The organism is Exiguobacterium sp. 17-1 (assembly GCF_023096305.1).
In the GTDB taxonomy this organism is placed as follows: domain Bacteria; phylum Bacillota; class Bacilli; order Exiguobacteriales; family Exiguobacteriaceae; genus Exiguobacterium_A; species Exiguobacterium_A sibiricum_A.
In genome coordinates this window covers 576,715-807,400 of sequence record NZ_JALIGJ010000001.1, presented here as the reverse complement: position 1 = coordinate 807,400, position 230,686 = coordinate 576,715, and the positions used below count along the sequence as shown (strand labels likewise).

Here is a 230,686-nt window from a genome sequence, read left to right as displayed (position 1 = left end):
ATTCTTCTAAGACAATGGCCGGAATCACGACATCGTGCTCTTGAAATTGAAACAGAGACAATGGATCATGTAGCATGACATTGGTATCGAGCACATATATTTTTTTCATTCCATCGTTCGCTCCTTTAGAGTCGAGTTTTGATGAATGTTATCCTTTTAAAATGTCTTGAATTTGTTGATCAAGTTGCATCGCGGCTGCTTCATCGTACGTTTTATGCACACGCGGCCGGTCCGACACAGCGGCTCCGTAGAATAAGATATCGCGGACCTCTTTTATCTGTCCTTCATAGAGCGCTACCTTTAACGGTAAGCGTGCTGTCGTTTCCCAGGCTGCGACATCCGTACATGTTAAACTGTACGTCGACTGATCAGCAAAGAAAATAAGTGTAAAAACAGGATGGTCAGCTAACGTTTTGACAAGTAATGAATCTGCTTCAATCGCAAAGCGAATCGTTGTTTCGTCTTTTGCATACACCCAACTGATGGCATGTGTAATCGGCCAGCTTTTGCTCTGATCATGTGTGATTAAAAACACGAGCGGTAAATCTGTTAATGACTTCATCTGCTGTTCACTCAGACGATGTTCCACTTTATTTGCCATGGTACCACCCCCTCTATTCCTTATTTTATTACTATTCGATATCCGATATTCGCATCCCTTTTTCAAGTTGAACAATTCTTAAATATGATATACTAAGAAAAAAAGGGGGACCTCCCATGCGTGTCAAATGCACCATCTGCGATAAACGAGAAACCATCGACGACTGGTCCTTCACAGCAAAAAGACTGCGAAATAAACCGGTACGCGTCTACATATGCGATGAATGTCATGAACGTGTCACAAAGCGGACCGTTGAGAGGCAAGAAACAGGAAAATTCAACCTGTATCCGACCTGGGCGACAACTAAAAAAAGATGGTAAAACTACTTTGACGATCAAAGTAGTTTTTTTACGGTTCGAGACGAACAAGAACATCGTCTTTGTCTGAAGGATTGCCTCGTCCATCCGTATTGTTCGTCACGTAATACAGTCGTTTTCCGTCCGTCATCACGTCCCGAATGCGCCCGCGATCCGTCACGAGTTGTTCCACTTTCGACGATTCCGTCTCAATCGACCGGAGACTTTGACCGACCAGCGTCCCGAAATACAGTTTCCCGTTTTGTTCGGCTACTCCGCTCGGCGCAACTGATTTTTCGCCCACTTCATACCAAGGTGTGACGAACCCTTGTTGCTTTTCTGTCCCTTCAATCAATGGCCAACCGTAGTTTTTTTGTTCAATCCGGTTGATTTCATCATGTCCGCTCTGTCCGTGTTCCGTTGCGTACAACGTTTGGTCGACAAAGACTAATCCTTGTGGATTCCGGTGACCATAACTATAGACGTATTCTTTTAAATTCTCTTTCGCTGGGCTACCGTCAAGGTTCATACGAAGAATCTTCCCGGATAAAGAAGAGAGTTTTTGAGCGTTCTCGGGGACTGCCGCGTCTCCGACCGTGACATATAATAATCCATCCGGTCCGATTTCGATTCGGCCGCCGTTATGAATCGATGCTCCTGGAATCGCATCAAGCAATACCCGTTGCTCTTTCCATGATTCCTTCTCTTCCTTAATCTCAATGACTCGATTCCAAAGTGCGCCATCCTTCTCATACGTATGATAGACATACGCGGTTTGATTCTCTTTGAAGTCTGGATCGAGCGCCATACCGAGGAGTCCGCCTTCCCCTTCCGCAACGACCTGTTCGTTCAATTCGAGATCCATCCGGCTGTACTTGCCTTCAGTCCCTTTTACAATCGTCCCTTCCCGTTCGGTAATATAAAATATCTGTTGGTTTTTTTCAATATTCCACGGAATCCTTAAATTTTCGAAAATGATATTGCTTTTGACCGACTCTGATGTTTTCGGAACCGATTTCGACGAATCTTCGGTCGTCGTTTCTGAACATCCGGCTAATATAACAGCAAGACCACATGGAATGCCCCATTTTCGGTTGATCATATCTATCACCTCTTGCTATTTTTTTCCCGAACCTGCCGTAAACTATTCCTGGAATCGAACACGGAACGCATTTCACTTCATTTCACACAAAAAAAGTCCCGTCTCCAAAAGGAAACGGAACTTTTTTTAGTTGATTTACGATCAAGAAGCGGTTCGTTCTCGCTCACGTTTGACCATCCACATCCGGAATCGGTAAATTCCGAGAATGACGACCATCGCAAGCAATACTTCAGGAATCGGCCATGTCCAAAAGACAAGTGTTAAAGCGGCAGAGAACACCGCAAGCAACAAATAGACAATCAGCGATTTCCACCAGGCTAACTCTTTCGCAAAACCTAATTTAAAAACGATTAACGTCAAGATGACGACCGTAATCATCAGTGCATTGAAGCCGGCACTCAAGTTATTCGGGTCACTTCCCACACCAAGCAACTTCGCAACGGCGGGAATATCAAATTTTGAGAAATCAGAAGCAACGGCAGGTTGTGCAGTCATTGCCAGTCCCCCTTACGTGTTAAGAGCTCAGTCTTTACCAAGACGACGACGCTTGTCTTGTTTTTCACGTTCGTTTTTGTTCAATACTTGTTTACGAAGACGAACTGATTGCGGTGTAATCTCACAGTACTCATCTTCATTCAAGAATGTTAATGATTCTTCGAGCGAGAAGACACGTGGACGTTTAAGAACGTTTGTTGTATCTTTCGCAGATGCACGCATGTTCGTCAATTGCTTCGCTTTAACAACGTTAACAGCGAGATCGACGTCACGGTTACATTCACCGATGATCATTCCTTCGTAAACTTCAAGGCCTGGCTCGATGAAGATCGTTCCGCGGTCTTCAAGTGCAGAAATCGCATATGCAGTCGCTTTACCAGCTTCGATTGAGACCATAACACCACTGCGGCGTCCACCGATATCCGCGTTGATGAACGGACGGTATTCTTCGAATGTATGGTTCATGATGCCGTATCCGCGTGTTGCAGATAAGAATTCATTCCGGTATCCGATCAATCCACGTGAAGGAACGATGAATTCCATTTTTGTTTGTCCGTTATCCATTGTTTGCATGTTCGTCAGTTCACCTTTACGGAGACCGATCGATTCCATGACGCCACCTGTATATTCTTCAGGTGTATCAATGACAACGCGCTCAAACGGCTCAACTTTGACGCCGTCTTCAACTTTGATGATTACCTGCGGTTTAGATACTTGAATTTCGTATCCTTCACGACGCATGTTTTCAATCAAAATTCCGAGGTGAAGCTCACCACGGCCAGATACGATCCAGCGGTCCGGTGAATCTGTGTTTTCGATACGGAGTGAAACGTCTGTTTCAAGCTCTTTTTCAAGACGCTCTTCGATTTTACGCGAAGTGACGAGGTCACCTTCACGACCAGCGAATGGCGAGTTGTTGACGATGAACGTCATTTGAAGAGTCGGCTCATCAATACGAAGTAATGGGAGTGGATCGACGTGTGAAGTCGGGCAAACCGTTTCACCGACGTTGATGTCTTCCATACCTGCGATTGCGATCAAATCTCCAGCTTTTGCAGCTTCGATTTCAACACGTTTCAGACCAAAGTATCCGAATAATTTCGTAACACGGAAGTTTTTGATTGATCCATCAAGTTTAGAAAGCGAAACGCTGTCTCCAACTTTGATTTCTCCACGGAAAACGCGTCCTACTCCGATACGACCAAGATAGTTATCATAGTCAAGCATCGTAACTTGGAATTGTAATGGATCCATGCTGTTGTCAACAGGAGCCGGAGTATGTTCAAGAATCAAGTCAAGAACGTTTGTAATTGTATCTTCTTGATTTTCAAGTTCAGGGTCAAATGAACTTGAGCCGTTGACTGCCGATGCATAAACGACTGGGAATTCGAGTTGATCTTCATCTGCTCCAAGATCAATCAAGAGGTCGACGACTTCGTCAACAACTTCGAGTGGACGAACCATCGGCTTGTCAATTTTATTGACGACGACGATTGGTTGAAGACCTTGTTCAAGTGCTTTTTTCAATACGAAACGTGTTTGTGGCATACAGCCTTCACGAGCATCAACAACGAGGATAACGCCGTCAACCATACGCATGATACGTTCTACTTCACCACCGAAATCGGCGTGACCTGGTGTATCAACGATGTTGATGCGTGTATTTTTGTAATCAATTGCCGTATTTTTAGCAAGGATCGTGATTCCGCGCTCACGCTCGATATCATTTGAGTCCATTGCGCGTTCTTCGACTAGTTCATTCGCACGGAATGTTCCAGATTGTTTTAAAAGCTCATCGACGAGTGTCGTTTTACCATGGTCAACGTGGGCGATGATCGCGACGTTGCGTAAATCGTTTCTTACTACTGTTGTCATAGGTGTGTACCTCTTTCTGTTCATTTAAATAATCCATTAATACTTTCGGTCAACTTTAAGAGTATAGCACAGGTTGACTAGTAGTTGGCAATCACTTCGATTGAAGATGACAGCGAAAGCCTTTTCATTGTCCCTGATTCACGCTAAACTAAAGACGAGTTCATGTATCGTGAGGGGGAAATGACAAATGCGGATTCTTTTTTTATTGTTAGCCATCATCGCAGTTGGTTCGATGGCTGCCATCGGTATTTTTATTGCGGAACAAAACGTACTCATGATTGTCGTCTCACTTCTTTTGACCATCGGGACGATGGGAGTTGGCTTCGTCTTGAAAGCTCGTTTACGTAAACAAGCCTAAACGCCCTCTACGGGCGTTTTATTTTTGCACGTATGTCAACACGTCTTCAACGAATTGCCGGCTTCCTGCCAGTACGCTCGTTTGTTCAAGATACGTCATCTCTGTCCCCTCAATCGTCCCGACACGTCCGCCGAGTTCTTCGATCAATACTTGTCCACCTGTATAATCCCATGGCATATTTCGCATCGTGATGTAACCGTCAACCCGTCCCGCCGCGACCCAGGCAAGTTCCAGCGAAGCAGCACCGACAGCCCGAACACCGACCGCATCACGGACAAGTGGCGCGAGTAGATTAGAATCGATTCGCCGGTTCGCCGTCACCCATGTCGCATTCATGCAAATAATGGCTTCTTTGACCGGTCTCTCCTTGATGGGTGCGAGTCGAATACCGTTTTCGTAAGCGCCTTGTCCTTTGATGGCATGAAACAGTTCATCGGCCATCACATCATAGACGAACCCGTAACGCAGTTCCCCTTCTACCATAATGGCAATCGAGATCGCGAATAAGCGTTTTTGACGGATGAAGTTCATCGTCCCGTCAATCGGATCGACGAACCAGACCGTTCCTTCTAATGTATCCGGACGAACGATTCGTCCTTCCTCTCCATACACATGATGATCAGGATATCGATCCAGAATTCCTTGAATCAATAAATCTTCGACATGTTGGTCAATTTCTGTGACGAGATCACTTTTATTTGTTTTTTCTTCTATATGATACGCTTGATCCATCTTTTGACGAATATACTTGCCCGCCCGCTTGATTAGATCGATCGCATGTAACTCAATCCCTTGCATCCGACTCACCCTTTCCGTCTCTTTCAGACCGTCCTACATTCTCATGATAACAAAAAAAATCAACCAACAAAAATTTCGCTGGTTGATTTTGGGATTATTTTATTATCGTTTATTCTATTTTAAAAGATATCATCTTGTTTACGCTTCAAGACGAACCATCTCTTGGCGGTATTTTTCAAGACGTTCCTTACTGGCACCCATCGCTTCCGTATCACTTGCTACGATTGCATCATGTAATGTCGCAAGTTCATAATCGATCTCAAGGCGCAATACAGGAATGCGTTTTTCTGCATCTTTTCTTTTGTATGCTTCGATCACTTGTTTCACAGTAACCACACTCCTTCGCGGGATAAAAAACTTAGTTATCAGACAATTGCGACTAATTGGTGGATTGAATCCATAATAGTACGATTCAACTTAGATGTAAAGTATCTATTTTTAAATTTTACAGTTGTACGATATCGTCTTGTATGTAGTATATAACCAGTTTTTGTTTTTTCTAAACAACCAGCCCCTCTTCTGAACTGTCAGAAAAGGGGCTGGTTGACGATGCGGATTTCGTTACTTTTTCAAACGCAACAAGGCATCTGTTTGTTTTCTCGCTTGTTGTACAGCACGGTAGCTCGAACATCCTGTTTCTTCAAAGTAAAACTGATCAAGCTGTTTTTCTTCCGATTTTGAATTGACGATGGTTTTAAACGCTTGATAGGCATTTAAAAAGACAGTACGATCGACCCCTTTTTCGTAAGCCTCTTCAACAATATTAAAAAATTGGATGACTGTAACGATTTCGTCCGTAGACCAGTCCGGATTAATCGGATAATTGACCGCCATTGTGACACTTCCTTTCTTGACGCTTCCTATTTTACAACGAAATCGAACATAAAACAGTTGCAACCTCATGAAAACTTGTTATAGTTAGCTTGTTTGATTGTTTTTTATTCGGTTTTAAGGGGGGAAATCTGGTGCAAACAAAAAGCTTAACACAGCTCGATACACCTTTATTCGATGCGCTGCTTGCGCACGCGAAACGTCAACCAATTCAATTTCATATTCCCGGTCATAAAAATGGCCAAGGAATGGATCCTGCTTTTCGATCATTCATCGGTCAAAATGCGCTCGATATCGATTTAATCAATATCGCGCCGCTCGATGATTTACATCATCCAAAAGGAATCATCAAGGATGCTCATCAATTAGCAGCTCAAGCCTTCCATGCAGACGAAACATTTTTCTCCGTTCAGGGAACCTCGACCGCCATCATGGCAATGATCATGAGCGTCGTCGGTCCGGACGATAAAATTTTAGTTCCCCGGAACGTTCATAAATCGGTCATGTCGGCTATCGTTCTTTCTGGAGCGCACCCGATTTTCATTCACCCCGAGTTTGATGAAATGTTTGGCATCGCTCATGGTATTACGCCAAGTGCCGTCGAGCGTGCTCTCAGTCTTCACCCGGACACAAAAGCCGTCCTGGTTATCAACCCGACATACTTTGGCGTCGCAGGTGACTTAGAGAGCATCGTTACGCTTGCCCATGGTAAAGGTATCCCTGTACTAGTCGACGAAGCACACGGCGTTCATATTGCGTTCCACGATGATATGCCGCTGTCTGCGATGCAGGCAGGTGCAGATCTCGCTGCGACAAGTGTTCATAAATTAGGAGGATCGCTGACCGGTAGCTCCGTCTTGAATGTCCGTCGCGGACTCGTCTCACCGGATAAAGTCCAGGCCGTCCTGTCGATGTTGACGACGACCTCCACTTCCTATCTATTATTGGCATCACTCGACTGCGCCCGCCGCCATCTGGCGATTAACGGAGAAGCAATGAACCGTCGTGCGCTCGAACTTGCGACACGGATGCGGATGGGACTCGCGAAATTGCCTTATCTCGCCGTGTTTGGTGAATCGGATTTGCATTCTAGTGCGACATTTGCCTTCGATCCGACAAAAGTGTTGATTTCCGTTAAAGGACTTGGCATTTCCGGCCATCTCGTCGAAGAATTTTTACGGGAAGAACACCGGATTGAAGTCGAACTGTCAGACTTAAACAACATCTTGTTGATCATCACTTCTGGTGATTCGGAAGAGACGATTGATGCCTTGCTTGCAGGAATGGCTGCTCTCGTAGAACGTCATCGGGATACGGGATCTAAAACAGCATCCCACTCCATCGTTTTGCCTGACATTCCAGCACTCGCTCTCAGTCCGCGGGATGCGTTTTATGAAGAAACAGAAACGATTCCACTTGCTGATGCTGTTGGACGGATCTCGGCAGAGTTCATGATGGTCTATCCACCCGGTATCCCAATCTTTATTCCGGGTGAAATGATTACGACTGACAACTTAGCGTATATCAAAGAAAACATCGAAGCCGGTCTTCCTGTTCAAGGACTGGAAGATCACACACTCGAGACGATCAAAGTCATTCAACAATCGAATGCGATTCGTTAAATATCGTGCCTAAACAAAAGACCGTAACTGCTAAAAAGCAGTTGCGGTCTTTTAGTCTGCCTGTTCGTAACTCGGAGTGTACGGCAACAGTGTCGCTAGAAATTCCCCTACTGTCTCGGCATCGATGGCATCAATGCCAAGTAATCGATGCAAGGCTTCTGAATCCAATACATCTGCGTGATCGAGTAATGCAGCGCGCCCGCTCGTGAGACTGACGACTAGCATCTTCCCAAAAAATTGTTTGGTAAAGATGACACCAAAATCGTACCGTGCTTGTTCCGTCGTCACACCGATAAACCTGACTTTATCCGTTTCTGAGACATGATACAGTTCTTCGAGTGGCGATAATTGCGATTCCATCGTGTCTCACCCTTTCTTTTTTATCCTTTTCCTGTTTTAAAGAAAGGTTAAACGAAACAAAAAAACCTTAAGCGGTCGGCTCCCCGCTTAAGGTTTTCTTGATTATTTAATGATGTGGATTGGGCTACCGATTGCAACTTCAGCAGTTTCCATTGCGATTTCACCGAGTGAAGGGTGCGCGTGGATTGTGAGTGCGATATCTTCAGCAGTCATTCCAGACTCGATTGCAAGTCCCATCTCTGCGATCATGTCAGATGCGCCTGTACCAGCGATTTGAGCACCGATCAAGAGACCGTCTGATTTACGTGTGATCATTTTCAAGAAGCCGTCTGGCTCGTTGAGTGCAAGAGCACGTCCGTTTGCAGCGTAAGGGAATTTAGAAGCGAGGTAATCAAGACCTTCTTCTTTTGCTTGCGCTTCTGTATAACCGACTGTTGCGAGTTCTGGGTCTGTGAAGACAACCGCAGGAATCGCGCTGTAGTCGAGGTATGCCGGGTGTCCAGCAGCAGCTTCAGCAGCAATTTTTGCTTCGAATGAAGCTTTGTGTGCAAGTGGCGGTCCAGGAACGATGTCCCCGATAGCATAGATGTTTTCGTTCGACGTACGGCACTGATCGTCGATTTCGACGAGTCCACGTTCGCTGACTTTAACTTCTGCCATTTCAAGACCGAGATCAGATGTGTTCGGGCGACGACCAACTGTGACGAGGACGTAGTCCGCTTCGACAGTTTGTGTTTCACCTTTGACTTCAAACGTAACTTTCACGCCTTCTTCTGTCTCTTCAACACTTTGTGCAAGTGCTTCGTTGTGAATCGTGATGTTGCCTTTTTGTTTGAGCTTTTTCTTGACGACTTGCGTCATTGCCGGCTCGAATCCAGAAAGGATATCTTTTGTTCCTTCTAAGATGACAACTTCAGTATCAAAGTTAGCATACGCTGTTCCGAGCTCCATTCCGATGTATCCGCCGCCGATGACGATGAGTTTTTTCGGAAGTTCAGGAAGGTTCAATGCGCCTGTTGAAGAAAGGACGCGTTTTGACCATTTGAAAGCCGGAAGTTCGATTGGAGTCGAACCAGTTGCGATGATACATTTTTTGAATTTGTAAGGTGTAGAAGAATCTTCATTGATGATACGAACTGTATCTTCAGATTGGAAGTAAGCTTCCCCAACGACTGTCTCGACGTTGTTACCTTTAAGAAGGCCACCAACACCGCCAGTCAATTTGTTGACGACAGACTGTTTCCAAGACTGAACTTTTGAGAAGTCGACTGCGACATTCTCAGATGTGATTCCCATTGAATCTGAACCTTTTGCATGTTGGAAGTTGTGTCCAGCTGTAATCAAGGCTTTTGATGGGATACATCCGACGTTCAAACAAACACCACCGACGTTTTCACGCTCGACGACTGTTACTTTAAGTCCGAGTTGCGCACCGCGGATTGCAGCGACGTAACCACCAGGGCCAGCCCCGATTACGAGTAAATCTGTTTCTTGTGCGAATTCACCTACTACCATTGCTTATCCCTCCATAATGAGAAGTTGTGGGTCATTTAACAAACGTTTAACCAAGTTAAGCGCGTTTTGTGCTGTAGCACCATCGATGAGACGGTGGTCGAAGCTGAATGAAAGAGCAAGTACTGGTGCTGCAACGATTTCGCCGTTTTTGACGACCGCTTTTTCAGCGATACGGCCAATACCGAGGATTGCAACTTCTGGGTGGTTGATGACAGGTGTGAACCATTGTCCGCCAGCAGAACCGATGTTCGTGATTGTGATCGATCCGCCTTTCATTTCGTCACCAGAAAGTTTACCGTCGCGTGCTTTACCAGCAAGATCATTAATGTTATCTGCTAATCCGAAGATTGATTTACGGTCTGCATCTTTGACGACAGGTACAACAAGACCGTTGTCTGTGTCTGCTGCGATACCAATGTTGAAGTAGTTTTTGTAAACGACTTCTTCGTTCACATCGTCGATTGATGCGTTGATTGCAGGGTATTTCTTAGCCGCTGCTGTCAATGCTTTCACAACGAATGGAAGATACGTTAATTTCGTACCTTGTGCTGCCGCAACTTCTTTGAAGTTTTTACGGAGTGCAACAAGATTCGTAACATCGACTTCATCCATCAATGTAACGTGTGGTGCTGTATGTTTCGAGTTGACCATTGCTTTCGAAATCGCTTTACGGATTCCTTTGATCTTCTCGCGTGTTTCAAGCTCAGGTTGAGCTGCAACATACGGTTTCACTTCAGACTTAGATGCTGAAGCTTGTGCTGCCGGTGCTTTTTCTTCTGCTGCTGGTGCAGTTGAAGCTTGTCCACCGTTTGCAAATGCATCAATGTCTTCTTTGACAACGCGACCGTTGTCACCAGAACCTTGAACTTCACGGATATCGACACCTTTTTCACGTGCATATTTACGCACTGAAGGCATTGCGATGACGCGTTCTGATTTATGGATTTGAACTTCGTTTGGTTTGTCTTCGACTTTTTTGTCTGTGTCTTGGACGTCTTTCGCATTGTCTGCTGCTTTAGGTTGCTCTGGTGCTTCTTCTTCAGAAGGAGCTGAACCTTCGCCTTCCACATCAAACGTGATCAATACGTCACCAACGACGGCTACGACACCCTCGTCAACTTTTACTTCTTTGACTGTGCCATCAACTGGTGATGGAATTTCAACGACTGCTTTATCGTTTTGTACTTCAAGAAGAATGTCATCCTCTTTGACTGTGTCGCCTGCTTTAACGAACCACTTTACGATTTCACCTTCGTGAATACCCTCACCGATATCCGGTAATTTGAATTCAAATAAACCCATTTGAATTGGCCTCCTTTTATTTCACTCTTCTGGTCAATTGTTATCTTTAAAACGGAAGCAAGGAGAGAATTACCTCTCTCCTCTTTTTCCGGTTCACTCTTAGAAATTGTAAACAGTTTTCACTTTTTCAACGATATCTTTGTGGTCCGGAAGCCACGCATCTTCACCTTGTGCGAATGGGAAGATTGTGTCAGGTGCCGTGACACGAAGAATTGGTGCTTCGAGGTCAAGAATTGCGCGCTCTTGGATTTCAGTTGCGACCATTGCAGCCACACCTGCTTGTTTTTGAGCTTCTTGAACAACGACAACACGGTTCGTTTTCTTAACTGATTCAACGATTGTATCGATGTCAATCGGGCTGATTGTCATCAAGTCGATGATTTCAACGCTGATGTTTTCCTTTTCAAGCTCTTCAGCAGCTTTCAATGATGCGTGAACCATTGCACCGTACGTTACGATTGTAACGTCAGTACCTTCACGTTTGATGTCTGCTTTTCCGAGTTCGATCGTGTAGTCGCCCTCTGGCACTTCACCGCGGAATGAACGGTACAGTTTCATGTGCTCAAGGAAAACGACTGGGTCGTTATCACGGATTGATGCAATCAAAAGACCTTTTGCATCATACGGAGTTGAAGGGATGACGACTTTAAGTCCTGGTGACTGAGCCATTAATCCTTCCAGGTTATCTGCATGAAGCTCGGGTGTTTTAACACCGCCACCGAATGGTGAACGGATTGTTACAGGTGCACTGTACGTGCCGCCTGAACGGTAACGTAAACGTGCGAGTTGTGCTGCTACAGAATCAAATACTTCGAATACGAAACCGAAGAATTGGATTTCCATGATTGGACGGAAACCAGTTAAGCTGAATCCGACTGCAAGACCACCAATACCAGACTCGGCAAGTGGTGTATCGAAGACGCGGTCTTCGCCTAATTCGTCTTGAAGACCTTCTGTCGCACGGAATACCCCACCGTTTTTACCGACGTCTTCACCGAACAAGAGAACTTGCTCGTCGCGTTTCATCTCGACGCGCATTGCGTCAGTGATCGCTTGGATCATCGTCATTTGTGCCATGGGTTATTTCGACTCCTTTGCTGTATACTCATCAAGCTGCTCTTGCAGGTTTTGTGGTAACTTTTCAGCCATCACGTTGATGAAGTCTGTTACTTTTTGTTTTGGTTCTTTATCCGCTTGAGCGAGTGCTTCTTTTACATCCGCTTTCGCTTGTTCGATGACTTCGTTTTCTTTGTCTTCGTTCCAAAGACCTTTTGTTTCCATGAATGCACGGAAACGAACGAGTGGATCTTGTGCTTGATACTCATCGTCCATATCTTTTGTACGGTAACGTGTTGGGTCATCTCCAGCAAGTGTATGCGGTCCGTAACGATATGTGAGTGTTTCGATCAATGTCGGTACACCGTTCAGTGCTTCAACACGAGCTTGTTTTGTTGCTGCGTAGACGGCAAGAACATCCATTCCGTCAACTTGAATTCCGTTGATACCCGCTGCAACAGCTTTTTGAGCGATTGTTTTCGCCATCGATTGTTTTTCAACCGGTGTCGAAATCGCAAAGCGGTTGTTTTGGACAACGAAGATCGCAGGTGCTTTGAATGCTCCGGCAAAGTTCATACCTTCGTAGAAGTCACCTTGTGATGATCCGCCATCACCTGTGTACGTGATTGCGACTTGTTCTTTTCCACTTTTCTTAAGACCGAGTGCAACACCGGCAGCTTGCACGATTTGTGCGCCGATGATGATTTGCGGCATTAAGACGTTAACACCTTCAGGAATCTTACCGCCTGTAATGTGTCCGCGTGAGAATAAAAATGCTTTGTAAAGCGGGAAACCGTGGAACACCATTTGCGGGATATCACGGTATCCTGGAAGAATCCAGTCATCTTTATCTAAAGCAAATTGTGTTCCGATCATTGACGCTTCTTGTCCAGCGACTGGCGCATAGAAACCAAGACGTCCTTGACGGTTGAGTGAGATTGCACGTTGATCCCAGATACGTGTGTAAACGAGACGACGCATTAATTCCGTAAGTTCTTCATCTGAAAGATCCGGCATAGCGTCTTTGTTGACGACTTCACCTTTTTCATCCAGAATGCGGAATGTTTCAAAGTTTTCTTCCACGTTTTTAAACATGTTTAAGTTCATCTTTTCACCTCATCCTTTCACTGTGCTCAGCGAAATATTCCTCTGACTGATTTGCTCACATACCAATAGTGTTCAAAAAATGAAGTCCCGTATGACCTTTTCTTGAACATATATCTGTGTACCTATCCAGTTGAGTAAACTGTATTAACATGACTAGACACGAAAGCATGTCTTGTTCATTACGTTACAAGTATAAAACTGTAACACCTATAAAATCAAAGGAAATGTTTTATTTTTTTTAGCGGATGTTCTTGTGAATGACATCACATTCAAAGAACGGCTTTACTTCTGTACTATTCATCATTTCACAACTGTGTTAGTTATTAATATTCCTCCTTTGATATGCTATAATTTTTCTAGATGAAAGGGGTGTTGTTCATGATTACCATGAATGAGATCGTTCGAGAAGATGTTCCTTCGCTTCACGAACGCTCTGTCGATGTTACCTTCCCCCTCAGTGAGGAAGATAAAGAAACGATGCGTCTGATGATGGAGTATCTTGCCAATAGTCAGGACGACGAGTTAGCTGAAAAATATGATTTACGTAGCGGAATCGGGCTGGCGGCTCCCCAAATCGGAGTCAACAAACGGATGTTTGCCATTCGTCTGCAAGACGGAGATGATATTCTCGAGTTCGGGATCTACAATCCTAAAATCGTCAGTCATTCCGTTGAACAAACATATCTTGCCGGCGGTGAAGGTTGTTTGTCCGTTGACCGGGAAGTCGAAGGCCATGTACCGCGCTATATGCGTATTACCCTGTCTGGCATCGATCATAACGGAAATCCCGTAAAATTAAGATTAAAAGGATTAAAAGCAGTCGTCTGCCAACACGAATATGATCATTTGGACGGCATCATGTTTTACGATCGAATCGATCCGAAAGAGCCGTTCAAGGACTATGGTTCATCACTTTAATAAGAAACAATAAAAAGGGCATTTCCAATATACGGAAATGCCCTTTTTATTTATACTTCCATGATGATCGGCATGATCATTGGGTGACGTTGAGTTTTTTCAGTCAAGTACGGTGTCAATGTATCATTGATGACTTGCTTGATATCCGTCCATTTGGTGTTTCGATTTGCCAAAGATTGCTCCAGTGAACGCTTCAACAAGCGTTCCGCATCCTTGATCAAGTTACCTGATTCACGCATGTAGACGAATCCGCGTGAAATGATATCCGGCCCTGAAACAAGACGATTGGTTTTAGAATCAAGTGTCACGACGACGACGACGAGACCTTCTTCCGAAAGAATCCGTCGGTCACGCAGGACGATATTCCCAATATCTCCAATTCCTTTTCCATCTACATAGACGGCATTCGCTTGGATTTTACCGGTAATGGCGGCTGCATTGGCATCAAGTGCCAAGACTTCACCGTTATCCATGACGAAACAGTTTTCTTCTGGCACACCGGCGTCCATTGCAAGCGACATGTGTTTTTTCAACATCCGGTACTCTCCGTGAATCGGCATGAAGTATTTCGGTTGCAAGAGACGGAGCATCAACAATTGTTCTTGTTGACTACCGTGACCTGATGTATGGATGTCATTTAACTTGCCATACATGACATCTGCACCAGCTTTGTACAATTGATTGATCGTTTTTCCGACGGAAACAACGTTTCCTGGAATCGGAGAAGACGAGAAGATGACTAAATCATCCGGAATGATTGAAATCTGACGGTGTGTCCCGTTGGCGATCCGGCTAAGGGCTGCCATAGGCTCTCCTTGTGAACCCGTACAAAGAATTGTCAGTTCGTTCGATTTGTATCGTTTCATCTCGTTCGGTTCGATGATTGTCCCTTTTGGTGCTTTGATAAAATCAAGCTCCTGTCCAATCATCATGACCTTATCCATGCTTCGTCCGAAGACAACGATTTTACGCCCTGCTTCGACCGATGCATTGACGACTTGTTGCAGTCGATAGATGTTCGAGGCGAATGTCGCAAAGATAATCCGACCTTCTGCTTTGCGGAAGATGTTAGAAATCGTATCTCCGACGACACGTTCACTCATCGTAAATCCTTCAATCTCGGCATTCGTCGAGTCAGACAGCAGACAGAGAACACCTTCCTTGCCGAGTTCCGCCATTTTCGTTAAATCAGCAGGTTCTCCGACTGGTGTGAAATCGAATTTAAAATCGCCGGTATGGACGATGTTGCCTTGCGGTGTCTTGACGACGACGCCAAACGAGTTTGGAATCGAGTGTGTCGTCCGGAAAAACGAAATGCTCGTCTTACGGAATTTGATGATCGAATCCTCGTCAATCTCATGTAACTCGGCCGTCCGTAATAAACCGTGTTCTTCGAGTTTTACTTTAATGAGACCAAGTGCAATTTTCCCAGCATAGATTGGTAAGTTGACTTGTTTGAGTAAAAATGGCAGTCCCCCGATGTGGTCTTCGTGACCGTGGGTGATGAAGACACCTTTTACCTTGTCTTTGTTTTTGATCAAATACGTGTAATCCGGAATGACGTAATCAATCCCAAGTAATTCATCTTCCGGGAACATGACACCGGCGTCGATGACGATGATCTCATCTTGAAATTGAACGACGTACGTGTTCTTCCCGATTTCTCCTAAGCCACCGAGTGCGAAAACGGCTGCTTGATGGTTTTTAACGAACTTCATGCGAACGTTTCAACCTTATAATCCGGGCTTAGTTTTTCATATTCCAGGAATTCGCCGCTTAACTCACGGATGAATTCGACATTGATCTCTTTGATGAGGTGATCAATCGCTGTTCGCACTTCACGAATGTTCTCTCCCTCAACATACATCACTTCTGTCCGTTCCCGTACCGGGGCTTCCGAACGAAGCGGTTGATAAAATACTTTAAAAATCATGTTTAGCAACTCCTTATCAGTCCATTGTTTTTTGTCCTTAGATTAGTATACACGATATCCTACTATTTTTTCATCCTATTCCTAATCCAAGGTCGGCGTAAACGTTAACGCTATGCTATAATTCCACATGTATCCGGCTGAACAGCCAATTAAAAAGAGAAGGTGAAACCATGGCAAATCAGAAAGTCGTCTTTTTCGATATCGATGGAACCTTACTTCACGATGGTCATTTTGTTCCCGAGTCGACCAAACAGGCAATTAAACAATTACAAGCGAATGGTGTTTATGTAGCCATCGCGACCGGGCGTGGTCCGGCGATGTTATCCGGTGTGCGCGAACTGCTCAACATCGATACGATCATTGGTTACAATGGTCAAATCGTCGTTCATCAAAACGAAGTCATTTACAGACGTCCGCAACCGATTGCAGATCTCAAGCATTTGACCGCTCGAGCACATAAAAATGGTCATACACTTGTCTATTTAGGTGAAACACAAGGCTTTTCAACCAAGCCATCAGATCAGTTAGTCCAAGAATCACTTGGTGAACTGGATATTCCATTGCCGGTCTTTAATGATCAGGCGTTTACGACACATGACGTCTTCCAAACGCTTGTCTATTGTACCGCCGAAGAAGAAGCCGAGTACACTCAAAATTACCAAGCCTTCGACTTCATCCGCTGGCATCCGAATGCGATGGATGTCATCAATGTCGGTTCATCAAAAGCGGATGGCATCAAACAATTCCTGAAGCTGACGAATATCCGGCGCGAAGATACGTTTGCATTCGGAGACGCGTTGAATGATTTAGAAATGTTACGTTATGTCGGAACCGGTATCGCGATGGGAAATGGTCTTGCTGAAACAAAAGCAGCCGCTGATTTCGTCACCAAACACATTCTAGAAGACGGCATCGAACACGGTCTGAAAGAATTCCAACTCATTTAATTTAGTACCCAAAAGGCCGAGGGAATGACTCCTCAGCCTTTTTAGATATTAATTTTTCACTTTATGGATGGCGCGTTCCAAACGATCCAAGTCATCATTTTCGCCAATGACGACAAGATAATCCCCTTTTTCAATCAATTCATCTGCTTGTAATGAAATCATGACGGTTTCGCCCCGCTTGATCGCGACGACGTTTGCACCGTACTTACTACGTAAGTCCAGGTCGATCAATGTTTGATTTGCCATCCGATCACTGACTTTGATTTCGACGATCGAGAATTCTTGTGACAAATCGAGATAATCTAAAATATTCGAACTCATCAATCCATTCGCAATCCGGACCCCCATATCCCGTTCAGGGTGAACGATGAAGTCGGCCCCAATCTTTCGTAATACCTTTTCATGATAATCATTCGTCGCCTTCACGGTAATCGATTGGACACCAAGTTCTTTTAAAATTAAAGTCGTCAAAATCGACGCTTGAATGTTTTCACCAATCGCAACGATGACATGGTCAAAATTGCGAATCCCAAGGCTCTTTAAGACGTTCTCATCCGTCGTATCCGCAATGACAGAATGCGTCGCAATCCCCATATATTCGTTGACCCGTTCTTCATCCGAATCAATCGCTAAAACGTCATATCCATTTTTTGATAGTTCCCGGACAATCGAACCTCCGAACCGACCTAAACCAATTACTGCGAACTCTCCATTCATGTTCAACTCTCCTTCACAATTCTGCTTCAGTAGTAGTGTACCCGATTCACTTCTAAATTACTATGAACGCTTTTATAATGCGGTTTTCAGTTTTTAATCCTTGAAATGAACGACAAATCCGCTCAAAAAAAGGGACTGACTTTCGAGTCAGCCCCGGATTTGTTAAGAAATATACATTTCACTTATTTTGCTTTTTTCCCACTGACATAATCATTATCAAACAGGAACAACCGTAAGATCAAATACAATGCAGGAATCAATAACATCAATCCGAAGATAAAGACGACAACAAGTGCCGTTGCCATCGTTTCGTTAACGACCGCTTTATTGATGTCGATGTATGGATAAAGAATGTAAGGAAGGTGTGTATATCCGTATCCGAACCAGGCAACGCCATACTGAGCCATAACAGCGATAAAGGCGATACCATAGTTTTTCTTCAGGTAAACAAGTGTGACCGCGACGCAGAAGAATAGGAAACTTGCTGCGAACCACCACCAATTGCCGTTTAAGATGTTTTCATAATGCCACGCCGCCTGATTTTTTAGACCAAAGAAGACTAACGCACAGACAACAATCGTTGGAATACTCCAGAACAATGCCCATTTACGAATCAATGGTGTTGCATTCTCGTCCTTTGCTTTATCCGCATAGAACAACAGGAACATCGCACTGATATAGAGGACGGATACGATTGCAAGCGCGACGACCGTCCAAGAATAGAAGTTTGTGAACAGCTTCGTCCCAAGGAATTCGACTGTCTCATTCGTTTTACGAATGAATCCACCTTGACTGATTGTCAATGTCGTGGACATCGCTGCCGGAATCAATAGTCCTGTTGCTCCATATAAGAAAGTATAGAACATGCTGTCATTTGAGCCGTAGTTGGCAAATGCGTAAAAGCTACCGCGAATCGCAATTAATACTAAGACGATTGAGGCTGGAACGAGTAAAGCTGTCCCGTAATAATAAGCCGTATCCGGAAAGAATCCGACGAGTCCGACGAAGAAGAAGACGAAGAAGACGTTCGTCACTTCCCAGACCGGCGAAAGATAACGGAGAATCAAACGGTTCGTCAGATGATCCCGTTTCGTATATTTTGAATAAAACGCGTAAAAACCGGCACCGAAGTCAATTGAGGCAACGATGAGATATCCATAAAGGAACGTCCAAAGTACGGTTATTCCAAGTGTTTGAATGTCCAACTCGTTCCCTCCTTATTTATTGTCGTCTGCAAACATCGCTTCACCACGTGAATGATGATCATCTGCGAGTTCTTTGCCGACAGGGTTATTTTTAAACATCCGGAGCAAGACGACTGTACAAATCGTTCCGAGCAACAGATAAAGTAAACTGAACAAAATCAACATCGGTCCGACAGCGGTCGAAGTGGTAGCCGCATCAGCCGTTCTCATAATACCATAGAGCGTCCACGGTTGACGTCCGATTTCCGCATACATCCATCCCGCTTCGATCGAAACGATGGCGAGCGGTCCACCGATGAAAATACCGCGCAGTAACCACTTATTGTACGGATTCAACTTTTTGAGTCGGAATGCCAAGATGAACAAGGCTGAAATCGCAGCCAGGTACATACCGATCGATACCATGATATCGAAGAAATAGTGGACAAACAGAGGTGCCTGATCCTCTTTGGCGAATTCATTTAACCCGATGACTTCTGTATCCGGTGCTCCCCCTGCGAGAATGGATAAAGCATACGGAATCTTGACGGCACCTTTGATTTCATAACTGCCGTCCGCCTGTTCATCCAAGATTCCACCGAAAATCAACTCGGCTTCACTTGTCGTTTCAAAATGCCATTCTGCTGCTGCTAATTTTTCCGGTTGGTATTTCGCCAGGTATTTCCCGGAGAAGTCTCCAACTAAAGCTGTTGAGAAAGCAAAGATTAATCCGGCCATGACAGTTAAGCGAAGGGCTTTTTTATGATATGCCGTTTCTGCTGCCGACAAAGTTTTCTTCCGTAACAGATGGAAGGCCGCAATCGCTGCCAAGATGAAGGCAACCGTCAAGTAAGCGGATACGATGACGTGCGTTGCTTTTGTTGGTGTCGCCGTATTAAACATCGCTTTCAACGGTTCGATTTGCGTGAGTGTCCCGTTGACGATTTTAAATCCTTCTGGTGAGTTCATGAAAGAGTTGACCGTCGTGATGAAGAAGGCAGATAATGTCGCTCCAATGACGACTGGAATCCCGATCAACCAATGCAGCCATGGATTTTTAAATCGATCCCATGTGTACAGGTAAATTCCGAGGAAAATCGCTTCAAAGAAAAAGGCGAAAGTTTCCATAAATAACGGTAATGCGATCGTTTGACCAGCTACTTGCATCAATGATGGCCATAAAAGCGACAATTGTAACCCAATCGCTGTTCCTGTTACGACACCTACCGCTACGGTTACGATATAACCACGCGTCCAGCGTCGAGCTAGAAGAATATAGTCTGAATCTTTTCGTTTAATTCCGATGTACTCAGCTGCGAGTACCATCAATGGAACCCCTACCCCAATCGTCGCAAAGATGATGTGGAATGCTAATGTGAGCCCTGTCAATAATCGACTGAGCATGACTGGATCATTGAACATGTGTATAGCCCCCTCTTTCTAGACGTACTTCTATATATTGTTTATATCCGTATCATAGAGAACATAATCATTTGTGTCTGTTTTAAATGTTTGATGTAACAAATTGTTCACATATACTCGTGATTTATTTCACAAAACGTTCGAAAACTGTTCTCTTCTATAAAATGAAAGCCCTTTATCCATTTTTCCATGAATAAAGGGCCGATTGTCACGTCTTTTGTTTAGACGTATTCGCGGAAATAATGATCGAGTAAATTAATGACGAAGGGAATGGCATCTTCATCTGGATTCAAGGTCGGTTGGTGTAATCCAGACGTTGCATTATTCACACCAAGCCAAAACATCATGCCAGGAATTTCTTTTAACATGAAGCCAAAATCTTCGCCTGTCATTGCAGCATCGCACTCAATATAATTCGCATTCATTTTGACGAAAGACGAAAATTTATCGACGACTCGTTGATCGTTAACGACTTCATAATACCGATTCCCGAACTGCAAATCGATTTTTACACCGAATGAAGCTTCGATGCCGCGTACGATATCCCGCACACGTTGCTCTAATTTTTCCATGTCTGTTCCGTTAAGCGCCCGCATCGTTCCGTCGAGTAGCGCCCGACCGGCAATGACATTCTCCCGGATTCCCGCTTCCACTTTTCCGATTGTAATGACACTGCAGTTCATTGGATTGATTGAACGACTGACAATCGTCTGAAGCTGCATGATCAATGCCGCCTGGGCAACAACCGTATCAATCGTCAAATGCGGAAAGGCCGCATGACCGCTCTGTCCATAAATCGTGATATGAACTTCCCGGGCACTCGCAAACAAGACACCTGGCCGGCTTGCAATCGTCCCGACCGGATATTCCGGCGCGACATGCAGACCATACATCTCGCTTGGACGATACTTTTCAAACAGCGGGCTTTTAATCATCGGTTCTGCCCCACCCGGTCCTTCTTCAGCCGGTTGGAACAGGAAGACGACATCATCCATGACAGGCAATTCGACAATCCTGCGTAACAGACCTAAGGCGATCGATGCGTGAACATCATGACCACAGGCGTGCATGAAGCCGGGATGCTCAGAACCAAACGGCAACCCCGTTGCTTCTTCGATCGGTAATCCGTCGATGTCTGCCCGATATCCAATCGTCCGGTTCCCGGTTAAGCCTTTCACGCGGACAAATACTCCTGTTTCGAATGTATCATAACTTACCCGTTCTTCCGGGTATGACCGGATTTGATCAAGAATAAAAGCTTGCGTTTTAAACTCCTTAAATCCCGGCTCCGGTATTTTATGAAGCTCTCGGCGCATTTCAATTGCGTATTCCATCTGACTGACTTCCTCCTTCTTCTTTGACGATGTCCCAAAACGCTTGGACTTGTTTTAATTCAAGCATCGACTCTGTCGATAGAATCCATGTGTCCCGCTTTAAAATTTTTCCGGATGATGTTTTGAGTGGAATCTGCATCACTTCGCTCGCTTCATGAATCGTTGATTCGGGTAAGATGGCAAAACCAATCCCGTGAAGCGCCATCTGTTTACACGTCTCAATCTGATCAACGACGAGCGTTCGAGCCGGTGGACTCGAAAAGCGATCCTGCCACCATTCTAAAATCTCTTGATAGTACGTCGAGTCACTTTTGAATTGGATGAAAGGACGTTCTGTCTTCCGAAGCTGCTCGAGTGACGTCAGTTCACTGTCCACGAGATACAACGGATCGGAGAACAGCCGTTCCTTCACGCCTTTCCAATCGGGATTTCCACGGATGATACCGATATGAAAATGTTCTTCCAGCATATGCCGCATCATTTCACTCGACCACCCTGTGACCAATTGGACACGGACGTGCGGATACCGTTCGACAAACCGTTTCAGGACACGGGGAAGCCAATATTGCCCCATAATGGACGCGACAGCAATCCGAAGTGTACCGTAAACTGCTCCTTCTTCTGCCGTTAACTCACTTTTCAGTTCCAGTTCTTTTCGGTTCATTTCTTTGGCGAGTCCGATGACCTTTTCACCTTGCGGAGTGATACTCAGTCCACGTGATGAACGAATGAACAGCTTTGTTGCCCAGCGCCGCTCGATTGCGACCAAACGTTGGCTGAGAGCAGGTTGCGAGACAAAAAGACGTTCTGCTGCCCGTCTCATGTTCAATTCTTCTGATAACGTAATCAACATTTCCATTTCCGACACTTGCAATGTATGATTCGACTCCTCATGATATAAGATGGCATTAGTTTAACACGTTAGAGAGGAAGGTACATATGTCACGGTATCATTTTATGTTGATCGTCTCAACGGTCGCTACTTTAGGCAGTCTGTATTTCAGTGAGATTCGTGGATTCATCCCTTGTCCGTTATGCTGGTGGCAACGTCTGTTCATGTATACGACCGCCATCTATTTGCTCGTATCCTTATTCCGTAATCGTCCGGTCGATGGATTTTTTCTTCGATTATATACGTTACTCGGGTTTGCAGTCGCAGCCTATCACGTCGTACTCGAGCGCTTACCGGACGGAGAAGCACTCTGCACGAACGGTTGCCTCATCAAGTGGGTCAATTATTTTGGTTTCCTGACGATTCCGATGATGAGTCTGATTGCGTTCACCTTATTGGTCATCCTTGCCTTTTATCCGAAACAAAAAAACGCTCAATGAGCGTTTTTTTTATTTCCATGCCATCGCTACATTCAACGCGCTCGAAAAGGACAATTCGGATAACTGGCCTTCTCCTTCACACCAATCTCCCACAAACGCGAGTGTCCCATCCTCTTCGCCCTGCATAAAACTAGGTAATCCGCTTTGTCCCATCTTCCATTTGATTTCTTGGACGATGGCGCGCTTCATCGTCCGTTCAACGACCAAACGTTCCTGCCATTCCGGATAATGTTGATCAAGAAGTCGATGAATGTGTTTGACTTTTTCCGCCAAATAATCTGGATTTCCGACTTCCTGATGCGCAAGATATGCAACGACTTGTAAGACCTGACCATTTTTTGGTGCGATACTCGGATCATAATGAGATAAATCAGTTACGAACAGTTGATGGGTGCGATCGTAAACGTATGAGAACGGTGTCTTGAGATATGGACTGATTCCGATATCGTAGACGAGAACTTCCACCGGTTCATATTGGGCAAAAGGTTCGATAAAGGATTGGACAGAAGCAGGCAATGCGAGTTTTCGCATATCACGGGGCGGAAGCGCCAAGACAACCCGGTCAACAGTCCATTCCGTTTTTTTTCGATCACGCAACCGGTACCCTTGTTCCTTTTCTTCAATCGCTGTGATTTTGGTTTTCCGATGAATCATCCCTCCCTGCTCCTGCAGGACACGTTCCAACTCATCGATCAGAACTTGCCATCCGCCGGCGATATACGAAACCGGTTTTCGTGTCCGAAAGAGTTTACGGTAATAGTCAAAATAGACGACTGACGGAATGTTTTCAGGTTCGGTCGTAAAGAAATTACTGGAGGCCAAATCAAGCATCAGGCGGGACACATCTTCCTCGACTTTTTCTTGGACCAACCATTGACCAATCGACAACTCCGGCACTCCCTTTTCAAGACGGAGAACCGTTTTCACAACTTCCCATGTAAAACGAAGTTTATCCGCTCCTCCAATCACTTCTGTTTTTAAGAGACCAATTGCATTGGCCGGAGCAGCAGTTAAATGACCGGAAAATTCATATTTTGCTTTCGTCGAAGAAAAGTCCAGCCAGGTAATCTCTAATTTCAAACTTTTAATGATCGTCTTTAGCACGGAATGATCCCGTCCATATACTGCATGCGCCCCGTAGTTAAACGTATACCCTTTGATGATTTGTGAGGTCGCTCTTCCGCCTAACATCGCTGCATCATACAGCTGAACACGTTTCCCTTGTTTCGCAAGCAAGGCCGCGGCTGATAATCCCGCTAGTCCACCGCCGATGACTGCTATCGATTCCATGCCCTTACCTCCCGTCCGACTCTCTTCATGATTTGTTCTGGTTCTTTTCCCGATTTTTAGACAAAAAAAACGACAGCTGTTTTAGCTGTCGCCTGCAAAAGATTGTTTATTTCCACCAAGTATCCAGTGGTGAGACCGGCATATGGTGTTTATGTCCCACCCGTTTGTACTGACCTTCCAGTTTAGCCTGGCTTTCATCGGAAATCGTTTTACCTTCTAAATAATCATCAATTTCATTGTATGTCATGCCTAGAGCTTGTTCGTCTGGTAACCCCGGTTGGTTGTCTTCTAAGTCGGCTGTCGGAACCTTTTCAATCAATCCTTCAGGTGCCTGTAATTCGCGCAATAATTGTTTTCCTTGACGCTTATTCAGTCCGGTCAACGGCGTTAAATCACACGCTCCGTCGCCGTGTTTCGTGTAAAAACCGGTTACGAATTCAGCTGCATGATCTGTTCCCACGACTAAACAACCGTAGTGGGCTGCTATATCATACTGCACCTTCATTCGTTCCCGTGCTTTTGTATTCCCTTTACTAAAATCGGACAATACGCCTCCCGTTGCTTGTTCAAAAGAAGCCATGGAAGCAGCAACTGCCGGCTTGATGTCCACGCGTAAAGCATGATCCGGACGGATGAATGACAGGGCAAGCTGGGCATCTGATTCGTCTTGTTGTTGACCGTATGGTAGTCGAACAGCATAAAACTGATACTCTCGATTTGTCTCACTGCGTAACTCTTCGACAGCGAGTTGACAGAGACGACCGGCTAATGATGAGTCTTGTCCTCCTGAAATACCAAGAACAAGTCCTTTTGCTCCTGTATGCACAAGATAGTCTTTTAAAAATTGAACTCGTTGTTTGATTTCTTCTTCAGCGACGATGACTGGCTTGACCCCAGTCACTTGAATGATCTCCTGTTGCATAAAACCGTCACACTCCTTCAGCTTTTTATCATTGTTTAATTCGAGATTTCACTTTGAGCTTTCCTGTTGGAAGCCGAGGCTCCCTTTACCTGACGGATGGTCATCGCCTCAACTTGAGCCGGTTGACTGGAAGCTGGAAGCTCGATTTTTACTTCGTAACGTTTTGTCTCCAATCCTTTGAACCGCTCTTGTTCGATTGCTTGCGTAAATACCTGCTCTTGCGAAAAAGTATAGAGTACTTTTTGATCCGCATCCTTGATTTTTAATTCGAATCGCTGGGATGTCGGGAATGTCAGGGTCAACGCTTGTTCATTTGGATTTTTTAATTTTACGACAGCTAAGACGACGTTTGGTTCTAATTGTTTTCCGGACACCTTGATTTCAATCGGTTGTTCCGTGTCATCTCCTTGCGTCGTCGATTTCTTTTGTTCCTGCTGGTTACATCCAGCCAACATCAAGGTCAGTACACATAAACAGGATAACCGGATGATCCATTTCAAAACAACGCCCCCTCTCTTCTCTCCTGTCAATTTTAGCACAAAAAAGAGACAGGATAAGGTTCTCCCTCATCCTGCCTCTTTGATTCATCGATTAAGCAACCGGAATGGTCACTGTCATTTTTGATGTAGAAAACAATTGTTCAATCCCCGTCACGAACAATTCATCACAAATGGCATCCGTTGCCGTTGCAGGTGCCACAAGCGTAATTGTGCGGCTATCCATTGTTTCAATCGTTACGAACACACCTGAAGCCGTACGTTCTTTGTATCCTACTGCCAGATCTGTTTCAGCAAAAAGTATCATATCCCCGAATCTCCTTTGTTATGTCAGATGTCAGTCAAACCAGAATAGCTGTTTGAAATCGAATCAGTTATTGTGATTTCACTTTATCAAAACAGGAAAAACATCGGAAAATTCTCGTTCGACATTTCGTGTCAAAACTTTATACCAAAAAATACAACCATTTATTGGAATGTCAAAATAGTTGGTTCATACACCTTTAAAATGGCGTTTTATCAACACATTTCAAAACCATTTCAAAATCATTACAAGATAATATTCATATTTTCCCATATACCTTAGTTAGAAGGGAAAATATACCTAGACAACTTAGTTGTTATTTTGTCGAATGGTTCTTCACACACTGTTATTTTGAGGTTCTTATGAACTTTCACCTGACATTCGATTCATTTGTTGCCAAACCGTACCTAGTGCTTCTTCCCCACTTTCGATCCGCGCCAATGCAAGTTCCGCTTGAAGTGCGACTTCATATTCCTTATCCTGCACGGCTTCCTTTAAACGTGGAATCGATTGTTCCGTTCCGACATCAAATAAAAAGCGGGCAGCCCGCCAACGGACCAATTTATTTTTATCCGTTAACGCTTCAATCATCATTACTTCCGCCTCTGGCAAGGCCCAGTCGGAAATCGTATCTCCAGCCGTTCGCCGGACACTGCTTGACGGATCGTGTAACGCATTTGTTATATAATCCAACAGTTCCAATCGGTTTTCTTCGAACATTCCGAGTTTGACTACGGCCTGTCTTCTGATTTGCATCTTTTCATCTTGAAGCATTTTCGCATATGCCGGAATCCAGTTCAATTCAATCGGTAATTCATCAAGAGCTGCGAAACGCTGTTTCCAATCTGACGAAGTTAACGCTTGTCCGTCAAATGTGACTTCTTCCCCAGAAGCGATGGTTTTTAAGCGATCAATCCGCTCTGTTGGATACGCGACTTCGATTTCTTGAGCCACTTCTGCCAAACTTTCATCTAAATCTCCATAACGTGGTGCTTGCTCGACCCATCGGCGATCACTGATGACATTTTTAACATAGGGTTGGACGAATAACGCGGCTTCCCGGAACCGGTCAGGTAATCCGTGACGTTTTTCTTCTAATCCTTTGACTCCTTTTAGTTGCATTGGTACACCTAAAATGAATTGAATGAACAGATGAACAGGCTCAAATGCCTCATCCGTCTCATGTTGTTCGACATCGCTGAGCACTTCGCCAAATGACCGGCGAATCTCGATGACTAACGTACGCCAATCATATTTCGGAAACCGTTCAACGGCTAAAAAATCACTGACTTGATAAACCGACTTAATGCCTGGAATCTCTAGTAATTTTGCAACATGATCCGGTGCACCGAATGCATGTTCAAACGTTTGTCCTTTCTCCGAAAACGTTTCATCAACGATGACTTTCATATTATTTGGACTTGGTGTTGGTTCAATTGCTATAATCTTCATCTTTATCCCTCCCATTTTATCATTCAGAAATTCCATGAAAAATGCAACGCATACGCTTTTGTGCATTTTTCGACTATCGATGCAAAAGAAGCAAGAAAGCGCCCACCATGTGGTGAACGCTGATCAGACAGACTGCTCTCAAGATTTTTCCTCTGAGAACACTTCTTCTAAAATCTCACAAAATGCATCCGGTGTCTCAAGCATTCCCATATGACTGCTGTCCGTTGAACGTTTCATAATCCGTTCGTTTTGAGGCGCAAAAGCACTTGCTTCTGAAATTAATGGATCCTTCGTTCCGTGGATAATCACTCCCGGAACATCTGTTTGACTTAAGACCGCTGTCAAATCTCTACGGTCACGCATCGCAGTCAGCGCCCGTATCGCCCCTTCGACAGTCATCATGTAACCAATTTCCTTCGCTTCAGAGACAATCATCGCATCGGTGCCTTCAGCGAATAATCCGGGAACTAATCCGTCAACAAATTCCCGAACACCGATTTCCTGGACCCGGCTGATATTTTGATTTCTTTTTTGTTTGGCTTCGTCCGTATCTGCTTTAGCCGTTGAGTAGACAAGACCAAATCCACTGATTTTTTCCGAATACGTCTCGACAATCGACGAGACGATATAACCGCCAAACGAGTGTCCAATCAGAATGGGCCGTTCGATTCCTCTTCGTTCCAAATCTTCCATCACCCAGGAGGCAAAGTCCTCGATCGTCTCAGGACCGACTGACTGTCCTTCGTGACCAGGAAGGGCGAGCACAAGCACATCAAAAGATAAACGTAGTTTCGCTTCGACTCGATTAAAATAATCCGTTCCTCCGGCAAATCCATGTAGTAACACAAGTGGTTGTTTCGACATTTGACTAGTCATCCTTTCCATTCCGATGCAAGCATTCGGTAGATCGTTAAATCCATAAATCGTCCATGACTGTAAGCATAATCTTCAAGTAATCCTTCTGCTTGAAAACCAAGTTTCTGAACCAGTGCATTGGACGCGATGTTTTCAGGTGCAACAAGAGCACTGATCCGGTGTAAAGCAAAGTCTTCAAATCCGTGTGTCAAGACTGCGCGTGCCGCTTCCGAGGCCACTCCCTGTTGCCAATAGTCTTGGCTGACTTCAAATCCGATTTCCGCCCGGTGATACTGGGTCAACCAATTATGAAATCCGATCGTTCCAATCAGTTGATTCGTTTGTTGATCGGCAATCGCCCATCGAATCGCTTTTCCTTGGGTGAATTGTTCTTTAAAGTAACTGATGACATTTTTTGCTTCATACACCGTGACCAGCGGATCAGAGCCGTAATAATACATGACCTCATCATCCGATAGGATCTTAAATAGATCTCGTGCATCTTTGTTTTCCAATTCTCTCAAGATGAACCGTTCTGTTTTTAGTTCCGGGAATGGTTTTCTTAACCCCCACATGCCCAATCACCTCTTTTTTATATTATGCCCGTTTTCAGAGGGAAATACCCTTTTCGCTTATTAGAAGTTTTGCTACTATTGAAATTATTCATGTCCTGACCACGAAAGGAAGTCGCTTGTTTATGTCCAATTCCCTGCTCTATCTATATGAAGATGCCGAAAACAATCGTTTGACGATGTCCGGCGTCACTTTTGGAGACTTTATCACATCCATTGATTCAAAGAGTCCTCTACTCGTTTCTGGAGCCGCTTTTAAATCTGTCAAACATTCTTCTCGGACCGCCTTTCATTATGTCGAGTCCCATGAAGTAGAACAATTCGTTCAATCAAGTGATGTAGAGCGTTTTCCGCTAAATGCCATCGACATCCGTTCTTCTCATTCTCTCGATATCCTGACAGATGTTGAAATCGCAGAGCTGTTATTTTTAATGCATATGAAACGCGGAATGCCCAGTCCGTTCATGACTGCCGTCGACAATGAATGGGCCTATTTCAGTGAGCACAACGGGACACAAGCAACGGCTTATTTAAAAGATTGGTCAAGTATCGAACAAGTCCTGTCCACATTGATGCAACAAAAAATCCGTCGAGAACTCCGCATCCCGACTGCCTCACCACTTACAGCTGAAATCATCATTAATCTTCGGCAATTGCTGCAAGAAGGAATCTTGATTGATTTCACGCATACACGGCAATCGATGTTCACACGTCAGACGACCATTCCAGTTTATATCGCCGGTCGATATGAAGACATGCATGTATTAAAAGAAGACCTCGAGACCAAAAAGGAATCGATCGTCTTGCGCGGCGAACTGGTTCACCGCAAAAAAAATTGGAGTTTGGAGTTACGGTGATCCCAAGCACATTTAGTACTTGATGACAGGATAGTTTTTTCATATTTTTCAATCGGCAATTTTTGCTCATTTTTTGCTTAATCCTCTATATGACAATATCATTACTGAATCATTTGAATTTTCACATAAATTAAGACTGGTATCTGGTCCAGACTTCGTTATAATGAGGTTAACCTTTTGGAAGTTAGAAGTTGGAACTACTTTTCTTGATGATTTAATTAAGTTTGTATCAACCGAAGGAGGAATTTAGCATGGATCAGTTAAAAGTGAACGGTATCGGTTCATTCACCAAGTTTGCAACGAATGGAAACATCCTGAAATTGAAGGATGCGACGACAGGCGAACTGAAAGTATCTCTGAATGAAGCGAGCTCAATGACTATCTCACCTATTGATGAAGAAACAGGATTATTTATTATCCGTGGTCAGCAACAAGAACCGCTCGTGGAACTGACCCTCCCTCGTCAATCGTGCGAAGTCGTTCACGCTTGGCTCCTCCATAAATTAAGACGACAAAAAAAGAGCCGTTTCATGGCGTCTAGCTAAAACCACCCACTCCTTTACTTTATCAATGCTGCAATGTTCTGCTCACGTAACCGTTAGAGTTCTTCTAACCGGTACGTGGGCTTTTTATTTTCAAACAATGGATACGCATAGTTTAAAATCCGTATAGTTATTAAAAAGCTGCCGTATGAACCAGATGGATTGCCATACTTTTTTAGAGCAATTAGAATCATCCGTCGTCATTTCCCACTGTTTTTCGTCAGTTCATCAATTAGACACGATTCTTTTGATTCTATTCCTGAAAAACAGATTGGCTGGTGATTCCGCTTTCATCGCTATGGTATGATAAAAAAAATGAAACTCTACTGGAGGCGTCGCTTTAATGGATAAGATTGCTTGGATTACCGATAGTATGGCTTTTTTCCCGCCCGGGGAAGCTGAAAAACTCGGAGTCCATGTCGTACCAACAGTCATCATCATCAACGGGGAGCCTTACCGGGAATATGCTGATTTGTCGATTGAACAACTGGATAAAAAAATGCGTGAAAATTCTTCTGTCATCCCGACGACCTCACAACCTTCTTTTGGTGAACTAGTTGAACTTTACGAACGTTTACAGGCAGAGGGCTATGATTATGCCTATGCCGTTCACATCACAAGCGGTTTGAGTGGGACTTATGCCAGCTCTGTCGCCGCGGCAGATGCTGTCGGCTTTAAATTATATGCAATCGACTCTTATACCGGCGCCGCGAATCAACAAAACATGTTGCGTCTTTCAATCGAAATGGCGCAAGCCGGTAAGCAGCCGGAAGAAGTCATGCAGACCTTGGAACAGTTCAAGCATCATTCTCATTTCTATCTGATTATCGGCAACATGGAGACGATGCGCCGAAGTGGACGTGTTTCTAGCAGTCAATTTTTACTGGCCAACATGCTGAACATCAAACCAATCGTTAAGTTTGACGAGGTCGGTAAACTTGTTCCGTTTAAAAAAGTACGTTCCATTAAAAAAGCTTTTCACGAAATGTCATCCGAGATTGCTTCTAAAATCGAACAATTTGGTTTATACAATCGGACGCTTTACATTGGTCATACACTTACGCAATCTTCTGCCGAACAATTACGCGATTTGTTGCAAATCAAGTTGCCGCAGATTTCAATCGAAATTACACAATTCGGACCATCCATTCTGACGCATGCCGGTTCGGAAACGGTTGGTGTGTACTGGTTCGATGATTTGACGATCAATCGATGACTCTCGACTGGAGGCAGCTCCATTAAAAACACTTCCGCTTTTCAGGCGGCTTTAAGATGATTCCGATCTCGTATCGGAATCATCTTTTTTTTAGAAGTGAATACAACAATCGGACAGAATAAAAAAACCGAACGGGACCTTTTATCAAGTGTCCCCATTCGGGTAGGTGTTATCCATGCTGTGAATCATTCATTTGTTTAAAGACATCGTCAAGCATCGTCGCTTCATCTTCTTGGCGCAAAATCGCCTGATGCGGACGGTTGATTCGTTTTTCCCATGCTTCCGCCGGGTAAACCGTCCAATTAAACTGCTCCACTTCCTCTAAATAACGGAGCACCGTTTCCAGGGAAGGTTCTTCTTCATATTGTCGTAACCAGTTTGCATAACGTTTATCTGGTTTTCCGTCCTTCAGCAAGATCTTGCCGTTCTCAAGAATAGACCATTTCGGCTTCGCATCGATTTGAAACAGCTCCAAATGTCGGAATGCCTCAATCGTGCGACTCGTGAATGGAATCAAACCATTCTTTTCAACGAGACGTTTTAATCGCAAATGCGTCCGCATCGTCATGAACCGCTTTTCTTCTCCTACCCGCTCTACTAACAAGGTAGGAACCGCGATCGTCTCCATCGTCGTTTCATCAAAAAGTAAACTGTGATCGATATCAATTAATAACATGACCGGTCTCCTTTTGCTTACGTCGCGGTGAAATGAAGGCATAAGACAGACACAAGATGAAGGCAGCGAAACAAAAACCACCGACAACATCCGAGAAGTAATGCACGTTCAAGATAATACGTGACGAACCCATTGCTACAATCAACAGACTAAGAAAAATACCCAAAATAATTTTTCCGGCCCGGTTTAAAAATCGCCAGCTCAGAATCAAAAATCCACCGTACACTGCAAAAGCCATTGAAGAATGACCGCTCGGAAAACTGTAGCCGACTCCGCCAACCAATTCATTAAGTGAAGGACGGTCCCGGACAAAAATCACTTTAGCGACTTGGTTGAGAGCAGCCACTGCCAAAAAACACGACAGATACCATATGCTCCCCACTCGATCTCGCCAAAGGTAATAACTGATTGCGGTTAACAGAACCGTCACCGTCACAGCCCCTACTCCCGATCCTAATTGTGTGAACCAACTGACATAATCAGCCGGTACTTGTTTCGACATGCGATTGGACAATTGAGCGTCAAATAAAAAATAGCCCGTTAATCGGATGGATATGGCGATTCCCAGAAAAATGATGAACGCGATTCCTGAAACGGCTAAAGCTTTTCGATTTAATGTCATCAATACGTCCCTTTCCGTTGCTCAAGTTCTTCTGCCGAGTAATCTTCCTTATCACGTAATCGGTGTGCAAGACGCCCGGACGCATTGGCAGCAATTGCCGCTACGATATCATCCATAAAGGTGTTGACTCGTCCGTCATCGACCTTTGTATCCAGTTCTTTGATAATCCCTATCTTGGCTTTATCCAAATAACCAAATGTCGTTACGGCAATCGAACCATACGTATTGACGGCTCCAATCGCAATCGTTTCGTCGACGCCGAACAATCCTTCATCACTACGAATGATGGATAAAAGCGGTTCAGACAACAGCCCTTTTTCGGCTAAAATATCGAGTTCGGCCCCAACGAGAATCGCGTGTTGCAACTCCCGTTTTTCGAGAACACGTTCCACGGAGCTGACACATGTTTCAAGCGTAAGTTCGATCGTGTATGGTGCTTGCATTTGATACACGATTTCAGCAATTGCGTGAATCGTGACGCCCCGTTCATGCAGCTTATCGATTGCTGCTTGTTTTACTTCTTTAGAATGTGCTTTTTCTTTCATGACAAAATCCACCTCTCTGACAAAGTTCTTCACAAGTATACACGGATTACTACTCTCCCCTCAAACTTCTTTGACATCACACCGATAATCCGTCATGATTATCCTGTAAAGCGTTATCATTTCAGGGGAAAGTAGGGGATTTTCGATGAACATCGGGGTAGTTTTGTTTCCATCGAAACGGATTCAGGATTTTGCGAATTCATACCGAAAACGGTACGATTCCAAGTATGCGTTAATCACACCACACATTACGATGCGAGAACGGATCAGTGTCGATGATGCTGAACTTGATTCCATCGTAGCTGCTCTCAATAAAGTAGCAGAACAAACAAAACCAGTTTCACTTCATGTCCAAGGGGCTCGTTCTTTCCATCCGACGAATAATGTCTTATTTTTAAAAGTCATGCCGACGGATGAATTGGAACAATTACATCAAGCCCTGCACACGGGTGATCTTAGTCACACACCCAAGTATGATTTCTTACCTCACATCACAATCGGTCAGGATTTATCCGATGTCGAATTATTCGACGTTCTCGAACGATTGAAAATGGAAGATATCCGTTTCCAAGAAGATGTCACCAAGATGGCTCTGCTTTATGAACTGGAAAACGGTTCATGGAGTGTGTACGAAACGTTCCGATTTACAGGTCAATAACATCAAACTTCCCGGTCGAACTTGCGACCGGGAAGTTTTAGTTCTGGCAAAATCCCATAAGCATTTGCTTGTTCTTCTAACTCGGCATGATGTGGCTCCACACGTTTAATCGGATTAATGCGCGCGACCGGTTCTGTTTTTCGTTCCAAGTCGACTCTTACTTGCCGATTCACATATTGGACTACCGTGAAATCTACCTGGTACATAGAATATCCCTCCCTAAACTTCAGCTCGTTATTCTGTTATTCCCAAAATCTCTTTAAGAAAAACAAAAAAACCAAGGTTCCCCCTGGTTTTGACTGTACAATTTAGTTCGGAACGAACAGAAAATCTTATTATAAGATATGGAAACCGCTGTCGACGTGCAGAATCTCACCCGTGACACCACTCGACATCTGAGACAAGAGGAATAATCCACTTTGACCGATTTGTTCTGTTGTGACATTACGGTGAAGTGGAGCACGCTCTTCGATACTTTCGAGAATCGAATTGAAATCACCGACACCTTTTGCAGATACTGTCCGAACCGGACCAGCTGAAATCGCATTGACGCGAACGCCCTGTTTTCCGTATTCTGCTGCTAAGTAGCGGACACTTGCATCGAGTGCGGCTTTCGCGACGCCCATCACGTTATAGTTCGGGACCATCTTTTCGCCACCAAGATACGTCAATGTAATGACAGATGCATCTTCCGTGAAGAAATCTTTTGCTGCTTTAACGACAGCTGTCAAACTGTATGCCGAGATATCAAGTGCTTGTGCAAATTGTTCACGTGTCACACCTGAAAATTCACCACGTAATGCTTCTTTATCGGCAAAGGCAATCGAGTGAGCGATTCCTGAAATTTGTCCATGGTCGGCATGAATTGTTTCAAATACTTGTGTGATTTCATCATCACTCGTGACATCACATGTATAGTAAGTAGCCGGTCGTGAAAGTTCTTGACCTAACTTTTCGAGTGGTGCCTTGAAGCGCTCTCCGACATACGTAAATGCAAGGCTTGCCCCTGCTGCATCAAGAGCACGTGCGATTCCCCACGCGATTGATCGTTGATTGATGACACCCATTACAACATACGTCTTTCCCTCAAGCGAAGGATAAATATTCATTATGAGTTCCCCCTTAAATTAGTACCTGGTAATAACACCTATATCTAGGTTACAAAAACGTAACGCTTCTGTCAACCGTCGCTCTTGATATTGCGATTTTGATAAATTACGGTAATATAGAAAGAGACAGAAAGTAGGGATGGAATGAACCGTTTTAAATCATTTACACAACGTTATGATAACACGTTGCTTTTTTTGCTCGGTTGTTTGATGATCATCAGTGTCATCGCAATCTATACCGCGCAACCTTTCTTACAGGGAGCAATCAGTGAAATCAATTTCATGGCCAAACAGATTCAGTGGTATATCATCGGATTTATCGCACTGTCTGTCGTCATTTTCATCGATTATGAGCAACTGAAACGTTTTCATTGGTACTTATATGGGGCAGGGATCGTCTCACTGATCGGTCTCGTTGTTTTACGTGGTACGCCGTTGGTCGCAAACATCAAAGGAGCATACGGCTGGTATCAGCTCCCCGTCATCGGAACCGTTCAACCGGCTGAATTCATGAAATTTTTCTTGATTGTCTCACTGGCTGCCGTCATTTCGGAACACAACGCCCGGTATGTCCAACATGAACGGGACTTTCTGCTGTTAATCAAGATGGTCGCTCTCACATTGCTTCCACTCGCTTTGATCATCATCCAACCGGACTTAGGAATCGGCTTGATTCTCTGTGTCATCTTATCTTGTGCCATGTTACTGTCCGGTTTGAACTGGAAATGGTTGCTCACTATGTTCGGCTTGTTGACCGTCGCGATCGTCGGATTCTTTTATCTGTTTTATTTCCAAAATGATTTACTCGCCACCTTCTTCCCGGGGCATGCGATGAACCGGATTATGGCCTGGTTACAGCCGTTTGAATATGCGGATGACCTTTCCTATCAGTTGGTCCAGTCGATTAACGCTATCGGTTCAGGGCAGATGTTTGGTGTCGGGTACGGAAAACTGCAAGTATCGGTTCCCGAACTGCACACCGATTTTATCTTCACTGCGATTTCAGCTCACTACGGCTTTATCGGTGCGGCTGTCGTTCTAATTATCCTGTTCCTATTCATCTACCGGTTGATTCAAATCGCGCTGGAAACAGCAGATCCGTTTGGAACGTATATCGTGACGGGTTATGTCGCCATGTTCACATTCCAGATCTTCCAAAACATCGGTATGACGATGGGTGTCTTACCGATCACAGGTCTCCCGCTTCCCTTTATTAGTTACGGAGGGTCGACGATGATTGTTAACTTGGTTGGACTCGGCTTAATTATGGCCATCGCTTCACAGTCCCGCATCTCTATGTTTGATGAAGATTAACGTCAAAAAAGAGTGGCATCCAGTCGGGTGCCACTCTTTTTGTATTCACGAAAGACTTAAGTCGTCCGGCAACGGTGCGACGAACGTCATCACCTCACCTGTCCCCGGATGTGGAAACGTAGCAGACGCACTGTGTAATGCTTGTCTCGCAATCAATGGTGTGCCTTTATACATCGTATCTCCGACTAACGGATGACCAAGTGCTGCGAGATGGACCCGGATTTGATGCGTCCTGCCCGTTTCCAGTTTAATCGTCAATCGAGACAATTCACGCGAAAAAGCAGTAATCCGCTCACTCGTTAAGATATGCGTGATCGCCTGTTGACCATCCTCCCGGACCATTCTTTCCATGAAGGAATGATCGGTTTGACCGATTGGAAGATCAATCGTCTGAGGTTTGATTGATCCTTCAATCAACGCCACATACCGGCGATCGAGCAAGCCATTCTGTTGCATCTTGCTCAACTGATGATGCGCAAGGGCATGTTTCGCAAACACGACCAGACCGCTCGTATCCCGGTCCAACCGATTGACGATATGAATCGCATATGGAATTTGATGTTGCTTATAATAACCGAGGACAAAATTGGATAATGACCGCTCCGGATGAAGTCGGGACGGAATGGAAGCCATTCCCGGCGGTTTGTTGACAATCAACAGCCACTCGTCTTCAAAAAGGATATCGAGTTCCCCGCTTGTCGCATGCATATCGTGTGCAGGCTGTTCGTCAGGAAACCGGACGTGAATCCGGTCTCCTGTATGAACGGGCTCGTTCACGTTGACATGTTGTCCATTCCGTAAAATATCCCCATGGTGTTTGATCGAAACCAACATTTTTCGGGAAATATGCAGGCGCGTCGTACAAAAATGACCGACACTCCAACCTTCTTCAATGGAAGTTACTTGTTGTTCAATTTGAAATGCCATCACGTTACCTCTTTTAATTAACTTCTTTCTTCTGCTAAAAACGATTCTCGGACTCGTTGCCAAAACGGGAAAGAGCGGAATCGAGCGAATTTGACTTTTTTATCAGACACACGACAGCGAATCGATTTAACATTTTGATGCACAATCGATGCATAATGATCGTATGTTAATTGAAAATCAATCGGATTGACCGGTCGAATCTCGACATCGTGGTGCTTCGGCAATAACATTGGGGAACCAATCGTCCGATACACGCGATTATTGATTGAAGCCATTTCCGTAATCTGAATCGCTTCGAGCGCCGGATGAACGATTGCCCCACCCAAGGCTTTGTTATACGCTGTTGAGCCGGATGGAGTTGAAATACACAGACCATCTCCCCGAAACGTTTCAAAATACTCTCCGCGGATCGACAGGTCACAGACGAGCGTCTGATTAAAGCTTTTAATCGTACATTCGTTTAATGCCAATAGTTTATTCGTCGATCCGTCTGCATAATCAATTGATAATTCAAGCAGCGGATATTCAACGGTCGCTATGTTGTCGTCCGCGATATGTTGAATCAATTCTTCCATTTCTTCCGGTCTCCAGTCGGCATAAAAGCCCAGGTGTCCGGTGTGAATCCCGACCAGCGTGATTTCCTCGACCTGATCCAAATAAGAATGGAAGGCTTGCAACATCGTACCGTCCCCGCCGATTGAAATCACGATTTCAGGAGTAACGACGTCTCGATGACTTCCTCGTTCGATCAACGCCTGTTCTACTTGTTCCTTCAGCATATGGGAACGTTCATCGCCCCGCGCCGTAACCGCAAAACGCATCGTCATCCTCCTACTCTTTTGTTCGATTCTTTGCTTCGGTCGCCTCTCGTTCATGTAAAACGACTTGAGCATCTTGTATCTCGACTTTCAGTTGACTCATCTCCGCATCCAGCAGAAACGCTGCTTCAGCCGCACGTCGCAAGCGTTCCCGCGTCTCTTCCGGAATATTCCCCTGGTATTTATAATTCAAAGAGTGTTCAATCGTCGCCCAAAAGTTCATTGCGAGTGTCCGAATTTGAATCTCGACGAGTGTCGGAATTTCGCCTTCAATCGTTTGGACAGGATACGCAATGATGATATGGTACGAACGATATCCACTCTCCTTCTTTTGTGTAATATAGTTGCGTTCCTCTACAATCTTAAAGTCTCCCCGTGAACGTAACAGTTCTAATACATGGATGATGTCATCCACGAATTGGCACATGATTCGGAGACCAGCTATGTCCTGCATGTCCTGCTCCAATAACTCGATATCAATCGATTTTCGTTCAGCCTTCTGTAAGATACTTTTTACAGGTTTGACACGTCCTGTGACAAATTCAATCGGTGAATGTTCCCCACGTTGTTGAAATTGTTTTCGAATGGCTTTTAATTTTACTTTTAATTCATCCACTGCGATTTGATACGGTGCGAGAAATAAGTCCCAATTTTCTTTTGTCATCGTTATTGTCACCACTTTTAGTCTAAATTGTTAGTTCGATTCGTTCCACTACACCATTCATGGTATCATATTTTCAAGCATTCAACTAGAAAGGTGTGGTCGGGAATGAGACAAGAAATGGAAATTGAATTTAAAAACCTGTTAAACGAATCTGAATACACGAAATTGATGAAACGGTACAATACATCCGGGTCTTCTGTTTGGCAAGCAAATGACTATTTCGATACCCCCACGTTTGAACTGCGTAGCCACGGTGCTGCCCTGCGTATTCGTGAAAAGAAGACTGGTTTGGTTTTGACGTTGAAAGAACCGCAAGACGACGGGTTACTTGAAACACATGTATCTTTGTCTGAACAAGAGGCGGAAGATTTATTTCAATACGGTCTGATTCACTCAGCTGAAATGAATCAACAATTGGAAAAATTTCATCTAACAACTTCACTAGAACATTTAGGTCGTCTTGAAACAGAGCGCTTCGAAAAACAATTGGAAAGTGGATTGTTGGTGTTAGATCAAAGCACTTATTTAGGGACAACGGATTATGAACTTGAATTTGAAGTGACAGACTATGCGACCGGTAAACTTTCGTTTGAAGAATTGTTGCAAACAAACGACATTCATGTTCGCGAAACAAAAAATAAAATCGTCCGTTTTATGGACCGTAAAGCGCTTACACGTTAATCGTGTAGAAATGTACAAGCAAAACCTTTGCTCTTTCTTTTTTTTCGTTGCTAAAATAGGGTAACGATAATAAAAGAAAAGGGGTGAACGGATGGAACACGAACAATGCAACGGCTCATATTGTTCATTGGACGAACCATCAATTCAGCAACCGACGAAACCTCTGGAAATCTATCATTTTCTAGACGTCACACAAACGGATGGTTTACGGTTGATTCCCGTTCTCAAGAAGTTAGAATTAGAATACGGTCATCTATTCCGTCTCCGGACGATTGCAACCATTCCTTGCGCACCTTCGCGATCTGCGTGTGATATGTCACCATTGCTGATTCTAAAAGCTATTGAATTGCAAGGTAAAACGTTTGGTATGCGATTCATGCGTCGTTTACGGATGTTGCATAATGTCGAAGGAAAAAGCGCTTATTCGCGTTCCTCTTTAATGCGCCTAGCAGAAGCACTAACGGAATTTGGTCTTGATTTAGCAGAATTCCATCGTGATATCGAATCAGATACCATTCAATTGATGCTCGAAAAAGAGACTGAACTGGTGACCGATTGGGACGTACGTATTCTGCCAACGCTTGCTTTTGTTGGAGATGAGGAAGCAATCAAGGCGGAAGGCCATTACGAATACTTGGTTTATGTATCGATTCTAAACGAGTTGTTAGAACAACCTTTCGAGAAGCAGGCAAAGCCTCCCCTCGAACAGTTCTTGAGACGGTATGACACAGCAACCACTTCTGAAATCGCATTTATCTATGATGCATCGGAAGCACAGATTGAGCACGAATTGAAAAAGTTAATGCTTCAACAAAAATGCGTTTCACTCACGTATTGTGACGGTAAAGTATGGCGTCACTTAAAAGACTCTGCCCATGCTTAACTCAAAGAAGCAGCTTCCACGTCAATCGCGGAAGCTGCTTCTTTGTCGTTCTTTTAAACTTGGATGGGGGAAAAGAGAATCATCAGGGGAATGTGATTCGCTTCACATGTTTAGTATAAACGAATATCCTTCTCCCCGAAAGTTCTTTGTTCATGTTTTCACAAAATTGTCATTCTCCGAGTAGCGCTTCAAATTCATCGAGTACCCGTTCGAATTGACGAAGGGCTGCTTCAACCGGAGCTTTCGTCGTCATATCGACGCCGGCCGCCTTGAGGACTTCGATTGGATAATCACTTGATCCTGCTTTGAGGAAGTTATTGATATATCGCTCGACCGCCGGCTCCCCTTCTTCTAAGATTTGCGAAGTCAGTGCTGCTGCTGCAGAAATACCTGTCGCATACTGATAGACATAGTAGTTGTAATAAAAGTGTGGAATTCGTGCCCATTCTAAACCGATTTCTTCATCTAACACGATACCCTCACCAAAATACGTTTCATTTAGGGCATAATACGTCTTAGTTAAGAATTCAGGTGTCAGAGCTTGTCCAAGACGTGCCGCTTCATGAATTTGGTGTTCGAACTCTGCAAACATCGTCTGGCGGAATAACGTTCCACGGAATGTTTCCAATTGGTTGTTCAGTAGATACAGTTTCTCGTTTTTATCTGTCACACGTTTCAATAAATAATCATTTAGGAGTGCTTCGTTTGTCGTCGACGCTACCTCAGCAACGAAGATCGAATAATCACCATAGGCATATGGTTGATTCTGACGTGTATAGTAGCTGTGTACTGAGTGACCAAACTCGTGCGCTAACGTAAACAGATTGTTGACGTTATCCTGCCAGTTCATCAAGATGAACGGCTGTGTATCGTATGCGCCTGACGAATAGGCACCACTCCGCTTACCACGTGTTTCACGGACATCAACCCAGCGTTCCGCAAGACCTTCTTCGAGAATATGTTTATATTCAGATCCTAGTGGAGCTAATCCATCTACCATCAATTGTTTGGCTTCTTCGTATGTTACCTTCATTTCGACTTCACTGACGAGCGGTGTATACATATCATACATATGCAGTTCATCGACGCCTAAAATCCGTTTACGTAAAGCAACATAACGGTGTAACAACGGAAGGTGTTCGTGAACCGCTTCAATCAATCCGTCATATACTTGTTCCGGAATCGTGTTTCCGTGTAACGCTGATTCGCGGGCAGTTTTGAACTTCCGGACCTCGGCATAGAAGTTATCTTTTTTGACCGAACCGGCTAAAGTGGAGGCTAATGTGTTCGTATACTGGCTATACGTCCCGTACATCGCTTTAAACGCTGCCTCTCGAACAGAACGGTCTTTTGACTCCATGAACGTGATAAAACGTCCGTGCGTCAGTTCTGCCTCTTCTCCGTCCTCCCCTTTGATTTTAGGGAATTTCATATCCGCATTATTCAGCATGCCAAACGTCGTTCCCGATTGTCCGAGGACTTCTCCTGCTTTTGCGAGAATCGCTTCTTCCGCTTCTGACAAGACGTGTTCCCGTTCACGGTTCAACTCGTCAAACGCGTGACGGTAAAGCGCTAAATCTGGATTCTGATCCAAGTAAGAAGCGATCGTCTCTTCTGGAACTTCTAACAGCTCAGGTGTCATGAATGCTAATGTCGCACCAATTTGCGAAGCCAGCGTCCGGGCACGGTCATTCATCGCCTGATAAAAACTATCCGCTGTATTCTCATCGTAACGCATATGTGCATATGTATAGAGCTTATGCAGCCGTCTTGAGATTTCGTCACGAAGTTGAAGTCCTTCAAATAAAGTTGCATCCGACTGTGCAAGACGCCCTTTATACTCGACAAGTAGTGGAAGCATTGCTTTCACTGACTCAAATTCTTCTTCCCATTTTTCGTTCGTTTCATAAATAGATTCTAAATTCCACGTCTCTTCGTTCTTAACGTCTTTTCGTGTTAATACTTCTGCCATTTGAATCACTCCTTTACTTCATTTATACCTGTTTCCCTTTCGACAAACAAACGAAGCGCTCCTGCTAACTTTTGATCTTCTTCCAAGCGAGTTGGTAAATCAACAGGACGGTTTTGAAAAAGTTCAGACAGGTGGTAGTGAAGAAAATTGATCATCGCCATCCATTCTTCAATCAGAACATATAAATCAGATAGCTCATATGGAATCTTCGACTGTGTCAAACATTCTGTGAGGATTGAAAGGAGATCAGGCACGGAGTAATTTCCTTTTAAACGAAGGTAAACTGCTATTTGAATTTCAAAAGGATGGACAGGTACGGACAGTAACGGGGATAAGGGCAAAAAACACCAGGATGGAAGTGTAGAGACGCAAAGATTGGACTGATAAAGAGGAAAGCGTACATAACGATGCGGCAACGAAGAAAAGAAAGGACGAAGCCGATAGTGTTTTATCAGTTTCGTCCATGGTCGTTCGAGGAATTGTCGCGGTACCGGACGTGGGAAAAGAAATTGTTCCACTGACAAGGACACGCGTTGACAGATTACAAAACGTTGTGCGAACGGAAGTGGATGCATATAGCGGATGATTTGTTCCTGCTCGACTAAATCAATATAACCATTCTTCATAAATGCCGGCTTCATCCAGCCATCGAGCTTAAGAAACCGACCGTTCGACTCATGAAACCCAATCCACCGCACTTGGTATCCACCTTGTTGATCGATCGACCATCTCCGTCGCCATTCTTCAGCGCTCATTTTCGAGCGCTGAATCTCAATCCCGATTTCTCCGGGCCATATTAAAAGATCAAATCGTCTTCGTCCCCGTACAGCCTCAATTTCAACCTTGAATCGCAGATTTTCAAAATAGGTAGCAAGTCGCTTTTTCCAAAATTGATGTTCTGACGATTCACCGGTACATGCCGTCATGTGAACAAAATGAAGCCGTTTTTTTCCTTGTCGGATCCGAAGGCGTGTTTGGCAATACGGACAGTACAGTATTTTGCCTGCTAACGATTGTAAGGTCTCAAGCTGACTGTTGATTCGATTTCCTTGCTCATCCATCGCCTCAAACATCTTACCCCCTCCTCACTAGAGCAACGGTGAAAATAACCGCGAAATTGATTCAATCAAACGTTGACTAAAACTCCTTTGAATAAATACACTGCGTTCAACCTGTGAAGAATTTGAAAAATCTTCATAAAAATCACGTGTCAATTCATGGACGGAATTTGTACCGTATAAAAAGGCATTTACTTCAAAGTTCAAATGGAAACTTCTTAAGTCCATATTCGCTGTCCCGATTGTCGCAATCGCATCATCGACTACAATGACTTTTGAGTGCATGAATCCTTTGTTGTATTCGTAAATCTTTACACCTGCTAATAATAAGTCGTCAAAATAAGAGCGACTGGCATAAAAAACAACTTTATGGTCCGGGAAACTCGGCAAGAGGATTCGGACATCAATACCAGACATGGCTGCGGTCTTCAAAGCTGTCATCAAGTCTTCGTCCGGAATTAAATAAGGAGAAGCGATATAAACCGAACTGCGGGCTTCCGTGATTAAACCAAAGTATAAAGACTTCATTGTTTCATGGGGTTCATCCGGTCCGCTCGCAATGATTTGGACGCCCCCTGTCGCCTCCTGCATGACTTCAAGCGGTTTCATGTAATACGGTGTAAACAACCTTTCTCCCGTCATATAGTACCAGTCCTGAAGGAAAATCAGTTGCAACTCCGAAACTGCTTCTCCTCTGACCAGCAGATGGGTATCTCGCCAAAATCCAAACATCTTATCTTTTCCCATATACTCGTCTCCAACATTGATTCCACCCGTGAAAGCAACTGTACCGTCAATGACAACGATTTTCCGATGATTGCGGTAATTGGATTTACTCGAGATGAAAGGCAGAACGACAGGGAAAAATGGACGCACTTCGATTCCGACCGCCTCCATTTTTTTAAAGTAGACTTTGTCCGTTGAGAAACAGCCGACGGCATCATACAAAAAACGAACCTCTACCCCGGCTTCTGCACGCTCAATCAAAGCTTCCTGCAATTCAAGCGCAAGTCCGTCATCCCGGACGATATAGTACTCCAAATGAATATGGTGTTCTGCTTGACGGATCTCAGCTAACAACAAAGGAAATTTCTGCTGTCCATTCGTCAATACTTTCGTATGGCTATTATACGAAATCGGCAAGCGGCTGATAGAATCGATAAGTTTAACAACTTTCGTGTAACGTTCATGTTGGAACACCCGATTGTGTATTCCATGATCAAACTGGGTACGATATTTAATGTAAGACTCTTCATCGAGCATTGCTTTCAGACGAAACATTCTTTTTCGTCTATAATTTTGACCAAAGGTGAAATACACGAAAACACCGACGACCGGGAGTGCCATCATGACGAGCGCCCAGACAAGCGTTCGCTCAGGGTTCCGGTTCTCAAGCAAGATGATGACGAATACACTCAGTACGACGAGAATGATGACGAGGGAGAGCCATCCTACCATGTACACACTCCAGTAATAAGAAAGAAACCCGATCAGACTGACTGTCAATAGTAGCGTCATAAGTAATTGGACACGCCGCAACATGGTATCCCCTCCTGTAATTTGTTATGAATGACACACTTTTATGTAGAAGGGACGATTCAAAATGAAAACGTATCTAGTGACTGGTGCAACAAGTGGAATTGGTGAAGCTACCGCCTTACAATTAGCAAAAGAAGGACATACCGTCCTCGCGCTTGGACGAAATGAGGAGCGTGGTAAAGACTTGGAAAGTCGCGGTGAAGGACGAATCCACTTCTTTGCGGTCGACTTGTCTGCGCCTTCAGATATTGATCGGTTTTTCGAAGACACAAAAGAACGATTCCCAACACTTGATGGCATCTTTAACAATGCCGGAACCTTTGGAAAGCCGGTTGCACCAGAGCGTGTGACTGAACAACAAGCCGAAGTCTTTCAAGTCAATTATCATGCACCGGAACAGATCATTCAACATGCTGTCAAACGGCTGAGCCGGGGTGCTTCCATCGTCAATAATAGTGCGATCGTCGGTCATATCAAATTCCCTGCCATGCTCTTGCCGTATGCATCTTCCAAAAGTGCTCTTCTTACGCTTACGAAAACATATGCCGCTCGGTTTCACGGAAAATATCGTTTTAATGCTATTTGTCCCGGTCCTGTCGATACGAAGTTGAGTCATTCTTTATATGGCGGAAAAGATAAGTTTGATTTAGCGATGAAACATCATTTACGTGGTGAAGCAGCTCAACCGTCTGAAATTGCAGAAGTCGTCTGCTTTTTATTATCCGATAAAGCGAGCTACATCAACGGACAAACATTGGTCGTCGATGGCGGGTACACCCTTACTTGATTCTTCTACACAACAAAGGACTGCTTCCAAACAAATTGGAGCAGTCCTTTTCGGTTATATCGTTCGATACATCAGTTAATTCGGAAACTGTTTCCGGATAAACGTAAAGACGTTGTCAGGCACGATTATTTTTCCGTACTCAGCTACAGGATGAATCGTCTGTTCACTAAAGTTCAAGTACTCTGCAATCAGGCTCATCACATTTTCCTGCTCTTCCACTTCAGTCTCATCTTTGAAATGAAGATGCAACAGGTAGAGTCCATCTTTTTGATAAAGCGCGGTCTTTACTTCTTCGAAGATCGGTGCTTCTGCATATTGGCTAAGGGCAATGATATGCTCGAAATCTGTTGTTTCAAATAAGACATCTTGACTGAGTTCCGTTTCTTTTTCTTCCGCATCAGACATCGCGGAACGAAGTAACGAATCCAACTCATCTTCGTCAACTTGCTCTCCGTCAATCGTTGTTTTAGCGATTGTAACGGTGACTTCTAAACCTTTTTCAAATGCCTGTACTTGTATCCATAGTGGACCTTCGAAGGAGATGGACTCTTTTTCATTCGCTTCATCCATCATCTGCCAGAATAGCTGTTCTCCACGCTCACGGTTGTACCAAATCTCGTCTCGGGCGAAGCCGCGGCGTTCGATGTCCGTGTACGTAATGAAGAACTTGACGGTGTTGTCATTGACGCGTTCGATTTTCAATATGTCCACTCCTTTCCTCTCGCTCTTATCTAGTATACGAACGAGCACTTCACATAGATTCAAAAGAATCATTAAACATATAAGGTATATTCCTTTGTTATCTCTATTTTAACCTTTTTAGGCGGTAACAAAAAGCACACTGCTCAGAAAGCAGCGTGCTCGGTGTATATTATTCGTTGACAAGGCGCTGTGCTTCTAATAATTGGAAAGTACGAACTTTACGTGGTAAAAATCGGCGGATTTCATCTTCATTGTATCCAACTTGTAGACGCTTTTCATCAATCAAAATCGGACGGCGCAACAATCCTGGATATTCTTGAATTAAATCATACAAGTGTTGTAATGATAGATTTTCAACCGATACATCTAATTTTGAAAAGACTTTTGAACGGGTCGAAATGATTTCATCCGTTCCGTCTTCTGTCATACGAAGGATCTGTTTAATTTCATCAAGCGATAATGGTTCTGAGAAAATATTGCGTTCCACAAATGGGATTTCATGTTCTTCAAGCCATGCGCGCGCTTTACGACAAGAAGTACAGCTTGGTGAAGTATAGAGTGTTACCATTGAAAAACATCCTCCCCCTGATTTCACATCATTTCTCCTGCGTAAATGTATTACACAGCAGCTGATGATTCTATTACTTGATAGTTTACATTGATTTCAACTGAAATAAAACCCAATATGTTTTGAGATGAAAGAACTTTTCGTAAAAAAACTTGCCAGAGCCACCAGGTGGCTTCAGCAAGCTGGTGTGTGATCAAAGGGTTGAGAAATCGTCTCTTTTGCTTTCGGGAGTTTAATCTCTTTTAATTTTTTTTCGAAAATGTCCCGCAAAAGGCGTTTTTTCAACTTTTTCTTCTTATCACGTTCTTTCATACTCCGACACCTCACTCGGTCCGAAAAAAGAACAGTTAACCAACGAAAGCTAAATTATCATCTTCTACATTACTTAGTATACCACGTTTACCAGATTTCTATTCCTACTTCAGACAATTAATTATGTGAGATTGTCGATTCGACTTCAGGAAATAGTTGCAATTGTCTTCAACTTCACGTAAAGTGTATAGAAATACTTACTCGTGAAAGGAGTTATTTTCTTATGGCAGTTACTCTCGTTACAATCATTGAGCATCCGATTGCTCAAAAATATCTAGAACGATCCGGCTTGAATCATGCCATTTCTGTAGCGGAACAGGCTTTGACACTCGCCACGCAACGTGGCCTTGATGCAGATACGGCGACGAAAGCTGCCTTGCTTCATGATATAGGTCATTACGAATGGTATACGGACGGCACCTGGAATTATGATCTCTACCGTCAGAATGATATCCATGCGATTAAAGGGGCAGAACGGGCACATAAACTGTTGATTCGTCTTGGCGAAGAGCCAGAGCGTGCAAAAGAAATCGCCTTAGCGGTTCTTCTGCATACAGATTCTTATTTACCGCCTGGTACGATCAACCGTACTCCGTTGCAACAATTGGTGCACGATGCAGATACGCTCGAAGAACAACCGGGTGGTCTTCATCATTATGAGAAGATTCCATTCGAAGAAGCCATCAAGCGTCTGCATGCTCTTGATTCGGTTGTCCACCGCTTCAACAACCTTCCTCGTATTGCTTCCGAAAATTAAAAAAAGGCATTCCCGAATTGATTCAGGAATGCCTTTTGATTTGGTTTGATTAGACAAGTTGTGCTTGATATGCTTCGAGTTCTGCATCTGTCATTGAGACGTAATGACCCGGCTCGATTTCGCGTAATGGCGGGATACTCGAATCTTCATTCGATTTCCCAACCGCTCCGCCTGTCGGCCGATCATAAATGATCCGCTTACGTGTCCGCTCATGCTCCGGGTCCGGAAGTGGAATCGCTGATAACAAGGATTTCGTATAAGCATGGACCGGATTTTCATAAAGACGATCCGCGTCACATAATTCTACGAGGTGACCTTGATACATGACTCCGATACGATCTGAGATATATTTGACCATTGATAGATCGTGGGCAATGAACAGATACGTCAGACTGCGATCACGTTGCAACTTCTTCATCAAGTTGACAACCTGTGCTTGAATCGATACATCTAGTGCAGAGATTGGCTCATCGGCAATGATGAAGTCTGGTTCAACGGCTAACGCACGGGCAATCCCGATCCGTTGACGTTGTCCACCTGAGAATTCATGCGGATAACGGCTTGCGTGTTCTTTCGTCAAACCGACCGTTTCAAGAAGATCATACACACGGTCGTTTCGCTCGTCTTTCGACTTGGCAAGACCATGAATATCAATTCCTTCCGCGATGATATCTCCGACTGTCATCCGTGGATTTAATGATGCATATGGATCTTGGAAAATCATTTGCATCGAACGGTTGAATTTCAATTTCTCTTTACGCGATTTTTTAGCATGAACATTTTCACCTTTGAAAAGGACTTCTCCGTCCGTCGCATCGTATAAACCGATGATGGAACGCCCAGTTGTCGATTTTCCACAACCTGACTCTCCAACGAGACCAAGAACTTCCCCTTCGTAGATATCGAATGACAAACCGTCAACCGCTTTAACGACACGGCCACGACCAATATTAAAGTGCTGTTTCAAGTTTTTTACTTCAAGTAATTTACTACGATTCTCCATTACTTTAGACCGCCTTTCAGAAGCGATTTCGCGAATGTGCTATCTGGACGATATTTCAGCGCAAGATCGCGGATGGCTACTGGTGGTTCTACATATGGTGCTTGTGGATGTAATAACCAAGTTGCCGCTTCATGAGTATCTGTGATCGGGAAGAACGGAGGTTCTTTCTCGAAATCAATTTTCATTGCGTACTGATTACGTGGTGCGAATGCATCACCAACTGGTGGATGTAATAAGTTCGGTGGCGTACCAGGAATCGCCGGTAAGTCTTGCGAGCGATCATCAGACGGTCGTGGCATTGATCCAAGCAGTCCCCATGTGTAAGGATGACGTGGCTCATAGAAAATTTCATCAACCGTTCCTTTTTCAATCAACTTCCCAGCATACATAACCGCTACACGGTCTGCCATGTTCGCTACGACACCAAGATCGTGCGTGATAAAGATAATGGCTGTACCTGTTTTTTGTTGAATGTCTTTTAACAACTCAAGAATCTGCGCTTGAATCGTAACATCAAGTGCTGTCGTCGGCTCATCGGCGATCAAGACTTTAGGATTACAAGCCAGTGCAATCGCGATAACAATCCGTTGACGCATCCCACCTGAAAGTTGGTGCGGATACTGCTTCAGACGCGCTTCCGGGTTCGGAATTCCAACAAGTGTCAGTAATTCTAACGTCCGTTTTTTCGCTGCATCGCCTGTCAATCCTTGGTGACGTTTCAAACCTTCTGCAATCTGTTTGAAGATGGTCATCGTCGGATTTAATGATGTCATCGGATCCTGGAAGATCATCGCGATATCACGACCACGGACTTTTTGCATTTCTTTATCTGAGAGTTTGACCAAGTCACGCCCGTCAAACATGATTTCACCTTTTGTGATCTCACCGGGAGGATTCGGAATCAAACGCATGATGGCTTTTGATGTAACCGACTTACCTGAACCAGATTCACCAACGATGGCAAGTGTTTCGCCTTTCTTTAAATCAAACGATACACCGCGGACGGCTTGAACCGTCCCAGCATACGTATGGAAAGCGACAGTCAGGTCGCGTACTGATAAAATAGTTTCCATTGTGGATGAACTCCTCTCTTATTTCCGTTAGCGACGCAGACGTGGGTCGAACGCATCACGTAATCCATCGGCTAGCATGTTAAAGCTGATCATGACAAGTACGAGGATTGTAGACGGGATGACGAGCAAGTAAGGGAATGTTTTTAATTCTTTGTACCCTTCATTGATCAGTGTACCCAGTGATGGTTGTGGTGGAGCAAGACCAAGACCGATGAAGCTTAAGAAAGCCTCGAAGAAGATCGCACCTGGAATCGTGAACATCAATGAAATGATGATTGTACCGAGTGTATTTGGAATCAAATGCTTGAATACTAAACGTGCGCTAGAAGCACCAAGTGTACGTGCTGCGAGAACGAATTCCTGGTTCTTAAGTTTCAGGATCTGTCCACGTACAAGTCGACTCATACCAATCCAGCCGGTGATTGTCATCGCGAGGATGATGGTTGTGATTCCCGGTTCAAGAATCAAGATGAACAAGATGATTAAAATCAAGTTCGGAATCCCTGTCAAGATTTCCGCAATCCGTTGCATGATATTATCGACGCGTCCACCGTAGTAAGCGGAAATACCGCCATACGTGACACCAACTAAAACATCAATAAGCGCTGCGACAAAACCGATGAAGAGTGAAATCCGTGTTCCTTCCCAGACGCGTGACCATAAGTCACGACCGAGATGGTCCGTACCAAACCAGAATGTATCTTTTACTTGTTTCGTTTCATAAAAATCGATCGGCTTTTCACCAAGTGTTGCCATTCCATCAAAACCAGCCCACTCAAGACCTGTGATTTTTGGTGGTAGTTTAGCTTGGGTAATTGTTTGGGTATAAGCATCTCTACCAGACAACATTGGTCCGAATAGTGATAACAGTGCAATGATGACGATGATGACGAGCGACAGGATAGCCGCTTTGTTTTTACGAAGGCGTGTCCACGCATCTTGCCAGAAGTTTAAGCTTTTCCCGGCAATTCGTTCGCCTGCCTGTTCATTAAATTCTACTGGTTGGAACAGCGATGAGTCGAACTGTTCTGCTTTTGCATTTGAATTTTGTTCTGCCATTATTTGCTACCCCCCAAACGAATCCGTGGATCAACGACACCGTACAGAATATCGACGATCAAGATCATCAAGATGAAGACTGCTGAGAAGAACAGTGTTGTCCCCATGATGACCGTGTAGTCATTTTGTGTGATGGATGAAACGAACAATTCACCAAGACCCGGTACTGCAAAGATTTTCTCGATAACGAATGTTCCGGTAATCAAGGCTGCCGTCATCGGTCCAAGAATCGTGATTGCTGGAATCAAGGCATTACGCACCATGTGTTTCCAAGTGATTGATTGACCATCTAGGCCTTTTGCCTTAGCGAGTGTCACGTAATCCTGCCCGGTGACTTCAAGCATTTCCGTTCGAACGAAACGGGCAATCGAGGCCGTTACGCCGAGCGATAAGGAAACGGTCGGAAGAATCGTATGTGCTGGACTTTCCCAGAAGGCTACTGGCAATACGCCCCATTTCACTCCGATATAATATTGAAGAAGTGACGCAAATACGAATGATGGCACGGAAATCCCGAGTACCGAAATGAACATCGCACCATAGTCAACTGCTGTATTGTGGCGAAGAGCCGCGACAACACCTAGAACAAGACCAAGTAATACACCTAGAACAAGGGCTTGAATACCTAATTGAGCGGATGGTCCAATTCGTTCCATAATCAAATCTGTTACTGGACGGCTGTCATATTTAAATGATACGCCGAGGTCCCCTTGTACTAAGTTGACCATGTACGCTGCATAGCGTTGTGGAAGCGGATCATTCAAGTTGTATTTATCCCGCAGGATATCCAACTGTTCAGGAGAAAGTTTCTCCTGGTTTTGGAACGGTGAACCTGGTAACAGATCCATTAGGAAGAAAGTGAACGAAGCGATGAGTAAAAACGTCAGTACGCCGTAAACAAGGCGTTGAGCTAAATAACGGCCCATAGATGGCACCCCCTATAAAGATTTTCTGTTTTTTTCGAAACATCAATAAAATCAGTATGACCCAAAATTGTCGGAACATTCAAGAATTTTGTTATAAAAATTAAAATTCTTTTTTATTTCGGACTGATTGACGCCCCCTGGCCGCTGTTTTTTCACAGTTAACCAATATTTCAGAATTTTTCGTTTGATTCCATTATACTTTGCTAACAAAGTAATTAGAACCTATTTTTTACGAAAAGTTCACATTTCTGCTAACAAAATGAGTTTCCATTCAGAAAAAATCGTATAAAACAGGAGCGTTCCTTGAAAACGTTCTCAAGGACGCTCCGTTTTTCAATTACTTCACATCAACATATTTGTACTGGAAGTCAGCACCAAAGACTTGACGGTTAAAGTCTTTGACCGTCGGACGACTCAAGAATGCGGCACCCGCTTGATAAATCGGTGCGATTGCTTGGTCTTTTTCGATCAATTGTGACTCTGCTTGTTTAAAGAGATCAAGACGTTTTGCGACATCTGATTCTTCGTTGGCAGCATTCAACAATTTATCGTAGGCAGATGATTTGTAATTCACGTCATTTTGACTGTTTGTTGATTCAAAGATCGATAAGTTCGACATTGGATCTTGATAGTCTGGACCCCAAAGCGCATACGACATTTGGTAATCGCCTTTTGCTTCTAGATCAAGTTTATTCTTGAACGGTTGTTGTTTGATTGCAACAGTGACATTCGGAAGGTTTTTCTCGATCTGTCCCTTCATGTATTCACTGATTTTCTTCGCGTCTTCGCTGTCGAATGACAAGAGTTCAATCGTTGCTTTCTTATCACCGTTTGCTTTTTTCCAAAGATCAGCTGCTTCTTTTGCATCCCGGTCGAACCAATTGATGTCGCTTGTGTAATCTTTACCTGCGTCATCTTTGATGAACTCTTTTGGAATGAAGCTTGTAGTCGGAATCGAACCGTTCGCAAGTAACGTATCCGTAATTCCTTTTGGATCGATTGCCCGTGCGATCGCTTTACGTGCGTCGACGTTTTTCATTGTTTCGTCTTCGTTGTTGAATTTCAAGTAAGCGATCGATGAACGAAGTGCTGTCTTGAATTCAGGTTTTGATTCATATGTTGCAACCTGCTCTGAAGTGAGGCCGGCATAATCGATTTCATCTGTATCATACAGATTTACGACCGTTGAATTATCTTTAACGACACTGATTGAGACCTCGTCCAATTTGACGGCATCTTTATCCCAGTAGTTTTCGTTTTTCGTCAGAACACGTTTTGAATCCGTTTTCCAAGATGTCCAAACGAAAGGACCGTTGTACAAAAGCTTATCCGGTTTGAGCGAGAAGTCTTTTTTGTTTTTGTTATAGAAATCTTCGCTGATTGGCGTATACGTTCCGAATGATGTAAGCGAAAGGAAGTATGGTGCCGGACGCTCGAGTGTTACTTCAAGTGTCTTATCGTCAATTGCTTTGACACCTAGCTCGTCAACCGGTTTTTTCCCTTGCGAGACATCAGCGCCATTTTTGACTGTATCGAAGATGTACGCATAACCAGAAGCTGTTTTTGGATCAACGGCACGTTTCCATGCAAATTCAAAATCCTGTGCTTTGACCGGTGTACCGTCGGACCATTTAGAGTCACGTAGCGTGAATGTATATGTGAGGTTATCACTTGAAATATCTGTTTTTTCAGCAAGTGCCGGAATCGCTTTCCCGTCTTTGTCTAAACGGTAGAGACCTTCCATCGTGTTACCGATCATGTTGAAGGCAACTGCATCTGTCGCTTGTGCCGGATCGACCGTCGTAATATCAGACGTATCCGTTAAACGTAAAACTTTTTTGCCTTTAGAAGAACCTGCATCTTTATCTCCGTCACCTGTTGTTGAACAACCTGCAAGCACAACGCTTCCTGCAAGCATAACTGATAACGCAAGACCGACTGTTTTTTTATTCATCGGTGAGTCATCTCCTTTTCTTTTTCAAAACCGCTTCCTACAAACGATTTTTAGACATCTCGTCGAAACTGCCTCAACGTTCCCCAAAACGCATTGACCTAGTTTCAAAAACTTAAACGAAGTGATAAATTGATTTTATGTGAGAATAACAATAACGTCAAGTGAATAGTCACACTATTTGCTATTTTATATGTCCTGAATAGTACAGAGTCGTAACTCCCTTTAACTTTGCGTATAATGAAATCAACATCTTGTCGTAGGAGGTTCATCATGTCTGTTAAACTATTTCGCCCGCTTCTGATTGCCTTGATTTTAACAACGATTTATACGATTTGGGCCGTCGCCACAGATTCTACCCATTCATTGATTTATCACTTATCAGGTGGCTTGTTCATTGCCGGTTTCCTGTTACTCGCTATCGGTTTTTTCTCCAATATGTCTGCCAACGGATTTTTTAAAGGCATCACCGCAGGCTTCAAAAAGCAACGTGAAGCGAAATTGCGGGAAGTCGACGGGGATTATTATGAAGATGAGGATGAGGAAAGCGAACTTTTAGAAGCAAGACAAAAGCGGGCTTCCAACCGGACAGCTCCTTATCTTTCGAGTGGTTTTATCTGTATCGGTGTCTCTTTACTCTTATCGTTCATTTGACGGAATTTTGATGACGATTAGAAGAAACATGTGATAAAGTGGAGATAATGTTATACGAGAACACAGTGATGGAGAGTAGTACATCTGATAACCACTTACAGAGAGTCCATGGATGGTGGAAATGGACAGTTGGCGCAGATGGAATGGACTTCGGAGTGGCTGATTCGAAATCATGTAGAATCAGACGGGTCTGCCCGTTACAGCAAATGAGCGGCTAGTTTTCTAGCAACTTGGGTGGCAACGCGATGACTCGTCCCTTGAATGATTCAAGGGATGTGTCATCTTTTTTTATTTCATTTTTTGGAGGGGTTCTCATGAAAACGATTTTTTCAGGTATTAAACCAACGGGTACGGTAACGCTTGGTAACTACATTGGTGCGATGAAGCACTTTGTTAATCTACAGGACGAACACGATGCATATTACTGTATCGTCGACCTGCATTCCATTACGGTCGAAATTGACCGGGTCGAACTCATGAACAACACACGGGCGCTTGCTGCACTCTATATCGCAAGCGGACTCAATCCTGAAAAATCAACGATTTTCGTCCAGTCGGAAGTTAAAGCGCACGCTCAGCTCGGTTGGATGCTGACATGCCTGTCCGGTATGGGTGAACTGGAGCGTATGACACAATATAAAGACAAATCGCAAGGCAAAGACCGGATTGGTGCTGGATTATTTGTGTATCCGACCTTGATGGCAGCGGATATTCTCTTATATGACGCAGAGCTCGTTCCCGTCGGCGACGATCAAAAACAGCATATCGAGTTGACACGTGATTTGGCGCAACGCTTTAACAGCCGCTATTATGAAACATTTAAAATGCCGGAACCGGTCATCGCAGAAACAGGTGCCCGCATCATGAGTTTGACTTCTCCCGATAAAAAAATGTCAAAAACAGACACGAATCCAAAAGGGTACATCTCGATGCTTGATGCACCGGACGTCATCCGGAAAAAAATTAAGTCTGCCGTCACCGATTCAGAAGGCATCGTTCGATTTGACCGGGAAAACAAACCGGGTGTTTCAAACTTACTCGAAATTTATTCGTTGCTGGCCGGTATTTCAATCAAAGACTTGGAAGCGAAGTATGATGGATTGAACTACGGTGTGTTTAAAGCAGATGTTGCGGAAGTCATCGTTGCGGAACTCGAACCGATTCAACAACGCTATTACGACTTAATTGATTCAGAAGAACTTGATCTGATTCTCGACAACGGTCGTGACAAGGCAGAACTGGTTGCTTCACGCAAACTAACGAAAGTCGAAAAAGCGATGGGTCTTCAGCGCAAACGGGCAAAAGTAAAAAAATAATTTCAGCCGTCTTTTGACGATTCTTCCCTTTCTTCTTTTTTTAAGAAGAAAGGTTTTTTTGCGCAACAAAAAAAGCGCTCCCGGTTAAGGGAACGCTTATCATACTTATTTACCTTCGATTGAAGCCCATTTGTACGAGAAGTCTGCGCCGAAGTTATGTTCGACAATACCTTTAACGTATGGTTTAACCATGAATGCACGTCCGCGCTGATAAACAGGCGAGATTGCTGCTGAATCAAGAAGGATTTTCTCAGCTTCTTGTAGTTCAGACCAACGTTTTGTAGCATCCGTTTGTGTTTTCGCATCGTTGATGAGTTTATCGTACTCTTTATCCGACCACTTACCACGGTTATATGGTCCGTCAGTCAAGAAGAGATCGAGGAACGTCATTGGATCTTGGTAGTCAGGACCCCAGCCGGCGAATGAGAACTCAAAGTCGCCTTTGTTTTCGAGATCAAGTTTGTTTTTGAACGGTTGTTGCTTGATTGTGACTTTCATACCTGGAAGGTTCTTCTCAAGCTCACCTTTCAAGAACTCACCGATTTTCTTCGCGTCATCACTATCGTAGTTAAGCAGCTCAAGTTCAACCGATTTTTGACCGATTTCTTTTAAGCCCTCTTCCCATAGTTTTTTCGCTTCGTCTGCATTGTACTCGTTGAATGTCGGGTACTTTTCACGGAAGTCTTTTCCGCTCTCATCCTTCGCGAAATCTTTTGGTACGAGATAGTTTGCAGGAAGTGATCCGTTCGCCAAGATGACGTCCGTGATTCCTTTTTTATTGTAACCCATGTCGATGGCACGACGGATTTTTTCGTTGTTTAATGCTTTGACTTTCGTGTTCAAGTAAAGGTAGAAGATTGTAGATTCACCCTTTGTTTTGAACTCTTTATTATCTTGATACTGAGCAACGAATTCTGATGAGAGACCAGCACGGTCGATATCACCTTTTTCGTAAAGGTTAACTGCTGTTGAAGTTTCTTTAACGACCTTAACGTTGATCGTTTTCAACTTGACGTTATCTTTATCCCAGTAGTTATCGTTTTTAACCATTTTCCAGCCTTGTTCACGTGTCCATTCTGTTAATTTGAATGGTCCGTTGTAAAGTGATTTATCTGCTGTCGAACCGAAGTCCTTGCCGATTTTTTTCGAAAGTTCTTCTGATTTCGGCATGAATGGACCGAATCCAGTTAAACCAAGGAAGTAATCCGCTGGTGCTTTTAATTTAACTTCGAATGTCTTGTCGTCAACTGCTTTGACGCCAACCGCATCACGCTCGCCTTTTTTCGTATTGTATTCTTCAGCACCTTCGATGTTGTAGAAGACATACGCGTACTGCGAAGCATTTTCCGGGTTCAAGACTTCTTTCCACGCATATTCAAAGTCTTTTGCTGTGATTGGTGTACCGTCCGACCATTTTGCATCACGTAGCTTGAATGTGTACGTCAATTTATCGTCAGAAACTGTGTGACTTTCAGCAATACCCGGTGTCGGCTGTTGCTTGTCGTCTAAACGATAGAGACCTTCCATCGTGTTGTTCAAGACGTTGAACGACACGGCATCCGTAGAAGTTGTTGGGTTAAGCGTCGGAATATCAGCACTTTCGATCAAGTTTAGCGTTTGCTCACTTGATTTTTTGTCTGAATTTTTGTCGCCTGATGATGTGTCATTTGAATCAGTCGTCGAACAAGCTGCAAGGAATGCGCTTGAAACGAGGGCTACAGATGTAGCCAGTGCAAAACTTTTCTTTTTCATGATACGATGACCCCCCTAAAATTTCCAAAGCTAGTAATCTAAGGTTTTTGAGCGAAAAAAAAAGTCGTTACTTTTATTCGAACAAAACCTCTCGTTACAAATAGTTTACAATGTTCTGATAATTTTGCAAACCTTTTATCCGATTTTTCTAAATATTTTTTCAAAACAATTTGAAAATAAGTGGAATTTTTAGTTTTTTGTGAGACTTATTATAAAATACAGCTAAATTTCTTTATTTAAAAAAAGCGATTTAACGGTCATCCGAACCGTTAAATCGCTTTTTCTTCTTCTATTCACATGTGCTCTTATGCGTGATAACGTTTAAAGACGAGTGACGCATTATGACCACCGAAACCAAGCGAGTTGCTGAGAGCATACTCAACTTCCCATGACCGGCTTCCTTCACGAACGTAATCAAGATCACACCCTTCACTTGGATTCTCCAAATGAATCGTCGGGTGAACGGTTTGTTCCTGCAACGATTTAATTGTCGCGATGGCTTCGACGCCACCGGCACCGCCCAGCAAATGACCGATCATCGACTTTGTCGAGTTGATTGCTAATTTTTCAGCATGATCGCCAAAGACAGTATGGATTGCTTTCGTCTCTAACACATCATTCATCGGTGTACTTGTTCCGTGTGCATTGATGTATTGAACGGCAGCCGGTTCGATACCTGCATCTTGAATCGCCATCGCCATTGCGCGCGCTCCGCCGTCGCCGTCTGGATCTGGTGCTGTGATATGGTACGCATCAGCCGTTAATCCGTATCCACTGACTTCTGCATAAATTTTTGCACCGCGGGCAATCGCATGTTCATACTCTTCCAGTACCAGAATTCCGGCACCCTCTCCCATGACGAATCCGTCACGTCCTTCATCAAATGGACGACTTGCCGTGTTCGGATCATGGTTCGTTGACATCGCTTTATTGGCACAAAAACCAGCAAATGAAAGGTTCGTAATTGGTGCTTCTGCTCCACCGGCAATCATGACATCCGCATCACCGCGTTCGATGACGCGTAATGCTTCCCCAATCGCGTTTGTACCGGAAGCACAGGCGGTGACGGAACAGTTATTCGGTCCTTTTGCCCCTGTATAAATCGATACTTGACCACTGGCCATGTTCGGAATCATCATCGGAATGAAGAATGGGCTGACACGGCGATGTCCGCGTTCAAAATAAATTTTTGCCTGTTTTTCAATCGTCTCGACGCCGCCGATTCCTGATCCGATCCAGACACCGATTCGTTCAGCGTTGGCTTTGACATCCAGGTCAGCATTTTTAACTGCTTCCATACTGGCAACAAGAGAATAATGGACAAAACGGTCCATTTTTCGCGCTTCTTTTGCTTCAATGAATTCCGTGATATCAAAATTCTGTAATTCTCCCGTTACTTTCGTTGGATATTCATCGATGTCCAGACGTTCCATCGGACGAATACCATTTTCTCCGGCTTTTAAAGCGTTCCAGAATGTGTCGACATCATTGCCGATTGGTGTCAATGCGCCCATACCTGTTACTACTACACGTTTTCTCATCATCTTATGTGTTCTCCCCTTTAGTCCAAGTAATATAAGCTGCTCCCCATGTCAAACCTGCTCCAAATCCTGCAAGGACAAGTGTTGTCCCCGGTGACAGTCTTCCTTGTCGCCGTGCTTCTTCTAATGCAAGTGGTATCGACGCAGCCGATGTATTTGCATGTTCATCAATCGTCACGATCACTTTCTCTTCTTCAATCCCAAGCCGTTCACGTGCTGCATCGATGATTCGTAAATTTGCTTGATGCGGAATCAATAAATCAAGTTCCGTTAGCGTTCCACCAGCCTTTTGAATGACTTTTTCAACGATGTCCGGTAACTTCCGGACCGCGAACTTAAAGACTTCCCGGCCGTTCATTTCAATCGGACCATCCAATTCTTTAAATAACAGGTGTGCCCCGCGACCATCTGTTCCAAGTTCAAAGGCATTTAATCCCTGTTGTTCAGTTGGACCGAGCACGACAGCCCCAGCGCCGTCACCAAACAAGATTGCTGTCGACCGGTCTGACCAGTCAACGATACTTGACATCTTCTCTGCACCAATGACAAGTGCATGTTTTGATTCCGTTGCTGCCATCATACTCGAAGCCGTTTGTAAGGCAAAAATGAATCCGCTGCAGGCGGCACTGATATCAAAAGCTGTTGCACCGAGTGCTCCAAGTCGTTCCTGTACGATACAGGCTGTCGATGGGAACGCACGTCCGGTCGCCGTTCCGACAACAATCAATCCGATGTCGTCTGCTGTCAAGTTGGCATCTGCTAACGCTTTTTTCGCTGCTTCCGTCGCTAGGTCGGTGACATCCACCGAATCGTCCGCAATCCGTCGTGCTCCGATTCCTGTACGTGTCCGAATCCATTCATCACTCGTATCGAGTGTCGCTGCTAAATCATCATTTGTGATTCGACGTTCGGGTAATGATGTGCCGAGTCCTACAATTCCGATATTCATATGATTGCTCCTTTAAAATTAGTATCTGGTACTAATATAAAGCGTTAAAACGATTTTGTCAAAGACAAAAGAAGGTCTCCCGTTGAGAGACCTTCTTTCACGTAATCCAGATTACTCTGAATCGGCTAATGTGCGGACGACTTCCATAACCATCTTCGCTGAATTAATCGAAGCAATCTCTAAGAATTCATCAAATGATAATGAAGCTTCTTCATCAGCACTGTCAGAAATCGAACGTGTCACGACGAAAGGAACGTTAAATTGATGACAAACTTGCGCAATCGGTGCTGCTTCCATCTCAACTGCCGCGACATCCGGGAAGTTCGTTTTAATGACGTTCGAACGTTCTGTGTCATGAATGAAAGAATCACCTGTCACGATTAAACCATGAACGACTCGAATCGCGTCCATCCGTTCAATGACGGCTTCCGCTGTTGCAATCAATTTTGGATCGGCTGTATAGGCAGCGGGCATTCCTGGGACTTGACCATATTCGTAACCAAACGCCGTCACGTCGACATCATGGTGACGGACTTCCGTCGAAACAACAACATCACCGACTTTTAGACCGGCTCTAAATCCGCCAGCCGAACCAGTATTGATGACGGCACTTGGCTTGAAATGATCAAGCAACAACGTCGTTCCGATTGCGGCATTTACTTTTCCGATACCGGATTTTAAGATGACGACCGGGACACTGTTCAACAATCCCTCATAAAAATGATAGTTGGCAATGACGGTATCTTTTCGTTCTGATAATTCATTTCGAAGTAAGTTTACTTCTTCTTCCATCGCTCCGATGATTGCGATTGGCATGTCTTTTTCCCCCATTCAAACAGAAAACCGGATTGCTCCGGCTGCTGTCCGTTCTTATTTACTTGATTGATGTAATTTTTACAGCGAAATCTCCGCCGGGTGCTTGAACGGATACTTGCTCCCCGACGCTATGGCCAAACAGGCTTTTAGCAATCGGTGATTCGTTCGAGATTTTTCCAGTGAACGGATCGGCTTCTGCACTGCCGACAATCGTATACGTTTCTTCTTCATTGTCTTCAAGGATCAAGAATGTAACTGTCGTCCCGATACCAACGACTGAGATATCCTTCTCATCTTCCGAGATGATGGCGACGTTGCGTAACATCTCTTCGAGTTGAGCAATCCGGCCTTCAACCATTGCTTGTTCTTCTTTCGCTGAATCATATTCCGCGTTTTCCGACAAGTCACCAAATGAACGGGCAATCTTAATATTTTCGACAACTTCTTTACGGCGGACTGACTTCAGTTCGTTTAATTCGTTTTCAACATTCGCTTTACCTTCAAGCGTCATGTAATACTGTTTTTCTGCCATTTTTGTCACGCTCCTTTTTATTCCACTAGTATAGTATATTCACATCTTTTTTGGAATCAATATCCTCTTTGATCGAGTGCAGACCGATAATCGAGAATCGCCCGAATCTTCGTGACCAGTAAATCGATTGCTACGTGGTTTTCGCCACCTTCGGGAACAATGATGTCTGCATACCGTTTTGTTGGTTCACAAAACTGGAGATGCATCGGACGGACGACCTTCGTATACTGTTCGACGACGGAATCAATCGACCGTCCCCGTTCATTCATGTCGCGTTGCATCCGGCGCAGGATCCGAACATCTGCATCTGTATCAACGAAGACTTTAATATCCATCAATTCCCGTAAACGTTCGTCTTCAAGCGCTAAAATACCTTCAACGATGATGACATCACGTGGATCAAGTGGAATCGTCTCCGTTGCCCGTGTATGGGCAACGTAATCGTAGACCGGTTTTTCAACAGCCTGATTTTCTCGCAGTGCCTTAATATGTTCGATCAGCAAATCGTTATCAAAGGCAAACGGGTGATCATAGTTCGTTTGGTAACGCTCTTCCATCGATAATTCACTTTGATCCTTATAGTAAGCATCCTGCTCAATCATGACGATGGATTCACTCGGGAATGCGTCGACAAGTGACCGTGCGACCGTCGTCTTTCCTGAACCTGTACCTCCAGCCACACCAATTACAACCGGTTTTTGCATTGAATTCGTACCTCCATCATTCATTCTGACTTCACTTTCCGACTGACGGACACACCGTCTCCAAGTGGGAAAATCGTCGTATCATATTGGTCTTGCTCCATCATCCATACTGTGAATTCTTTGACCAGACGGACAAGCCGTCGTCTTCTCCGGTCAAAAGTCTTGGGATCTGTCTCAAGGACATCCCCGTGTAAAAACAGGTTATCCGTATATAAAACTCCGCCTATTGGCACCAATCGCCCATAACCGTTAAAGAATTTTTTATACTGTCCTTTCGCCGCATCGATGAATACGGCATCGAACTGCTGTTCAAGGGTTTCGGCTAATTCTACTGCATCAGCAAAAACGATGTCAATCCGGTCTGCGACGTCTGAACGTTCAATGAACATCTTAGCTTCAGCGTATCGTTTCGCATTTCGTTCAACGGTCGTAATCCGGGCATCCGGTAAGGCGCGGGCCATCCGAATCGCACTGTAACCAATCGCTGTTCCGAGTTCGAGGATTCGTTTCGGTTGTTGTAACGTCAACAACGATAATAAAACTTCCGATCCCGTCAGTTCAATGATTGGAATGTGGTGCTCTTTCGCGTATGCTTCCATTTCCTGTAGCAAGGGATCACGTGGTCGAATCATCCCTTCGACATACGCTGTAAAATCATTCATTCGGAATTCACTCCTTCTGCGCATAAACAGGTTGACCGGGAACGAACATACCGTTCCCGATCAACCCCCTGTTCATTGCTCTTTACTTGCTTCGTATTCGACCCATTCCGGTTTATACTTCACAACATTACGTTGATGTTCCTCATAGGTTTCCTCATAAAGAATTTGACCTCGTGGATTTTTATCACTTGGTGGTCGGGCAAAGAAATAAACATATTTCGTCTTTTTCGGATTAAGGACGGCAAGAATTGAATCTTTACTGACCGTTGAAATCGGACCAATCGGAATACCTTCGTATTTGTACGTATTGTATTTCGAATTGTTCTCTAAATCCTTTAACGTCGTCAATGCCGTATTTTCTCCTGTGCCATACCAGACCGTCGGATCCGATTGGAGTTTCATTCCGTCGTTGAGGCGATTCGTAAAGACACCGGCAATCTCACGGCGATCTTCTGGTGTCGCGGCTTCCCGCTCGACCATTGATCCGAGACTCAACACTTCATGGAAGGTCATGCCTGATTTCTTAATCGCATCGGCATTCGCATCATAAATCTTTTCCATCTCATCTAACATCGTTTCAGTAATTTGATTGATGCTTTTTCCTTTATCGAATTCGTACGTCGCCGGGAAAAGATATCCTTCGAGCGAATAGAGGACTCCCTGCTTCGTCACTTCATCCGTTAACATCGGATACTTGTCAATCAATGTCTTGATATACGCCTCATCCGTCAATGATTTTCGGATGGAGTCAGCTTTAAAACCGGTTGCCTTCGCAATGATGGCAATTTGGCGATCCATCGTGATTCCTTCAGGGATCGTAATTTTAACATCTGCCGCTTTCATGATGGTTCCGGTCTTCAACTCATTGATGATTTCATCCGGTGTCATCGCTTGGGTCAATGTGTATGTCCCGGCTTGGAATGACGATTCATTCTTATAGCGGACATAATAGCGGAAAATCGTTTCGTTCGCGATTAAATCTTTTTCTTTGAGAATGCTTGAAATCGTGCCTGTTCCGGCGCCTAAAGGAATTTCGACCTTGACGGACTTCGTCGCCTCTTCGTTGACCGGCTCGAGTGAACTCTTTAAAAAGATGTAGATGGCTGCTCCTGCTACTAAGAAAATCGTGAACAATACTGAAAGGATGATTAACGTAATCCGGCGCGATGTCCGGCGACGTTTCTGTTCGATTTCAGCATTTTTCTTCCATTCATTCTCCATCGGTTCCTCCTTCTTCTCTTAAAACAAGGTGATATCGAAAGAGCTATTGCTCTGACGACACCACCTTATACACGAGTCGGTTTAGTCAAGCTCGTCTTCTAATGTATTGAAAACTTCTTCAATTTCATCCCAAGTTTCTGCATCGTCTTCTGCGATCGGAACGAGGTTGAAGTCATCATCCCCATCACCATATTCTTCTAACTCATAAACAAAGATATCAACTTCTTCTGCTTCATCATAATCCGCGCCGACTGGCTCAAGGAAAATATATGTTTTGCTTGAGCGTGGGCTTTCATACCGTAAACGCTCGGCAAATTTAAATTCATTACCTTCTCCATCGGGAATTACGTAATGTGTAGGTTCATTCTGTTGCATCATTCATCCGCTCCTTTAATGCAGCCTCAAGTTCATCCCAAGTCTGCTCATCGTCTTCATCAATCAGGCTCAATTCAAAATCATCTTCGCCTTCGCCAAACTCGTCGATTTCACAAATGATTAAATCATCTGCTCCCTCTTCCGGATGACCAATCATTTCGAGAAATAGATAGGTCTTGCCGGTTCGCTCACTGACATAACGGTACCACTCTTCGAAAAGATGTTCGCCACCGTCTTCATCAGGAAAGAGATACTGCCGTTTTTCTTCAGACATCTCATTTCCTCCTTATCGATTTGCCCGATCCAAATAGGATTGTAGGATCATGACTGCTGCCATCTTATCGATGACTTGTTTCCGTTTTTTTCGACTGACATCGGCATCGATCAGCATCCGTTCTGCCTGCATCGTCGTCAATCTCTCGTCGACAAGAACGGTCGAAAGCCCTGTCTGCGTCTCGATTTCACGCGCAAACGCTTCACTCGCCTCAGCTCTAGGACCAATCGACCCATTCATGTTTTTTGGATGTCCGATGACGATGATCTCGACACCGTATTCCTTAATAATTGCCTCGAGTCGCTTGAAGGCGACTGGATATTCAGGTTCTGTCCATTTGATGGTCTCAATGCCTTGTGCTGTCCAGCCCATCAAATCACTCACCGCAACACCAATCGTCTTCGAACCGACATCAAGTCCGATGGCACGCTTCATTTTTTGTCTCCACTCTCCGATAGATAAGATTTCACGAGTTCTTCCAGTAGTTCATCACGCTCAATCTTTCGGATCATATTACGTGCATCGTTATGACGAGGAATGTAAGCAGGGTCACCGGAAAGTAGATATCCGACGATTTGGTTGATCGGATGATAGCCTTTTTCTTCTAAAGCATGATAAACCGTCAGCAGTACTTCGCGTGTTGCCGCCTGGCTATCGTCTTCTGGAAAATTAAATTTCATCGTTTGATCCATCTGACTCACGTTAATCACCTCTTTCATTTACACTACTTCTCTATTATGCCAGTGATTGCACGTAATGTGAAGTAAACGCAAGAGCTTCGTTTAATTTTGCAGGATCTTTTCCGCCAGCCTGTGCCATGTCCGGACGACCACCGCCACCGCCGCCGCAACGCGTCGCTACTTCCTTAATCAATTTACCTGCATGGTATCCTTGATCGATCAAGTCTTTTGAGACACTTGCAACGAGGTTGACTTTATCTCCCTGCGCACTACCGAGGACGATGATCGCCGAGCCGAGACTTGACTTCAGTTCATCCATCATACCGCGAAGTGCATCCATATCCGAGACATCGACTTGCTTCGCAAGGACTTGCACTCCATTGATTTGCTCGACATCCTCTTTCAATGATGCTGCTTCAATGTTTGCAAGTTTTGCTTGTAATGATTCGTGCGCACGTTCTGTTTCGCGAAGTTGGACTTGAAGTGCCTCGATCCGTCCCGGCACCTCAGTCGTCTTCGTTTTCAGGACACGTGCTGCCTGCTCGAGTGTCTGCAGGTGACCGTTCATCACATGGTATGCTCCAGCGCCCGTGACGGCTTCAATCCGTCGTGTTCCAGCTCCGATTCCTGATTCGGAAACAATCTTGAACAGACCGATTTCTGCCGTATTGCGGACGTGGATTCCGCCACATAATTCGATCGAATATGTTCCAGCCGAAACGACACGAACCGTCTCACCGTATTTTTCACCAAACAGGGCCATTGCACCTTTTGCTTTCGCATCAGCAATGTTCATCTCTTCAATCTCGACTGCAAGTGATGCCCAAATTGCTTGGTTTACATCCTGTTCGATGGTTGTTAATTCTTCAGCCGTGACTGCTCCGAAGTGCGAGAAGTCAAACCGGAGACGATCTGCCGAAACGAGTGAACCGGCTTGGTTGACGTGTGTCCCGAGTGTATCTTTTAATGCTTTGTGCAACAGGTGGGTTGCAGTATGGTTCTTTGTGATGGCTTGACGTGACGACGCTTCGACTGTTGCATGAACTGTCGCATCTGCCAAAGCAATCCCCGTCCGAACAATAACGGTATGCAGGTTTTGACCGTTCGGTGCTTTTTGAACATCTTTGACATCAAGGACGAAATCAGGACCTGTAATGGTTCCTGTGTCCGCCACTTCTCCACCGCTTTCTGCATAAAACGGTGTAATATCAAGCAACAATTGTGCTTCTTCGCCGGCAGCGACTTCCGTCACTCGTTCTCCATCATGCAACAAAGCAATGATTTTAGCATCCGTCTCAAGGTCCGTATAACCAATGAACTGGCTCGGAACAGTCAACGTTGCTAACACTTCCGACTGTTGTTGCATCGAACCGCCGTCTTCACGGGCAGCACGAGCACGCTTCCGTTGCTCATCCATTGCCCGTTTAAATCCTTCTTCATCGACAGACATCTGATGATCTTCCGCATATTCAACCGTCAATTCGAGCGGGAAACCATACGTATCATACAAACGGAAGGCATCTTCTCCGCTGATGACGTGTTCACCGTTACTCTTCGCTGCTTGTGCCACGGTGTTTAAGATGGCAAGACCATCATGTAACGTCTCGTGGAATCGTTCTTCTTCGTTTTTAATGACACGTTTGATGAAATCTGCTTTTTCTGGAACTTGTGGATAGAAATCGACCATGACGCTACCGACTGTATCAACGAGCTCGTACATGAACGGACGTTCGATTCCGAGCATTTTTGCATAACGGACAGCACGACGAAGCAGGCGGCGTAAGACATAACCGCGTCCTTCGTTCGAAGGCAACGCACCGTCTCCGATTGCAAAGGCAACCGTCCGGATGTGATCAGCAATGACTTTGAACGCGACATCCAGTTTTGTGTCTTCACGGTAAAGTTTACCGCTGAGTTCTTCTGTCTTATGGATGATCGGCATGAACAAGTCCGTGTCAAAGTTCGTCGGCACATCTTGCATGACGCTCGCCATCCGCTCAAGACCCATCCCGGTATCGATGTTTTTACGCGGTAACTCCGTGTAATTGCCGTGTCCATCATGATTATATTGACTGAACACGATGTTCCAGATTTCGAGATACCGTTCGTTTTCGCCGCCCGGATACAATTCAGAATCGTTCGGATCGTCGCCGAAAGCCGGTCCGCGGTCGAAGAAAATCTCTGTGTTCGGACCTGAAGGACCCTCACCAATTTCCCAGAAGTTATCTTCCAGCGGAATGATACGTTCAGCCGGCACACCGAGTTCAAGCCAGATTTGACGTGCTGCGTCGTCTTCCGGATGAATCGTCACGGAAAGACGGTCCGGATCAAGTCCATACCATTCGTCACTCGTCAAGAGTTCCCAGCCCCATTTGATTGCATCTTCACGGAAGTAGTCGCCGACAGAAAAGTTTCCAAGCATTTCAAAGAATGTATGGTGACGTGCTGTCTTCCCGACGTTTTCGATATCGTTCGTCCGGATGGATTTCTGCGCGTTGACAATCCGTGGATTTTGCGGAATGACCCGTCCATCAAAATATTTTTTTAACGTAGCGACACCCGAGTTGATCCACAGTAATGTTGGATCTTCAATCGGAACAAGGGATGCGCTTGGTTCGATTGCATGTCCTTTAGATTGGAAAAAGTCGAGATACATCTGACGGATTTGTGCACCCGTCAACGGTTTTAATGGTTTCATCGAAAATACCCCCATTGATTAATTTATCCTGAACGCAAAAAAACGATACATTCATCCCTGAAAAGGGACGAAAGCATCGCTTTCGTGGTACCACCCTCGTTCGTAAAGACATGTGCTCTCTTTACCTCGAAAAATCCGTTAACGGAGATTACCCGCAAGTGTTTGCACTCGACTCCGGAAGGAGCTTCAATCGAATCGTCACGAAGATGGTTGCAGCAGATCCATCTCTCTCTGGTCATGAAGATTGCGACTTACTTATCTTCCATCAACGTTTTGCGTCCATTCATCTACCGTGATTATTACCTATCTGGTGCATTCAGTCAAGTCTTTGTCATACCGCCGAGTCTTTCAATAAGCCGTGTCCGCCGACGTGGTTCTTCCTCTTGCGAAGCTTTATAAAAGGCACGGGGATCTCCGAACAACAACAAACTGGCTTTCGCCCGTGTGACAGCCGTATAGATGAGATTGCGGGAATGTTTGAAGGCTCCGGTGAAAAAGACCGGCATCAGGACAATCGGAAACTCCGATCCTTGCGCTTTATGGATTGTAATCGCATAGGCATGCGTGAATTGATCCCATTCACTGCGGTTGTATTCGACTTCCGTCTGATCAAACCGGGCAATGATTTTATCCACCTTGTCGACATTTTCCTTCGCAAAAAAAATGTTAACGATTTCGCCGATATCTCCGTTATAGACATTTTCTTCCGCATTGTTAACGAGCTGAAGAATTTTATCTCCACTCCTGTAAATTCGCGTTCCCTGTTTGACTTCCCGTTTTTTAGGAGCTTCCGGATTATAGACCTGTTGCAGGACGATGTTCAATTCATCAATCCCTACTTGTCCACGATACGTCGGCGCCAGGATTTGAACGTCAAACTTCGAATACCCTTTCGCCAACGCTTTTTCCGCAAAGGCGGCGATGCCGCGTAACGACTCCTGCGGGGCGAGCGAATAAAACCGCCGGTCGGATAACGGTGCAAGCAAGTCAGCTGACGTGACCCGATTTTTCAAATCGTGAGCCAGTCGAAGAATCGAGGAATCTTCGGCTTGCCGGTGAACGACATTGAGCCGAACGACCGGAATGCCGTCTGTGTCCATTAAATCAGCCAGGACTTGTCCCGGACCGACCGACGGCAGTTGATCACGGTCGCCGACAAATAAAATCTTCATTCCGTTCGGTACTGCTCGTAACAGACTCGATAACAGATAAATGTCGATCATGGATGATTCATCAATGATCAGCACCTTACCTGTGATTGGTTGGTCTTCATCCAATTGAAAGTTCGACCCGTCATATTTCAACAAACGATGAATGGTCATCGCCGGAACGTCCGTCGCTTCCGACAACCGTTTTGCCGCTCGGCCGGTTGGAGCGACAAGCACATACGGATAGACCTCACCCGACTTGACCTGACTTTTCTCAAGCGGCCAATCATGAATTTCCTGAAGCGCGTGTAAAATCCCTTTGATGACGGTCGTCTTCCCGGTACCGGGACCACCTGTCAAGACCATCAACGGAGCTTTGACAGCTAGTTCGATGGCTTCCCGTTGTTGGACCGCATATTCCATCCCAAACCGTTCTTCCAGTTGACCGATGGCTGACAGAATCGTTGCGACATCGACTTCTTGTTCCGCTCCGTTTGCCATGACGCGGGCCAACTCTTTCGCCGCCCGGACTTCCGCATAAAAAATCGTCGGCAAATACAAACAGCCTTCTTCGAGTTTCACCTTATCTTCGGTCAACAACAGTTCGATGGCTTGTTCGAGGCGTTCGCCCGGATCTTCTCCGAGCAGACGGGGTGCCCGTTGCAACAGCGATTCGACGGTCGCAAACGCATGCCCCTCTCCCGCTTCCTGTTCCAGTATATGCATGATGGACGCTGCGACCCTTTCCGGATGCAAGCCGACAAGCCCTAGATGCGAGGCGATTTGATCGGCTGTCTTAAAACCGATGCCACTGACCTCGTACATCAAAGAATAAGGATTTTCACGAATTCTCGCCATCGCATCCCCCTCGTATGCAGCATAAATCTTTGCCGCAAGTTTCGGGGTGACATCAAACGGGGCTAAAAAAAGCATCAGTTGATCGACACCGTATAAGGTCGCGAGTCGACTGAAAATGACATCAGCCTGTTTTTGTTTCAGTCCAGGGACACGGTCAAGTGCCTTGCTGTCTTTTAAGATGATATCGATGGCATCTTCACCAAGAGCATCGACGATGTTTTTCGCTGTTTTCGGACCAATGCCGGTAAACGAACCATTCGTCAAAAAACGGACAGCTGCGTGTTTCGTCATCGGGACCGATCGCCGGATTAACTCTGCTTTTAATTGTTTACCAAATCGCGGATGATCAACCAATCGTCCGAACGCTTGATACGTTCCGCCGAGTTCGATTCCGACACCGGTTCCTGTGACGACGAGCTCTGTTTCTTTTAATTCAAAGTTTTTTTCTTTTATCGCCATCAAAACGATGGAATGGGCTTCTTCTTCGGAGGAAAAAAGCACACGTTTAATACGACCGACTACTTGATGGGGGTGCTCCATCACTCCACCTGCTTTCTGTCTGAACTCCGTTACGCTGTTCCAATCATAGCATTCGTTTAAGGGATTTTAAATGAGGGAAACATTTCTTGAATCAATAATTGAATGGAGGAATAATTCATGGGACGACTGCCAATTGCCGGATTGTGTGAATTAGTACTGGAGGTTGAAGATATGGAACGGGCTGTTGCCTTCTGGAATGGAACGCTCGGTATCCCGATTGTCGAACAGTGGGCGCCGGAAGATGCGGAGCCGAGTCATGAACAGGAAAAGCAGGACGGGGTCTGGGCGACATGGTTATACATTGGGGGAAATACCCGTCTCGGCCTTTGGCTCAAACGTGATTTTACAATGGAAGAACGGACAGTCAAACACCTTCCTGTCACAAAGTGGGACAGCCTGTATGATGAGGGCGGAGTCCACGTTCATTGCGCTTTTTATATCGAGAAAAACAAATTTAATGAAGCACTTGACCTGTTACGTACTGCTGCAATTGATGTCAAGATTCGTGAATGGGATGAGCAGGAGACATCAAATGACAAGGAATACTCCGCTTATTTTAAAGATACGGAACAAAATGTTATCGAACTGTACACTAAAAACATGGACGAAGCGTATGAAGATTTTTCCGGTCCACCGTTACGGATTGTACGTGAAGTTGGTCATTAACTAAAAAAGCGTTGCGAAACCGATATGTTCATCGGTCGCAACGCTTTTTTTTAGTTCAACAAGGCATCCATCTTCGCTTTCGCATCCTTCGCCAGCGTATGGTTCGGCTGATAGGCAAGAACGGTTTCAAGTTCCGTATAACACGCTTCCTGCTGACCTAAAAAGGCCAGTGCGATGGCATAGTTATAACGGGCATCCGTATGCGTTTCTTCGAGCAACAGAACTTGTTCGAAAATTTCTGCCGCTTCTTCGATCTGCTCGTTCTGAGCAAGGGCAAGACCGTACTGGAAGGCGATTTCGACATCGACCCCGTTCAGTTCCGTCGCCTGTTTCAAACGCGGAATCCCCCGAACCGGATCCCCGAGTTTTTGATACGTCAGACCGAGCATGAAATGGAGATCGGCATCATCGAGTCCGTGCAGCAAAGCAAGACGTAACGACTCTTCCGCCTCTACCAATAAATCCGCCGAGAAGTATAACGCCCCTTTGGCATAATGGGCACTGGCGAACGTCGGATCAATCGTCAAGGCTTTATCGTAAAACCGGAGTGCCCGGTCGGCATCGTCCATCGACTGGAGTAATGTCCCCAAATTGACGTAACCGGTCGGGTCGTTCGGCTGTTCTTCAATGGCATCATTAAAAGCTTGAGCCGCCAATTCATAATTACCGGATTCTAAATGGCGGAATCCGACTTCGTTGTAATTCATCCCAATCTCTCCCTTATGCAAGATACGTTAATGCTTGACCTGCTTTGTAGGCATCGTCAATCGTTGCTCCGCCGAGACAGACATCTCCGTCATAAAAGACGACGGCTTGTCCGGGAGTAATCGCCCGTTGCCGTTCGTCAAACGCGACGTCTAAACGTCCGCCGTCAAGGATACGAACCGTGACCGGTGTATCCGTTTGACGGTAACGGAACTTCGCTGTACAACGGAATTCTGTTCCGACCGGCATCGTTGCCGTCCAGCTGATATCAGAGGCATATAATCCTTCTGAGTAAAGCAATTCATTATGGAATCCTTGCTCAACGAATAAGATATTCTCTTTTAAGTTTTTCCCGACGACGAACCACGGTTCTCCGTCTCCACCAATTCCAAGACCATGACGTTGTCCCATCGTGTAATACATCAGACCGTCATGACGCCCCATCGTTTTGCCGTCAAGTGTCCGCATTTCACCCGGTTGCGCCGGCAGATACTGACTGAGGAACTGTTTGAAGTTTCGTTCCCCGATGAAACAAATGCCGGTCGAGTCTTTTTTCTTCGCTGTCGCAAGGTTCGCTTCTTCCGCGATTTTCCGCACTTCTGATTTTTCCATGTGTCCGATTGGGAACATCGCTTTAGCGATTTGATCCTGTGACAGTTGGTTCAGGAAATACGTTTGATCCTTATTTGTATCGACGCCGCGCAATAATTTATGCTCGCCGTCTTCGTACACGGCACGAGCATAATGCCCCGTCGCAACAAAGTCTGCTCCTAGGCGCATCGCATGGTCAAGAAATGCTTTGAATTTAATTTCTTTATTACACATGACGTCCGGATTCGGTGTCCGGCCGAGTTTATATTCATCCAAGAAATACGTAAAGACTTTGTCCCAGTACTCTTTTTCGAAATTGACTGCGTAATACGGAATGCCGATTTGATTGGCGACGGCGATGACATCTTCGTAATCTTCCGTTGCCGTACAAAATCCGTTTTCATCTGTATCGTCCCAGTTCTTCATAAAAATCCCGATGACGTTGTATCCTTGTTCTTTTAATAAATAAGCCGTAACGGAAGAATCAACACCGCCGGACATCCCGACGACGACCGTTGTTTCCTCCGGTGCTTTTGCGCGTGTGTTCATTGTTTTCACCTCTTAATTGTTCTGAAACGATTTTACGACATCTATCAGGCCTTGTGCGAGCAGTTCGACTTGTGCCTCATCATTTCCCCGCCCAAAACTGATCCGGACCGATTGTTTCGTCCGCTGATTTTCACCGTACATCGCTGACAAGACATGCGATGGCTCAACCGATCCTGCCGTACAGGCACTTCCGCTTGAAACGGCAATCCCACGCATATCGAGCATAATTAAAAATGGTTCAATTTCGACATTCGGGAAATACAGGTTAATGACTTGTGGCAAGCCTTCTGCCCCGTTGACTTCAAACTCTATCGTTGAAGTTCGAAGCCGTTCAAGCAAGGTCGTCCGTAACAGTTGGTACTGTTCAGCCTGCTTCTCCCGTTCCTTTGCCGTCAACCGGACGGCTTCCGCAAACCCGACGATGCCGGCGACGTTTTCGGTTCCGGCACGGCGCTTCCGTTCCTGTTCCCCTCCATACGATTGAGGAGCTAACTTGATAGCAGAACGGACATATAACAATCCGACGCCTTTTGGCCCATTGATTTTATGACTCGATGCCGACAACAAATCGATGTGCATCGCTTCCACATCAATCGGTGACTTCGCAAATACCTGAACGGCATCCGTATGGAACACAATCTGTTGTTCCCGCAAGAAGCGACCACATGCCGCAATCGGCTGGACCGTTCCGACTTCGTTATTTCCGAACATGATGGATACTAAAATTGTATCCGGCCGAACAGCCGCACGTAAGGATTCTTCCGTCACGATACCGGACTCAGGAATATCGAGATACGTCACGTCAAATCCCCGTCTCTCCAGTTCCTCGAAGGCATGGAGCACGGCATGGTGCTCAAACCGTGTTGTGATGACATGACGGCCTTTCGGCTGGTACTGCATGGCAGCACCGATGATGGCATAGTTATCTGCTTCCGTGCCACCGCTCGTAAAGATGATTTCTGTTGGTTTTGCGTTCAATTCCGTTGCCATCATTCGTCGTGCCGTATCAATCGCAGCCCGCCCTGTTCGTCCGAATGCGTGGACGCTTGATGGATTCCCGAATTGTTCGAGCATGTAAGGCGTCATCTTGTCCAACACTTCGGGCCGCATCGGCGTCGTTGCAGCGTGATCAAAATACATCATCGTTTTTCACCTCTCATATATAAAACATATAACCTGTGTCGTCTTCTTCGGCTAAATCTTTTAATGTCGTCGTATCCAAAACTTGATCGACGGCACTTTGAATTTTATCCCACAATTTCCGTTTCGTCACTTCGTCACAGTTATCGCCTTCGACAACGACAAGTGGACCTTCGAGCAGACGGATAATATCCCCTGCTGTAATGTCTTCGGCTGAACGGCCTAATTTATATCCACCATATGCTCCGCGGACACTTTTGACGAGACCGCCGTTTCGGAGCGGAGCAATCAATTGCTCCAGGTAGTGCTCGGACAGATCATACATCTGCGCAATTTTCTTTAAAGACAATGGCTTTGCCTCGCCTCCTTTGGCGAGTGCAATCATGATTGTCAGACCATAACGTCCTTTTGTCGAGATTTTCATCATGCGAAAAGACATCCTTTCTAGTATAGTAGTAGCTAAAAGTTGAAAGAAGGAACGCTACCTATGGCTAATTTATTTGAATCACATTCTCCGGCCGGGCCGCTTGCCAATCGGATGCGCCCTCAATCACTGGACGAAATCGTTGGGCAACGCCATTTGATCGGAGAATCGACCTTGTTACGCCGGGCCATTCTCGCTGACCGGCTTGGGACCGTTATTTTTTACGGACCACCGGGAACCGGAAAAACGACGCTTGCCCGTGTCATTTCAAGTTATACGAAATCGGCGTTTGAACAATTAAATGCCGTCACGGCAAAACTTGATCAGTTGCGCGAAGTCTTAAAAGCAGCGGAATCCCGTTTACAGTTTGACCAACAAAAAACTATTTTATTTTTAGATGAAATCCACCGTTTCAATAAAATGCAACAAGACGCCTTACTGCCTGCCCTTGAAGCCGGCACGATCACATTGATCGGCGCGACAACGGAAAACCCGAGCTTCGAAGTCAATGCTGCCCTGTTATCCCGGGCGACCGTTTTTCGGTTTGAAACACCGACGACGGACGATTTGCGGGTTGTCTTACACCGGACGTTGCAAGACGCAGACCGTGGTCTCGGCAAGTATCCCATCACCGTCACCGAGGAAGCCGTCGATCATTATGTCAAGCTCTCGGACGGCGATTACCGGGCGCTTCTCAACGCACTCGAACTCGCAGTTCTGACAACACCGGAAATCGACGGTGAAATCACGATTGATCTTGCGGTGGCCGAAGAATCGATTCAACAAAAAGCGTTGAAATACGATAAAGACGGAGACCGGCATTATGATGTCATCTCGGCCTTCATCAAATCGATTCGCGGCTCAGATCCCGACGCTGCCCTTTACTGGCTTGCGGTCATGATTGAAGCCGGGGAAAGCCCGCGTTTCATCGTCCGCCGACTCTACGTCCATGCGGCAGAAGATATCGGATTATCCGATCCGCAAGCATTGTTGCTTGTTGATGCCTGCGCCCGGGCCTGCGAATACATTGGTTTTCCGGAGGCACGGATTCCACTCGCCGAAACCGTGCTGTATCTCGCGACGGCTCCGAAATCAAACACTGTCATTACCGCGATTGATCAGGCGCTTGAACTCGTTCGTCGATCAGACGGCGGTCCGGTTCCCCCGCATTTACGGGATGCCCATCATGCCGGTGCTGCAGCGCTTGGCAATGGTGTCGAATACAAATATCCGCACCAGTTTCCACATGCGTATGTCAAACAGAACTATTGGCCGGAAAATCTGGCACGAACCAAGCCGGTTTTTTACAAGCCTAGTCCACGCGGATTCGAAAAACAATTACAGGCACGACTCGATTTTTGGAAAAAACAACCGTAAACGATGAGAAAAAGCGACCTCAGCAGGTCGCTTTTTTTAACGGACACGTTCGATGATGACGCCAGCTTCCCGGACAATCTCATTGATGACATAACTTGCCGCAATCAATCCACCAACCGACGGAACAAACGCGTTTGAACTCGGCGGCATTTTGGCTTTCCGAATAAACGCTTCATCGTTACCAACGACTTGGCGGACTTCTTCGATGATCTTGACCGGTGGTTCATCCGAAAAGACGACCGGGACTCCTTTATGGATCCCTTCCTTACGCAGGCGCGTCCGGATCACTTTTGCGAGCGGATCGTAACTCGTATCTTTAATATCAACGATCTTGATTCGTGTCGGGTCCATCTTGTTCGCCATTCCCATGCTCGAAATGATTGGAATTTGACGTTGTTTACATTCTTTGATCAAGTGAATCTTAAACGATACTGTATCCGAAGCATCAATGACATAATCCGGATTTTCTGCGAAAAAGGATTCGTACGTTTCTTCGTTGTAGAACATTTTCAAGCGGACAATTTCTAAATCCGGATTGATTTGCATCAAACGATCTGCCATTGCATCGACTTTCGGTTGGCCGACTGTCGGTAACAAAGCATGAATCTGACGGTTGACGTTCGTGATATCAATATCATCTTTATCAACCAGAATCAAACGGCCGACGCCACTGCGGGCCAGGGCTTCCGCCGAAAACGAACCGACGCCGCCGATTCCTAAAATCGCAACAGACTTGGATGCCAATGCGTCAAGTCCGGTCTTACCGATTGCTAATTCATTACGTGAAAATTGATTTAACATCTCATAACCTCACAATACTCATACTGTTTTACTCGGAATTATATCATAAAAAAAAACGTCATGCGACGTATAGTGTGATTCATCTAAAAAAAGAAACGATGGGACCCGAAGTGCCGTGTCGATACCTTATTTTTGAACCTGCTGCGCAGGTGGGTGTCTTATCCGATTCCTATTCGTACGTCCTCCTGCTGTGTTACGAGGCATGTACTACTAGTTGGAACGTCAAACTCCCTATCAAAAAAGAGTGGCTCAAAGATAAAAGGCGGCTCTCGTACATCTCAGGAACCCCATCTGTTGCATTTAATATAGCATTCCCCTTATCGAAATGCAACTGGTTCTGACTCTTAAAATTTGGTCATTTTTCAGTCGTTTCGCTTGACATCCAGCGTCGGATAAATGCTTTGTCCGGATCATATTTTTGTTGTTGAAATTCAGGATTAAACCGGGGTGTCCGGGTTGCATTTCCGACTCCCGCGATATAAGCCCAGTTCCCGTAATTGGAGGCAACATCGTAATCAATCAACTGCTGTTCAAAGTATCGTGCGCCGATCCGCCAATCCTGCTTTAACTCATGAATCAGATAACTGGCCGTAATCTGACGTCCCCGGTTCGACATCCAGCCGGTTTCCTTGATTTCCCGCATGAACGCATCAACAAACGGTTCACCCGTCTCGCCTGCGATCCAGGAATCAATTGCTGCTTGATCCGTCTTCCACGTCATATGCCCGTCCCGTAATCCATTAGAACGAAACAGTCGGTGTCCCGTCTCGCGCATCGTCAAATGGAAAAAGTCGCGCCATAACAATTCGAAATACAACCAGTAGGTCGATTCATTCGCACCGTGTTCCCGTTCCGTCCTTTGCAGCTCTGCCATGACACGCCGTGGGGAGAGTGAACCGTTGGCAAGCCAGGCGGACAGTTTGGAAGAATCATCAACGTCAAAGCCGTTTCGTGTTTCTTTGTAGGTAAAAATCGGCCGTTCCAAATACGCGGCTAACCGGTCCAGACCTGCCGACTCTCCTCCCATAAACGGGAACGCGGTTCGCGGGTCATAGCCTGCTCTCGTTTGTGGTGGTTCAATATACCGAACTTCCCCCGGTGCTTCGATTGGATCCGCAAAGCGGCCGTCATACTCAACTTTTTTCCGGAACGCCGTGAAAACACGTTTCAGTTCGTCACTGCCGATATCTTCCCGGAGATGAAGCGTCTGGGTCTCATACATTCGCGTGGTAAAACGTTCTTGCACTGCGTTTTCCTGTCGTGCTTCGTACTCACCCGTCATCCGGTGAAAATAAACGACGTCATCCTGTTGAACAAACGATGTCAGTTGTTCGACTGTCTCCCCTTGTAAAATCGTCAGTTCGATGCCGAGTTGTTCTAAATGATTTCGTAAGGCATGCAACGTCTCTTGTTCAAAGATGACTTGTTGCTGGCCACGCTGCTCTGTTTCTTGTTGAATAAAGACTGCCCGAACCTTGTCTTGCTCGGAACAGGCCTGTGTTAACGCTTCATGATCGTCGACCCGTAAATCATTTCGATACCAAACGACTCCTGCCATGTCACTCACTCCTTTGTTATCCCTTACCCGTACTATCTCAATCTTCTTCCTCTCCGCAAACGATCGATGTGCTGAAAAGGTTTTGATTTTTTGTTTTCGTGGAATATGAATAATACAACTTACTAAGGAGTGAATCATTTCATGGCTGCTAAAAAAGGTAAATTAAGAACATTAATCACGCTGGCTACGACGGTCGGACCGATCGTCTACAAATTCTATAAAAAACAGCAATCTAAAAAATCAATCAATACACCAAAACGATGAACTAACATATGAGGGGGAGCGGATATCAAATCCGTTCCCCCTCATTTCGTTCCCAAAAGATGTTTTATTTTTTACTTACGCCGGTGCTGCCGGATTCGTAAAAACGCCACGGATATTTCGTCGCTTCCCCGGCATTTGGGATTCCGATCCGGGTCGTCTGAATGATGTTCCCCGTTTCCCCCACTTCGATCTGAAAGCGTTCATCCCTGTACAAATCCACACCCGAATCTTCTGTCGTCAAACCAAATGCTTGGCACAACTTAGCCGGACCGTTGACTAAGTTTTTTTGTTCAGCTTTGGTTAATGTCGCGTATGATTTTGCAAATCGCCGTTCGGCAACGAGATCATGTCCGCTGATAACCTCCGCGCCGCGCAGTAATACGGCATACCCTTGACCAATCTCTCCGCAGACGATGTTCAGGCAATGGTGCATACCATACGTGAAATACACATATATGTGTCCCGCCGGTCCAAACATCGGTGCCGTCCGTTTCGTCGGTCGCCCACTGTAGGAATGGGCGGCTTGATCGTGCGGTCCGAGATACGCTTCCACTTCGACAATCCGCATCGTGACCTCGTCGACCGTCAACAGACTCCCTAACAGTTCCGGTGCCACCTCAACTGGTGACCGTTCAAAAAAGGTGCGTTCCATCTCCAATCCCCCTCCATAAAAAAACAGATTCCCCTCATGACTGAAGGAAATCTGTTGGTATTATGATTGTTTAACGGCTGTCCGAATCGACAGTTCGTTCAGTTGTGCGTCTGAAACCGGGCTCGGTGCCGCTGTCAGCAGATCGCTTGCCGAAGCTGTTTTCGGGAACGCAATCGTATCACGTAAGTTCGTCCGGCCAGCAAGCAGCATGATCAGACGGTCAAGACCGAGTGCGATACCCGCGTGCGGCGGTGTCCCGTACTCGAATGCTTCCATCAGGAAGCCAAACTGTTCGTTTGCTTCTTCTTCCGTGAAGCCAAGCAGTTTAAACATCCGCTCTTGAATATCACGTTCGTAAATCCGTTGTGATCCGCCACCGAGCTCATACCCGTTCAAGACGAGGTCATAGGCTACGGCAAGGACGCTGCCCGGGTCTGTCTCGAGTTTGTCGAGATCTTCCCGGCGTGGCATCGTGAACGGATGGTGGTTCGCATAAAAACGACCGTCTGCTTCTTCGAACGTCACGAGTGGGAAGTCCGTTACCCAAAGGAAGTTGAAGACCGTTTCGTCAATCAAGCCGAGTTCTTTACCGAGTTTTTGGCGCAGAGCACCGAGGCTGTCAGCAACGATAGATGCTTTTGCTGCTACGAAAACAAGTAAGTCACCGGCTTCCGCTGCCGTCGCTTCAACGAGTCGTGCTGTCGCTGTCTCATCAAAGAACTTCGCGATTGGACCGTTCAGTCCGTCTGCCGTTACTTTGACCCAAGCGAGACCTTTCGCTCCATAAATCGCTGTGAACTCTTGTAATTTATCGATGTCTTTACGGGAGAACTGATCTGCTGCCCCTTTGACGTTCAATGCTTTAACTTCGCCGCCTGATTCAAGTGCCATATCAAAGACTTTAAATCCGGCTCCCGTGACTGCTTCTGCGACATCGATCAATTCAAGACCAAAACGCGTATCCGGTTTATCTGAACCGAACCGGCTCATCGCTTCTGCATACGGCATCCGCGGGAACGGTGTCGTAATATCTTTTTCGAGCGTCTCTTTCATGACACGTGTCATCATCGACTCCATCATCGCATACAAGTCTTCCACGTCCATGAAACTCGTTTCGATATCGACTTGTGTGAATTCCGGCTGACGGTCGGCCCGTAAGTCTTCGTCACGGAAACAACGTGCAATTTGGAAGTACCGCTCAAAGCCCGAGACCATCAGCAATTGCTTAAACAACTGCGGTGATTGTGGCAATGCATAGAATTCACCCGGATGGACACGACTCGGAACCAAATAATCCCGTGCGCCTTCCGGTGTCGATTTTGTTAAAATCGGTGTCTCGACTTCGAGGAAGTCCTGTTCGTCGAGGAAGTTCCGCATGATGTTCGAGGCTTTCGAACGCAAACGGAATGTCTCTTGTAACGACGGACGGCGAAGATCGAGGTAACGGTATTTCAGACGAAGATCTTCTGACGTCTGTTCAGCTTCTTCACTGATCGGGAACGGCGTCATTTTCGAAGCATTCAAGATGATGACTTCGTCTGCGACGACTTCCACTTGTCCGGTCGGAATGTTCGGGTTCGGATTTTCACGCTTGATGACTGTCCCTTTGATGTCGAGCACGTATTCCGAACGAATCGATTCCGCCAGGCGATGCGCCTGTTCGTTTTCCGGTTGGAAGACGACTTGGACGATACCGGTCCGGTCACGTAAGTCGAGGAAAATCAATCCTCCAAGGTCACGTCGTTTTTGAACCCATCCTTTTAATTGAACGGCTTGGCCGATTGTTTCTTCTGTTACGGTTCCGTTCATGTGTGTACGTCCGATCATTATGCTTCCTCCTTTAATTTCGCGACAATCGTATCGGCGACAGCTGATAATGGCACATCAATCTGTTCACCAGTCGACATGTCTTTTAATGCAGCTGCTCCACGTTCGACTTCTTCGTCTCCTAGAATGACGGTGAAGCGGGCTTTCAGCCGATCGGCTGCTTTGAATTGTCCTTTGAACTTCCGTCCGAGATAATCACGGTCAGCGGCAAGTCCTTCCAGACGCATCAGTTGCAACAGGCGTGTCGCCGTTTTTTCGACTTCTTCATTCCCTTGAGCGACGATAAAGACATCAATCGTATCATCGATTTCTGGCAGGACACCTTCATTTTCAAGTGCCATCAACAGACGTTCAATCCCAATTCCAAATCCGATTCCCGGTGTTGCCGGTCCGCCGATTTGTTCGACGAGTCCGTTATAGCGTCCACCGCCGCAAAGCGTCGTGATGGCTCCGAAACCTTCTGCTTCCGACATGATCTCAAACGACGTGTGATTGTAATAATCAAGTCCTCGGACAAGTGTCGGATCAATCACGTATTCGATCCCGAGTGCATCCAAGTGTAACAAGACTTGATCGAAGTATTCTTTTGAAGCCGGGTTCAAGAAGTCGAGGATTGACGGTGCTGTCGCCATACTCGGGTGATTGCGGTCGACTTTACAATCGAGTACACGGAGCGGATTCGCTTCTAGACGATTTTGACAATCCTGGCATAACTCGTGGGCGACCGGCTTGAAGTGATTGACCAGTGCTTCTCTGTGCGCGGCACGGCTTTCGCTGTCTCCGAGTGAGTTGATGACGAGTTTCAGTTTTTTCAGACCAAACGAGCGGTAAATGCTCATCGCAAGACTGATCACTTCTGCATCGATTGCTGGTTCTTCACTGCCGAGTGCCTCGACACCGTATTGGTGCAACTGGCGGAATCGTCCGGCTTGCGGACGTTCATAGCGGAACATCGGTCCGATATAAAAAAGTTTGACGGGCTGATTGGCGGCGCCGTAGAGTTTATTCGTCACGAATGACCGTACGACGGCTGCTGTCCCTTCCGGACGAAGCGTAAATTGTTCCTTCCCGCGTTTTTCAAGCATGAACATCTCTTTTTGAACGATGTCCGTCGTTTCACCGACACCCCGTTTGAACAACTCTGTTTCTTCAAAGATCGGTGTCCGGATTTCTTTATAGTTGTACCGTTTACTGATCTCCCGCAATTGGTTTTCAATATACTGCCAACGTTCTACTGTACCCGGAAGTACATCAAACGTTCCGCGTGGTAATTTCATCCTAATTCCTCCTTTTTGAATACAAAAAAAGTCCTCGTCCGCAAAGGGACGAGAACTTGAAGATCCCGTGGTACCACCCTGGTTGCTGAAAATTCTCAGCCACTCGGTGCAGTTAACGCCTGCCTACGATTTCCCCTACTCTGTTCGTTTCAGGAAAATACCTCAAAAGGGTCTTTCATCTAGTTCGTCTGATCACCCTTTCAGCCGAGGGGCAACTCTCTATGCAGCCGAGATCTAAATTACTCTTCTTCGTCATCGGTTCTTAATTCGTTCTGTTATCCTTTATATTGCCTCGTTCAAAAGATCCTGTCAAGACTTTGGTCACTTTTCCAGAATCAACGTGACCGGTCCATCATTGACCAGTGCAACGTCCATCATCGCTCCGAACTGCCCTGTCTCGACGACAATTCCTTGCTGACGTAAACGCGCGTTAAACGCTTCATACAGCTCATTGGCAAGATCCGGTTTTGCCGCTTCCGTAAAGGCAGGACGACGGCCTTTTTTGACGTCTCCGTATAAGGTGAACTGGGAGACCGATAAAATCTTTCCTTCGACACCCTGAAGCGAGAGGTTCATCCGTTCTTCTTCATCCTCGAACACACGTAAACCGGCAATCTTGTCCGCCAACCAGTTGACTTGCTCCAGCGTATCGTCATGCGTGACCCCGACGAGTAAAAGAAATCCTTGATCGATTTGACCGGTAACTGTCCCTTCGACCGTCACGCTTGCTTCTTTGACCCGTTGTAATACGACTCGCATTTCTATCCGCTCCTTATGTCATCATGACGCGATGCACAGCATATACGTCTGATATCTGTTTAATCCGATCAACGACCTTTTGCAGGTGATTGACGTTATCGATCGCAATCGTCATCGAAATCTTCGCCTGTTTGCTGTCGTCCCCTTTACCGCTGACAGCTACGATATTCGTATTCATCGCGGACACCGATTGGAGGACATCATTTAACAGACCTGCCCGGTCAAAACCGGAAATTTCGATTTCGACGTTATAACTCTTCACTGTTTTTCCTTCGTGTTCCCACTCGACTTCAAGCAACCGTTCCGGATTCTGTTCATGAATGACGTTCAGACAATCCGACCGGTGAATCGAAACACCGCGGCCGCGGGTAATGTACCCGACGATGTCGTCACCCGGAACCGGGTTACAGCAACGGCTCATGCGAACCAGCATATTGTCAATGCCTTTGACACGAACGCCTTCCGGATTTTGTTTCTTCGGCCGGTCAAACGTCTTCATCTCGCTGATGGCTTCGTTCAACTCAAGATTTTTAGACTCTTTATCTTTGCGCAATTTTTCCGTCAATTTATGAGCGACTTGAGCCGCGGTCAATCCATGATAGCCGACTGCCGCATACATATCTTCCTCTTGAGAAAAATTGAACTTCCGCGTCACATCTTCAAGTGTTTTCTCGTTGATGACTTCTTTTGGTTCAAAACCAAGTTTTTTGACTTCCGCCTCAATCAATTCGCGGCCTTTCGAGACGTTTTCTTCCCGTTGCTGGCGTTTGAACCATTGACGGATTTTGTTTTTCGCCTGGCTCGATACACAAATCTTCAGCCAGTCCTTACTTGGACCGTAACTGTGCTTCGATGTCACGATTTCGATGATGTCACCGGTCTTGAGCTTATAATCGATCGGAACCATCCGTCCGTTGACTTTCGCGCCAATCGTGCGGTGTCCGATTTCCGTATGAATCCGGTACGCATAATCAATCGGGACCGAACCTTTCGGCAACTCGATGACGTCTCCTTTTGGTGTGAAAACGTATAACATATCGCTGAAGAAATCGACTTTAACCGATTCCATGAATTCTTCGGCATCCGCCGTATCTTTTTGGAGTTCTAAGATTTCACGGAAATGGGCGATTTTATCTTCAAAACCTGATTTTGCTTCCTGCTCTTTCCCTTCTTTGTAAGCCCAGTGCGCGGCAATTCCGTACTCGGCGATGAAGTGCATATCGCGTGTCCGAATTTGCACTTCAAGGGGTTCACCCTTCGGCCCGATGACCGTTGTATGCAACGACTGGTACATGTTTGGTTTAGGCATCGCAATATAATCTTTGAAGCGGCCGGGCATCGGTTTATATTGCGTATGAATGATCCCGAGTACCGCATAACAATCCTTGATGGAATCGACGATGATTCGGACGGCCATCAAGTCATAAATCTCACTGAACTCTTTTTTCGAGTTTTGCATCTTGTTGTAGATGGAATAGATATGTTTCGGACGACCATCAACCTCAGCCGCAATCTCGACTTCTTCGAGGACCTCATTAACTTCATCGATGACAGACGTGACGAGAGCTTCCCGTTCCGTCCGTTTTTGTTTCATCATCGAGACAATCCGGTAGTACTGTTGTGGATTGATGTAACGCAGACTAATGTCTTCAAGTTCCCATTTGATCGTCGAAATCCCGAGACGATGAGCAAGCGGTGCAAAGATTTCGAGCGTCTCTTCCGCTTTTTGAACTTGCTTCTCTTTGACCATATGTTGCAAAGTCCGCATATTGTGCAAACGGTCGGCCAGCTTAATCAAGATGACTCGAATATCTTCTGCCATCGCGATGAACATCTTCCGATGATTCTCAGCCAGTTCTTCACGCTTCGATTTGTATTTGATTTTACCAAGCTTCGTCACACCATCGACGAGCATCGTGACATCTGCTCCAAACTGTTCTGTCAGTTCTTCCAGCGTAATATCGGTGTCCTCGACGACATCGTGAAGAAGTGCGGCAACGATCGTTGTCGCGTCCAAACCGATATCCACTAGTATCCCCGCTACTTGAACGGGATGAATGATGTAAGGTTCACCCGATCGACGAAATTGTCCGTCATGCTCGTCTTTTGCGAATTGATAGGCACGTTCGATATCTTTGACTTCTGCCTCTGTCATGTACTCCGCACATCGAGCGAGAAGGTCTTCTACATTTACGATTTGTTTATTTGTCATCCCTTATCCTCACCCAGTCCCCGGGATTGATTACGCTGAATCCCTAATATATATCCTCTATTATCGTGAAATTTTGATAATATGTCAAAATAAAAAGAAATACCCCCCCGACCACTGTCGAGAAGGTACTTGCGATTCATTAATCTGCGTAACGAATTAAGGATAGAATGTCGTATCCTTCTAATTTTTCACGTCCACCCAAGCCATCAAGTTCAATCAAGAATCCGATTCCGGCAACCGTTCCGCCAAGTTGCTCGATCATTTTGATTGTCGCTTCGATTGTTCCGCCTGTTGCCAGTAGGTCATCGAGAATGACGACGCGTTGTCCTGGTTGGATCGCATCGTGGTGCATCGTCAAGACGTCTTTTCCGTACTCAAGACCATACTCGACACGGACCGTCTCACGTGGTAATTTCCCTTCTTTACGAACAGGTACGAATCCGATTTCCATCGCGTATGCGGCTGGGCATCCGACGACAAATCCGCGTGCTTCCGGTCCGGCGATAACATCTGCGCCTTGTTGACGCGCATAATCGATCAAGGCATCAACCGACTGCTTGTAAGCAGGTCCGTTTTGCATCAGGGATGTGATATCTTTGAAACTGATTCCTTCTTTCGGCCAGTTTTCGACCTCTTTTATATGCTGTTTGAACTCCATGTCATTTCCTCCTGCTTCGCCGCTTCTACCAAAGTATCAAAACGCTCTTTCAACTGAGCGAGTGACGAATAAATGTATTGTTGCTCAAGACGTTGACGTTCCTCATGACGCTTGTACGTCGCAGCTTCCGTCAAGTCTCGTTTTTCAGCGTTCGGGTTCACACCCGGCAGCCCGTCCTCCATTGTAACAAGAAAATCAAGTTCCGAAAACACTGAATGCATAAAGTTAATCGAACGTTTCGACCATTTTCGGGATTTCGACAAACGAACGAGCCCAATTCGAAGCTCGTCACGGGGACATTTCGCAAAGTAATTGAAATAATGTTTAAACTCTTCCCGGGACGGAATCGTCTCGAAATAATACCCTTCGTCTTTAAACGCACAATAAATTCGTTCGGCGTTGTTCAAATATGGCAAGAAAGCCGCTTCTTCTTCCGGTAGATCCAAAAAGACAACATTTGCCTTCGCTTCTCCGTTCAGCGGACGCTCGGCATATTTGGATTGTGTTTCTTCCGAAAACGCAACGAACGTCGTCGTATCATGCGGAAGTTCAAACACATCCGTCAGCGGTTTTTTACCACCACGATAATCAAACAGTTGATAATCAACGACCGCCAAATCCTGAATCATCAGTTGCGGTTTACGGAATCCGTTCCATTCATTGATGTTCAGACTTCCCATCAATGAAACTTCTGCGAGTGACGATACTTCATCGACTGCGTCTCCGAACCCAAATCCGATTCCATCCAGTTCGGTTTTCCCGTCGGTCACAAGAACCTTCAAGTGCGTCAAATCACGACCAATCCGTTTCAAGTCACGAATGTTTGCACCTTCCACGACAACTCGCGGCGACGGATTCCCCATACCGAACGGGGCCAGCCGTCCCATCTCTTCGATCAAGCCGATCGACACATCCGAGACATTTAAGCGTAAATCAATTTCCGTCGTCGCGATGAACGCTTCCTCCGGTAAACTTGCCGCTTGGGCATTCAATCGTTCCCGTAGGACCTTGACGTTTTCGGATGACAATGTCATCCCGGCAGCCGCCGGATGTCCTCCGAAGTGCGGTAAGATATCAGCCGACTGATTTAACTCAGCAAAGAGGTCAAACGCTGCAATCGAGCGCCCGGATCCTTTGGCGGTGCCTTTTTCTGCATCATGACACAATAGAATGACCGGTCGATGATACTTTTCAACGAGCCGGGACGCCACAATTCCGACGACGCCGGGATTCCATTGATCTGAGTCGACAACTAAGACACGGTCCGATAAATAATGCTGTTCCACCAGGTCGGTCGCTTCTTCGGCAATTTTCTTGACGATATCCTGCCGTTGCTTATTTTGCTGGTCGAGTTGTTCTGCAAGCAGACTGGCTTCTTCAATCGTTTCTGCGAGTAGCATCTCAAGTGCTGGCATCGCTGAGTCGAGTCGACCGGCTGCATTAATCCGGGGACCAAAGGCAAACCCGACCGACTCTTCCGTCAACTCGTCTTCGACGAGACTGCAGACTTTCCGTAAAGCCAGGATGCCCGGTCGTTCACTGGCATTTAACGCTTCAATCCCTTTTGCTGCAAGCAAACGGTTTTCCCCGACGAGCGGAACTAAGTCGGCAATCGTTCCGAGTACAGCCAAATCAAGTAATTCTTCCGGCACACGTCCCAGTAACGCGTGGGCGACCTTAAAGGCAACACCGGCACCGGCAAGCTTCGAGTACGGGTAATTGGAATCAACACCCGGATGAATCATCGCGAAAGCGTCCGGCAAGACGTCTTTTGCTTCATGGTGATCGGTAATGATTAAGTCGACTCCCAGTTCTTTTAAGACGGCCGCTTCCTCAATACCGGAAATTCCACAGTCGACCGTGATGACGAGACCAAAGCCCTCTTCCGCTGCCCAGCGGAACGCCGCCTCGTTCGGTCCGTAACCTTCTGTAAACCGATTCGGAATGTAGCATTCCGCCATCGCACCGATTTCAATCAACGCATGCCATAAAATCGCAGCGGAACTGACGCCGTCGACATCATAGTCTCCGTAAATCAAAATCATTTCACCTTCGTCGGCTGCTTGCTGGATCCGGGTAATCACTTTGTTCATGTCCTGGAACAAAAACGGATCATGAAACGCCATTTGATCGGTTTCCAAAAATGCTTTGGCTTGATCTGCTGTCTCAAAGCCACGCTGAACGAGCAAGTGTGCGACTTGCCGGGAAACGTCCACCTGGCCGGCTAATTCGTCTATTTTAACGGAATCGACTTCCTTATCGATCCATGTTTTCTTTGAATGATACATCTAATCCCTCCAATCAACTTCATCATTATAAAACAAAACCCGCGTTAGCGATAGCTAACACGGGTCAGGTCATGAGGCTTGTTTTGCTGATTTAAGAGTTCGACCTTTCATGACGAGCCACAGTTGGGCTGCGATGAAGATCGAAGAGTACATGCCCATGATTAGACCAACGAGCAAGGCAAGACTGAATCCACGGATGGCTTCACTACCGAAGATGTAGAGTGCCGCTGCCGTCATGATGACTGTGACGACCGTGTTGATTGAACGAATGATTGTCTGTTGAATCGATTCATTGACGATATGCGACAATTCACTGAACGTCACTTGACGGCCACCTTTTTCAGCAAGGCCCAAGTTTTCCCGGACCCGGTCAAAGGTAACAATCGTATCATTGACCGAATAACCGATGATGGTCAAAATCGCTGCGATGAAGTACAGATTAACTTCAATCTGGAACAACGAGAAGAAGGCGATGATCATCAACGCATCATGGAGTAAAGCAAGTACAGTCGCAATCCCGTAAAGCGGTTGGAATCGGAACGAGACGTAAATGACGATTCCGAGTGATGCCAGCAAGACGGCATAAATCGCATTACGGGCGATTTCCTGACCGACTTGTGCCGACACCGTCGAGATGCTTGGTTCTTTCTTATACTTCGCTTCAATCGCTTGTTTCATTTTCGAGATTTGTTCCTGGCTGAATTCTCCGACGAACGTCACGTTCGCGAGCTTTCCGCCTTGCGCAAATTGAACGCCGTTGATTTCAGCCGCATCAATTCCAGCCTCTTCAATAACAGAACGAACCTCTGATTCCTTAATCGTGTTCGTTGAAGAAATTTCAACGCGTGTTCCTTCTGTAAAGTCGATTCCAAGGTTCAAGCCGCGGAAAGCCAACAATAAAATCGAAATCACTAAAAGCGCAATCGTGATTGCAAAATAAACTTTCCGATGTTTGACATAATCAAATTTCGTTGGATTAAAGTTCACGAATTTCATCCTCCTTTACGCCAAACCAGGTTTTTTTCTTATCAAACCAGCGGCTGCTGACGAGAAGTTGCATCAAGTAACGTGAGATAAAAACATTCGTGATGAACGTAACGGCAATCGAGACCATCAGCATGATGGCAAATCCTTTGACGGTACTTGTTCCGAAGTAATACAACACGCCTGCTGAAATCAACGTCGTCAAGTTGGCATCAAGAATCGTACCAAATGAGCGGCGGTTACCGGCTTTAAAAGCGGACAAGACGGATTTCCCACTTCGGAGTTCATCTTTAATCCGTTCTGCCGTGATGATGTTCGCATCAACTGCCATCCCGACACCAAGTACAAGAGCGGCGATACCCGGCAACGTTAAGACTGCATTAATTCCGTTAAAGAAGATCATGACGAGATAGATGTAGAACAGCAATGTAATGATCGACACTAAACCAGATACCCGGTAAAACAGCAACATGAACAGGAAGACGGCTGCAACACCGATCATTGACGCAAACAATGTCTGATCGAGGGCATCTTGACCAAACGCGGCCGAGACAGACGTCGAATAGATTTCATCCAGTTTGACCGGTAGTGCTCCGGCATTCAGGATCGACGATAATTGTTTTCCGTATTCTGCTGTGATGTCACCACCCGAGATGATGGCTTTATCCGAGTTGATCGGCTGTTGGACCGAAGCATCGGAGACGATTTTCGAATTTTCTTTTTGAATCTCTTTTTCGTACGTATCCCCTTTTTCATAGTCGAGCCAGATGACAAGACGATTTGCAGGAGGTTGCATTTTTGACACTTGTTGTGTCACTTCATAAAATTTTTCCTTTGATTTCATCGTCAGTTCGACGAGCGGTGCGTTCGTTTGCGGATCGTATCCGACTTTCGCTCCTTTTGCCTTTAAATCTGATCCATCAAGTAACACCTTGTCGTTGATGTCACGGAATGACAGTTCGGCAGTCGAAGATAAAATCTGACGGGCTTCACTCTGATTTTTGACACCGGCCAGTTGGACACGAATCCGGTTGTCTCCTTCAATGCGGATGTCCGGTTCCGAAACACCAAGTACGTTCACCCGGTTTTCGATTGCCGTCAGCGTCGCGCTCATCGCATTGGCATCGATGACGTCGCCTTCTTTCAGTGGTTGTACTTCATACAAGACTTCAAATCCGCCTTTTAAGTCCAGACCGAGTTTTGTGTCTTTTAAGAGCCAATTCGATGTCGTGCCAATCAAAACGAGCAGCGCGGCAACGATGATGAAGAACGTGGCCAGTTTTCCCTTCTTAATCATGCTACATTGTCCTTTCTCTCAAACCCAGTATATTTTCAGACAACTTTCTTATCCTATCCTAGCTTACATAAGAATTGGTAATCTTAGCAATCGTTTTTCTCATATATAAACAGAAAAGACGCTTCCGAATTCGGAAAGCGTCTTTTTTGAGCCTTATTCGACGATTTCGTCGTCCATGACAGTCGTAGTTTTTTTCGTAACTTCTGCGACCGCACTACGGTTGAACGTCAATTGCGCGTTACCCGACTTCAATGTGACGGTTGTCTCATCTACTTTTTGTACGACCCCATGAAGGCCACCGATCGTTACGATCGAGTCACCGCGTGATAACTGGGTTTGCATCTCACGCACTTGCTTCTGGCGTTTGTTCTGTGGACGAATCAACAAGAAATAAAACACCACGAAGATCAAGATCATCGGGAGGAAAGTCAATAGTTGTTGCATCTGAGTCAGCTCCTTTTCATTCAAATCACGTTCATTATACCGTAAAAAGAATGGAATTGTCAGACCATTTATCAGAAATTCTTTGCGTTCGGCAAATTATAGCCGTATTCTTCGAAGAATTCGTCTTTGAAATCAAGCAAACGATCTTCACGAATCGCCTGACGGACGCCTTCCATCAACTTGACGAGGAAGTGAAGATTGTGTGTCGAACAGAGGTGAAGACCAAATGTTTCCTGCGCCCGGATCAAGTGATGGATATAAGCACGCGAGTAATTCTTACACGCATAGCAATCACATTTCTCATCAAGTGGACGGAAATCACGGGCATATTTGGCATTCCGGACGACGAGACGTCCACTTGATGTCATCAACGTACCGTTTCGCGCAATCCGCGTCGGCAGAACACAGTCAAACATGTCGATTCCGCGAATCGCACCTTCGATCAAGGCATCCGGTGAACCAACGCCCATCAAATAACGGGGCTTGTCTTCCGGCATGAGCGGTGTCGTAAAATCAAGGGCACGATACATGACATCTTTCGGTTCTCCGACTGACAGACCGCCGACCGCGTAACCCGGGAAATCAAGTGATGCGAGATCACGCGCACTTTGGCGACGTAAATCTTCGTACTCGCCGCCTTGAATGATACCGAACAATGCTTGATCCTGCGGCCGTTCATGCGCCTCGAGGCAACGTTCCGCCCAGCGGCTTGTCCGCTCGACCGAAGCCTTCATATATTCATGAGAAGCAGGGAACGGTGGACACTCATCAAAAGCCATCATGATATCAGATCCAAGGGCATTTTGAATTTCCATCGCTTTTTCCGGTGACAGGAATAGTTTATCCCCGTTCAAGTGGTTCCGGAAATTGACGCCTTCTTCTGTGATATTACGCAAATCAGCGAGTGAAAAGACTTGGAATCCGCCGGAATCGGTTAAGATCGCGCCGTCCCAGTTCATGAATTTATGCAGACCGCCGGCTTCTTTAATGACATCATGGCCCGGACGGACCCACAGATGATAGGTATTGGACAAAATGATGTTCGCATTCATGTCTTTAATCTGTTCTGGTGCCATCGTCTTAACGGTCGCTTGTGTGCCGACCGGCATGAAAACAGGTGTCTCGAAGCTGCCGTGCGGCGTATGGACGATTCCTAACCGCGCACCAGATTGTTTACACGTTTTAATATGTTCGTACGTTACTGCATGTTTTGTCATCGGTTTAATTCCTCTCTCGTTAAGAACATTGCGTCTCCGAAACTAAAGAATCGGTAATTTTGCGCAACAGCTTCTTCATAGGCATGTAAGATATGTTCACGGGTTGATAAAGCGGATACGAGCATGATCAAGGTCGACTTCGGCAAGTGGAAGTTCGTGATCAAGCCGTCGATTCCTTTGATTTCCTGACCCGGGTAGATAAAGATATCTGTCCAACCGGATGCTTCGACGAAATCACCGTGATCCCGGATGACGGTCTCAAGCGTCCGTGTCGAAGTTGTTCCGACGGCAATGATCCGTCCGCCGTTTTTACGTGTCTCACGCAAAATCTTCGCAGAGGACTCCGGTAATTCGTAGTACTCACTATGCATTTTGTGGCTGTCTACGTCATCAACGGAGACCGGACGGAATGTCCCGAGTCCGACGTGTAACGTCAACGGTGCAAGCTGAACACCTTTATCCGTCAATGCTTGCAACAGTTCCGGTGTAAAATGCAGACCTGCCGTCGGAGCTGCCGCGCTTCCCCGTTCCCGGGCGTAGACGGTCTGGTAACGGTCCTGATCCTCGAGTTGCTCGTGGATATAAGGCGGTAATGGCATCGTCCCGAGTTGATCGAGTACTTCATAAAAAATCCCGGTGTACGAGAACTTCAAAATCCGTCCGCCATCGTCGAGTGCTTCGACACATTCTGCGCGGAGTAACCCGTCACCGAATGACAGTACAGTTCCCGGTTTAACGCGTTTCGCCGGTTTAGCGAGCGTTTCCCAGACATCTTCGCTTGTCTGTTTGAGCAACAACAGTTCAATCTTACCACCGGTCTCTTCTTTGACACCAAACAGACGTGCCGGTAAAACCTTCGTGTCATTGATGACGAGCGTATCCCCCGCATTAAAATACGAGACGATATCATGAAATTTTTCATGACGAAGGGCGCCTGTTTCCCGATTGACGACCATCAATTTCGAACTGGTCCGATCGAGCAATGGCACTTGGGCAATCTGTTCTTCTGGTAAATGAAAATCAAATAAATTTACATCCATCTTTAGTTTCCTTCTTTCAATCCTAAATGTTGCCGCGCAAACGGCGTCAAGACACGACCTCGTGGTGTCCGTTGCAAAAAACCTTGTTGAAGCAGATAAGGTTCATAGACGTCTTCAATCGTCTGAGCATCTTCGCCGATCGTCGCCGCAATCGTCTCGAGACCCACCGGTCCACCGGCAAAACGTTCGGCAAGCGAACGTAACAGACGGTGATCGACATCATCCAGTCCAAGCGCATCGACATGTAAACGATCGAGGGCACTCGTCGCAAGTGTCGCGTCGATTGCGGTCTGATGCGCGACTTGTGCAAAATCACGGACACGTCGTAACAACCGGTTGGCAACCCGTGGTGTCCCGCGGGAACGAAGCGCAATCGCTTCTGCTGCCATCCGGTCTGCTTCAAAGCCAAACAAACGGGATGTCCGTGTGACAATCGCCGACAGTTCCGGCATCGTATAGTACTCCAGTTTCAGCGTCACACCAAAGCGGTCACGGAGAGGTGCCGACAACATACCTGCCCGTGTCGTGGCACCGACTAGCGTAAACGGTGGCAAATCAATCCGTACGCTACGCGCCAGTTCACCTTGACCGATGACGATATCAAGACAATAGTCTTCCATCGCCGGATAAAGAATCTCCTCAATCGATCGGCTCAACCGGTGAATTTCGTCAATGAACAAGACGTCTCCCGGTTCGAGCGAAGACAAAATTGCCGCGAGATCCCCCGGCCGTTCAATCGCCGGGCCGGCTGTCGTCTTGATGCCGACGCCCATCTCGTTGGCAATGATCGTCGCAAGTGTCGTCTTACCAAGACCGGGCGGACCGTATAAAAGCACATGATCCAGTGTTTCTTGACGGATTTTTGCCGCTTGAATAAAGACGCTCAAGTTGCCTTTCGCCTTTTCCTGACCAATGTATTGTTCCAGTGTCTGAGGACGTAAACTCCACTCTTCTTGATCTTCCGCATGTGCGGATTCTGACAAAATCCGTTCTTCCACGTTCTCACCTCACATTCAATAACAACTGCAACGCCCGCTTCACGTATTGATCCGTCGACAACACTTCACCTTGAAGTGCTTTTTTGACTTTCTCGACTTCCCGGTCGCTGTAACCAAGTGCCGTCAAGGCTTCACATGCTTCATTCAATTCCGCATTTCCTTGGGCAAATAACCCTTCGCTCGGAATATAATCCGGTGCGAGTTCAGCCAACTTGCCTTTTAAATCAAGCGTCATCTGCTTCGCTGTCTTTTTACCGACACCCGGGAATTTAATCAAATAACTTTCCTTCTCCTGCTCGATTGCTTCAACAAGCGCATCGACATCTCCTGACGCCACGATGGCAAGTGATCCTTTAGGACCAATCCCTGTTACGCCAAGCAATTTCGTAAACAGCGCCCGTTCACGTCTTGAACGGAATCCGAACAAGACTTCCTGGTCTTCTCTGACATAATGATACGTATATACGATAACCTGTTCGTCTCCGGTCCGATAAAAAAACGGGTTCGGTGCTACGATTTTGTAGCCAATCCCCCCGACCTCGATCGTCACGAATTCCGCACAGACATAAGCGACTTCGCCGCGTACGAATTCTATCACTTTAGAACGCTCCCATCCATTAACAAACTCTCGTGTTATTGTAGCATATAACGAGGAGGCTCTTCAAAACGTAATTCTTCATATCCAAGACGGTCATGGTGGAAATTTAAGAACTCTCCTTCCCTCAAAAAAACGAAACAGGGCAACGGATGTCGCATTCCGTCGCCCTGTTTCGTTGTGTATCTATTATTTGATTCAACTTTACCTTTATGAACGTTCCAGCATCCGTTCGAGCGCGAGGACCGCATACCGGGTCGTTTCCGGATCGACGGTGATGACATTGACCGGCTGACCGGATTCAATTTGTTCCAGTGACCAGGCGAGATGTGATAAATCAATCCGGTTCATCGTCAGACACGGACACATGAATGGATTCAAGGACACGATGTCGAGTTCCGGATAATCTTTCGCCAGTCGTTGGACTAAGTTCATTTCTGTTCCGATTGCCCATTTCGTTCCCGGTTCCGCCTGTCTGATTTGATCAATGATATACGCTGTCGAACCATTCAAATCTGACGCTGTGACGACTTCAAAGGAACACTCCGGATGAACAAGGATTTTCCGTTCGGGATCTGCTTGACGGAACTGCTCAATCTGTCCGACCGTGAACTTCTCATGAACGGAGCAGTGTCCCTTCCATAATATGACCCGGATGTCCTCATCCGCTCCGTCAAACACCAACTGATCCGCAATCGGATCCCAGACAGCCATCTGTTCGAGCGGAATCCCCAAGGCATGTGCCGTATTTCGCCCGAGATGCTGATCGGGCAGGAAAAAGAGAATCTCGCGCTCAGCAAGTGCCCACTCGACCATTTGAACAGCATTTGATGACGTGACGGTCGCTCCACCGTGACGACCGACAAACGCTTTGATTTCAGCCGTTGAATTGACATACGTCAACGGGAGAATCGAGCGTCCCAGCCGTTTCGTCAACACGTCATATGCCCGTTCCGTCTGAAAGCCGTTCGCCATATCAGCCATTGAACAGCCGGCCCGCATATCCGGTAAGACGACCGTATGATTTTGATCCGTCAGCATATCTGCTGTCTCCGCCATGAAGTGGACACCACAAAAAACGGTATAGTCCGCATCGGTCATCTGTTTCGCCAATTGGGCGAGTTGGAGCGAATCTCCTGTTGCATCGGCAAACTGAACAACCTCATCTTTTTGATAATGATGCGCCGGTAAAAATAACCGCGGTCCCATCCGCTGTTTGACACCTTCAATGATTGACACTAATTCTGCATCTGTTTTTTCTAAATACGTTCTTGGAATCCCCTGCTCTGTAAATAAATTAAGACTCATCTTTTTTTCCTCCCGCAATTTTCATACTGATGTCTAACGCTGGTGCCGAATGAGTCAATGCACCAAGCGAGATATAATCTGCCCCGCATTCACAATATGCCGGTAACGTATCAAGCGTGATGCCACCCGACAATTCAACCGTAATCGATTGAGGGATCCATGACCGGAACAGCTTGATTTCTTCCGGTGTCCGGTTATCAAGCATGATGATGTCGACACCGGCTGCGACCGCTTCCTTTACCTCTTCACCGGTCTCGACTTCCACCTCAATCGGTGTCGTATGACCGACTTGCGCCTTCGCTCGACTGACTGCCGCTGTAATCGAACCGGCGACGGTAATGTGGTTATCTTTAATCATGACGGCATCATCGAGTCGACCGCGGTGATTAAATCCGCCTCCGACTCGAACCGCATGTTTTTCCAGCATCCTTAGTCCCGGTGTTGTTTTTCGGGTATCAGCAATCCGGACTTTCCCACTGACGAGACTAACGGCCTGGTGCGTCAATGTCGCAATTCCTGACGTTCGTTGAATGAGATTTAAAGCGACGCGCTCTCCCGTCAAAATCGCTTGTAGGCGGCCGGACCATTTTGCGACCACTTGCCCGCGGGAAATTGGTTGTCCATCCCGGACGATTGTTTCGTGTTCGACCTCGAGCAGTCGCGCTAATTCGACCAATACAGCTTCGCCGCAAAAAATACCGGACTCTTTTGCCATGAATTGACCGGTTCCGTGTTCAGCGCCAGTCAGACAAACTTCACTCGTCACATCCTGATGACCGATATCCTCCACTAAAAAATCTTCAAGCTGTCGTCGTAGGTACCATCTGTTCATGTGGTTGTTCTCCTTTTAGTCGTTGAATTGCTCCTTCAAGTAACAGCTTAGCCGTCATCAGATGCAGGCGCCTCAGTTCAGCGTCCCGTCCGGATCCTTGTTCATCCGGTTGATTTTTGAAGGTTTCCAGTGTTTGTTTCAGTATGATTTCATCAAGCTTAACGCTTAACGCTTCTGTCCAAGATGAATCGAGCGGCCGCTGCTCTCCCTCTTGTGTGATGTCTACTTCAGGTAACGGCTGACGTGTTGGCAACTGAAGCCGTAATGCCAATTCTTTGCCCATCACGAAACATTCAAGGAGTGAGTTGGAGGCCAATCGATTTTTCCCATGCAACCCCGTTGATGCTGTCTCTCCAACTGCATACAGTCCCGGAACAGTCGTCCGTCCGAGACGATCCGTTTTAATCCCGCCCATTAAAAAGTGAACACCGGTCGTCACTTCGACGATATCAGGTGATATGTTCAATGTTTCACATTTTTTAACAAACGTCGGAAAGCGTGTTTGAATTTGTTCGACAGAAGTCGTATTAAGATAAACGGGTTCCCGTTCACGTACCGTCGTAATTCTCGTTGCGACTTCATCCCGGGCAGCCAAGTCCCCTTGCGGATGATCCGTCATCACACGACGACCGTCTGCTGTCATCAAAAAAGCACCCGCTCCCCGTAATGCTTCTGTGATCAAGCCCTGACTGACACCGTCGTGCAACAGTACTGTCGGATGATGCTGGATGTAACCTAAATCTGACAAACGGGCTCCGACTTGAGCAGCGAGTGCCAGACCGTCACCTGTCAGGTTTGGTTCATTCGTCGAGGCCGTGAACAATCCGCCGATTCCGCCTGTCGCCAGGATGACAGCCCGGGCTGAAAAGACGACCGGCTTTTGACCCCGATATCCCCGTGCTCCGACGACCTGTTGTCTGTTCGTCAACAATTCTGTAATGACGGTATCCTCGATGACGGGATGAACGAGTTGCTGAAGCAGTTGCGTCATGATCCGTTCGCCCGTTCGGTCTCCTCCACTGTGAAAAATACGTGGTCTCGAGTGTGCCCCTTCTTGACCTAAGGCATACGCTCCCGTCACTTCACGATCGAACATCACACCAAACGCTTCGAGTTCTTGAATGACCTGCCTTCCGGTCGCGGTGATAAATGAAATCATCGTTTCATCTGTCCGCCCCTTCGCGGCCTGCTCCGTGTCAACTTGATGACTGAAATGGTTCTCCTCCAGATATGCCGACGCAATCCCGCCTTGTGCCCGCATCGAATTCGTTTCTGTCCTTGTCCCTTTTGAGACAAGGACGACGTTCAGATTACTCGGGAGATGGAGCGCAACCGAAGCGGCCGCTAATCCTGTACCGATGATTAAGACATCAACTTCCTCCACGATATGTAAAGACATATGATAAACACCTCTATACTTAAATATTTACTATTGACTTGACAATAAGTTTGGCATATTTTTAGCTGAGTGACAAGACGAAAGGATACGATATGAATGATTTATTTAGATCACGCGGCAACAACAGCCATGCACCCCGACGCCCTTGAACAGTATCGATATACAGCAGAACAGGTCTACGGCAACAGTTCTTCGCTTCATGACACGGGAGATGCCGCTCTCCGATTGTTAGAGCAGGCACGGAATAAATTAATGGAATGGCTTGGTGTGACGGAAGGAACGATTGTGTTTACAGGCAGTGGATCCGAAGCCAATTACATTGCTTTAAGTCATCTCCTCCGTCAAACCAATAAGACAACTGTCTTGACACTAAAGTCAGAACACGATTCTATCTTGTTGCCCTTGAAGCGATGGAAGACGAACTGGCAGGCCATCGATTTACAAACGACAGGTGAATTTGATTGGAACCTGTTCGAAAAAGCGTGTACAGAAGAAATAGGCGTCGTCTCGATCCAGCAAGTCAATTCAGAAACAGGATTTATCTTTCCGGTTGCCGCCATCGCTGCCTTTTGCCGAAAAAAAGGAATTCTGTTTCACTGCGACGGAATCCAAGGATTTTTGAAAGATCCGGTGGATTTGAAAGACGTCGAGGCATATACAATCAGCAGCCATAAAGTGTATGGACCGAAAGGACTCGGTGCCGTCTATTTGCGCCGTCCCCTGTTTAGTCCCTATTATGAGGCACACCATGAATTCGGGATTCGGCCGGGAACCGTTGATGTTCCCGGTATCGCGGCTTTCCTGATGGCATGTCATCGTTATCTTGAGGAAAATCAGCATATCCAGGCATCGAGTAAAAGATTTCGTGGTATGCTAAAAAAAAGGCTCCCTGCTGCATGTTATCAAATCATCGAATCACCTCAGCAACTTAACTCGATTTGTGCCATTCATACGAAACAACGGGATGGTCAATTCGTCCTCCTCGCCCTGAATCGTGCCGGAATTGCCGTCTCGGCGGGAAGTGCTTGTCGTGCAGGTGAAAACGGACCCAACTCGACTTTACGTGCGATTGGTTTTGATGAAGCAGCGGCTCACGGATTGATTCGACTCAGTTTTGGTCGGATGACGACAGCTGAGGAAGTAGAGCGATGTATCGATGTCCTTTGTTCGTTGGAGGAATCAGATGAACTAGAAAGGTAGGAATGGTCATGGGAAGAAGACAGTCCGGGGAAGAACGCCGGCAAGAGTTATTAGAGATGATTCAACAAAGCGATCGACCCGTCACAGGTACGAAGTTAGCGAAACAGGCAGGTGTCAGCCGCCAAGTCATCGTACAAGACTTATCGTTGCTAAAAGCAAAAGGACATCCTGTCGTCGCGACGGCCCGGGGATATTTGTTAAATCACCCCGAGCTTGACGGATCCCGCCATATCAGAAAAGTCGTCTGTCGGCATGGCAGTGATCAATTGAAGGCAGAGTGTGATGCAGTCGTCGACGAAGGTGTCATTATCCGTGATGTCATCGTCGAACATCCCGTCTATGGATTTTTGACTGGGGAATTGATGCTGAAAAGCCGCCGCGATGTTCGAGCCCTGATTGAACAACTGGAAGAAACACAGGCGACACCTTTATCTACTTTGACAGATGGTGTCCATATTCATACGCTGGAAGCCGATAATGAAGAGGCATTACATGCCGCAATCGATGCCCTCGACCGGTTAGGGATTCTTGTTTCAGAACTTGATGTCTAGCCCTGAATACTCCTTTTCAGTACATCCTTTCATGCCAAAAAGGTCCATCCCGTTTTAACGGAATGGACCTTTTTGTGTAATCGGAATCAGACGGTTGTATCGTCCGATCCTTCTGATCGTTCATTTTGTGAGAACACAGCTGAGACGGTTTGAACACGTCGGTTTTCGACATGCAGGACGGTTAAGGTCACCGGTCCATACACCATCTGAGTCCCCACTTCCGGAATATGACCGACATCTTCCATGATCCATCCTCCGAGTGACTGGGCTTCCGTTTCCGGCATTGCCAAGTCAAATTGATGACAAAAATCTTCAATGTCGTACTCAGCCAGACATTCATACCGGTTCGGACTGACTTGTTTCGTATATTCGAGCGATTCATCGTGTTCATCCCAAATCTCCCCGACCAGTTCCTCAAGAATATCCTCGAGTGTAATCAAACCGGCTGTCCCGCCAAACTCATCCAGCACAACAGCCATATGCGACTGTTTAACCTTTAATTCCGGCAGCAAATCGATGATATGTGTTTGTGGAACAACAAATGAGACCGGACGAATCAATTCACGAATCTCCACACGTCCGTGCTTGACGAATTCCCTTAAAAAGTCACGTTCTGATAAAACACCGATGATATGATCAATCGAATCTTTATAGACCGGCAATCGCGAGAATCCACCTTTTTGCACTTCACGTAAAATTTCATCAAAACCGGCATCGATGTCAATTGCCTGAATGTTCGTTCGCGGTGTCAATGCCTCTTCGACGGTGACATTCTTAAAGTCAACCGCCCGATGCACGATTTCCGCTCCCGCCTCGTCCATAACACCCTCTTCTTCACTGATGTCGACAAGAGCCCGTAATTCCTGTTCGGTGACAAGCGGTCCTTTCGGATCGGCCCCGATCAGCATCAACGCAACCTGTCGTAATTTCAGAAACAAGAAGATCGCCGGCTTGAAGAGCATCAGACAGACATGAAGCGGACCACTGATCCAAAACACATAGGTTTCCGCATGTTCCCGGGCATAGGATTTAGGAATAAGCTCCCCAAATAACAGAATGAACAGAAACGTCAGGAAGACAATACCGATTTGAACCAATAGATCCGTTGATACCGTCATCGCCAACCAGCCCCCAATCATCGCTACACCTAAATTGGACAGGGTATTTCCGATTAAGATGGCTGTCAGCGTTTCCTCATACCGTTGCAACAGACGGAGTGCTTGGGTCGCACGACGGCTTCCTTCTTCCGACTGATGCAAAATCCGTAACCGGTTTGCGCTCGACAAGGCGGTTTCGGACGATGAGAAAAATGACGAGATGACAAGCAAGACGAAAAACCAGATGAACTGAATCGCGGGAAGTGGGTCCACGATGCTCTCACACTCCATTTCTCAAATGAACTTGTTTTTTCTTAGAACGAAGACTCGATGAATTCGAATTCGAAGTCGCGGATTCGAACGACGTCACCGTCAATCGCACCCATCTTACGAAGCTCTTCGTCGACACCCATTTGACGCAACGTCCGGGCAAAACGTTTGATTGACTCTTCACGCATGAAGTTCGTCATCGTGAACAGCTTCTCGATCCGTGGTCCTTTGATGACGAAGCAATCATCTTCATCTTTCGAAACCGTAAATCCGGCTTCCGGTGCTTCATATCCGTAAACGACACGTGGTGTCGCTGTTTTTTCTTCAAGTTCTTCGAGACCGAATTCTGGCGTCGCATCAACAAGATCAGCAATGCGGAATAAGAGGTCACGTAATCCTTGACGTGTAGCTGCCGAGATGGCAAACACTTCAAGACCCGGGAACGCTTCTTTGAACGCTTCGAGATTCGCTTCCGCATCCGGCATATCCATTTTGTTTGCGACAACGACTTGTGGTCGCTCTGTCAAACGAAGGTTATAGTCCGCAAGCTCTTTATTGATGATATTGTAATCTTCAATCGGATCGCGTCCTTCCATGCCACTCATATCGATGACATGAACGATGACTTTCGTCCGCTCGACGTGACGGAGGAACTGGTGACCAAGACCAACACCTTCGCTTGCCCCTTCAATCAGACCCGGTAAATCGGCCATGACGAAGCTGCGGCTGTCTTCCGTTTCAACGACACCGATGTTCGGTGTAATCGTCGTGAAGTGATATGCCCCGATTTTCGGGCGAGCTGCTGAGACGATCGACAGCATCGTTGATTTCCCGACACTCGGGAAACCGACGAGTCCGACATCTGCGAGCATTTTCAATTCAAGTTTCAAATACTTCTCTTCACCCGGTTCACCATTCTCTGCGTGTTCCGGAGCTGGGTTTGCCGGTGTTGCGAAACGTGAGTTCCCACGTCCACCGCGTCCACCTTTAGCAACGATTGCCTGTTGTCCGTGATGGACAAGGTCAGCGATGACGGCATCCGTATCATCATCATAGACGACAGTGCCGGGTGGGACTTTGACGACGAGGTGCTCGGCTTTACGTCCGTGCATCCCTTTCGACATTCCGTTTTCACCTTGAACTGCTTTAAAGTGACGTTTGTAACGGAAGTCCATCAACGTCCGGAGTCCTTCATCCACTTCGAGAACGACGTGAGCACCATGCCCACCATCTCCTCCGGCTGGACCGCCGTCCGGAACGTATTTCTCGCGACGGAACGCCACTTGCCCGCGTCCTCCATCTCCTGCTTTTACATAAATATTTACCTGATCGACAAACATGTCAGATCCCTCCTATTACTTTTCTTCCTCTGCAGGAAGACTTTCGATTTCAATCACACACTCATACTCTGTCTGTGACTCGATCTCCATCGGCGTCACTAGATCTTTAAGGCGCGACATATCTAGTAGATCCCGATAGATCTCGATGGTCACGCCCTCATGGAAGGTCACGGATACTTCTCCATTCCCCACTTCTATCATGTCAAGCGCAGCTTCAAGAATAGACGCTACGCGTGAATCCTCGATCTGCTTTGGTGTTTCGATTACATCATATTCGACAGTTAGGCCTGTCCAATCTGCTCGTTGCAGTGCGAGTGCCGTTTTCGGTAGTCCGATCAGGGAAAGTCGTCCTTCTCGTGACGCTTGTTCCCGATACATTGAACAAATCGATTCAACAGCCGCCTCGTCACCCATCGCGCTATATGAACGAACAAGTTGTAATCGATTCAACCATTCGTGACGAAGTGACTTCAAAAGATCCAGTACCTGCTCATCCTTCATCAGTCCGTTCCCTCCTAAAAAAAACAGACCCTAACCCCTGAAAGTGGCTAGAGTCTGCTTCATCGATCACTTATGCTGGGTAAACGCTGACTTGTTTTTTGTCGCGTCCGAGACGTTCGAAACGAACGACACCAGTTGCAGTTGCGAAAAGTGTATCATCGCCACCACGTCCGACGTTCATACCTGGGTGAATCTTCGTACCGCGTTGGCGGTAGAGGATTGAACCAGCAGAAACAGTTTGACCGTCTGCACGTTTCGCCCCAAGGCGTTTCGATTGCGAGTCACGACCGTTCTTTGTCGAACCTACCCCTTTTTTCGATGCGAAGAACTGAAGATTAAGTTTCAACATGTGGAATCCACCTCCTATATTTGTTCAAGTTGGATAAACTCACCGTAACTTTCAGCGATGGTTCCAAGCTGGACCAACATCGCTTCCAGTAACAATTGGGTGCGTTCACTGACATCCGGTGCTAAGTCAGCATACGGTTCTACATAAAAGTAGCCACCTTCTTGTTGTTCTGCCATTTCAAGGAGCAGGACCTGCCCGAGCAGTGATTCGATGGCATTGTATGCCCCGAAGATCACACTTGATGTGCCGGCACAGACTAAATCCAAACCAGGCTCAGCGAACTCGGCATGTCCTGTCACTTCGATGGAACGGATCAACTCCGCTTCATCTCGTCGAATCTTGACACGTATCATGGCTTACGCTTCGATTTTCTCGATGCGGACCTTCGTGTAAGGTTGACGGTGACCTTGCTTACGACGGTAGTTCTTTTTAGCTTTCATTTTGAAGACTGTGATCTTTTTCGCGCGAGCGTGTTTGATGACCGTTGCTACGACCTTCGCACCTTCTACGAGTGGAGCGCCGACTTTAACATCGTCACCACCAAGGATCAAGACTTCGCCGAATTCTACTGTGCTGTCGACGTCTGCGTTTAATTTCTCAACGTAGATCTCTTGGCCAGCTTCGACTTTAACTTGTTTACCACCAGTTTTAATAATTGCGTACATTACGTGCACCTCCTCTTAGGAACTCAGACTCGCCATCACGGGCAGCGGATGCTTTAAAACCCGGTCTGTGCGGTTGTAGTCATTTGGGTGCTTTCCAAACGAACTAACGTTATTCAGAATACCAAACGAAGTTGACTGTTGTCAATAACGTTCTGCCGGATTCTCAATGTCTTTTGACAAAATCGTCACAGTCGGCTTTCGTACCGGTAAACAGAATGCCCGGTTCACCTTCTATCAGAAGTAATTCAAGAGGACTTTCGGCGAGAAGCAATGGACTGAGCAGAGCGAGCGGAGCGCGAACGACCGCTGCTTCCGCGTGTGTCGCGAGTTCCATCAACCGTGGCTCGAGTTGACGGTGGATCGCGACCCGGGACAACTGACCATGATCCCGTGACCGTTCGAACAGGGACTTCCCGTGTCGCTGACGTGTCAGTTCACATAAGCCCATTTTCGTAAAACCGTATACTTCGATCTGTTTCGACTCGTGCGCTGCCCGTTCCTTCAACAGTTGTGTCACACGTTTCTGTCCTTTACTGGACCCCCTCAAAAAATCGACGGCAATCATCCCGCTGATATTTCGCAGACGGAGCTGACGCATGATTTCAACTGCTGCCGCTTCATTGATTTGATCAAACGTCCGTTTTTGTTCCTTGACGGAAACTGTTTTCCCGCTGTTGACATCAATCACGGTCATCGTTTCGACTTCTTCAATCAGCAGATAAGCCCCACCGTCGAGCCAAACGACCCGGTCCAGCGCCTTCTCAATCGCCCGGTCCACCTGTTCCATAATCGGCAGGCGGCCTTTAATGACGGGACGTTCGACCTGAAACCCCATCTGCTCCAGCCGTTCTTTCTCCATTCTGTTCGTGACGAGCGCTTCTGTGACATGACTCAACCGCTTCGCTTCTTGAATGATCAAGGGCTCATCCTGTTCAAGTGTCGTCTGCTGTAACATATGTTGATGACGTGCCCGCAGTTGCTTCAATTCCGCCATCAACACCCCGACCTCGGCTTGCGCCGCTTCTGTCCGGTATAAAATCCCTTCCTCTTCCGCCACCGGAATCACTTTAGCCAGTTGCTGTTGAACGACTAAATCCAGCTTCCGGCTGAAACGCACGCGGCGTCCGTATGGGAAATAGACGAGGAACCGTCCACCATACGTGATGTTTTGTGTCACTTTATGCTGTTTCGGGGCTGCCCCTTCTTTTACGACCTGTACGAGTACGGTCTGACCGACTTGAACAGCTTGCCCGATCGTTGGAACTTCCGGATAACGGCGTAACGTCTCCAGCGTTTCATTGATCGGTAAATAAAGAGGCGTCCCGTCCGTCGCAATCAAAAATGCCGCTTCGAGCGTCGGGTGCAACCTGTCAACTTTCGCATGCAGCAAGGTGCCGACACGAAGTTCATCCCGCATTCGTTCGTGGTATTCGACGACGCGCCCCCCTTCGACCAACGCGACCCGTTCCAGAGACGGAGTCTGTTCACTAATCCATTTCATCTTCATTCCTCCATGAAAAATAGACTAGAAGCATAAAACCCTTCTAGTCTATTTTTCCCCATCTTATTTCATGCCAAGCATTTTTTTCAGTTTCACGAAAAATCCTTTTTGCGGCTGTTCCATGATGTCGAGCAACGGAACGGACTCCCCGAGAATCCGTCGCGTGATGTTCCGGTAGCCGAGACCAGCCCGATTATCCGGATTCATCGTCACGGGCACACCGCGGTGAGACGCTGCGATGACTTCTTCATCATCGACGATTAAACCAAGCAGATCAATCGACAAGATACGCATGATTTCGTCGATATCGAGCATATCTCCAGCCGCCATCATATGCGAGCGGACACGGTTAACGACGAGCTTCGGCACGATTTGACGCTCCGAACGCTCCAGCATCCCGATGATCCGGTCTGCATCCTGAACCGCAGCTTTTTCTGGTGTCGTGACAATAATGGCTTCGTCTGCACCGGCAATCGCATTCATGAAGCCTTGTTCGATTCCTGCCGGGCAGTCAATCAAAACAAAGTCATACTCTAATTTTAATGAGTCAATGATGCCTTTTACCTGTTCCGGTGTGACGGATGATTTATCCTTAGACTGAGCAGCAGGTAACAGATACATTTCTTCAAAACGTTTATCACGGACGAGGGCTTGATGCAGTTTACATTGTCCGGTTACGACGTCAACGATATTATAGATACTCCGGTTGTCGAGGCCAAGTACGATATCCAGATTCCGAAGACCGATATCTGTATCGACGAGACAAACCGAATTCCCCATCAGCGCAAGTGCTGTCCCGATGTTTGCAGTCGTCGTCGTCTTACCGACTCCACCTTTACCAGATGTGACGACGATGGCACGTCCTACATGCGTTTTCGCATCTTTATGTACCTGTTCTTTCACTTGTTCCATATCTGTCACCCTCTTTCACTATCAATCGCAAATTGATCCATCCGCGCAAGCGGGACGGTTTGAAGACGAGAAAATTCGACTCCTGTTTCCCCTACAAAAGCACAACCCATGTCTAACGCCTTGATCGGCGCATCATCCGGATCTTCATGGACGAAGTCGGAAATCGAAATCCATTTCGGCTGCAGGATACTTGCCGCAATTACAGCCTGTTCGTTCCCGCCTTTTCCTGCATGAACGGTCCCCCGTAACGCACCGAGACAATAAATGCTGCCGGTTGCGTGAACGACGGCTCCCGGATTGATGTCGCCAATGACGACGATCGACCCTTCGACATCTACGACATGCCCACTTCGGGCCGTGCCGCCAAAGTAATGAAATGTTCGTTCCCCGTAAAGAGCTTTCGCTTCATCCTTCGTCAGACACTCGCTGTCGTACCCGTTAAACGAAAATGAATCATGACGCGCAACGATGGACTCGACGGCCGTCACAACGCCTTCGTCGACATAACGGCGACCGAAGAAGAAGGTAATCGGAACGGCGCGTCCGTTCTCGACGGATTTGTCGGCAAGCGTCAATTCTAAATCGTCAAGAAATTCATCCACACTGCACCTTTCATTCACATAGACGGCGAGGCCACCACGATGACCTTTCATCGTTACATAACGCTTACGCTCAATCATGACTCATCCTCTTTTCTCATCAAATGTGGATTGCACCAGTCGCGTCATCGGATAATACAGCACGATGATTCCAATCAACTGAGCAATGAGACTCCTTGGAATGATTTGCGTCGCGAGTTCCTTGAAGGGAACACCGACTCCTACGACCGAAGCCGTGAAGAAATAAATATCCAGTTCAAACAAAATAGCGCTGAACGTAAAGGTGACGATAATCGTTAATACGTTCTCCTTTACATATTTTAGCACGAAGCTACTAAAAAGCGGAATGGCAGATAGCGCAAATAAATAAATTCCGATGATATCCGAATAGACGAAATCATATAACAGACCGAACAACAATCCAAAACCAAGCGCTTGTTCGATTTTTCCATAACGTCCCAAAAACATCAATGCGATCAACGTGACATGGATGACGTAAGGAGAACCGTCTCCAAGCGGACCCGCAAACAGCGTTCCTTCCAAGATAAAAAGAAGGAACACGGCGAAAAACAACTTGATGTTATTCACGAGTGTCCCCTCCCTTGTCGGTCTCAGCGAAAGGTTCCTTCGCTTCGCGCTGAATCACGAAAACGTGACCAAACTGTTCGAAGTCTGCTGCCGGTTTGACGTATGCAATTTTCGAAGCACCGTATTGATCCGATTTCACCTGTTCGATTTTTCCGACCACGATACCACTCGGATACTTACCACCGAGTCCAGATGTCGTAACAATCTGGCCTTTTTTCAGTTTGGCATCATTCGGAATCTTCGTGAATTTCAAGAGATTCGTCTCTTCGTCAAATCCTTCGATCGTACCGAAGACACTTTTTCCTTTCGTATCGTCAGCTACCGCTGAGACATTGTTCGTCCGGCTCGTATCCGATAACAATTGAACGAGTGATGTGTAGGCACTTGTCTGAATGACACGGCCAATTAAACCATCTGCCGTTACGACGGCCATATTGGCTTTGACACCTTGTTCTTTTCCGATATTGACCGTGACGAAGCGTTGCCATTCGGATGACGTGCGACCGATCATTTCTGCCGGTAATAACGTATAATCCCGAATCGACCCTTTTAGCTTCAACATGTCTTTTAATTCACTGTTCTCACGTTCCAGATCGCGGACTTTGACGGAATTTCCGGCATAGTCGCCCAGTCGTGATTTTAAATACTCATTTTCCTTATACACATCGCGCACTTCTTTAACCGAAGTGACCGTATCATCAATCCAGCCAATCGGTGTCGCAAAAAGACGCTGTCCAACGCCGACGGTATCGCGGACAAAACTTTGATACCAGTGGGTTTGGTTACGTCCTTGGAGCGAGATCCCGATTAAAATCACCAAAAGGAGAAAACTAAGGAGTGTGATGAGCAGTTTTCGATTATTTAAAAATCGCTTCATCGCTCATCCCGTCCTTATCTTTTTTGTGAGATGCCTGATTTCGAACGTAACACATTCATCATCTCCAACGATTTACCTGTACCAATTGCGACACAGTCGAGCGCGTTTTCCGCAACGAGTGTCAAGATGCGTGTTTCATCTTCAATCACAGCATCCAAGTTTTTCAGAAGGGCGCCGCCGCCTGTCAAGACGATTCCGCGGTCCATGACGTCTGCTGATAATTCCGGCGGTGTTTGTTCAAGCGTGTGTTTAACACCGGCTAAAATCGCATCGACCGTATCCGACAACGCATCACAAATTTCTGCACTTGTGACTTCGATTTGTTTCGGAAGTCCTGTCACGAGATCACGTCCACGAATCTCCATCGTCTCGTTTTCCGATTCTTCATCAATCCGGGCATAACCGATCGTCATTTTCAACGTTTCAGCCGTCCGCTCACCAATCATCAGATTGTATTTCGATTTGATGTAACGAATGATGGACTCGTCCATCTCATCTCCACCGACACGAATCGATTGGCTTGTGACGATACCGCCAAGTGAGATGACAGCAACTTCCGTCGTTCCGCCACCGATATCGACGACCATGGATCCCGTTGGTTCAGAAACCGGAAGACCTGCTCCGATTGCTGCTGCAAACGGCTCTTCAATCGTATAGGCTTCGCGTGCACCAGCGAGTTTCGCTGCGTCTTCGACCGCACGTTTTTCAACGGATGTGATACCGCTTGGTACACAAATCATGACGTTTGTTTTAGACGAAAATAATCCTTTTTTCTTCGTTGCTTGATCCATGAAGTATTTGATCATCGTAGCCGTTGTTTCATAATCGGCGATAACCCCATCTTTCATCGGGCGTCGTGCCGTCACGTTTCCCGGTGTCCGTCCAATCATGTTTTTTGCTGCATTACCTACTGCTTCAATCTTTCCTGTATCGGTACGGAATGCGACGACAGAAGGTTCGCGCACGACGATTCCTTGCCCCTTCACATAAACGAGCGTATTTGCCGTACCTAAGTCAATGCCGATTTCACGGCTAAATGATCCAAACATTATTCAAAAAACCCCTCTCTGAGAATACACTTCACTAATTATAACGGAAAAGCCTTCCTAGGAAAGCGTTAAAACGTTACAGCTTGTTTACAGTTCATTGGTCGCTACAAAAGTAAAAACGCCTGAGGTCAGGAAGCATCGTTCCCCCTCAGACGTTATTCTTACATAAATCCCCGCTGTTTCATACTAATAAATTGTCCATGCCCGATGACGAGGTGATCGATGCAACTGATTCCAATCAATCTCCCGGCCTCGACCATTCGTTCCGAGACTTCGATATCTTCGCGGCTCGGCGTCGGATCACCGGACGGGTGATTGTGGACGGCTATGAAACTTGCCGCCGAACAACGGATCGCCTCCCGAAATATGTCGCGCGGGTGAACAATCGATGTATTGAGTCCACCGATAAACAGTGTTTTTTTCGAAATAACCTCATTTTTCGTATTCAAGTACAGACAGATAAAGTGTTCCTGCTGATAGAGACGCATCTCTTCCATCAATAATTCAGCGGCATCATCCGGTGAGCGGACGACCGGGCGGACCCATTTCGGTTCCGTGACAAGACGTCGGCCGAGTTCAAGTCCTGCCATGATTTGGAGCGCCTTTGCTTTTCCGACGCCCGGTGCCTTTTCCAGTCCGCCGACCCCTGCCGCTTCAAGTTCGATCAGCGACGGATAGATATCGAGTAAATCCTCGGCAATTTCAAGTGGACTCCGGTTCCGCGTCCCGCTGCGGACGAGACATGCTAATAGTTCCACCGTCGTCGCCTGTGCCAACCCCTTTAACTGAATCATATCTTTTGGCCATTCAATCACTTCATCCGACCTTTCTGTACAAGGAATTACGCGAACATCGGCTTGATTCCAAACGTTTCGAGACGACGGCTGATCGGATTGATCGGTAAACCGACGACATTATAATAATCCCCGTCAATCGCTTCGACGAACAGACCGCCTTTTCCTTGAATGCCGTATCCGCCCGCTTTGTCATACGGTTCTTCCGTCGCGACATAAGCGAACATCCAGCTTTCCGGAATATCACAGAATCGGACGGTCGTCGTAATTGTGAACGTCTCCTCTCGTTCATCCTGCAAAAGCGTCACCCCGGTCACGACTTCATGCGTTCGTCCAGATAACCGCCGTAACATTTCGAGGGCCGCCGGTTGATCGGCCGGTTTTTCAAGAATGTGGTGATCCAGTGCCACGACCGTATCCGCTGCCAGAACGATTTCCCCGGGCTTCGCTACGGTACGCGCTTTTTTCCGTGATAAATACATCACGTACTCGTCAGCCGTCATCGGGTATGGGGCTTCCTCCAACACATCGGCCGGCCGTATCGTATGGGGCACACCAATCTGCCGTAACAGTTCAGTCCGTCTCGGAGATGCTGAAGCCAGAATCAATGGGTGTTGCGTTATCATCAGTATCACGCTCTTTTCCTTCTTTTTCGACCAGTCTTACTGGAATCAACTTTCAGTATAACGAAAAACAAGTGCCGCTCCGAGTCAGAGCAACACCTGTTTTTTGATTAATTATCTGTAACATCGACAAACGGATCCGATTTAGGTGTCGTCTCTTGAAGAGGCGTCTGTTTATCCGGAATCAGCTGTGTCAAATCCGGGCGGTAGTAACTTTCGATTTCCACCGTAAAGGACATCATCTCGTCCTCTAATACGATCGTCTGGCTTCCCGGACCGGGTTCATCCGGACCTGTCAGCTGAATTTGACGTAAAATCGTAATCCGGTCCGTCCGTTCGATCTGTTTGAGGAAGGCCATCAGTTCAAGATAGGACGGAGCCTCGACCGTCAAAGAAGCTGGCAGTGCCGTCGCGGTTGTGGTCGCAACCGGTGTCTCTGCCGTCTGGGCAGCTTCCGTCTCGGATTCTGTTGCCATCGCACCATCGACGGCAGGCGTTGACTGGACCGGCGATGCAGGAGCTGCTTCCGTTCCGGTTGCACCAAACGTGATAGCTTGGACTTTCACACCGGCAATTTGACTGGCCGCATTGATTGCATCAATCACGTCATCATTCGCTGGTACGACCGGGACTTGTTTTTGAAGAAAGCTGGATTCGGCGACATCCACTTTCTGTTCATTCGCCTTCGCTGCTTCAAGCGCCATCTGTTCCCGCTCAAGCGTCGCTTCCGTTTGATTCAGCTCTTGGTAAGTCGTATATGTTGTATATCCGAAGTAGGCGAGCCCTCCGACGATCAAGACAATCGTCAAGGCAAGAAGAATGAGACCACTGTATCGTTTCAATTTTCTTCCACCTCCTCTACTTCAGTCGAAACGGGTTCGCCCGCTTCTGTGTCGGTTGTCGGCGGTTCAACCGTTTCCGTCGATTCCGCTTCCGGATCGACCACTGCATCCGTCGCCGCGTCTTCCTTCGGTGCATCGGGATCCGCCTGGTTCGTTTCCCCTTTGATGACTTCCGCCGGAACGACCGTCAGACCAAATTGTCCGATATAGCGCGGTTCTTCCGTCTCCGTATCATCCGTCGGCGTAATTGTCGTCGATGGAATTTCTTGACCGGTCGTCGGATCAATTGTCGTCGATGTGACGACTTCCGCCTCTTCATTCATCGTTTTTGTCGTGACACTCGTTAACGTCACTCCGGTGAAGGCCGTATCCGTCAACAATTGACGGTAAAACCCGTTTAACTCTTCAAGTGTCTCGAACTGCGCATTCATCGTGACAAGATGGTCGGCGCCATAGGCAAACTGCAGGATATAACCGCGTTCCGGCAGATACCGTGTAATCCGTTCAAGAGCCGGAACAGCTGGACGTGGTGTCGCTTCAAGCCCGTCAACTGTCTGCTTGAGCTGCGCGACTTCTTGTTTGGCGGATTGGGCCGATTCCGATTGTAGCGTCCGGACGATTTGAATCTGGTTGTTCGCGGTTTCAATCCGATCGGCAAATTGATCGGTCTGCCAGTAGAGATATCCTCCGGCCATCCCGCCGAATAACAACAAGATGAGGGAAGCTACCAGTGGAAACTTTGGAGCCACATCACTGTCCGGCAACAAGTTAATCCGGTCTTTATGGACCGTTGCTAATCCAACGAGGGGTAAGTAAGCTTTTGGAATCGATTGACCTGCCACATCAAGTACATCCGGTACTTGTTCCAACCGGACATCAAAGTTCGTTTCAAACCGGCGGACCAGCTCCTCTTGAAACGGAAAATCTCCAGTCAGCATGACGCGGCTAATTTCCCGCCCGTCCCGTGCTAACGAGAAGCGATAGAAATCAAGCACACGTGAAAATTCCAGTAACATCTCTTCCAAGATGAATTCGACGTTGGCATCGTCCGATTGATACCGGTAATGCAACCGGTCCTCGTTGACATCGACTTCCCAGGCATTCGCGACAAACGTATCGACCGAACGAATCAGACGCGGTATCTTGTCTTCAATGATGATCAGCTGATGATTCGTCGCGTTGACGTTCCAAATCAATAGATTACTGTCGGCTTCGACCTCATACAGCGCATCGAGACCAAAAAACGTTGCCAGTGGCTGGGGCTCCGCTGCCACGAGACGGATATGTTTTTTCCGGAACAGTTCCATGTACTGTTTTAACGCTTCGTTCGGTGCCGCATACAACATGATTTCCCGTTTACCGTCTTCTTCGAGCAGCGTGTAATCAAAATACGGTTCTTCAAACGGCAGGACGATGCTGTGTCCCAGTTCCATAAACAAATATCCGCGAATCTGATTCGTCTCGACCGTCTCCGGAATTTCGAGTTTCCGGGCTAGGACGAGTGATCCGTCAATCGCCAAGACCGCTTGCGAACCGCGGGGAACCTTTAACTTCGCCAGTAAGCTGTCAAAAATCAGATCAAGCGATGCTTCCGGTTGGAGCCACCCCCCTTGAAGGGTTCCGGGCGGTAACGAGACGACGCCTCGTCGTTTGATAACACCCTTTTTAACGACCGCTCCAAAAATCCCGACATCTGTGAAATTAAAGTAAATATATGTACCTCTGCGCCGAGCTTGCGCCATATGTATGTTCTTCCTTTCCTAGAGGAACAGATCGAGATAAAGCTTCACCCAATCGTCCGCGAAATAATATGTCAGTAATGTTCCGACTGCAATCGAGGGAACAAACGGAATCGGTTGTTTTCGTTCAACGCGTTTGAAACCGAGTAACCCCAGTCCGATGATCGATCCGACGAACGCGGAAACAAACAGGGCGATGACGACGTGTAACGGACCTAAAAAAATCCCGAGCACACCAAACAACTTGACGTCTCCTGCCCCCATCCCTTGTCGTGACGCAAGAAAGATCACGAACAATAGAAAGAATCCGACGAATCCGCCAATAATTGGATTATACCAGTTCTCAAGGGGAGAAAGGTAGCGAACAATCAGACTAATCGGTAAAAAGAATAATAAGATTTTGTTCGGAATCAACATGTAGGCAAGATCGGACATGACGAGGATACTGAGCAGGCTCGTCAGCAGAATCGACAGGATGAATTGCATCGACCAACCGAACTGATAAAAGGCATAAGCATACAAAATCCCGCCGAGCAATTCGAGTGCAGGATACTTGATCGAAATCGGTAACTGGCACGTCCGACATTTGCCGCGCAAAACGAGATAGCCGATGACCGGCGTCAACTCGAGTGGACCGAGAACATGGCCACAGTTCGGACAATGCGAGCGCGGACGAACAATCGATTCCCCGACCGGCACCCGTAAGCCGACGACGTTCGTAAACGAGGTCACGAGCATTCCAATCAGAAAAAAGTAAACGGTGAAAACGACTGTCATCATACAGTTCCCTCCTTAAAAAAGTTCAGAAAAAAACCCCCGAGATGGGGGGAATGCTAACTATTATTTCTTTTCTACTATTCCAGCACGTTTTAAATCTTTTGGTTCTTTTGCTGTAAAGTATGTGTAATCTGTTGATTCACTTTTCAGTGTAACCTCATAATCATATGAACCATTCTTCTCAGTCACAGTAACGAACGAATCTTCATAAGGTGCATCAGAATTTAAAGCATCTTTCATATCATCGATGTATTTTTTTAATGAATCTGTTCGAGGTGCATCTTTTGTACCTTTAGCTACATCGTTAGCTGTAATTGCTTTTTTATCTTGATTAATACCTACTTTAACTGTTTCCCCAGGCTGAACCGGGTTTGAAGACGTATACAGTTTTGCTGCAGCTACTAATTGTTTCGCATCGGATACAACCGCATCCTTACGTGAGTTTTCAATCAATCCGCCGATGGCGACGACAGCGATTGCTGCAATGATTCCTAAGATAACGACAACAACGAGTAACTCGATCAATGTCAAGCCGCGCTCGTCACGCATTTGTTTAGCATCGAGCCAAATCTCTTTCAGACGTTCTAACATGTTTATTATTCCTCCCTAGTACTTTTTCACTGCTTCTGGCGTATAGGTCATACTATCCAGTTTGATACTATTATAGTAGCACCATATTTTTTGTAGAAAATGTCTTTTTTGTACAATAGGTAAATGTTTTGACAGTTGTCAACTGGCCTGAATATCGGAGTAGATTTTGAACATCGGGACAACGACTGCAATGACGATCACACCAACGATAACTGCTAATACGACAATCAATAACGGTTCAATGATGGACTTTAAACGGTCGGTCGTCGTCTCAACTTCGGTTTCATAAAAATCGGCGACTTCGGTCAGCATCGAGTCGAGCCGTCCCGACTCCTCCCCAATCGCAATCATCTGCGTGACGAGAGGTGGAAAATATTTGTTTTTTGATAAGGGTTCATGCATCGGGATCCCGCGTGACATTGCTTCGTTTGCAGCGGCAATTCCTTTACGGATGACCCGGTTCGTGACGATCCGTTCCGTGATGTCGAGGGACGCGAGAATCGGGACGGAGGCATTCAGTAAAACGGCCAGTCCCCGTGTCATCAAGGCGATTTGTGATTTTTGAATCAATGGGCCAAACACGGGAATCATCAATAACAGACGGTCAAAGATAACGCGTTGCCGCTCATTCTTTAAGTTGAAGTACAGCAGACCGAGCAAACCAAAAGCAATCAGCAGTAAGACCCACCAATAGGCGACAAAAAAGTCAGAAACCGCAACGACGATTTTTGTGATCAACGGCAACTCACTTCCCAGTTGGTCAAAAATCGACGCAAACGTCGGGACGACGTTCAGCATCAAGAAGACGACAACGCCGATGGCAACAATCGAGACGACTGCCGGATAAATCAACGCTGAGATGACCTTCCGTTTGATCTCGTACTGCTTTTGAAGCTGAGTGACGATATTATCAAGCGCTTCTTCCAAGTTTCCGCTCGCTTCCCCCGCCATCGCCATACTGACAAAAAACGTATCGAAGACACGGGGATGTTTTTCAATCGCTTGCGAAAATTGAATTCCGCTCCGTAGATCATCTTCAACCTCGACAAGTGCCCGCTCGAGCGGTTTCGAATCGGTCTGTTTGCGCAAGATTTCCGTCGCTTTGACGATCGAGACCCCGGACCGGACAAGTGTCGCAAACTGACGGGCATACATGACGAGATGCTCGATTTTCGGTTTCGCTGTTAAAAATGTAATCTCTGTATTTAAGCCTTTTGATTCTTGTTTTTCAAGCAGCGTCACGGCAATTTGATCGGTCCGTAATCGTTCTGCCGCTTCCCGTTTCGTTAATGCTGTGATCTTGCCTTTTTTTCGTTTGCCGGTCATTGTTCGACCTTCATATTTAAAGACTGTCATTAATTCACCCCGATATGTAAGGTGTCGCGGCAGATGCTGGAATCAAACCTCGACTCACTAAGTCTTGTAGTGCCATCTGCATCGTCTGCATCCCGTACTGTTTTCCTGTCTGCAGAACAGATTGAATCTGATATTCTTTCCCGGTCCGGATCAAGTTTGACACAGCCGGTGTCTCGACCATGATTTCAAGTGCTGCGACACGACCCGTTCCATCGGTCCGTGGCATCAAGCGTTGCGAAACCACGCCTGCTAAAACGTTGGCTAACTGGGCCCGGATTTGATCTTGTTGCTCGGACGGAAAGACGTCGATGATTCGGCTGACCGTCGATGCCGCCGTCGATGTATGGACGGTCGCAAAAACTAAATGACCTGTCTCTGCTGCTGTCACGGCGGTTGAAATCGTTTCCAGATCGCGCATCTCACCTAGCAGGATGACATCCGGATCCTGACGCAGGGCAGACCGTAACCCGGTCGCAAACCGCGGTGCATCGATACCGATTTCCCGCTGGTCAATCAGACTTTTCTGATGACTATGCAAATATTCAATCGGATCTTCGAGCGTGATGATCCGCTTATACATCGTCTGGTTGATTTCATTGATCATCGCTGCCAGTGTCGTCGATTTCCCGGAACCGGTCGGACCGGTCACGAGAATCAAACCGTGCGGCTTCGTCAAAAAACGTTTTAAGACCGGCGGTAATGACAGCTGATCGAGTGTCGGGACTTCGGTCGGAATTGTCCGGAAAGCCATCGACAACGCACCGCGTTGATAAAAACAATTGACGCGGTAGCGCGCCACTCCTGTCACACCAAATGAAAAATCGATATCGCGATCCTGTTTTAACTGTAAAAACATTTCCTCGGTAATAAGGGAGCGGACAAACCCTTCAATGATGATCGGCTTCATCTTTTCCGAGCCAAACGGTGTCAGGACACCATTGATGCGAAAGACCGGTGGTGAGCCGGCCGTCAGATGGACATCAGATGCTTCTTTTTCTTTTGACGATCGTAAAATGTCTTCAATTTGGGCGCGTTCCATCGTACTCATTCGGAAATCACCGTCCGGAGAATCTCTTCCGTCGTCGTGATCCCTTGGGCGACTTTAGATAAACCGTCCGCTAGCAATAACCGTTGTCCTTGTGATCTTACATACATCGTGATTTCACTCTCCGTTGATTGATTCATGATCATCCGTCGTAAGCTTTCATCAACCATGACGACTTCTTGAATCGCCAGACGTCCACGATAACCGGTCATGTTACAAGAGGAGCAGCCGCGTCCACGCATGACGGTCGTCGCCGCAATGCCTTCTTGCGCAAATAATTCTTCTTCCCGCTTCGACAACGGCTGGACTTCCCCGCAGTCACGGCATACCCGCCGGACGAGACGCTGGGCAATCAATCCGGTAACTGAGGCCGCAACAAGGAATGGTTCAACCCCCATATCGATCAATCGGGTAATCGAACTGACGGCCGAATTCGTGTGCAAGGTCGAGAGAACAAGGTGACCGGTTAATGAAGCCCGGATTGAAATCTCGGCTGTTTCAATGTCCCGAATCTCCCCGACCATGACGACGTTTGGATCCTGTCGCAGAATCGAACGGAGACCACTGGCAAACGTCAAGCCGATTTTTGAGTTGACCTGTACCTGATTGATACCGTCGACTTGATACTCGACCGGATCTTCGACCGTAATGATATTACGTGTTTCATCGTTCAATTCATTTAAAGCGGCATACAATGTCGAGGATTTCCCGGATCCGGTTGGTCCCGTGATTAAGATAATCCCGTTTGGCCGTTTGAGCATCTCACGGAATTGTTGTTCGTTCCGTTCACTGAAACCGATTTTTGCAATCGAGATGTTGGAATTGGAACTGTCGAGAATCCGAATGACGACTTTTTCGCCGTAGACAGTCGGTAATGTCGAGACCCGGAAATCATACGCAACGCCATTGTGTAGGAATTTAATTCGTCCATCCTGTGGTAACCGGGATTCCGTAATGTCAAGTTCGCTCATGACTTTAATCCGGGTCGTCAAAATATTTTGAATCTGTTTCGGATAATTGTTTTCTGTCCGTAATTCACCATCAATCCGAATTCGGATTGAAAGCGATGTTTCTTGTGGATCCATATGAATATCGGATGCCCGCTGGGAAATTCCGTTTTCGAGTATTTGATTGACTAGACGGATAATGGGAGCATCTTCACGTGTCACGGTATCACGTGATGTATCCGAAATCGTCATCTCGTCGGACTCGAGTAATTCTCGCAGGGATGAATCGATATCGTAATACTTTAAAATCGTCCGCCGGATTTCGTCGCGTGTCGCAAGTCCCACCTCAATCATCAATCCTGTCTGCAACCGCAAATCATCAATTGCAATTAAATCCATCGGATCTGCCATCGCGATGAACAGCCGATTTCCTTCTCGATAAACCGGCACTAATGTATGCCGCTGTGCCAGTTCTTTTGAAATCAATTTCGTTACCGCGACATCGACCGGATAGTTATACAGTTGAATGACAGGAATTTTTAATTGATGATGCAACGCTTCAATCAATTGTTGTTCGGTTAAATGACCGAGTCGTAGTAAGGTATCCCCTAATTTTTCCGATGTCCGTTTGACGGATAAAGCCTCTTCAATCTGTGCTTCCGTCACGACACTTTCTTCCAACAGCATTTCGCCTAAACGTTTTCGTTTCATCGCCATTTACGTTGTCATCCTTCCGCGTGCCATGTTTCTTCTTCGTCAAGTGGTGTCAGTTTTTGTTTTTTTTCATCCACGACACTCGTAATTGCCGTTACAACTAGAATCAATACGATATAACCGGCAATGACCAAAGGATTCGAAATCCAGTCAAACTTGACGATTAAATAGAGGGAAGTGACCAAGACGAGCGCCGTCAATGAAAGAATCACTTTTGCTGCTGTAGTCGTGACAAAAGGAATTTGAATCGCAAACATCAAACCACAAATGATGGTCGCAAGACCGATAATGATACCAAGTTCAATTGCTAAGTCCGTCCAGTTCATGTTCATCCTCTTTTCTTTTAGGAAAATCAGCCGACAGCGCCTTCTGTCGAATCATCTTCGACTGGAGATGCCGGGTCCCCTGTTGTTGGTGTATCCGGAGTATCTGGTGTTGTCGGTTGCTCCGGTGTTACAGGTTCTTCTGGTGTCGTCGTTCCGTCTGTTGTTCCATCCGTTGAGTCAGTTGTTGAGTTATCTGTCGAGTCATTGGTTGTTTCATCATTCGTCGTCTCGTCCGTCGAGTCGGTTGACGGTTCTTCTGCCGGTGGTGTGACGACAGGCGGTAACTCTTCTTGACTGCTCTTCGTCACAATGGCTGGTGTGGCTGCATAAAAATCAAGGGCCAGTAATCGTTTGACTTCTCCTTGATTTGATTTCGTGACACGATACAACTCAATTGATTTTCCTTCAATGCCTGATTGCGTATCACTGCTTGTTCCCGCAGATAGCGTTGCAGAATAGCGTGTGATTGTCCGGTACGGAATTGTTTTTTCCGCTTCCAGTACGGCAGAAACCGTTTCTTTGAACGGTGTCCCGCGTAATTCAAGTGTGACATCGCTCCCATTCTTCGTCGCTACGACTTGGTAGTTGACCGCTTGTGTGTTCCGAACGGCAAAATCGGTTTTTTCGTCAATCTTGACATCATAACCAAGCGTGATATCGTCCGGTAACTGCGCATGTGGCATCCGTTCGACAATCTCAAATGGCGTTTTCGCAAATAATTCATACAGTTTACTGCCAATGAAGGAGGCCGCAATCGGATCCATCCCATATGTCTTCACATTCATCAATTGACCGGCCTTGATGTCGACTTGAGCCATCGCGTCAATCATCTGTTCTTCTGCTGCCGAACGGGTCATAAACGTGACACTCGAAACGACTTCACCCGCCGGATCAATCGCTGCTGCCGTTTCAGACGGATCAAAGTTTCCTTCTTCCAATTTTTCACTTGTTTTGATTAACCAGGTGTTGAACGTCTTCACCTGCTCTTCTGTATATGTAATCGGTTGTGAGGCGAGATAGGCTTCCATCGCTGTTTGATCAACAGTTACCTCTAAAGATCCACCTTTTTTTAAGGACGCTTGTTTGATTGATTCCTCAATTTTAAATGTCACCAGTTCAGTCGGAATTGGCAATGTTTCTTCTCCTGTCCCGACGGTCAATGGTGTTTTTTTAGACCAGGACGTGACTGCTTCCTGCACTTTCGGTTTTGCTTCTTTCCGTGTCAATCCGCTGACGGGAACAGAACCAATACGCGCCGTGTCAGAGAAGTTTTCCGAGACTGTTGCTTTGCCGGTAAAGGAAATCAAGGCAAACGAAGGAACATAGATTAAGGCGATTAAGGCGACTAGCAGTAACGTATGTACAGCAAAACGTTTTAAATTTATCATCATCTGTTTCCTTTCCGTATGAAATAACCATTTCAGGTGTCTAGTATTTCCATTATAATGAATATTATGATGAAACATAAGTCCTACCTGACAAATACTTTCTCTACGTGTGAATACATACCTTTTTTTAATTTTTAGTCCAGAAATCCTATTGATTTAGACATGAGGTGAATCCGTGCCAAACAAGCAAGCTGGTTTTTCATTAATTGAGGTATTAGTCAGCATTACGATTTTATCGATTATTTCTGTATCGTTAATCAGTATCTTTTCCCAATCCCTCGCCGCATCCCGGGATAGCACTAAATTGACGTTTGCCAATTATCTCGCCAAAAATGCTGCCTCCTATATCGAGCGGGAAGCCGTCGAAGCAGAGTCCGGTCCTTTTGTTTTTAATGACTTGAAAACCAAAGCCCAACAGGCAACCTATCAGAATGGAGCTTTTGTAATGCCGACGCCGAACACGCCGTCATGTGGTGTATCGGCTATTTGTGACTCAATCTTCAATGACCCAGAAATAAATAATTTACCGTTCGATGTGAAGTTCAGTGTCACTCCACGTAAAATCAACGGACAAACGGATCCCAATCTGCTCGATTTGTATGTTTATGTCTATCCAGACGGACAATCAGAGCCCATTACTTCCTTGAAAGGATCGATTACGAATGCGACGCTTAATCAAAGTTTTCCATCAACGAAGTGACGGGTTTTCACTCGTTGAATTACTGGTCGCAATCGTCATTGCTGCGATTTTTAGTGCGGTCATCCTAACGGTGTTTATTTCGGGAACAAAAAGCTTTCAGGCAACCGGCATTATCAGTGAGTTGCGGAGTGAAGCCGACAGTTCGGTTGGTTTGATTTTAAATGAAATCACCGGGTTTGATGCTATTCGAATTGACGAACTCAATCAATTGTCATTTTATAAAAAAACACTGCCAAGTATTAGTCAATCAACAGGGCTGCTTGAACGGTCGGCCGGTTTTGTACCGTATAACGCCAATCAAGACCAAACAGACGAGACGGTCAATCCGATCACTTATACATTTGCTGAGCAACAAACCGAACAGACGACTTTGATTTATAAAGGACCGCCCGAAAGCATCAATGACCAGACACGCGTTGAAAAAACATTTACCCTATCGCGTCCGGAAACGGTCACGATTACCACAGGCGACTATCCAGGTGTCTATGTCATTCACGGCATCTTGACGATTACCTTAACCATCCGGTCCGTTGATCAAGAAGAAACACAAACCCTGACGAGTACGATCGGCTTTTAAGGCAGAAAGGACGACCTATGCGAAAATCTGAAGAAGGTTACACCCTACTATTTGTATTAGTGACATTAACCGTTCTGTCCGTACTGGCGGTGGCGACAATCGGTATCAGTCTACAATCCACCCGGTTGACGGAAATCCGGGGCACGAACATCGAAGTCGAATCAGCGACACAAAATGAATTGAATCAAGCCATCGCTGCCCTGCAACAAATCGTTGCGACGACAGCCGGCACCAATCCCACCAGTTCTTCCACCGAATTATTTAAGGATCCAACCAATCAAATCATTTTAAAGCTTGCGGCTTCCGCACCGAATGTCAAAATCGTCTTAAACGAGGCGGCCTCGAACATCCGGGTCAAGGCATTTGATTTGACCGCAGAGGTCGAAGAAACAAAAGGCGATCAGCCGACAGTCCGGAAAACGTATTCGCAACGCGTTTATCTGTCTGCGATTCCAAGTTTTTTATACTACATCTTAGGTTCGGACAATCAAGTGATTTTAAATGGCGCCCCGCGGATTCAGGGAAATATCTTTTCCCGGGAACCGTTGCAAGTATCAGCGTCACCTAACTTTATCTACAATGGTGTTTCGGGGAAGTATACGGATAAAACGGCCCGTTCTTACATCGATGGTCAAGTCAAGGTATTCCAGCCAAAGGACCAACCGTTATTGAGCTGTCGTGATTTTTTACCTTGTGATTCAAGTGTATTCGACTCGACCGTCAAAACGGACTTGTTGGCCACAAAAGACGCCTTGGTCCCGTTTGATTTTGAATTCGCCTTAAACGATTTTTTAGATATTCCGAGTACCACGCCACTCGCCACGTTATCGAGTTACTTACGAGATCAACCGATCAAACAGGCTGTCTTATCAGGTCCATTTTTAAACGAACTAAGTACAGACAAACAACTGATTCGACCGGCACCAACAGAAAACAACACGGTGACCATTACCGACGACATCGTCAAAGCTTCCACTGAACCCCTTATCATCGACGGAAACTTGACGATTTCTTCCCTCAACCCCATCGATCGACCACTTGAAATCAAACGGCCGATGATTGTTCTCGGTAATTTACTGATCCGCGGTAACGTCAGCTTTGCGACGACGATGTTTTCGACGGGCTCGAGCCGCCTGGACGATGCGAACATTCAAGGAATTGCCAGTTCAGTCAGTCAGAATACCTTGATCCTTCTCAGCAAAGGAAGTTTGACGATTAACCGCGTCAATAAATTTTCAACACCAAAAACCGCAACACCCGATATGAGTGCTTTTTTATACAGCGATGATCCAAAGCTAAACCGAATCTACTCCGTTGGTTCGACGATGAACCTGCAAGGTGGAATCTTTACGAAAGGCAGTCTCGAAGTCAATGCCTACCGCGGAACGCTTGATTTACCGGAAAATAGTTTCCCGCAAGATGTAACAGCACTCGAGACCTTGATGAAGGCCAAGCAATCCGCTGATGCTGAAAAATCCCGTCTTCGTTTAACTTACGATGCGAGTGTTCTTCAAAATCCAACAGCGATGCTTCCGCTCAGCCGGGCCGTTCAACTCTATGTCGAGACGCCGAAACGGCTTCCATGACAAACAAAAACACGACACCCGTCAACAGCGGATGTCGTGTTTTTCAGTTACTCAAAAGATGCTGCACCATACGTTTCAGCCAGTTGTTTCACTTGTTTACGTGTTGCTGAGGCGCCGCTTTTTTCTAACACTTGATAAAGGTCTTTCCGGTTTTGTTTGACGGTCTCGTAAATCGGGCGATCTTTCCCTTTGTCCGGCGAAGCACCCGCTGCCAGTAACAGCTCCATCGCTTCTTGGTTTTGATCGACGGTTGCATAATAGAGTGGGGTATGACCGAATCGATCCTGCTGGTTCAATTCGCGTTTCGTTGCTTGTTTGACGAGTAACGCGTAGGCATCGACCGAACGATTGACACTTGTTGCGACATGTAACACATTTTGTCGTTCCTTGTTCACTTGTCGGACGGACGCGCCTGCTTGCAACCAATCCGCTACGACATTCGTCGGAGCAAACTGCGCGACATAAAACCAATTGGTTTGATTTTTAGCACTTGTCCGGTCCAACAGGACGAGTGCTTTGTCGTACTCGAGTGTTTCTTGAAACTGCCGGATATACCGGTTTCGTTCTTTTGTCGATAAATTGACAGCTTCTGCTGCTTGTTGCAACTTAGTGGCATCACTTGACTTGAGGCTTGCTTCAAAGGTTTGTTGATTTCGATAATCGATTAACAGATACGTCGTTCCTCCGATTCCAATCAAGAACAGGAGAACGACGATCATGATTTTTTTTCGTGTCACGTCGTTGGCTCCTCTTTAATACACATCCGTATCACTTTCTCCCGCCGATCCCTCAGATGAAATCGTGACTTTAAACGTTGTCGTCAACGGTTGCTTCTCTTTTTCTCCGTCTTTCAATACTTCAAAAACAGTCTTGTCTTCTTTTAAGGCAGTGACCTTGACGCGGGCAACACCCGGACGAAGTGCCTTCAGCGTCTGAGCAGTCGCATCCGTCTTGACGTATTCTTTTCCTTGCAAGACTTCGAGACGATAGAAACGTTCCGTCGTCGTAACGGGTAGCCAATTGAGAAGCGGGCGTTTTTGATCATCTTGTAATGTCATCGTCAAATCATTCGCCGTCAATGTCAGTGGATTTTCACGCACATTGATTTTAGTGATCGCTTGCGTATCTGGGAAATCTTTTAACTGTAACAGTACATCAATCGGACCGTTTGGAGTCCCGGTCAATCCTTTGACGGTGTATCCGGTACCGGCCGCAGTCAGTTCAATGGCATCACTGATTTTAGAAAGAACAAACGGTAAACGGATATCCGGTGAAAATGTTGCCGTCACATCCTTTGTCGTCCCGACCCATAGTTCCAAGTTGCTTGGATTCACAGTTAGTTCCGGAACCTTGACTTCGATCGTATAGACTTGTGATTGCGCCAAGTAGGTCGTTGCGCCTGCAGTTGCTGGCACGACCGCTTGAACGGTCAGCATACCGGGTTTAATGCCCGTTAAGCTCAACGTATCGGTGTCTTTTCCTTTTGATTCAACAAATCCAGGATTCGTCACGATCCATTTGATTGGGGCGTCTGTTCCGGACAACATGATGGCATCCCCTGTCATCGCTTTCGTTTGCCCCACGTACAACACATTTGGCACATCACGGACAATCAATCCGCCAAATACATCATTGATGGTCAATTTGGATGTTGCGACAAGTTCTTTGCCATTTGCGACAGGTACAATCAATTTGATATCCGTCGTACCGATTTTTTTCGGTACAATGATTCCCTCTTGGTTGATCGTCGCAATACTCGTATCTGCAATCGACCATTTCAACGTCCCGTATTGACTGCCTGCCGGATTGATGTCAGGCAAGACTTTATAAGACGGGGTATTGATATCGATACGGACTGATGGGATTTTGGCTTCTGTCGCATAACGTGTCGACAGTGCATACCCTAACGTCGGAAAAGCTTGCGCGTCATTTGCAACGGACTTTGATTTATCGACTCCATTTTTCTTATCACGGTAGACCGTTTTCGTTGAAGTCATCGAATTATCTTTTTTATCAAACAGATGAACACCGGCTGCATCTTTTGCCCGGACCTTCACGGTAAAGGTCAGCTCAGATGGTTTGGCAATCCACAATCCTTTTTGAACACCTGCAATTGCTTCGTCATATTCGATATCCGGCACGTTTCCCGTCAACTTTTGATTGACGATCTTCACGTTACCGAGCCCTGTCGCTGAGATCACCTCGACATTCCCCGGGAAATCTTCACTGAATAGGATATCTTCCATCGTGACAGAGAATTGACCCATGATATATCCATTATTTCCGATGGCATCTTTTTGAAGCATCGGACTCGTTTTGACGGTATAGGTGATGTCTGCTGTTTCCCCTTGTGGAATCGTCGCCGGATCAATCGAACGTGACAACGTAAACGGAGATGAGGCGGACGGCTGAACGACTTGAATCGTTCGTGTTTCAATCGTCTTCGCGCCACGTTGATCTTCCGCTTCAATCCGAATTACTGCTGACGTCTTACCAGCTAATTTCCCGGTAAACGTCTCACTGACAAAGGAATTGTTTTTCAATTTATCATTCTCATACACTTTTTCATTGTCGATATAAATACGTGTTTTTAATTCACGGTCTCGTAAGTCATAGTCATTCACTTTGTATGAGATAGTGAGTGGTTCGTTGTCTAAATAACTCGCCTGATTTTCCGGTAAAATATTTTTCAGAAGCGGTTTGTGATTGGCACCAATGAAAGCACGGTACATCGTGTTCGAGAACAACTCTTTTTCCTGTTGCTGGTTGAAGGTCGAAGTATGTCCCGCTCCGGAATAGGTGACATTCCCTTTTGTATACATATAATAATGATTTCGGGCATCACCGATCGTACGTCCGGCATCCTGATTTGTAGAAGCAAGGTTATTTTCACGAATGTTATACCATGGAATCAAGTCCGGTTGTTCTAAGTCCAAACCAAAATATTGGTTGTGGGTCGTCGCAATCTGAACGCTATTGCCTAACGTAAAGGGATACGACGTCATGACACCATCGTTTTGTTTAACAGCTTGACCTGACGTCCGTGGTGCTGCGTATCCCATGTTGGTAAAGTTTTTCTGTCCGGCGAGTCCGGCAAACTTCTTCTCCCAAAACAGTTCAGGACTTGCTGATTGATTCGGTCTAAAAATCGTATCGTGGGACAACATCAGACCTTGTCCCGTGTTCGTAAACCCAAGGATCGCGTTCGATGCAGCGTCACTCAAAGATGCGGCACCATAAGAATCTTGAAAACCAAAAATCAACATATCGTAAGCCGTATTTAAATTCTTAGTCGAATACGTTTGATTAAATGTGTCTGCAGTGATGACTTCGACATTAAAGTCATAAAATCCATCCTGCTTCAGTAACGTTCCAGTATTCATAAATCCATTGATGGATCCGGTCGTTCCTGTCCGTGTCACTTGAAGAATTTTTGCTTCCGCAACCTGATCCTTCATCAAAAAACTGCCGGTTTTATAGTCTGTCAAGCCATCACTGCTTGAAACACGAATCATCCAATTCCGTGGACCGGTATAACTTGGCGCGTCAAAATTATAGCTTAGTGTACCCGTTTTTCCTGCCGGTTTTTCATCGACTTTTTCCGACTCTTCAAATTGATCATTGCTGTCGAAATCAATGTACAGTCGAACAAGTTGATTCGTATTTTCAGCGCTCGTCGTGTACGTAAAATCAATCGGAACGTTCGGAACGGCTGTCGTTCCTTTATCGACACCCGTCAAAGCTGTTCCTTTTTGTTGAACAGATACGCCTTCCAAACGAGGGCGGACAACCTTTTGCAGTTTCAATTTTGAAATGACGGTAGATAGATCCGTATACACCGGTGTCTCTTTAAAAATTGCCGTAAAGTTACTCGATGAATGCGTCAAAACATCTTGATGCAAAAAGACAGGTAGTCCTTTTTTTACATATGCATTTTGAATCTCATTTGCTTTCAGCTTTGTAATATCATTTTCAATCTTGTTCGTATTATGATTTTTTTTCGTATCTGAAACAGTCATCGAATAACGGTCTGTTCCCGAAAAAGCTGACGGATCAAAAACAATCGCATCAAATGCTCCATCAAGCGGGAAACGCGACGCATTCAGTTCCTTGACTGTCATCATCTTAATCTCGTACCGGCTCGTATCCAGTCCTGTCAACATGGATGTGATGACAGTATTCGGATCAATCCGATTTGTTGCTGACCAGGCATCTCGGATTTCTAAAATCTTAAACTTTTCTCCGGCTGCAGCCTTTGTATGTGGTGGTTGTATATACGTAATACTGGTAAAAATCAACAGACTGACTAAAAACAGACGTACCCAACGTTGCATCTCCATCGTCTCCTCGTCGTAAGATCATAAAATCTAGGACTATATTACCCCACCATTAGTATACAAGTTCTTTCAGTGTTTCCCCTTTTTTGTAAAAGACTGTGCCTTAAGTAATGTGCGAACCGTGCTGATGAAATAAAGGGAACCCGTGACAATAAGTGTCTTGTCAGCCGTATCCACTTCCTTGAAAAAGCTGTTGAGTTCCATCGCCTTCGCTCCGTCCATCTCCAATTCTTCCAGTGTTCGCGCCCTTGGAAAATCAAACGTCGTCTCGTAAATATCCGGTGTCACTTCCCGTAACTGCCTGAGCATCGCTTTGCGGTCCTTGTCCCGTAAGATCGAACAGAGGACGACGACCGGTTTTGACTCTTCCTTCAAACGTTCGACAAGTGCCGTCACCCCTTCCGGATTATGGGCACCGTCCAAAATGATCCGCGGCTTACGGGAGATGATTTCAAACCGACCCGGATGCGTTGCATTCCGCAGTCCACGCCGGATTGCGGTCTTCGACCAACCCAGTTGTTTGGCACAGACGACGGCATTGGCCGCGTTGTGGACTTGATGCATCCCTTCCAGTCCAAGCCGTGTCTCGGGAATGCCTTCATAGGTTGCCCATGTTCCTGTCTCACTCAGCCGGTAATGCCGGATGACTTCCTGACTCCAGGACAGACTCGCTTGCCGATCGCCACAATAGGCCATCAACGGCACCGTCAATTCTTCCTGCAGTTTCCCGGCAATGACTCGTGTGCCTTGTTTGATGATTCCGAATTTCTGTAGGGCAATCTCTTGAAGCGTATCTCCGAGGATAGCCTGATGGTCGTGCCCAATCGAAGTAATAATGGCGGCTTTCGGTTGCTTCAGGACATTCGTCGAATCGTACAAACCACCGAGTCCGACTTCATAAATCACAAAATCAGGACGAATTTGATAAAAATGATAAAAAGCGAGCACCGTTAAGGCTTCAAATTCCGTCAATGCCCCAATTACCGGTTCTAATTTCAGGATTGCAGCTTGAACCACATTAGCCGCCTCGACCAGATCCGCTTCACTGATTGGTACACCGTTCAACATGATCCGTTCCTCGAACTGAATGATATACGGTGACGTAAAGGTTCCGACTTGCAATCCTTCGGCTACACCCATCTCCCGCAAAAAAGCGACCGTTGACCCCTTTCCGTTTGTTCCCGCGACATGAATCGTCGGAATCGCATCCGGATCAATCATAAGTTCCGCCAGTACTGCTTCCATCCGACTCAGTCCCGGTTTGATGCCAAATGCCAGTAACGCGGATAACCATTCCAACACATCTTCTCGTGTTCTCACGCTTGATTCGCTCCTTTAAAAAAAGTGACTCAAGAAAACTTGAGCCACTGTTAAGATTATTTTGCGAGTTCGCTGATTCGGACTTCCACTGCCGCCCGCTTCTCTTTATAGTCTTGTGCTTTTGCTTGTTCTTCTTCAATGACATGTGCCGGTGCTTTCCCGACAAATCCCGGGTTGTTGAGTTTTTTCTCGACCCGTTCGACTTCTTTTGTATATTTAACAAGTTCTTTGTTCAGACGAGCGATTTCTTCTTCGATGTTGATCAAGTCAGCCAACGGGATGAACAATTCCGCTCCCGTGACGATCGCACTCATCGCTTTTTCCGGTGCTGTCATATTGCGTTCAACGAGCAATTCTGACGCATTCGTGAACTTTTTCAAGTACGACAGATTTGTTTCTAAATCATGCTGGACTTGATCGTCACTCGTTGCAATCATCAACTGAATTTGTTTCGACATCGGTGCGTTGACTTCAGCCCGGATGTTCCGGACTGAACGGATGACGTTCTGAACGGCTTCAAATGCCGGAACAGCTTTTGGGAAATCCAGTGAATCGTTCCGTGTCGGCCAGGCAGCACGTGTGACCGTTTCGCCTTCGTGCGGCAAGTGCTGCCAAATCTCTTCCGTGATGAACGGCATGAACGGATGCATCAGACGCATGATTTGATCAAGCGTATACGCAAGAATCGAACGTGTCGTCAATTTCGCTGCTTCGTCCTCACCGTTTAACGGCAACTTCGCCATCTCGATGTACCAGTTACAGAAATCTTCCCAGATGAAGTGATAGAGGACACGACCGGCTTCACCGAACTCATATTTGTCTGACAGACGCGTCACATCATCAATCGTCGTGTTGAGACGCGTCAGGATCCATTGATCGGCCAGTGATTTTTCACCTGACAGGTCAATCTGTTCGTACGTCAGTCCGTCCATGTTCATCAAGGCAAAACGACTCGCGTTCCATAATTTGTTCGAGAAGTTCCATGTCGCTTCGATTTTCTCCCAGTAGAAACGTAAATCGTTCCCTGGCGTCGAACCGGTCGTTAAGAACCAACGAAGCGAGTCAGCGCCGTATTTCTCGATGACATCCATCGGATCAATCCCGTTACCAAGTGATTTCGACATTTTCCGTCCTTCGGAGTCACGGATCAAACCGTGAATCAGTACATCATTGAATGGACGTTCGCCCGTGAATTCATACGATTGGAAGATCATCCGTGAGACCCAGAAGGCGATGATGTCATAACCTGTGACGAGTGTCGACGTCGGGAAGTACTTCTGATAATCAGCAGACCCTTCGTTCGGCCAGCCCATCGTCGAGAACGGCCAGAGCGCAGAAGAGAACCATGTATCGAGGACATCATTGTCCTGTTCCCAGTTTTCGAGATCAGCCGGTGCTTCTTTGCCGACGTAGACTTCGCCCGTTTCTTTATGGTACCAGGCCGGAATCCGGTGACCCCACCAGAGTTGACGACTGACACACCAGTCACGGATGTTTTCCATCCAGCGGACATATGTGTTTTCGAAACGTTGCGGAATAAAGTTGATTTTGTCTTCCCCTTGTTGCTCTTGTAATGCTTTTTCAGCGAGCGGTTCCATTTTAACAAACCATTGGAGCGACAAGTACGGCTCGACAATCGCGTCCGACCGTTCCGAGTGACCGACGGAATGCAGATGCGGTTCGACTTTGATCAGGACACCTGATTCTTTCAGATCTTCGACAATCTGCTTACGGCATTCGAAACGATCCATGCCTTCATATTTGCCGGCATTTTCGTTCATCGTGCCGTCTTCGTTCATGACGAGGACACGTGGTAAATCATGACGGTTTCCAACTTCAAAGTCGTTCGGGTCGTGGGCCGGCGTGATTTTAACGACACCTGTCCCAAACTCCATATCAACGTACTCATCGGCAACAATCGGGATTTCCCGGCCGACGATTGGTAACGTGATTGTTTTTCCGACGAGGTGTGCATAACGCTCATCTTTCGGATTGACGGCAATCGCTGTATCGCCGAGCATCGTTTCCGGACGCGTCGTCGCCAGTTCGACGTGACCGCTTCCGTCCGTCAACGGATAACTGAAGTGATAGAAAGCACCTTCGATGTCTTTATAAATGACCTCGATATCCGAGATGGCTGTTTTCGTCGCCGGATCCCAGTTAACGATGTATTCACCACGGTAGATCAAGCCTTTTTCATACAATTTAACGAACACTTCTTGAACCGCTTCCGACAAACCTTCATCGAGTGTAAACCGTTCCCGTGAATAATCGAGTCCGAGTCCGAGTTTCGACCATTGCTCGCGGATTGTTGAAGCATATTCTTCTTTCCATGCCCATGATTGTTCAAGGAACTTCTCACGTCCCATTTCAAGACGTGACTTTCCTTCCGCCCGGAGCTTCTGTTCGACTTTGGCTTGCGTCGCGATTCCGGCGTGGTCCATTCCCGGCAGGTACAAGACGTCGAAACCTTGCATCCGTTTCATCCGTGTCAGCATATCCTGAAGTGTTGTATCCCAGGCATGACCGAGGTGTAATTTCCCGGTGACGTTCGGTGGCGGGATGACGATCGTATACGGTGCTTTTTCCGGATCCTGATCGGCTTTGAAGTATTCCCCTTTCATCCAAAAGTCGTACCATTTTTCTTCCGTTGCCTGCGGATCATATTTTGTTGGCATTGATAATTCCTGCATCTGAATCGCTCCTTTAATCCATAATAAAAACGGCTTCTCTCGTCCTCATCTAAGGACGAAAGAAGCCGTTGCTCTTCCGCGGTACCACCTTAGTTCACTCTTTGCAGAGTGCCCTCTAGCCCGCGTAACGTGCGGCAATCCGGATCTCGCTTGCTGTTGCTTACGAGACCAGCTCGTGGGGTGACCTTCATCAGGACGTCCTGTCACATCTCTCAGCCATGGATGTGTTCTCTCATAACAGTCCGTTGATTGACTACTCTTCCCGTCATCGCTGTTTTCCAAATTAATCTTTCTTCATTTTATCCGAGACGTCCGTAGCGCGTCAAGAACTGCTTAACGATTAAATTCGAGTTGCAATTCCTTGAACGTCAGTTCGACCGCTGCAAGTGTCTGTTCGATATCGTCGTCCGTATGAACGGTCGATAAGAAGAGTCCTTCAAATTGCGACGGTGGTAAGAAGACACCGCGTGCCGCCATCTTTTGATAATACGAACGGAACATGTCGAGATTCGATGATTTCGCTTGTTCGAAGTTCGTCACCGGCTGATCCGTGAAGAAGACACCAAACATGGCGCCCGCCCGGTTCGTCGTCAGCGGAATATTGTATTTGGCCGCTGCTGCGAGATACCCTTCCGCCAGTCGACCGGCTTTCCGATCAAATTCTTCGTAATGTTCCGGTTTCAGCTGCGTCAATGTCGCAAGACCTGCTGTCATCGCAAGCGGGTTACCCGATAATGTCCCCGCTTGATAAATCGGACCTTGCGGCGCAATTTGTTCCATGATGTCACGACGTCCGCCGTAAGCACCGACCGGCATACCGCCACCGATGACCTTACCGAGACATGTGATATCCGGTGTGACACCGAAGTATCCTTGCGCACAGTTGAAGCCGACGCGGAAACCGGTCATGACTTCGTCAAAAATCAAGAGTGTGCCGTACTGTTCCGTGATGTCGCGCAGTCCTTCGAGGAATCCGGGTTGCGGTGGAACGAAGCCCATGTTTCCGGCTGCCGGCTCCACGATGACACCCGCGATGTCGTCGCCGTGTTTTTCAAACGCAATCCGAACCGCATCCATATCATTGTATGGAACGGTTAATGTCATACTGGCGATTTGTGCCGGTACACCCGGCGAATCCGGCAGTCCGAGAGTCGCCACACCTGATCCGGCCTTAATCAATAGCGAATCGCCGTGACCGTGGTAACAGCCTTCGAATTTCAGGATTTTCGTTTTCCCGGTGTAACCGCGTGCGAGACGAAGCGCGGCCATTGTTGCTTCCGTCCCCGAGTTGACCATTCGGACGACTTCAACTGAGGGAACCCGGCTGATGACGACTTCTGCCATCGCCGACTCGATTTCCGTCGGTGTTCCGTAGCTCCATCCGCGTGTCGCTTGTTCCTGAATCGCTGCTGTCACGATCGGATCCGCATGACCAAGAATCATCGGTCCCCATGACAACACATAATCGATGTATTCTTTTCCATCGATGTCGTAAAGCCGCGAACCTTGTGCACGTTCTGCGAAAATCGGTGTCATTCCGACTGACTTATAAGCGCGAACCGGGCTGTTGACGCCACCCGGCATGAGCGGTAAGGCGCGTTCAAACGCCGCTTTTGATTTTGAGTTCTGATTCGTTAAGCTCATTTCGACCCCTCCAAGTAACGACAAATGTCTTTCGCGAAATAGGTGATGATTAGATCAGCACCGGCCCGTTTAAATCCGAGCATCGTCTCCATGACGATATGTTCTTCATCGATCCAGCCGTTTAACGCAGCCGCTTTGACCATCGCATACTCACCCGATACGTTGTACGCAACGATTGGCAAATCTACGCGTTCGCGGACGTCACGAATGATATCCATAAAGGCAAGGGCCGGTTTGACAATCATGAAGTCTGCTCCTTGATCAACATCTGCTGTTGCTTCACGGAATGCTTCCCGACGGTTGGCAGGATCCATTTGATACCCTTTACGATCCCCTTCACCAGGAGCCGAGTTTGCCGCATCACGGAACGGTCCGTAATACGCGGAAGCATACTTGACGCCATAACTCATGACCGGGATATGGCTGAAGCCGTTCTCATCCAGTCCTTGGCGGATTGCTGCCACGAACCCGTCCATCATCGAAGACGGTGCGATGATATCGGCACCGGCACGTGCTTGTGAAACAGCTGTTTGGACATGTAACGGAAGCGATGCATCATTATCGACCGTTCCGTCAGCGACGATGCCACAGTGTCCGGTTGACGTGTACTCACATAGACATGTATCCGCGATGACTGTCAGTTGCGGTGCAACTTTTTTAACGAGTCGTGTCGCTTCCTGAACGATCCCGTGATCATGAAATGCCCCTGTCCCCTGCTCATCTTTTAAATGATCGTGCGGGACGCCGAACAGGATGACCGATTCAATACCCAGTGAAACGACTTCTTTGATTTCTGCTTCGAGATGATCGAGTGATAAGTTGAACACACCAGGCATCGAACTGACTTCCCGTTTGATGTCATCCCCTTCTGCAATAAATAACGGATAAATCAAATCGGATTTGTGCAGATGATTTTCCCGGACAAGTGAGCGCAATGACGCCGTATTACGCAAGCGGCGGTGACGTGCGAATTCTAATGTATTCATAACAGTTCCTCCTCTAAGATACAGTCAATCAGTCCGTCGAGTGTATAGACAGCAGCGACCAAAAGCGGTGTCAAACCAAATCGTCGAGCGGCTTGCTCAGTGATGGGGCCGATCGTCACATAGGTCGCGGTCGTTTCTTTGCAAAATGGTGCAATCGCTTCGACAGCTGAAGGACTTTGTAAACCAATATACGTAGCGCGTTGCAACACATCTGGTGGAATCACCCGTAACTTCGTTTCGTACGTGATGACTTCCAACACTTCAGCCGCAACGGCGTTTCTTAATCGTTCGAGCGGTTCTTGACGTGACCGGTTTCCGCGAGCAAAACAAATCCGTTGACCAGTCTCAAGAAGTGGTCGTAATTCTTCGACGAGCACATCCCCTGTAAAAGCGGATGGTATGAAATCAGGTGTCCGTCCCTGCTTGATTAACGCAGACGCCGTTTTCGATCCGACGACGGCAATCTTTGTGTCATCCAAAGACGGAAGCTGTGACTGGATACGTTCGACACCCGTCGGACTCGTCACGATCAGCCAATCGAGTTCCGTCGGTAATTGAAACACGACGGGAATCGTTTCGATGACGGGATGATGGACGACTTCAATCTGCTGTGCCGCTAAACGCGCTACCTGCTCTGCAGTCGGCCGCCGACTCCCCGTCAAGACAAGTTGATTACAAATCATCCGGTAAAGAAGCGAGAATTTCACGACCACCTGCATCGAGCAGGCGTGTCGCTACCATTTGACCGAGTTGCATCGGATCAAGTGATGTTTCCCGTTCAAGCAAGATTTGTTGCCCGTCCACCGAACCCAGGAATCCGACGAGTGTCGTCGACAAATCTTCATTGATCGTCGCAAATCCACCGACAGGAACATGACAGCTTCCTTCAATTGCTGCTAGGAAAGAACGTTCGGCGAAAGCTACTTTTTCTGTCATCTGATCGTGGATCAAATTCAGCAAGTCGCGGACTTCTTGATCGTTCGCCCGGCATTCGATTGCCAAAATCCCTTGTCCGACCGCCGGAATCATATCGTCGGTCGAAATGTATTCCGAAACAACGTCTTCTGACCAGCCCATCCGTTGCAGACCGGCAGCAGCAAGCAGAATGCCGTCAAACGGACCTGTCTTCAGCTTTTCAAGACGTGTATCGATGTTCCCACGGATCGATTCGATTTTTAAATCCGGACGTAATTTGAGTAATTGGGAACCACGGCGTAAGCTGCTCGTTCCGACAATTGCCCCTTCCGGAAGCGAGTCCAGTCCGCCGCCTGTCGTCGTAATCAACGCATCACGCGCATCGACTCGTGAAGGTGTCGCACCAATGATGAGTCCTGTCGGTAATTCAGACGGGAGATCTTTCATGCTATGCACGGCAAAATCAATGTCTTCGTCAATCATCTGTTGTTCGATTTCTTTGACGAACAATCCTTTACCACCAACTTTAGATAGTGTCACGTCAAGGATGCGGTCACCCTTCGTGATGATGTTCTTGATTTCGAATTCGTATGGTGCACCTGCTTGTTTCAATTGCTCGATGACCCATTTCGTTTGTGTCATCGCAAGTTTTGAACTACGTGAACCTACTATGATTTTTCGCATGCTGAAATCCCCCTGTACAATAATAAAGGGGCGGCACAAGTCCGCCCCATGCTTTTCTATTGTAACACAATTCGGTCTATGTTCACCGATTCACAGCTTTCCGTTCGGCTGTTGTTTCTTCTTGTAACACCGTTTCCTCGGCGGCACTATCAAACAATTCTTCGTCTAATGCAAACGTATCCATGAACTGCGCAATCCGTTGATCGGCATCTGGTTTCGCGGCTGCATCTTTAATATAGGATAATGGTTCGCGAAGCAGTTGATTGATGATCGATTTCATGTGTTTTCCGATCACGGTTTTTTCCCGATTTGTCATATTCGGCAACTTCCGCTCCAGACTTTGCATCGTCTCTTGCTGGATTTTAAGCGACTGATCACGGAGTTCCGTAATGATCGGAACGACACCAAGCGTCGTCATCCATCCTTCGAACTCAGCAATCGCAGCTTCAATCCGCCGTTCGATTTTTGCGGCTTCCTTCATTCGTTCTGCCATGTTTTGCTGGACGATTGACGTCAAATCATCGACATCGTATAAATGAACGCCCGGCAAGTCACCTGCAGTCGGTTCGATATCACGTGGAACCGCGATATCAATCAACAGGAAGGGACGATCACTTCGGAACAATTGGGCTGCAGCAATGTCTTCACGTTTGATGATTGCTCGTTTTGCTCCGGTTGAAGAAATAACGATGTCAGCCCGAAGCAGACCGCATTGCATTTCATTGATCGAATGTGCGGATCCTTCGAAACGATTCGCCACTTCTTCGGCTTTGGCCAGCGTCCGGTTAAAGACGGTGATATCACGGGCACCCGCTTCATACAAGTTAAGTGTCGTCAATTCGCCTGTTTCTCCGGCACCGATGACCACGATGGATTTGTCTTCCAGCGATCCAAGTAACTGTTCCGCCAATGTTACGGCAGCTGCGCTGACCGACACCGCATTTTCACCGATTCCCGTTTCAGCATGCGCTCGTTTCGCAAGCGTGACGGCTTCTTTAAACAATTTATTGAAAACCGTTCCTGTCGTCTCAAGTTTTTGTGCCGTGAAAAAACTGGTCTTCACTTGCCCGAGAATCTGTGTTTCACCGACAATCATCGAGTCGAGTCCACTTGTCACCCGGAAAAGATGCTTCATTGCGTCAAATCCCTCGTGGATGAACAAATACGGCTCTAATTCTTCCATTGTCAAACCAAACCAGTTCGCCAGAAAACGTTTTGTATAATAACGCCCTGTATGCGGCTGATCCGTGACGACATATAATTCCGTCCGGTTGCATGTCGAAACGATGACGCTCTCGAAAATACTTTTTTCGTCACGTAGCGCAACGACCGCTCCCTTCATCTCATGTTCCCCAAATGAGACTTGTTCGCGGATTGATACAGGCGCCGTCTTATTATTTAAACCGACAACTACGATATGCATGCGCTCTACCCCTTACGTCCAAAGATTTCATTCTCATCTATCTTTCGTTCTCTACTCTACATTATAACCATTATAAAAAAGATTCCAATCAATTTATAAACTAAAATGAGTCGAAGTTGTGAAACTTATCTTCTTACCATATCCCTCTCAGCGACAAAGTACAAACCCTCTGCTTTCATCGTCAGCAGAGGGTTTGTCTTTCTTATTTCGTCGAATCGGTAATGATCCGTGACTCATCGATCTGGACATCCAACTTCTGTTGGCGCAAACGATAAATCCGGGCAATGTTTTGAACAACGACTTTCGTTACGGCATAGGTCGGGACCGCTAGGATGACACCGATGATCCCGGCAATTTTTCCGGCAACGAGTAAGACGATGATGATAGTCAGCGGGTGGACTTTCAACGTCTTCCCTTGAACATACGGTGAAATCAGATTCGATTCAATCTGTTGAGCGACGACGATCGTAATAATCGCATAGAGCGCTTTGATCGGATCGTCGATAAAACCAACGATGACTGCAGGTACAGCACCAATATAAGGTCCAAGGTAAGGAATAATATTCGTGACCGTACAGAACAGGGCCAGCAGCAACGCATATTGAATGTCAGCGATGAAGAATCCGATCAACGACATGAGACCGACACATAACGAGACGATGACTTGACCGTTGACGTAATGTTTGATCGTCACATGCATATCGTGAAGAATTTTTCGTGTTTCCGTTTCATAGCTTTTCGGCAAGAGTTTAACGACAGAATTCGGAAACTTGTAGCCGTCGAGTAACATATAGACCAAAATGAATGGTACGAGCACGATGATCAGCACGGTAGAAGAAATGACACTGAAAATCGTCCCGACAGAAGTCGACACCGACTTGAACAACGTTCCGATATAAGACGTCGCTTCATTCGTCCACTCATCAAACAAATCGGTATTTTCATGCACCCAGTTGGAAATGAGTCGATTGTTCATCAACTGATCCCGGAGGTTCAACGTCTGGTCCCGCAGTTCGACGACCAGATTCGGAATGCTCGTTACGAAGTCCGAGACTTGCTCAACCAGAATCGGTCCGATGGAAGCCACAGCAATCGTGATGACACCGAGAAACCCAAGCAGGACGATTAAAACAGCGAGACCACGTTTTTTGACTCGCTTTTGCAGCGTATCGACAATTCCAAGTGTAAAGTAGTAAAAAATACCGGCTATGATCAGCGGGGGGAAAATCAGGGCTAACATTACTTTAATCGGTTGGAATAAAAATGAGATTTTTGTTCCGACCCAGATGACTAAGAATATCGTCAAAATCCAAAGTAAGGCTTTAAACCATTTGTTTCGAAGTAAATCCACGAACAGTCCTCCTACGAGTTTACAATCAACTTGTTTTTTCTTTCGCTTCTTCTGTTACGACATCATCCAGTCGTTGTCGTTCCATTTTACCCCATTGACCGCGGCCCGTCATGAACTGAATTAATCCACCCAGTTTAAAGAACACAAGGATCGGGCGGTACCAAAACGATTCTGTCAGTGACCACAGGTACAATCGGATTAATTCCTTGACGTTTTTAAATCGGTGCATCGTCCATTCTTCAAGCAAGACAGCCCCGGCTGATAACAACGATCCATACAATAGGGCCACCGTCAACAGAACGATACCAAACTCAAAATTAAGTGTTCCGACAAGCAGGTTGAGCGGAATGATGAAATATCCAATCAACTCGACAATCGGTCCCAGTAATTCAATCAAAAAGAAGTACAACATCGAGACACTTCCGACGAAGCCGTAGCGGGGATTCCCAATCATACGTTTATGTGTCCATAACGTTTCAGCTAGTCCACGGTGCCAGCGGGTCCGCTGTGACCGTAAGACTTCCATCGTATCCGGTGCCTGCGTCCAGCAGACCGGTGACGGCACGTACTCAATCCGTTTATCGATCTTGTTTTCTTTCATGTACCGGTGCAGTCGGACGACCAGTTCCATATCTTCTCCGACGAGCCCCTCTTTATACCCGCCAGCTTGAACAACGATGGACTTTTGAAATAATCCAAAAGCGCCGGAAACGATCAATAATAAATTAAAACGGCTGAGTCCGAGGCGACCGAACAGGAATGCCCGGAAGTACTCAATCATCTGCATCAATACGATTCGCTGCTTTGGTGTCCGAATCTCAACGATTTCGCCGCCTTCAATCGTACAACCGTTGACGAGGAAAATCGAACCGCATGTCGCAATGACATCTTCATCGGACTCAACGATCGGTTTCATAACTTTCAGTAAGGCATCACGTTCGAGAATCGAATCGGCGTCCAGTGAGCAAAAGTACGGATAACTCGAATAGTCGATACCGGCATTCAATGCATCCGCTTTTCCACCGTTCTCTTTATCGATGACAATCAATCGGGCGTCGATCCGTGAACGGTAGACCTGTTTGATTGGTTGTGATCCAATCAGAATCCGCGGAAAACGCAATTCTTTTTCAAGCTCATATGACTTAAATAACTCATCCATCGTGCCATCACTTGATCCGTCGTTGATGACAATGACTTCATGTTCCGGATAGTCAAGCGCAAGCAGCGCCTGGACACTGGTGACAATCGTGTACTCTTCATTGTACGCCGGAACAAGAACGCTGACCGGTCGTGTATAAAGAGAACGCATCAATGGAAGATACGAACTTTCCTTTCGACGGAACCGTTGTTTCCGGACCATTTGTGCCGAAATCAGATACAACGATGAATAGAAAATGATGACGAGAATCATATAAATCAATACAGTCCATGATAAAACATCAATAATCTTTTGAATGGTTTCAGATGACAACATGTTGTTTCATCTCCTTTGCTAACCGCTCCGTTGCTTTTTGTTTCGCATAACGGTCTGGGTGATCTTGTGCGACCAGCGCCAATTGTTCGAGACCACCGCAGGCTAGCAGGGCATCAAATGCCGCCGTTCGTACCCACCAGGAACGACTGCCGACAAACGGTAAAATGTAATCGATTGAATCTTTTGGTGTTACGTTTTCTAAAAAACGCAGGGCTAACATCTGCTCGACCCAACTCGTCTCATCCTCGAGATACGGCGTATAGAGCTGCCAGTCGTCTTCGAGACCAATCCGAGTCAATGCGCGCAGAGCCCGCTTCCGGATTTCGGGATTGGCGTCGTTCGTCTTCATCCGAACCAGTTCTGCATACTGCGTCTCGTCACGGTCATAAATCAGTTGAAGAATCGCCATTTGAAAAGATTCCGTCAGCTGATCAAATGCTGTCACCCAAGGTGACAAATCGCGACTGCGACCAACAGCCAGTACAGCACCGAAAAAACTGATATCGTTTTGCTGTTTAGCTTCCTCAATTGCCAGATGCGGTGCAATCGATACGAGGGTACGGACAATGACGTCTTCTTCTTCTTTTGATAATTGTTTGTGCAATTTTTGCTGAAGGGTTTCTGCGACCGGACTCAACCGGAACTGAGCGATTGCTTCATAGGCATTCAGACGTCGGTCAATCCGCCGGTGCCGAATCTGTTTTTGATAATAGGTCAGCAGTTTCGTTTCGACATACCGGTAAATTTTCTCTTGATGCGACTCGGTCGCTGTCAAATTGGTCAGGGCAAACAATTCCAATTCAACCAAATCTTCATTTCCTGGTAAAATATCCGGCATCTTCGATTGTTTACTCGTCGCATAATCATAGATTTCATCCCGGAAATGCAGTTGCCAGGTTAACCGGTCATCCTCTTGTTTGGCACGCTTACGTTTTTGAATAACCAGATAAACTAAAGCTGCCACCTGAAGAATGACCAGGATAAGAATGAAAGTAAGAATCCATCTCATTCGTTCATCCCCTCCAGTTTTCTGAGCCATGCCCGAAATTCCTCCACTTTAAGCGGGAGCGTCATGATTCCGTCGACGCCGCGTTCGATTGCGAGCACATGATCCCGTTCCCGGTTGTACATCGAAATCATGATGGCATGAAACGGCATAACACTTTCGGTTTTGGCGCGCAAGAGTAACTCAAGACCATCTGCGCGCGGAAGAGCAGATGAAAAGACAAGAAGATACGGACGCATTGCCGCATGTTCTTCTAAAAATGACTCTGTCCGTTCATATACGGACAGTGTCTCAAACCGGTTCGCCAGTTCCCGCTCCAAGAGACGTTTCAAATGCGGATCCTCGGTCACGATGACAGCATCAATAATTCGTTGAACGCGTTTGTACCGGCTGATACGGTCGAGCAATACATCTATCGTAACCTCAGCCGGTATTACTTCCCGTGCATTATCAAGTAAATAAAGAGAACTGTCCGATTCGTTCGGATTGAGATAGAGAACCGGTATCCGTTCTTCTTCAACAGCACTGCTCGCGAGGACGACATCCGCATAAGAGATGTCTGTCCGGACACAATGTCCTTGCTCAATTAAATCATTAACCGTCTCCGGCATTAAACCAACCGTATGGATAAACACAACACCAGAGGTCGATTGCTTAATTTCTTCTTCTGACGCTATGTTCGCAGAACTCGTTTCCTCGTCTAGCGGTGTAATGGACGCATTGATCAGTTTCCACATTTCTTCCCGACGCATTTACCTCACTCCTTCTTTAAACGCCTGTTGCATCGTTTGATAAACCGGTTTCAACGCTTCACGCTGTTGCGGGTTTGTCCATTCCGACCAATTGTAAAACCCACGGTCTTTTTCTGGAATCCGTGTCGTCCCGATTTGACCGGTCACTTCAATCCCTTCCGTGATCATCTTCGCTTCGAGCCCATCTTTCCAGAAATCTCCAATGATTTCATGTTTACTTGGATCCCGCACATTCAATAGCATCCATGGAATCCGGAGCTCGATTTGTTTCTGCTTCATGTCAGAGATATCGGTCAAGATACTTTCCGGTGGTCCTTCATGTAAAATGCCGGTGTCCCACTTCACTGCCGGCTTGATGATTTTTTTAGTTACCGGGTCTCTTCTTGCATAATCGAGCATTTGGTAAATCGGATTAAAGTTTCCACTATTTTGTTTATCTGACGGTGGTTTGACCATTTCAAACGGTTTTTTCAATCCGTAATGATAGCGGAAGATGTCATACCGTTCATCGACATCGAGACGTGCTTGATCTGCAAGCGTTAAACGATATTCTGCTCCTTCTTCTAGTTTCAACCGTCCAACTTGCAAGTTTCCATCATTCGGTTTCGTCGAGAAGGCGAGTGTCGTCGGTTCCGCTTTTTTCCGGTCAATCCGGACATACAGATAGGCTTCATCTGATGTCATGTAAATGGCTTGATCGTCCGTTTCCGCTACTGGCGCATACCCTTTCCAGTCATCCATTTTTCCGTCAATCGTAATGTCGGATCTTAAGAAACCGAGCATCCCGAAATGCTGTTCGCTCGTTTGGACATTTGACCAACGGGGACGCGTGTTGGCATCATCATAGTCCATCGTGTTCCACGTCCGTTTGAACCATTCATCTTGCCAAATGAAGACCAGTCCACCGGCCATCTTCGTATCGACGATATCTTGGTATAATTTAGCGACGAGTTTTCCTTGATTTTCTTCACTGACATGCCCTTGATCAAATCCATTTGGTCCAAGGTGCGTTTTCCCACGCGAACTCGGAATGCCAAATTCGGAAACGAGTAACGGCATGTCATGATAGTCTTTCATGCGTTTCAGATAACGGCTGTATGACTCTGAGCCGGTATCCCCTTTCCGTCCAAATTCTTCCTTGATGAACGATGGGTAGTAGGGATAAATGTGATATGAGGCAAAGACGCCGCCTGCAAAGTCTTTTGATGCTTCAATGTGATTGAAGTCGATCGATACTAAATCCTGTTCTTCCTCCACTTCCTTCGGGTGCGCAAGCGGATCCGTCGTCGGCCAGTTCGTCGCTGCGATTGGACGGGTTGTTTTGTACGTGTCGAGCTCATGTTGTGTCGCACGATCCATTCGACCGGCTAACCATGACTCGAACGGGGAGGCTTCTTTTGTCGTCGTCACATATTTCCCTTCGTACCGAAGACCTTTATTTTTTTTGTTCGTTCCGATGACTGCATCCGGTAACCATTCAATCCCGAACACAAATGCAGAAACGTATTGCGAAACGTCTGACGTATAGGTTCCTGAAGCATGCCCGACGACTTCCTTGACGACCGCATTCCCGTGAATCACGTCGACCATCCGTTCGGCTTCCGTATCCGTCATCTTCAAAAAATTCGGTTCAAAGGCATTTTTTAATTCTTCAAACGGTTTTTCCTCGACCCACATGCCCTGCATCAGATAAATCGGTGTTTTTGCTGTTTCGTTGTAAGCTTTTAACGCATCATAAAATGCCGGAGGGTGAAGTGTATAGATACGGATGGTATTGACCCCCATCTCGCCCATTTGTTTCAGCCACCGGTCATATTCATTGCGGCTGATAGCATGTTCTCCCGGGAAAGCACCGGGACGTCCGAGTCCAACATTCACACCTTTAACAAAATATGGTTTCCATTTCCCATCTTGATACATCTCAAGTGTGTCTTGACCAGAACGTGCCCGTGTACGGACTGTTTGATTGTTGACTTTCGTTTGCGCCAACGGTTTAACTTGCGTCGCCTGCTGTTTTACGACTTTGGTTTCTTTCAAAATACGACTGATGGTCGGTGCATAGACTTTCCAAAAGAATGCGGTCTCGCTGTCTGCACTATCCAAAATGAATTGCTTACGGAACCAGTCAAGACCGGCATAACGATAGTAGCGCGGAATATCGGCCACATCTGTGAAATCACCTGCAAAATAATGGCCGCTTCCTTGTTTAACATACGCAGGGAATTCAAGAGGCAATTGCCGCTCACGCAACATGGCTTGTGTCTTCTTTGACGGATTCCAAGAGAAATGGGCTTGTTGTTCGCCTCCGTCAAGCTCTAATACTTCAAACCAGTAGTTGTAGCGGACTTCATCCTTCGCCTGCCCTTGGTTTTTATCCCATGTGTACAAGAGAGGCGTCTCATCGTTGACGAAAAAGACTTCTTCCGTTGAATCGTTGATAAAGACATAACCAGGTCCGGATAATTTAAACGCTTTGTCTTTTGCTTGAATCTTCAATTTGTCGATAACTGTCTGATCGAGTCCCTGTAATTTCGTTAAGTCCGGGAAAAAGCGGCCAATCCATCCCGTCCATGCCGTACCAAACAATTGTCGAAAGGAATTGGAACGATCGGATGGCGTCGGGCTGGCTGCTGTATTGAACTCTGCAACCACTGTCTTTCCTTTTGAGATGGCCTCTGTCGCGAGTGCCACATCCTCAGTTGTCAGTCCGCCACGGTGTTGTTGTTTACCATCGACCGTATAGGATTTCCCGTACGTGTCCGTAAACAACAGGACATCCGCCTTCGCTGCTTGTTTCAGCATCGTTTCGCCTTGTGTCCCGTCATACCGGTTGATGTAATCCGTGTATGTATAATTCTTTCCTTCATCCTTCGTGATTTTCAAATGATTCAACAACCATGTCGTTCCTGCATGTTCCCGTTGTTGTTTTCCTACCGTGTAATCAAACAGGATTACGTTTAATGTCCGTTCCTTTTGTATGAACCAAATCAATAGTGGTGTCAAAATCAGAAGGACAATTACTGCTGCGATCCATTTATATCGCTTCATCTTTACACGTCCCTTTCCGTCTCTTTTGTTTTTTCCATTGTAACGTGAAAACAATCCATCGCATATATGGGAAGTGTTTATTTCTGAAAGGAATATTTTGGATAAAAAAAGGAACGACTACCGATAGGCAGTCGTTCCCATTCATTTGCATTATAAGTGGCGATAGATGGCTTCCCATGCCGCATCGACACCTTCACCCGTTTCTGAAGAAAATGGAATGAATGTGTCTTGCCCGTCAAACTGTAATTTCCGCTTGATTGCCGCAATCTGTTTATCGCGTTGACCACGCTTGATTTTATCGAGTTTCGTCGCTACGACGATGACCGATAAATCATAGTATTTCAAGAAATCATACATGATGACATCATCTGCTGAAGGTTCATGACGGATATCGACGAGGAGAACTACCCCTTTTAAGATTTCACGTGTCGTGAAATACTTTTCCATCATCTTGCCCCATGCCTCACGCTCGGTTTTTGAAACTTTCGCATATCCATAACCGGGTACGTCGACAAACATGACTTCATCATTGATGTTAAAGAAGTTTAACGTTTGTGTTTTACCCGGTTTTGATGATGTGCGGGCGAGTGCTTTTCGCTGAACGAGTTTGTTAATGAACGACGACTTTCCGACGTTCGAACGTCCGGCTAGTGCTACCTCTGGAAGGAGTGGTTCCGGATAATGTTCCGGATTGACACCACTCGTAATAAAATCTGCTTTATAAATTTTCATGTTACTCTCCTTTTAATGCATGTTCGAGCACTTGATCCATTGTCGCGACTGGTATGAAACGAATGCCATCCCGGACCGTTTCCGGAATTTCATCGATATCACGTGTATTATCTTGCGGCATCAAAATTGTCGTCAGACCGGCACGATGGGCGGCAAGTGACTTCTCTTTTAAACCACCAATCGGCAACACCCGTCCTCGTAACGTAATCTCTCCGGTCATACCGACATCTCGCCGTACAGGTCGTTTCGTCAACGCGGAAATCAGTGCGGTCGCGATTGTGATACCTGCCGAAGGGCCGTCTTTCGGGACTGCGCCTTCCGGAACGTGAATGTGGATGTCTTGTGTCTCATAGAAATTTGGATCAATCTTAAACGCTTCTGCATTCGCCCGAACAAAGCTGTACGCCGTTTGAGCCGACTCTTGCATGACGTCTCCCAATTTCCCCGTTAACTGCAGTTTCCCTTTACCTGGAGCGAGACTCACTTCAATCGTCAGTGTATCGCCCCCAAATGCAGTATACGCTAAACCGGTCACCGCGCCAATCGTATCTTCAAGTTCACTTTGACCGTAACGATAGATCGGTTTACCTAAGAAGTCAGGTAAATTGCGTTTCGTGACCGTAACCCGTTTCTTTTCACCCATTGCGATTTGCTTCGCCGCTTTTCGGCATAACGCACCGATGACACGCTCTAAACTCCGGACACCTGCTTCCCGTGTATACCGGCGCACTACCTCTTGTAAGGCATCCGGTTTAACCGTCAGCTGACTTTTTTTCAGTCCGTGCTCTTTTAATTGTTTCGACAATAAATGCCGGATTGCAATCTCTGTTTTTTCCTGTTCCGTATAGCCGCCGATTTGAATCAGTTCCATCCGGTCAAGCAAGGGTCCCGGAATATTTGAAACATCGTTTGCGGTTGCAATGAAGAGGACGTTGGATAAATCAAACGGTTCTTCGATATAGTGATCGGAAAAACTGTTATTTTGTTCCGGATCCAGCACTTCAAGCATCGCTGAAGACGGATCGCCACGGAAATCGTTTGCCATCTTATCGATTTCATCGAGCAGGAACACCGGATTGTTTGTTCCGGCTTGCTTCAAGCCGCGAATGATCCGGCCGGGCATGGCTCCGATATAGGTCCGGCGGTGCCCTCGGATTTCCGCTTCATCGCGTACTCCACCAAGCGAGACACGAACGAATTTCCGTTCAAGCGCTGTAGCAATTGACCGGGCCAGTGAGGTCTTACCTACTCCCGGAGGACCGGCGAGGCATAAAATCGGCCCCCGTAACGAATCGGTCAACTGTCGGACCGCCAAGTATTCGAGAATCCGTTCCTTCACTTTTTCCAATCCATAATGATCCTCATCCAACTGTTCCGATGCGGCTTCGACGTTCAAAAAGTCGTCGGTCGCTTCGTTCCAAGGAAGGGAGAAGAACCACTCCAAATAATTCCGGATCACACCATGTTCCGGACTCGTTGCCGGGACGACTGAAAGACGGTTGATTTCTTTTTCGATGTTAACGACTGCCGTTTCCGACAAATCAAGCATCGCTAATTTTTCTTTATACTTCACAGCGTCACTTTCTGCCGAGACTGCTTCTCCACCGAGTTCCTGTTGAATCGTCTTCAACTGTTCCCGTAGATAATATTCACGTTGCGACTGTTCAATCGTCTTTTTCGTCCGTTCCCGCATTTCGCGTTCCAGTTCGACGACTTCATATTCATGTTTCATGACATCAAGAAGCATGACCCCACGCTCAACGGGATCATTCTCTTCCAGAAATCCCTGTTTTTTCGCAATGTCGATCGGCAACTTAGAAGCGATATAATCTGTCAACGAGTCGAGTCGTTCGTATGTCTCAAAACGGCGCCGTTCATCTGTCCCGATTCCTTTGATGCGTGATACCAATTGTCCAAATTGTTCCTTAATCAGACGGACGAGCGCTTCTTGCTTCGCTCCTTTGATGTCTGCTTTTTCAATCGGTTCGATACTCGCTTGATAGCCTTCATCCGTTTCTGTTACTTGATCGATTCGGACACGTTCTTTACCGATAACCCGCACGCGGACCGTGTCGTTGCCAAGCTCACTCATTTTCGCAATCTGAACGAGCGTGCCGATCGTATGCAAGCCGTCAACGGATGGTTCCGCTTCCGGATCTCGTTGCGTGACGACAACCAAATCAATTTCATGTTCTTTCGATGCCAGTAATGCTTTGAGCGAGACAGGACGCCCGACATCAATCGTCAGGCCGATTAATGGATAGGCGACGACACCACGTAGTGGCAATAATGGATATTGTTTTGTCTTCATCAAAAATCTCCTCCTAAACAAAAAGACTCGGAAAGGCGTACAAGTAGCCTCCGAGCCGATTTGTCACGGTGTTACGCCGTTTCTTTTTCTTTACCATGTTCAATTGTGCCATCCTTCAACTCAAGCGTCGGACCGCGTTTTCCAGTCAACGTTTCTGCTGTGATGATGACTTTCGCAATATCTTCACGTGATGGAATTTCAAACATGATATCAAGCATCGTTTCTTCGATGATTGAACGAAGACCACGTGCTCCTGTTTTCCGTTCAATTGCAAGTTTCGCAATTTCGACGAGTGCGTCATCTGTGAAGTCGAGTTCGACATCATCCAGTTGAAGCATTTTTTTGTATTGTTTGACGAGTGCATTTTTCGGCTTTGTTAAGATTTGAACGAGCGCTTCTTCGTCAAGCGGCTCAAGTGTCGCCATGACAGGTAAACGTCCGATGAATTCCGGAATCAATCCGAATTTCTGTAAATCTTCCGGTAAAGCAGCCGCAAGAATTTCTTTTTGCGTCAGGTTACGGTTCTCAGAATCGTTTCCGAATCCGATGACCTTTTTACCAAGACGACGTTTAATCGATTGGTCGATCCCGTCAAAGGCACCACCGACGATGAACAAGATGTTCGTCGTATCGATTTGAATGAATTCTTGATGCGGATGTTTCCGGCCACCTTGTGGCGGAACGCTCGCAACTGTACCTTCTAAGATTTTCAGAAGCGCTTGCTGCACACCTTCACCTGAGACATCACGTGTGATCGATGGGTTCTCGGATTTACGGGCAATTTTATCGATTTCATCGATGTAGATGATACCTTTTTCTGCTTTTTCGACATCATAGTCAGCAGCTTGAATGAGTTTTAAGAGAATGTTCTCAACATCTTCCCCGACATATCCGGCTTCCGTCAGGCTTGTTGCATCCGCGATTGCGAACGGAACATTCAGAATACGGGCCATCGTTTGTGCGAGGAGTGTTTTACCACTACCAGTCGGTCCAATCATGACGATGTTGGATTTAGACAATTCTACGTCGTCGGCACGTCCACCGGCATTGATCCGTTTATAATGATTGTACATCGCGACAGATAACGATTTTTTCGCTTTTTCCTGCCCGATGACATAGTCATTTAAAGTCGCACGGATTTCATGCGGTTTTGGTACGTTCTTCAGTTCGACTTCTTCTTCTGTACCAAGCTCTTCTTCGACGATCTCATTACAGAGTTCGATACATTCATCGCAAATGTATACGCCAGGTCCAGCAACAAGTTTGCGCACTTGTTCTTGTGTCTTTCCGCAGAAAGAACATTTTAGCTGACCTTTTTCTTCGTTAAATTTAAACATAAAGGTCCACCCCTTTAACGTGGAATTTGTATAGATCCGTTTCGCATCTATTCTCACGTTTTACTATTTATGATTGTAGCATGAACAAGGAAACTCTTTCAAATCTTGGATGAGCGTTTTACAGTTTGATTTGAAAAATATAATTTTGTTTGTCCTTGTTTGACCTATCGTACAAAAAAATCGACTTCAAGACCAGAAATTGGTCTTGAAGTCGATCCTGTTCGGTTGTTTGCTTATTTCGCTTTTGCGTTGTCAACGAGAACGTCGATTGCTTTACGGAACTGGAGATCACCTTTAAGTGTATCAAGTCCGCCTTGTGGTGCAAGCATCGTTTCGAGTTGATCTGCAGGAATGTTGTAGAGTTCAGACATCGATTGAAGTTCAGCTTGCGCTTCTTCTTCAGTAACTTCGATTTTTTCATCTGCAACGATTTGTTTAAGAACGAGACGAGCTTTAACGCGCTCTTCTGCTTGTTCTTTCATTTCAGTGCGCATTGCCTCTTCAGTCGTTCCAGTTAACTGGAAGTACATGTTAAGGTCAATTCCTTGTGACTGAATGCGTTGTGTGAATTCCTGGACCATACGCTCAACTTCGTTTTCAACCATGACTTCTGGAAGATCAACTGTTGCGTTTTTAGTCGCAGCTTCAACCAACTCATCACGCATTGAAGCATCAGCTTCTTGTTTACGTGTGTTTTCAAGACGTGTACGAATTTTTGTTTTCAACTCATCAAGAGAAGAAACTTCTTCGTCCATTTCTTTAGCGAACTCATCTGTCAATTCAGGAAGTTCTTGTGCTTTGATTTCATGGATTGTTACTTTGAATACGACTGGTTTTCCAGCGAGTGATGCTTCATGGTACTCTTCTGGGAACGTGACGTCGATATCTTTTTGCTCGCCTGATTTAAGACCAACCATCTGCTCTTCAAATCCTGGGATGAAGTTTCCAGATCCGATGACGAGTGAGTAATTTTCTGCAGTTCCGCCGTCGAATTGGTTTTCACCATCGAAACCTGCGAAGTCGAATACGACTGTATCGCCATTTTCGATCGCGCCGTCTTCTTTAACGACGAGCTCTGCACCGCGTTCTTGCATTGTTTTGAGTTCAGCATCGACATCTTCGTCTGTAACGTCTGTTTCGACTGCTGTGTACTCAAGACCTTTGTACTCACCGAGTGTTGCGTCCGGCTCAATCACGAATGTGATTTTGAACTCAACTGGTTTTCCTTTTTCGAGTGTTTCGACGTCGATGTTATCAAGCGCGATTGGCTCGATTCCTGATTCGACGACAGCACCTTCGATTGTGTCTTGATATAAGATATCAAGTGCATCTTGGTAAAGTGCTTCTTCGCCGTACATTTTGTTAAACATTGCGCGTGGCATTTTTCCTTTACGGAAACCTGGTGTGTTCAATGTCTTAACGACTTTTTTGAACGCTTGGTCTACCGCTTTATCAAATGCTTCAGCAGGCGCTTCATACGTGAGAACGCCGAGGCTACCTGATTGTTTTTCCCATTTTGCAGTCATGCTGAGTCCCTCCAAAAATGTCAATTAGCGTACGTGTGTGTACAACAAGTCACATTATAGCACAATCGTTCTGAGGATTACCACTGTTGAACGAGGCATTCCCTTGAATTAGAGAAGTAATGCCTGCTCGTACTGTTTCCCTTCCGGTAATACGAAATAAACAGCCTGATAAATCCTTTTAGCTTGTTCACTCAAACCGGATGGTGGTGTTTCCGAACTGAAGTCGAGTTCTGTCAATTCATCGACTGCATCCAACCATTTCTGCCAGCCGTCTTCCCCCTCCAGTGTTTCTTTCGGAAAGACGATTTGATACCAACTCATGAACAACAGTGCCTTAAACGGATCCATTCGTCTTAATTTAAATGTCTCGTCACTAAAAGACTGTAATTCTAGCGCCTGTCTCGTGACATGTCTCTCGAGTTGATCCAGATTTTCAAAGACATGTTCTACCCGGATGGACGGAATCGATATCCGAAGCGGAAAGAGGTTCCGATCCTTAGGTAGTTGTGGAAGCCATGTCTGAATGACGAGAGCACTCTGTTCTTTGACATCTTCTCCCGTGAAGTAGTCCTGAACAATGTAGTGGACGAAAGAAGGATTTGTCTGTAAATCGAGTTGTCCGATTAATCGAAACTGTTCTGCAATCGTCCCGAGCCGGTAAAATTCAACCCAGTCACCTGCGTCTAACTGCAATGGTGATGTTTCACGGATTTTCACATAGGAGGAATCATCCGTTTGTCGAGCATCCCCTTTCTTACGCGAGAGCGACTGGGCCATTTCGTCTAATTTTAATGCAAGACCATACGGAAGATAGGGAGAGGCCGTCCGTAAGGCCACGTTAAATGAATACCGCTCTCCCTTTTCATACATGAAAAGGGCAATGAGTTGCTCGACACCATCTACATCCAGAAAAGGCTCGGCCACCTGTAAATAGGCCTCCACACCTTGTTCAGTTTTCATAAAGGCTTCCTGAATCGTATAGAGCATATAGAGAATGTCTTCTTCTGTTTCCAAGATTTTTAGTTGCCCCAACTCAGCCGTCAACTCATCTTGACTCAGTCTTGCAAGCCGCTTTCGCTCGTCTTCCAACGGTTGTTCCATCCAACGTGATTGCGACTGATTCACAGTCATCCCACCTTTTTCATATCTGTCTTACTTTGTAAACGGATCAAGCAAAGAAGTCCAGTTCGAGATGGCTTCTTGTAATTGCCCCGCCTGTTCGATTCCCATTTTGTTAAGTGTATCCAAGGAAACATCGGTTTCCAGCAATCGTGTGATATCTTCCGATTGATTTACGTACTGCTCCAGTTTTTCACTTAAGTTCTTCAGCTCCGCGGGCGGACTGTCTAAATTCGCAAGCCGTTCATCAATTTGGTTCAACTCTTCGTTCAACTGTTGAACCGTTCCATCATTTTGTAATTTTTCGATTTGCTGATCAAGTGCTTGTTCCGGATTTGCGGCATCGCGTGCTTCCGTCGCTGCCTGGTCGAGTTTTGTCGATAACTCTGATGTCACTTTCGACGTATCCTTGGCGATATCTTGCAATTGTCCTGCATAATCGACACTATTCTTTACATCCGTCACTTGTTGTTTCGCATTATCCACTGTATCCGTAACCTCGCTACAGCCGGCTAAAGCCGCTGTCAGTAAGAGGATTCCACTCATTCTCTTCAACATCTTCATCATCCCTTTCAAGTTCATGATACCTTAAGTATACCCGAAAAAAAGCATAAAAAAAAGAGACCTCCCTCATAAGGGAAGTCTCTATTTTAATTATAGTGTCCCAAGAGGGATTCGAACCCCCGACCGACGCCTTAGAAGGGCGTTGCTCTATCCAGCTGAGCTATTGAGACGTGTCAACACGAATAAACTATACTAAAACAATTCTTTCGTGTCAATCACATTCGTAAAAACTCTTTTTAAAGTGTCCCGTCGAGATGTAAAGCATTAATTTTTTCACCTGTCAAATCATAAAAGTCGACTGTAAATTGATTATTTTCTACCGCCAGCAACGCATACGTCTTTTCCGGACGATGGCGCGGCATCCGGATTGAACCCGGATTGATGAATAATTTACCGTCCCGCTGTTCGGCTTTTGCGACATGCGAATGACCGTATAAGACAATTGTTGCCGCTTTTTGATCAGCGTAGTGAACCAATTGATCCAGACTGTACTTCACATCTTGCCGGTGACCGTGGACACATAAAACACGAAACGCGCCCAGTTCCTCAACGACGTCATCCGGAAAATCATTCCCGTAATCACAATTTCCTTTTACAACACGATAGGGATATAACGATTCGGTATTCCCTGTCAGTTGGGAATCACCGCAATGAAAGGCAACATCTGCTTCTTGGTGGCGGTTGAATATCGTCAATAGTTCCTGATCGAGACCATGGCTGTCACTTACGATTAACGCTTTCATCTAAAATCACTCTCCCAAAAAAGTAGTTAATGCCGCTTCAAGTTTTCGCAATGCTTGTCCACGATGGCTGATGGTCGCCTTTTCACTTTTTGTTAGTTCGGCTGCCGTCTGATTTAATGACGGAATGAGGAACAACGGATCGTAACCAAAACCGTTTGTCCCCTTCCCTTCAAATCCAATTTGCCCTTCCATCGTCCCGCGGACAGTCAATGTTTCACCCGACGGTTTTGCAAGCGACAAGGCGCAGACGAAACGAGCTGCCCGCTGATCTGCCGGTGTATCTGCTAATTTTTCTAACAACAACGCATTATTGGCCGCATCCGACTTGTCCTCTCCTGCAAAACGGGCAGAGTAGACGCCCGGTGCTCCATTTAACGCATCCACTTCAAGCCCGGAATCATCCGATAGTACGGCGTGACCAAAGTAGGCTGCCGCTTCTCTGGATTTCAATTCCGCATTTTCTTCAAATGTCGATCCGGTTTCTTCGGTCTCCGGTGCCGTCTCGTAATCCAGTAAGGATTCAACGTCGTATCCGAGTCGTCCGAGCATCGCTTGAAACTCACCAACTTTTCCTGGATTTCTCGTTGCTACGATAATTTTCATCCGTGCTCCACCTCTTCCCCGACATACCACCATGAGGCGCCTAACGATTGTTCGGCCGCATGAAGGAGTTCTTCAATACCCTTTTCCCCAAGTTCAAGCATATCGAGCATTTCTTTGCGAGAAAAGGTTGCTTCTTCCCCTGTCGCTTGCAGTTCGACGATTTTTCCGGATGATGTCATGACAAGATTCAAGTCGACATCTGCCGCTGCGTCTTCTTCATAACAAAGATCAAGCAACAGCTCCGTCCCGACTTTCCCGACGGATACTGCCGCAATTCCTTCTTTGATTGGTGTATCCGTCAGCTTGCCGCTTTGAATCAATCCGTCAACCGCTAAGACAAGCGCCAGGAAACCGCCTGTAATCGCCGCTGTCCGGGTTCCACCATCTGCTTGCAGAACATCACAATCAATCCAAACCGTCCGTTCGCCCAATTTCTCCAGATTGACGACAGAACGTAATGCCCGACTGATCAATCGCTGAATTTCCATCGTCCGTCCCGTCTGCTTTCCTCGAACGGCTTCCCGTCCTGTCCGTTGTGCTGTCGCCCGCGGCAACATCGCATATTCGGCATTGATCCAGCCGTGTCGTTTCCCGCGTAAAAAGGGCGGGACTTTTTCTTCGACCGTTGCGGTACACAAGACGCGTGTATCCCCAACCGATATCAGTACGGATCCTTCCGCGTGTTTACTGACACCCGTCTCAAAATGAATTTTCCGCATATCCGTCCGTCCTCTTTGATCTAAACGCATTTTTCTTCCTCCGTTCCTAACACTAACCGTTTCGCTTGAACCGGTTGATTTAACCAGTCACTGGCGATTCGTTCAAAAGAGCGTGTATCACCGGTTGCATGATAGACATGTTCCGGAACACGATCAAGATCTGCCGTAATGCCGTTATAATCAAGCAATGCACTGACTTCAAGCGCCGTCTCATCTCCTGAAGAAATCAGCTGGACGTCTGGTCCGATGACTCGTCCAATGACTTCTGCAAGCAACGGATAGTGCGTACATCCTAAAATCAGTGTATCCATATCGTATGAGAGCAATGGTTTCAACGTGTTTGCAACGACGCGCTCAACATACGCTCCACTTGTCTGGGATGATTCGACAAGCGGGACGAACGGTGGACAGGCTAGCGACTCGACAACGACCTGACCCTCAACGTGACGTAATGCTTTTTCATACGAGTTGCTTTCAATCGTCATTTTCGTACCGATGACACCGATTCGTTTCGACCGCGTCACTTTGACCGCTGCCCGTGCACCGGGATCGATGACACCGATGATTGGAATCGATAACTTTTGACGCGCTTCTTTTAAAACGACCGCTGTTGCCGTATTGCAGGCGATGACGATCAATTTCACATCCTGAGCGACAAGAAAATCAATCATCTCCCACGTAAATTGACGAATTTCTTCTTCCGGCCGGGGACCATACGGACACCGTAATGTATCTCCGACATATATGATTTGTTCATGGGGCAGCTGACGCATCAATTCACGTGCGACCGTCAATCCACCAACCCCAGAATCTAATACTCCAATTGATCTATTCACGATTTCCCCTCACTTTCCTCTCATCTCATATGGTAACAAAAAAGGACGACGGTGCAAGACCGGCGTCCAAGAATGTACGATAAAGGATTACTGAGCAAGACCTTCGTTTGTCAGCATATCTGAAAGAGTCGTGATAGCTTCAGAAGCATCGTCACCGTTTGCAACGATTTTGATGTCTGAGTCTTTTGCGATTCCGAGTGAAAGAACACCCATGATCGACTTGAGGTTAACAGTCTTTCCGTTGTATTCCAAGTTGATATCTGATTGGAATTTAGAAGCTGTGTTGACGAGTTGTGTTGCCGGACGAGCATGAATGCCTGAATCCGCGATGACTTTGAATGTTTTTTCCATGATTAAGAAATCTCCCTCCACTAATAACGTACTAGTGAGTCGTTTTCGAATATGTGAACTCATTATCAAATGATAACGGATTCGAATCGATTCTGCAAGGAATTTTTATAGGCTTCATTCCAAGGAAAGGCATTCCCGGAGCGATCAATCTGAACCATCGAGGTCCGTCCTGTAAACATCAATTCCTCTTGTTCACTGAATGCCGCGTAATGGACATCACACGAAGCCGTTCCGACCTGGACAGGATACGCGTAGACGGCAAGACGGGCCCGTGGATAGACTTGTCGGATGTAGTTACACTGCGCATCCGCGACGACGACGATTCCGTCATCAGCAAGCGAGTAGCCTGTTTCTTCAAGCATCAAAGTCCGGACATCTTCGAAATAAACGAAGGGAACCCGATTATTCATGTGACCGTAAGCATCGGTTTCAGCGAACCGGACCGCGACATCAAGCCGTGTGCCGTGCTTCATCTGTTCCAACCACTGGTCCAAATCATTGATATAACTAGGTACACGCACAACCATTTCCTCCTTAAATTATAAAAAGAAGGAGCATCGCCCCTTCTTTAATTTTACGTTTTCGTATTAACGACTGACTGCTTCTCCCGTACGTCCTTCGTCACTGCCGAAGAATTTCTTGAATGAGTGCAATGTCGTTTGACGGTTCATCGCTGCGATTGACGTTGTCAATGGAATTCCTTTCGGACACACTTCCACACAGTTTTGTGCGTTTCCGCACTGCATGATTCCACCGTCTTCCATCAAAGCTTCAAGACGCTCTTCTTTGTGGAACGCACCGGTTGGATGCGAATTGAAGAGACGGACTTGCGAAATCGATGCCGGTCCGATGAAGTTCGACCGGTCGTTGACGTTCGGGCACGCTTCAAGACAGACACCACATGTCATACATTTCGAAAGTTCGTATGCCCATTGGCGTTTGTTTTCCGGCATCCGGGGTCCTGGACCTAAATCATACGTCCCATCGATCGGTACCCATGCTTTGACTTTCTTCAAGGCATCAAACATCCGTTGACGGTCGACTTGAAGGTCACGGACGATTGGGAACGTCTGCATCGGCTGAAGACGAATCGGTTGCTCGAGCTTGTCGACAAGTGCTGTACATGATTGACGGGGTGTTCCGTTGATGACCATTGAACACGCCCCACATACTTCTTCCAGACAGCCCATATCCCAGTTGATGGGTGTCGTTTTTTCTCCGGCTGCGTTGACCGGGTTACGACGAATCTCCATCAAGGCCGAAATGACATTCATGTTAGGGCGGTAAGGGACTTCAAATGCTTCATCATATGCTTTACCATCCGGTCCATCCTGACGTTGGACGATGAATTGAACCGGTTTTTGATTCGTTTTCTGTTCGAGTGGTGTCGCCATTATGCCTTCACCTCTTTCTTCGACTTCTTGCTGTAGTCGCGTTTACGCGGTGGAATCAAGGATGTATCCACTTCTTCGTAATAGATTTCCGGATGACCGTTCGTGTAACGGGCCATCGTCGTTTTCAAGAATCGTTCGTCATCACGTTCCGGGAAGTCCGGTTTGTAATGGGCCCCACGGCTCTCATCCCGTTTTAAGGCTCCAAGCGTGATGGCTTCCGCAAGATCAAGCATATGATCGAGTTGACGAATGAACGATGCGCCCTGGTTGCTCCAACGCGCTGTATCCGTCGCTGAAATGCGTGTGAAACGGTCGCGGAGTTCCTTGATCTTCTCAAGCGTTTGCTCGAGTTTGTCATTGTAACGAACAACCGTGACGTTATCCGTCATGACTTCACCGAGTTCACGGTGGATTTGATACGCATTTTCCGTACCTTCCATCGCGAGGATGTCGTTGAAACGGTTGATTTCTGCAATCTTATGCGCTTCGACGACTTCTTCCGGCATTTCATGGACGGATTGATCGAGATCGTTCATGTAAGCGATGGCTGCCGGTCCAGCGACCATTCCGCCGTATACGGCAGACAATAACGAGTTCGCTCCTAGACGGTTACCGCCATGCATCGAATAATCACACTCACCGGATGCAAATAAGCCCGGGATGTTCGTCATTTGATCATAATCGACCCATAATCCACCCATTGAGTAATGGACTGCCGGGAAGATTTTCATTGGTACTTTTCGTGGATCATCTCCGACGAATTTTTCGTAGATTTCAAGAATCCCACCCAGTTTGACGTCCAGTTCTTTCGCATCTTTGTGAGAAAGGTCAAGGTAGACCATGTTTTCCCCGTTGACACCAAGCTTCTGATTGACACAGACATCGAAGATTTCGCGCGTCGCGATATCACGTGGCACAAGATTTCCGTAAGCCGGATATTTTTCTTCAAGGAAGTACCATGGCTTACCGTCTTTGTAGGTCCAGACACGTCCACCTTCACCACGTGCTGATTCGCTCATGAGACGGAGTTTATCATCTCCGGGAATCGCTGTCGGGTGAATCTGAATGAACTCGCCGTTTGCATAAATGGCACCTTGACGGTAGACTGCCGCCGCTGCCTGCCCTGTGTTGATAACCGAGTTTGTTGATTTTCCGAAGATAACCCCCGGACCACCTGTTGCTAAAATGACTGAGTCAGCTGCGAACGCTTCGATTTCCATCGAACGTAAGTTTTGACACACCGCACCACGACAAATACCTTCTTCATCGATGATTGCACGAAGGAATTCCCATCCTTCATATTTTTCTACCAAACCTTGCGCTTCAAACTTACGGACCTGTTCATCGAGTGCATACAACAATTGCTGCCCTGTCGTTGCACCGGCGTAAGCCGTCCGGTGATGTAATGTTCCTCCGAAACGACGGAAATCAAGTAATCCTTCCGGTGTCCGGTTAAACATGACGCCCATCCGGTCGAACATGTGAATGATTTTCGGCGCTGCTTCCGTCATCTTTTGGACCGGTGGCTGGTTGGCTAAGAAATCGCCGCCATATACCGTATCGTCCAAATGCTGGTAAGGTGAGTCACCTTCCCCTTTCGTGTTGACGGCCCCGTTGATTCCCCCCTGTGCACAAACGGAGTGTGAACGTTTGACCGGTACAAGTGAGAATAATTTTACGGGCACACCTTGTTCTGCTGCTTTTATCGTAGCCATCAAACCGGCGAGTCCTCCACCGATGATGACAAGATTCTTATTCGCCATGTTGTTAGTTCCCCTTTCCTTACAACACGCCTGCAAACGTCAAGATCGAGCGTACGCCTACAAACGATAATCCGATGAATACGAGGGCTGCCACATAAGACATCGCTTTTTGAGAAGCGGGTGATTGTGTGATTCCCCATGTGATGCAGAACGTCCAGAGACCATTCGCCAAGTGGAACGTCGTCGCTAAAATTCCGACGATGTAGAAGGCAAGCATGAATCCGTTATCGACGATATTTTGCATCATACTCGCATCAACTTCCGTACCCATTGCTGCCGCAATCCGTGTTTCCCAAACGTGCCATGTGATGAACACGACAAGGAAAATACCTGAAAAGCGTTGTAGCACATACATCCAGTTCCGGAAGTATGTATAACGACCTGTGTTCGCGGAACCAGTAAACGCGATGTAAACACCGTAGATACCGTGTAGGATGATTGGAATGAAGATGACAAACACTTCCAAGAACAACCGATACGGAACGCTCCCCACGACTTCCGCAGCCTTATTAAAGTCTTCCTCCCCACGAACGATGAAATAGTTCGTCGTAAAATGAGAAAGTAAAAATAACCCGATTGGAATGACGCCGAGCAGTGAGTGTATTTTACGCCCCACGAAATCACGATGATTCGTCATCCAAATCCCCCCTTTTGTTTGCCAATCAAATGTTGGCGCATTTTGGTAGAAAAGCGCTTTCATAAGGAAATTCGTCTTTTCATCACTTATTCTACTCCTGTCCTTTTTATAAGACAACCCGAGCCGTTGCATTTAACTGCAAATAACTGCAAATTTTTTCAGGAAAACAATGACCGAGGAGAATTACCCCGCTATAATAGTTTGAGAGATAGGAGTGATTGTTGATGGATTCAGTACCAACCCCCTCTTCCACATTCGGAATCGAACTGATTCGTGACTATGTGCTGATGGATTTATTAGGAACAGATTACCGCCATGTCATCTATTGGGCAGGCAAGCGACTGGCACGTGAATTTCCGGTCTTAAGTGCAGAAGAAGCAGCTCCCTTTTTTTACGAAGCGGGTTGGGGACATCTCGAACTAAAAAAACAAAAAGGAAACTCTTTGAGTTTTGTATTAACACCCCCTGAATCGACACGCCTCGACCGTCCTGCAGGCTATTTCCAATTAGAAGCCGGCTTTTTAGCGGAACAATTCTCTCGACTGCACGGTTGTGTGGCGGAAGGATATGCAGAATTAAACAAAACCAGCGTACATATTTTGATTGAGATTGATCCAAAAGATCCGATAGAACGCTCACTTTGAAATCTATACAGGAGTTTTAAAGCGGACCTCGAATTCTTGAAACATGAAACCTTTTTAGTTTGATTGCCGTATCCATACTTAGTCGCATCTACCAAAGGAGGAATTTTTATGTTCAAGAAACTAGCAGCCGATTTAACAGGATTCAGTGATATTGGGCAAGTGATTCACCCGGACGATTTTGACAAGGCCGCTGCGGACGACTACGTGTTACACGAAGACGGCGAAAAAATTTATTTCTTAATCAAATCGAAAACGGATGAGTACTGCTTTACGAATCTGGCGCTTGTTCACCTTGACGGCGAAAGTGCCGTCAGCTCAAAACGTGTTCTCTACCGTTATCCGTATGCCCATTACCCGATTCGTCATGTCATGTTTGAAACGGCCGGTACGGTTGATCTCGATGTCGAGATCAAGTTTGAGATTGGCGGAAAACACTATTCGATTGATGTCGATAAAAAACAGCTCGAACACGTGAAGGATCTTTACAAAGCGCTTCTCGCCATTGCCGAAAAACAATACGAGGGACAAAAGATGCTTGAGTTCGCTAACAGTTCACTGAATCATTCCGTGACGATTCTCGGCGGTCTCCGCCAAGGCGATATGAACGTCCCGCAAACGTTCAAAGACTTATCGCAAGAGTCGTTTGACTGGTTACAGGGACATTACTACAAGTGGAATCAAAAAGACTTTGGTTCGTTCTACGAAAAATATATTAATAACTAAAACTGCTGTTTTAGCTTAGCCTGTTGGATTCACAAAAAACGCGCTGTCCTCTCATTTTCTATTAGAAAATCGAGAAACAGCGCGTTTTTTTATTTTATTCCTCATTCGTCTGACTGAGATATTCCGCAACCGTCTCTGCTAACTTAACGGGTAAACCCGCTTCTGTCAGCTGTTCGATGTTCGCTTTCTTCAAACTCCGCATCGACCCAAAATGGCGGATCAACTGTTGACGGCGTTTTGGCCCGACTCCGGGAATGTCGTCAAGCAGCGACCGAGTCATTCCTTTTGAGCGCAACGAACGGTGGAATGTGATGGCAAATCGGTGGACCTCATCTTGCATACGTTGCAGCAAATAAAACGCACTCGAACGCGGATGCAGTTCAATCAACCGACCGCCTTCCCCGAACAATAATTGACTTGTCCGGTGCTTATCGTCTTTTTTCAGTGAGCCGACTGGCAGGGATAATCCCAGTTCATCTTGAATCACTTCGAGTGCGGCATTTAATTGCCCGAGTCCACCATCGATCAAGACAAGATCCGGCAAACGTGCTCCTTCAAGCAATAAACGCCGGTAGCGTCGTCTGACGATTTCCCGCATCGACTCATAATCATCCGGTCCTGTGACAGTCTTGATTTTAAATTTGCGATACTCTTTTTTGAGCGGTTTTCCGTCTTCGAAAACGACGAGTGCCGAGACGGCATCAGCACCTTGAATGTTGGCATTATCAATGATTTCAATCCGCGATAACGGATGGATATCAATTGCATCGGCCAGTTCCTGAACAGCCTGAACGGTTTTCTTTTCATCACGGGCAATCAGTTCGAACCGTTCGCCGATTGCGTTTTCCGCATTTTTCGTCGCAAGATCAAGCAACTTACGTTTTGATCCGCGGACCGGGACATGGACACGCAAACTAAGCGCTTCTTTCAGCAACATCTGATTGACGAGGGGTGGGACATAAATCTCGCTCGGTTTAATGTTTTTTTCGTAGAACTGGACGATAAAACTCTCGAGCTCTTCTGCCGGTGTCCCGTAAATCGGAAACAATGACACGTCGCGCTCAATCATTTTTCCGCCACGCAGGAAGAAGACCTGGACACACATCCATCCCTTGTCGACATAAATCCCGAAGACATCCCGCGCGGTCAGGTCTGCCGTAATCATATTTTGCTTGTTCATGATGGATTCAATCGCCCGAATTTGGTCACGCAACTCCCCTGCCCGCTCGAATTCCATCTCTTCCGCTGCAACGCTCATCTTTTGTTGCAACGACTGGACCAGGTCTTTTGTTTCTCCCGACAAGAAACGGCGGATTTCCGAAACGATGTCTTTTTGCACACCTTCAAGGTTCGAAATTTCGCAAGGACCAAGACATTGACCGATGTGGTAATACAAACACAACTTCTTCGGCATCGGCTGACATTTCCGGAGCGGATATAACCGGTCGAGCAGACGTTTCGTTTCGTTCGCAGCATAGGCGTTCGGATAAGGACCAAAGTAATGTCCGCCGTCTTTTTTTAATTTACGGGTCGTAATCAGACGCGGATACGTCTCATTCGTAATTTTTAAATAAGGATAGGATTTATCATCCTTCAGCATAATGTTATATTTCGGGTCGTGTTTCTTGATCAGTGTCATCTCAAGAAGCAAAGCTTCCAGCTCACTTCCCGTAATGATGTATTCAAAATCACGGATGTCTGCGACAAGCCGTTCTGTCTTTAAGTCATGTGCACCGGTGAAATAAGACCGGACACGGTTCTTTAAATTTTTAGCTTTTCCGACATAAATGACCTCACCAAATTGATTTTTATGCAAATAGCAACCCGGTTCGTCAGGTAAAAGGGATAATTTCGCCTTAATATGTTCTTGATGACTCACAAAAATGTCTCCTTCCACCGTTTCTAGTTTTACGTTATAGGGTAAATATCATACATTGATTATGACATATGGGGGATAAAAAATGCGTACATACGATTGCATTGTAATAGGTACAGGATCTGCTGGAAACCAAGCAGCTTATAAATTTGCCGAAAAAGGACTAAACGTTGCCATTATCGAAAACTTTACACCGGGCGGAACATGCGCCCAGCGTGGTTGTGATGCGAAAAAGATTTTATTGACTGGCAGTGAAGCTAAAGACGCCGTCGAACGTCTGCTGGGATATGGATTAAAAGGTCTTGTGTCCATTGACTGGCGTCAGCTGATGGAACGAAAAAATGAATATACACGCGCCATCCCGGAACAAACACGAAATCGGTATGACGAGGTGGGAATTGACTACTATCACGGTGAACCCCGTTTTCTATCTAACAAAAAACTCCTTGTGGACGATATCGAGTTGGAAGCCGACCAATTTTTAATCGCGACCGGACTTCGCCCACGTGAGCTGTCCGTTCCCGGTAGTGAACGTTTCCTCAACAGTAATGAATTTCTGGAATTACGTGATGTACCCCGTCGCCTTGTCTGTATTGGTGGAGGATACATTTCGTTTGAATTCGCTCACCTTGCGCGAATCGCCGGTTCTGAAGTGACGATTCTCCTGCGTTCCGGTGCACTTAAACAGTTTGAACAAGATTTAGTTTCCGTGCTGCTCGAAGCGACACAGGCGCTTGGCATCAAGATTCTTCACGAAACGGAAGCTGTATCTTACTCGGACACGACATTGACACTTTCTGACGGAACACGGTTAGAAGCTGACGTTGTGTTGAATGCGACAGGTCGCGTCGCAAGCATCGAACATTTGCAATTGGAAAAAGCCGGTGTCATCTACGAAGAAAAAGGCATACATGTGAACGATTACCTCCAGTCTTCCGCTTCGAACATCTATGCAGCAGGTGACGTAGCAGTCAGCGGAAATCCTGCCTTGACTCCTTTTGCAGGAACGGAAGGACGGCTTGCTGCCTGTAATATGCTCGAAGGCAATACACGCCGACTGGAATTACTTCCTGTGCCGAGCATCGTCTTCACTACGCCGAATCTTGCAAAAGTCGGACAGACGGAAGCCAGTCTAAAACAAAACAATACAAGATACCGCGGAAAATTAATTGATACCTCGAGTTGGCAAACAAATGTCCGGATCAAAGATCCGTTCACCCGGGCAAAAGTATTGATTGGGGAAGACGATCAGATTCTGGGTGCTCACTTCATCGGTGTGCATGCTGCCGAACTGGCTAACTATTTTTCGTTTGCCATGCAGCACCGGATTCCAAGCTCTGCTCTTCAGAAAACGAGTTTTGCTTATCCGACACCCGCATCTGACATTGCATCATTACTGGAAGACTGACAACTGAAAGCGAGGAGTTGACATGGTTGATTACGGCTATACGATTCTTTACATTACGGACCCCGTAAAAACACGTCTGTTCTACCACGGTCTGCTTGGTCTTTCGATTAAGGCTGAGCATGGAAGTTATACGGAATTCGAAACCGGCTCGACAATTCTTGCTTTCAATACAAAAGAAGACGTTCGTTCCATGATTCCCTATGAGATACCGGACAAAACCGGGCAGCAATCGATTGAACTCGGTTTTGTGACCGATGATGTCGCTTCATTGTATGAGACGATCCGAGCTGCCGGACATGAAACGGTCTTACCACCAACCCAAAAGCCCTGGGGACAAACCGTCGCCTATGTGCTTGATCCCGATGGTCATTTGGTTGAACTCTGTTCACCGATTGGTTGATCCAACAAAAAAAGGCATTCCGTCGATTGACGGAATGCCTTTTGAATAGCGCTTAGAATTAGTTAGATGTCTCAACGAATTCTTTTAAAGCGTCTTTAGGCATGAAGCCCATTGTTTTATTAACCGGTTGACCGTCTTTGAACAAGACGAGTGTCGGAATACTTTGGACTTGGAAAGCTCCAGCGACTTCCGGGTTAGCGTCAACATCGACTTTTACGATTTTTACGTTTTCCATATCCGCATCGAGTTCTTCAAGAACAGGAGCAAGCATGCGACAAGGTCCGCACCATGTTGCCCAGAAATCAACGAGAACGAGACCTTCTTGTGTATCTTCTTTAAACGATTGGCTAGTTGCGTGTACGATTGCCATTGAGAAAAACCTCCTATTTTTAGATCGGTTTGATTTATTTATCGAACCCATCTTTTTACTGACTTGAGTATAGCACAGCCCTACCTTACAACAAACGAAACTGCTCAGACAAGTCATCGCACTAAAAAAGAAGCAAAGAAGTTACTCTTCGCTTCTCTTCCTGTATCTTAATGGACCAGCATTTTTTTGAATTCTGCCGTTAACAACGGTACGACATCAAATAGGTCGCCGACGATTCCATAATCTGCTACCGAGAAGATATTCGCTTCCGGATCTTTGTTGATGGCGACGATGACTTTCGCGTTCGACATACCGGCTAAATGTTGAATCGCACCGGAAATCCCGCAAGCAATGTACAAGTCAGGTGTCACGACTTTCCCCGTCTGACCGATTTGCAGGGCATAGTCACAATAGTCTGCATCACAGGCACCACGTGATGCACCAACTGCGCCGCCGAGTAAATCCGCCAGTTCTTGAAGCGGTGCAAAACCATCCGAACTTTTGACGCCCCGCCCACCGGCAACGATAACTTTTGCTTCCGATAGATCGACACCACCGGTTGCTTTTCGAACGACTTCCGAAACGATTGTCCGTAAATCTTTTAACTCAACGGTTACCGATTCGACAGTCCCCTCGGAAGAGCCTTCAGCCATTGGTTCGATGTTGTTCGGACGGACTGTAAAGAGCGTTTTTCCTTCTGAAACTTTTACTTTTTCAAAAGCTTTTCCTGAATAAATTGGTCGGATGAAGGATGCGTCCGGTCCTGTTCCTTCAATTGATGTGACATCACTGATCAATCCCGCTTGCAGTTTCGCTGCGATTTTCGGAGACAAATCTTTACCGAGTGATGTATGGCCAAATACGATGACGTCTGGCGCAACGCGATCCAGCAGTTGCATGAAGACTTGCCCGTATCCGTCCGGTGTATAGTGCTGCAACCGTTCGTCTTCAACGACGAGGACTTGATTTGCACCTCGTGTCGCAAGTTGTGCTGCATCTGCCGCTACGTTTTGTCCGATTAAGGCAACCACGACTTCGTCTGCAACTAAATTTGCCGCTGCAATCGCTTCAAATGACACATTTCGTAAATTCCCGTCCCGTGATTCTGCAAGTACAAGTGCTTTTGACATATCGTTTCTTCCCCCTTAAACAACTTTTGCTTCGTTGCGTAATAATGAAGCGAGTTCCTGGACTTGTGTCGACAAATCACCTTCTAGAATTTTACCGGCTGCTTTATTTGGCGGTAAAAAGCGTTCAATCGTCTCAAGACGCGGTGCCAACTCGTCCTCGTCTAATTCCAGATCCGATAATTCAAGTTCTTCGAGCGGTTTCTTTTTCGCCTTCATGATACCCGGAAGGCTTGGATAACGGGGTTCATTTAATCCTTGTTGGGCTGTTACGAGCAACGGCAACGATGTTTTAATGACTTCCGTATCCCCTTCTGAGTCACGTGTCACGACGGCATCCGTTCCGTTTAACTCGAGCTTCGTAATTGTAGTGACGTATGGAATATCGAGCAGTTCTGCGACACGTGGAGCGACTTGTCCGCTTCCGCCGTCAACCGCGACGTTTCCGGCGATAATTAAATCGACAGTCTGTTCCTTGAGATATCCGGCCAACACTTCTGAAATCGAATAATGATCTGCTTCTTCGATATCATCTTCAATCGAGATCCGGACTGCTTGATCGGCTCCCATCGCAAGCGCCGTCCGAAGTTCTTTGTCCGCATCTTCCGGTCCGACGGTAACGACCGTCACGGTTCCAGATTGGGCATCCCTTACACGGATGGCTTCTTCGACTGCATATTCGTCATAAGGGTTGATGATGAATTCCGCACCATCCTCTTCGATTTGACCATTTTCGAGCTGGATTGCTTCTTCCGTATCAAATGTTCGTTTTAACAAGACGTAGATTTCCATTCTTCGTTCCCCCTCATATCAACTTCTATTGACCACCATCATTTTTTGTATCCGCTTACAAAAAGTTTTTCATGAAAAGGGCTTAACTTAGCCCTTTAATTAGCATGCGATGAATACCGTGACGTGTCTCGAGCAACTCGTATTTAAATCCGCTCGCCATCCAGCTGGTCACGACTTCGTCAATCGTTCCGAATACCATTTGTCGTGCTAAACGATAATCCAGCTCGTTTGAGAACTCTCCCGATTCCATCCCATTTCGAATCACACGATCAATCAGATGGAGATACGGTTTTAAAACAGTTGCGATATTATGCCGCATCTCTTGATTCGATTGGCGTAACTCGATTTGCGTGACGACGGCCAAATCATAATCAACCGACAATTGTTCGAGATGCGCTTCAATGAGCGCTGCCAGTTGTTGCGTCGCTGACTGATGATGTGCGATTTGCGCTTCCGAATATTCGATGAAGCTGCCCATCTTGGCTTGGAACAAAGAAATCAATAAGTGCTCTTTGTTCTTGAAGTAAAGATAAATTGTTCCATCCGCTACGCCTGCTTCTTTCGCGATAGCTGTTACCTTGGCACCGTGGTAGCCATTTTTCGCAATCACCTTCACTGCCGCATCAATGATGCGATCACTCTTAGACATCGTTCTTTTCATAAGGCTATCTCCTAACACATAAAATGAATGATGGTTCATTCATATTTATTCTATCATGTCATTTCGAGCTGTCAACTGCTTTCTTCCAGTTGTTTTGCCCGTTCTTCCTCGACTAAGACACGGCGAAGAATTTTTCCGACGAAGGTTTTCGGTAACTCTTGTCTGAACTCATACTGCTTCGGTACTTTGAAGGAAGCCAGACTTTTCCGGCAAAACTGATCAAGTTCTTCTTCTGTCGTCTGCACGTCATCTTTCAAAACGATAAAGGCTTTGACGGTTTCACCCCGGTAAGCGTCCGGCACACCGATGACGACGGCTTCTTTTACCGCCGGATGTTCGTACAAAATCTCTTCGACTTCCCGTGGATAGATATTGAATCCCGATGCGATAATCAAATCTTTTTTCCGGTCGACAATCCGGAAATAATGGTCCTCACCGACATATCCAAGGTCTCCCGTATGCAACCATCCGTCACGCAGGACAGCCTGCGTATCTTCCGGGCGTTTCCAATATCCTTTCATGACTTGCGGACCACGGACAAGAATCTCTCCGATTTCTCCTGGTGCAGCAGGCGTCTCTCCGTCCGGTTGAACGATTTTAGCGATTGTATCCGGAACAGGAATTCCGACTGTTCCCGGAACGCGTTTATCCCAGATACAGTTCGTATGCGTCACGGGACTTGTTTCCGACAAGCCATACCCTTCGACGATGCGTCCGCCTGTCACCTGTTCAAACTTCTCTTGTACTTCGACCGGAAGCGGTGCTGATCCGGAAATACATGCTTCGATCGAGGATAAATCGTATTTCTTTAGTTTCGGATGATTTAACAATCCGACATACATCGTCGGAGCGCCGGGAAACAGACTCGGTTTTTCTTTATCAATCGTCTTCAGGACCTGTTCCAAGTCGAATTTCGGCAAAATGATTTGTTCATAAGCATTGAACATACCGAAGTTCAGGTTACACGTCATTCCGTAAACATGGAAATACGGGACGACTGCCAACAACTTCCGCCCGTCTCCCCGAGAATATTTATAGAACCAATGACTGATCTGTTCGACATTGGCACTGAGATTAAAGTGCGTCAACATAACTCCTTTAGGCGCACCGGTCGTTCCACCTGTATATTGTAACACTGCGATGTCTTCTTTTGGATTGATGATCACCGGTTCAATCATCGCACTTCCGCGATGAGACAGAAACGGAATCGATCCCGTCGTATCAATGATGATGTTATTGTCTTTACGGGACTTGATCGGATACAGTTTATTTTTAGGAAATGAAAGATAGTCAGCAATGCTTGTCGTGACAACGGTTTTTAAAGACGTCTTTGCTTTGACACGCGACGCTTTCGGATACAGCAAATCCAGTGTGACGAGCATCTTCGCCCCCGAATCGTCCAAAATCTGTTCCAGTTCGCGGTCGGTATACAATGGATTGACTTGAACGACGATTCCACCGGCGTACAACACCGCGTAGTAACTGATCATATATTGCGGACAGTTCGGCAACATCAAACCGACCCGGTCACCCTTTTCAAGACCGGCATCTTGCAGGACTTTTGCAAAGCTCCGCGCTTCATGCCGTACTTCCTGGAACGTCATTCGTTTCCCGAGAAAACTAAGGGCTCTCCGCTCCGGAAACTCATCTGCTGCCTCTTCAAGTGCTTGATAGAGTGGTATCTCGCGATAGGTGATTGATGCGGGTACTTGTTCCGGATAATCCTTTAACCATGCTGAATCCATTCAAATCCCTCCCTGTGACTGAATTACTATTCATTTTTATTATACGTGTAATTTGTCCACAGCGGCTAGTCCTGTTCTAAAATAAATTTCACATTTTTCCCAATCATAGGTATTTTGAAAACACCATAAAAAAACCACTTGCCCTTTCGCAAGTGGTTGCTTTGATCGATAGTTAGCGCGACGGATAGGTGAATCCCTCACCGATGACTTCACGTACTTTATGAATGACGACAAAAGCACGTGGATCGGCCGCTTCGACGATTTGTTTCAATGGCGCGAGCTGACGTTTGTCGACAATCATGTATAACATGTCGTTTTTCTGTTTTGTGAAATGACCGTGACTGTGGATGACGGTCGCACTTCGTCCGAGTGTTTCAGTCAAAATCGTTGCGATTTCTTCCTGGCGGTGACTAATGATCGTCACCGCTTCCCGGACATTCAATCCTTCGCTGACCAAATCAATCAAATACGAACCAATGATGATCGCAATCAACGTATAGAGCATCGTTTCTTCACCGAACAAAAATCCGGAGGCTCCGACGACCGTCACGTCGATGATGAACATCGACACGGCAATCCCTAAGTTCAAATACTTATTCATTAGCCGGGCGATGATGACACCGCCGCCGGTCGTCCCGCCTGCCCGGATGACAAGACCGATTCCAAGACCAATCAAGATTCCGGCATAGACCGTCCCGATCAGCCGGCTGTCGGAACTCGTCGCGAGTGATGCCGTTGACGACAGGACGAACGAGGTCGTCGCGACGGAAATGACGGAATAGATCATCGTTTTCCGACTTAAGAAGCGGTAGCCGACGACAAACAGTAACGCATTGGCAAGTAACGAGACTAAGCCGGTATCCCACCCATACAGGTAGTAGAAGATGACGGTAATCCCGATCAATCCTCCTTCAGACAAGTCATTCGGAATCGTGAAGTAGTTGATGCCGAACGCCAGGATAGCTGAACCGATGATGACCCAAAAGATATCTTTCCAGGAAATCAGTTGCATCGCTTCAAAGGCGCGCCGCCGTATTTCATTCGTATTGGTTTTTTTGACATTCATAGTCGTTTCCTCCTTCATTTTTTTGTGTCCTACCAATAAAAATTCCGTACTGAATCGATCTCAGTACGGAATAATCACTTGGCAGAGCCAGTTCTTTTAATTCATAAAAATCCATAACAGACCGACGACCAAAAAGGCAATCGATACGCCGAACATGATTTTTGCTAATCGTTCTAACACCTGTTCACCCCACTAACGCTGAACCGATCACATAAGACATCCCGATCGATAACGAACAGGAGATGATACCGACAGCGATATTTCCTTTTTCGATCTCCCGATCAACCGGAAGATTCGGAGTCAAGAATTCAAAAATCCAATAGGTCGAAATCAACAGTAAAAATCCGAAGGCACTTTCTAAAAAGATTGCTCCGACACGCTGTTCACTTTGAACGGCAAAATGCACGATATTTGCCAGACCAATGATCTTACCGCCGGTCGCAAGCGCAACGGCGATGTTTCCACTCTTGATATGTTCCCAGTTTCGGTACCGGGTTGTCAACTCAAAAAGTGCCAGACCCATGATGATCAACAGTCCCGCAACCGAATACAAAGCTGTCGTGTAGACATAGACGTTTTCAAAAATATTCACCTATCCGCGCCTCATTTCAATTCGATGATCGTTACGCCATGTCCACCTTCACCTTGACCGCCTAAGCGATGCGTTTTGACATGACGGTTGCCACGTAGATATTCTTGTACTCCTTGACGCATTGCTCCCGTCCCGAGACCATGGATGACACGTATCTGTTCGTAGTTGGACAGTAAAGCCTGATCCATGAACCGATCGAGCTTGGCCAGCCCTTCCTCGACACGGACACCGCGTAAGTCCAGTTCGGCTGAAGCAGCGGATTGTTTCGTAATACTCGTTCCACCGGATCGTTTTTTAGTTTTCGAAGCTGTTTTAGCTTCACCGACTTTGGCCAGATCACCCGGCTTGACGTTCACTTTCATGATTCCGACTTGAACCGTGTATTCACCATTCGAATTTTGATTGATGATGTATCCTTTTTGGTTAAATGTCGTCACTTTTACCTCTTCGCCTTTTGCAAATACCGGAGCCTGGTTCGTTTTTGCTTTGACCTTGGCAATCCGTTGATCTTGTAACGAAGGTTTCGCTTGCTCCAGCTGTTTCCGGGCTTCAATCAGTTCATGCTCTTTGACAGCTCCTGCGTCACGTAATTCTTTCAGACGCTTGATGACGGCTTCTGCTTCTTTTTGTGCCCGTTCGACGGCACGCGTTGCCTTTTCTTCTGCTTTTGCTAAAATTTCGTTTTTCTCTTGATGAATTTCAGCTTGTTCCCGCTCGAATTCTTCCCGTTCTTCCACCAATCGTTGTTGCTCCTGCAACAATTCCCGCTCCAAGGATTCAGCACGTTGTTTCGCTTCCTCGAGTCGTCCGATCATCGTTTCGACGGACTGCGCATCCGTTCCGACTTGATCACGGGCCGCATCGATGACGCGGTCCTCTAGCCCGAGTCGTTTCGAAATTTCAAAGGCATTCGAACGTCCCGGTACACCGATCAGTAAGCGGTACGTCGGACTGAGCGACTCAACATCAAACTCCATCGAGGCGTTAACGACACCTTCCCGGTTGTAGCCGTATGCTTTCAGCTCCGAATAGTGAGTCGTTGCAGCAACACGTGCGCCGCGTCGTTTCACTTCATCCAAGATGGCAATCGCAAGTGCCGCCCCTTCTGTCGGATCCGTTCCGGCTCCGAGCTCATCAAACAGAACAAGACTCATGAAATCAATTTTGCCCATCATTGAAACGATGTTCGTCATATGGGAACTGAAGGTCGACAAGTTCTGTTCAATGGACTGTTCATCTCCGATGTCGGCATAAATCGCATCAAAGACACTCAGCTCCGTCTCGTCCGCTGCCGGAACGTATAAACCGGATTGAACCATCAATTGCAGTAATCCAATCGTTTTCAGTGTGACGGTTTTCCCGCCGGTATTCGGTCCGGTGATGACGAGTGAGGTGAATTCTCCGCCGAGTGATACGGTAATCGGAACGACTTCATCGTCTGGAATGAACGGATGCCGTGCTTCTTTCAAGACGATATGCCGATTTTCATTTAATCGTGGTTCAACAGCACGGATCGTATGTCCGTATAAGGCTTTTGCCATAATGAAATCGAGCTCCGCCAAGACGTCGACATTGATTCGAAGCGAATCGCCGACCGAGCCGACGAGCGCTGAAAGTTGGGCTAAAATCCGTTCGATTTCCGCACGTTCTTTAAGGCGTGCCTCCTGAATTTCATTGTTGGCTGCAACGACGGCTTGCGGTTCGATGAATAACGTCGCCCCGGACGCCGATTGGTCATGGACGATGCCGCCAAAAGCTTGACGGTACTCCTGTTTGACCGGTACACAATAACGATCATTGCGCATCGTCACGATGGCATCAGATAACATCTTCGACTTACTGCGCAATACGCCGTCGATTTTCGAGCGAACTTGCCCTTCAAGGGAGCGTAATTGACTCCGTAAGGACCGCAGCTTATCGCTTGCCGAGTCTTGAACCGTCCCTTGATCATCGATCGCATGACGAATACCTTGTTCGATTTCCACCAGTTTCGTAATCTGTTCGATTCTGCTGTCCAGTGCCGGTAACCGCAAATCCGGGTGATCTTCATGCAGACGTTCCTGGAAGGCCTTCACTTGACGTCCGGAATAAACGACGTCTGCAACCGCAAGTAACTCACTTGTCGAGAGGACCGAGCCGATTTCCGCCCGTTTCACCTCACTGCGGACATCCGTCAGTCCACCAAATGGATAACGGTCGCGCAGTCGATAGACTGTCGTCGCTTCTGTCGTCAAAGCGAGCAATGCTTTCACCTGTTCGAAATCTTCTGCCGGCTCCATCTTCCGCACGAATTGGGCGCCAAGTGAACTGGCTGTCTGTTTTGCGAGTAGTTCTTTTAGTTTATCGTATTCTAATACACGTAGTGCATTGGCATTCATTTACTTCACTCCTAAACGTTTTCGATCAAAAAAAGCCCGCGCTTCTTTTGCAGTCCACGTATTGATGACATCGGATGGTTCCAAATATGCTTTACGTGCATGCAGGACACCAAGTTTCATATCTTCTAACATTTCCGGACGATGGGTATCGGTATTGATCATCAGTTTGACTCCAGCCGCTTTCGCTTTTGCAAGAGACGAGGCAGTTAAATCAAACCGTCCGGGATTTGCATTCATCTCCAGTGCCGTTCCGGTTTCAGCAGCCAGCTCGACCAATCGATCGATGTTGACCGCATATCCGTCCCGGCGTCCGATGATCCGTCCGGTCGGATGAGCAATCAAGGAGACATAGGGATTGCGGCAGGCATTTTCAAGCCGTTGCATGATTTCCTCTTCTGTCTGATCAAACTTGGAATGAATCGAGGCGATGACATAGTCCATCTCTTGTAAAAAATCATCGTCGTAATCCAGTGAGCCATCCGGTAAAATATCCATCTCGACACCGCATAAAATCGTCATCTCCGGATGTTTCTCCCGTGCTGCTTCAATTTCGACACGCTGTTTCCGCAATCGTTCTTCCGTCAATCCATTAACGAATTTCATATATTTACTGTGATCGGTAATGGCCATCCAGGAATATCCCCGCGCCGCACAGGCGTCGACGAGCTCATCGACGGACAATGTACCGTCCGACCATGTCGTATGCATATGGACATCGGCTTGGATATCCGTCTCTTGAATCAACGTGTCTAAATTCGCTTCGAACTCCAGACGACCTGCCCGCAGTTCTGGCGGGATGAACGGCAAATCATAACGGGCAAACAGTTCCTGTTCCGTTTTCGGTTGGAACAGACCGTCCTTGGTTTCGACACCGTACTCGGAGATGCTTTCGCCGCGTTCTTTCGCCAGTTGCCGCATCCGGACATTATGATCTTTCGAGCCTGTAAAGTGATGTAATGTCGAAGCAAACGCCAAATCATCCACTAATCGGAAATCAACCGCAATGTATGCATCATCTCGTTTGAGGACAATCGAGACCTTCGTTTCCCCGGCAGCAATGATTTCATCGATTTGTTCAATTTCAAGCAACTGTGCCTTCACTTCTTTTGGCTGATCCGTTGAGATGATGAAATCGAGATCCTTACACGTTTCTTCCGCCCGTCGGAAACTACCTCCGACTTCAAAACGAATGATTTGGTCGATACCGGCTAATGTCCGCTCCAGTTCACTGACACTTTTGCGCATGACACCATACGGTAATCGTTCTGGTCGTGTCTCGAACGTTTCCAGTGCCTTACTGTATTTTTCGACAGTCTTTTTTCCGAAGCCTGGCATTGCTTCCACTGTACCATCCGCCAGTTTCTCAGCGAAGGAATCTGCATCAATGACCCCGACTTCATGCAGCTTCGCTAATTTCTTCCCGCCAAGTCCAGGAATCTTCAGTAAGGCGATTAATCCTTCCGGTACCTGTTGTTCGAGTTCTGTTAAGGCTGTACTCGTTCCGGTTTCACGAAATTCTTCAAGGACCGTGGCCGTACCTTTACCGATTCCTTTCATCGCTGTAAAATCTTCAATTGCCATAAAATCCAGTTCTGCCGCTTCGAGCAGACTCGCTGCCTTTCGAAATGCATTGATTTTAAATGGATTTTCGCCTTTTACTTCGAGATAAACTGAAATTCTTTCTAAATGTCGAATCGCATCTTGTGTCGTCCGCATGTTCAATTCTCCCCTCAAAAAAAGCTCCCATTCAACGGGAGCACGTTATTTTATCAAACCGACTTTTTGCATCAACCAATCGGCAAGCACTGGTGTATGTTGAATCATAAACGAGGCCAGACTCGAATTCGCAATGGCATCCTGAATCGACTGAATCGGCGCAAAAGCGGCCAAGAACAAAATCAAGAAGATGAAGATGTACATCTCGATGAATCCGAATACTCCACCCAATAGACCTTTTACCTGCTTGAGAACCGGAATATTCGTCAGCGAATCAAACATCGCAATGATGATCGATAACACGATTTTAGTCACAAAAAACAGGACGATGAACCAAAAGGCTTTATAAAACACTTCATCCAAACCGACTGAACTCGGGATCGAGAACATCGTCAAATCGATGCCCGCATCATCTAGTGTCGACGGATAGGGAATCCATAACTTAAACTTCTCGGCCAGTTCATCGTAAAATGATAGCGCGACGATAAACGAGATGAGTAAGCTCAACAAATGACCCGCCTGTAACACAACACCCCGACGGACGCCCGTCATCGTACCTAAAGCTAAAAACAATAAGATAACAAGAGAAATCATGTTTAAAGTTCACCCAAATTCTTTTTGATTTTGACATAATCACTACCGATATTGAGAGCTGCCAAGACAGCAATTTGTCGAACGTCGAGTTGTGGTGCCTGGTCTCTGATTTCACGAATTTTTGTATCCACGAGGAGACCCACTTCGCGTACATGTTCAGGTGACTCCGTTCCGACAATCGTATAATCGTTTCCTGCAATATGAATCGTCGTCCGGTTCAACCCTTCTGAATCAGCCATTTTCCTGTCCTCCTCATACTTTGCTTCATTCATATAGTACCATCATTTTTGAAATAGGAAAAGAAGTCCACCATCCGACTTAAGGATGGTATGCTTATTTCCGAAAGGGTGATTAAGCCATGGGAACAGTCGTTTTAAAGTTAACAAAAGAAAAACAAGAAACCGTCATTTCGGATTTTGGACGTCATCAAGTCTCTCCTCCTCCGTATGCACGTTTCGCCGCCCGAACGACCGGATGTATTTTGACCGTCTATAATTCAGGAAAGGTCATGTTTCAAGGACAGGAGGCGGAAGCTGTCGCTGCCCGATATGGTTCGCCTGCGGCAAAAAAAACCGCTTCGACAGCAAGTGCCTCTTTACCCGAAGGATTCGCCAACTGGTCGGTCGTCGGCAGTGACGAAGTCGGAAAAGGTGACTTTTTTGGTCCTTTAGTCGTCGTTGCCGCTTATGTCGACAGCACAAAAATTGAACTGGTCCGTGAGCTCGGGGTCCGCGACTCTAAAAATGTCTCTGATCCGGAAATCCGTTCGATTGCGCGTGATTTGCATGCTGTCATTCCTTATGAATACCGTATCCTGCATAATCCGGATTACAATCAAATGCAACGGACGATGACACAAGGCAAAATGACCGCCCTGCTTCATAATGCGGCGCTCAATGGATTACTCGCTCAACTGGAAGCGCCGCCGCAAGCGATCTTGATTGATCAATTTGCTGAAAAAGCGACCTATTACAAACATCTTTCCGGAGAAACAAAACAAGTCAAAGACAATGTCTATTTTTCGACGAAAGCAGAAGGATTACATGTCGCTGTCGCTGCAGCCTCCATCCTGGCACGAGCTATCTTTCTGAAAGAAATGGATCAATTGAGCCGACAGACCGGGACGGAAATTCCTAAAGGCGCCGGTGCGAAAGTCGACCAGGTCGCTGCTTCCCTGTTGTTAAAATATGGACCAGAACGCTTACAAGAATGGACAAAATATCATTTCGCCAATACAAAAAAAGCAGAAGATTTAGCTAAGAAAAGAAACCGACCATGATACAAGTGGTCGGTTTTTCACATGGCAGACTCTTGACCGGATAATCGAATCAGTTCATCCGTTAAAATCTTGACTTCATCAAACGGAACATGCTCAGTTCCAATCTGTTCAAACCGTTCATGTCCTTTACCGACGATGACCATCCGCTTCCCGGCTAATGCAATCTTTGCCGCAATCTGGAGCGCTTCTTTTCGTGACTCATGACACGTAATGATTTTCCGTGGAGCAATGTCTGTCAGAAGCTCTTTAATGATTTGCTGTGGATTTTCAAGCCTTGGGTCATGTACCGTCACGATGATTCCGTCACAATACTGACTGGCAATCCGCCCCATCACCGCTCGTTTCGAACGATCCCGTTCACCTGCTGCACTCAATACCAGATATAAGGGTTCACCTGGAAGAGATAATGATTTCAGACATTTCTCCAGTCCATCCGGTGTATGCGCATAATCAATGTATACTTCACACCCTTCGAACGGAATCTGTTCCAAACGTCCTTTTGGCAAACGAAGTTCCGGAATGTGTCGAATCAATTGATACATATTGACTTCACCGGCTTGCATCAGTCCGATTGCCGCAGCAAGATTCGCAGCATTGAAATCACCAAGAAGAAAGACTGGAACCTCGGTTACTGTTCCGTCAATTCGAACACTGACTGTTTTTTCTTTCCATTCTACCGTAATCGGTGCTTCAGAGAGAGCATCTGTCGTATACCAGATGACAGGTACTCCTTCCGCTGCTTCTGCCATCACTCGGCTCGCTGGATCGTCTTCATTAAGAACAATTGCCTGACCACCGCTCGTTGCCACTTGTTTGAACAACAAGGCCTTCGCCTCCGCGTATTCTTCCATCGAGGCATGATAGTCGAGATGATCATGTGTCAGATTCGTAAACGCCGCTGCATGAAACCGGATCCCTTCTGTACGCCCTTCCATCAAAGCATGAGAAGAAACTTCGAGTATACAATCCGTGACACCTTGCTCAACCATTTGATGTAACAGACGGTGTAGAATGATGGCTTCCGGCGTCGTATTCGGTGTATCAATCATCTCCCCGTCAATCATCGATCCAATCGTACTGATCATTCCTGCCTTATGTCCGGCTGATCGAAACAAATCATAGGTCAGTTTTGTGGTCGTTGTCTTCCCGTTCGTACCCGTTATACCGTAAACCCGCAATTTTTGACTCGGATGATCATAAAACAGATCCGCCACTTTTCCTGCAGCGTGTTTTGTATCCTGTAACACGATGACCGGAACGGTTAATCCATGGAGTGGTTCTTCTGCTAAAATCGCAACGGCCCCGTTCGCAACGGCCTCTTCGGCGTACTGGTGACCATCGACGGTATATCCTCTTACACAAATAAACAGACTACCCTTCGTCACTCCACGTGAGTCTGTTTCGATACTCGTGATGGAGGGATTTTCTTTACATGTAAGCCGGAATGGGGCAATTAATTCTGACAGATGTTTATATGGACGATTCATGATGTATGTTCTCTCCTCCTAAGTTTAAGCGAACGGTGACATTATTCTGACCAGTTTTGTCTTTAAAAAAGCGCATAGGTCGTTTTATCTTCAGTTAAACTTCAGGTGATGATGGTACAACTAAGTAATGGAAGATTATATCTCCGACTTTTTTAACATGTATTGTTACCTAGAATCAAAGGGATTCTCCGACAAATTCAGGCCAATATTGAAGAACAGCTCTCTTTTCGTAAAAGTACCCTATTTGCAGCAAGCTATAACGTTTTATTTTTTAATAACCTATCATTTTGGCATTAAAAATTTTCAAATCCTTCATTTAATGCGGTTAACACTACAATACGTTAGACATAAGATCACTGCGAAAATCAACGGCTCAAAATCATCCGGATTATATTTCAAGTAATCCTTCCGCTCTCTTCAGAAAAATAACTTGTCATTGCGTCATCCATTCGATATACTCCTATAAGTTAACTAGTTAACTTATAGGAGGTTTTTTGTATGACCACGTTCCAAGAAGATTTGCTAGGTCAACTATCCAAAGTAGCACGCCTGGCCAAACGTGATATCGATGCCGCGCTTCTTCCTTTTTCGCTACACACCGGGCAATGGGGTTTGATAAAAGCCGTCGCCATTCTCGAACCCGTTTCGCAAGTGGCCTTATCCAAATACCTGGTCATTGAAAAACCCGCTGTCACAAAAGCAGTCGCTCGTCTTGAAGAGTTGGGCTTCATCACGCGAACGGGTTCTGGGCGTAAACGTTTAGTTACTTTAACACCTTCCGCACGTCACTCTTATCGTGAAATCGATCAAGCCGTCCAGTCAGCTCATCTCGCATTTCTGCAATCTGTTTCACTCGAAGATCAGACCATCATTGCAGCGGTGATGACACAATTACTTGCAATACACCGTCCAGATGAACAGGAGGATTTGCTTTGAAAAACCGTTTATTCCATCGTCATTACGTGCTGACTTTATTGATTAACCTGTTGTTATTCATTACGTTTTATTTACTCAATGCTTCACTTCCGTTACTTGCTGCTAAACAATTTGATGTGTCACAAGCTGCACTTGGCTGGGTCGTAACCAGCTTCATTTTAGCAACTGTCTGTTCCCGACCATTAATTGGTCATTGGCTTGACCGGCATGATGTCAAACGGATGCTGTTAATTTCAGCAACATTGTTCACGACGATGAGTCTCTTATATTTATTGGTTCTTCCTTTGAACTCTTTTTTGTATCTCATCATCGTCCGCATTCTTCACGGCTTTAGTTTCGGAATGTTGTCTTCTTCCATCAGCTTGGCCGTAACGACACTCATTCCGAAAACCCGCCAAGGTGAAGGCATGGGGTACTTTGTTTTATCCATGAATCTCGCATCCGTTCTCGGACCGGTCATTGGACTCAGTTTGATTCAACACGATGCCTTTTTCCTTTATTTCATCACAGTCGCATTGCTTGCATTCGTTTCACTCGTTCTGATGATCCGTTTGCCGTTGACGAGTCAACATATACCGAATACCCGGGTCTTCCGGCTTCATCAATCACTTTTCCTATCTCGTCCGTTATTATTACTGGCAACCGTTTTAGCCGGTGTCGCAATCTCCAGTACAGCGGCTTTTATTTCACTGTATACGGATTCGATTGGTCATATTTCCTATGCCTCTTACTTTTATGCCATCGTCGCTCTTGGCATGGTAGCAATCCGTCCGCTTGCCGGCAGATGGTTTGATCAAAAAGGACCTGGTTTCGTTTTATTTCCTTCTTACCTGCTCTATGGTCTCGGTTTTATTCTCTTAGGAGTTTTCCCTTCGTTACCGGGATTACTTTTGGCTGCACTCATCATCGGAATCGGATCAGCTTCGATTTTCCCCGGACTCCAAACGGTGATGCTGACCTATGCCGCACCCCACCAAAAAGGGAAAGCCATTTCCACCTTTTTCTTGGCTTACGACAGCGGGTTTGGTCTCGGCGCATTATTACTGTCGGGTCTTGCAGCCAAAATCGGCTACTCGAATATGTTTTTATTTTGCAGTGCCATCGTCCTAACAAGTGGTTTCATCTACTTTATCTTCAACCGACGAAATGCCCCCCCGCATGAGCACGAACTTGCTTCATGATTTTCTGTATATAGCAAAAGGGAGCTGGATGTAAATTCATCCAGCTCCCTTTTTCGGGTAATCATTTTCTTCTGAGTACATTTTGAACGCTGTATGACACGATTAAGAACGTAATTCGGCTTCAAACGATGCTTGGAGCGCTTCAATTACTTGTTGATGCGCTGTCGCGACTTCTTCATCGACGAGTGTCCGTTCTTTATTTTGATACCGTAACGAGAATGCAAACGACTTTTGATCAGCTCCGACATTATCACCGGTATACACATCAAACAGTTCCACTTGTTTCAGTAGCGGACCTGCTGCTTGCATGATGACCGCTTCGACTTCACTCGCTGATACTTCACGCTTCAATACAACCGCGACATCACGTGTCATCGATGGGAAACGTGAAATCTCTTGGTAGACGCGTGCTTCTTTTGAGTGCAATGCCATCGCATCGAGTTCGAAGACATATACTTCCTTCAGACCGTATTCTTCTTTCGATAAGCCCGGATGAACTTGTCCGACAAATCCAATCGCTTCACCGTCAAGGAAAATTCGTGCCGTCCGACCTGGATGCATCGACTGCATCGCTACAGCTTCATACGTCAAGGCGACATCAAGTGCTTCGGCAAGCGTCTCGACGATTCCTTTCATGACGAAGAAATCTGCTTTGACATGTGTCCCGTGAACTCGATGCTGCTCTGCCAGCCCTACCATGATTCCTGCCACCATTTCTTGTTCAAGCGGCAAGGTCTCAAGTGAAGCATCACGTTGCAGATACACACTTCCGAGTTCATAATAGGCAAGGTCTGCATGTTGTCGCGCCGCATTGTGTTGTGCGACTTCAAGCAATCCTGGAATCAACGAGGTCCGGAGTGTTGAACGGGCTTCACTGATCGGCATCGCTAGTTTAACAGGATGTAAATCCTGCTGTTCGTTGAATTGCATTGCGCGTTGCTCACTCGTCAAGGAGTACGTGATGGCCTGTGAAAGACCCGCGCCTTGAAGAAGATGACGGATTTTACGGCGATGCTGGTTACGTTTCGGTAAGAAACCGCGACTCGCTTCCCGCGGTAAGCTGGAAGTTAACGCATCATATCCATAAAGACGGGCGACCTCTTCCGCTAAATCAGCCGGAATCATTAAATCTTGACGACGCGTCGGTACACTGACTGTCAATGCATCTGCTGACAGCTCGACCTCAAGACCAAGACGTTCGAGCAAATCTTTCATGACAGTACCTTCGATTTCCATACCAAGACGGTGGTTGATATACGAGACACTGCCTTCGATCAAATGATCCTCCAGTTGAAGTGTGCCCGCTTGGACTGTTCCGGATAATACCGTACCTCCTGCAAGTTCCGCAATCAGCATTGCGGCCCGATCAAGCGCTAACACGACACGACGCGGATCGACACCTTTCTCAAAACGTGAGCTCGAATCCGAACGAAGACCTAGGACACGGCTTGTTTTTCGAACGGATGTCGGTGCAAAATAAGCAGACTCGAGGACGATTGAAGTCGTCTCTGTATCGACTTCCGTGTTCGCTCCCCCCATGACACCGGCAAGTGCCACCGGACGGTCGCCATCTGTGATGACGAGCATCGACGGATCAAGTGTCCGTTCGACTTCATCTAACGTCTGGAACGTTTCACCGGATTTTGCCTGGCGCACGACGATTTGCTGTCCCAATTTTTTTGCATCAAAAGCATGCAACGGCTGTCCCGTCTCCAGTAACACAAAGTTCGTGATGTCGACGACATTGTTGATCGGACGTATTCCGTTCGCGATCAGACGATTTTTTAACCATAATGGCGATTCACCGATTGTAATATCACGAATTTCCCGGGCCGCATAGAATGTACAGGCTTCCGAGTCCAGTTGAACGGTGACTTCTGTCGATACCGTTCCTTCTGGTACTTCCACGTTCGGGAAGACCGGCGTTGAATTCAGGATTCCTGCGACTTCGTGCGCCACGCCGTACATACTCAAACAATCGGAACGGTTAGGCGTCAATCCAAGTTCCAGTACCTCATCATGCATTCCAAGTAATTCAAGGACGTCCTGCCCCGGTGTGACCGGTTCACGGAACGTATGAATACCATCCTGTTCATCTTCACGGATGTATTTTTTCTCGAATCCGAGTTCTTCAAGCGAACAGATCATTCCTTCTGAAACGACACCCCGCAGTTTAGCGCGTTTGATTTTGATGCCAGGCAGACGGGCTCCGACACGGGCAACGATGACATCTTGTCCGGCATCGACATTCGGTGCACCACAAACGATTTGAACCGGCTCTTCTTGTCCGATATCGACCGTCGTGACGTTTAATTTATCGGCTTCCGGGTGTTTTTCTTTTGTCAGAACGCGACCGACGACGATATTATTCAAGTCAGCGTCCCGCACCTCGACCCCTTCGACTTCAATCCCGCTTTTTGTAATCAAGTCAGCTAACTCCTGACCCGTCTTATGACGAACATCAACAAATTCCTGTAACCATTGTTTTGAGACTAACATCTGTTTTCCCCCTTAAAACTGTTCGCTGAAGCGAACGTCATTCGTATAGAAGTGGCGAATATCATCAACACCATATTTCAACATGGCGATTCGTTCGATCCCCATTCCGAAGGCGAAGCCAGACATTTTCGTACTGTCATATTCCGCCATTTCGAGCACATGCGGATGAACCATACCTGCTCCTAAAATTTCAATCCAGCCTGTCTGCTTACAAATGTTGCAACCTTTACCACCACATTTGAAACATGACACATCGACTTCGACCGATGGTTCTGTGAACGGGAAGAAGCTTGGACGTAAACGAATTTCACGTGCTTCCCCGAACATTTGTTTAACGAATGCTTCAAGTGTTCCTTTTAAGTCTGCCATTGAAATTTCTTCACCGACGACCAAACCTTCGACTTGCATGAATTGGTGCGAGTGCGTCGCATCATCTTCATCCCGGCGATAGACTTTTCCGGGACAAAGGATCCGGATCGGTTCACCTTTTGAAGCGAGCATTGTCCGCGCTTGTACCGGTGATGTATGGGTGCGCATTAAAATCTCATCCGTGATGTAAAACGAATCCTGCATATCACGGGCCGGATGATCTTTCGGCAAATTCAACATCTCGAAGTTGAATAAGTCTTGCTCGACTTCCGGACCTTCAGCAATCGTATACCCAAGTCCGACGAAGATATCTTCGATTTCATCTGTCACTTGTTGCAGTAAATGCGCTTGTCCGACCTGTTTCGGACGACCAGGAAGTGTCACATCAATCGCTTCGAGTGCTAATTTCGCATCCATTTCTTGTTGTTTAACATCCACAAGGCGTTGTTCGAGCTCTGTTTGAATCACACCTCGGACGGCATTTGCGATTTCTCCGACGACCGGCCGTTCTTCTGCCGAAAGTTTTCCCATTCCCCGAAGAACTTCTGTAATCGGTCCCTTTTTACCGAGATATTTCACTCGGACATCGTTTAATTCTTTTTGTGTACTTGCCTGCTTGACCAGTTGTAGCGCTTCATCGCGCAGTGCCTCTAATTGTTCGCGCATATTCCTCACTCCTTTTCCAAATAAAAAAATCGTCCCTCCGGCAAAATGCCGAAGGGACGATTCAATTTAATCGTGGTACCACCCTTGTTCAACCTGAATTCCTCAAGTCCTCAAGTGGCGCGATAACGGGCGCCTCCCGTCACGATCTCTCGTGCGACTCCGGAGTGAATTCAGCTAGCAGACTCGTAAGGAAGCTCCCAGTCTAAGGCTTCCTCTCCCTGATCGAATCGTTTTCTAACCTACTCTGTTCCATCGTTGTCTAGGTAAATATGATGCTGTAATTCACTTTAGCATGAACGTCCCTTTGATTCAATCAGCCGGAGCAAAATGATACAGTAAAATACCAGCGGCAACTGCTGCATTTAAGGACTCTGCTTTTCCGCGAATCGGGATGTATGCTCGGCCATCACACTGATCAAGCAACTCGGGAGCAACACCTTGCGCTTCGTTTCCGATAATCAATCCGATGGCACCCAGGTTCTCAACATCTGTGTAAGGTTGAGCTCCACGTAAGTCAGTCCCTAAAATGAAGACACCCAGTTCATGTAAGTCTTGAACGGCTTCTTCAAGTGACATCATGATGACCGGTAAATGGAAGATGGATCCTTGTGTCGCCCGGAGGACTTTACTGTTGTAGACATCAACCGTTCCATGTCCGATGATTACTCCGTCGAATCCGGCAGCATCTGCTGTCCGAATCATCGTACCAACATTACCCGGGTCCTGAAGACGGTCGAGTAAGAGGTAACGTCCACGTTCCAAGCGTTCAGTTTGCTGTTTCATCTCACAGACAGCAAAAATCCCTTGTGTCGTTTCGGTTTCAGAGAGCACTTTTGCGACTGATTCATCAATCGTGATCAAATCAGCGGCATTCTTCTTCCACGAACCCGGTACTTGAACGTCTTCGCGGACGATCAATTCCTTGATGATGCCAGCGCGGACAGCTTCTTCGACTAAATGTTCCCCTTCAATCAGGAAACGTTTCGTTTGCAGACGCCCTTTTTTAGTCAGTAATTTTTTCCATTGTTTAACGATCTCGTTTTTTGCAGATGAAATGTGTTTCATAGTTTACCCCTCGTAAATCGCTTGGACCGTCTCTGCATCTAAACGTTTTGTTACCGCGACGATCAAGTCGACGGCTGCTTCGAAATCTGCTTTATGCATGATTGAAACATTTGTATGCAGGTAGCGGATCGGAACAGTCAATGCAAGTGAAGGAACACCTGTATGAGACAGATGGAACTTCGCTGCATCCGTTCCACCACCCGGTGTCAGATCCAATTGATATTTAATGTTTTCTTCTTTAGCAACAGTTGTGACAAAATCAATCAATCCACGGTGTGCAATCATCGTAGCATCAAACAGGATGACTTGAACGCCTTCTCCAAGTTTCGACAAAGCTTCACGATCCGTCATACCTGGTGTGTCGCCGGGAATTCCTGTGTCGACCGCAAACGCGATCGTCGGGCGAAGCAAGTTTGCAATCGTTTGAGCACCGCGTAAGCCGACTTCTTCCTGTACGGTAGCACCGGCAAAGATTGTATTCGGGTGTCCTTCTTCTTTTAAGCGTTTGATTGCTTCGATTGCAATGGCGCAACCCACACGGTTATCCCATGCTTTTGCCATCAGGAAATTATCATTTTTCATCACAGTAAATTCGCAATGCGGAACAACCGTATCTCCCGGTCGGATTCCCCAACCCTCGACTTCTTCTTTCGAAGTAGCCCCGATATCGATGAACATCTCTTTGATATCGACTGGTTTATTGCGCGCTTCCGGTGGTAAAACATGAGGTGGTTTCGCACCAATCACACCTGGAATAACTTCGCCAGATGACGTGACAATATTCATACGCTGTGCAAGAAGAACCTGTCCCCACCATCCACCGAGTGGTTGGAAGCGAAGGAATCCTTTCTCATCAATCTTCGTGACCATGAATCCGACCTCGTCCATATGCCCGGCAATCAAAATCCGTGGTGCATCTTCTCCCGCTCCTTGACGTTCGGCAAACAAACTGCCTAATCCATCTTGATGGAAGTTTTCTGCATGCGGTTCAAGATATTCGCGCATTAATTGACGTACTTCTTTCTCATTTCCGGGAACACCCGTTGCGTCCGTAAGACGTTTCAGCATATGTAATTGTTCATTCATCTGATTTCCTCCTCAGTAACCGTTGTCTTGGCGAACGTGATTCGCCTCGTTTTTCGCGACATAAGCTTTGAAAATCATTTCTTGTGTAAATCCAAGTGTAGCACCTAATGCGAGATAAGCACCAATCAGAACATCATAACTTTGTTCCGTTCGTGAAATCGCAAACACGTTTGTCTTATTATAGACATCCAAAAACGCGTCTGTCGCCGTCAGATAATAATCACCTTCGACAAATTCGTTTTTACGATAATCTAAAGAAAGTCCTAAAGAAAGTAGAAAATGGACACCATCCACATATTCTTCGAGAATCGTGACTTGAGCCGATGGTCCTTTTGTCGACCAGAATTTAAAACAACGCGTTTCGTTCGCAAGCTCACCAAGCTCCACTAATAGCGCCAGCAAACGTTCATCAAATTGATTACCCGTCAAATTATGTTCTGACTGAATCCGTTTATCCAATTGTTCCTGCATTTCAAAAAGTGTCAACCAGTCCATCTTAATTCTCCTTTTAATCTAAAAAAATTGCCTCAGCCCATAAAATGCGCTTTTTTATTTTACCATGAATCCAAAAAAAACGTCGGAGAATTAAATTCCCCGACGAATTGTAGAACTTAAGCGTTCAATTTTGCTTTTGCTGTGTCAGCAAGTGAAGCAAATGCAGTTGCATCTGTAACTGCGAGGTCAGCGAGCATCTTACGGTTAACGTCGATACCTGCTAATTTAAGACCATGCATCATGCGGCTGTAAGAAAGACCGTTGATACGTGCAGCCGCATTGATCCGAGTGATCCAGAGGCGACGGAAGTCACGTTTCTTTTGACGACGGTCACGGTAAGCATACATGAGAGATTTCATGACCTGCTGTTTTGCAACCTTGAAGAGTGTATGTTTCGAGCCGTAATAGCCCTTAGCTAATTTGAGTTGTTTTTTACGACGTTGACGAGTCGTATATCCGCCTTTTACGCGTGGCATATAAATTCCCTCCTAAATCTGTGTACGATTGGGTAAATTACTTAGCGATCATGTGACGGATACGTTTAAAGTCACCCGATGATACCATGCTAGCTTTACGTAATTTACGTTTCGCTTTAGTTGATTTGTTACCGAATAAGTGGCTTGTGTAAGCACGACCACGTTTCAATTTACCAGAAGCAGTACGTTTGAAACGCTTAGAAGCACCGCGGTGCGATTTCATTTTAGGCATGAGAGATTCCCTCCTACTTCGATTCGATTAGTCTTCTTTCTTTGGAGCAAGCACTAGGAACATGCTGCGTCCTTCCATCTTCGGTCTCTGTTCAATGACACCGAACTCGCTTAATTCTGTAGCGAGACGTTCGAGGACACGTCTACCGATTTCTGAGTGAGTGATGGCACGTCCGCGGAAACGAATACTCGCTTTCACTTTGTTGCCGTTCTCCAAGAATTTCTTCGCATTACGGAATTTCGTTTGGAAGTCATTCTCCTCGATCGTCGGGCTGAGACGGACTTCTTTCATCTGAATCACTTTCTGATTCTTCCGAGTTTCTTTGTCCTTTTTTTGTAACTCAAAACGGTATTTACCGTAGTCCATGATTTTACATACCGGCGGCGTCGCTTGTGGTGCGACCATGACGAGGTCAAGGTCAGCTTCCTCAGCTAAACGTAACGCTTCTGTACGTGACTGGACTCCAAGTTGAGCACCATCCGCTCCGATAAGACGAACTTCTCGAGCGCGAATGCCTTCATTGATTAACAGATCTTTGCTAATGGTTAGCACCTCCATCGTGCAGAGCACGAAAAATGAATGATATAAAACGCTATAAAAAAAGCGTCGGCAGTTTTTCCCGCCCACACTCATAAAGTATACAATAGTCAGAGAACACTCTACTATCACATATCATCATGATGGACCAGCATAGCTTGCTATACGTGGTGAGAAGCGGGATGCTTCTGCTTTGTTGTCATTTCACTTTGCTATCATAGCACTTGTTTTCCCTCGATGTCAAGCCGCTATATCTGTTCGGTTAGAACGTTGCTCAGATACTTGATTATAATAGCAATCCTCTGTCCGTTTAGCAAGAAGTTTCTAAGGTTGTTTCCATGGGTAAATAAAAAAAGTCAGAAAAAGTTTTCAGAATTCGCAGAGCATTATTCTTTATTTAGAATAATTATTGTTTTATAATCAATGTAATCTTATACATAAGGGGGAATTATTCATGAGTGAAAAACGATTAACCACAAACCAGGGTGTCCCGATTGGCGACAATCAGAATTCGCGCACAGCAGGCCGTCGCGGTCCAACATTACTCGAAGATTATCAATTGATTGAGAAAATGGCCCATTTCGACCGGGAACGTGTTCCTGAGCGTGTCGTTCATGCCCGTGGTTTTGGTGCACATGGCGTCTTCACGGTTAAAAACTCGATGAAGAAATATACAAAAGCGGCGTTCCTTCAAAACGAAGGTACGGAGGTTCCTGTATTCGCTCGTTTCTCAACCGTTATTCACGGTACACATTCTCCTGAAACATTACGTGACCCACGTGGATTCTCTGTTAAGTTCTATACAGAAGAAGGCAACTGGGATTTCGTCGGAAATAACTTACCGGTCTTCTTCATTCGCGATGCGATGAAATTCCCGGACATGGTCCACTCGCTAAAACCGGATCCACGTACGAATATTCAAGATCCTGACCGCTACTGGGACTTCATGACATTACGCCCGGAATCGACAAACATGTTGATGCACCTCTTTACAGATGAGGGTATTCCGGCTAGCTACCGTAAAATGCGCGGTTCATCCGTCCATGCCTTTAAATGGGTAAACGCACACGGCAACACGGTTTACGTTAAATTACGTTGGGTTCCAAAAATCGGCGTCCATAACCTCTCTGCGGACGAAGCGACAGAGATTCAAGGAAAAGATTTCAATCATGCTTCAAACGATACGTTCCAAGCAATCGAAGATGGCGAGTTCCCGGAGTGGGATTTGTTCGTTCAAGTTCTTGATCCGGCTGATGTCGACAATTTCGACTTTGATCCACTCGATGCAACAAAAGATTGGTTCGAGGATGTCATTCCGTTCCAACATGTCGGAACAATGGTCTTAAACAAAAACGTCGACAACTACTTTGCTGAAACGGAATCGGTCGGCTTTAACCCGGGTGTCTTGATTCCAGGAATGTTGCCGTCGGAAGATAAATTGCTTCAAGGTCGTCTCTTCTCATATTCAGATACGCAACGTTACCGTATCGGAACAAACTACCAACAGTTGCCGATCAACTGTCCGTTCGCACAAGTCAACAACTACCAACGTGATGGTGCAATGCCGGTCGGACAACAATCAAGCCCGGTCAACTATGAACCAAACCGTTACCAGGATGAGCCGAAACAAACACCGGAATACACGGAAGAAATCCAGCCGTTGTATGATGACATCCACGGTCGTCTCGAAATCGAAAAAACAAACAACTTCGGCCAAGCCGGTGACGTATACCGTCGTATGACAGAAGAAGAACAAACGGCACTCCTGAATAATTTAGTGGATGACTTAACACAAGTCCGCCATGAAAATACCGTCTTGCTTGCCATCTGTAACTTCTACCGGGCAGATGAGTCCCTTGGTAAGAAATTATCAGAAGCGTTACAAGTCGATATCCAACCATTCTTGCAACAAATGCAAAAATAATGTTTCCAAAAAAAGTCTATTCCGTAAAGGAATAGGCTTTTTTTATGGAATAAAATTAAACCGTTCCGATGTTTCCGCCGAAAAGACACCTAACTTGGAAAACAAAACGACTTGATTTACTGTTGCTTGATTGACTTCGTTCTGACGAAAACTTAGTTTCTCTTTATCCGTAAATCGATTGTAAAGCGGCTTAAATCCATAATTGACGTGTGGCTGAAATTGAATGGCCCGGTCAATCTTTTCGAGTCGATTATGTTTGATGCTGCCACCGACTACTCCGCGTCCTAAGATAGCGATGGCTTTGCCATCTGTCCGATGAACGTTTCGGATCGTATTGTATTGAATGACCGGTTGGTTCCAGTTCATCATTGAAATCGCATGATCTTTTGTTCCGTCAATCACGTTATTTAAAATACGGACCGCCGTGTGCGGACGATCTTGAGAGTATTGATGTGTGCCGATTGCGACATTGATGTTGATAAAGTCATTGTTTCGAATCGTAATATCGTGATTCGGGGTCCGGTCTTGTGCCGACCATTTCCATTGAAATCCTTTCGTCACCGGATCCGGCGTATCCAGATTAATGGATTCATTTGGACCTGTCCCGGCAATCATCTTGGCATCGACAAAATGCATGTTTTCAATGAGTGCCGTTTTTGTCGCATCCAGTTCAATCGCATGTGATCCTTGTTGATGACGGATCGTGATTCCTCCAAGATACAGATTTTCATTATGTGCGATCGCGAAAGCCGAGCCGCGCGAAAAATAATTTAAATCAATTTGAGCATTCCCCTGCCCGATGATTTTGATGTTTTTGGATCCGCTGTATGTTCCGACTGTTCTATTTAGTCGTAAAACAGAAGGTGGTACCAAATCAAAGATACTTGTTGTCGCTTGAAGTTTTGACGTCCCGGTCTCATTCGTCTTCTTAATGATGACACCATCCTCTAAAATGATGGTCGTATTGGAAGGAACTCCGACACGTAACGGGGACAAATATACTCCTTTTGACAAGACTAACGTTCCTCCGCCTTCCGCCTCGATTTTTTCGAGGTACGACCGAAGTGTATAATGATTCCTGGTTTGGGCATTGTATGTCGAATATGCGCGAAGTACAGGATCAATCGGTTCTGTCTGTGGCGTAATCCGGTAACTTTTCATACTTGTCGCGTGTTCTGTATCAGGTAAAAGTAAAAATACCAAAATGAGACATACGCCGAACATCATTCTTATTTTCATTCCCTCGTCTCCCTTCCCTGTTCCTATTATCGGTATTCGAACACAGAATCTGTAGAGAACAAAAAAGAGGACAGCTGTGAGCCATCCTCTTCTTGATATTACTACATGCTTATTTTGAACGGTTTGCGATTTCTTGTTCCAAATCGCTGACGAACTGCTCCAGTGATGCATTGCTTGAATCTTTTGAACCGTAACGGCGGATATTGACTTCGCGCGCTTCGATTTCTTTGTCACCAAGAACAAGCATGACTGGTACTTTGTTGACTTGTGCTTCGCGAATCCGGTAACCGAGTTTTTCATCACGGAAGTCCGTTTCGACACGAATCCCTTTTTTCAGGAGCATCGCCTTGATTTCACGTGCGTAGTCTTCATGCACGCTTGAGACTGGAATCAACTTCACTTGAACTGGTGCGAGCCATGTCGGGAATGCCCCTTTGTACTCTTCAATCAAGTACGCGACGAACCGTTCCATCGTTGAGACGACACCACGGTGTAGGACAACAGGACGATGATCTTGTCCGTCATTTCCTTTGTACGTCAGCTCAAAGCGTTCCGGCAAGAGGAAGTCGAGTTGAACCGTTGATAACGTCTCATCTTTACCGAGCGCTGTCCGGACTTGTACGTCAAGCTTCGGCCCGTAGAATGCCGCTTCGCCTTCTGCTTCAAAGTACGGCAGCTCGAGCTCATCCATTGTCTCTTTTAATTCACGTTGCGCCATTTCCCAAATCGCATCGTTGTCGAAGTATTTTTCTTTATCAGCCGGATCGCGATACGACAGACGGAACTTGTAGTCGGTGATGCCGAAATCAGCATATACTTCTTGAATCAAGTGGACGATTGCTTTGAACTCTTCCTTCATTTGATCCGGACGAACAAACGTATGACCGTCGTTCAGGACCATGTAACGGACACGTTGGAGACCCGTTAACGCACCCGACATCTCATACCGGTGCATCCCACCGAGTTCTGCGACGCGGAGCGGTAAATCACGGTACGACCGCGGTTCATTTTTATAAATCATCATGTGGTGCGGACAGTTCATCGGGCGGAGAACCAATTCTTCATTGTCCATCTCCATTTTCGGGAACATATCATCTTGATAGTGATCCCAGTGTCCCGATGTTTTATACAGTTCAACAGAACCGAGAACTGGTGTATAGACATGCTCATATCCGAGTTCAAGTTCTTTATCGACGATATACCGCTCGACCGTCCGTCGGATTGCTGCCCCTTTTGGTAACCACATCGGCAGACCCTGTCCGACATCTTGAGATGTGAAGAACAAATCGAGCTCTTTCCCGAGTTTCCGGTGATCGCGTTCTTTCGCTTCCGCCAAGAAATGAAGGTGTTGTTTCAGTTGGTCTTTATTCGCCCAAGCTGTCCCATAAATCCGTTGGAGCATCTTGTTTTTTGAATCGCCACGCCAGTAAGCACCGGCGATACTCATCAACTTGAAGACTTGTAACTTAGCCGTCGCCGGTACGTGTGGTCCACGGCAAAGATCAAAGAACTCGCCTTGACGGTAAAATGTTAAGTCTTGATCGGCTGGAATCGATTCAATCAGTTCAATTTTGAGCGGATCGTTTAATTCTTGATAAACAGCAAGTGCTTCGTCACGCGAAACGACTTCGCGCTCGATTGGTAAGTTTTCACCGGCGATCTTGTTCATCATCTTTTCGATTTCCGGCAGGTCTTCTTCTGTCAGACGACGCTCCATATCGATGTCATAATAAAAACCGTTTTCAATCGTCGGTCCGATTCCAAGGTGAATCGTTTCATCCGGATACAGACGTTTGATGGCTTGAGCCATCAAGTGGGCGGATGAGTGACGGATCAAGTCCAGTCCTTCTTCTGAGTCCGGCATGACGAGTTCGATTGAACCATCTTCCTCAATCGGGCGACGGTAATCAATGACTTGTCCGTTTAATTTTGCGGCAAATGCCTTTTTCCGTAATCCCGGGCTGATTGAAGCGGCAACTTCTTCAGCTGTAGTTCCGGCTGCAAATTCCTTTACTGCACCATCTGGAAATGTAAGAGCAATGTTTGACATGACTGCTTCCCCCTATAAATTAAAATAAAAAAGACCCATCCCTCAAAAAGGGACGAGTCTCAATCTCGTGGTACCACCCTCGTTCCCGAACATGTTTCCATGCACCGGCTCGAACACGCGATAACGGGCGTGATGCGCAAGCGGATTATCCCCACCTGAGCTATGAGGGAGTAAAGAAATGACGGATTCCATGAGAAGCTTTCACCATCCTTCTCTCGCTTGTTTGGTCCCTGTTCATTTTTCATGTCCTCAATCGTAGCTGACATCTATACAGATTGTGTCCTTAGTATAGCCAAAGTCGAACTTCTTTGACAAGAGAAATTAATAGCGGCGTCGGTTTTCACCTAAAAACTCGACAGGATTCGTCGTCGTCCGGATCCGCTCCATCAGACGCATCGCTTTCAGTTTGTCTCCCTGGTCATTCGTAATCCCGAAATGCAACTCCAGTTCGTCGTACGACAGGTTGGAACTGAACAAAGTCGGCAGACGATGCATCATCCGGTATTGCAGGATGATCCCAAATAGTTCATCTCGCACCCATGGACTGATTGACTCCGCTCCGATATCGTCTATCAAGAGGACAGGAACGGTCTGAAAACTTTCCAAAAATGTATCGAAACTGTCCGACCTGATCCGCCGCTTCGCTTCCGAGACGAAACCGGGCGCGTGAACCAAAATCGTTGCAACCCGTTCTTTTTTTAACGCATTCCCGATTGCAGCAAGCAGATACGTTTTCCCGACGCCAAAACTACCGTGCAGGTACAAGCCTTTTACTTGTTGTTTCGAACGAGCGGCATTTAAAAACTGTGAAGCTGCACGCAAAGCGAGCTTCCGGTCCGTCGTCGTCAAATCAAAGTCACTGAAGTTCGCATCCCGGACTTCATCCGGTAAGAACAGACTTTTAAATTTCTTTTCGAGAGCCCGCTCGTTTTCACGATCTCGTAACGCCTGGGTTTTTTCATAAGCAACCATGATCTGACCTTTTTCTAAATGCAGGACAGGTTGATACCCTTCGATGACGGCTTTCTTTTCAATGATTTGATTCCCGTGCATCTGTTCAGCATACTCGTTTAGTTTCAGCATGCCCCGTTCAATCGTCCGTTGATCAATTTCCGGGTGCGTCCGTAAAAACATGATAACTCCCGGATGTGACAAGACACGCTGATGAATGGCTCGAACCGATTCTGCCACGTCCGGCCGGTTTAAAATCTTTTCAATCGATGATTGGATATGTTCCATCTCACTACTCCTTTATTTGCCTTTGAGTTCCCGCAGAATCCGTTCCATTTCTTCATCATCTGGCACCTCAGCTTCAAAACTGGCTTTTTTTGTCGCTTCATACTGCTGTTGCTTTTCTTTTTCTTCTTGCAACCATTTCGGATTCGGACCGGTCGCATTGGAACGACCTCTTCGTCCACCAACCGTTTGCCGCGAACGCTCTTGTTTTTGATCCTGTTTTTTCGAAATCAATTCGTCTTGTTCTTTCGTTTTAGCCAATGCTTCGGCTGCCGTAACGTATCCTTTTTGTTTCCAGTCATCAACGATGGAAAGAAGGAAGTTTTTACTGAAACGGTTATCCTTTTTAATGACCAACGCGTAATAATAAGCAGCGTTGACAATTCCGGACGACATCTCATAGTCGATGATTAGTTGCTGAATCAACTCTTCATCTCGCTCCGACAACGCTTTGACTTTTCTTAGTTTCGCAACGTAATGCTTCGGATGCGTTCCTTCCATCGTCTCCGTTTCGCTCAGCTCTCCGACTTCTACTTCTTCGAGAACTGCAACCTTGGCTTTCTTTTCCCGGCTGAGTTTCTGCTTCGCAGATAACATCATCTGTTTACACCGTTCTTGCTTTTCACTGTCTGTCATCGGCAAGTACGCTTCATGACGGAAACGGGCGTTCAGGAGCTCTGCCATGAGTGCTTCATTCGATTGTGTGACATAAGCGAGCTTCAACAGAAGATGGTCAATCGATTTCGTATAAAAGCTCCGGGGCAAGAACCGATCGGTTTGACGTTTCATTTCTTCAAGATCAAACGAATAGTCAAATTCATAGGCTGCCCGTTCCTGTTTCGCATAAGATTTCGGCTGATGCGCAGAGGCAAGTCCCGCCTTAACGTCAAATACTTGATCAAACCGGACGGTCCGGTCGACAACATTTTTAGGTAACGGATCCGTCCGGAAACGGTTCTGTAAGGCTCGGAAACGAATTTCACCGACGCGGTAGAACAGTAAGCTCGACAGCACTCCGTCATTTAAAAATGTGTTCGGTGCTAACGGGACACGGATTTGATAGACATATCGGTAGGCCGCCTGTTTTGCTTCAAACGTCCGGATTAAACCAATCCCTTCGAGTTTAAACAGTTCTTCTTTGAATTCATCGACTGAAAATCCGAGCAACGTGCCCAGTTCTGCATGCGAGATGTATTGTGACTTCGTCTTACCGGGAATCATCTCACTCCAAAACGTTTGGTACAGACCAAGCGCCTTTACACCAATGATTGGCTGATACAGATAGTAGAGGGACTGATACGCTTCCCGGTCGACGACGCCATTACTCATGATCAAGCAGAGATCGGTCCCTGACAATTCACGTTCCATCATTTGCTTCATCCCTTCTTTCGTGAGAAAAAGAGAGGGCGTTCTGAACAGTCAGACGACCTCTCCTTCATTAGGTTTGATTTTCCCGTTCGTTGTCTTGATGACGTTCCATCAATTCGGATAATTCTTGGAAAAAGACATTGATGTCTTTAAATTGCTTATAGACACTGGCAAACCGAACATACGCCACTTCATCGACAGAAGCGAGTTCATTCAGCACAAGCCGTCCGACCTGTTCGCTCGGAATTTCATGTTGTGCTGTTGCTCGTAGTGTTTTTTCAACCCGGCTGACGACTGTTTCCAGTTGTTCAATGGAAATCGGACGTTTTTCACATGCTCGGACTAATCCACGCAAGATTTTGTCCCGATTGAATTCGTCACGTGTTCCATCTTTTTTGACGATGATGAGAGGAGTTTGTTCCACCATCTCAAATGTCGTAAAACGATAGCCACATGATTCACATTCCCGCCGTCTGCGAATCGAACCAAAATCTTGCACGGGTCGCGAATCTAATACTTTTGTCCCGTTATAGTTGCAGGCTGGACAACGCATGTCGTACCTCCATTCACGTAATTTCTTTCGTACCGATCATTTTTAAGCGATACGTCGAATCAAGCCCCTGATAAATTGACTCGATCCATTTTTCAAGGTCGGGACCAAGCAACCCGTCACGGTGTAAAAAAAGGTCAACTGCCGTACGGCCGGATCCCACCATGATGACAGTCGCAAGACCATCTAAGCCAGGTGCACTAAACGCAAGTTCTCCGCGTCCTTGATCGATTCGCTTAACTGTTCCCTGTTGCTTCGTTACCGTCGCCTCCACTCCCGTAAACAGCATTTCTACCGTTGCTGCATAGTAATGGGTCCGTAACTTTTCATTTTTATGTGTATCCGACGTTTCCATTTGTTTTTGTAATCGTTCCTTCAGTCCCATTCCGTCATCACCTTTTTCTGTTTTCTTCTACTATTAAGAATAACAGACGTCAGACATATTAAAAAGCCCTCGCCATAAGACGAGAGCTTGTTCATTCGTGTTTTTGTCAGTTAACGTGCTGAACCGTAGCAGCTGGAACTTCAACAGGTCCCATACCACGTGGAATTTCGACATTTTCACGGATTTTCGCATCGAGTCCGTCAGCGATATAATGCGCTGCGATGGCTGGATCGATTCGATCGCCACATGTAAATACATCAACCGATGCATAACCATGCTCTGGGAAACTGTGAATCGTTAAGTGCGATTCAGAAATAATGACGACGCCGCTGACGCCGTGTGGAGCAAACTTATGGAATGCGACTTCGCGTACTTCCGCACCTGCTTGAAGTGCTGCATCAACAAAAAGTCGTTCTACAAATTCCATGTCGTTCAATTTTTCAGGATTACAATCCCAAAGTTCTGCAATAATGTGTCTTCCCATAGTATCCATTTGTGGATCCCCCCTACATTCAATGGTCTTCAAAGTAGTCGATCACTTACTTTGCGCCTGAGTCGTTCGCACCCACGGGGGAAAGTTAGTCCAGAGAGGTCCTAACCCTTTAAGCTGCGATTGCCAGACCGATTGAAGTTCACGATTTGAATTATAGCGAGTATCAAAAAGATACACAAGGATAAATTTCGAATTTTAATATATTTTCTTAAAGAAAACGCTCTACAGGTTGCTGTAGAGCGATTCTTCATTATTATTTTATTTTAACTCCAGTTGTTTTTGTTCGTTTCCACTTGCCTCGATATGTGCACCGACCAGATGAACGAGATCGACGACACGGCATGAGTAACCCCATTCATTGTCGTACCAGGCGAGGACTTTAACCTGTCGTCCTCCCATGACCATCGTCGATAGACCGTCGACGACTGTCGACTTTTCTTCTCCGTTAAAGTCAATCGAAACGAGCGGTTCCATGGTCAGACCGAGTATGCCGTCGAGTGCTCCGTCCGCTGCCTTGACGAATGCTTCATTGACTTCAGCGACGGTCGTATCACGGCTGACTTCCACAACCAGATCGACCAGTGAAACGTTTGGTGTCGGAACACGGAGTGCCAGTCCGTTGAGTTTCCCTTCGAGATGCGGTAAGACGAGTGAAATCGCTTTGGCAGCTCCGGTCGAAGTCGGAATGATCGACGATCCGCAAGCACGTGCCCGGCGTAAATCCTTATGCGGATTATCGATATTATTTTGGTCATTCGTAAAGGCATGAATCGTCGTCACAAGACCCGATTCAATTCCGAATGCCCGGTCGATGACTTGAACGACAGGTGCAAGACAGTTCGTCGTGCATGAAGCGTTCGAGACGATTGCGTCCGTCTCATGATCATACATCTCGTCATTGACCCCCATGACGATCGTGCGCAGATCCCCTTTTGCCGGTGCAGTGATGACGACTTTTTTTGCCCCAGCCGTCAAATGTTTCTCAGCACCCGTTTTCGAATTAAACTTCCCTGTTGCTTCGACAACGATATCGATGCCCAGTTGTCCCCACGGCAACTGCTCCGGATCGCGTTCGCTGACGATTTGAATGTGTCGTCCATTTACCATCAATGCCCCGTCAATGATGTCAACTGGATAAGTAAATTTCCCGTGAACCGTGTCATATTTGATGAGATGTGCCAATGTTTCCACCGGATAACTTGCGTTAATGGCGACGACCTCACTTTTCCCCTCAGCGATGAGACGCCGGAATACCATTCGACCAATTCGACCAAAACCGTTAACTGCCACCTTGACTCCCATTTGCGGATCCCCCTTCAATGTGACGGATGATGCTCCGTTTACAGATAGAACTATATCATGAAATGTAAGCGATTTCATTACGTAATCTAAAAAAAGTGAGAGAAGTTGGTAACTTTCTCCCACTTGGATGACGAAAACACTTTTCGAGATAGAAAACAGATCCAAGAGATTTGCCTTTATACGGGACGAATCGTTTTTAACCAGCTATCGATTTGTCGGTATAATGCTTCTCGTGTACTTTCATTGGTCAGAACGTAGTCTGCCAGACGCTTTTTCTGTTCGATATCCAGTTGCGCGTTCATTCTGGCCTGTGCTTCTTCAGCTGTTAGGTGATTTCGCTCCATCAGCCGTTGCTTTTGTAATTCGGCAGGACAGTAGACCACTACGACTTGATCGACAAGTTGTTTCCAGTCTCCTTCTAACAGCAATGGAATATCAAAAACGACGATGGATTGTCCAGTCTGTTCCTGTTGAGTCGCCATTTCTAACATCTGTTTCCGAATTTTCGGATGCATCAATTCATTCAGGATTATCCGCATTTCATTATCGTGAAAAATGATATCCCCAAGCTTTGACCGGACCAGCTGTCCGTCGATGAAAGCTGTCGGAAATGCTGCTTTGACTTCCGCATAAGCCAATCCGCCCGGTTCGATGACTTGACGGGCGACCAAATCGGCATCGATGACGACGACACCCTGTTGTTGCAAATAAGCAGATACCGTACTTTTTCCGGTTGCAATTCCTCCGGTCAGTCCGATTCTCATAAAGCCACCTGTTGGCATGTCGGACAGAAGTGCGTCCCTCGTCCGCCTACTTTGATTTTTTCAATCGCTGTTCCACACCGTGGACACGGGGTACCGGTTTGCCCGTATACCGCCAGTTGCAGTTGGAATTCTCCTTTTCCGGTCGGCGATACATAACTCCGAATCGTACTTCCGCCGCTTTCGACGGCTTTCCCTAACACGTCCACACCGGCAACATGAATCCGTGAGATGTCGTCGAGTGTCAGTACACCCGCTTTCGTCAAGGGATGGACCCGGGCCGCAAACAGCGTTTCATCGACATAAATGTTTCCCAGTCCTAAAAAAATCGATTGATCGAGCAATGCCGTTTTAATCGGACTCCGTTTTTTTCGAATCAGGTTTTCAGCCAAAACTTCAGCCGTAAACGTCGGATCAAACGGTTCCCGTTCGAGTTGCGCAAGCGGCGGAACCTGCATGGCCGTCTCTTTATCCCGTAACTCCATCGTGCCGAATTTCCGGACATCGTTGTAATGCAGTTCCGAGCCGTCTGTAAAGCGGAAGATGACATGGGTATGCTTATCTTTCTCAATCGCCTGTGGATAAGGGAAATACTTCCCTTCCATCCGCAAATGACTGACGAGATAAAACCGTTCAAACGTAAATAGTAAAAATTTCCCCCGACGTTCGACGCGTTCGATTCGCTCTTGCTTCAATGCGTCAACGAACGGTGCGACTTCCATTCCCCGAATCATCTTCGGATGAAATACTTTGACAGAAGAAATCGTTTTTCCGGAGACCGTCCGTTCCAAGCTTCGTCTGACGGTCTCGACTTCAGGTAATTCAGGCAACTTACTTCCTCCTCTGACAACTTCTTATTTAGTTTCGTACCATGAATGACCGGCATCCCCATCAACGCGTAATGGTACAGATAAGTGAACCGTCTGTTCCATGGCTTGTTTGACTAGCGTCTTCAGTGCATCCAGTTCTTCATCCGGCGCTTCAAAGATCAATTCATCGTGTACTTGTAGTAACAGACGAGCCTGCAGCGGAGATGCTTCCAGTGCTGCATGAACATCGAGCATTGCTTTTTTGATGATGTCGGCTGCTGAACCCTGTATTGGCGTATTAATGGCCGTCCGTTCTGCAAAACCGCGTAAATTAAAGTTTTTCGAATTGATATCGGGAATATTCCGACGACGATTCATCAATGTTTCGACGAAACCGTTCATACGTGCTTTTTCGATCGCGGCATCCATGAACAACTTGATTTGCGGGAACAATTCAAAGTAACGGTCAATGAAGTCTTGCGCCTCTTTACGTGAGATATTCAAGTTCTGTGACAAACCGTAATCACTGATGCCGTAAATGATTCCGAAGTTGACGGCTTTGGCCTGACGGCGCATATTACCTGTGACGTCATTGGGTGCGACACCAAAGACACTGCTCGCTGTCTGTGTGTGAATATCGGCATCGTCCAAGAACGCTTGGACAAGTGTTTTGTCTTCCGACATATGCGCCATGACCCGCAATTCGATTTGGGAATAGTCGGCGGCGTACAAGGACCAGCCCGGTTCACTCGGAACGAACGCTTTGCGGATTTTCCGACCTTCCTCGATCCGGACCGGAATGTTTTGTAAGTTCGGGTTAACAGAGCTGAGGCGTCCCGTCTGAGCAATCGTTTGGGCGAATCGTGTATGAATTTTCCCATCTTCCTTGATGACCTTCTGCAACCCTTCGACATACGTCGATTGCAGTTTTTGTAATTCCCGGTATAACATGATGTGGTCGATGACCGGATGTAACGGACGAAGTTTTTCAAGTACATCGGCCGCTGTTGAATAACCGGTCTTCGTTTTCTTGAAGGCAGGTAATTCAAGTTTTTCAAACAAGATGACGCCGAGTTGTTTCGGCGAGTTGATGTTGAACTCTTCTCCGACTTCTCCGTAAATCAGTTGTTCTAAATCATTTAGACGTCCGGCCAAATCTGTTTGCATCTCCTGAAGTGTTCCAACGTCGACGCGAATTCCGGTCCATTCCATTTCTGCCAAAACGCCGGATAATGGACGTTCCAGCGTTTCGTATAATTCAAACTGCTGGTTTGCCTTCAGTTCTTCTTTGACTTTCGGGAACAACAGTTCAATCATGCGCGCTTTTTCCGCCAAGTAAGGATGCAACAACTCGTCTGCCGGAGCAAGACGTTTTGCACCTTTCCCTAAAACAGATTCTTCGTTTGGTGCCATCAGCATGTAATGTCCGGCAATCGAAGCCAGGGTGGTCCCTCCACTCAAGTTCAATAAATAACCGGCGAGCAACAAGTCATCATATGCCGTTAATTTTAACCCGTGTTTACGTAAAGCAAACGCAACTTGCTTCGCATCCAGACAAATTTTTTGATGTTCTGATTCAATCCAGTCACGGAATGCCGGATCATTGACGAGTTCAGATGAAGCAACATAAATTTGATCCGGCGTTGCGATGCCGAATCCAATAATGTCTTCTTCCATATAATCTTCACGCAGTTGTTCAACGACCAAAACAGCGTCTGTCACATCTGACGGGAGCGAAGTAATCGCTTGGACGTTTAACTGTTCTTTATCCGCTTCTTCGACGACCGGAGCAAACCGGTTCGTCAAGGACTTAAAGCCAAGTGATTGGAACAATGAATACGGTACTTGTGTATCGACATCACTGATTTGTAAATCGTCGAGTGTCACATCGAGTGGAACGTCCAACTTGATGGTCGCCAGTTCTTTCGACAATCGAGCCAATTCTTCATTTGCGACGACTTTTTCTTTTTGTTTCCCTTTTAAGTCTTCGACATGCTCGTACAGACCTTCGACGGATCCATACGCGGAAATCAATTTGATGGCTGTTTTTTCACCGATTCCCGGCACTCCTGGAATGTTATCGGATTTATCACCCATCAACCCTTTCAGATCAATCATCTGGATTGGCTTCAGTCCACCATAAGTTTCGGCAAATAATTCTTCTGTCATACAGAGAATGTCTGTGATGCCACGCTTCGTAATCAACACTTCGACCTGACCCGTCACGAGTTGAAGTAAATCCTTATCTCCCGTCACGATTCGGATTCGATCAGCCGGCATCGTTTGTGCCAATGTACCAATCAGATCATCCGCTTCATAACGATGCAGTTCCATCATTTGAATGCCTAACGCTTCGCAGATGTCCCGCACAATCGGAAACTGTTCCCGAAGCTCGGAAGGTGTCTTTTCACGGCTTCCTTTATATTCTTGATATACGTCATGCCGGAACGTTTCGCTCGATGCATCAAATGCGACGAGCATGTGTGTCGGCTGTTCCTCTTCAAGTAATTTCAACAACATCATCGTGAAACCGTAAGCAGCATTCGTGTTGCGTCCTTGCGCATCCGTCATCGGTGGTAACGCAAAAAAAGCACGATACGTCAGTGAGTTTCCATCAATCAATAAAAGTTTATTTTCCATCATCTACGCCCCTTTGGAAGATTTTCTGTTCTTATTGTATCACTCTACACACATTTGTTCGCTAAAAAAGCAGACAAAAAAAGACGACCGGCTAAAAAGCCAGTCGCCACTGCGTGTCCCGACATGGGAGCTGAACCAGTCGAGGCACAGATGATGAAGAAGGTACTTTAAGCATACGATCCTTCTGTAAAGGGAATATGAATCCTCATCCCTTTTTGGGTAAACGTATCGTAAAGGTTGTCCCGACATTTTCTTCAGATTCGACTTCAATCGTTCCATGGTGGAGATCAATGATATGCTTCACAATCGCCAGACCAAGACCTGTCCCGCCCGAGTTCCGGCTTCGTGCTTTGTCCACCCGGTAAAACCTTTCAAAAATCCGTTGCATCTCTTTCGGATGAATCCCGATCCCATCATCCTTAATGCGGAGCATGACGGCTTCTTCCCCGTCCTCTAGACTGATCCAGACATTCCCACCGTTCGGCGTATAGTTCAAGGCGTTTGCTACAAGATTGACGACGACTTGCTTCAAACGATTTAAATCTGCACGGATAAACACTTCTTCTTCTGTTTCGAGGTGAATCGTCATCTGCTTTTCCGTTGCTTTTCGTTGTAACAGTGTTGCTGTTTCACGAAGTAAGCTTGTGACGTCGACAATCGTCGTCTCCAGCTGATAATTGTCCTGCTCAAGACGCGACAGTTCAAGTAAATCTTCAACCAGTGTCTGCATCCGCTCGGATTCATCGTGGATGATGTTCAGGAACTGTTCCCTGATTTCCGGTACGTCTTGCGCTCCATCGAGTAGTGTTTCGGCAAATCCTTTGATGGAAGTCAGTGGGGTCTTTAACTCATGACTGACATTTGCGACGAAGTCTTTGCGCATCTGTTCGAGCTTTTTGATCTCTGTAATATCGTTAAATACGACTGTCGTCCCTTGGACCCGTCCGTTTTTTCCGAAGATCGGTGCTGCACTGACCATGAAAGTCCGACTGTTCAAACCAAATCGGACACTCGATTGTTTCCGGTTTGGTTTTTCCGTCAGATAGACATCCTCGATCACTTGACTCATCTTTTCATTTGGTAAGACCCGGTAGTACAACTGTCCGTTCGATTGGTCATAGATATTGAACATTTCGCGGTATGTTCGATTGACAAGCAAGACATAGCCTTTTTCATCAATCAACATCAAGCCGGCCCCCATGTATTCAATCAGAGACTCAAGCCGCGCCCGTTGCATTGCTTCGCCGGAAGACGCATTTTCTAGGTTCCGGGCCAACAGATTAATGGATTTCCCGAGATCTCTCGATTCATCCGGTGCGGTCAATTCGTAGACACGTGATTTATAGTTCCCGTGTGACAACTCGTATAAGACTTCTGTCGCTTCCGCAATCGGTCGTAAAAAACGTTTTGTCGAACTGTAGACAGCGAAGAAAATAATACAAAGCGAAGTCAGAAGAGATAAGATGATGACGGTCCAAATCCGCGAATAAATCATGTTCAAATCTTTTGTATAGCGGATGAAACTGATGTAGACTTCCCCGCCGTCAGCCGTCAGGACAGGTTTCGTATATTGCAGACTCGTCTCATCGACTTTCGATTCGAAGGTTCCATCGTTCGGAATGGCAGAAAAATTGATGGCCCGCACGTTCAGCTTCGTGACATCGACCGGAGTTCCGGCAATGATTTCCCCACGACCATTAAATAAAATCATGTCGAAATTCGATTCGGCATACATTTTATCGACATATGCTGCCATATCCGGAACCGTCCGCTCCCGTAAAATCGTCTCCACCAGTGAAGTCTCATCCACTAATTTTTCTTTTTCATTATTGATATAAAAATCTTTAAATGATTGTCCAAGCAAAAAGCCCAGTGCGATTAAGACCAGGCTGATGAAAGACAACATTTTCAGAATGAATCGTTTGCGGTATTTACTCATTCCGCTTTCGGCTCCTCCATCTTATAACCTAATCCTCGAATCGTTTTAATGTAGATCGGCTTTTTCGTATTCGGTTCGATTTTTTCACGGACATGACTGATATGGACGTCAACGATCCGTGTATCCCCGACGAAGTCATAATTCCAAATGGCGGACAATAACTGGTCACGCGTCAAGACACGTCCTTTATTTTTCGCGAGATACACCAACAGTTCAAATTCCTTTGGTGTTAATTCGAGTCGCTCTTCCGCTTTGAATGCTTCGTAGTTATCCGGCACGATTTTGACGTCTCCAATCAAGATTGTCCCATCCGTCACTTCTTCCGCAACGGTTTGCTGGTTCATCCGGCGCAGGATGGCTTTGACACGTGCCACAACTTCACGCGGACTAAACGGCTTCGTCAAATAGTCATCTGCTCCAAGCTCCAGACCAAGTACCTTGTCAAACTCATCATCTTTTGCCGTCAGCATTAAAATCGGTGTATTGATTTTTTGTTGGCGCAGTCGTTTACAGACTTCCAGTCCATCCAGTTCCGGCAACATGAGATCGAGGACGATCAACGCAGCATCTTGTTTCTCCGCTAACTTCAAACCCGTCATACCGTCATGGGCAGTTTCAACAATAAAACCGGCTTGCTCTAAATTAAACTTTAAAAGTGTGGCAATCGAGAGTTCATCATCGACAACGATTATTTTATCTTTCAAGACAGTTGGCCTCCTCAGCGCATTTCATCTTTGAATGAGGAATTCCGTGGAATCCACTTCTTCTGTCTTCATCTTAACGACTTTCACTACTAAACCACAAATCTTTCCGTCGTTTCTTTACACAATCTTTAAGGTCGGACTCGTTCTTCCAGTAGTTTCCCGTGTTGAAATGGAGGAATTGGGGAAACAGTTACATATCGTCATCATGTGGAGGAATGGATATGGAATGGAATAACCCGTTATTTGCAGCAATCACCGCTTGGTTCATCGCCCAAGCCGCAAAACTCGTCACCGGTTTAATTAAGACAAAGAAATTTGATCTTGAAATCATGTTTGCCTCAGGCGGCATGCCGAGTTCACATAGTTCGACTGTCGTCGCACTGGCTGTCGTAATTGGTTTTCAAGAAGGCTTTAGCTCATCGCTGTTTGCCCTCGCTGCGATTTTCGCCGTCATCATCATGTATGATGCGACCGGAGTCCGCCAAGCCGTTGGTCTTCAAGCCAAACTGCTGAATGATTACTTCAAAGGAATCCGCCACGAAACACCGTTGCTCAACGAATTGGTTGGACATACCGAGTTCCAGGTCTTTGTAGGTCTTCTGCTTGGTTTGGCCGTTGGTTTCCTTTGGCCCGTCCTGTTCTTTTAATCTGTGACGCGTATCGGATAAATCAAAAGAAATATCTTCATGCAAAAGACCGCTTTCGATTCGAAGCGGTCTTTTTGTATGATTTTCATTATGGTTTCAAGATGACTTTGATACATCCATCAGCATGATCATTAAACGTTTGGTAGGCATGAGCTGCCTGCTCCAAATCAATTTTATGGGTGATGATATCGGTTGGATCAAATTCCTGATTGATGATTTTTTGGAACAATTCCGGCATCAGATGAACGACCGGTGCTTGCCCCATCTTCAACGTGATGTTTCGGGTGAAGAAATCACCGAGCGGGAATTGATTGTATTTTTTGGCATAGACCCCTGTCAGTTGGACCGTTCCGAATTTCCGGACAGCGTCTTTGGCGATATTGATTGCACTCAATGTTCCGCCTTGTAACCCGATCTTCTGTTCCACTTTTTCAAGCGCGGACATCTTCCCGTCAAATCCGACACAATCAATGACGACGTCCGCCCCGCCTTGTGTCAGTTCTTTTAAATATTGTCCGGTTTCCTGATGATCCTGTAAGTTGACGGTCTCGACCCGATTCGTCATCTTCGCATGATTCAGACGGTACACTTGTTCATCGACCGCAATGACCCGTTTTGCTCCTTGCATCCAGGCGAATTTCTGTGTCATCAATCCGACAGGTCCTGACCCCAAGACGACGACGGTATCGCCTTTTTTGACCCCTGAATTGATGACGCTCCAGTACGCTGTCGGAATAACATCCGACAAAAACAACAACGCTTCGTCTTCCAGTTCACATGATTCAGGAACGACGAGCGGCATGAAGTTTCCAAACGGGACTTTTAAGTACTCTGCTTGTCCACCGGGATGCCCGCCGAACTCTTCCGTAAATCCAAAATAGCCGCCTGTATCGACGTGTGGGTTCCCATTGGAATTATCACACTGACTCTCCATATCGTGATCACAGTAGAAACAATGACCACACGCAACGTTGAACGGTAAGACAACCCGATCGCCCCGCTTGACCTTCGTCACGTCAGGACCTACTTCTTCGACGATCCCCATCGGTTCATGTCCAATGACATAATCCTTTTTCGCCGGCATGTTTCCTTGATAGATATGCAAATCTGACCCACAGATAGCAGTAGACGTAATCTTGACGATGATATCATCGTTCTTCTCAATCGACGGATCCTGGACATCTTTCACTTCGACATTTTTTGTACCTTGATAAGTGACAGCGCGCATGATGGTTCCCCCTTTGAATTTTCAAAAATAGCGTACTTTATTCGTTTACCCTAAATAAGTAGCATTCATGTTACATGTTTTTTACAAAAAGAGGAATGTTCATTTGAAACTTTCGCTGAATAATCAACGTAAAAGTGAAAGGTTGAACTACCCCCACCTATGTTTTGCTTAGAGGTGGGGGATTCCTGAGTTATTCGACCTGACGATCGAAAATTTATCAGGCTAGCCCCGTCGTCCCGACGGTTGAACGTTAATCTTGTCTGTTTCTTTTGCGCGGATGCCTACTCTGCTTAGTTTTCGCTACTTCGATCATCCACAAGGTGAACGTTGACGATTTTACGTGACAGACGAACTTCCTGTCACACCCCTATATCTTCAGTTTTCAAAGAACGTGACATTTTTTCATTCCTGATTGTGATTGTTTTCAAACCAAGAGTGTCGGACAATTGACGTGTCGGAAGACACACCTTGCCCGAAGACGATTCATCCCTCACTTGCACTAGGGCTTCGCCCTGAACGTTTAGAAGTGGGAGTATTCTCGTCTAATTTTGATGAAAAATCAATGTGGTGGATATCGAATTTCTCCGATGAGGAAGTTCTTCATCACATGCACAAGTATGAATGAGACTAGAAAGGAGATGAACATATGGCACGCTGTACATATTGCAAGAAATCATGGACGGCACGCAATATTTATAAGTTGTTACGTTGTCGTCAAGGTCAAGGGATGCCGTGTACGTCTTGCCATCAGATGCAATACATGCATCTCGAACATCAAGGATATCTACTCAGCATCGGTTACCTCAATCGTTTTTTAACCGGTATTCTCCTCTTCCTACTTCCCTGGTATACGAAACTATCACATTATGAGACATTTAAAAAATTGTAAAATAAAAAACTCCAAAAGAACTCCTCTTAATAAGCTATCTTTAGATAAAAACACAGCAGATCCGAAGCAAGACTTTTCCGAATTTCTCCACGAGATATGAATGACTGATCTAATTAAATGAGAACGGGGGTCGGATTATAAATCCGACCCCCGTTCTCATTTAAAAATTGACTGTACAGTCAATCTTTTTTTATTATGATCTGTGTCCCATTACGTTGTTCAAAGAAGCGCAAGAACGGAACGAACCGTTGAAACAGACCGATCCAGACCTTGCTTCTCATCTGACGTCAATTCCAACTCGAGCACTTGTTCAACACCATTCCCACCAAGAATAGTCGGAACACCGAGGTACAAGTCCTCATATCCGTACTCTCCTTCGAGATAGGCAATCGCCGGCAAAATTCGCCGCTGATCTTTTAGAATCGCTTCCACCATCTCAACAATGGCCGCTGCCGGTGCATAATAGGCCGAGCCATTTCCAAGTAACTGAACGATTTCGCCGCCACCTTTACGTGTTCGCTCAACGATGGCCGCTAATCGTTCAGGTGAAATCAGTTTTTCCAGTGGGATACCACCTGCATAGGAATAGCGTAACAAGGGAACCATGTCATCCCCGTGCCCACCGAGCACGAATCCGGAAATATCCTTAACGGAGACATTCAGTTCCATTGCGACGAACGTCCGAAAACGTGCTGTATCTAATACACCGGACTGGCCGATAACGCGTTCTTTCGGAAAACCGGATGCTTGAAAGACGGTATATGTCATCGCATCGACAGGGTTCGTCAACACGATGATGATGGATTCCGGTGCATGGGTCACGATTTCTTTCGTGACGGCTTTCATGACATTTGCATTCGTGCTGACAAGATCTTCGCGACTCATCCCGGGTTTTCTGGCAATTCCCGCCGTGATGACGACAATGTCAGATCCTTCGATGTCTTGATAATCCGATGTCCCGTTGATCCAGGCATCAAAACCTTGAATCGGTGCTGTTTCCTGCATATCAAGTGCTTTTCCTTTGGTCGCGTTTTCCTGTTGCGGCATATCAACGAGCACGATATCCCCTAACTCTTTTTGAGCGAGGTACAGTGCTGTTGTTGCCCCTGTGAATCCGCTCCCGATGACCGAAATCTTTTTTCGTCGATTCATTGCCCCGTCCCCCTATTCAAGATTACATATTCTTGATGAGTTCATCTGCGAATTCAGAACATTTCACTTCTGTCGCACCATCCATGAGACGTGCGAAGTCATACGTGACGACTTTGTTTTCAATTGATTTTTCCATCGATTGAATGATTAAGTCAGCGACTTCATTCCATCCAAGGTGACGGAACATCATTTCTCCTGAAAGAATGACAGAAGATGGGTTTACTTTATCAAGTCCTGCATATTTCGGTGCTGTACCGTGAGTCGCCTCGAAAATCGCGTGACCTGTCATGTAGTTGATGTTGGCACCAGGTGCAATCCCGATTCCACCGACTTGTGCTGCAAGAGCATCTGAAATGTAATCACCATTCAAGTTCATTGTTGCGACAACATCAAACTCTTTTGGACGCGTCAAGATTTGTTGTAAGAAGATATCAGCAATCGAATCTTTGACGATCAACTTGCCTGCTGCTTCTGCTTCAGACTGTGCTTTGTTTGCTGCGTCAGCACCTTCTTCATCCTTGATTCGGTCATACTGGTTCCATGTGAAGACATGTTCTGCGTATTCACGTTCTGCGAGTTCATAACCCCAGTTTTTGAATGCACCTTCTGTGAACTTCATGATGTTACCTTTGTGAACGAGCGTCAATGAAGCACGTTTGTTTTCGAGTGCATATTCAATCGCTGCACGGACAAGACGTTCTGTTCCTTCTTTAGAAATCGGCTTGATTCCGAGACCAGACGTTTCAGGGAAACGGATTTTGTTGACACCCATCTCTGTTTGCAGGAAGTTAAGTAATTTTTGTGCTTCTTCGCTGCCTGACGCATACTCGATCCCAGCGTAGATATCTTCTGTGTTTTCGCGGAAGATGACCATGTCTGTATCTTCTGGGCGTTTAACCGGTGAAGGAACACCTGTGAAGTAACGGACCGGGCGAAGACATGTATACAAATCAAGTTCTTGACGAAGCGCAACGTTTAACGAACGGATTCCGCCGCCGACTGGTGTCGTGAGTGGTCCTTTGATCGCGATGATGTGTTCGCGAATCAGGTCAAGTGTTTCTTCCGGAAGCCAGTTACCTGTTTTGTTGAAGGCTTTTTCTCCAGCGTAGACTTCTTTCCATTCAATCTTCTTTTCACCGTTGTATGCTTTTTCGACAGCAGCGTCAAAGACACGAACTGCAGCATTCCAGATATCAGGTCCAGTGCCATCACCGATGATGAAAGGAATGATTGGTGCATTTGGTACGTTAAGTGTCCCGTTTGTTACTGTGATGTTTTCGCCTTGAATTGTAGCCATTTGTAAAATCCCCCTTGAATATGATTGATGTCATCAAAAAGCAGGAGAGGATTTCTCCTCTCCGTCTTTTTTAACGTTCGTTCATGGACACGTATGTCCGGTGTGTTTCACCAATATAATCGGCGCGTGGACGAATGAGGCGGTTGTCGCTATACTGCTCTAAAATGTGCGCTAACCAACCTGACATACGACTGACGGCAAAGATTGGTGTAAACAATTCCGTATCAAGTCCAAGTGCATGGTACGTCGAAGCCGAATAGAAATCGACGTTCGGTTTCAATCCTTTTTCCGATTGGACGATTTGGTCAATCTTGACTGACATCTCGTACCATTTCGGTTCTCCGATTTGAGCTGTCAATTGACGGCTCATCTCCTGGAGGTGCTTCGCACGTGGATCGCCGTCCTTGTAGACACGGTGACCGAAGCCCATGATTTTTTCCTTGTTCTTAAGTTTATTATGAACATACTCGTCAACCTTTTCAACTGAATCAATTTCCAGCAACATTTTCATGACGGCTTCGTTCGCTCCACCGTGAAGTGGACCTTTGAGTGCCCCCATCGCAGCCGTGACGCCTGAATAGATATCCGATAATGTCGCAACACAGACACGTGCTGTAAACGTCGAAGCGTTCAGCTCATGATCCGCATGCAGCACAAGCGCTTGATTAAAGGCTTTTTCTGCTACTTCTGTCGGCTCTTCGCCTGTCAGCATGTAGAGGAAGTTCGCTGCGTATGAAAGTCCTGCTTTCGGTGCAACCGGCTCTTGGCCTTTTTTGATTCGTGCATACGCTGTTACGAGTGTCGCAATCTGCGCTTGGAGTTTGATGGCTTTAGCGTAATTCGCCTCTGTCGACATATCTTCAGCCGATTCATCGTATAATGCGAGTTGTGATAAAGCAGTACGAATGGCTGACATCGCGTTGGCGGTTTTTGGCGCCACTTTTAATGTCTCAAGGACTGCTGGTGCGACTGTTGCTTCAGAAATCAAAGCTTCTGAAAGTTGCTTCAGTTCGTCTTCTTTTGGTAAGCGGTCATTCCAAAGTAAAAAGACCACTTCTTCAAATGAGGCGTGCTCCGCCAAATCATCAATTGTATACCCACCATACGTCAACTGACCATCAATGATCGAACTGATCTTCGATGCTGTCGCGACGATTCCTTCTAAACCTTTTGTTTGTGTCATACAAAAATCCCCCTTTTTTTCCCCCAGAAATTTAAAACGCTTTCATTTCCGTATTGAAAAAAAGACGTCTACGCAAGAGTCGTTCCCCACGCCGAACCGTTTGCTCTTGAATAGACCATCTTGTTTCTGTCCTTAGTATAAACAAAATTAACCAAAAAGTGAACGAACTTGCATACTATTATCAAAAAATTAATTCACTTCACTATCGTTACATCACTTAACCACTGATTGCTTTGACGATGATATCCCACATTCCAATGACAAGAGCTGCGATTCCTGCTCCGATCAACGGACCAACCGGTACCCCTCGAAACAGTCCGACGGCCAATATCGTTCCAGCAAGCAGTGCAGTCGTAACGAGCGGATCTTCTTTCATCAGACCAACGCCGTGGGCTGCAATGATTGCAACAAAAATTCCTGCTAAAAATGAAATGATACCGATATGTCCCCGTACACTATTCAGCAGCTCTCTAAATCCGATGTCTCCCGTTGCAATTGGCACTAGGATCGCCGCCGTGATCAACGTGACTCCCCATGTGATGCCTTTCGCCTGTAAGGACGGGAACAGGCGACCGTCGAGACCAATCGCTTTGATGATGAGCAAAAAAGCAGCTGCAATGATCAACGATTTATTTTGAGCGATGACACCAATCAACACGAGACCAATCAAAAAAAGATAGGCTTCCATGTGCAAACCCCCGATTTGAAAAAACGGATATGGCTTTTGCCATATCCGTTTCATTGATTATGCGTTGTACAATTTACCTGTTAAAGGATCGATTGAAATACGTTGACCATCTGTGAAGATTGTCATGGCATTTTCAACACCGACGATAACCGGTTTACCGAGTGAAGGACCAACGATTCCAGCATGGCTTGTCAATCCGCCGTCTACTGTGACCATTGCTGCAGCCATCTCGATTGCAGGCATCATGTCACGATCCGTTGAGTTCGTGATAAGAATCATACCTGGTTTTGCTTTTGCGTTTGCTTCTTCAGCTGTATGCGCGATGACGACTTCGCCAACGACACCACGTTCACCGATTCCGCGACCGTTTGTGATCTCTTTACCGACGATGTGGATTTTCAACATGTTTGTTGTACCTGCTGTAAGAGCCGGGATACCTGCAGAGATGACGACGAGGTCACCGTCTGTAACAAATCCTGCTTCTTTTGCTGTATCAGCAGCAAGTGTCAACATATCATCCGTGTTGTCTGACAAATGGTCGACAACGATCGGGTAAACACCCCAAACGATATTGAGTTGACGTGCAACACGCGCGCTCGGTGTGACGGCAACGATGTTTGGCTCTGGACGGTATTTTGAAATCCGGGCAGCTGTGTAACCAGACTGAGTCGGTGTCAAGATTGCTTTAGCGTCCAAGTTGATGGCTGTATGCGTAACGGCTTGAGCGATCGCATCCGTCACAGTGTGCTCACTGCGTGTTTGACGATCTTTCAGGAGCATCTTGTAGTCGAGCATTTTTTCTGTCCGTTTTGCGATCGTGTGCATCATTTGAACAGATTCAATCGGGTAATCCCCGGCTGCTGTTTCACCTGAAAGCATGATCGCATCTGTTCCATCAAGAATCGCGTTCGCGACGTCTGATGCTTCTGCACGTGTCGGACGTGGGAAACGTTGCATCGAGTCAAGCATTTGCGTTGCTGTGATGACCGGTTTACCGTAATCATTACAAATTTTGATGAGATCTTTTTGTGTTGGTGTAACTTCTTCCGTCGGAATCTCGATTCCAAGATCACCACGTGCAACCATCAAACCGTCTGAAATCGCGATGATTTCTTCGATATTATCGACACCTTCTTGGTTTTCAATTTTCGGGAAGATTTTAATGTGGCTTGCATTGTGTTTTTCGAGCAATTGACGAATGGCAACGACATCAGATGCACGACGAACGAATGAAGCAGCAATCAAATCGATGTCGCTTTTGATTCCGAACTCGATGTCTGCGATGTCTTTGTCTGTCAAAGCAGGTAAGTTAACTTTTACGTTTGGTAAGTTAACGCCTTTTTTCGTTTTGATGATTCCTTCGTTTTCGATATCACAAAGGAGTTCACGGTTTTCGAGTTTTTCTGCGACACGAAGTCCGATTAACCCGTCATCTAACATGATCATCGAACCGACTTCGACATCATCATATAAACCGTCATATGTCACAGAGAACTTGTCTGCTGTTCCGACGATTTCGTTTGCGTCACCGCTGACGACGATGACTTGTTTGCCGCGTACGAGAAGGGCTTTGCCTTCTTCAAATGTATGCGTGCGGATTTCAGGACCTTTTGTATCTAAAAGGATTGTGACTAATTTGTTTGCTTCTTCCGCTGCACGGCGGATGTCCGTGATCCGGGCACCGTGTTCTTCATAGTCACCGTGTGAGAAGTTAAGACGAGCAACGTTCATACCCGCTTCAATCATTTCTGGAAGACGTTTTTCTGACGCCGGTCCAATCGTACATACAATTTTAGTTCTGCGCATATTCCATAAACCTCCTACAATGTTTGGCTGTTCAATCACAATGCCAATAAAACCTATTCTACTCCGACTGATAATCGGTCTATCTTAGATTGATAGTTGTTTTGACAACTCTAAGATTTCAAGATCCAGTTCGTGTTTGTTTTCGTCCAATGCCTCATCGATATCAAGATCAATCATCTTGCCACCACGTACACCAACGACACGTCCTTGCTTACCTTCAAGCAAGATGTCGATTGCATAGGCACCCATTCGGCTTGCCAATACACGGTCAGCAGCTGTCGGCGCACCACCACGTTGAACATGACCTAATACTGTGACACGTGTATCAAGTCCGGTCTCTTTGGCAATCTCGTCTCCAACATCCTGCGCACGTCCGGCACCTTCTGCCACGATGACGATCGAGTGTTTTTTACCACGATTGACACCGCTTTGAATCCGGTTTAGGACTTCTTTTAAATCTTCTGGTCGTTCAGGGACCAAGATTGATTCCGCTCCGCCAGCTAATCCAGCATAGAGAGCGATATCCCCTGCGTCGCGTCCCATGACTTCGATGACATACGTCCGCTCATGCGACGACGCTGTATCACGAATCTTATCAATCGCTTCCAGTGCCGTGTTGAGTGCTGTATCGAAACCAATCGTGTAATCCGTACCTGGAATATCGTTATCAATCGTTCCCGGGAGACCGATTGTCGGGAAACCAAGTCCCGTCAATTTTTGAGCACCACGATAAGACCCGTCACCACCAACGACAACGAGTGCATCAATTTCGAATTTCTTCAGATTGACGACAGCTTTCGCACGTCCTTCTTCTGTCCGGAACTCTGGGCAACGTGCAGAACGAAGGAATGTTCCGCCTCGTTGAATGATGTCACCGACTGAACCTAGGTTCAATTGGACGAGATCTCCGTTAATCAGACCTTGATATCCGTTATAGACGCCAAATACTTCCAGTCCATGAAAAATCGCCTTACGTGTTACAGCACGCACTGCAGCGTTCATGCCTGGTGCGTCGCCTCCACTTGTTAAAACAGCAATCCGTTTCAAACTCACGTTAATCACCTCTCCATTAATCTTAGTCTAAAATAGCACGTAGTTTTGTTGTTTTACAACAGGGCAGACTGCATAAACTTTCTACAGCAGTTTGTTCATCCCATCACGAAATAAGGAATGCCAATCATGATAGCGATTACATGCAGGTTATGTGCCAATTTGGTGATATTTTTCTGTGCGCTTCTCGATTAACTGTTCTGGTGTCAAACGGGTCAGTTGGGCAAGTTTTTGTTCTAGAACAGATTTTACTTTATCGGCCTGTAATGAAACATCTAAATGCGCTCCACCGATGACTTCAGAGATGATGCCATCCGCGATTCCGAGTCGAAGTAAATCCGGCGCCGTAATTTGCATCGATTCTGCCGCTTTTTCAGCAAGACTGGCATCTTTCCAAAGAAGAGCAGCTGCACCTTCAGGTGAAATGACGGAATACGTGGAATTCTCTAACATCAGCAGCTGATCACAGACACCGATTCCAAGTGCTCCACCCGATCCGCCTTCACCGATGACGATTGAAATAATCGGCACAGGCATTCCAGCCATTTCAAAGAGATTCTTCGCGATGGCTTCGCTTTGCCCTCGTTCTTCCGCTGCCCGGCCAGGATACGCGCCTTTCGTATCAATAAACGTGATGATCGGACGATTAAACTTCACCGCTTGTTGCATCAAGCGTAACGCTTTTCGATAGCCTTCAGGATGGGGCATACCAAAATTCCGGCGAATATTTTCCTTCGTATCTTTTCCTCGCTGATGACCAATGATTGTCACGGCTTGACCATTCAGCATCGCAATCCCTCCAACGATCGCCGCATCATCATATCCGTGCCGATCACCATGTAGTTCAATGAAATCGTCACAGATCAGACGAACATAATCGAGTGTCGTCGGACGTTCCGGATGCCGTGCCAGTTGCACACGGTTCCACGCTTTCATATTCCCGTAAATATCGAGTTCTAATCGACGTAGCCGTTCTTCCAATAAATTCAGTTCTTCTTTAAAATCAAGCCCTTGCGTCTCTGCCATGTCGTGCAGTTCTAATATTTTTTCGCGCAATGCGATTACTGGTTGATCAAATGGTTGCATGATTGGTTCCCTCCGAGTGCATCATCAGAATACGTGTGTAGTAGGTTTTCAAGTCGTGTCGCGATACGACATCGTCGAGTTGTCCCGCCTGCAGTAAGAACTCTGACGTTTGGAAGTCTTCCGGTAATTTTTCACGAATCGTCTGTTCAATGATCCGACGGCCGGCAAAGCCAATCAAAGCACCGGGTTCTGCGATATTAAAATCACCCAACATAGCAAAACTTGCCGATACTCCGCCTGTCGTCGGATGCGTCATACAGGAAACATACAATAACCCTGCATCCGAATGTTGTTTCAGGAATAAGCTCGATTTCGCCATCTGCATCAGGCTGACCATTCCTTCTTGCATCCGTGCTCCACCTGAAGCCGAAAAGATTGTCACGGGCAACCGTTCTTTTGTTGCGTAACGGATGGCTTCTGCAATCGCAGCTCCGACTGCCGCCCCCATTGAGCCCATCCGAAAACGTGCATCCATGACACAGGCTACAAGCGGATATCCATTCACTTGACCCACACCACAAACAATCGCTTCTTCAAGCCCTGTCCGTACTTGATCTCCTTTCAGCTTTTCCGGATAATCCTGAAAATCGAGTGGATCTGCCTTCACTGCTGGTAAATCAAAATACGTAATCGTTCCAGCATCAAACAATTGTTCAAATCGTTCGGTAGCTGTCAGTGGATGATGGTAACCACAGGCACAGACTTTTAAGTTCGCTTCGAGTTGTTTCGTATATTGGATCAGTTTGCACTTCGGACATTTAGTCATTAAACCAACCGGTACATCGACCCGTTGTTCTTTTGATGTCAAAGTGACAAATTTTTTAGGTTTTCGAAAAAATGCTTGCACGTTAGTTCCCCCTTGTGGTTCCTACGAGCGCTTTAGAAAAGCTTCCCGTTCCGCTCGCGTATAGAGCTCCCCTTGACCAAAACTTTGATAGAAGGCATTCACTTGCCGCCAAATCCGCTCAAACAAATCGTTATCGATTGTAGCGATCAGCGTTTCACGAAAGACCGCGTCGGAATCGACGTGAGCTTCTAGAATGGACACGTCTGCGAGTTGAACAAATGCTGCCTGTTCAAGCAAACGAAGTGTTCCTGCCAAATCTTCAAACTTTGAATCGCCGGTCACTAAAAATTGTGCGATGATCTGAATATAGGTATGGTCATCACGGTTTAAAAGAAAACTACCTCCCCCGTGCCTTGTCTCGATGATTCCGAGGTAGGCTAACGTCCGAAGTGCTTCGCGGACGGACGGACGGCTAATCGACAGTCGTTCTGCCAATTCACGTTCTGATGGAATTCGATCTCCCGGCACAAAACCATCCTGTTCGATCATCGTTTTGATTGCTGAAATATTCATTTCAAAAGCATTCCGCTTTTTCTCCATTGGTACAGCACCACCTTCCTGACGCATGCGTCATTTCCTTATTCCGGCGGTCATTGGTCAGACCAATTACCCCTTATTATAACAAATCTTATTACCTACTACTAGTTCGAACGAGGGACATTTTTCAGGATGATATTCGCTTCCCCGAATCGGATTCGGAGCTGCGCCATCAATTCCTCTTCCTGTTGAACGGCATATATTCCAGGCAATGATTTGGTCTCATTCGTATCAGCATAACGAACGACGACCGGAATATCGCCGGGGACGGTTTCGAGCATCCGTTCAAGAACAGCGAGATCATTTTTAGACGATAGTTTGACGAATAACACATCCTGCCCTAAAGGACGTAACCGTTCTAGGACGAATTGACGATTGCCTTCGCGTTCTTGTACCTTCACTTCAATCAACAAGACGTTTCCGATATACAACGAACGTTTAAACGCTGCATACTGTTGCGGAAAAACGACGACTTCTTCCGTCGAATATCCATCAACGGCATGCATGACCGCCATCGTCTGGGCACGTTTTGTTTTAAATTCACGGATTTGCTCAATGTAACAGACCAGATAATTGGTTTGATTTCCTTCAAGGGAAACCGTTTGAAAATGCGTCGTCTCAACCGGCGGCTTCATTGCGGTCATCAACGGAGAATAGGTCAACCAAAACCCGAGCGACTCGCGCTCAAGGCGTGCCCAGTCCGTCGCTGTCCGGTTCGTTTGTGCCGTTGTCTTTCTTCGTCCGAGGCTTGCGAGTTCATCCGGAAGAAGTGTATTCGACGCCATCGTAAAGTAATCAAGGACTTCCTGTTCCGCCTGCCCCCGGTCTCCATGAGTCGCACGATCGAGCGCTCCGCTGTATAACAAAAGTTCAATCTTCGTTCGTTCTTTTTTCCCCCACCCGACCGCTGACAACAATTGTGTGATTGTCTGCGAGGTTTTAGCCGCTTCCCGTAACGTCTGAAAGTCTTTTTCCGTGATTCCCCGAAGTGTTTGAATCCCAAGCCGGATTCCTTTACCTTCTAATGCCGAACGGTAATCCGACATCCAAATATCAGGCGGCAGTACCGGAAGGCGTTTTTCCCGCATGACACGCACGAGACGTTCCGGTTGATCGATCGATACCAATGAAAAGATTTGTGGATAATGGGCCTTCATGTATCCGAGGGCATAACTGATTTTCGTATACGCCACGGCGTGACTACGGTTAAACCCATATCCGGCAAACCGTTCGATTTGATCGTACAACGTTTCGGCGACCGTTAAATCAAAATCATTTTGTACCGCACCTTCGATAAAACGCTGTTTTTCCGCTTCTACAGACTGACTACTTTTTTTCGAGATTGCCCGCCGTAACAGATCAGCCTGTGCTAATGTAAATCCGGCGACCCGGCGTGTAATCTCCATGATTTGTTCCTGATAGACGATGACGCCGTACGTCGCTGCCAAAATCTCTTCTAAAATCGGATGTACCATTTGATAGGGTTGACCGGCTTTTCGTTTCGCATAGAGATCGATGAATTTCATCGGTCCCGGACGGAATAGTGACATCGTCGCGACTAAATCCTCGAACCGGCTTGGCTTGACCTCCCGTAACGTCTGCTTCATCCCGGCCGATTCAAATTGGAAAATTTGATCCGTCTCCCCTTTCGCGAACAATCGTAACGTCGCTTTGTCCTCGTCCGGTATCCGTTCCACCGAGAAATCGGGGGACGTATGCTGAATCAATTGTTCCATCTGACGCAGCCGTGTTAAATTCCGTAACCCTAATAAGTCAATCTTCAGCAATCCTTGTTGTTCGATTGCCTTCATTAAATATTGTGTGACGAATCGTCCACTTGCGTTCAAATCAACCGGTGTCGTCTCGATTAATTCATCTGACCCGATAATGACACCAGCGGCATGAATCGAACGTTGTCTTGGTAATCCTTCAATTGCTTGCGCAAGTTGCAGTAGTTGGCGTCGTTTTTCACTGCCCGAGAACCAACGGTAGATCGATGCCTGTTGTTCAAGGCCTTGTAACGTCGTCACCTTTCCCAACTGTTTTGCTGCCGCGTCCGTTTCATCTTTAGAAAACTCTAATACCCGTGCGACATCGCGTAATGCGGCTTTCGCTCCAAGAGTCGATAACGTTCCGATCTGACCGACATGTTGTTTTCCGTACCGCTCGACCAGGTACTCAAGCACTTCTTCCCTCCGCTCATCTTCGATATCAATATCGATATCCGGCATCGAGATCCGCTCCGGATTCAGGAAACGTTCAAATAACAAACCGTACTTCAGAGGGTCTACCGTCGTAATCCCGAGGGCATAACTGACGAGCGATCCTGCGGCCGATCCACGTCCGGGTCCTACACGGATTCCTTTCACCTTTGCATGCCGTACTAAGTCTTCGACAATCAAAAAGTAGTCAGCAAATCCTGTCTTTTCAATGACTTCAAGCTCATACTGCAACCGTTTTGTCGCTGCTTCCCCGGTGTGACCATGTGCCAGTAAGCCATCATGCGCCAAACGGTTCAGCACGTGATTCGAATCATTCGTCACTTGCGGGAGAGGACGCGATTGAAAAGGCAACGTCAATGTCTCCTGCGATTCTGCCCATTGTTTCAGCAATCGTAGTTCCCGATCAGTAAACTGTTCGTGTAACTCTTCCATTAGTTTAAAGTGAGCCAACCGATTGATTTTTTGTTCAGCGAACGTCGCCCCTTCGTCAATCGCACGTAAAGCTTGAAATGCTTCTGCCTCTTCACGAAAGAGGTAACGAACGGGATCAATCGGAATCGTTTCGATTCCAAGGGCATTCGCCGCTTGACGGTACTGTTCCCTGCTGTCGCGTTCAACGGTCGAACGGACCGCCTTGACGCCGAGAAAAATCGTCGCTTTGTGCGCTGACCCCATCCACTGGGCGACGAGACGCCGTAAGCGTGCTTCATCTTCCGGAGCTTGTCGTTTCGGTTCCAGGACGGCGATCAGTTCCGCGTAGTCGTCCACAGGCATCTCACTAGCAAGTCGGTAGAGTGCTTTTAGTCCATGACTCGTCTTCGCATACCACAGAATCGTGAGTTCATCCGGTTCTATGACTTGTTCGAATCCGACAATCGGAGTCAGTTCCCGTTGCGCACAACCTGCCATAAACGCCGGAACTCCTGTCAAAGATGTCTCACAGATGGCTGCAGCTGAAAAGCCGCGTCGTTTGACCTCATCCAGATAACGATCCATCCGAATCGTACTTTGCAACGGACTGTATGCTGTACGGACATTTAGTTGGATCATTCTTTTTCCTCCATCCTCATTTGGTTATATTTCGTTATAAATGAAACGTTTTCAGAAGTTTCATATCTATGCGCTTCTCAGTCTCGCCATCCCCATCATTTTTCGCTACAATAAAAAGAGAACATCATGACTTGAACGGAAGGAGAGTTTGCCATGATTTTAAACCGTAGCCAGATTGCCCGCGAAAAAGTAGAACAACTGAAATTAGGGGTAACCGCATTTACCGAGACTGAAGAAATCGCTGAAAAAATCCGTAAGTCCGTTAAAGAACTTGAATTAAACGTCATTGAAGATCACACAGAACGGGGAATTTGGTTCATCCCCCAAGAAGAGGCTTCCACTCATTGATGCTAAAAAAAGCTGTTCGCCATGTATCCGAAACAGGATGATGGCGAGCAGCCTTTTTCTATTAGAACGTAAAGGCTTCTGCCACTTCATTCAAACGGGAGACGACCGTATCCACTTCCGTCAAATCTTTGATCGTCGCACCCGATGCCATCGGATGTCCGCCACCATTAAATTCTTTGGCTACCTCATTAATGACTGGTCCTTTCGAACGCAGACGGACACGAACTTCCTTGTCTGTTTCAAGGAACAATGCCCATGCTTTTAAGCCTTTCAGACCTGCAAAGCTGTTGACGAGAAGGGACGCTTGTTCAACGGTCGCATCGAATGTCGCCAATGTATCCTGTGTCAACACGACATACCCGACACCCGCTTTCGTCAACTGGATATGTTGCAACACATAACCTTGTAACTGTAAAGCGACCAGTTCCGTCTGGTACATGTTTCGATAGAGCCAATCCGTATCAATTCCCGTATCGAGCAGTTGCGCTGCGACGGAAAACGTCCGGCTTGTCGTGCCTCTGAATTGAAAACGACCTGTATCTCCGACGATCCCTGCATAAAATTGAATCGCTGCTGCCGCCGGGATTTCATAGCCCCATTCATTTAAGAGATGGACCAACAGCTCCGACGTCGAACTGACGGTTGTATCAACGATTTGAACGTCGGCATAGGGATCTTCGTCCGGATGGTGGTCGATTTTAATCGTTTGCTGACCATTCAACGCTTCCGCTCCATCAATCCGTCCTTGATTAGCTGTATCCAGAACGATGACGAGTGCCTGCTTGTACTCCGCTGCTTCCACAGAATCAAGCGCCCCCATGAATGCAAGTGAGCTTGCCATCTCGCCGACCGCTTTCACTGTTTTTTCGGGAAATCGTTTTTGTAAAACCAACTGTAATCCAAACTGACTGCCTAGCGCGTCAGGGTCCGGGCGTTCATGCCGATGAATGATGATTGTCGATGATTGTTCAATCAATTGTCTGATTTGTTCTTTCACAGTGCACAGCTCCTCTAAATATTGATATGATACAAACAGATATAAAAAGAAAAGGAGGTCATCCATATGCAGTTTGTACTCATTCTGTTAATCGTCTTGTCGCTTGGTGGATATTTACTTGCAAAACGACGTGCGTTTCATACGAAAAGCACGAACCGAAAATTTTTATTCAATACACAAGCGAGCATCTGGCTCAGCCTGTTCGTCATCTTGTTTGCCGTTAACCAATTCGTCTCCGGCGAAGGCCTGACATCGACAACCGGGAAAGTTGTTTGTTCAATCCTCATCGTCATCGGTGTCGCTTCGTTCATCGCTGGTTTCATCCGCTATAAAAAAATCTATCCGTATGTCGTCCGTGAAATGGAACAGACGGAACAGTCCTAAAAAAGACGGTAGCTACCGTCTTTTTTTATGCCCAGTCCATGTTATCGATCAATCAGTTGTGACGTCACGAGTGCTTTTGCCACGATTTGTGTGCCTTGATACATCTCGACATCCACTTTTCCGAACTTCCGTCCGACATCAAACACATTGGCCCGAATCGTAATCGTACTCTCAATTTGAACGGGTTTGATGAAATAAATGCTGACATTTTCGATGACGAGGTCACCCTTTTTCATGTGGCGCAACATCCGTGTCGCTCCTTCGACGAGCAAGGTCGTCAAGACACCACTTGAAGCCGTCCCCATGAAATTCGTCATCTGTGGTGAGACTTCCAGCGAAAGGTAAGGTCCTCTCGCATCTTCCGCCGCCTTGATTTGTCCCGTGATCAAGTCATCAAACGTTTCCCCGACTTGTGGTTGACGGTTTGCCAGTTGCAGGGCTTTTAATACATCTTGTCGGCTGATGATGCCCAGTAATCGACCGTATTGGTCAATGACCGGTAACATCTCAATTCCTTCCCACACCATCTGATGCGCGGAATTCGTCACACTTGTCCGGATACCGACCGTGATCGGATGACGCGTCATGACTTTTTCAACCGGCCAATCGTGTGGACGGTCAATGATATCCTTCGCCGTCACGACACCGACGACCTTCATCTGTTCATCGATGACCGGGTAACGATTGTGTTTCGTCTGCTCATTGAGTTCATGCCATCTGGCAATCGGATCATTCGTTTGTAAATAAAACGTATCATGTAATGGAATTAAAATATCGGAGACAAGTAAAATTTCTTTTTTGATCAGTCGGTCATAGATGGCCCGGTTGATCATCGTCGCGACAGTGAATGTGTCGTAAGACGTTGAAATGATCGGCAGCTCCATTTCGTCCGCCAATCGTTTTGCGTCTTCCGTCGTATCAAAACCACCGGTAATCAGAACTGCTGCTCCTGCATCCAAGACCAGTTCATGTGCTTTTTCCCGGTTTCCGATGATAACAAGACTGTCGACATCGATATAACGCATCATCGCTTCTAACTTCATCGCTCCGATGACGAATTTCGTCAATGTCTTATGAAGTCCGTCACGTCCTCCGAGAACCTGTCCATCCACGATGTTGACGACTTCCGCAAACGTCAGTTTTTCAATATTTTCTTTTTGTTTCTTTTTAATACGAATCGTCCCCACACGTTCGATTGTTGAGACGAATCCTAAATTTTCCGCTTCTTTAATGGCACGATATGCCGTACCTTCGGATACCGTTAAGTCCTTTGCGATTTGCCGGACGGATATTTTGGCGCCCACATCGAGATCCTCAATGTGCCGGATGATCTGTTCATGTTTTGTAGGCATGCTGTATCCCTTCTTTTTCCTATATTCTACTCTTCTGTCATTATACTGTACTACTCCAATGAATGAAAAGTGTACTAGTCCCGATTTGCGAGAAATGTTTTCCAATTCCAACGATGGTATACTGAATCATGAAACGAACAGAGAGGTGGAAACGATATGTTAGAACGGACAAATCAGATTAGTCGTGTATTACAAGAATCAGGAATCGATGTTGCATTGATTACGTCAAAAGCGAGTGTATTTTATTTTTCAGGTGTCTATGCGGAACCGCATGAACGTGTGATGGCCGTCATCGTAGACGCTAACGGAAAACGTGCCCTCTTCTGCCCTGCGCTCGAAGCCAACATCGTCGCTGCAAGTCCATGGGACGGCGAAGTCATTACGTATGCGGACCATGAACATCCATTTGATAAAATCAGTGAAGCGCTTCAAACGTTTTCGATCTCCAATAACCGAATCGGGATTGAAGGCGAACATATGACTTTCAGCCGGTTCAAAGAGCTAGAAGCCCGTCAAGAAAATGCGGCAATTCTTGATATCGGTCAACCCTTGCAAGCATTACGCCTGAAAAAAGACGCTCAAGAGATTACGATTCTCCGCGAAGCAGCAACCTTAGCTGACGAAGCAATCGAAATCGGTAAACAGGCAATTCGTCCTGGTGTCACGGAAATGGAAGTCATTTCAACAATCGAGTTCGAAATGAAAAAGAAAGGCGTCCGTGAGATGTCGTTCGATACATTGGTTTTATTCGGAGCAAACAGTGCAGACCCGCATGGTGTGCCGGGTGACCGAGTCATTCAAGAAGGCGATTTCGTCCTGTTTGACCTTGGTGTCGTTTGGAAAGGATATTGTTCAGACATTACCCGGACGTTCGTTTATGGCGAAGCCAGTGAAGAACAACAAACCATTTACCAAACGGTTCTTCAAGCACTCGAAGCAGCTACAGAAGCCAGCCAAGTCGGCGTGACTCTTGGTACATTAGATCAAGCTGCCCGGAACGTGATTGAACAAGCCGGTTACGGTGACTATTTCACCCATCGTGTCGGACACGGTCTCGGAATCGATGTCCATGAATTCCCGTCACTCGCATCGAACAACCTGCTGACAGCGGAGTCCGGAATCGTGTATACACTCGAGCCAGGGATCTATGTCCCGAACGTCGGCGGTGTCCGTATTGAAGATGACATTCATTTAACCGAGAGCGGACCGGAAGCACTGACCCGTTATCCGAAGCATCTTCAGTCATTGCCTGTAACAGCAGTACAGTAAACTAAATCAGAATCAAAAAAATGAAAAACAGGGGAACGGAATTTCAATTCCGTCCCCCTGTTATCTATACAACCAAATCCAACTGTTAATTATTCTTCGGAACCATCACGGACGGGATTGATGTACAACGTTGACCCCGCCGGTCACATCAAGAATCGCCCCTGTAATCAGACTGGATTCTTCCGCTACTAAAAACGAAATCGTCCGCGCGATATCTTCTCCGACACCAGTCCGTCCGACCGGTGTCTGTTCATCCGCCGTCGCCTGTTCAATCCGTTTGGACTTATTGTCACCCACAATATTACCGGGATTGACCATGTTTACCGTGATACCGTGTTCTGCCTCTTCAAGCGCTATACTTTTTGTCAAACTGACCATGCCGCTTTTCGCCGCCGCGAATGCAGCCCGCTCCACCCAACCAGGTGCAGATGCACTCTCCGGAAAACCGTATGTAATGATACGTCCGTATTGTTGCTTGCGCATGATTGGAAGAATCTTTCGTAATAACCAAAAACTAGCTGTCAGGTTACCGGTCACCACTTCATTCCATTCTTCATCTGAATAGTCGACAAGCGATTTCCGTTCGAAGATATACGGTCCCGCATTCAAAATCAACGCGTCGATCCGACCGTGGGCAGTCATCGACTGCTCAACTGCCTCCATCAGCTGATTTTGCTCTGTCACGTCCGCTTTAATCAAATGGAGACGTTCATGAAAAAACGTCGGTTCTGAACGGTGAAGAGCCGTTACGTGCCAACCTTCCTCGAGCAAACGACGGGTCACCATCTCACCGAGTCCTTTTGTTCCTGCTGTAATTAATGCGTGCCTCATCTTGGCATCGCCTCCTTTCATCTCTTTCCATCTTACGGGTTCCGCTGGCGAAGAACAATTTTAAAATCTCCTTAAATGTTCCTCACCTTCTATTTAAGGGAATGGTACAATAAGGGTGTAAAATCAGATGAATACGAAGGGATGGATATAAGATGGCAATCGTATATCATAACATTTTAGTAGCAGTCGACGGATCAAAAGAGGCAGAGCGTGCTTTTGAAACAGCGATTGACGTCTCACTTCGAAATAATGCCAAACTCGTCATTGCTCATGTCATCGATACACGGACTTTTGCAACTGTCGAAGCCTACGATCGGACGATTACCGAACGCGCCGAATCATATGCGAAAGAACTGCTCGATGATTACGTCAAGACAGCTCAGGAGCGTGGTGTCAAGGATGTTGAAGTCGCTATTGAATACGGTTCCCCGAAAGTAACCATCGCCAAAAAACTTGCACCCAACCATAATGTTGATTTGATTATCTGTGGTGCAACCGGTTTAAATGCTGTCGAACGTTTCTTTATCGGTAGTGTCTCCGAAAGTATTACACGTTATGCAAAATGTGATGTCTTGATTGTCCGTCTTTAATTGAACTCATTTCTGCACTGCTTCTTTCAAGAGGCAGTGCTTTTTTAGACAAAAAAAATCAATCGCACCGATGTACGATTGATTGAAATGACTTATTTGAATTTAACAGTGACGTTACGACGACCCCAGTTAAATGCTTCGGCACGTGAGTAGTAGAGAATATCCATCTTCTTACCTTTAATGGCACCGCCTGTATCTGCTGCTGTATACGTCCCTTTTAATTTTCCTTTGTAATACACTTTAACCGTTGAACGAAGCGGAATCACACGTGGATCAACTGCTACGACTTTCTTTTTAGAACTCTTGATGTTCCAACCGATTGCCGTTAAGTTACCGCTACCTGGATCGTACGGTGTATATGCTGTCGCACTTACGTTTGTGATCGTTTTCCAACCACCTGTTGATTGTTTTTTCGATCCGCTTGATGTGACGACTTTAGAATAACGGGCACTGAGGTAAGCCGTTTTTCCTTTGTAACTGACTTTATACCAGTTTCCTGTTTTTGCTTTGTACGGTAGTGTTTGATTCTTATATAGAAGACCGAGTTTCTTAGACGCTGTTGTGGCTTTTTGGCGAACAATCAGACTATCGACCGACGACTTGACATTTTTTTTAGTTGCAGCTTCCGCTTGAAGACCTGCAAACGAACTGAGTGCTAACAAGACTGCTAAAACACTAGCGATTATTCGTTTCATCATCATGTAATCTCTCCTCCATAATTGTCCCTGTTTTGTAACTTACATTAATATACATGACAAAATGGAGCTGTGCCGTTACATATAGACCACAAAAAGATGACGCGATTGTTACTTTTATATTACAAAAGACTCATTTTTATCGGTTTCAAACCGTTTTTACGACAATAATCGGTTTAACTTTCGTTTTCACGTTTTTTATATGACAAACCTTGTAACAAACGTTTTTATTACGAGAAATAAACTCATCTGTTTTTACTCCGTTGAGATGATTTTCTTCAAACAAAAAAACGTCTGAACACAATTTTCATTGTGATCCAGACGTTTGATAAAAAAGATTCCTATTACGCGTTTTGTTCGACCAATCCACCGATACGAACCGTATCACGGGCAATCATCAATTCTTCATTCGTCGGAATGATGATGACTTTGACAGGTGAATGCGGATAGTTGATGAACAATTCTTCTCCGCGTGCGCCGTTGTTGAGCGAAGGATCCCAATAAACGCCCATAAACTCAAGACCGCGTAAGACACGCTCACGAATCGAATCCGAGTTTTCACCGACACCTGCTGTGAAGATGATGGCATCAACGCCGTTCATCTCCGCTGCATACTGACCAATGTAGCCATGAATCCGGTTAGCGAAGATTCGGAGTGCCATCTCTGAACGGTGGTTTCCTTCTGTCGCTGCAGATTCAACATCACGTAAATCACTTGAAAGACCAGATAGACCGTAGATTCCTGATTCTTTGTTCATGACATTCAGGACATCTTCTGCTGTTTTTCCTGTCTTCTCCATTAAGAAGGGAATCAAAGCCGGATCAAGCGAACCAGACCGTGTACCCATTGTAATTCCTTCGAGTGGCGTGAAGCCCATCGTCGTATCGAGTGATTCTCCACCTGCAACAGCTGCGATTGACGCTCCACTGCCGAGGTGACATGAAATCAGACGTAAGTCTTGTAACGGACGACCTAACAATTCAGAAGCACGTTCTGTTACATATTTATGGCTTGTCCCGTGGAAACCGTATTTCCGAATTCCGTACTCTGTGTAGTATTCGTACGGAAGACTGTAAAGGAAGTTTTCTTCCGGCATCGTTTGGTGGAAAGCCGTATCAAAAACAGCGACTTGCGGGACTTCTGGTAAAATCGCCTGGAACGCACGAATTCCGATCAAGTTTGGCGGAATGTGTAACGGACCGAGCTCCGTGTATGATTCGATGTCTTGCATGACTTCTTCTGTAATGACAACCGAGTCCGCATATTTTTCTTTACCGTGTAACACACGATGTCCGACACCTTTGATCTCGTCATATGATGAGATGATGCCGAATTCCATGAGTTTCTCAAGTGATAATTCAACTGCTTCTTTATGTGTCGCAAGTGGAAGAACATCTGTGAATTTCTGTCCTTCGCCATATTTAATCGTAAAGATCGCATCGTCTTTTCCGACGCGTTCTACTAAACCAACTGCAATCATCGTTTCATTCGGCATCTCAAGTAATTGGAACTTCAGTGACGAACTACCGGCGTTTACTGCCATAATCTTTGCCATGATTTTTTCCCCTTTTCCATTCAAATCGATCGACATTCACATCTGTATGAGTCTTGCTCTTTTTCTGTTCTACACTAGAATAGTCAAATTAACAACAGATTTCAATCACTTTGCGTATTTCATTTTAATTCTGTGTTAATCCATTCATCAATCTGTTTCACCATTCCACCAAAAGCGCGGGCATCGGTAAAGGATGGCAACTCAGCCAATAATGCTTGTTTCGGCATCGTCATACCCGCCAGATGGTTCCTGACAATCAAATAACTTTTGGCTGCTTGTTCCTGCTTGAACATCGTCAACGGTAATTGGAGGATTCCGACGACATGGGCTTTCGTTTCGAAATATTGTTTAAGTTTGCCTTCTGTATCATGTTGAAATAATCCGTTTGGAATGACGAACACACCAAACCCACCCGGTTTAACATAGTTCATCGCTTGTTCAATCAACAAGAAGTGACTGTAACTCATCCCTTCATCCCGTTTTAAAACATAGGTTTCCGCGACTTCCTCATCCGGATAATAACCAATCGGCAAATCTGCCATCGCTAAATCGACCGGATCAAGCAAGAGCGGACGCAAGGCATCCTGATGCGTGTAGTTGACCGGATAATCG

Annotated in this window: 223 protein-coding genes, 1 tRNA gene, 1 other RNA gene, 1 pseudogene and 4 other annotated features (2 of these 230 running past the window's edge); of the genes and pseudogenes, 39 read left to right on the top strand and 187 right to left on the bottom strand. The window is 46.3% G+C overall.

Annotated elements, in window-relative coordinates; all coding sequences use genetic code 11:
- Positions 1–109 carry the start of a PhoH family protein gene (locus MUN34_RS03930; RefSeq protein WP_026827906.1) on the bottom strand. 1,208 nt of this gene lie to the left of the window's left edge, so the window shows 109 of its 1,317 coding nt (coding positions 1–109); the start codon lies at positions 107–109; the stop codon falls past the left edge of the window.
- A 39-nt stretch (positions 110–148) separates the two neighbouring features.
- Entirely contained in the window at positions 149–601 is a 453-nt protein-coding gene (locus MUN34_RS03925; protein ID WP_247856910.1) for a PNPOx family protein, read from the bottom strand.
- A gap of 116 nt (positions 602–717) precedes the next feature.
- Here MUN34_RS03925 and MUN34_RS03920 point away from each other — a divergent pair, with 116 nt between their 5' ends.
- The gene (locus MUN34_RS03920) at positions 718–921 is read left to right on the top strand and encodes a YlaI family protein (RefSeq protein WP_026827904.1); all 204 of its coding nucleotides are present in this window, start codon (positions 718–720) and stop codon (positions 919–921) included.
- Positions 922–949: 28 nt separating this feature from the next.
- On the opposite strand, the gene MUN34_RS03915 is transcribed toward MUN34_RS03920, so the two are convergent.
- From MUN34_RS03915 to typA, 3 genes are all read right to left on the bottom strand, one after another.
- Positions 950–1,999 carry a PQQ-dependent sugar dehydrogenase gene (locus tag MUN34_RS03915; protein WP_247856909.1) on the bottom strand — a complete coding sequence of 350 codons (1,050 nt, stop codon included), beginning with the start codon at positions 1,997–1,999 and terminating at the stop codon, positions 950–952.
- 141 nt (positions 2,000–2,140) lie between these two features.
- A complete protein-coding gene (locus MUN34_RS03910; RefSeq protein ID WP_012370870.1) occupies positions 2,141–2,494 on the bottom strand; it encodes a YlaH-like family protein in 354 nt (117 codons plus the stop codon).
- 27 nt (positions 2,495–2,521) lie between these two features.
- A complete protein-coding gene (gene typA, locus MUN34_RS03905) occupies positions 2,522–4,369 on the bottom strand; it encodes a translational GTPase TypA (protein WP_014970803.1) in 1,848 nt (615 codons plus the stop codon).
- 187 nt (positions 4,370–4,556) lie between these two features.
- Between typA and MUN34_RS03900 the strand changes: the two genes are divergently transcribed.
- Complete coding sequence (locus MUN34_RS03900) at positions 4,557–4,727, top strand: DUF5325 family protein (RefSeq protein WP_012370872.1); 171 nt, start codon at positions 4,557–4,559, stop codon at positions 4,725–4,727.
- An 18-nt stretch (positions 4,728–4,745) separates the two neighbouring features.
- On the opposite strand, the gene MUN34_RS03895 is transcribed toward MUN34_RS03900, so the two are convergent.
- From MUN34_RS03895 to MUN34_RS03885, 3 genes are all read right to left on the bottom strand, one after another.
- Entirely contained in the window at positions 4,746–5,525 is a 780-nt protein-coding gene (locus MUN34_RS03895; protein ID WP_026827902.1) for an inositol monophosphatase family protein, read from the bottom strand.
- Between the two features lie 138 nt (positions 5,526–5,663).
- Entirely contained in the window at positions 5,664–5,852 is a 189-nt protein-coding gene (locus tag MUN34_RS03890) for a hypothetical protein (RefSeq protein ID WP_012370874.1), read from the bottom strand.
- A 234-nt stretch (positions 5,853–6,086) separates the two neighbouring features.
- On the bottom strand, positions 6,087–6,359 hold the full coding sequence (locus tag MUN34_RS03885; protein ID WP_026827901.1) for a UPF0223 family protein: 273 nt from the start codon (positions 6,357–6,359) through the stop codon (positions 6,087–6,089).
- Positions 6,360–6,490: 131 nt separating this feature from the next.
- Between MUN34_RS03885 and MUN34_RS03880 the strand changes: the two genes are divergently transcribed.
- Positions 6,491–7,978, top strand: a complete 1,488-nt coding sequence (locus MUN34_RS03880) for an aminotransferase class I/II-fold pyridoxal phosphate-dependent enzyme (RefSeq protein ID WP_026827900.1) — start codon at positions 6,491–6,493, stop codon at positions 7,976–7,978.
- Between the two features lie 51 nt (positions 7,979–8,029).
- On the opposite strand, the gene MUN34_RS03875 is transcribed toward MUN34_RS03880, so the two are convergent.
- The 5 genes from MUN34_RS03875 to pdhA form a co-directional block, all read right to left on the bottom strand.
- Positions 8,030–8,338: a DUF3055 domain-containing protein gene (locus MUN34_RS03875; protein ID WP_026827899.1), complete on the bottom strand. Its 309-nt coding sequence runs from the start codon at positions 8,336–8,338 to the stop codon at positions 8,030–8,032.
- A gap of 102 nt (positions 8,339–8,440) precedes the next feature.
- Positions 8,441–9,853, bottom strand: coding sequence for a dihydrolipoyl dehydrogenase (gene lpdA, locus MUN34_RS03870; RefSeq protein WP_026827898.1), 1,413 nt, complete (start codon positions 9,851–9,853; stop codon positions 8,441–8,443).
- A gap of 3 nt (positions 9,854–9,856) precedes the next feature.
- The gene (locus MUN34_RS03865) at positions 9,857–11,155 is read right to left on the bottom strand and encodes a dihydrolipoamide acetyltransferase family protein (RefSeq protein ID WP_026827897.1); all 1,299 of its coding nucleotides are present in this window, start codon (positions 11,153–11,155) and stop codon (positions 9,857–9,859) included.
- A gap of 99 nt (positions 11,156–11,254) precedes the next feature.
- Positions 11,255–12,232, bottom strand: a complete 978-nt coding sequence (locus MUN34_RS03860; protein WP_026827896.1) for an alpha-ketoacid dehydrogenase subunit beta — start codon at positions 12,230–12,232, stop codon at positions 11,255–11,257.
- A 3-nt stretch (positions 12,233–12,235) separates the two neighbouring features.
- On the bottom strand, positions 12,236–13,318 hold the full coding sequence (gene pdhA, locus MUN34_RS03855; RefSeq protein WP_026827895.1) for a pyruvate dehydrogenase (acetyl-transferring) E1 component subunit alpha: 1,083 nt from the start codon (positions 13,316–13,318) through the stop codon (positions 12,236–12,238).
- Between the two features lie 378 nt (positions 13,319–13,696).
- On the opposite strand from pdhA, the gene def reads away from it, so the two are divergent.
- A complete protein-coding gene (def, locus tag MUN34_RS03850) occupies positions 13,697–14,236 on the top strand; it encodes a peptide deformylase (RefSeq protein ID WP_026827894.1) in 540 nt (179 codons plus the stop codon).
- 50 nt (positions 14,237–14,286) lie between these two features.
- On the opposite strand, the gene rnjA is transcribed toward def, so the two are convergent.
- Together rnjA and MUN34_RS03840 are read right to left on the bottom strand one after the other, a co-directional pair.
- Positions 14,287–15,954, bottom strand: a complete 1,668-nt coding sequence (gene rnjA / locus MUN34_RS03845) for a ribonuclease J1 (protein ID WP_012370883.1) — start codon at positions 15,952–15,954, stop codon at positions 14,287–14,289.
- Entirely contained in the window at positions 15,951–16,169 is a 219-nt protein-coding gene (locus tag MUN34_RS03840) for a DNA-dependent RNA polymerase subunit epsilon (protein WP_012370884.1), read from the bottom strand. Before MUN34_RS03840 ends, rnjA begins: the two co-directional genes overlap by 4 nt.
- A 170-nt stretch (positions 16,170–16,339) precedes the next feature.
- On the opposite strand from MUN34_RS03840, the gene MUN34_RS03835 reads away from it, so the two are divergent.
- Positions 16,340–17,116: a Cof-type HAD-IIB family hydrolase gene (locus MUN34_RS03835; RefSeq protein WP_026827893.1), complete on the top strand. Its 777-nt coding sequence runs from the start codon at positions 16,340–16,342 to the stop codon at positions 17,114–17,116.
- A gap of 48 nt (positions 17,117–17,164) precedes the next feature.
- On the opposite strand, the gene MUN34_RS03830 is transcribed toward MUN34_RS03835, so the two are convergent.
- From MUN34_RS03830 to MUN34_RS03810, 5 genes are all read right to left on the bottom strand, one after another.
- Entirely contained in the window at positions 17,165–17,833 is a 669-nt protein-coding gene (locus MUN34_RS03830; RefSeq protein WP_026827892.1) for a potassium channel family protein, read from the bottom strand.
- A gap of 182 nt (positions 17,834–18,015) precedes the next feature.
- Positions 18,016–19,038: a cytochrome d ubiquinol oxidase subunit II gene (locus MUN34_RS03825; protein WP_012370887.1), complete on the bottom strand. Its 1,023-nt coding sequence runs from the start codon at positions 19,036–19,038 to the stop codon at positions 18,016–18,018.
- A gap of 12 nt (positions 19,039–19,050) precedes the next feature.
- Positions 19,051–20,439 (bottom strand): cytochrome ubiquinol oxidase subunit I, encoded by a 1,389-nt coding sequence (locus MUN34_RS03820; protein WP_247856908.1) that lies wholly within the window; start codon positions 20,437–20,439, stop codon positions 19,051–19,053.
- 221 nt (positions 20,440–20,660) lie between these two features.
- Positions 20,661–21,773 carry an N-acetyldiaminopimelate deacetylase gene (locus tag MUN34_RS03815; RefSeq protein WP_026827890.1) on the bottom strand — a complete coding sequence of 371 codons (1,113 nt, stop codon included), beginning with the start codon at positions 21,771–21,773 and terminating at the stop codon, positions 20,661–20,663.
- Positions 21,757–22,647, bottom strand: a complete 891-nt coding sequence (locus MUN34_RS03810; protein WP_012370890.1) for a LysR family transcriptional regulator — start codon at positions 22,645–22,647, stop codon at positions 21,757–21,759. Before MUN34_RS03810 ends, MUN34_RS03815 begins: the two co-directional genes overlap by 17 nt.
- A gap of 65 nt (positions 22,648–22,712) precedes the next feature.
- Between MUN34_RS03810 and MUN34_RS03805 the strand changes: the two genes are divergently transcribed.
- The gene (locus MUN34_RS03805) at positions 22,713–23,105 is read left to right on the top strand and encodes a disulfide bond formation protein B (protein WP_026827889.1); all 393 of its coding nucleotides are present in this window, start codon (positions 22,713–22,715) and stop codon (positions 23,103–23,105) included.
- 9 nt (positions 23,106–23,114) lie between these two features.
- Here the strand turns inward: MUN34_RS03805 and MUN34_RS03800 are convergent, their stop codons facing one another.
- From MUN34_RS03800 to MUN34_RS03770, 7 genes are all read right to left on the bottom strand, one after another.
- Entirely contained in the window at positions 23,115–24,395 is a 1,281-nt protein-coding gene (locus MUN34_RS03800) for an FAD-dependent oxidoreductase (RefSeq protein ID WP_247856907.1), read from the bottom strand.
- A 106-nt stretch (positions 24,396–24,501) separates the two neighbouring features.
- Positions 24,502–25,317 carry an ammonia-dependent NAD(+) synthetase gene (gene nadE, locus MUN34_RS03795; RefSeq protein ID WP_247856906.1) on the bottom strand — a complete coding sequence of 272 codons (816 nt, stop codon included), beginning with the start codon at positions 25,315–25,317 and terminating at the stop codon, positions 24,502–24,504.
- 35 nt (positions 25,318–25,352) lie between these two features.
- Positions 25,353–25,817, bottom strand: coding sequence for a BsuPI-related putative proteinase inhibitor (locus tag MUN34_RS03790; RefSeq protein WP_026827886.1), 465 nt, complete (start codon positions 25,815–25,817; stop codon positions 25,353–25,355).
- 91 nt (positions 25,818–25,908) lie between these two features.
- Positions 25,909–26,121, bottom strand: coding sequence for a hypothetical protein (locus tag MUN34_RS03785; RefSeq protein WP_026827885.1), 213 nt, complete (start codon positions 26,119–26,121; stop codon positions 25,909–25,911).
- Between the two features lie 357 nt (positions 26,122–26,478).
- The gene (locus MUN34_RS03780; RefSeq protein ID WP_247856905.1) at positions 26,479–27,570 is read right to left on the bottom strand and encodes a virulence factor; all 1,092 of its coding nucleotides are present in this window, start codon (positions 27,568–27,570) and stop codon (positions 26,479–26,481) included.
- 138 nt (positions 27,571–27,708) lie between these two features.
- The gene (locus MUN34_RS03775; RefSeq protein WP_247856904.1) at positions 27,709–28,434 is read right to left on the bottom strand and encodes an alpha/beta fold hydrolase; all 726 of its coding nucleotides are present in this window, start codon (positions 28,432–28,434) and stop codon (positions 27,709–27,711) included.
- Between the two features lie 8 nt (positions 28,435–28,442).
- Positions 28,443–29,000: a GNAT family N-acetyltransferase gene (locus tag MUN34_RS03770; protein WP_012370898.1), complete on the bottom strand. Its 558-nt coding sequence runs from the start codon at positions 28,998–29,000 to the stop codon at positions 28,443–28,445.
- A gap of 122 nt (positions 29,001–29,122) precedes the next feature.
- Here MUN34_RS03770 and MUN34_RS03765 point away from each other — a divergent pair, with 122 nt between their 5' ends.
- The 3 genes from MUN34_RS03765 to MUN34_RS03755 all read left to right on the top strand — a co-directional run bounded on the left by MUN34_RS03765 (position 29,123) and on the right by MUN34_RS03755 (position 31,612).
- Complete coding sequence (locus MUN34_RS03765; RefSeq protein WP_026827882.1) at positions 29,123–29,854, top strand: hypothetical protein; 732 nt, start codon at positions 29,123–29,125, stop codon at positions 29,852–29,854.
- 251 nt (positions 29,855–30,105) lie between these two features.
- Positions 30,106–30,399 carry a hypothetical protein gene (locus MUN34_RS03760; RefSeq protein ID WP_012370900.1) on the top strand — a complete coding sequence of 98 codons (294 nt, stop codon included), beginning with the start codon at positions 30,106–30,108 and terminating at the stop codon, positions 30,397–30,399.
- A gap of 340 nt (positions 30,400–30,739) precedes the next feature.
- Positions 30,740–31,612, top strand: coding sequence for a DegV family protein (locus MUN34_RS03755; protein WP_247856903.1), 873 nt, complete (start codon positions 30,740–30,742; stop codon positions 31,610–31,612).
- A gap of 169 nt (positions 31,613–31,781) precedes the next feature.
- On the opposite strand, the gene MUN34_RS03750 is transcribed toward MUN34_RS03755, so the two are convergent.
- Genes MUN34_RS03750 through MUN34_RS03740 form a run of 3 tightly spaced genes read right to left on the bottom strand, consistent with a single transcriptional unit; the run spans position 31,782 to position 33,455 of the window.
- Positions 31,782–32,288 carry an HAD family hydrolase gene (locus MUN34_RS03750; protein WP_247856902.1) on the bottom strand — a complete coding sequence of 169 codons (507 nt, stop codon included), beginning with the start codon at positions 32,286–32,288 and terminating at the stop codon, positions 31,782–31,784.
- Positions 32,275–32,910, bottom strand: a complete 636-nt coding sequence (locus MUN34_RS03745) for a phosphatase PAP2 family protein (RefSeq protein ID WP_051525126.1) — start codon at positions 32,908–32,910, stop codon at positions 32,275–32,277. The genes MUN34_RS03750 and MUN34_RS03745 overlap by 14 nt, the downstream gene beginning before the upstream one ends.
- The gene (locus tag MUN34_RS03740; RefSeq protein ID WP_026827879.1) at positions 32,910–33,455 is read right to left on the bottom strand and encodes a phosphatidylglycerophosphatase A family protein; all 546 of its coding nucleotides are present in this window, start codon (positions 33,453–33,455) and stop codon (positions 32,910–32,912) included. Before MUN34_RS03740 ends, MUN34_RS03745 begins: the two co-directional genes overlap by 1 nt.
- Before the next feature lie 145 nt (positions 33,456–33,600).
- On the opposite strand from MUN34_RS03740, the gene MUN34_RS03735 reads away from it, so the two are divergent.
- On the top strand, positions 33,601–34,113 hold the full coding sequence (locus MUN34_RS03735; protein ID WP_026827878.1) for a YjcG family protein: 513 nt from the start codon (positions 33,601–33,603) through the stop codon (positions 34,111–34,113).
- A 2-nt stretch (positions 34,114–34,115) separates the two neighbouring features.
- Here the strand turns inward: MUN34_RS03735 and MUN34_RS03730 are convergent, their stop codons facing one another.
- Together MUN34_RS03730 and fabI are read right to left on the bottom strand one after the other, a co-directional pair.
- The gene (locus MUN34_RS03730; RefSeq protein ID WP_026827877.1) at positions 34,116–34,319 is read right to left on the bottom strand and encodes a hypothetical protein; all 204 of its coding nucleotides are present in this window, start codon (positions 34,317–34,319) and stop codon (positions 34,116–34,118) included.
- Positions 34,320–34,448: 129 nt separating this feature from the next.
- Positions 34,449–35,222, bottom strand: coding sequence for an enoyl-ACP reductase FabI (gene fabI / locus MUN34_RS03725; RefSeq protein ID WP_026827876.1), 774 nt, complete (start codon positions 35,220–35,222; stop codon positions 34,449–34,451).
- 144 nt (positions 35,223–35,366) lie between these two features.
- Here fabI and MUN34_RS03720 point away from each other — a divergent pair, with 144 nt between their 5' ends.
- Entirely contained in the window at positions 35,367–36,536 is a 1,170-nt protein-coding gene (locus MUN34_RS03720; protein WP_247856901.1) for an FtsW/RodA/SpoVE family cell cycle protein, read from the top strand.
- 45 nt (positions 36,537–36,581) lie between these two features.
- Here the strand turns inward: MUN34_RS03720 and MUN34_RS03715 are convergent, their stop codons facing one another.
- The 3 genes from MUN34_RS03715 to yjbM are packed head-to-tail and all read right to left on the bottom strand — an operon-like array spanning position 36,582 to position 38,945.
- Positions 36,582–37,463, bottom strand: a complete 882-nt coding sequence (locus tag MUN34_RS03715) for an RluA family pseudouridine synthase (RefSeq protein WP_247856900.1) — start codon at positions 37,461–37,463, stop codon at positions 36,582–36,584.
- A 17-nt stretch (positions 37,464–37,480) separates the two neighbouring features.
- A complete protein-coding gene (locus tag MUN34_RS03710) occupies positions 37,481–38,284 on the bottom strand; it encodes an NAD kinase (RefSeq protein ID WP_026827873.1) in 804 nt (267 codons plus the stop codon).
- A gap of 10 nt (positions 38,285–38,294) precedes the next feature.
- Positions 38,295–38,945 (bottom strand): GTP diphosphokinase, encoded by a 651-nt coding sequence (gene yjbM, locus MUN34_RS03705; protein WP_034769792.1) that lies wholly within the window; start codon positions 38,943–38,945, stop codon positions 38,295–38,297.
- 105 nt (positions 38,946–39,050) lie between these two features.
- On the opposite strand from yjbM, the gene MUN34_RS03700 reads away from it, so the two are divergent.
- Positions 39,051–39,626 carry a CYTH domain-containing protein gene (locus MUN34_RS03700; protein ID WP_247856899.1) on the top strand — a complete coding sequence of 192 codons (576 nt, stop codon included), beginning with the start codon at positions 39,051–39,053 and terminating at the stop codon, positions 39,624–39,626.
- Between the two features lie 91 nt (positions 39,627–39,717).
- Positions 39,718–40,509, top strand: a complete 792-nt coding sequence (locus MUN34_RS03695) for a DsbA family protein (protein ID WP_026827870.1) — start codon at positions 39,718–39,720, stop codon at positions 40,507–40,509.
- A 169-nt stretch (positions 40,510–40,678) separates the two neighbouring features.
- Here MUN34_RS03695 and pepF read toward each other — a convergent pair whose 3' ends face one another.
- From pepF to cls, 3 genes are read right to left on the bottom strand one after another with little or no spacing between them, the layout of a single operon-like run.
- The gene (gene pepF / locus MUN34_RS03690; protein ID WP_026827869.1) at positions 40,679–42,481 is read right to left on the bottom strand and encodes an oligoendopeptidase F; all 1,803 of its coding nucleotides are present in this window, start codon (positions 42,479–42,481) and stop codon (positions 40,679–40,681) included.
- 5 nt (positions 42,482–42,486) lie between these two features.
- The gene (locus MUN34_RS03685) at positions 42,487–43,554 is read right to left on the bottom strand and encodes a competence protein CoiA family protein (protein ID WP_247856898.1); all 1,068 of its coding nucleotides are present in this window, start codon (positions 43,552–43,554) and stop codon (positions 42,487–42,489) included.
- A gap of 15 nt (positions 43,555–43,569) precedes the next feature.
- Positions 43,570–45,081: a cardiolipin synthase gene (gene cls / locus MUN34_RS03680; RefSeq protein ID WP_247856897.1), complete on the bottom strand. Its 1,512-nt coding sequence runs from the start codon at positions 45,079–45,081 to the stop codon at positions 43,570–43,572.
- A gap of 61 nt (positions 45,082–45,142) precedes the next feature.
- Here cls and MUN34_RS03675 point away from each other — a divergent pair, with 61 nt between their 5' ends.
- Positions 45,143–45,865, top strand: coding sequence for an SDR family NAD(P)-dependent oxidoreductase (locus MUN34_RS03675; RefSeq protein ID WP_026827866.1), 723 nt, complete (start codon positions 45,143–45,145; stop codon positions 45,863–45,865).
- Between the two features lie 75 nt (positions 45,866–45,940).
- Here the strand turns inward: MUN34_RS03675 and mecA are convergent, their stop codons facing one another.
- The 3 genes from mecA to MUN34_RS03660 all read right to left on the bottom strand — a co-directional run bounded on the left by mecA (position 45,941) and on the right by MUN34_RS03660 (position 47,447).
- On the bottom strand, positions 45,941–46,576 hold the full coding sequence (mecA, locus tag MUN34_RS03670; protein ID WP_247856896.1) for an adaptor protein MecA: 636 nt from the start codon (positions 46,574–46,576) through the stop codon (positions 45,941–45,943).
- Between the two features lie 160 nt (positions 46,577–46,736).
- The gene (gene spxA, locus MUN34_RS03665) at positions 46,737–47,135 is read right to left on the bottom strand and encodes a transcriptional regulator SpxA (protein ID WP_012370920.1); all 399 of its coding nucleotides are present in this window, start codon (positions 47,133–47,135) and stop codon (positions 46,737–46,739) included.
- 174 nt (positions 47,136–47,309) lie between these two features.
- The gene (locus MUN34_RS03660; RefSeq protein ID WP_012370921.1) at positions 47,310–47,447 is read right to left on the bottom strand and encodes a hypothetical protein; all 138 of its coding nucleotides are present in this window, start codon (positions 47,445–47,447) and stop codon (positions 47,310–47,312) included.
- 223 nt (positions 47,448–47,670) lie between these two features.
- On the opposite strand from MUN34_RS03660, the gene MUN34_RS03655 reads away from it, so the two are divergent.
- Complete coding sequence (locus MUN34_RS03655; protein WP_026827864.1) at positions 47,671–48,204, top strand: HD domain-containing protein; 534 nt, start codon at positions 47,671–47,673, stop codon at positions 48,202–48,204.
- Positions 48,205–48,253: 49 nt separating this feature from the next.
- Here MUN34_RS03655 and MUN34_RS03650 read toward each other — a convergent pair whose 3' ends face one another.
- The 5 genes from MUN34_RS03650 to MUN34_RS03630 all read right to left on the bottom strand — a co-directional run bounded on the left by MUN34_RS03650 (position 48,254) and on the right by MUN34_RS03630 (position 54,219).
- Positions 48,254–49,207 carry an ABC transporter ATP-binding protein gene (locus MUN34_RS03650; protein WP_026827863.1) on the bottom strand — a complete coding sequence of 318 codons (954 nt, stop codon included), beginning with the start codon at positions 49,205–49,207 and terminating at the stop codon, positions 48,254–48,256.
- Positions 49,207–50,280 carry an ABC transporter ATP-binding protein gene (locus MUN34_RS03645; RefSeq protein WP_026827862.1) on the bottom strand — a complete coding sequence of 358 codons (1,074 nt, stop codon included), beginning with the start codon at positions 50,278–50,280 and terminating at the stop codon, positions 49,207–49,209. Before MUN34_RS03645 ends, MUN34_RS03650 begins: the two co-directional genes overlap by 1 nt.
- Before the next feature lie 27 nt (positions 50,281–50,307).
- Positions 50,308–51,339, bottom strand: a complete 1,032-nt coding sequence (gene opp3C / locus MUN34_RS03640) for an oligopeptide ABC transporter permease (protein WP_026827861.1) — start codon at positions 51,337–51,339, stop codon at positions 50,308–50,310.
- Positions 51,339–52,265: an oligopeptide ABC transporter permease gene (gene opp3b / locus MUN34_RS03635; protein WP_026827860.1), complete on the bottom strand. Its 927-nt coding sequence runs from the start codon at positions 52,263–52,265 to the stop codon at positions 51,339–51,341. The genes opp3C and opp3b overlap by 1 nt, the downstream gene beginning before the upstream one ends.
- Positions 52,266–52,602: 337 nt before the next feature.
- Positions 52,603–54,219 (bottom strand): peptide ABC transporter substrate-binding protein, encoded by a 1,617-nt coding sequence (locus tag MUN34_RS03630; RefSeq protein WP_247856895.1) that lies wholly within the window; start codon positions 54,217–54,219, stop codon positions 52,603–52,605.
- A 270-nt stretch (positions 54,220–54,489) separates the two neighbouring features.
- Here MUN34_RS03630 and MUN34_RS03625 point away from each other — a divergent pair, with 270 nt between their 5' ends.
- Positions 54,490–54,870 carry a DUF3899 domain-containing protein gene (locus MUN34_RS03625; protein ID WP_026827858.1) on the top strand — a complete coding sequence of 127 codons (381 nt, stop codon included), beginning with the start codon at positions 54,490–54,492 and terminating at the stop codon, positions 54,868–54,870.
- Between the two features lie 56 nt (positions 54,871–54,926).
- Positions 54,927–55,131, top strand: a binding site (T-box leader).
- 53 nt (positions 55,132–55,184) lie between these two features.
- Positions 55,185–56,186, top strand: coding sequence for a tryptophan--tRNA ligase (gene trpS, locus MUN34_RS03620; RefSeq protein WP_026827857.1), 1,002 nt, complete (start codon positions 55,185–55,187; stop codon positions 56,184–56,186).
- Positions 56,187–56,291: 105 nt separating this feature from the next.
- On the opposite strand, the gene MUN34_RS03615 is transcribed toward trpS, so the two are convergent.
- From MUN34_RS03615 to recD2, 14 genes are all read right to left on the bottom strand, one after another.
- On the bottom strand, positions 56,292–57,938 hold the full coding sequence (locus tag MUN34_RS03615) for a peptide ABC transporter substrate-binding protein (protein ID WP_247856894.1): 1,647 nt from the start codon (positions 57,936–57,938) through the stop codon (positions 56,292–56,294).
- A gap of 305 nt (positions 57,939–58,243) precedes the next feature.
- The gene (fabF, locus tag MUN34_RS03610; RefSeq protein ID WP_026827855.1) at positions 58,244–59,482 is read right to left on the bottom strand and encodes a beta-ketoacyl-ACP synthase II; all 1,239 of its coding nucleotides are present in this window, start codon (positions 59,480–59,482) and stop codon (positions 58,244–58,246) included.
- Between the two features lies 1 nt (position 59,483).
- The gene (locus MUN34_RS03605) at positions 59,484–60,428 is read right to left on the bottom strand and encodes a beta-ketoacyl-ACP synthase III (protein ID WP_026827854.1); all 945 of its coding nucleotides are present in this window, start codon (positions 60,426–60,428) and stop codon (positions 59,484–59,486) included.
- A 111-nt stretch (positions 60,429–60,539) separates the two neighbouring features.
- Positions 60,540–61,244, bottom strand: a complete 705-nt coding sequence (mtnN, locus tag MUN34_RS03600) for a 5'-methylthioadenosine/S-adenosylhomocysteine nucleosidase (protein WP_026827853.1) — start codon at positions 61,242–61,244, stop codon at positions 60,540–60,542.
- A 58-nt stretch (positions 61,245–61,302) separates the two neighbouring features.
- Entirely contained in the window at positions 61,303–61,776 is a 474-nt protein-coding gene (gene greA, locus MUN34_RS03595) for a transcription elongation factor GreA (RefSeq protein ID WP_012370935.1), read from the bottom strand.
- Between the two features lie 56 nt (positions 61,777–61,832).
- On the bottom strand, positions 61,833–62,480 hold the full coding sequence (gene udk / locus MUN34_RS03590; RefSeq protein WP_026827852.1) for a uridine kinase: 648 nt from the start codon (positions 62,478–62,480) through the stop codon (positions 61,833–61,835).
- A gap of 20 nt (positions 62,481–62,500) precedes the next feature.
- Positions 62,501–63,142 carry an O-methyltransferase gene (locus MUN34_RS03585; RefSeq protein WP_026827851.1) on the bottom strand — a complete coding sequence of 214 codons (642 nt, stop codon included), beginning with the start codon at positions 63,140–63,142 and terminating at the stop codon, positions 62,501–62,503.
- Between the two features lie 72 nt (positions 63,143–63,214).
- On the bottom strand, positions 63,215–64,363 hold the full coding sequence (gene mltG, locus MUN34_RS03580; RefSeq protein ID WP_247856893.1) for an endolytic transglycosylase MltG: 1,149 nt from the start codon (positions 64,361–64,363) through the stop codon (positions 63,215–63,217).
- A gap of 81 nt (positions 64,364–64,444) precedes the next feature.
- The gene (locus tag MUN34_RS03575) at positions 64,445–64,738 is read right to left on the bottom strand and encodes a DUF1292 domain-containing protein (protein ID WP_026827849.1); all 294 of its coding nucleotides are present in this window, start codon (positions 64,736–64,738) and stop codon (positions 64,445–64,447) included.
- Complete coding sequence (locus tag MUN34_RS03570) at positions 64,725–65,012, bottom strand: DUF1292 domain-containing protein (protein ID WP_026827848.1); 288 nt, start codon at positions 65,010–65,012, stop codon at positions 64,725–64,727. The genes MUN34_RS03575 and MUN34_RS03570 overlap by 14 nt, the downstream gene beginning before the upstream one ends.
- A gap of 12 nt (positions 65,013–65,024) precedes the next feature.
- Positions 65,025–65,447, bottom strand: a complete 423-nt coding sequence (gene ruvX / locus MUN34_RS03565; RefSeq protein WP_026827847.1) for a Holliday junction resolvase RuvX — start codon at positions 65,445–65,447, stop codon at positions 65,025–65,027.
- Complete coding sequence (locus tag MUN34_RS03560) at positions 65,444–65,713, bottom strand: IreB family regulatory phosphoprotein (RefSeq protein WP_026827846.1); 270 nt, start codon at positions 65,711–65,713, stop codon at positions 65,444–65,446. Before MUN34_RS03560 ends, ruvX begins: the two co-directional genes overlap by 4 nt.
- 34 nt (positions 65,714–65,747) lie before the next feature.
- The gene (gene alaS, locus MUN34_RS03555) at positions 65,748–68,390 is read right to left on the bottom strand and encodes an alanine--tRNA ligase (RefSeq protein ID WP_247856892.1); all 2,643 of its coding nucleotides are present in this window, start codon (positions 68,388–68,390) and stop codon (positions 65,748–65,750) included.
- Positions 68,391–68,450: 60 nt separating this feature from the next.
- Positions 68,451–68,668: a binding site (T-box leader), on the bottom strand.
- 42 nt (positions 68,669–68,710) lie between these two features.
- The gene (recD2, locus tag MUN34_RS03550) at positions 68,711–70,936 is read right to left on the bottom strand and encodes an SF1B family DNA helicase RecD2 (RefSeq protein WP_247856891.1); all 2,226 of its coding nucleotides are present in this window, start codon (positions 70,934–70,936) and stop codon (positions 68,711–68,713) included.
- Positions 70,937–71,053: 117 nt separating this feature from the next.
- On the opposite strand from recD2, the gene MUN34_RS03545 reads away from it, so the two are divergent.
- The gene (locus MUN34_RS03545) at positions 71,054–71,602 is read left to right on the top strand and encodes a VOC family protein (RefSeq protein ID WP_247856890.1); all 549 of its coding nucleotides are present in this window, start codon (positions 71,054–71,056) and stop codon (positions 71,600–71,602) included.
- 50 nt (positions 71,603–71,652) lie between these two features.
- Here the strand turns inward: MUN34_RS03545 and MUN34_RS03540 are convergent, their stop codons facing one another.
- From MUN34_RS03540 to cymR, 4 genes are read right to left on the bottom strand one after another with little or no spacing between them, the layout of a single operon-like run.
- Positions 71,653–72,309, bottom strand: coding sequence for a tetratricopeptide repeat protein (locus MUN34_RS03540; protein ID WP_247856889.1), 657 nt, complete (start codon positions 72,307–72,309; stop codon positions 71,653–71,655).
- Positions 72,310–72,322: 13 nt separating this feature from the next.
- On the bottom strand, positions 72,323–73,447 hold the full coding sequence (gene mnmA / locus MUN34_RS03535) for a tRNA 2-thiouridine(34) synthase MnmA (RefSeq protein ID WP_026827841.1): 1,125 nt from the start codon (positions 73,445–73,447) through the stop codon (positions 72,323–72,325).
- A gap of 12 nt (positions 73,448–73,459) precedes the next feature.
- Positions 73,460–74,590 carry a cysteine desulfurase family protein gene (locus MUN34_RS03530; protein WP_247856888.1) on the bottom strand — a complete coding sequence of 377 codons (1,131 nt, stop codon included), beginning with the start codon at positions 74,588–74,590 and terminating at the stop codon, positions 73,460–73,462.
- 13 nt (positions 74,591–74,603) lie between these two features.
- Positions 74,604–75,011, bottom strand: coding sequence for a cysteine metabolism transcriptional regulator CymR (gene cymR, locus MUN34_RS03525; RefSeq protein WP_026827839.1), 408 nt, complete (start codon positions 75,009–75,011; stop codon positions 74,604–74,606).
- Between the two features lie 63 nt (positions 75,012–75,074).
- Between cymR and MUN34_RS03520 the strand changes: the two genes are divergently transcribed.
- Positions 75,075–76,388 (top strand): replication-associated recombination protein A, encoded by a 1,314-nt coding sequence (locus MUN34_RS03520; protein ID WP_247856887.1) that lies wholly within the window; start codon positions 75,075–75,077, stop codon positions 76,386–76,388.
- A 36-nt stretch (positions 76,389–76,424) separates the two neighbouring features.
- Here MUN34_RS03520 and MUN34_RS03515 read toward each other — a convergent pair whose 3' ends face one another.
- The 3 genes from MUN34_RS03515 to MUN34_RS03505 form a co-directional block, all read right to left on the bottom strand.
- Entirely contained in the window at positions 76,425–77,189 is a 765-nt protein-coding gene (locus MUN34_RS03515; protein WP_247856886.1) for a tRNA threonylcarbamoyladenosine dehydratase, read from the bottom strand.
- A gap of 98 nt (positions 77,190–77,287) precedes the next feature.
- Positions 77,288–77,477, bottom strand: a non-coding RNA gene (gene ssrS / locus MUN34_RS03510) — 6S RNA.
- A gap of 67 nt (positions 77,478–77,544) precedes the next feature.
- Complete coding sequence (locus tag MUN34_RS03505) at positions 77,545–78,747, bottom strand: DASH family cryptochrome (protein WP_247856885.1); 1,203 nt, start codon at positions 78,745–78,747, stop codon at positions 77,545–77,547.
- A 141-nt stretch (positions 78,748–78,888) separates the two neighbouring features.
- Between MUN34_RS03505 and MUN34_RS15890 the strand changes: the two genes are divergently transcribed.
- On the top strand, positions 78,889–79,011 hold the full coding sequence (locus MUN34_RS15890) for a hypothetical protein (protein WP_012370953.1): 123 nt from the start codon (positions 78,889–78,891) through the stop codon (positions 79,009–79,011).
- A 64-nt stretch (positions 79,012–79,075) separates the two neighbouring features.
- Here the strand turns inward: MUN34_RS15890 and MUN34_RS03500 are convergent, their stop codons facing one another.
- From MUN34_RS03500 to MUN34_RS03425, 16 genes and pseudogenes are all read right to left on the bottom strand, one after another.
- The gene (locus MUN34_RS03500; protein WP_247856884.1) at positions 79,076–79,663 is read right to left on the bottom strand and encodes a DNA-3-methyladenine glycosylase; all 588 of its coding nucleotides are present in this window, start codon (positions 79,661–79,663) and stop codon (positions 79,076–79,078) included.
- Between the two features lie 60 nt (positions 79,664–79,723).
- Entirely contained in the window at positions 79,724–81,490 is a 1,767-nt protein-coding gene (gene aspS / locus MUN34_RS03495; RefSeq protein WP_247856883.1) for an aspartate--tRNA ligase, read from the bottom strand.
- A complete protein-coding gene (hisS, locus tag MUN34_RS03490) occupies positions 81,490–82,767 on the bottom strand; it encodes a histidine--tRNA ligase (protein ID WP_282104277.1) in 1,278 nt (425 codons plus the stop codon). Before hisS ends, aspS begins: the two co-directional genes overlap by 1 nt.
- A gap of 41 nt (positions 82,768–82,808) precedes the next feature.
- Positions 82,809–83,032, bottom strand: a binding site (T-box leader).
- Between the two features lie 56 nt (positions 83,033–83,088).
- On the bottom strand, positions 83,089–83,526 hold the full coding sequence (dtd, locus tag MUN34_RS03485) for a D-aminoacyl-tRNA deacylase (RefSeq protein WP_247856882.1): 438 nt from the start codon (positions 83,524–83,526) through the stop codon (positions 83,089–83,091).
- 13 nt (positions 83,527–83,539) lie between these two features.
- Complete coding sequence (locus MUN34_RS03480) at positions 83,540–85,738, bottom strand: RelA/SpoT family protein (RefSeq protein WP_026827831.1); 2,199 nt, start codon at positions 85,736–85,738, stop codon at positions 83,540–83,542.
- 139 nt (positions 85,739–85,877) lie between these two features.
- On the bottom strand, positions 85,878–86,396 hold the full coding sequence (locus MUN34_RS03475) for an adenine phosphoribosyltransferase (protein WP_247856881.1): 519 nt from the start codon (positions 86,394–86,396) through the stop codon (positions 85,878–85,880).
- Complete coding sequence (recJ, locus tag MUN34_RS03470; protein WP_247856880.1) at positions 86,375–88,684, bottom strand: single-stranded-DNA-specific exonuclease RecJ; 2,310 nt, start codon at positions 88,682–88,684, stop codon at positions 86,375–86,377. The genes MUN34_RS03475 and recJ overlap by 22 nt, the downstream gene beginning before the upstream one ends.
- 69 nt (positions 88,685–88,753) lie before the next feature.
- Positions 88,754–90,965, bottom strand: a pseudogene (gene secD, locus MUN34_RS03465) (protein translocase subunit SecD).
- Between the two features lie 153 nt (positions 90,966–91,118).
- Positions 91,119–91,409 (bottom strand): preprotein translocase subunit YajC, encoded by a 291-nt coding sequence (yajC, locus tag MUN34_RS03460; RefSeq protein ID WP_012370963.1) that lies wholly within the window; start codon positions 91,407–91,409, stop codon positions 91,119–91,121.
- A gap of 71 nt (positions 91,410–91,480) precedes the next feature.
- On the bottom strand, positions 91,481–92,626 hold the full coding sequence (tgt, locus tag MUN34_RS03455; RefSeq protein WP_026827829.1) for a tRNA guanosine(34) transglycosylase Tgt: 1,146 nt from the start codon (positions 92,624–92,626) through the stop codon (positions 91,481–91,483).
- The gene (gene queA / locus MUN34_RS03450) at positions 92,623–93,666 is read right to left on the bottom strand and encodes a tRNA preQ1(34) S-adenosylmethionine ribosyltransferase-isomerase QueA (RefSeq protein ID WP_114595335.1); all 1,044 of its coding nucleotides are present in this window, start codon (positions 93,664–93,666) and stop codon (positions 92,623–92,625) included. The genes tgt and queA overlap by 4 nt, the downstream gene beginning before the upstream one ends.
- A gap of 2 nt (positions 93,667–93,668) precedes the next feature.
- Positions 93,669–94,664 carry a Holliday junction branch migration DNA helicase RuvB gene (gene ruvB, locus MUN34_RS03445; RefSeq protein WP_014970894.1) on the bottom strand — a complete coding sequence of 332 codons (996 nt, stop codon included), beginning with the start codon at positions 94,662–94,664 and terminating at the stop codon, positions 93,669–93,671.
- Positions 94,665–94,668: 4 nt separating this feature from the next.
- On the bottom strand, positions 94,669–95,262 hold the full coding sequence (gene ruvA / locus MUN34_RS03440) for a Holliday junction branch migration protein RuvA (protein ID WP_026827827.1): 594 nt from the start codon (positions 95,260–95,262) through the stop codon (positions 94,669–94,671).
- A 207-nt stretch (positions 95,263–95,469) separates the two neighbouring features.
- Positions 95,470–96,567: a quinolinate synthase NadA gene (gene nadA / locus MUN34_RS03435; protein ID WP_247856879.1), complete on the bottom strand. Its 1,098-nt coding sequence runs from the start codon at positions 96,565–96,567 to the stop codon at positions 95,470–95,472.
- Positions 96,557–97,399, bottom strand: a complete 843-nt coding sequence (gene nadC / locus MUN34_RS03430) for a carboxylating nicotinate-nucleotide diphosphorylase (protein WP_247856878.1) — start codon at positions 97,397–97,399, stop codon at positions 96,557–96,559. Before nadC ends, nadA begins: the two co-directional genes overlap by 11 nt.
- Positions 97,368–98,798, bottom strand: coding sequence for an L-aspartate oxidase (locus MUN34_RS03425; protein WP_247856877.1), 1,431 nt, complete (start codon positions 98,796–98,798; stop codon positions 97,368–97,370). The genes nadC and MUN34_RS03425 overlap by 32 nt, the downstream gene beginning before the upstream one ends.
- Positions 98,799–98,894: 96 nt before the next feature.
- Here MUN34_RS03425 and MUN34_RS03420 point away from each other — a divergent pair, with 96 nt between their 5' ends.
- Together MUN34_RS03420 and MUN34_RS03415 are read left to right on the top strand one after the other, a co-directional pair.
- Positions 98,895–99,998, top strand: a complete 1,104-nt coding sequence (locus tag MUN34_RS03420; protein ID WP_247856876.1) for a cysteine desulfurase family protein — start codon at positions 98,895–98,897, stop codon at positions 99,996–99,998.
- An 8-nt stretch (positions 99,999–100,006) separates the two neighbouring features.
- Positions 100,007–100,549, top strand: a complete 543-nt coding sequence (locus tag MUN34_RS03415; protein WP_051525190.1) for a transcription repressor NadR — start codon at positions 100,007–100,009, stop codon at positions 100,547–100,549.
- 86 nt (positions 100,550–100,635) lie between these two features.
- On the opposite strand, the gene MUN34_RS03410 is transcribed toward MUN34_RS03415, so the two are convergent.
- From MUN34_RS03410 to MUN34_RS03300, 23 genes are all read right to left on the bottom strand, one after another.
- Complete coding sequence (locus MUN34_RS03410; protein WP_247856875.1) at positions 100,636–101,919, bottom strand: hemolysin family protein; 1,284 nt, start codon at positions 101,917–101,919, stop codon at positions 100,636–100,638.
- 41 nt (positions 101,920–101,960) lie between these two features.
- A complete protein-coding gene (obgE, locus tag MUN34_RS03405; RefSeq protein ID WP_026827820.1) occupies positions 101,961–103,256 on the bottom strand; it encodes a GTPase ObgE in 1,296 nt (431 codons plus the stop codon).
- 15 nt (positions 103,257–103,271) lie between these two features.
- Positions 103,272–103,757: a Spo0B domain-containing protein gene (locus MUN34_RS03400; RefSeq protein ID WP_247856874.1), complete on the bottom strand. Its 486-nt coding sequence runs from the start codon at positions 103,755–103,757 to the stop codon at positions 103,272–103,274.
- 70 nt (positions 103,758–103,827) lie between these two features.
- Positions 103,828–104,106 carry a 50S ribosomal protein L27 gene (gene rpmA / locus MUN34_RS03395; RefSeq protein ID WP_012370976.1) on the bottom strand — a complete coding sequence of 93 codons (279 nt, stop codon included), beginning with the start codon at positions 104,104–104,106 and terminating at the stop codon, positions 103,828–103,830.
- Positions 104,107–104,120: 14 nt separating this feature from the next.
- Positions 104,121–104,459, bottom strand: a complete 339-nt coding sequence (locus tag MUN34_RS03390; RefSeq protein WP_026827819.1) for a ribosomal-processing cysteine protease Prp — start codon at positions 104,457–104,459, stop codon at positions 104,121–104,123.
- 3 nt (positions 104,460–104,462) lie between these two features.
- The gene (rplU, locus tag MUN34_RS03385) at positions 104,463–104,771 is read right to left on the bottom strand and encodes a 50S ribosomal protein L21 (protein ID WP_012370978.1); all 309 of its coding nucleotides are present in this window, start codon (positions 104,769–104,771) and stop codon (positions 104,463–104,465) included.
- A 15-nt stretch (positions 104,772–104,786) separates the two neighbouring features.
- Positions 104,787–104,856: a sequence feature (ribosomal protein L21 leader region), on the bottom strand.
- Positions 104,857–104,934: 78 nt separating this feature from the next.
- Complete coding sequence (locus MUN34_RS03380; RefSeq protein ID WP_247856873.1) at positions 104,935–106,272, bottom strand: ribonuclease E/G; 1,338 nt, start codon at positions 106,270–106,272, stop codon at positions 104,935–104,937.
- 63 nt (positions 106,273–106,335) lie between these two features.
- On the bottom strand, positions 106,336–107,184 hold the full coding sequence (gene minD / locus MUN34_RS03375) for a septum site-determining protein MinD (protein WP_051525125.1): 849 nt from the start codon (positions 107,182–107,184) through the stop codon (positions 106,336–106,338).
- A gap of 5 nt (positions 107,185–107,189) precedes the next feature.
- Positions 107,190–107,864: a septum site-determining protein MinC gene (locus MUN34_RS03370; protein WP_026827816.1), complete on the bottom strand. Its 675-nt coding sequence runs from the start codon at positions 107,862–107,864 to the stop codon at positions 107,190–107,192.
- A 3-nt stretch (positions 107,865–107,867) separates the two neighbouring features.
- Complete coding sequence (gene mreD, locus MUN34_RS03365) at positions 107,868–108,371, bottom strand: rod shape-determining protein MreD (RefSeq protein WP_012370982.1); 504 nt, start codon at positions 108,369–108,371, stop codon at positions 107,868–107,870.
- Complete coding sequence (gene mreC, locus MUN34_RS03360) at positions 108,364–109,248, bottom strand: rod shape-determining protein MreC (protein WP_247856872.1); 885 nt, start codon at positions 109,246–109,248, stop codon at positions 108,364–108,366. Before mreC ends, mreD begins: the two co-directional genes overlap by 8 nt.
- A gap of 14 nt (positions 109,249–109,262) precedes the next feature.
- Positions 109,263–110,297, bottom strand: a complete 1,035-nt coding sequence (locus MUN34_RS03355; RefSeq protein WP_012370984.1) for a rod shape-determining protein — start codon at positions 110,295–110,297, stop codon at positions 109,263–109,265.
- A gap of 161 nt (positions 110,298–110,458) precedes the next feature.
- Positions 110,459–111,091 (bottom strand): RadC family protein, encoded by a 633-nt coding sequence (gene radC / locus MUN34_RS03350; protein WP_188005452.1) that lies wholly within the window; start codon positions 111,089–111,091, stop codon positions 110,459–110,461.
- 47 nt (positions 111,092–111,138) lie between these two features.
- A complete protein-coding gene (locus tag MUN34_RS03345) occupies positions 111,139–111,717 on the bottom strand; it encodes a Maf family protein (protein ID WP_247857033.1) in 579 nt (192 codons plus the stop codon).
- A 107-nt stretch (positions 111,718–111,824) separates the two neighbouring features.
- Entirely contained in the window at positions 111,825–112,556 is a 732-nt protein-coding gene (locus MUN34_RS03340; RefSeq protein ID WP_214763517.1) for a hypothetical protein, read from the bottom strand.
- Positions 112,553–114,298 carry a type IV pilus biogenesis protein PilM gene (locus MUN34_RS03335; RefSeq protein WP_247856871.1) on the bottom strand — a complete coding sequence of 582 codons (1,746 nt, stop codon included), beginning with the start codon at positions 114,296–114,298 and terminating at the stop codon, positions 112,553–112,555. The genes MUN34_RS03340 and MUN34_RS03335 overlap by 4 nt, the downstream gene beginning before the upstream one ends.
- 18 nt (positions 114,299–114,316) lie before the next feature.
- Entirely contained in the window at positions 114,317–115,075 is a 759-nt protein-coding gene (locus tag MUN34_RS03330; protein ID WP_012370989.1) for a prepilin peptidase, read from the bottom strand.
- 60 nt (positions 115,076–115,135) lie between these two features.
- Positions 115,136–115,663, bottom strand: coding sequence for a type II secretion system protein (locus MUN34_RS03325; protein WP_247856870.1), 528 nt, complete (start codon positions 115,661–115,663; stop codon positions 115,136–115,138).
- Positions 115,664–115,801: 138 nt separating this feature from the next.
- Positions 115,802–117,019: a type II secretion system F family protein gene (locus MUN34_RS03320; protein ID WP_026827808.1), complete on the bottom strand. Its 1,218-nt coding sequence runs from the start codon at positions 117,017–117,019 to the stop codon at positions 115,802–115,804.
- Between the two features lie 4 nt (positions 117,020–117,023).
- Positions 117,024–118,067 carry a type IV pilus twitching motility protein PilT gene (locus MUN34_RS03315; protein ID WP_012370992.1) on the bottom strand — a complete coding sequence of 348 codons (1,044 nt, stop codon included), beginning with the start codon at positions 118,065–118,067 and terminating at the stop codon, positions 117,024–117,026.
- Complete coding sequence (locus MUN34_RS03310; RefSeq protein ID WP_012370993.1) at positions 118,064–119,728, bottom strand: GspE/PulE family protein; 1,665 nt, start codon at positions 119,726–119,728, stop codon at positions 118,064–118,066. Before MUN34_RS03310 ends, MUN34_RS03315 begins: the two co-directional genes overlap by 4 nt.
- An 8-nt stretch (positions 119,729–119,736) precedes the next feature.
- A complete protein-coding gene (locus MUN34_RS03305) occupies positions 119,737–120,051 on the bottom strand; it encodes a hypothetical protein (RefSeq protein ID WP_012370994.1) in 315 nt (104 codons plus the stop codon).
- Positions 120,052–120,077: 26 nt separating this feature from the next.
- Positions 120,078–121,439, bottom strand: coding sequence for a G5 domain-containing protein (locus MUN34_RS03300; RefSeq protein ID WP_247856869.1), 1,362 nt, complete (start codon positions 121,437–121,439; stop codon positions 120,078–120,080).
- Between the two features lie 175 nt (positions 121,440–121,614).
- On the opposite strand from MUN34_RS03300, the gene MUN34_RS03295 reads away from it, so the two are divergent.
- Genes MUN34_RS03295 through MUN34_RS03285 form a run of 3 tightly spaced genes read left to right on the top strand, consistent with a single transcriptional unit; the run spans position 121,615 to position 124,302 of the window.
- Positions 121,615–122,139 carry a type IV pilus modification PilV family protein gene (locus MUN34_RS03295; protein WP_247856868.1) on the top strand — a complete coding sequence of 175 codons (525 nt, stop codon included), beginning with the start codon at positions 121,615–121,617 and terminating at the stop codon, positions 122,137–122,139.
- On the top strand, positions 122,102–122,716 hold the full coding sequence (locus MUN34_RS03290; protein ID WP_247856867.1) for a type II secretion system protein: 615 nt from the start codon (positions 122,102–122,104) through the stop codon (positions 122,714–122,716). Before MUN34_RS03295 ends, MUN34_RS03290 begins: the two co-directional genes overlap by 38 nt.
- Positions 122,717–122,733: 17 nt before the next feature.
- On the top strand, positions 122,734–124,302 hold the full coding sequence (locus MUN34_RS03285; protein WP_247856866.1) for a type II secretion system protein: 1,569 nt from the start codon (positions 122,734–122,736) through the stop codon (positions 124,300–124,302).
- A gap of 47 nt (positions 124,303–124,349) precedes the next feature.
- Here MUN34_RS03285 and MUN34_RS03280 read toward each other — a convergent pair whose 3' ends face one another.
- The 30 genes from MUN34_RS03280 to MUN34_RS03135 all read right to left on the bottom strand — a co-directional run bounded on the left by MUN34_RS03280 (position 124,350) and on the right by MUN34_RS03135 (position 160,570).
- Entirely contained in the window at positions 124,350–125,039 is a 690-nt protein-coding gene (locus tag MUN34_RS03280; RefSeq protein ID WP_247856865.1) for an ankyrin repeat domain-containing protein, read from the bottom strand.
- Positions 125,040–125,054: 15 nt separating this feature from the next.
- Positions 125,055–128,636: a GEVED domain-containing protein gene (locus MUN34_RS03275; RefSeq protein WP_247856864.1), complete on the bottom strand. Its 3,582-nt coding sequence runs from the start codon at positions 128,634–128,636 to the stop codon at positions 125,055–125,057.
- A gap of 72 nt (positions 128,637–128,708) precedes the next feature.
- On the bottom strand, positions 128,709–129,959 hold the full coding sequence (locus MUN34_RS03270) for a bifunctional folylpolyglutamate synthase/dihydrofolate synthase (protein WP_247856863.1): 1,251 nt from the start codon (positions 129,957–129,959) through the stop codon (positions 128,709–128,711).
- Between the two features lie 56 nt (positions 129,960–130,015).
- Complete coding sequence (locus tag MUN34_RS03265) at positions 130,016–132,652, bottom strand: valine--tRNA ligase (protein WP_282104275.1); 2,637 nt, start codon at positions 132,650–132,652, stop codon at positions 130,016–130,018.
- A gap of 333 nt (positions 132,653–132,985) precedes the next feature.
- Positions 132,986–134,296: a glutamate-1-semialdehyde 2,1-aminomutase gene (gene hemL / locus MUN34_RS03260; RefSeq protein WP_026827798.1), complete on the bottom strand. Its 1,311-nt coding sequence runs from the start codon at positions 134,294–134,296 to the stop codon at positions 132,986–132,988.
- Positions 134,293–135,282, bottom strand: coding sequence for a porphobilinogen synthase (hemB, locus tag MUN34_RS03255; RefSeq protein WP_247856862.1), 990 nt, complete (start codon positions 135,280–135,282; stop codon positions 134,293–134,295). Before hemB ends, hemL begins: the two co-directional genes overlap by 4 nt.
- Entirely contained in the window at positions 135,279–135,989 is a 711-nt protein-coding gene (locus MUN34_RS03250) for a uroporphyrinogen-III synthase (protein WP_247856861.1), read from the bottom strand. Before MUN34_RS03250 ends, hemB begins: the two co-directional genes overlap by 4 nt.
- Entirely contained in the window at positions 135,955–136,881 is a 927-nt protein-coding gene (gene hemC / locus MUN34_RS03245; RefSeq protein ID WP_026827795.1) for a hydroxymethylbilane synthase, read from the bottom strand. The genes MUN34_RS03250 and hemC overlap by 35 nt, the downstream gene beginning before the upstream one ends.
- 82 nt (positions 136,882–136,963) lie before the next feature.
- On the bottom strand, positions 136,964–138,304 hold the full coding sequence (gene hemA, locus MUN34_RS03240; RefSeq protein ID WP_247856860.1) for a glutamyl-tRNA reductase: 1,341 nt from the start codon (positions 138,302–138,304) through the stop codon (positions 136,964–136,966).
- Between the two features lie 202 nt (positions 138,305–138,506).
- Positions 138,507–139,655 carry an AI-2E family transporter gene (locus tag MUN34_RS03235; RefSeq protein ID WP_247856859.1) on the bottom strand — a complete coding sequence of 383 codons (1,149 nt, stop codon included), beginning with the start codon at positions 139,653–139,655 and terminating at the stop codon, positions 138,507–138,509.
- Between the two features lie 25 nt (positions 139,656–139,680).
- Positions 139,681–141,129, bottom strand: a complete 1,449-nt coding sequence (locus MUN34_RS03230) for a glycosyltransferase family 2 protein (RefSeq protein ID WP_026827792.1) — start codon at positions 141,127–141,129, stop codon at positions 139,681–139,683.
- Positions 141,116–142,138 (bottom strand): HEAT repeat domain-containing protein, encoded by a 1,023-nt coding sequence (locus tag MUN34_RS03225; protein ID WP_247856858.1) that lies wholly within the window; start codon positions 142,136–142,138, stop codon positions 141,116–141,118. The genes MUN34_RS03230 and MUN34_RS03225 overlap by 14 nt, the downstream gene beginning before the upstream one ends.
- On the bottom strand, positions 142,135–142,887 hold the full coding sequence (locus MUN34_RS03220; RefSeq protein ID WP_247856857.1) for a response regulator: 753 nt from the start codon (positions 142,885–142,887) through the stop codon (positions 142,135–142,137). Before MUN34_RS03220 ends, MUN34_RS03225 begins: the two co-directional genes overlap by 4 nt.
- Positions 142,888–145,935, bottom strand: a complete 3,048-nt coding sequence (locus MUN34_RS03215) for a hypothetical protein (RefSeq protein WP_247856856.1) — start codon at positions 145,933–145,935, stop codon at positions 142,888–142,890.
- A gap of 150 nt (positions 145,936–146,085) precedes the next feature.
- The gene (yihA, locus tag MUN34_RS03210; RefSeq protein ID WP_012371013.1) at positions 146,086–146,667 is read right to left on the bottom strand and encodes a ribosome biogenesis GTP-binding protein YihA/YsxC; all 582 of its coding nucleotides are present in this window, start codon (positions 146,665–146,667) and stop codon (positions 146,086–146,088) included.
- Position 146,668: 1 nt separating this feature from the next.
- Positions 146,669–148,978 (bottom strand): endopeptidase La, encoded by a 2,310-nt coding sequence (lon, locus tag MUN34_RS03205; RefSeq protein WP_247856855.1) that lies wholly within the window; start codon positions 148,976–148,978, stop codon positions 146,669–146,671.
- Positions 148,979–149,049: 71 nt separating this feature from the next.
- A complete protein-coding gene (gene clpX / locus MUN34_RS03200; protein WP_026827787.1) occupies positions 149,050–150,315 on the bottom strand; it encodes an ATP-dependent protease ATP-binding subunit ClpX in 1,266 nt (421 codons plus the stop codon).
- Positions 150,316–150,548: 233 nt separating this feature from the next.
- On the bottom strand, positions 150,549–151,841 hold the full coding sequence (gene tig / locus MUN34_RS03195) for a trigger factor (RefSeq protein ID WP_012371016.1): 1,293 nt from the start codon (positions 151,839–151,841) through the stop codon (positions 150,549–150,551).
- A gap of 108 nt (positions 151,842–151,949) precedes the next feature.
- Positions 151,950–152,972 (bottom strand): hypothetical protein, encoded by a 1,023-nt coding sequence (locus MUN34_RS03190; RefSeq protein WP_247856854.1) that lies wholly within the window; start codon positions 152,970–152,972, stop codon positions 151,950–151,952.
- Between the two features lie 21 nt (positions 152,973–152,993).
- Positions 152,994–153,518 carry a hypothetical protein gene (locus MUN34_RS03185; protein ID WP_247856853.1) on the bottom strand — a complete coding sequence of 175 codons (525 nt, stop codon included), beginning with the start codon at positions 153,516–153,518 and terminating at the stop codon, positions 152,994–152,996.
- Between the two features lie 102 nt (positions 153,519–153,620).
- A tRNA-Arg gene (locus tag MUN34_RS03180) sits at positions 153,621–153,694 on the bottom strand.
- Between the two features lie 66 nt (positions 153,695–153,760).
- Positions 153,761–154,267, bottom strand: a complete 507-nt coding sequence (locus MUN34_RS03175) for a metallophosphoesterase family protein (protein ID WP_026827784.1) — start codon at positions 154,265–154,267, stop codon at positions 153,761–153,763.
- Between the two features lie 6 nt (positions 154,268–154,273).
- A complete protein-coding gene (locus MUN34_RS03170) occupies positions 154,274–154,870 on the bottom strand; it encodes an XTP/dITP diphosphatase (RefSeq protein ID WP_247856852.1) in 597 nt (198 codons plus the stop codon).
- Positions 154,867–155,619: a ribonuclease PH gene (gene rph, locus MUN34_RS03165; RefSeq protein WP_247856851.1), complete on the bottom strand. Its 753-nt coding sequence runs from the start codon at positions 155,617–155,619 to the stop codon at positions 154,867–154,869. The genes MUN34_RS03170 and rph overlap by 4 nt, the downstream gene beginning before the upstream one ends.
- A complete protein-coding gene (gene racE, locus MUN34_RS03160; protein ID WP_026827781.1) occupies positions 155,610–156,425 on the bottom strand; it encodes a glutamate racemase in 816 nt (271 codons plus the stop codon). Before racE ends, rph begins: the two co-directional genes overlap by 10 nt.
- Positions 156,426–156,512: 87 nt before the next feature.
- Positions 156,513–156,776 carry a phosphocarrier protein HPr gene (locus tag MUN34_RS03155; protein ID WP_026827780.1) on the bottom strand — a complete coding sequence of 88 codons (264 nt, stop codon included), beginning with the start codon at positions 156,774–156,776 and terminating at the stop codon, positions 156,513–156,515.
- A gap of 65 nt (positions 156,777–156,841) precedes the next feature.
- Positions 156,842–157,303, bottom strand: a complete 462-nt coding sequence (locus MUN34_RS03150; protein WP_051525124.1) for an acyl-CoA thioesterase — start codon at positions 157,301–157,303, stop codon at positions 156,842–156,844.
- A gap of 60 nt (positions 157,304–157,363) precedes the next feature.
- Positions 157,364–158,170 carry a succinate dehydrogenase iron-sulfur subunit gene (gene sdhB / locus MUN34_RS03145; RefSeq protein ID WP_012371025.1) on the bottom strand — a complete coding sequence of 269 codons (807 nt, stop codon included), beginning with the start codon at positions 158,168–158,170 and terminating at the stop codon, positions 157,364–157,366.
- Complete coding sequence (sdhA, locus tag MUN34_RS03140; protein WP_012371026.1) at positions 158,170–159,933, bottom strand: succinate dehydrogenase flavoprotein subunit; 1,764 nt, start codon at positions 159,931–159,933, stop codon at positions 158,170–158,172. Before sdhA ends, sdhB begins: the two co-directional genes overlap by 1 nt.
- A gap of 19 nt (positions 159,934–159,952) precedes the next feature.
- A complete protein-coding gene (locus tag MUN34_RS03135; protein ID WP_026827778.1) occupies positions 159,953–160,570 on the bottom strand; it encodes a succinate dehydrogenase cytochrome b558 subunit in 618 nt (205 codons plus the stop codon).
- A 224-nt stretch (positions 160,571–160,794) separates the two neighbouring features.
- Here MUN34_RS03135 and MUN34_RS03130 point away from each other — a divergent pair, with 224 nt between their 5' ends.
- The gene (locus MUN34_RS03130; protein WP_026827777.1) at positions 160,795–161,214 is read left to right on the top strand and encodes a DUF2507 domain-containing protein; all 420 of its coding nucleotides are present in this window, start codon (positions 160,795–160,797) and stop codon (positions 161,212–161,214) included.
- A 108-nt stretch (positions 161,215–161,322) separates the two neighbouring features.
- Positions 161,323–161,937, top strand: a complete 615-nt coding sequence (locus MUN34_RS03125; protein ID WP_012371029.1) for a PH domain-containing protein — start codon at positions 161,323–161,325, stop codon at positions 161,935–161,937.
- A 94-nt stretch (positions 161,938–162,031) separates the two neighbouring features.
- Here the strand turns inward: MUN34_RS03125 and uvrC are convergent, their stop codons facing one another.
- Positions 162,032–163,816, bottom strand: coding sequence for an excinuclease ABC subunit UvrC (gene uvrC / locus MUN34_RS03120; RefSeq protein WP_247856850.1), 1,785 nt, complete (start codon positions 163,814–163,816; stop codon positions 162,032–162,034).
- An 82-nt stretch (positions 163,817–163,898) separates the two neighbouring features.
- Between uvrC and MUN34_RS03115 the strand changes: the two genes are divergently transcribed.
- Entirely contained in the window at positions 163,899–165,221 is a 1,323-nt protein-coding gene (locus tag MUN34_RS03115) for a dihydrolipoyl dehydrogenase family protein (protein ID WP_247856849.1), read from the top strand.
- Positions 165,222–165,243: 22 nt separating this feature from the next.
- Positions 165,244–165,621: a VOC family protein gene (locus MUN34_RS03110; protein WP_026827775.1), complete on the top strand. Its 378-nt coding sequence runs from the start codon at positions 165,244–165,246 to the stop codon at positions 165,619–165,621.
- Between the two features lie 58 nt (positions 165,622–165,679).
- Here MUN34_RS03110 and trxA read toward each other — a convergent pair whose 3' ends face one another.
- The 11 genes from trxA to zapA form a co-directional block, all read right to left on the bottom strand.
- On the bottom strand, positions 165,680–166,042 hold the full coding sequence (trxA, locus tag MUN34_RS03105; RefSeq protein ID WP_081776614.1) for a thioredoxin: 363 nt from the start codon (positions 166,040–166,042) through the stop codon (positions 165,680–165,682).
- Between the two features lie 116 nt (positions 166,043–166,158).
- Positions 166,159–167,121 carry an electron transfer flavoprotein subunit alpha/FixB family protein gene (locus MUN34_RS03100; RefSeq protein WP_026827774.1) on the bottom strand — a complete coding sequence of 321 codons (963 nt, stop codon included), beginning with the start codon at positions 167,119–167,121 and terminating at the stop codon, positions 166,159–166,161.
- A 15-nt stretch (positions 167,122–167,136) separates the two neighbouring features.
- Positions 167,137–167,910: an electron transfer flavoprotein subunit beta/FixA family protein gene (locus MUN34_RS03095; protein WP_012371035.1), complete on the bottom strand. Its 774-nt coding sequence runs from the start codon at positions 167,908–167,910 to the stop codon at positions 167,137–167,139.
- Between the two features lie 82 nt (positions 167,911–167,992).
- Entirely contained in the window at positions 167,993–168,571 is a 579-nt protein-coding gene (locus MUN34_RS03090) for a TetR/AcrR family transcriptional regulator (protein ID WP_012371036.1), read from the bottom strand.
- Between the two features lie 71 nt (positions 168,572–168,642).
- Positions 168,643–170,316, bottom strand: a complete 1,674-nt coding sequence (locus tag MUN34_RS03085; RefSeq protein ID WP_026827773.1) for an AMP-binding protein — start codon at positions 170,314–170,316, stop codon at positions 168,643–168,645.
- A gap of 172 nt (positions 170,317–170,488) precedes the next feature.
- Positions 170,489–171,382: a YitT family protein gene (locus MUN34_RS03080; RefSeq protein ID WP_034769765.1), complete on the bottom strand. Its 894-nt coding sequence runs from the start codon at positions 171,380–171,382 to the stop codon at positions 170,489–170,491.
- A 184-nt stretch (positions 171,383–171,566) separates the two neighbouring features.
- Positions 171,567–171,974: a DUF350 domain-containing protein gene (locus MUN34_RS03075; protein ID WP_012371039.1), complete on the bottom strand. Its 408-nt coding sequence runs from the start codon at positions 171,972–171,974 to the stop codon at positions 171,567–171,569.
- An 11-nt stretch (positions 171,975–171,985) separates the two neighbouring features.
- Complete coding sequence (locus tag MUN34_RS03070) at positions 171,986–174,352, bottom strand: endonuclease MutS2 (RefSeq protein ID WP_026827771.1); 2,367 nt, start codon at positions 174,350–174,352, stop codon at positions 171,986–171,988.
- Entirely contained in the window at positions 174,353–176,068 is a 1,716-nt protein-coding gene (polX, locus tag MUN34_RS03065; RefSeq protein WP_026827770.1) for a DNA polymerase/3'-5' exonuclease PolX, read from the bottom strand.
- 45 nt (positions 176,069–176,113) lie between these two features.
- Positions 176,114–176,662, bottom strand: coding sequence for a CvpA family protein (locus MUN34_RS03060; RefSeq protein ID WP_247856848.1), 549 nt, complete (start codon positions 176,660–176,662; stop codon positions 176,114–176,116).
- 2 nt (positions 176,663–176,664) lie between these two features.
- On the bottom strand, positions 176,665–176,901 hold the full coding sequence (gene zapA / locus MUN34_RS03055) for a cell division protein ZapA (RefSeq protein ID WP_012371043.1): 237 nt from the start codon (positions 176,899–176,901) through the stop codon (positions 176,665–176,667).
- 119 nt (positions 176,902–177,020) lie between these two features.
- On the opposite strand from zapA, the gene rnhC reads away from it, so the two are divergent.
- A complete protein-coding gene (gene rnhC / locus MUN34_RS03050) occupies positions 177,021–177,941 on the top strand; it encodes a ribonuclease HIII (protein WP_247856847.1) in 921 nt (306 codons plus the stop codon).
- A gap of 17 nt (positions 177,942–177,958) precedes the next feature.
- Here rnhC and MUN34_RS03045 read toward each other — a convergent pair whose 3' ends face one another.
- Entirely contained in the window at positions 177,959–179,428 is a 1,470-nt protein-coding gene (locus MUN34_RS03045; protein ID WP_051525123.1) for a UDP-N-acetylmuramoyl-L-alanyl-D-glutamate--2,6-diaminopimelate ligase, read from the bottom strand.
- Positions 179,429–179,926: 498 nt separating this feature from the next.
- Here MUN34_RS03045 and MUN34_RS03040 point away from each other — a divergent pair, with 498 nt between their 5' ends.
- Together MUN34_RS03040 and MUN34_RS03035 are read left to right on the top strand one after the other, a co-directional pair.
- Positions 179,927–180,364: a MarR family winged helix-turn-helix transcriptional regulator gene (locus tag MUN34_RS03040; RefSeq protein ID WP_026827765.1), complete on the top strand. Its 438-nt coding sequence runs from the start codon at positions 179,927–179,929 to the stop codon at positions 180,362–180,364.
- Entirely contained in the window at positions 180,361–181,545 is a 1,185-nt protein-coding gene (locus tag MUN34_RS03035; RefSeq protein ID WP_247856846.1) for an MFS transporter, read from the top strand. Before MUN34_RS03040 ends, MUN34_RS03035 begins: the two co-directional genes overlap by 4 nt.
- A 102-nt stretch (positions 181,546–181,647) precedes the next feature.
- On the opposite strand, the gene pheT is transcribed toward MUN34_RS03035, so the two are convergent.
- The 8 genes from pheT to infC all read right to left on the bottom strand — a co-directional run bounded on the left by pheT (position 181,648) and on the right by infC (position 188,991).
- Positions 181,648–184,044, bottom strand: coding sequence for a phenylalanine--tRNA ligase subunit beta (gene pheT / locus MUN34_RS03030; protein ID WP_026827763.1), 2,397 nt, complete (start codon positions 184,042–184,044; stop codon positions 181,648–181,650).
- A 12-nt stretch (positions 184,045–184,056) separates the two neighbouring features.
- The gene (gene pheS / locus MUN34_RS03025) at positions 184,057–185,079 is read right to left on the bottom strand and encodes a phenylalanine--tRNA ligase subunit alpha (RefSeq protein ID WP_026827762.1); all 1,023 of its coding nucleotides are present in this window, start codon (positions 185,077–185,079) and stop codon (positions 184,057–184,059) included.
- 309 nt (positions 185,080–185,388) lie between these two features.
- Positions 185,389–186,144 (bottom strand): TrmH family RNA methyltransferase, encoded by a 756-nt coding sequence (locus MUN34_RS03020; protein ID WP_026827761.1) that lies wholly within the window; start codon positions 186,142–186,144, stop codon positions 185,389–185,391.
- A gap of 3 nt (positions 186,145–186,147) precedes the next feature.
- A complete protein-coding gene (locus MUN34_RS03015; protein WP_012371055.1) occupies positions 186,148–187,230 on the bottom strand; it encodes a M42 family metallopeptidase in 1,083 nt (360 codons plus the stop codon).
- Positions 187,231–187,242: 12 nt separating this feature from the next.
- Positions 187,243–187,725, bottom strand: a complete 483-nt coding sequence (locus tag MUN34_RS03010; RefSeq protein ID WP_014970974.1) for a dUTP diphosphatase — start codon at positions 187,723–187,725, stop codon at positions 187,243–187,245.
- A 116-nt stretch (positions 187,726–187,841) separates the two neighbouring features.
- Positions 187,842–188,201: a 50S ribosomal protein L20 gene (gene rplT, locus MUN34_RS03005; RefSeq protein WP_012371057.1), complete on the bottom strand. Its 360-nt coding sequence runs from the start codon at positions 188,199–188,201 to the stop codon at positions 187,842–187,844.
- Between the two features lie 37 nt (positions 188,202–188,238).
- A complete protein-coding gene (gene rpmI / locus MUN34_RS03000; RefSeq protein ID WP_012371058.1) occupies positions 188,239–188,433 on the bottom strand; it encodes a 50S ribosomal protein L35 in 195 nt (64 codons plus the stop codon).
- A gap of 27 nt (positions 188,434–188,460) precedes the next feature.
- Positions 188,461–188,991: a translation initiation factor IF-3 gene (infC, locus tag MUN34_RS02995; RefSeq protein ID WP_012371059.1), complete on the bottom strand. Its 531-nt coding sequence runs from the start codon at positions 188,989–188,991 to the stop codon at positions 188,461–188,463.
- A gap of 433 nt (positions 188,992–189,424) precedes the next feature.
- Between infC and MUN34_RS02990 the strand changes: the two genes are divergently transcribed.
- Entirely contained in the window at positions 189,425–190,894 is a 1,470-nt protein-coding gene (locus tag MUN34_RS02990; protein WP_247856845.1) for a catalase, read from the top strand.
- A gap of 42 nt (positions 190,895–190,936) precedes the next feature.
- Here the strand turns inward: MUN34_RS02990 and MUN34_RS02985 are convergent, their stop codons facing one another.
- The 13 genes from MUN34_RS02985 to MUN34_RS02925 all read right to left on the bottom strand — a co-directional run bounded on the left by MUN34_RS02985 (position 190,937) and on the right by MUN34_RS02925 (position 206,370).
- Entirely contained in the window at positions 190,937–192,133 is a 1,197-nt protein-coding gene (locus MUN34_RS02985; RefSeq protein ID WP_026827759.1) for a glycoside hydrolase family protein, read from the bottom strand.
- A 109-nt stretch (positions 192,134–192,242) separates the two neighbouring features.
- Positions 192,243–194,183, bottom strand: coding sequence for a threonine--tRNA ligase (thrS, locus tag MUN34_RS02980; protein WP_247856844.1), 1,941 nt, complete (start codon positions 194,181–194,183; stop codon positions 192,243–192,245).
- Between the two features lie 321 nt (positions 194,184–194,504).
- Complete coding sequence (gene dnaI, locus MUN34_RS02975; RefSeq protein WP_026827757.1) at positions 194,505–195,422, bottom strand: primosomal protein DnaI; 918 nt, start codon at positions 195,420–195,422, stop codon at positions 194,505–194,507.
- Between the two features lie 12 nt (positions 195,423–195,434).
- Positions 195,435–196,790 (bottom strand): replication initiation and membrane attachment family protein, encoded by a 1,356-nt coding sequence (locus MUN34_RS02970; RefSeq protein WP_026827756.1) that lies wholly within the window; start codon positions 196,788–196,790, stop codon positions 195,435–195,437.
- Positions 196,791–196,857: 67 nt separating this feature from the next.
- A complete protein-coding gene (gene nrdR, locus MUN34_RS02965) occupies positions 196,858–197,340 on the bottom strand; it encodes a transcriptional regulator NrdR (RefSeq protein WP_026827755.1) in 483 nt (160 codons plus the stop codon).
- A 13-nt stretch (positions 197,341–197,353) separates the two neighbouring features.
- Positions 197,354–197,722, bottom strand: a complete 369-nt coding sequence (locus tag MUN34_RS02960; RefSeq protein WP_026827754.1) for a hypothetical protein — start codon at positions 197,720–197,722, stop codon at positions 197,354–197,356.
- Between the two features lie 106 nt (positions 197,723–197,828).
- Entirely contained in the window at positions 197,829–198,215 is a 387-nt protein-coding gene (gene speD / locus MUN34_RS02955) for an adenosylmethionine decarboxylase (protein ID WP_026827753.1), read from the bottom strand.
- A 258-nt stretch (positions 198,216–198,473) separates the two neighbouring features.
- On the bottom strand, positions 198,474–199,517 hold the full coding sequence (locus MUN34_RS02950) for a glyceraldehyde-3-phosphate dehydrogenase (RefSeq protein ID WP_026827752.1): 1,044 nt from the start codon (positions 199,515–199,517) through the stop codon (positions 198,474–198,476).
- Between the two features lie 176 nt (positions 199,518–199,693).
- Positions 199,694–200,281 carry a dephospho-CoA kinase gene (coaE, locus tag MUN34_RS02945; protein ID WP_247856843.1) on the bottom strand — a complete coding sequence of 196 codons (588 nt, stop codon included), beginning with the start codon at positions 200,279–200,281 and terminating at the stop codon, positions 199,694–199,696.
- The gene (mutM, locus tag MUN34_RS02940) at positions 200,278–201,108 is read right to left on the bottom strand and encodes a DNA-formamidopyrimidine glycosylase (protein ID WP_247856842.1); all 831 of its coding nucleotides are present in this window, start codon (positions 201,106–201,108) and stop codon (positions 200,278–200,280) included. The genes coaE and mutM overlap by 4 nt, the downstream gene beginning before the upstream one ends.
- Positions 201,109–201,132: 24 nt before the next feature.
- Positions 201,133–203,730 (bottom strand): DNA polymerase I, encoded by a 2,598-nt coding sequence (polA, locus tag MUN34_RS02935; RefSeq protein WP_247856841.1) that lies wholly within the window; start codon positions 203,728–203,730, stop codon positions 201,133–201,135.
- Positions 203,731–203,932: 202 nt separating this feature from the next.
- Complete coding sequence (gene pnpS, locus MUN34_RS02930) at positions 203,933–205,666, bottom strand: two-component system histidine kinase PnpS (RefSeq protein WP_026827748.1); 1,734 nt, start codon at positions 205,664–205,666, stop codon at positions 203,933–203,935.
- The gene (locus tag MUN34_RS02925) at positions 205,663–206,370 is read right to left on the bottom strand and encodes a response regulator transcription factor (protein ID WP_026827747.1); all 708 of its coding nucleotides are present in this window, start codon (positions 206,368–206,370) and stop codon (positions 205,663–205,665) included. Before MUN34_RS02925 ends, pnpS begins: the two co-directional genes overlap by 4 nt.
- A gap of 215 nt (positions 206,371–206,585) precedes the next feature.
- On the opposite strand from MUN34_RS02925, the gene MUN34_RS02920 reads away from it, so the two are divergent.
- On the top strand, positions 206,586–207,017 hold the full coding sequence (locus MUN34_RS02920) for a divergent PAP2 family protein (protein WP_427374138.1): 432 nt from the start codon (positions 206,586–206,588) through the stop codon (positions 207,015–207,017).
- Positions 207,018–207,105: 88 nt separating this feature from the next.
- Here MUN34_RS02920 and MUN34_RS02915 read toward each other — a convergent pair whose 3' ends face one another.
- Complete coding sequence (locus MUN34_RS02915; RefSeq protein ID WP_026827745.1) at positions 207,106–208,245, bottom strand: zinc-dependent alcohol dehydrogenase; 1,140 nt, start codon at positions 208,243–208,245, stop codon at positions 207,106–207,108.
- A 646-nt stretch (positions 208,246–208,891) separates the two neighbouring features.
- Between MUN34_RS02915 and MUN34_RS02910 the strand changes: the two genes are divergently transcribed.
- Positions 208,892–209,134: a NapC/NirT family cytochrome c gene (locus MUN34_RS02910; RefSeq protein WP_247856840.1), complete on the top strand. Its 243-nt coding sequence runs from the start codon at positions 208,892–208,894 to the stop codon at positions 209,132–209,134.
- Between the two features lie 219 nt (positions 209,135–209,353).
- On the opposite strand, the gene mdh is transcribed toward MUN34_RS02910, so the two are convergent.
- From mdh to dnaE, 10 genes are all read right to left on the bottom strand, one after another.
- On the bottom strand, positions 209,354–210,286 hold the full coding sequence (gene mdh, locus MUN34_RS02905; protein WP_247856839.1) for a malate dehydrogenase: 933 nt from the start codon (positions 210,284–210,286) through the stop codon (positions 209,354–209,356).
- Between the two features lie 22 nt (positions 210,287–210,308).
- On the bottom strand, positions 210,309–211,583 hold the full coding sequence (gene icd, locus MUN34_RS02900; protein ID WP_026827743.1) for an NADP-dependent isocitrate dehydrogenase: 1,275 nt from the start codon (positions 211,581–211,583) through the stop codon (positions 210,309–210,311).
- 70 nt (positions 211,584–211,653) lie between these two features.
- Positions 211,654–212,766: a citrate synthase gene (citZ, locus tag MUN34_RS02895; RefSeq protein ID WP_026827742.1), complete on the bottom strand. Its 1,113-nt coding sequence runs from the start codon at positions 212,764–212,766 to the stop codon at positions 211,654–211,656.
- A 217-nt stretch (positions 212,767–212,983) separates the two neighbouring features.
- Positions 212,984–213,460 (bottom strand): DUF441 domain-containing protein, encoded by a 477-nt coding sequence (locus tag MUN34_RS02890; RefSeq protein ID WP_200868731.1) that lies wholly within the window; start codon positions 213,458–213,460, stop codon positions 212,984–212,986.
- A 51-nt stretch (positions 213,461–213,511) separates the two neighbouring features.
- A complete protein-coding gene (gene pyk / locus MUN34_RS02885; RefSeq protein WP_131502794.1) occupies positions 213,512–215,260 on the bottom strand; it encodes a pyruvate kinase in 1,749 nt (582 codons plus the stop codon).
- Positions 215,261–215,344: 84 nt separating this feature from the next.
- Positions 215,345–216,307 (bottom strand): 6-phosphofructokinase, encoded by a 963-nt coding sequence (gene pfkA, locus MUN34_RS02880; protein WP_026827740.1) that lies wholly within the window; start codon positions 216,305–216,307, stop codon positions 215,345–215,347.
- A gap of 153 nt (positions 216,308–216,460) precedes the next feature.
- Positions 216,461–217,396 carry an acetyl-CoA carboxylase carboxyltransferase subunit alpha gene (locus MUN34_RS02875; protein WP_247856838.1) on the bottom strand — a complete coding sequence of 312 codons (936 nt, stop codon included), beginning with the start codon at positions 217,394–217,396 and terminating at the stop codon, positions 216,461–216,463.
- Positions 217,383–218,243, bottom strand: coding sequence for an acetyl-CoA carboxylase, carboxyltransferase subunit beta (gene accD, locus MUN34_RS02870; RefSeq protein ID WP_026827738.1), 861 nt, complete (start codon positions 218,241–218,243; stop codon positions 217,383–217,385). Before accD ends, MUN34_RS02875 begins: the two co-directional genes overlap by 14 nt.
- Before the next feature lie 21 nt (positions 218,244–218,264).
- Complete coding sequence (locus MUN34_RS02865) at positions 218,265–218,810, bottom strand: FadR/GntR family transcriptional regulator (RefSeq protein ID WP_235188824.1); 546 nt, start codon at positions 218,808–218,810, stop codon at positions 218,265–218,267.
- Between the two features lie 74 nt (positions 218,811–218,884).
- Positions 218,885–222,052: a DNA polymerase III subunit alpha gene (gene dnaE / locus MUN34_RS02860; RefSeq protein ID WP_247856837.1), complete on the bottom strand. Its 3,168-nt coding sequence runs from the start codon at positions 222,050–222,052 to the stop codon at positions 218,885–218,887.
- Positions 222,053–222,205: 153 nt separating this feature from the next.
- Here dnaE and MUN34_RS02855 point away from each other — a divergent pair, with 153 nt between their 5' ends.
- Positions 222,206–222,400, top strand: a complete 195-nt coding sequence (locus MUN34_RS02855; protein ID WP_026827736.1) for a YtzJ family protein — start codon at positions 222,206–222,208, stop codon at positions 222,398–222,400.
- Positions 222,401–222,461: 61 nt separating this feature from the next.
- On the opposite strand, the gene MUN34_RS02850 is transcribed toward MUN34_RS02855, so the two are convergent.
- Entirely contained in the window at positions 222,462–223,397 is a 936-nt protein-coding gene (locus MUN34_RS02850) for a DHH family phosphoesterase (RefSeq protein WP_247856836.1), read from the bottom strand.
- A gap of 66 nt (positions 223,398–223,463) precedes the next feature.
- On the opposite strand from MUN34_RS02850, the gene MUN34_RS02845 reads away from it, so the two are divergent.
- A complete protein-coding gene (locus MUN34_RS02845) occupies positions 223,464–223,781 on the top strand; it encodes a YtpI family protein (protein ID WP_026827734.1) in 318 nt (105 codons plus the stop codon).
- 41 nt (positions 223,782–223,822) lie between these two features.
- On the opposite strand, the gene MUN34_RS02840 is transcribed toward MUN34_RS02845, so the two are convergent.
- Positions 223,823–225,133: a DRTGG domain-containing protein gene (locus tag MUN34_RS02840; protein ID WP_026827733.1), complete on the bottom strand. Its 1,311-nt coding sequence runs from the start codon at positions 225,131–225,133 to the stop codon at positions 223,823–223,825.
- Positions 225,134–225,289: 156 nt separating this feature from the next.
- Between MUN34_RS02840 and MUN34_RS02835 the strand changes: the two genes are divergently transcribed.
- Complete coding sequence (locus MUN34_RS02835; RefSeq protein WP_247856835.1) at positions 225,290–226,402, top strand: M24 family metallopeptidase; 1,113 nt, start codon at positions 225,290–225,292, stop codon at positions 226,400–226,402.
- A 105-nt stretch (positions 226,403–226,507) separates the two neighbouring features.
- Here MUN34_RS02835 and MUN34_RS02830 read toward each other — a convergent pair whose 3' ends face one another.
- Complete coding sequence (locus MUN34_RS02830; protein ID WP_247856834.1) at positions 226,508–227,233, bottom strand: SDR family oxidoreductase; 726 nt, start codon at positions 227,231–227,233, stop codon at positions 226,508–226,510.
- Between the two features lie 152 nt (positions 227,234–227,385).
- Between MUN34_RS02830 and MUN34_RS02825 the strand changes: the two genes are divergently transcribed.
- Positions 227,386–227,823 carry a universal stress protein gene (locus tag MUN34_RS02825; protein WP_026827730.1) on the top strand — a complete coding sequence of 146 codons (438 nt, stop codon included), beginning with the start codon at positions 227,386–227,388 and terminating at the stop codon, positions 227,821–227,823.
- Between the two features lie 92 nt (positions 227,824–227,915).
- On the opposite strand, the gene MUN34_RS02820 is transcribed toward MUN34_RS02825, so the two are convergent.
- The 3 genes from MUN34_RS02820 to MUN34_RS02810 all read right to left on the bottom strand — a co-directional run.
- A complete protein-coding gene (locus MUN34_RS02820) occupies positions 227,916–228,521 on the bottom strand; it encodes a 3D domain-containing protein (protein ID WP_235188823.1) in 606 nt (201 codons plus the stop codon).
- Between the two features lie 341 nt (positions 228,522–228,862).
- Positions 228,863–230,074: an acetate kinase gene (locus tag MUN34_RS02815; RefSeq protein ID WP_026827728.1), complete on the bottom strand. Its 1,212-nt coding sequence runs from the start codon at positions 230,072–230,074 to the stop codon at positions 228,863–228,865.
- Positions 230,075–230,193: 119 nt separating this feature from the next.
- Positions 230,194–230,686, bottom strand: the 3' portion of a protein-coding gene (locus tag MUN34_RS02810; RefSeq protein ID WP_247856833.1) for a class I SAM-dependent methyltransferase. The gene runs 416 nt beyond the window's last position; only the last 493 of its 909 coding nucleotides appear in the window; the start codon falls outside the window, past its right edge; it ends in the stop codon at positions 230,194–230,196.

What these genes read in the sequence shown, in the direction of transcription:
- MUN34_RS03355 (WP_012370984.1), bottom strand. Translation starts at nt 110,297, where the DNA reads ATGTTTGGATCATTTAGCCGTGAAATCGGCATTGACTTAGGTACGGCA.
- opp3C (WP_026827861.1), bottom strand. Translation starts at nt 51,339, where the DNA reads ATGGCAGAACAAAATTCAAATGCAAAAGCAGAACAGTTCGACTCATCG.
- MUN34_RS03080 (WP_034769765.1), bottom strand. Translation starts at nt 171,382, where the DNA reads ATGAATGTCAAAAAAACCAATACGAATGAAATACGGCGGCGCGCCTTT.
- MUN34_RS03505 (WP_247856885.1), bottom strand. Translation starts at nt 78,747, where the DNA reads ATGGCAGGAGTCGTTTGGTATCGAAATGATTTACGGGTCGACGATCAT.
- MUN34_RS03885 (WP_026827901.1), bottom strand. Translation starts at nt 6,359, where the DNA reads ATGGCGGTCAATTATCCGATTAATCCGGACTGGTCTACGGACGAAATC.
- MUN34_RS03400 (WP_247856874.1), bottom strand. Translation starts at nt 103,757, where the DNA reads ATGAAGGATGAGCAGGTACTGGATCTTTTGAAGTCACTTCGTCACGAA.
- MUN34_RS03755 (WP_247856903.1), top strand. Translation starts at nt 30,740, where the DNA reads ATGGATAAGATTGCTTGGATTACCGATAGTATGGCTTTTTTCCCGCCC.
- MUN34_RS03285 (WP_247856866.1), top strand. Translation starts at nt 122,734, where the DNA reads ATGCGAAAATCTGAAGAAGGTTACACCCTACTATTTGTATTAGTGACA.
- yajC (WP_012370963.1), bottom strand. Translation starts at nt 91,409, where the DNA reads ATGCAACAACTATTGACTTTCCTCCCGATGATCTTGATCTTCGTGGTG.
- MUN34_RS03875 (WP_026827899.1), bottom strand. Translation starts at nt 8,338, where the DNA reads ATGGAATCGCAATTATCGCCACTCGAAGAACTGTATCATGTCTCAGAA.
- queA (WP_114595335.1), bottom strand. Translation starts at nt 93,666, where the DNA reads ATGGATGTAAATTTATTTGATTTTCATTTACCAGAAGAACAGATTGCC.
- MUN34_RS03310 (WP_012370993.1), bottom strand. Translation starts at nt 119,728, where the DNA reads ATGGCGATGAAACGAAAACGTTTAGGCGAAATGCTGTTGGAAGAAAGT.
- MUN34_RS03805 (WP_026827889.1), top strand. Translation starts at nt 22,713, where the DNA reads ATGTCACGGTATCATTTTATGTTGATCGTCTCAACGGTCGCTACTTTA.
- typA (WP_014970803.1), bottom strand. Translation starts at nt 4,369, where the DNA reads ATGACAACAGTAGTAAGAAACGATTTACGCAACGTCGCGATCATCGCC.
- rnhC (WP_247856847.1), top strand. Translation starts at nt 177,021, where the DNA reads ATGGGAACAGTCGTTTTAAAGTTAACAAAAGAAAAACAAGAAACCGTC.
- MUN34_RS03835 (WP_026827893.1), top strand. Translation starts at nt 16,340, where the DNA reads ATGGCAAATCAGAAAGTCGTCTTTTTCGATATCGATGGAACCTTACTT.
- MUN34_RS03710 (WP_026827873.1), bottom strand. Translation starts at nt 38,284, where the DNA reads ATGCGTTTTGCGGTTACGGCGCGGGGCGATGAACGTTCCCATATGCTG.
- MUN34_RS03090 (WP_012371036.1), bottom strand. Translation starts at nt 168,571, where the DNA reads ATGAAAAGAACGATGTCTAAGAGTGATCGCATCATTGATGCGGCAGTG.
- MUN34_RS03115 (WP_247856849.1), top strand. Translation starts at nt 163,899, where the DNA reads ATGCGTACATACGATTGCATTGTAATAGGTACAGGATCTGCTGGAAAC.
- MUN34_RS03060 (WP_247856848.1), bottom strand. Translation starts at nt 176,662, where the DNA reads ATGATTTCTCTTGTTATCTTATTGTTTTTAGCTTTAGGTACGATGACG.
- MUN34_RS03840 (WP_012370884.1), bottom strand. Translation starts at nt 16,169, where the DNA reads ATGATTTTTAAAGTATTTTATCAACCGCTTCGTTCGGAAGCCCCGGTA.
- MUN34_RS03370 (WP_026827816.1), bottom strand. Translation starts at nt 107,864, where the DNA reads ATGATTGAGCGTAAGCGTTATGTAACGATGAAAGGTCATCGTGGTGGC.
- MUN34_RS03515 (WP_247856886.1), bottom strand. Translation starts at nt 77,189, where the DNA reads ATGTTAAATCAATTTTCACGTAATGAATTAGCAATCGGTAAGACCGGA.
- yjbM (WP_034769792.1), bottom strand. Translation starts at nt 38,945, where the DNA reads ATGACAAAAGAAAATTGGGACTTATTTCTCGCACCGTATCAAATCGCA.
- MUN34_RS02855 (WP_026827736.1), top strand. Translation starts at nt 222,206, where the DNA reads ATGATTTTAAACCGTAGCCAGATTGCCCGCGAAAAAGTAGAACAACTG.
- rph (WP_247856851.1), bottom strand. Translation starts at nt 155,619, where the DNA reads ATGCGTTTAGATCAAAGAGGACGGACGGATATGCGGAAAATTCATTTT.
- MUN34_RS03520 (WP_247856887.1), top strand. Translation starts at nt 75,075, where the DNA reads ATGGCTAATTTATTTGAATCACATTCTCCGGCCGGGCCGCTTGCCAAT.
- MUN34_RS03575 (WP_026827849.1), bottom strand. Translation starts at nt 64,738, where the DNA reads ATGCAACAGAATGAACCTACACATTACGTAATTCCCGATGGAGAAGGT.
- def (WP_026827894.1), top strand. Translation starts at nt 13,697, where the DNA reads ATGATTACCATGAATGAGATCGTTCGAGAAGATGTTCCTTCGCTTCAC.
- obgE (WP_026827820.1), bottom strand. Translation starts at nt 103,256, where the DNA reads ATGTTTGTCGATCAGGTAAATATTTATGTAAAAGCAGGAGATGGAGGA.
- pnpS (WP_026827748.1), bottom strand. Translation starts at nt 205,666, where the DNA reads ATGAGTAAATACCGCAAACGATTCATTCTGAAAATGTTGTCTTTCATC.
- tgt (WP_026827829.1), bottom strand. Translation starts at nt 92,626, where the DNA reads ATGACAAAACATGCAGTAACGTACGAACATATTAAAACGTGTAAACAA.
- MUN34_RS02960 (WP_026827754.1), bottom strand. Translation starts at nt 197,722, where the DNA reads ATGGGACTGAAGGAACGATTACAAAAACAAATGGAAACGTCGGATACA.
- MUN34_RS02820 (WP_235188823.1), bottom strand. Translation starts at nt 228,521, where the DNA reads ATGATGAAACGAATAATCGCTAGTGTTTTAGCAGTCTTGTTAGCACTC.
- cls (WP_247856897.1), bottom strand. Translation starts at nt 45,081, where the DNA reads ATGTTGCGGCGTGTCCAATTACTTATGACGCTACTATTGACAGTCAGT.
- MUN34_RS03540 (WP_247856889.1), bottom strand. Translation starts at nt 72,309, where the DNA reads ATGAATTACAACGAAGTCGGATTCCGCCATTTAGAATCCGGTAATTAT.
- MUN34_RS03645 (WP_026827862.1), bottom strand. Translation starts at nt 50,280, where the DNA reads ATGGAAACTATTTTATCAGTACGCGACCTGACTGTCGCTTTCCATACG.
- MUN34_RS03325 (WP_247856870.1), bottom strand. Translation starts at nt 115,663, where the DNA reads ATGTTAGAACGTCTGAAAGAGATTTGGCTCGATGCTAAACAAATGCGT.
- MUN34_RS03815 (WP_026827890.1), bottom strand. Translation starts at nt 21,773, where the DNA reads ATGGAATACGCAATTGAAATGCGCCGAGAGCTTCATAAAATACCGGAG.
- mtnN (WP_026827853.1), bottom strand. Translation starts at nt 61,244, where the DNA reads ATGCCAATCGCAATCATCGGAGCGATGGAAGAAGAAGTAAACTTACTT.
- ruvX (WP_026827847.1), bottom strand. Translation starts at nt 65,447, where the DNA reads ATGAAGCGTGCCATCGGACTTGATGTCGGTTCGAAGACGATTGGTGTT.
- hemL (WP_026827798.1), bottom strand. Translation starts at nt 134,296, where the DNA reads ATGAGCTTAACGAATCAGAACTCAAAATCAAAAGCGGCGTTTGAACGC.
- MUN34_RS03500 (WP_247856884.1), bottom strand. Translation starts at nt 79,663, where the DNA reads ATGGAACGCACCTTTTTTGAACGGTCACCAGTTGAGGTGGCACCGGAA.
- icd (WP_026827743.1), bottom strand. Translation starts at nt 211,583, where the DNA reads ATGGCTACAATTCAAGGCGAAAACATCACAGTAACAAACGGGACACTT.
- MUN34_RS03480 (WP_026827831.1), bottom strand. Translation starts at nt 85,738, where the DNA reads ATGACAAATAAACAAATCGTAAATGTAGAAGACCTTCTCGCTCGATGT.
- nadA (WP_247856879.1), bottom strand. Translation starts at nt 96,567, where the DNA reads ATGAGTCTTAATTTATTTACAGAGCAGGGGATTCCAAGAACGTATTTA.
- MUN34_RS03345 (WP_247857033.1), bottom strand. Translation starts at nt 111,717, where the DNA reads ATGATAACGCAACACCCATTGATTCTGGCTTCAGCATCTCCGAGACGG.
- spxA (WP_012370920.1), bottom strand. Translation starts at nt 47,135, where the DNA reads ATGGTAACACTCTATACTTCACCAAGCTGTACTTCTTGTCGTAAAGCG.
- dtd (WP_247856882.1), bottom strand. Translation starts at nt 83,526, where the DNA reads ATGCGAGTCGTATTACAACGGGTCAAAGAAGCAAGCGTGACGGTCGAA.
- MUN34_RS03865 (WP_026827897.1), bottom strand. Translation starts at nt 11,155, where the DNA reads ATGGGTTTATTTGAATTCAAATTACCGGATATCGGTGAGGGTATTCAC.
- MUN34_RS03305 (WP_012370994.1), bottom strand. Translation starts at nt 120,051, where the DNA reads ATGAACTGGACGGACTTAGCAATTGAACTTGGTATCATTATCGGTCTT.
- dnaI (WP_026827757.1), bottom strand. Translation starts at nt 195,422, where the DNA reads ATGGAACATATCCAATCATCGATTGAAAAGATTTTAAACCGGCCGGAC.
- MUN34_RS02910 (WP_247856840.1), top strand. Translation starts at nt 208,892, where the DNA reads ATGGCACGCTGTACATATTGCAAGAAATCATGGACGGCACGCAATATT.
- MUN34_RS03570 (WP_026827848.1), bottom strand. Translation starts at nt 65,012, where the DNA reads ATGTCTGAAGAAAAACGGCAGTATCTCTTTCCTGATGAAGACGGTGGC.
- opp3b (WP_026827860.1), bottom strand. Translation starts at nt 52,265, where the DNA reads ATGGGCCGTTATTTAGCTCAACGCCTTGTTTACGGCGTACTGACGTTT.
- fabF (WP_026827855.1), bottom strand. Translation starts at nt 59,482, where the DNA reads ATGATGAGAAAACGTGTAGTAGTAACAGGTATGGGCGCATTGACACCA.
- mdh (WP_247856839.1), bottom strand. Translation starts at nt 210,286, where the DNA reads ATGAATCGACGAAAAAAGATTTCGGTCATCGGGAGCGGATTCACAGGG.
- MUN34_RS03380 (WP_247856873.1), bottom strand. Translation starts at nt 106,272, where the DNA reads ATGAAATGGATTAGTGAACAGACTCCGTCTCTGGAACGGGTCGCGTTG.
- udk (WP_026827852.1), bottom strand. Translation starts at nt 62,480, where the DNA reads ATGCAAAAACCGGTTGTAATTGGTGTGGCTGGAGGTACAGGTTCAGGA.
- rplU (WP_012370978.1), bottom strand. Translation starts at nt 104,771, where the DNA reads ATGTACGCAATTATTAAAACTGGTGGTAAACAAGTTAAAGTCGAAGCT.
- MUN34_RS03175 (WP_026827784.1), bottom strand. Translation starts at nt 154,267, where the DNA reads ATGAAAGCGTTAATCGTAAGTGACAGCCATGGTCTCGATCAGGAACTA.
- MUN34_RS03750 (WP_247856902.1), bottom strand. Translation starts at nt 32,288, where the DNA reads ATGTTATTAATTGATATCGATCACAGTTTACTTTTTGATGAAACGACG.
- MUN34_RS03760 (WP_012370900.1), top strand. Translation starts at nt 30,106, where the DNA reads ATGGATCAGTTAAAAGTGAACGGTATCGGTTCATTCACCAAGTTTGCA.
- MUN34_RS03730 (WP_026827877.1), bottom strand. Translation starts at nt 34,319, where the DNA reads ATGTACCAGGTAGATTTCACGGTAGTCCAATATGTGAATCGGCAAGTA.
- MUN34_RS03215 (WP_247856856.1), bottom strand. Translation starts at nt 145,935, where the DNA reads ATGAAGCGATATAAATGGATCGCAGCAGTAATTGTCCTTCTGATTTTG.
- MUN34_RS03150 (WP_051525124.1), bottom strand. Translation starts at nt 157,303, where the DNA reads ATGGTTGTGCGTGTACCTAGTTATATCAATGATTTGGACCAGTGGTTG.
- MUN34_RS03785 (WP_026827885.1), bottom strand. Translation starts at nt 26,121, where the DNA reads ATGATACTTTTTGCTGAAACAGATCTGGCAGTAGGATACAAAGAACGT.
- sdhB (WP_012371025.1), bottom strand. Translation starts at nt 158,170, where the DNA reads ATGGCGACACCACTCGAACAGAAAACGAATCAAAAACCGGTTCAATTC.
- MUN34_RS03655 (WP_026827864.1), top strand. Translation starts at nt 47,671, where the DNA reads ATGGCAGTTACTCTCGTTACAATCATTGAGCATCCGATTGCTCAAAAA.
- MUN34_RS03685 (WP_247856898.1), bottom strand. Translation starts at nt 43,554, where the DNA reads ATGTTTGAGGCGATGGATGAGCAAGGAAATCGAATCAACAGTCAGCTT.
- MUN34_RS03020 (WP_026827761.1), bottom strand. Translation starts at nt 186,144, where the DNA reads ATGAAACACATTTCATCTGCAAAAAACGAGATCGTTAAACAATGGAAA.
- MUN34_RS03650 (WP_026827863.1), bottom strand. Translation starts at nt 49,207, where the DNA reads ATGGAGAATCGTAGTAAATTACTTGAAGTAAAAAACTTGAAACAGCAC.
- MUN34_RS03830 (WP_026827892.1), bottom strand. Translation starts at nt 17,833, where the DNA reads ATGAATGGAGAGTTCGCAGTAATTGGTTTAGGTCGGTTCGGAGGTTCG.
- MUN34_RS02815 (WP_026827728.1), bottom strand. Translation starts at nt 230,074, where the DNA reads ATGGCAAAGATTATGGCAGTAAACGCCGGTAGTTCGTCACTGAAGTTC.
- MUN34_RS03765 (WP_026827882.1), top strand. Translation starts at nt 29,123, where the DNA reads ATGTCCAATTCCCTGCTCTATCTATATGAAGATGCCGAAAACAATCGT.
- dnaE (WP_247856837.1), bottom strand. Translation starts at nt 222,052, where the DNA reads ATGATCCAACTAAATGTCCGTACAGCATACAGTCCGTTGCAAAGTACG.
- MUN34_RS03800 (WP_247856907.1), bottom strand. Translation starts at nt 24,395, where the DNA reads ATGGAATCGATAGCAGTCATCGGCGGTGGACTAGCGGGATTATCAGCC.
- MUN34_RS15890 (WP_012370953.1), top strand. Translation starts at nt 78,889, where the DNA reads ATGGCTGCTAAAAAAGGTAAATTAAGAACATTAATCACGCTGGCTACG.
- speD (WP_026827753.1), bottom strand. Translation starts at nt 198,215, where the DNA reads ATGGATACTATGGGAAGACACATTATTGCAGAACTTTGGGATTGTAAT.
- MUN34_RS03745 (WP_051525126.1), bottom strand. Translation starts at nt 32,910, where the DNA reads ATGACATTAAATCGAAAAGCTTTAGCCGTTTCAGGAATCGCGTTCATC.
- nrdR (WP_026827755.1), bottom strand. Translation starts at nt 197,340, where the DNA reads ATGCGTTGTCCAGCCTGCAACTATAACGGGACAAAAGTATTAGATTCG.
- trxA (WP_081776614.1), bottom strand. Translation starts at nt 166,042, where the DNA reads ATGGGTTCGATAAATAAATCAAACCGATCTAAAAATAGGAGGTTTTTC.
- rpmA (WP_012370976.1), bottom strand. Translation starts at nt 104,106, where the DNA reads ATGTTGAAACTTAATCTTCAGTTCTTCGCATCGAAAAAAGGGGTAGGT.
- MUN34_RS03415 (WP_051525190.1), top strand. Translation starts at nt 100,007, where the DNA reads ATGGGAAGAAGACAGTCCGGGGAAGAACGCCGGCAAGAGTTATTAGAG.
- rpmI (WP_012371058.1), bottom strand. Translation starts at nt 188,433, where the DNA reads ATGCCTAAAATGAAATCGCACCGCGGTGCTTCTAAGCGTTTCAAACGT.
- hemC (WP_026827795.1), bottom strand. Translation starts at nt 136,881, where the DNA reads ATGCGAAAAATCATAGTAGGTTCACGTAGTTCAAAACTTGCGATGACA.
- MUN34_RS03895 (WP_026827902.1), bottom strand. Translation starts at nt 5,525, where the DNA reads ATGCAAGGGATTGAGTTACATGCGATCGATCTAATCAAGCGGGCGGGC.
- MUN34_RS03265 (WP_282104275.1), bottom strand. Translation starts at nt 132,652, where the DNA reads ATGCAGGAATTATCAATGCCAACAAAATATGATCCGCAGGCAACGGAA.
- MUN34_RS02825 (WP_026827730.1), top strand. Translation starts at nt 227,386, where the DNA reads ATGGCAATCGTATATCATAACATTTTAGTAGCAGTCGACGGATCAAAA.
- MUN34_RS03040 (WP_026827765.1), top strand. Translation starts at nt 179,927, where the DNA reads ATGACCACGTTCCAAGAAGATTTGCTAGGTCAACTATCCAAAGTAGCA.
- MUN34_RS03420 (WP_247856876.1), top strand. Translation starts at nt 98,895, where the DNA reads ATGATTTATTTAGATCACGCGGCAACAACAGCCATGCACCCCGACGCC.
- MUN34_RS03475 (WP_247856881.1), bottom strand. Translation starts at nt 86,396, where the DNA reads ATGGAGTTCAAACAGCATATAAAAGAGGTCGAAAACTGGCCGAAAGAA.
- thrS (WP_247856844.1), bottom strand. Translation starts at nt 194,183, where the DNA reads ATGTCAAACATTGCTCTTACATTTCCAGATGGTGCAGTAAAGGAATTT.
- MUN34_RS03010 (WP_014970974.1), bottom strand. Translation starts at nt 187,725, where the DNA reads ATGGACTGGTTGACACTTTTTGAAATGCAGGAACAATTGGATAAACGG.
- mreC (WP_247856872.1), bottom strand. Translation starts at nt 109,248, where the DNA reads ATGAAGCGATTTTTAAATAATCGAAAACTGCTCATCACACTCCTTAGT.
- MUN34_RS03170 (WP_247856852.1), bottom strand. Translation starts at nt 154,870, where the DNA reads ATGAAAATTATCGTAGCAACGAGAAATCCAGGAAAAGTTGGTGAGTTT.
- MUN34_RS03900 (WP_012370872.1), top strand. Translation starts at nt 4,557, where the DNA reads ATGCGGATTCTTTTTTTATTGTTAGCCATCATCGCAGTTGGTTCGATG.
- MUN34_RS03770 (WP_012370898.1), bottom strand. Translation starts at nt 29,000, where the DNA reads ATGTGGGGGTTAAGAAAACCATTCCCGGAACTAAAAACAGAACGGTTC.
- polA (WP_247856841.1), bottom strand. Translation starts at nt 203,730, where the DNA reads ATGATGGAAAATAAACTTTTATTGATTGATGGAAACTCACTGACGTAT.
- infC (WP_012371059.1), bottom strand. Translation starts at nt 188,991, where the DNA reads ATGGAGGTGCTAACCATTAGCAAAGATCTGTTAATCAATGAAGGCATT.
- rplT (WP_012371057.1), bottom strand. Translation starts at nt 188,201, where the DNA reads ATGCCACGCGTAAAAGGCGGATATACGACTCGTCAACGTCGTAAAAAA.
- MUN34_RS03695 (WP_026827870.1), top strand. Translation starts at nt 39,718, where the DNA reads ATGGAACACGAACAATGCAACGGCTCATATTGTTCATTGGACGAACCA.
- MUN34_RS03185 (WP_247856853.1), bottom strand. Translation starts at nt 153,518, where the DNA reads ATGTTGAAGAGAATGAGTGGAATCCTCTTACTGACAGCGGCTTTAGCC.
- MUN34_RS03230 (WP_026827792.1), bottom strand. Translation starts at nt 141,129, where the DNA reads ATGTTGTCATCTGAAACCATTCAAAAGATTATTGATGTTTTATCATGG.
- MUN34_RS03320 (WP_026827808.1), bottom strand. Translation starts at nt 117,019, where the DNA reads ATGACAGTCTTTAAATATGAAGGTCGAACAATGACCGGCAAACGAAAA.
- MUN34_RS03220 (WP_247856857.1), bottom strand. Translation starts at nt 142,887, where the DNA reads ATGCGTCGGGAAGAAATGTGGAAACTGATCAATGCGTCCATTACACCG.
- MUN34_RS03045 (WP_051525123.1), bottom strand. Translation starts at nt 179,428, where the DNA reads ATGAATCGTCCATATAAACATCTGTCAGAATTAATTGCCCCATTCCGG.
- sdhA (WP_012371026.1), bottom strand. Translation starts at nt 159,933, where the DNA reads ATGGCGAATAAGAATCTTGTCATCATCGGTGGAGGACTCGCCGGTTTG.
- hemB (WP_247856862.1), bottom strand. Translation starts at nt 135,282, where the DNA reads ATGAATACATTAGAATTCGCACGTCACCGCCGCTTGCGTAATACGGCG.
- MUN34_RS03100 (WP_026827774.1), bottom strand. Translation starts at nt 167,121, where the DNA reads ATGTCAAAAGCACTTGTACTTGCAGAATCACGGGACGGGAATTTACGA.
- MUN34_RS03155 (WP_026827780.1), bottom strand. Translation starts at nt 156,776, where the DNA reads ATGGAAAAAACATTCAAAGTCATCGCGGATTCAGGCATTCATGCTCGT.
- MUN34_RS03015 (WP_012371055.1), bottom strand. Translation starts at nt 187,230, where the DNA reads ATGAATGAACAATTACATATGCTGAAACGTCTTACGGACGCAACGGGT.
- mltG (WP_247856893.1), bottom strand. Translation starts at nt 64,363, where the DNA reads ATGGAGAATGAATGGAAGAAAAATGCTGAAATCGAACAGAAACGTCGC.
- mnmA (WP_026827841.1), bottom strand. Translation starts at nt 73,447, where the DNA reads ATGAACACACGCGCAAAAGCACCGGAGGAAACAACGGTCGTCGTCGGG.
- MUN34_RS02985 (WP_026827759.1), bottom strand. Translation starts at nt 192,133, where the DNA reads ATGAAAATAAGAATGATGTTCGGCGTATGTCTCATTTTGGTATTTTTA.
- MUN34_RS03110 (WP_026827775.1), top strand. Translation starts at nt 165,244, where the DNA reads ATGGTTGATTACGGCTATACGATTCTTTACATTACGGACCCCGTAAAA.
- greA (WP_012370935.1), bottom strand. Translation starts at nt 61,776, where the DNA reads ATGGCAGAAAAACAGTATTACATGACGCTTGAAGGTAAAGCGAATGTT.
- MUN34_RS03390 (WP_026827819.1), bottom strand. Translation starts at nt 104,459, where the DNA reads ATGATACGTGTCAAGATTCGACGAGATGAAGCGGAGTTGATCCGTTCC.
- MUN34_RS03300 (WP_247856869.1), bottom strand. Translation starts at nt 121,439, where the DNA reads ATGATAAATTTAAAACGTTTTGCTGTACATACGTTACTGCTAGTCGCC.
- MUN34_RS03225 (WP_247856858.1), bottom strand. Translation starts at nt 142,138, where the DNA reads ATGAGATGGATTCTTACTTTCATTCTTATCCTGGTCATTCTTCAGGTG.
- MUN34_RS03720 (WP_247856901.1), top strand. Translation starts at nt 35,367, where the DNA reads ATGAACCGTTTTAAATCATTTACACAACGTTATGATAACACGTTGCTT.
- lpdA (WP_026827898.1), bottom strand. Translation starts at nt 9,853, where the DNA reads ATGGTAGTAGGTGAATTCGCACAAGAAACAGATTTACTCGTAATCGGG.
- MUN34_RS02875 (WP_247856838.1), bottom strand. Translation starts at nt 217,396, where the DNA reads ATGCAACCATTTGATCAACCAGTAATCGCATTGCGCGAAAAAATATTA.
- MUN34_RS03545 (WP_247856890.1), top strand. Translation starts at nt 71,054, where the DNA reads ATGGGACGACTGCCAATTGCCGGATTGTGTGAATTAGTACTGGAGGTT.
- lon (WP_247856855.1), bottom strand. Translation starts at nt 148,978, where the DNA reads ATGAAGACAAAACAATATCCATTATTGCCACTACGTGGTGTCGTCGCC.
- yihA (WP_012371013.1), bottom strand. Translation starts at nt 146,667, where the DNA reads ATGAAAATTTATAAAGCAGATTTTATTACGAGTGGTGTCAATCCGGAA.
- aspS (WP_247856883.1), bottom strand. Translation starts at nt 81,490, where the DNA reads ATGATCGGACGTACACACATGAACGGAACCGTAACAGAAGAAACAATC.
- citZ (WP_026827742.1), bottom strand. Translation starts at nt 212,766, where the DNA reads ATGACACAAACAAAAGGTTTAGAAGGAATCGTCGCGACAGCATCGAAG.
- MUN34_RS03915 (WP_247856909.1), bottom strand. Translation starts at nt 1,999, where the DNA reads ATGATCAACCGAAAATGGGGCATTCCATGTGGTCTTGCTGTTATATTA.
- pyk (WP_131502794.1), bottom strand. Translation starts at nt 215,260, where the DNA reads ATGCGCAGAACTAAAATTGTATGTACGATTGGACCGGCGTCAGAAAAA.
- MUN34_RS03335 (WP_247856871.1), bottom strand. Translation starts at nt 114,298, where the DNA reads ATGGCGCAAGCTCGGCGCAGAGGTACATATATTTACTTTAATTTCACA.
- MUN34_RS03135 (WP_026827778.1), bottom strand. Translation starts at nt 160,570, where the DNA reads ATGACGAATCATCGTGATTTCGTGGGGCGTAAAATACACTCACTGCTC.
- MUN34_RS03585 (WP_026827851.1), bottom strand. Translation starts at nt 63,142, where the DNA reads ATGAATGATTTTACAGCGTATGTCGAAGGGATGATTCGACCACGTGAT.
- MUN34_RS03700 (WP_247856899.1), top strand. Translation starts at nt 39,051, where the DNA reads ATGAGACAAGAAATGGAAATTGAATTTAAAAACCTGTTAAACGAATCT.
- MUN34_RS03530 (WP_247856888.1), bottom strand. Translation starts at nt 74,590, where the DNA reads ATGATGTATTTTGATCACGCTGCAACGACGCCGATGCGGCCCGAAGTG.
- MUN34_RS02865 (WP_235188824.1), bottom strand. Translation starts at nt 218,810, where the DNA reads ATGCGTCAGGAAGGTGGTGCTGTACCAATGGAGAAAAAGCGGAATGCT.
- MUN34_RS03425 (WP_247856877.1), bottom strand. Translation starts at nt 98,798, where the DNA reads ATGTCTTTACATATCGTGGAGGAAGTTGATGTCTTAATCATCGGTACA.
- alaS (WP_247856892.1), bottom strand. Translation starts at nt 68,390, where the DNA reads ATGAAACCATTAAAACCGTTGACGGGTGCACAAATCCGTCAGATGTAT.
- MUN34_RS03660 (WP_012370921.1), bottom strand. Translation starts at nt 47,447, where the DNA reads ATGAAAGAACGTGATAAGAAGAAAAAGTTGAAAAAACGCCTTTTGCGG.
- MUN34_RS02840 (WP_026827733.1), bottom strand. Translation starts at nt 225,133, where the DNA reads ATGCCTACAAAACATGAACAGATCATCCGGCACATTGAGGATCTCGAT.
- MUN34_RS03925 (WP_247856910.1), bottom strand. Translation starts at nt 601, where the DNA reads ATGGCAAATAAAGTGGAACATCGTCTGAGTGAACAGCAGATGAAGTCA.
- pheS (WP_026827762.1), bottom strand. Translation starts at nt 185,079, where the DNA reads ATGCGCGAACAATTAGAGGCACTGCGCGATGAAGCGCTACAACTGGTC.
- recD2 (WP_247856891.1), bottom strand. Translation starts at nt 70,936, where the DNA reads ATGGAGCACCCCCATCAAGTAGTCGGTCGTATTAAACGTGTGCTTTTT.
- MUN34_RS03860 (WP_026827896.1), bottom strand. Translation starts at nt 12,232, where the DNA reads ATGGCACAAATGACGATGATCCAAGCGATCACTGACGCAATGCGCGTC.
- nadC (WP_247856878.1), bottom strand. Translation starts at nt 97,399, where the DNA reads ATGAACAGATGGTACCTACGACGACAGCTTGAAGATTTTTTAGTGGAG.
- MUN34_RS03775 (WP_247856904.1), bottom strand. Translation starts at nt 28,434, where the DNA reads ATGTCGAAACAACCACTTGTGTTACTACATGGATTTGCCGGAGGAACG.
- MUN34_RS03615 (WP_247856894.1), bottom strand. Translation starts at nt 57,938, where the DNA reads ATGAAAAAGAAAAGTTTTGCACTGGCTACATCTGTAGCCCTCGTTTCA.
- MUN34_RS03735 (WP_026827878.1), top strand. Translation starts at nt 33,601, where the DNA reads ATGAACATCGGGGTAGTTTTGTTTCCATCGAAACGGATTCAGGATTTT.
- fabI (WP_026827876.1), bottom strand. Translation starts at nt 35,222, where the DNA reads ATGAATATTTATCCTTCGCTTGAGGGAAAGACGTATGTTGTAATGGGT.
- MUN34_RS03740 (WP_026827879.1), bottom strand. Translation starts at nt 33,455, where the DNA reads ATGAAAGAAAAAGCACATTCTAAAGAAGTAAAACAAGCAGCAATCGAT.
- MUN34_RS03085 (WP_026827773.1), bottom strand. Translation starts at nt 170,316, where the DNA reads ATGGATTCAGCATGGTTAAAGGATTATCCGGAACAAGTACCCGCATCA.
- MUN34_RS03605 (WP_026827854.1), bottom strand. Translation starts at nt 60,428, where the DNA reads ATGAATATCGGAATTGTAGGACTCGGCACATCATTACCCGAACGTCGA.
- nadE (WP_247856906.1), bottom strand. Translation starts at nt 25,317, where the DNA reads ATGCAACAGGAGATCATTCAAGTGACTGGGGTCAAGCCAGTCATCGTC.
- MUN34_RS02990 (WP_247856845.1), top strand. Translation starts at nt 189,425, where the DNA reads ATGAGTGAAAAACGATTAACCACAAACCAGGGTGTCCCGATTGGCGAC.
- MUN34_RS03820 (WP_247856908.1), bottom strand. Translation starts at nt 20,439, where the DNA reads ATGTTCAATGATCCAGTCATGCTCAGTCGATTATTGACAGGGCTCACA.
- MUN34_RS03920 (WP_026827904.1), top strand. Translation starts at nt 718, where the DNA reads ATGCGTGTCAAATGCACCATCTGCGATAAACGAGAAACCATCGACGAC.
- clpX (WP_026827787.1), bottom strand. Translation starts at nt 150,315, where the DNA reads ATGTTTAAATTTAACGAAGAAAAAGGTCAGCTAAAATGTTCTTTCTGC.
- MUN34_RS02845 (WP_026827734.1), top strand. Translation starts at nt 223,464, where the DNA reads ATGCAGTTTGTACTCATTCTGTTAATCGTCTTGTCGCTTGGTGGATAT.
- radC (WP_188005452.1), bottom strand. Translation starts at nt 111,091, where the DNA reads ATGATTCAGTTAAAGGGGTTGGCACAGGCGACGACGGTGGAACTATTA.
- recJ (WP_247856880.1), bottom strand. Translation starts at nt 88,684, where the DNA reads ATGTATCATTCAAAGAAAACATGGATCGATAAGGAAGTCGATTCCGTT.
- hisS (WP_282104277.1), bottom strand. Translation starts at nt 82,767, where the DNA reads ATGAAATTACCACGCGGAACGTTTGATGTACTTCCGGGTACAGTAGAA.
- MUN34_RS03715 (WP_247856900.1), bottom strand. Translation starts at nt 37,463, where the DNA reads ATGGCATTTCAAATTGAACAACAAGTAACTTCCATTGAAGAAGGTTGG.
- hemA (WP_247856860.1), bottom strand. Translation starts at nt 138,304, where the DNA reads ATGCATATCGTAGTTGTCGGTTTAAATAATAAGACGGCGCCTGTATCA.
- MUN34_RS03125 (WP_012371029.1), top strand. Translation starts at nt 161,323, where the DNA reads ATGTTCAAGAAACTAGCAGCCGATTTAACAGGATTCAGTGATATTGGG.
- MUN34_RS03190 (WP_247856854.1), bottom strand. Translation starts at nt 152,972, where the DNA reads ATGACTGTGAATCAGTCGCAATCACGTTGGATGGAACAACCGTTGGAA.
- MUN34_RS02835 (WP_247856835.1), top strand. Translation starts at nt 225,290, where the DNA reads ATGTTAGAACGGACAAATCAGATTAGTCGTGTATTACAAGAATCAGGA.
- minD (WP_051525125.1), bottom strand. Translation starts at nt 107,184, where the DNA reads ATGGAACAAGTGAAAGAACAGGTACATAAAGATGCGAAAACGCATGTA.
- MUN34_RS02950 (WP_026827752.1), bottom strand. Translation starts at nt 199,517, where the DNA reads ATGGGAGTCAAGGTGGCAGTTAACGGTTTTGGTCGAATTGGTCGAATG.
- MUN34_RS02970 (WP_026827756.1), bottom strand. Translation starts at nt 196,790, where the DNA reads ATGATGGAACGTGAATTGTCAGGGACCGATCTCTGCTTGATCATGAGT.
- MUN34_RS03780 (WP_247856905.1), bottom strand. Translation starts at nt 27,570, where the DNA reads ATGAAGATTATAGCAATTGAACCAACACCAAGTCCAAATAATATGAAA.
- MUN34_RS03625 (WP_026827858.1), top strand. Translation starts at nt 54,490, where the DNA reads ATGTCTGTTAAACTATTTCGCCCGCTTCTGATTGCCTTGATTTTAACA.
- coaE (WP_247856843.1), bottom strand. Translation starts at nt 200,281, where the DNA reads ATGAGAATCGGACTGACCGGAGGAATTGCAACCGGAAAAAGTACGGTA.
- MUN34_RS03275 (WP_247856864.1), bottom strand. Translation starts at nt 128,636, where the DNA reads ATGCAACGTTGGGTACGTCTGTTTTTAGTCAGTCTGTTGATTTTTACC.
- MUN34_RS02920 (WP_427374138.1), top strand. Translation starts at nt 206,586, where the DNA reads ATGGATATGGAATGGAATAACCCGTTATTTGCAGCAATCACCGCTTGG.
- tig (WP_012371016.1), bottom strand. Translation starts at nt 151,841, where the DNA reads ATGACTGCAAAATGGGAAAAACAATCAGGTAGCCTCGGCGTTCTCACG.
- pepF (WP_026827869.1), bottom strand. Translation starts at nt 42,481, where the DNA reads ATGGCAGAAGTATTAACACGAAAAGACGTTAAGAACGAAGAGACGTGG.
- MUN34_RS03290 (WP_247856867.1), top strand. Translation starts at nt 122,102, where the DNA reads ATGCGACGCTTAATCAAAGTTTTCCATCAACGAAGTGACGGGTTTTCA.
- polX (WP_026827770.1), bottom strand. Translation starts at nt 176,068, where the DNA reads ATGCGGACGACACAAGATGCGATTCGACATTTAGAAAGAATTTCAGTT.
- MUN34_RS03130 (WP_026827777.1), top strand. Translation starts at nt 160,795, where the DNA reads ATGGATTCAGTACCAACCCCCTCTTCCACATTCGGAATCGAACTGATT.
- zapA (WP_012371043.1), bottom strand. Translation starts at nt 176,901, where the DNA reads ATGGCTGATTCAGAAGGGTTGAACCGGACGACGATTCATATTGCAGGA.
- MUN34_RS03630 (WP_247856895.1), bottom strand. Translation starts at nt 54,219, where the DNA reads ATGAATAAAAAAACAGTCGGTCTTGCGTTATCAGTTATGCTTGCAGGA.
- pheT (WP_026827763.1), bottom strand. Translation starts at nt 184,044, where the DNA reads ATGTTAGTCTCAAAACAATGGTTACAGGAATTTGTTGATGTTCGTCAT.
- MUN34_RS03070 (WP_026827771.1), bottom strand. Translation starts at nt 174,352, where the DNA reads ATGAATGCCAATGCACTACGTGTATTAGAATACGATAAACTAAAAGAA.
- pdhA (WP_026827895.1), bottom strand. Translation starts at nt 13,318, where the DNA reads ATGAACTTAAACATGTTTAAAAACGTGGAAGAAAACTTTGAAACATTC.
- cymR (WP_026827839.1), bottom strand. Translation starts at nt 75,011, where the DNA reads ATGAAAATCTCGACAAAAGGACGTTATGGTCTGACAATCATGATTGCA.
- MUN34_RS02830 (WP_247856834.1), bottom strand. Translation starts at nt 227,233, where the DNA reads ATGAGGCACGCATTAATTACAGCAGGAACAAAAGGACTCGGTGAGATG.
- MUN34_RS03315 (WP_012370992.1), bottom strand. Translation starts at nt 118,067, where the DNA reads ATGAGTACGATGGAACGCGCCCAAATTGAAGACATTTTACGATCGTCA.
- rnjA (WP_012370883.1), bottom strand. Translation starts at nt 15,954, where the DNA reads ATGAAGTTCGTTAAAAACCATCAAGCAGCCGTTTTCGCACTCGGTGGC.
- trpS (WP_026827857.1), top strand. Translation starts at nt 55,185, where the DNA reads ATGAAAACGATTTTTTCAGGTATTAAACCAACGGGTACGGTAACGCTT.
- MUN34_RS03910 (WP_012370870.1), bottom strand. Translation starts at nt 2,494, where the DNA reads ATGACTGCACAACCTGCCGTTGCTTCTGATTTCTCAAAATTTGATATT.
- MUN34_RS02915 (WP_026827745.1), bottom strand. Translation starts at nt 208,245, where the DNA reads ATGCGCGCTGTCACTTATCAAGGTACAAAAAATGTCGAAGTGAAAGAT.
- MUN34_RS03095 (WP_012371035.1), bottom strand. Translation starts at nt 167,910, where the DNA reads ATGGAAATCTACGTCTTGTTAAAACGAACATTTGATACGGAAGAAGCA.
- MUN34_RS03675 (WP_026827866.1), top strand. Translation starts at nt 45,143, where the DNA reads ATGAAAACGTATCTAGTGACTGGTGCAACAAGTGGAATTGGTGAAGCT.
- MUN34_RS03330 (WP_012370989.1), bottom strand. Translation starts at nt 115,075, where the DNA reads ATGATGACAGTCGTTTTCACCGTTTACTTTTTTCTGATTGGAATGCTC.